The 230,686-nt window shown below is 72.9% G+C and carries 182 protein-coding genes and 4 pseudogenes (2 of these 186 only partly in view); 101 read left to right on the top strand and 85 right to left on the bottom strand.

The features are described from left to right. Positions 1 to 2,825 carry the final stretch of an amino acid adenylation domain-containing protein gene (locus AB0Q99_RS01130; protein ID WP_363567168.1) on the top strand. The gene continues 4,513 nt to the left of window position 1, outside the view, so 2,825 of the gene's 7,338 nt are visible here — the last part of the coding sequence; its start codon lies beyond the left edge, outside the window; its stop codon occupies positions 2,823 to 2,825. Between the two features lie 132 nt (positions 2,826 to 2,957). On the opposite strand, the gene AB0Q99_RS01125 is transcribed toward AB0Q99_RS01130, so the two are convergent. From AB0Q99_RS01125 to AB0Q99_RS01105, 5 genes are all read right to left on the bottom strand, one after another. Further along, on the bottom strand, positions 2,958 to 3,911 hold the full coding sequence (locus AB0Q99_RS01125; RefSeq protein ID WP_363567166.1) for an ornithine carbamoyltransferase: 954 nt from the start codon (positions 3,909 to 3,911) through the stop codon (positions 2,958 to 2,960). Positions 3,912 to 3,950: 39 nt separating this feature from the next. Next, the gene (ectB, locus tag AB0Q99_RS01120) at positions 3,951 to 5,252 is read right to left on the bottom strand and encodes a diaminobutyrate--2-oxoglutarate transaminase (RefSeq protein WP_363567164.1); all 1,302 of its coding nucleotides are present in this window, start codon (positions 5,250 to 5,252) and stop codon (positions 3,951 to 3,953) included. A gap of 222 nt (positions 5,253 to 5,474) precedes the next feature. Then, on the bottom strand, positions 5,475 to 6,158 hold the full coding sequence (locus tag AB0Q99_RS01115) for a response regulator transcription factor (protein WP_363567163.1): 684 nt from the start codon (positions 6,156 to 6,158) through the stop codon (positions 5,475 to 5,477). Next, positions 6,155 to 6,781 carry a LuxR C-terminal-related transcriptional regulator gene (locus tag AB0Q99_RS01110; protein WP_363567161.1) on the bottom strand — a complete coding sequence of 209 codons (627 nt, stop codon included), beginning with the start codon at positions 6,779 to 6,781 and terminating at the stop codon, positions 6,155 to 6,157. The genes AB0Q99_RS01115 and AB0Q99_RS01110 overlap by 4 nt, the downstream gene beginning before the upstream one ends. 462 nt (positions 6,782 to 7,243) lie before the next feature. Then, a complete protein-coding gene (locus AB0Q99_RS01105; RefSeq protein ID WP_363567159.1) occupies positions 7,244 to 13,729 on the bottom strand; it encodes an amino acid adenylation domain-containing protein in 6,486 nt (2,161 codons plus the stop codon). A 214-nt stretch (positions 13,730 to 13,943) separates the two neighbouring features. Between AB0Q99_RS01105 and AB0Q99_RS01100 the strand changes: the two genes are divergently transcribed. The 4 genes from AB0Q99_RS01100 to panD are packed head-to-tail and all read left to right on the top strand — an operon-like array spanning position 13,944 to position 23,009. Continuing rightward, entirely contained in the window at positions 13,944 to 14,162 is a 219-nt protein-coding gene (locus AB0Q99_RS01100; RefSeq protein ID WP_363567157.1) for an MbtH family NRPS accessory protein, read from the top strand. Continuing rightward, complete coding sequence (locus tag AB0Q99_RS01095; RefSeq protein ID WP_363567155.1) at positions 14,162 to 16,006, top strand: non-ribosomal peptide synthetase; 1,845 nt, start codon at positions 14,162 to 14,164, stop codon at positions 16,004 to 16,006. The genes AB0Q99_RS01100 and AB0Q99_RS01095 overlap by 1 nt, the downstream gene beginning before the upstream one ends. Beyond that, on the top strand, positions 16,003 to 22,593 hold the full coding sequence (locus AB0Q99_RS01090; RefSeq protein WP_363567153.1) for an amino acid adenylation domain-containing protein: 6,591 nt from the start codon (positions 16,003 to 16,005) through the stop codon (positions 22,591 to 22,593). The genes AB0Q99_RS01095 and AB0Q99_RS01090 overlap by 4 nt, the downstream gene beginning before the upstream one ends. Continuing rightward, positions 22,590 to 23,009 (top strand): aspartate 1-decarboxylase, encoded by a 420-nt coding sequence (gene panD / locus AB0Q99_RS01085; protein ID WP_363567151.1) that lies wholly within the window; start codon positions 22,590 to 22,592, stop codon positions 23,007 to 23,009. The genes AB0Q99_RS01090 and panD overlap by 4 nt, the downstream gene beginning before the upstream one ends. Before the next feature lie 100 nt (positions 23,010 to 23,109). Here the strand turns inward: panD and AB0Q99_RS01080 are convergent, their stop codons facing one another. Beyond that, positions 23,110 to 25,245, bottom strand: coding sequence for a SpoIIE family protein phosphatase (locus tag AB0Q99_RS01080; RefSeq protein WP_363567150.1), 2,136 nt, complete (start codon positions 25,243 to 25,245; stop codon positions 23,110 to 23,112). A 949-nt stretch (positions 25,246 to 26,194) separates the two neighbouring features. Further along, positions 26,195 to 26,464, bottom strand: a complete 270-nt coding sequence (locus AB0Q99_RS01075; protein WP_363567148.1) for a hypothetical protein — start codon at positions 26,462 to 26,464, stop codon at positions 26,195 to 26,197. 244 nt (positions 26,465 to 26,708) lie between these two features. Between AB0Q99_RS01075 and AB0Q99_RS01070 the strand changes: the two genes are divergently transcribed. Next, positions 26,709 to 26,894, top strand: a complete 186-nt coding sequence (locus AB0Q99_RS01070; protein ID WP_363567146.1) for a hypothetical protein — start codon at positions 26,709 to 26,711, stop codon at positions 26,892 to 26,894. Between the two features lie 231 nt (positions 26,895 to 27,125). Here the strand turns inward: AB0Q99_RS01070 and AB0Q99_RS01065 are convergent, their stop codons facing one another. Both AB0Q99_RS01065 and AB0Q99_RS01060 read right to left on the bottom strand, forming a co-directional pair. Continuing rightward, a complete protein-coding gene (locus AB0Q99_RS01065; protein ID WP_363567144.1) occupies positions 27,126 to 27,572 on the bottom strand; it encodes a nuclear transport factor 2 family protein in 447 nt (148 codons plus the stop codon). Positions 27,573 to 27,624: 52 nt separating this feature from the next. Next, positions 27,625 to 28,509 carry an SDR family NAD(P)-dependent oxidoreductase gene (locus tag AB0Q99_RS01060; RefSeq protein ID WP_363567142.1) on the bottom strand — a complete coding sequence of 295 codons (885 nt, stop codon included), beginning with the start codon at positions 28,507 to 28,509 and terminating at the stop codon, positions 27,625 to 27,627. 563 nt (positions 28,510 to 29,072) lie between these two features. Between AB0Q99_RS01060 and AB0Q99_RS01055 the strand changes: the two genes are divergently transcribed. The 9 genes and pseudogenes from AB0Q99_RS01055 to AB0Q99_RS01015 all read left to right on the top strand — a co-directional run. Further along, positions 29,073 to 29,624, top strand: a complete 552-nt coding sequence (locus AB0Q99_RS01055; RefSeq protein WP_363567141.1) for an EF-hand domain-containing protein — start codon at positions 29,073 to 29,075, stop codon at positions 29,622 to 29,624. 329 nt (positions 29,625 to 29,953) lie between these two features. Beyond that, a complete protein-coding gene (locus AB0Q99_RS01050) occupies positions 29,954 to 31,213 on the top strand; it encodes a cytochrome P450 (RefSeq protein ID WP_363567139.1) in 1,260 nt (419 codons plus the stop codon). Then, positions 31,210 to 38,430, top strand: coding sequence for an amino acid adenylation domain-containing protein (locus AB0Q99_RS01045; RefSeq protein ID WP_363568173.1), 7,221 nt, complete (start codon positions 31,210 to 31,212; stop codon positions 38,428 to 38,430). The genes AB0Q99_RS01050 and AB0Q99_RS01045 overlap by 4 nt, the downstream gene beginning before the upstream one ends. A gap of 28 nt (positions 38,431 to 38,458) precedes the next feature. Next, positions 38,459 to 40,981: an FAD-dependent monooxygenase gene (locus tag AB0Q99_RS01040; protein ID WP_363567137.1), complete on the top strand. Its 2,523-nt coding sequence runs from the start codon at positions 38,459 to 38,461 to the stop codon at positions 40,979 to 40,981. A 130-nt stretch (positions 40,982 to 41,111) separates the two neighbouring features. Next, positions 41,112 to 41,945: a methyltransferase gene (locus AB0Q99_RS01035; RefSeq protein WP_363567135.1), complete on the top strand. Its 834-nt coding sequence runs from the start codon at positions 41,112 to 41,114 to the stop codon at positions 41,943 to 41,945. A 299-nt stretch (positions 41,946 to 42,244) separates the two neighbouring features. After that, positions 42,245 to 43,253, top strand: a pseudogene (locus AB0Q99_RS01030) (IS5 family transposase). A gap of 73 nt (positions 43,254 to 43,326) precedes the next feature. After that, a complete protein-coding gene (locus AB0Q99_RS01025; protein ID WP_363567133.1) occupies positions 43,327 to 43,563 on the top strand; it encodes a hypothetical protein in 237 nt (78 codons plus the stop codon). A 517-nt stretch (positions 43,564 to 44,080) separates the two neighbouring features. Next, a complete protein-coding gene (locus tag AB0Q99_RS01020; protein WP_363567131.1) occupies positions 44,081 to 44,365 on the top strand; it encodes a hypothetical protein in 285 nt (94 codons plus the stop codon). A gap of 24 nt (positions 44,366 to 44,389) precedes the next feature. Then, positions 44,390 to 44,698 (top strand): annotated as a pseudogene (locus AB0Q99_RS01015) (transposase); the annotation flags it as partial. A 65-nt stretch (positions 44,699 to 44,763) separates the two neighbouring features. On the opposite strand, the pseudogene AB0Q99_RS01010 reads toward AB0Q99_RS01015, so the two are convergent. From AB0Q99_RS01010 to AB0Q99_RS00980, 7 genes and pseudogenes are all read right to left on the bottom strand, one after another. Beyond that, a pseudogene (locus AB0Q99_RS01010) lies at positions 44,764 to 44,970 on the bottom strand (universal stress protein); the annotation flags it as partial. A gap of 99 nt (positions 44,971 to 45,069) precedes the next feature. Continuing rightward, entirely contained in the window at positions 45,070 to 46,296 is a 1,227-nt protein-coding gene (locus AB0Q99_RS01005) for a SpoIIE family protein phosphatase (RefSeq protein WP_363567129.1), read from the bottom strand. After that, positions 46,293 to 46,757 (bottom strand): universal stress protein, encoded by a 465-nt coding sequence (locus AB0Q99_RS01000; RefSeq protein WP_363567127.1) that lies wholly within the window; start codon positions 46,755 to 46,757, stop codon positions 46,293 to 46,295. The genes AB0Q99_RS01005 and AB0Q99_RS01000 overlap by 4 nt, the downstream gene beginning before the upstream one ends. Positions 46,758 to 47,350: 593 nt before the next feature. Beyond that, complete coding sequence (locus AB0Q99_RS00995) at positions 47,351 to 48,010, bottom strand: hypothetical protein (protein ID WP_363567125.1); 660 nt, start codon at positions 48,008 to 48,010, stop codon at positions 47,351 to 47,353. Between the two features lie 14 nt (positions 48,011 to 48,024). Further along, entirely contained in the window at positions 48,025 to 49,266 is a 1,242-nt protein-coding gene (locus AB0Q99_RS00990; RefSeq protein ID WP_363567123.1) for a 2-isopropylmalate synthase, read from the bottom strand. A 431-nt stretch (positions 49,267 to 49,697) separates the two neighbouring features. After that, positions 49,698 to 49,937, bottom strand: a complete 240-nt coding sequence (locus tag AB0Q99_RS00985; RefSeq protein ID WP_363567121.1) for a hypothetical protein — start codon at positions 49,935 to 49,937, stop codon at positions 49,698 to 49,700. A gap of 35 nt (positions 49,938 to 49,972) precedes the next feature. Then, on the bottom strand, positions 49,973 to 50,776 hold the full coding sequence (locus AB0Q99_RS00980) for an exodeoxyribonuclease III (protein WP_363567119.1): 804 nt from the start codon (positions 50,774 to 50,776) through the stop codon (positions 49,973 to 49,975). Positions 50,777 to 51,082: 306 nt separating this feature from the next. Here AB0Q99_RS00980 and AB0Q99_RS00975 point away from each other — a divergent pair, with 306 nt between their 5' ends. Further along, complete coding sequence (locus AB0Q99_RS00975; protein ID WP_363567117.1) at positions 51,083 to 51,865, top strand: GntR family transcriptional regulator; 783 nt, start codon at positions 51,083 to 51,085, stop codon at positions 51,863 to 51,865. Between the two features lie 159 nt (positions 51,866 to 52,024). On the opposite strand, the gene AB0Q99_RS00970 is transcribed toward AB0Q99_RS00975, so the two are convergent. After that, a complete protein-coding gene (locus AB0Q99_RS00970; protein WP_363567115.1) occupies positions 52,025 to 53,188 on the bottom strand; it encodes an ROK family protein in 1,164 nt (387 codons plus the stop codon). A gap of 401 nt (positions 53,189 to 53,589) precedes the next feature. Continuing rightward, on the bottom strand, positions 53,590 to 55,227 hold the full coding sequence (locus AB0Q99_RS00965) for a hypothetical protein (protein WP_363567113.1): 1,638 nt from the start codon (positions 55,225 to 55,227) through the stop codon (positions 53,590 to 53,592). A 314-nt stretch (positions 55,228 to 55,541) separates the two neighbouring features. On the opposite strand from AB0Q99_RS00965, the gene paaK reads away from it, so the two are divergent. From paaK to AB0Q99_RS00930, 7 genes are all read left to right on the top strand, one after another. After that, a complete protein-coding gene (gene paaK, locus AB0Q99_RS00960; protein WP_363567111.1) occupies positions 55,542 to 56,876 on the top strand; it encodes a phenylacetate--CoA ligase PaaK in 1,335 nt (444 codons plus the stop codon). Between the two features lie 256 nt (positions 56,877 to 57,132). Then, positions 57,133 to 58,263, top strand: coding sequence for a substrate-binding domain-containing protein (locus tag AB0Q99_RS00955; RefSeq protein WP_363567109.1), 1,131 nt, complete (start codon positions 57,133 to 57,135; stop codon positions 58,261 to 58,263). Positions 58,264 to 58,369: 106 nt separating this feature from the next. Beyond that, positions 58,370 to 59,158, top strand: a complete 789-nt coding sequence (locus tag AB0Q99_RS00950; protein WP_363567107.1) for an ATP-binding cassette domain-containing protein — start codon at positions 58,370 to 58,372, stop codon at positions 59,156 to 59,158. Positions 59,159 to 59,229: 71 nt separating this feature from the next. Beyond that, positions 59,230 to 60,498 carry a sugar ABC transporter permease gene (locus AB0Q99_RS00945; protein ID WP_363568171.1) on the top strand — a complete coding sequence of 423 codons (1,269 nt, stop codon included), beginning with the start codon at positions 59,230 to 59,232 and terminating at the stop codon, positions 60,496 to 60,498. A 31-nt stretch (positions 60,499 to 60,529) separates the two neighbouring features. After that, a complete protein-coding gene (locus tag AB0Q99_RS00940) occupies positions 60,530 to 61,201 on the top strand; it encodes a 50S ribosomal protein L11 methyltransferase (RefSeq protein ID WP_363567105.1) in 672 nt (223 codons plus the stop codon). A gap of 94 nt (positions 61,202 to 61,295) precedes the next feature. Further along, positions 61,296 to 61,733: a GNAT family N-acetyltransferase gene (locus tag AB0Q99_RS00935; protein WP_363567103.1), complete on the top strand. Its 438-nt coding sequence runs from the start codon at positions 61,296 to 61,298 to the stop codon at positions 61,731 to 61,733. Between the two features lie 193 nt (positions 61,734 to 61,926). After that, a complete protein-coding gene (locus tag AB0Q99_RS00930; RefSeq protein ID WP_363567101.1) occupies positions 61,927 to 62,211 on the top strand; it encodes a hypothetical protein in 285 nt (94 codons plus the stop codon). A gap of 152 nt (positions 62,212 to 62,363) precedes the next feature. Here AB0Q99_RS00930 and AB0Q99_RS00925 read toward each other — a convergent pair whose 3' ends face one another. Beyond that, positions 62,364 to 63,800: an aminopeptidase P family protein gene (locus AB0Q99_RS00925; protein ID WP_363567099.1), complete on the bottom strand. Its 1,437-nt coding sequence runs from the start codon at positions 63,798 to 63,800 to the stop codon at positions 62,364 to 62,366. A gap of 179 nt (positions 63,801 to 63,979) precedes the next feature. Between AB0Q99_RS00925 and AB0Q99_RS00920 the strand changes: the two genes are divergently transcribed. From AB0Q99_RS00920 to AB0Q99_RS00905, 4 genes are all read left to right on the top strand, one after another. After that, positions 63,980 to 64,621, top strand: a complete 642-nt coding sequence (locus AB0Q99_RS00920) for an XRE family transcriptional regulator (RefSeq protein ID WP_363567097.1) — start codon at positions 63,980 to 63,982, stop codon at positions 64,619 to 64,621. A gap of 233 nt (positions 64,622 to 64,854) precedes the next feature. Next, a complete protein-coding gene (locus AB0Q99_RS00915; RefSeq protein ID WP_363567095.1) occupies positions 64,855 to 65,853 on the top strand; it encodes a winged helix-turn-helix domain-containing protein in 999 nt (332 codons plus the stop codon). Positions 65,854 to 66,296: 443 nt separating this feature from the next. Further along, the gene (locus AB0Q99_RS00910; protein WP_363567093.1) at positions 66,297 to 66,695 is read left to right on the top strand and encodes a hypothetical protein; all 399 of its coding nucleotides are present in this window, start codon (positions 66,297 to 66,299) and stop codon (positions 66,693 to 66,695) included. A 798-nt stretch (positions 66,696 to 67,493) separates the two neighbouring features. Beyond that, positions 67,494 to 67,865, top strand: a complete 372-nt coding sequence (locus AB0Q99_RS00905; protein WP_363567091.1) for a hypothetical protein — start codon at positions 67,494 to 67,496, stop codon at positions 67,863 to 67,865. 154 nt (positions 67,866 to 68,019) lie between these two features. Here the strand turns inward: AB0Q99_RS00905 and AB0Q99_RS00900 are convergent, their stop codons facing one another. From AB0Q99_RS00900 to AB0Q99_RS00860, 9 genes are all read right to left on the bottom strand, one after another. Beyond that, a complete protein-coding gene (locus tag AB0Q99_RS00900; protein WP_363567089.1) occupies positions 68,020 to 68,232 on the bottom strand; it encodes a DUF397 domain-containing protein in 213 nt (70 codons plus the stop codon). Between the two features lie 36 nt (positions 68,233 to 68,268). Next, positions 68,269 to 69,318: a Scr1 family TA system antitoxin-like transcriptional regulator gene (locus AB0Q99_RS00895; RefSeq protein WP_363567087.1), complete on the bottom strand. Its 1,050-nt coding sequence runs from the start codon at positions 69,316 to 69,318 to the stop codon at positions 68,269 to 68,271. A gap of 213 nt (positions 69,319 to 69,531) precedes the next feature. Further along, on the bottom strand, positions 69,532 to 70,221 hold the full coding sequence (locus tag AB0Q99_RS00890; protein WP_363567085.1) for a hypothetical protein: 690 nt from the start codon (positions 70,219 to 70,221) through the stop codon (positions 69,532 to 69,534). Further along, positions 70,218 to 70,916, bottom strand: coding sequence for a pentapeptide repeat-containing protein (locus AB0Q99_RS00885; protein ID WP_363567083.1), 699 nt, complete (start codon positions 70,914 to 70,916; stop codon positions 70,218 to 70,220). Before AB0Q99_RS00885 ends, AB0Q99_RS00890 begins: the two co-directional genes overlap by 4 nt. A gap of 62 nt (positions 70,917 to 70,978) precedes the next feature. Then, positions 70,979 to 71,164, bottom strand: a complete 186-nt coding sequence (amcA, locus tag AB0Q99_RS00880) for a multiple cyclophane-containing RiPP AmcA (protein WP_363567081.1) — start codon at positions 71,162 to 71,164, stop codon at positions 70,979 to 70,981. After that, positions 71,161 to 72,090 (bottom strand): cyclophane-forming radical SAM peptide maturase AmcB, encoded by a 930-nt coding sequence (gene amcB, locus AB0Q99_RS00875; RefSeq protein WP_363568169.1) that lies wholly within the window; start codon positions 72,088 to 72,090, stop codon positions 71,161 to 71,163. The genes amcA and amcB overlap by 4 nt, the downstream gene beginning before the upstream one ends. Positions 72,091 to 72,468: 378 nt before the next feature. Beyond that, the gene (locus AB0Q99_RS00870; protein WP_363568167.1) at positions 72,469 to 73,281 is read right to left on the bottom strand and encodes a WbqC family protein; all 813 of its coding nucleotides are present in this window, start codon (positions 73,279 to 73,281) and stop codon (positions 72,469 to 72,471) included. Continuing rightward, positions 73,229 to 73,897, bottom strand: coding sequence for a YdcF family protein (locus tag AB0Q99_RS00865; protein WP_363567079.1), 669 nt, complete (start codon positions 73,895 to 73,897; stop codon positions 73,229 to 73,231). The genes AB0Q99_RS00870 and AB0Q99_RS00865 overlap by 53 nt, the downstream gene beginning before the upstream one ends. 13 nt (positions 73,898 to 73,910) lie before the next feature. After that, a complete protein-coding gene (locus tag AB0Q99_RS00860) occupies positions 73,911 to 74,996 on the bottom strand; it encodes a hypothetical protein (protein ID WP_363567077.1) in 1,086 nt (361 codons plus the stop codon). Positions 74,997 to 75,151: 155 nt separating this feature from the next. On the opposite strand from AB0Q99_RS00860, the gene AB0Q99_RS00855 reads away from it, so the two are divergent. The 3 genes from AB0Q99_RS00855 (at position 75,152) to AB0Q99_RS00845 (ending at position 76,264) form a co-directional block, all read left to right on the top strand. Next, positions 75,152 to 75,478 carry a hypothetical protein gene (locus tag AB0Q99_RS00855; protein ID WP_363567075.1) on the top strand — a complete coding sequence of 109 codons (327 nt, stop codon included), beginning with the start codon at positions 75,152 to 75,154 and terminating at the stop codon, positions 75,476 to 75,478. A gap of 325 nt (positions 75,479 to 75,803) precedes the next feature. Continuing rightward, on the top strand, positions 75,804 to 76,028 hold the full coding sequence (locus AB0Q99_RS00850) for a hypothetical protein (protein ID WP_363567073.1): 225 nt from the start codon (positions 75,804 to 75,806) through the stop codon (positions 76,026 to 76,028). Positions 76,029 to 76,036: 8 nt separating this feature from the next. Next, positions 76,037 to 76,264, top strand: coding sequence for a hypothetical protein (locus AB0Q99_RS00845; protein ID WP_363567071.1), 228 nt, complete (start codon positions 76,037 to 76,039; stop codon positions 76,262 to 76,264). A 223-nt stretch (positions 76,265 to 76,487) separates the two neighbouring features. On the opposite strand, the gene AB0Q99_RS00840 is transcribed toward AB0Q99_RS00845, so the two are convergent. The 4 genes from AB0Q99_RS00840 to bioB all read right to left on the bottom strand — a co-directional run bounded on the left by AB0Q99_RS00840 (position 76,488) and on the right by bioB (position 80,364). Continuing rightward, on the bottom strand, positions 76,488 to 76,934 hold the full coding sequence (locus AB0Q99_RS00840; protein ID WP_363567069.1) for a hypothetical protein: 447 nt from the start codon (positions 76,932 to 76,934) through the stop codon (positions 76,488 to 76,490). A 77-nt stretch (positions 76,935 to 77,011) separates the two neighbouring features. Further along, a complete protein-coding gene (gene bioD, locus AB0Q99_RS00835) occupies positions 77,012 to 77,788 on the bottom strand; it encodes a dethiobiotin synthase (RefSeq protein WP_363567067.1) in 777 nt (258 codons plus the stop codon). Then, positions 77,785 to 79,089 carry an adenosylmethionine--8-amino-7-oxononanoate transaminase gene (locus tag AB0Q99_RS00830; protein ID WP_363567065.1) on the bottom strand — a complete coding sequence of 435 codons (1,305 nt, stop codon included), beginning with the start codon at positions 79,087 to 79,089 and terminating at the stop codon, positions 77,785 to 77,787. The genes bioD and AB0Q99_RS00830 overlap by 4 nt, the downstream gene beginning before the upstream one ends. A 30-nt stretch (positions 79,090 to 79,119) precedes the next feature. Beyond that, positions 79,120 to 80,364, bottom strand: a complete 1,245-nt coding sequence (gene bioB / locus AB0Q99_RS00825; RefSeq protein ID WP_363567063.1) for a biotin synthase BioB — start codon at positions 80,362 to 80,364, stop codon at positions 79,120 to 79,122. A 455-nt stretch (positions 80,365 to 80,819) separates the two neighbouring features. On the opposite strand from bioB, the gene AB0Q99_RS00820 reads away from it, so the two are divergent. Continuing rightward, a complete protein-coding gene (locus tag AB0Q99_RS00820) occupies positions 80,820 to 81,551 on the top strand; it encodes a hypothetical protein (protein ID WP_363567061.1) in 732 nt (243 codons plus the stop codon). Between the two features lie 90 nt (positions 81,552 to 81,641). Here AB0Q99_RS00820 and AB0Q99_RS00815 read toward each other — a convergent pair whose 3' ends face one another. From AB0Q99_RS00815 to AB0Q99_RS00800, 4 genes are read right to left on the bottom strand one after another with little or no spacing between them, the layout of a single operon-like run. Beyond that, positions 81,642 to 84,134: a DUF3516 domain-containing protein gene (locus AB0Q99_RS00815; RefSeq protein ID WP_363568165.1), complete on the bottom strand. Its 2,493-nt coding sequence runs from the start codon at positions 84,132 to 84,134 to the stop codon at positions 81,642 to 81,644. Between the two features lie 22 nt (positions 84,135 to 84,156). Beyond that, complete coding sequence (locus tag AB0Q99_RS00810; RefSeq protein WP_363567059.1) at positions 84,157 to 84,891, bottom strand: hypothetical protein; 735 nt, start codon at positions 84,889 to 84,891, stop codon at positions 84,157 to 84,159. 12 nt (positions 84,892 to 84,903) lie between these two features. Beyond that, on the bottom strand, positions 84,904 to 87,135 hold the full coding sequence (locus tag AB0Q99_RS00805; protein WP_363567057.1) for a hypothetical protein: 2,232 nt from the start codon (positions 87,133 to 87,135) through the stop codon (positions 84,904 to 84,906). Positions 87,136 to 87,166: 31 nt separating this feature from the next. After that, complete coding sequence (locus AB0Q99_RS00800; protein ID WP_363567055.1) at positions 87,167 to 87,604, bottom strand: hypothetical protein; 438 nt, start codon at positions 87,602 to 87,604, stop codon at positions 87,167 to 87,169. 227 nt (positions 87,605 to 87,831) lie between these two features. Here AB0Q99_RS00800 and AB0Q99_RS00795 point away from each other — a divergent pair, with 227 nt between their 5' ends. Both AB0Q99_RS00795 and AB0Q99_RS00790 read left to right on the top strand, forming a co-directional pair. Beyond that, positions 87,832 to 89,052 carry an 8-amino-7-oxononanoate synthase gene (locus AB0Q99_RS00795; RefSeq protein ID WP_363567053.1) on the top strand — a complete coding sequence of 407 codons (1,221 nt, stop codon included), beginning with the start codon at positions 87,832 to 87,834 and terminating at the stop codon, positions 89,050 to 89,052. A 118-nt stretch (positions 89,053 to 89,170) separates the two neighbouring features. Next, on the top strand, positions 89,171 to 89,704 hold the full coding sequence (locus tag AB0Q99_RS00790; protein WP_363567051.1) for an RICIN domain-containing protein: 534 nt from the start codon (positions 89,171 to 89,173) through the stop codon (positions 89,702 to 89,704). Between the two features lie 32 nt (positions 89,705 to 89,736). On the opposite strand, the gene AB0Q99_RS00785 is transcribed toward AB0Q99_RS00790, so the two are convergent. Both AB0Q99_RS00785 and ligD read right to left on the bottom strand, forming a co-directional pair. Further along, positions 89,737 to 90,387 (bottom strand): GNAT family N-acetyltransferase, encoded by a 651-nt coding sequence (locus tag AB0Q99_RS00785; protein ID WP_363567049.1) that lies wholly within the window; start codon positions 90,385 to 90,387, stop codon positions 89,737 to 89,739. A gap of 40 nt (positions 90,388 to 90,427) precedes the next feature. Continuing rightward, positions 90,428 to 91,435, bottom strand: a complete 1,008-nt coding sequence (gene ligD, locus AB0Q99_RS00780; RefSeq protein WP_363567047.1) for a non-homologous end-joining DNA ligase — start codon at positions 91,433 to 91,435, stop codon at positions 90,428 to 90,430. Positions 91,436 to 91,545: 110 nt separating this feature from the next. Between ligD and AB0Q99_RS00775 the strand changes: the two genes are divergently transcribed. Then, a complete protein-coding gene (locus tag AB0Q99_RS00775) occupies positions 91,546 to 92,607 on the top strand; it encodes an ATP-dependent DNA ligase (protein WP_363567045.1) in 1,062 nt (353 codons plus the stop codon). A gap of 64 nt (positions 92,608 to 92,671) precedes the next feature. On the opposite strand, the gene AB0Q99_RS00770 is transcribed toward AB0Q99_RS00775, so the two are convergent. Further along, positions 92,672 to 94,075, bottom strand: a complete 1,404-nt coding sequence (locus tag AB0Q99_RS00770) for a serine hydrolase domain-containing protein (protein WP_363567043.1) — start codon at positions 94,073 to 94,075, stop codon at positions 92,672 to 92,674. A 495-nt stretch (positions 94,076 to 94,570) separates the two neighbouring features. Here AB0Q99_RS00770 and tdh point away from each other — a divergent pair, with 495 nt between their 5' ends. Then, positions 94,571 to 95,599, top strand: a complete 1,029-nt coding sequence (gene tdh / locus AB0Q99_RS00765) for an L-threonine 3-dehydrogenase (protein ID WP_363567041.1) — start codon at positions 94,571 to 94,573, stop codon at positions 95,597 to 95,599. Positions 95,600 to 95,629: 30 nt separating this feature from the next. After that, a complete protein-coding gene (locus AB0Q99_RS00760) occupies positions 95,630 to 96,823 on the top strand; it encodes a glycine C-acetyltransferase (protein WP_363567039.1) in 1,194 nt (397 codons plus the stop codon). A gap of 307 nt (positions 96,824 to 97,130) precedes the next feature. On the opposite strand, the gene AB0Q99_RS00755 is transcribed toward AB0Q99_RS00760, so the two are convergent. Both AB0Q99_RS00755 and AB0Q99_RS00750 read right to left on the bottom strand, forming a co-directional pair. After that, on the bottom strand, positions 97,131 to 98,750 hold the full coding sequence (locus tag AB0Q99_RS00755; RefSeq protein WP_363567037.1) for a hypothetical protein: 1,620 nt from the start codon (positions 98,748 to 98,750) through the stop codon (positions 97,131 to 97,133). Between the two features lie 181 nt (positions 98,751 to 98,931). After that, a complete protein-coding gene (locus AB0Q99_RS00750) occupies positions 98,932 to 100,344 on the bottom strand; it encodes a hypothetical protein (RefSeq protein WP_363567035.1) in 1,413 nt (470 codons plus the stop codon). Between the two features lie 285 nt (positions 100,345 to 100,629). Here AB0Q99_RS00750 and AB0Q99_RS00745 point away from each other — a divergent pair, with 285 nt between their 5' ends. The 4 genes from AB0Q99_RS00745 to AB0Q99_RS00730 all read left to right on the top strand — a co-directional run bounded on the left by AB0Q99_RS00745 (position 100,630) and on the right by AB0Q99_RS00730 (position 105,465). Continuing rightward, positions 100,630 to 101,541 (top strand): LysR family transcriptional regulator, encoded by a 912-nt coding sequence (locus tag AB0Q99_RS00745; RefSeq protein WP_363567034.1) that lies wholly within the window; start codon positions 100,630 to 100,632, stop codon positions 101,539 to 101,541. A 178-nt stretch (positions 101,542 to 101,719) separates the two neighbouring features. Then, positions 101,720 to 102,673 carry a Gfo/Idh/MocA family oxidoreductase gene (locus AB0Q99_RS00740; protein ID WP_363567032.1) on the top strand — a complete coding sequence of 318 codons (954 nt, stop codon included), beginning with the start codon at positions 101,720 to 101,722 and terminating at the stop codon, positions 102,671 to 102,673. 235 nt (positions 102,674 to 102,908) lie between these two features. Beyond that, a complete protein-coding gene (locus tag AB0Q99_RS00735) occupies positions 102,909 to 104,777 on the top strand; it encodes an endonuclease/exonuclease/phosphatase family protein (protein WP_363567030.1) in 1,869 nt (622 codons plus the stop codon). 145 nt (positions 104,778 to 104,922) lie between these two features. After that, positions 104,923 to 105,465, top strand: a complete 543-nt coding sequence (locus AB0Q99_RS00730; RefSeq protein WP_363567028.1) for a GNAT family N-acetyltransferase — start codon at positions 104,923 to 104,925, stop codon at positions 105,463 to 105,465. On the opposite strand, the gene AB0Q99_RS00725 is transcribed toward AB0Q99_RS00730, so the two are convergent. The 3 genes from AB0Q99_RS00725 to AB0Q99_RS00715 all read right to left on the bottom strand — a co-directional run bounded on the left by AB0Q99_RS00725 (position 105,462) and on the right by AB0Q99_RS00715 (position 109,405). Then, on the bottom strand, positions 105,462 to 107,891 hold the full coding sequence (locus AB0Q99_RS00725; protein ID WP_363567027.1) for an excinuclease ABC subunit UvrA: 2,430 nt from the start codon (positions 107,889 to 107,891) through the stop codon (positions 105,462 to 105,464). The genes AB0Q99_RS00730 and AB0Q99_RS00725 overlap by 4 nt on opposite strands. Positions 107,892 to 108,042: 151 nt before the next feature. Next, the gene (locus tag AB0Q99_RS00720) at positions 108,043 to 108,456 is read right to left on the bottom strand and encodes a VOC family protein (protein ID WP_363567025.1); all 414 of its coding nucleotides are present in this window, start codon (positions 108,454 to 108,456) and stop codon (positions 108,043 to 108,045) included. 217 nt (positions 108,457 to 108,673) lie between these two features. After that, positions 108,674 to 109,405 carry an SDR family NAD(P)-dependent oxidoreductase gene (locus AB0Q99_RS00715; RefSeq protein WP_363567023.1) on the bottom strand — a complete coding sequence of 244 codons (732 nt, stop codon included), beginning with the start codon at positions 109,403 to 109,405 and terminating at the stop codon, positions 108,674 to 108,676. A gap of 95 nt (positions 109,406 to 109,500) precedes the next feature. Here AB0Q99_RS00715 and AB0Q99_RS00710 point away from each other — a divergent pair, with 95 nt between their 5' ends. The 4 genes from AB0Q99_RS00710 (at position 109,501) to AB0Q99_RS00695 (ending at position 112,943) form a co-directional block, all read left to right on the top strand. After that, on the top strand, positions 109,501 to 110,352 hold the full coding sequence (locus AB0Q99_RS00710) for a LysR family transcriptional regulator (protein ID WP_363567022.1): 852 nt from the start codon (positions 109,501 to 109,503) through the stop codon (positions 110,350 to 110,352). 196 nt (positions 110,353 to 110,548) lie between these two features. Next, entirely contained in the window at positions 110,549 to 111,154 is a 606-nt protein-coding gene (locus tag AB0Q99_RS00705; protein WP_363567021.1) for a hypothetical protein, read from the top strand. A gap of 380 nt (positions 111,155 to 111,534) precedes the next feature. After that, a complete protein-coding gene (locus AB0Q99_RS00700; RefSeq protein ID WP_363567019.1) occupies positions 111,535 to 111,918 on the top strand; it encodes a transposase in 384 nt (127 codons plus the stop codon). A gap of 20 nt (positions 111,919 to 111,938) precedes the next feature. Then, a complete protein-coding gene (locus AB0Q99_RS00695; RefSeq protein ID WP_363567017.1) occupies positions 111,939 to 112,943 on the top strand; it encodes an IS3 family transposase in 1,005 nt (334 codons plus the stop codon). A gap of 50 nt (positions 112,944 to 112,993) precedes the next feature. Here the strand turns inward: AB0Q99_RS00695 and AB0Q99_RS00690 are convergent, their stop codons facing one another. The 5 genes from AB0Q99_RS00690 to AB0Q99_RS00670 form a co-directional block, all read right to left on the bottom strand. After that, a complete protein-coding gene (locus tag AB0Q99_RS00690) occupies positions 112,994 to 114,823 on the bottom strand; it encodes a TniQ family protein (RefSeq protein WP_363567016.1) in 1,830 nt (609 codons plus the stop codon). 8 nt (positions 114,824 to 114,831) lie between these two features. Beyond that, positions 114,832 to 116,094 (bottom strand): AAA family ATPase, encoded by a 1,263-nt coding sequence (locus AB0Q99_RS00685; RefSeq protein ID WP_363567015.1) that lies wholly within the window; start codon positions 116,092 to 116,094, stop codon positions 114,832 to 114,834. Further along, the gene (locus AB0Q99_RS00680) at positions 116,091 to 118,331 is read right to left on the bottom strand and encodes a transposase (RefSeq protein ID WP_363567013.1); all 2,241 of its coding nucleotides are present in this window, start codon (positions 118,329 to 118,331) and stop codon (positions 116,091 to 116,093) included. Before AB0Q99_RS00680 ends, AB0Q99_RS00685 begins: the two co-directional genes overlap by 4 nt. After that, positions 118,328 to 119,185: a TnsA-like heteromeric transposase endonuclease subunit gene (locus AB0Q99_RS00675; RefSeq protein ID WP_363567011.1), complete on the bottom strand. Its 858-nt coding sequence runs from the start codon at positions 119,183 to 119,185 to the stop codon at positions 118,328 to 118,330. Before AB0Q99_RS00675 ends, AB0Q99_RS00680 begins: the two co-directional genes overlap by 4 nt. 273 nt (positions 119,186 to 119,458) lie before the next feature. Then, positions 119,459 to 120,211, bottom strand: a complete 753-nt coding sequence (locus AB0Q99_RS00670; protein ID WP_363567010.1) for a DUF3800 domain-containing protein — start codon at positions 120,209 to 120,211, stop codon at positions 119,459 to 119,461. Positions 120,212 to 120,745: 534 nt separating this feature from the next. On the opposite strand from AB0Q99_RS00670, the gene AB0Q99_RS00665 reads away from it, so the two are divergent. Beyond that, complete coding sequence (locus tag AB0Q99_RS00665; protein WP_363567008.1) at positions 120,746 to 122,110, top strand: ATP-binding protein; 1,365 nt, start codon at positions 120,746 to 120,748, stop codon at positions 122,108 to 122,110. Positions 122,111 to 122,118: 8 nt separating this feature from the next. Here AB0Q99_RS00665 and AB0Q99_RS00660 read toward each other — a convergent pair whose 3' ends face one another. Further along, the gene (locus tag AB0Q99_RS00660) at positions 122,119 to 125,313 is read right to left on the bottom strand and encodes an N-6 DNA methylase (RefSeq protein WP_363567006.1); all 3,195 of its coding nucleotides are present in this window, start codon (positions 125,311 to 125,313) and stop codon (positions 122,119 to 122,121) included. Between the two features lie 433 nt (positions 125,314 to 125,746). On the opposite strand from AB0Q99_RS00660, the gene AB0Q99_RS00655 reads away from it, so the two are divergent. The 9 genes from AB0Q99_RS00655 to AB0Q99_RS00615 all read left to right on the top strand — a co-directional run bounded on the left by AB0Q99_RS00655 (position 125,747) and on the right by AB0Q99_RS00615 (position 139,180). Continuing rightward, positions 125,747 to 126,580 (top strand): IS5 family transposase, encoded by an 834-nt coding sequence (locus AB0Q99_RS00655; protein ID WP_363567004.1) that lies wholly within the window; start codon positions 125,747 to 125,749, stop codon positions 126,578 to 126,580. After that, positions 126,577 to 127,005, top strand: a complete 429-nt coding sequence (locus AB0Q99_RS00650) for a hypothetical protein (protein WP_363567002.1) — start codon at positions 126,577 to 126,579, stop codon at positions 127,003 to 127,005. The genes AB0Q99_RS00655 and AB0Q99_RS00650 overlap by 4 nt, the downstream gene beginning before the upstream one ends. Positions 127,006 to 127,326: 321 nt before the next feature. Beyond that, the gene (locus AB0Q99_RS00645; RefSeq protein WP_363567001.1) at positions 127,327 to 129,117 is read left to right on the top strand and encodes an acyclic terpene utilization AtuA family protein; all 1,791 of its coding nucleotides are present in this window, start codon (positions 127,327 to 127,329) and stop codon (positions 129,115 to 129,117) included. Then, complete coding sequence (locus AB0Q99_RS00640; RefSeq protein ID WP_363566999.1) at positions 129,114 to 130,712, top strand: carboxyl transferase domain-containing protein; 1,599 nt, start codon at positions 129,114 to 129,116, stop codon at positions 130,710 to 130,712. The genes AB0Q99_RS00645 and AB0Q99_RS00640 overlap by 4 nt, the downstream gene beginning before the upstream one ends. A 25-nt stretch (positions 130,713 to 130,737) precedes the next feature. Beyond that, complete coding sequence (locus AB0Q99_RS00635) at positions 130,738 to 132,774, top strand: biotin carboxylase N-terminal domain-containing protein (RefSeq protein ID WP_363566997.1); 2,037 nt, start codon at positions 130,738 to 130,740, stop codon at positions 132,772 to 132,774. Positions 132,775 to 132,789: 15 nt separating this feature from the next. Next, positions 132,790 to 133,962, top strand: a complete 1,173-nt coding sequence (locus tag AB0Q99_RS00630) for an acyl-CoA dehydrogenase (RefSeq protein WP_363566995.1) — start codon at positions 132,790 to 132,792, stop codon at positions 133,960 to 133,962. Positions 133,963 to 134,147: 185 nt separating this feature from the next. Then, entirely contained in the window at positions 134,148 to 135,746 is a 1,599-nt protein-coding gene (locus tag AB0Q99_RS00625) for a 4-coumarate--CoA ligase family protein (protein WP_363566993.1), read from the top strand. 181 nt (positions 135,747 to 135,927) lie between these two features. Beyond that, positions 135,928 to 136,548: a TetR/AcrR family transcriptional regulator gene (locus tag AB0Q99_RS00620; RefSeq protein ID WP_363566991.1), complete on the top strand. Its 621-nt coding sequence runs from the start codon at positions 135,928 to 135,930 to the stop codon at positions 136,546 to 136,548. 151 nt (positions 136,549 to 136,699) lie between these two features. After that, positions 136,700 to 139,180, top strand: coding sequence for a SpoIIE family protein phosphatase (locus AB0Q99_RS00615; RefSeq protein WP_363566989.1), 2,481 nt, complete (start codon positions 136,700 to 136,702; stop codon positions 139,178 to 139,180). A gap of 72 nt (positions 139,181 to 139,252) precedes the next feature. Here AB0Q99_RS00615 and AB0Q99_RS00610 read toward each other — a convergent pair whose 3' ends face one another. The 7 genes from AB0Q99_RS00610 to AB0Q99_RS00580 form a co-directional block, all read right to left on the bottom strand. Continuing rightward, the gene (locus tag AB0Q99_RS00610; RefSeq protein ID WP_363566987.1) at positions 139,253 to 140,887 is read right to left on the bottom strand and encodes an MFS transporter; all 1,635 of its coding nucleotides are present in this window, start codon (positions 140,885 to 140,887) and stop codon (positions 139,253 to 139,255) included. Continuing rightward, positions 140,884 to 141,510 carry a TetR/AcrR family transcriptional regulator gene (locus AB0Q99_RS00605; RefSeq protein WP_363566985.1) on the bottom strand — a complete coding sequence of 209 codons (627 nt, stop codon included), beginning with the start codon at positions 141,508 to 141,510 and terminating at the stop codon, positions 140,884 to 140,886. The genes AB0Q99_RS00610 and AB0Q99_RS00605 overlap by 4 nt, the downstream gene beginning before the upstream one ends. 155 nt (positions 141,511 to 141,665) lie before the next feature. After that, entirely contained in the window at positions 141,666 to 142,058 is a 393-nt protein-coding gene (locus AB0Q99_RS00600) for a cell division protein SepF (RefSeq protein WP_363566983.1), read from the bottom strand. A 295-nt stretch (positions 142,059 to 142,353) separates the two neighbouring features. Continuing rightward, positions 142,354 to 142,836, bottom strand: a complete 483-nt coding sequence (locus tag AB0Q99_RS00595) for a DinB family protein (protein ID WP_363568163.1) — start codon at positions 142,834 to 142,836, stop codon at positions 142,354 to 142,356. A 142-nt stretch (positions 142,837 to 142,978) separates the two neighbouring features. Then, positions 142,979 to 143,683, bottom strand: a complete 705-nt coding sequence (locus AB0Q99_RS00590) for a VTT domain-containing protein (RefSeq protein WP_363566981.1) — start codon at positions 143,681 to 143,683, stop codon at positions 142,979 to 142,981. Between the two features lie 63 nt (positions 143,684 to 143,746). Beyond that, positions 143,747 to 144,517, bottom strand: coding sequence for a dienelactone hydrolase family protein (locus tag AB0Q99_RS00585; RefSeq protein ID WP_363566979.1), 771 nt, complete (start codon positions 144,515 to 144,517; stop codon positions 143,747 to 143,749). Between the two features lie 91 nt (positions 144,518 to 144,608). Beyond that, complete coding sequence (locus AB0Q99_RS00580; protein WP_363566977.1) at positions 144,609 to 145,850, bottom strand: MFS transporter; 1,242 nt, start codon at positions 145,848 to 145,850, stop codon at positions 144,609 to 144,611. A 171-nt stretch (positions 145,851 to 146,021) separates the two neighbouring features. Between AB0Q99_RS00580 and AB0Q99_RS00575 the strand changes: the two genes are divergently transcribed. From AB0Q99_RS00575 to AB0Q99_RS00555, 5 genes are all read left to right on the top strand, one after another. Then, entirely contained in the window at positions 146,022 to 147,251 is a 1,230-nt protein-coding gene (locus AB0Q99_RS00575) for an ROK family transcriptional regulator (RefSeq protein ID WP_363566975.1), read from the top strand. Positions 147,252 to 147,370: 119 nt separating this feature from the next. After that, positions 147,371 to 147,787, top strand: a complete 417-nt coding sequence (locus tag AB0Q99_RS00570; RefSeq protein ID WP_363566973.1) for a helix-turn-helix transcriptional regulator — start codon at positions 147,371 to 147,373, stop codon at positions 147,785 to 147,787. A 93-nt stretch (positions 147,788 to 147,880) separates the two neighbouring features. Continuing rightward, positions 147,881 to 148,318, top strand: a complete 438-nt coding sequence (locus tag AB0Q99_RS00565; protein WP_363566972.1) for a hypothetical protein — start codon at positions 147,881 to 147,883, stop codon at positions 148,316 to 148,318. Then, a complete protein-coding gene (locus AB0Q99_RS00560) occupies positions 148,315 to 149,025 on the top strand; it encodes a glycerophosphodiester phosphodiesterase (protein ID WP_363566970.1) in 711 nt (236 codons plus the stop codon). Before AB0Q99_RS00565 ends, AB0Q99_RS00560 begins: the two co-directional genes overlap by 4 nt. Positions 149,026 to 149,270: 245 nt before the next feature. Then, a complete protein-coding gene (locus AB0Q99_RS00555; RefSeq protein WP_363568161.1) occupies positions 149,271 to 150,353 on the top strand; it encodes an AI-2E family transporter in 1,083 nt (360 codons plus the stop codon). A 64-nt stretch (positions 150,354 to 150,417) separates the two neighbouring features. On the opposite strand, the gene AB0Q99_RS00550 is transcribed toward AB0Q99_RS00555, so the two are convergent. From AB0Q99_RS00550 to AB0Q99_RS00540, 3 genes are read right to left on the bottom strand one after another with little or no spacing between them, the layout of a single operon-like run. After that, positions 150,418 to 150,969, bottom strand: coding sequence for a GAF domain-containing protein (locus tag AB0Q99_RS00550; RefSeq protein WP_363566968.1), 552 nt, complete (start codon positions 150,967 to 150,969; stop codon positions 150,418 to 150,420). Next, the gene (locus AB0Q99_RS00545; RefSeq protein WP_363566966.1) at positions 150,953 to 151,864 is read right to left on the bottom strand and encodes a S8 family serine peptidase; all 912 of its coding nucleotides are present in this window, start codon (positions 151,862 to 151,864) and stop codon (positions 150,953 to 150,955) included. Before AB0Q99_RS00545 ends, AB0Q99_RS00550 begins: the two co-directional genes overlap by 17 nt. Continuing rightward, on the bottom strand, positions 151,861 to 154,977 hold the full coding sequence (locus AB0Q99_RS00540; RefSeq protein WP_363566964.1) for an adenylate/guanylate cyclase domain-containing protein: 3,117 nt from the start codon (positions 154,975 to 154,977) through the stop codon (positions 151,861 to 151,863). The genes AB0Q99_RS00545 and AB0Q99_RS00540 overlap by 4 nt, the downstream gene beginning before the upstream one ends. A gap of 737 nt (positions 154,978 to 155,714) precedes the next feature. Here AB0Q99_RS00540 and ctaD point away from each other — a divergent pair. The 4 genes from ctaD to AB0Q99_RS00520 all read left to right on the top strand — a co-directional run bounded on the left by ctaD (position 155,715) and on the right by AB0Q99_RS00520 (position 159,650). Further along, positions 155,715 to 157,472, top strand: coding sequence for a cytochrome c oxidase subunit I (gene ctaD / locus AB0Q99_RS00535; protein ID WP_363568159.1), 1,758 nt, complete (start codon positions 155,715 to 155,717; stop codon positions 157,470 to 157,472). 115 nt (positions 157,473 to 157,587) lie between these two features. Continuing rightward, positions 157,588 to 158,121, top strand: coding sequence for a hypothetical protein (locus AB0Q99_RS00530; protein WP_363566963.1), 534 nt, complete (start codon positions 157,588 to 157,590; stop codon positions 158,119 to 158,121). A 207-nt stretch (positions 158,122 to 158,328) separates the two neighbouring features. After that, the gene (locus tag AB0Q99_RS00525) at positions 158,329 to 159,048 is read left to right on the top strand and encodes a response regulator transcription factor (protein ID WP_363566961.1); all 720 of its coding nucleotides are present in this window, start codon (positions 158,329 to 158,331) and stop codon (positions 159,046 to 159,048) included. 239 nt (positions 159,049 to 159,287) lie between these two features. Beyond that, positions 159,288 to 159,650, top strand: coding sequence for a pyridoxamine 5'-phosphate oxidase family protein (locus tag AB0Q99_RS00520; protein ID WP_363568157.1), 363 nt, complete (start codon positions 159,288 to 159,290; stop codon positions 159,648 to 159,650). A gap of 214 nt (positions 159,651 to 159,864) precedes the next feature. Here AB0Q99_RS00520 and AB0Q99_RS00515 read toward each other — a convergent pair whose 3' ends face one another. Then, on the bottom strand, positions 159,865 to 160,065 hold the full coding sequence (locus tag AB0Q99_RS00515; RefSeq protein WP_363566959.1) for a hypothetical protein: 201 nt from the start codon (positions 160,063 to 160,065) through the stop codon (positions 159,865 to 159,867). A 58-nt stretch (positions 160,066 to 160,123) separates the two neighbouring features. Further along, the gene (locus AB0Q99_RS00510; RefSeq protein ID WP_363568155.1) at positions 160,124 to 161,821 is read right to left on the bottom strand and encodes a GAF domain-containing sensor histidine kinase; all 1,698 of its coding nucleotides are present in this window, start codon (positions 161,819 to 161,821) and stop codon (positions 160,124 to 160,126) included. A 351-nt stretch (positions 161,822 to 162,172) separates the two neighbouring features. Between AB0Q99_RS00510 and AB0Q99_RS00505 the strand changes: the two genes are divergently transcribed. Both AB0Q99_RS00505 and AB0Q99_RS00500 read left to right on the top strand, forming a co-directional pair. Next, complete coding sequence (locus AB0Q99_RS00505; RefSeq protein WP_363566957.1) at positions 162,173 to 163,048, top strand: universal stress protein; 876 nt, start codon at positions 162,173 to 162,175, stop codon at positions 163,046 to 163,048. A 220-nt stretch (positions 163,049 to 163,268) separates the two neighbouring features. Further along, positions 163,269 to 164,282, top strand: a complete 1,014-nt coding sequence (locus AB0Q99_RS00500; protein WP_363566956.1) for a hypothetical protein — start codon at positions 163,269 to 163,271, stop codon at positions 164,280 to 164,282. A 79-nt stretch (positions 164,283 to 164,361) separates the two neighbouring features. Here the strand turns inward: AB0Q99_RS00500 and AB0Q99_RS00495 are convergent, their stop codons facing one another. The 8 genes from AB0Q99_RS00495 to AB0Q99_RS00460 all read right to left on the bottom strand — a co-directional run bounded on the left by AB0Q99_RS00495 (position 164,362) and on the right by AB0Q99_RS00460 (position 172,779). Then, complete coding sequence (locus tag AB0Q99_RS00495; RefSeq protein ID WP_363566954.1) at positions 164,362 to 164,847, bottom strand: copper chaperone PCu(A)C; 486 nt, start codon at positions 164,845 to 164,847, stop codon at positions 164,362 to 164,364. Then, a complete protein-coding gene (locus AB0Q99_RS00490; RefSeq protein ID WP_363566952.1) occupies positions 164,844 to 167,195 on the bottom strand; it encodes a heavy metal translocating P-type ATPase in 2,352 nt (783 codons plus the stop codon). Before AB0Q99_RS00490 ends, AB0Q99_RS00495 begins: the two co-directional genes overlap by 4 nt. Next, entirely contained in the window at positions 167,192 to 167,398 is a 207-nt protein-coding gene (locus AB0Q99_RS00485) for a hypothetical protein (RefSeq protein WP_363566950.1), read from the bottom strand. The genes AB0Q99_RS00490 and AB0Q99_RS00485 overlap by 4 nt, the downstream gene beginning before the upstream one ends. 84 nt (positions 167,399 to 167,482) lie before the next feature. Further along, positions 167,483 to 167,887, bottom strand: coding sequence for an NTP pyrophosphohydrolase (locus AB0Q99_RS00480; RefSeq protein WP_363566949.1), 405 nt, complete (start codon positions 167,885 to 167,887; stop codon positions 167,483 to 167,485). Positions 167,888 to 167,928: 41 nt separating this feature from the next. Then, positions 167,929 to 168,339 carry a PPOX class F420-dependent oxidoreductase gene (locus AB0Q99_RS00475; protein WP_363566947.1) on the bottom strand — a complete coding sequence of 137 codons (411 nt, stop codon included), beginning with the start codon at positions 168,337 to 168,339 and terminating at the stop codon, positions 167,929 to 167,931. Between the two features lie 43 nt (positions 168,340 to 168,382). After that, positions 168,383 to 169,708: a serine hydrolase gene (locus tag AB0Q99_RS00470; RefSeq protein ID WP_363568154.1), complete on the bottom strand. Its 1,326-nt coding sequence runs from the start codon at positions 169,706 to 169,708 to the stop codon at positions 168,383 to 168,385. A 320-nt stretch (positions 169,709 to 170,028) separates the two neighbouring features. Continuing rightward, positions 170,029 to 171,801 (bottom strand): S8 family serine peptidase, encoded by a 1,773-nt coding sequence (locus AB0Q99_RS00465; protein ID WP_363568152.1) that lies wholly within the window; start codon positions 171,799 to 171,801, stop codon positions 170,029 to 170,031. Positions 171,802 to 172,011: 210 nt separating this feature from the next. After that, a complete protein-coding gene (locus tag AB0Q99_RS00460) occupies positions 172,012 to 172,779 on the bottom strand; it encodes a TetR/AcrR family transcriptional regulator (RefSeq protein ID WP_363566945.1) in 768 nt (255 codons plus the stop codon). Positions 172,780 to 172,860: 81 nt separating this feature from the next. Here AB0Q99_RS00460 and AB0Q99_RS00455 point away from each other — a divergent pair, with 81 nt between their 5' ends. The 3 genes from AB0Q99_RS00455 to AB0Q99_RS00445 all read left to right on the top strand — a co-directional run bounded on the left by AB0Q99_RS00455 (position 172,861) and on the right by AB0Q99_RS00445 (position 178,928). Beyond that, on the top strand, positions 172,861 to 173,712 hold the full coding sequence (locus AB0Q99_RS00455) for a siderophore-interacting protein (RefSeq protein ID WP_363566943.1): 852 nt from the start codon (positions 172,861 to 172,863) through the stop codon (positions 173,710 to 173,712). A gap of 532 nt (positions 173,713 to 174,244) precedes the next feature. Next, positions 174,245 to 177,754, top strand: coding sequence for a S8 family serine peptidase (locus tag AB0Q99_RS00450; RefSeq protein WP_363566941.1), 3,510 nt, complete (start codon positions 174,245 to 174,247; stop codon positions 177,752 to 177,754). 208 nt (positions 177,755 to 177,962) lie between these two features. Beyond that, positions 177,963 to 178,928 (top strand): alpha/beta hydrolase, encoded by a 966-nt coding sequence (locus AB0Q99_RS00445; RefSeq protein ID WP_363566939.1) that lies wholly within the window; start codon positions 177,963 to 177,965, stop codon positions 178,926 to 178,928. A gap of 66 nt (positions 178,929 to 178,994) precedes the next feature. On the opposite strand, the gene AB0Q99_RS00440 is transcribed toward AB0Q99_RS00445, so the two are convergent. The 3 genes from AB0Q99_RS00440 to AB0Q99_RS00430 all read right to left on the bottom strand — a co-directional run bounded on the left by AB0Q99_RS00440 (position 178,995) and on the right by AB0Q99_RS00430 (position 182,331). Continuing rightward, a complete protein-coding gene (locus AB0Q99_RS00440; RefSeq protein ID WP_363566937.1) occupies positions 178,995 to 180,773 on the bottom strand; it encodes a glycoside hydrolase family 3 N-terminal domain-containing protein in 1,779 nt (592 codons plus the stop codon). After that, on the bottom strand, positions 180,767 to 181,555 hold the full coding sequence (locus tag AB0Q99_RS00435) for a tyrosine-protein phosphatase (protein WP_363566935.1): 789 nt from the start codon (positions 181,553 to 181,555) through the stop codon (positions 180,767 to 180,769). Before AB0Q99_RS00435 ends, AB0Q99_RS00440 begins: the two co-directional genes overlap by 7 nt. A 173-nt stretch (positions 181,556 to 181,728) precedes the next feature. Continuing rightward, a complete protein-coding gene (locus AB0Q99_RS00430) occupies positions 181,729 to 182,331 on the bottom strand; it encodes a TetR family transcriptional regulator (protein WP_363566933.1) in 603 nt (200 codons plus the stop codon). A 276-nt stretch (positions 182,332 to 182,607) separates the two neighbouring features. On the opposite strand from AB0Q99_RS00430, the gene AB0Q99_RS00425 reads away from it, so the two are divergent. The 6 genes from AB0Q99_RS00425 (at position 182,608) to AB0Q99_RS00400 (ending at position 188,774) form a co-directional block, all read left to right on the top strand. After that, the gene (locus AB0Q99_RS00425; protein WP_363566931.1) at positions 182,608 to 184,155 is read left to right on the top strand and encodes an ABC transporter substrate-binding protein; all 1,548 of its coding nucleotides are present in this window, start codon (positions 182,608 to 182,610) and stop codon (positions 184,153 to 184,155) included. Then, on the top strand, positions 184,152 to 185,120 hold the full coding sequence (locus tag AB0Q99_RS00420; RefSeq protein WP_363566929.1) for an ABC transporter permease: 969 nt from the start codon (positions 184,152 to 184,154) through the stop codon (positions 185,118 to 185,120). The genes AB0Q99_RS00425 and AB0Q99_RS00420 overlap by 4 nt, the downstream gene beginning before the upstream one ends. Beyond that, positions 185,107 to 186,003, top strand: coding sequence for an ABC transporter permease (locus AB0Q99_RS00415; protein ID WP_363566927.1), 897 nt, complete (start codon positions 185,107 to 185,109; stop codon positions 186,001 to 186,003). Before AB0Q99_RS00420 ends, AB0Q99_RS00415 begins: the two co-directional genes overlap by 14 nt. Next, complete coding sequence (locus AB0Q99_RS00410) at positions 186,000 to 187,007, top strand: ABC transporter ATP-binding protein (RefSeq protein ID WP_363566925.1); 1,008 nt, start codon at positions 186,000 to 186,002, stop codon at positions 187,005 to 187,007. Before AB0Q99_RS00415 ends, AB0Q99_RS00410 begins: the two co-directional genes overlap by 4 nt. Further along, positions 187,004 to 187,999, top strand: coding sequence for an ABC transporter ATP-binding protein (locus AB0Q99_RS00405; protein ID WP_363566923.1), 996 nt, complete (start codon positions 187,004 to 187,006; stop codon positions 187,997 to 187,999). The genes AB0Q99_RS00410 and AB0Q99_RS00405 overlap by 4 nt, the downstream gene beginning before the upstream one ends. A 232-nt stretch (positions 188,000 to 188,231) precedes the next feature. Then, complete coding sequence (locus AB0Q99_RS00400) at positions 188,232 to 188,774, top strand: hypothetical protein (protein ID WP_363566921.1); 543 nt, start codon at positions 188,232 to 188,234, stop codon at positions 188,772 to 188,774. A gap of 33 nt (positions 188,775 to 188,807) precedes the next feature. Here the strand turns inward: AB0Q99_RS00400 and AB0Q99_RS00395 are convergent, their stop codons facing one another. The 3 genes from AB0Q99_RS00395 to AB0Q99_RS00385 all read right to left on the bottom strand — a co-directional run bounded on the left by AB0Q99_RS00395 (position 188,808) and on the right by AB0Q99_RS00385 (position 192,133). Continuing rightward, on the bottom strand, positions 188,808 to 190,196 hold the full coding sequence (locus AB0Q99_RS00395) for a VWA domain-containing protein (RefSeq protein WP_363568150.1): 1,389 nt from the start codon (positions 190,194 to 190,196) through the stop codon (positions 188,808 to 188,810). A gap of 119 nt (positions 190,197 to 190,315) precedes the next feature. Next, positions 190,316 to 191,245, bottom strand: a complete 930-nt coding sequence (locus AB0Q99_RS00390; protein WP_363566919.1) for a MoxR family ATPase — start codon at positions 191,243 to 191,245, stop codon at positions 190,316 to 190,318. Between the two features lie 219 nt (positions 191,246 to 191,464). Next, positions 191,465 to 192,133, bottom strand: coding sequence for a Tat pathway signal sequence domain protein (locus AB0Q99_RS00385; RefSeq protein WP_363566917.1), 669 nt, complete (start codon positions 192,131 to 192,133; stop codon positions 191,465 to 191,467). A gap of 521 nt (positions 192,134 to 192,654) precedes the next feature. Between AB0Q99_RS00385 and AB0Q99_RS00380 the strand changes: the two genes are divergently transcribed. The 3 genes from AB0Q99_RS00380 (at position 192,655) to AB0Q99_RS00370 (ending at position 194,808) form a co-directional block, all read left to right on the top strand. Beyond that, entirely contained in the window at positions 192,655 to 193,461 is an 807-nt protein-coding gene (locus AB0Q99_RS00380) for a TetR/AcrR family transcriptional regulator (protein WP_363566915.1), read from the top strand. Between the two features lie 139 nt (positions 193,462 to 193,600). Beyond that, positions 193,601 to 194,254: a DUF6230 family protein gene (locus tag AB0Q99_RS00375; RefSeq protein WP_363566913.1), complete on the top strand. Its 654-nt coding sequence runs from the start codon at positions 193,601 to 193,603 to the stop codon at positions 194,252 to 194,254. Positions 194,255 to 194,256: 2 nt separating this feature from the next. Continuing rightward, entirely contained in the window at positions 194,257 to 194,808 is a 552-nt protein-coding gene (locus tag AB0Q99_RS00370; RefSeq protein WP_363566911.1) for a DUF6114 domain-containing protein, read from the top strand. Positions 194,809 to 194,944: 136 nt separating this feature from the next. Here the strand turns inward: AB0Q99_RS00370 and AB0Q99_RS00365 are convergent, their stop codons facing one another. Next, entirely contained in the window at positions 194,945 to 196,063 is a 1,119-nt protein-coding gene (locus tag AB0Q99_RS00365; RefSeq protein ID WP_363566909.1) for an NAD(P)-dependent alcohol dehydrogenase, read from the bottom strand. A 142-nt stretch (positions 196,064 to 196,205) separates the two neighbouring features. On the opposite strand from AB0Q99_RS00365, the gene AB0Q99_RS00360 reads away from it, so the two are divergent. Next, the gene (locus AB0Q99_RS00360) at positions 196,206 to 197,162 is read left to right on the top strand and encodes a helix-turn-helix transcriptional regulator (RefSeq protein WP_363566907.1); all 957 of its coding nucleotides are present in this window, start codon (positions 196,206 to 196,208) and stop codon (positions 197,160 to 197,162) included. 170 nt (positions 197,163 to 197,332) lie between these two features. Next, entirely contained in the window at positions 197,333 to 198,592 is a 1,260-nt protein-coding gene (locus AB0Q99_RS00355; RefSeq protein ID WP_363566905.1) for a globin domain-containing protein, read from the top strand. A gap of 4 nt (positions 198,593 to 198,596) precedes the next feature. On the opposite strand, the gene AB0Q99_RS00350 is transcribed toward AB0Q99_RS00355, so the two are convergent. After that, positions 198,597 to 200,000 (bottom strand): selenium-binding protein SBP56-related protein, encoded by a 1,404-nt coding sequence (locus AB0Q99_RS00350; protein ID WP_363566903.1) that lies wholly within the window; start codon positions 199,998 to 200,000, stop codon positions 198,597 to 198,599. 336 nt (positions 200,001 to 200,336) lie between these two features. Between AB0Q99_RS00350 and AB0Q99_RS00345 the strand changes: the two genes are divergently transcribed. The 4 genes from AB0Q99_RS00345 to AB0Q99_RS00330 all read left to right on the top strand — a co-directional run bounded on the left by AB0Q99_RS00345 (position 200,337) and on the right by AB0Q99_RS00330 (position 204,988). Next, positions 200,337 to 201,308: an alpha/beta hydrolase gene (locus AB0Q99_RS00345; protein ID WP_363566901.1), complete on the top strand. Its 972-nt coding sequence runs from the start codon at positions 200,337 to 200,339 to the stop codon at positions 201,306 to 201,308. Positions 201,309 to 201,415: 107 nt separating this feature from the next. Beyond that, positions 201,416 to 202,213 carry a fused MFS/spermidine synthase gene (locus AB0Q99_RS00340; protein WP_363568148.1) on the top strand — a complete coding sequence of 266 codons (798 nt, stop codon included), beginning with the start codon at positions 201,416 to 201,418 and terminating at the stop codon, positions 202,211 to 202,213. Between the two features lie 115 nt (positions 202,214 to 202,328). Further along, on the top strand, positions 202,329 to 203,204 hold the full coding sequence (locus AB0Q99_RS00335; RefSeq protein ID WP_363566899.1) for a class I SAM-dependent methyltransferase: 876 nt from the start codon (positions 202,329 to 202,331) through the stop codon (positions 203,202 to 203,204). Positions 203,205 to 203,725: 521 nt separating this feature from the next. Then, the gene (locus AB0Q99_RS00330; protein WP_363566897.1) at positions 203,726 to 204,988 is read left to right on the top strand and encodes a hypothetical protein; all 1,263 of its coding nucleotides are present in this window, start codon (positions 203,726 to 203,728) and stop codon (positions 204,986 to 204,988) included. Between the two features lie 79 nt (positions 204,989 to 205,067). On the opposite strand, the gene AB0Q99_RS00325 is transcribed toward AB0Q99_RS00330, so the two are convergent. Further along, positions 205,068 to 205,976, bottom strand: a complete 909-nt coding sequence (locus tag AB0Q99_RS00325) for a LysR substrate-binding domain-containing protein (RefSeq protein ID WP_363566895.1) — start codon at positions 205,974 to 205,976, stop codon at positions 205,068 to 205,070. Between the two features lie 266 nt (positions 205,977 to 206,242). On the opposite strand from AB0Q99_RS00325, the gene AB0Q99_RS00320 reads away from it, so the two are divergent. The 5 genes from AB0Q99_RS00320 (at position 206,243) to aspA (ending at position 211,791) form a co-directional block, all read left to right on the top strand. Next, the gene (locus AB0Q99_RS00320; protein ID WP_363566893.1) at positions 206,243 to 207,031 is read left to right on the top strand and encodes a gamma-glutamyl-gamma-aminobutyrate hydrolase family protein; all 789 of its coding nucleotides are present in this window, start codon (positions 206,243 to 206,245) and stop codon (positions 207,029 to 207,031) included. Positions 207,032 to 207,063: 32 nt separating this feature from the next. Further along, positions 207,064 to 207,783 carry a FadR/GntR family transcriptional regulator gene (locus tag AB0Q99_RS00315; protein ID WP_363566891.1) on the top strand — a complete coding sequence of 240 codons (720 nt, stop codon included), beginning with the start codon at positions 207,064 to 207,066 and terminating at the stop codon, positions 207,781 to 207,783. A 9-nt stretch (positions 207,784 to 207,792) separates the two neighbouring features. Further along, the gene (locus tag AB0Q99_RS00310) at positions 207,793 to 209,232 is read left to right on the top strand and encodes an amino acid permease (RefSeq protein WP_363566889.1); all 1,440 of its coding nucleotides are present in this window, start codon (positions 207,793 to 207,795) and stop codon (positions 209,230 to 209,232) included. A gap of 98 nt (positions 209,233 to 209,330) precedes the next feature. Next, complete coding sequence (locus AB0Q99_RS00305) at positions 209,331 to 210,347, top strand: asparaginase (protein ID WP_363566887.1); 1,017 nt, start codon at positions 209,331 to 209,333, stop codon at positions 210,345 to 210,347. A 37-nt stretch (positions 210,348 to 210,384) separates the two neighbouring features. Next, positions 210,385 to 211,791: an aspartate ammonia-lyase gene (gene aspA / locus AB0Q99_RS00300; RefSeq protein WP_363566885.1), complete on the top strand. Its 1,407-nt coding sequence runs from the start codon at positions 210,385 to 210,387 to the stop codon at positions 211,789 to 211,791. Between the two features lie 243 nt (positions 211,792 to 212,034). Here aspA and AB0Q99_RS00295 read toward each other — a convergent pair whose 3' ends face one another. After that, positions 212,035 to 212,523 carry a universal stress protein gene (locus tag AB0Q99_RS00295; protein ID WP_363566883.1) on the bottom strand — a complete coding sequence of 163 codons (489 nt, stop codon included), beginning with the start codon at positions 212,521 to 212,523 and terminating at the stop codon, positions 212,035 to 212,037. A 13-nt stretch (positions 212,524 to 212,536) separates the two neighbouring features. After that, on the bottom strand, positions 212,537 to 213,793 hold the full coding sequence (locus tag AB0Q99_RS00290) for an SLC13 family permease (protein ID WP_363568146.1): 1,257 nt from the start codon (positions 213,791 to 213,793) through the stop codon (positions 212,537 to 212,539). 427 nt (positions 213,794 to 214,220) lie between these two features. Between AB0Q99_RS00290 and AB0Q99_RS00285 the strand changes: the two genes are divergently transcribed. The 3 genes from AB0Q99_RS00285 to AB0Q99_RS00275 all read left to right on the top strand — a co-directional run bounded on the left by AB0Q99_RS00285 (position 214,221) and on the right by AB0Q99_RS00275 (position 216,707). Further along, positions 214,221 to 214,898, top strand: a complete 678-nt coding sequence (locus tag AB0Q99_RS00285; protein WP_363566881.1) for a DedA family protein — start codon at positions 214,221 to 214,223, stop codon at positions 214,896 to 214,898. 141 nt (positions 214,899 to 215,039) lie between these two features. After that, positions 215,040 to 215,711, top strand: coding sequence for an O-methyltransferase (locus AB0Q99_RS00280; protein ID WP_363566879.1), 672 nt, complete (start codon positions 215,040 to 215,042; stop codon positions 215,709 to 215,711). Between the two features lie 96 nt (positions 215,712 to 215,807). Next, complete coding sequence (locus tag AB0Q99_RS00275; RefSeq protein WP_363566877.1) at positions 215,808 to 216,707, top strand: Gfo/Idh/MocA family oxidoreductase; 900 nt, start codon at positions 215,808 to 215,810, stop codon at positions 216,705 to 216,707. An 85-nt stretch (positions 216,708 to 216,792) separates the two neighbouring features. Here AB0Q99_RS00275 and AB0Q99_RS00270 read toward each other — a convergent pair whose 3' ends face one another. Then, positions 216,793 to 217,902: a hypothetical protein gene (locus AB0Q99_RS00270; protein WP_363566875.1), complete on the bottom strand. Its 1,110-nt coding sequence runs from the start codon at positions 217,900 to 217,902 to the stop codon at positions 216,793 to 216,795. A 273-nt stretch (positions 217,903 to 218,175) separates the two neighbouring features. On the opposite strand from AB0Q99_RS00270, the gene AB0Q99_RS00265 reads away from it, so the two are divergent. Beyond that, a complete protein-coding gene (locus AB0Q99_RS00265; protein ID WP_363566874.1) occupies positions 218,176 to 220,188 on the top strand; it encodes a transglycosylase domain-containing protein in 2,013 nt (670 codons plus the stop codon). Positions 220,189 to 220,266: 78 nt separating this feature from the next. Here the strand turns inward: AB0Q99_RS00265 and AB0Q99_RS00260 are convergent, their stop codons facing one another. The 3 genes from AB0Q99_RS00260 to AB0Q99_RS00250 all read right to left on the bottom strand — a co-directional run bounded on the left by AB0Q99_RS00260 (position 220,267) and on the right by AB0Q99_RS00250 (position 222,281). Continuing rightward, positions 220,267 to 221,556, bottom strand: coding sequence for a hypothetical protein (locus AB0Q99_RS00260; RefSeq protein WP_363566872.1), 1,290 nt, complete (start codon positions 221,554 to 221,556; stop codon positions 220,267 to 220,269). 162 nt (positions 221,557 to 221,718) lie between these two features. Beyond that, complete coding sequence (locus AB0Q99_RS00255; RefSeq protein WP_363566870.1) at positions 221,719 to 221,934, bottom strand: hypothetical protein; 216 nt, start codon at positions 221,932 to 221,934, stop codon at positions 221,719 to 221,721. Then, positions 221,931 to 222,281, bottom strand: a complete 351-nt coding sequence (locus tag AB0Q99_RS00250; protein ID WP_363566868.1) for a hypothetical protein — start codon at positions 222,279 to 222,281, stop codon at positions 221,931 to 221,933. The genes AB0Q99_RS00255 and AB0Q99_RS00250 overlap by 4 nt, the downstream gene beginning before the upstream one ends. Before the next feature lie 106 nt (positions 222,282 to 222,387). Between AB0Q99_RS00250 and AB0Q99_RS00245 the strand changes: the two genes are divergently transcribed. The 9 genes and pseudogenes from AB0Q99_RS00245 to AB0Q99_RS00205 all read left to right on the top strand — a co-directional run. Beyond that, entirely contained in the window at positions 222,388 to 223,212 is an 825-nt protein-coding gene (locus AB0Q99_RS00245; RefSeq protein WP_363566866.1) for a helix-turn-helix transcriptional regulator, read from the top strand. A 3-nt stretch (positions 223,213 to 223,215) separates the two neighbouring features. After that, a complete protein-coding gene (locus AB0Q99_RS00240) occupies positions 223,216 to 223,425 on the top strand; it encodes a DUF397 domain-containing protein (RefSeq protein ID WP_363566864.1) in 210 nt (69 codons plus the stop codon). Positions 223,426 to 223,524: 99 nt separating this feature from the next. Further along, positions 223,525 to 224,754, top strand: coding sequence for a hypothetical protein (locus tag AB0Q99_RS00235; RefSeq protein WP_363566862.1), 1,230 nt, complete (start codon positions 223,525 to 223,527; stop codon positions 224,752 to 224,754). Further along, entirely contained in the window at positions 224,738 to 225,508 is a 771-nt protein-coding gene (locus AB0Q99_RS00230; protein ID WP_363566860.1) for an alpha-ketoglutarate-dependent dioxygenase AlkB, read from the top strand. Before AB0Q99_RS00235 ends, AB0Q99_RS00230 begins: the two co-directional genes overlap by 17 nt. Before the next feature lie 174 nt (positions 225,509 to 225,682). Next, on the top strand, positions 225,683 to 226,711 hold the full coding sequence (locus tag AB0Q99_RS00225) for a phosphotransferase family protein (protein WP_363566859.1): 1,029 nt from the start codon (positions 225,683 to 225,685) through the stop codon (positions 226,709 to 226,711). Then, positions 226,711 to 227,943 (top strand): acyl-CoA dehydrogenase family protein, encoded by a 1,233-nt coding sequence (locus tag AB0Q99_RS00220; protein WP_363566857.1) that lies wholly within the window; start codon positions 226,711 to 226,713, stop codon positions 227,941 to 227,943. Before AB0Q99_RS00225 ends, AB0Q99_RS00220 begins: the two co-directional genes overlap by 1 nt. A gap of 141 nt (positions 227,944 to 228,084) precedes the next feature. Continuing rightward, a complete protein-coding gene (locus AB0Q99_RS00215; protein WP_363566855.1) occupies positions 228,085 to 229,362 on the top strand; it encodes an esterase in 1,278 nt (425 codons plus the stop codon). Positions 229,363 to 229,586: 224 nt separating this feature from the next. After that, positions 229,587 to 230,159, top strand: coding sequence for a hypothetical protein (locus AB0Q99_RS00210; RefSeq protein ID WP_363566853.1), 573 nt, complete (start codon positions 229,587 to 229,589; stop codon positions 230,157 to 230,159). A gap of 57 nt (positions 230,160 to 230,216) precedes the next feature. Further along, a pseudogene (locus AB0Q99_RS00205) lies at positions 230,217 to 230,686 on the top strand (IS5 family transposase) (its annotated part continues 197 nt past the right edge of the window); the annotation flags it as partial.

Here is a 230,686-nt window from a genome sequence, read left to right as displayed (position 1 = left end):
TCCTCTACGGCCGCCCCGAGCGGATCAGCCGGGCCAACGGGGAACGGCTGGCCGGGCTGTACCGGCGGATCCTGGAGGCGATGGCCGCCGACCCGCTGGGCGACTCCGGCATCGACGCCCTCGCCGCCGAGGAGCGCGAGCTGCTCGACCGCTTCGCGACCGGCCCCGGGACGGTCGTCCCGGACGCCTGCGTGCACGAGCTGTTCGAGCGGCAGGCCGCCCGCACCCCGCACGCGGCCGCGCTGCACCGCGCCGACGGCAGCACCGTCGACTACGCCGAACTCAACGCCCGCGCCAACCGGATCGCCCGGCGGCTGCGCGGGCTCGGCGTCGGCCCCGAGTCGAAGGTCGGGGTGCTGCTGCGCCGGGGCCCGGACCTGGTCGCGGCGCTGCTCGCGGTGCTCAAGGCCGGGGCCGCCTACCTGCCGCTCGACCCGGCCCACCCGGCCCGGCGGCTGGCCGGCGTGCTCACCGAGACCGGCGCCGCGGCCGTCCTCACCCAGGCGGAGCTGGCCCCGCTGGTCGCCGGCCACCCCGCCGAAGCCGTGCTGCTCGACCGCGACGCGGAGACCGCCGCGCAGGACGGGGACGACCTCGGCCCGATCGCCACGCCCGCCGACCTGGCGTACATCGTCTACACCTCCGGCTCCACCGGCACCCCCAAGGGGGTGATGATCGAGCACCGGTCCCTGGTCAACTACGCGTCCTGGGCGGCGGCCGAGTTCCCGGACGTGCACGGCACCGGGTCCCCGCTGTACTCCGCGATGGCCTTCGACCTACCGGTCACCTCGCTCTTCCCCGCGCTGCTCTCCGGGCGGCCGGTCACCCTCACCGAGGACGACGGCACCCCCGGCCTGGACGGCCTGGTCGCCGTCCTGGAGCGCGGCGGATTCGGCCTGGTCAAGCTGACCCCCACCCACCTGGCACTGCTCAACCGGACCCTGCCGCCCGCCGCGCTCGCCTCCGCCACCGACCGGCTGGTGGTCGGCGGCGAGCAGCTCACCCGCGAGGCGCTCAGCGCCTGGACCGAACACGCCCCGGCCACGGCGGTGGTCAACCACTACGGCCCGACCGAGGCGACCGTCGGCTGCTGCATCCTGAAGTCCCGCGCCGACAGCCTGCCCGAGGGCCCGGTGCCGATCGGCCGGCCGGTGGCCAACACGGTGACGCGGATCCTCGACCGCGACCTGCGGCTCGTCCCGGTCGGCGTCCTGGGCGAGCTGTACATCGGTGGCGCCCAGCTGGCCCGCGGCTACGTCCAGCGGCCCGCGCTGACCGCCGACCGCTTCGTCCCCGACCCGTACGCGGCCGCGCCCGGCGCCCGGCTCTACCGCACCGGGGACCTGGCCCGCTACCGGGAGGACGGCCTGCTGGAGTTCGGCGGCCGGGCGGACGACCAGGTGAAGATCCGCGGCTACCGGGTCGAGCCCGGCGAGGTGGAGGGCGTGCTCCGTCGCCACGGGGCGGTCCGGGAGGTCGCCGTCCGGGTGCGCACCGCGGCCGGCGGTGACCGCGGCCTGGTCGCGTACGTCGTGCCGCGCGACGGCGCGGACATCCGGGCCGCGGAGCTGCGGGACTGGCTGCTCGGCCACCTGCCCGAGTACCTCGTCCCGTCCGCCTTCGTCCTGCTGGACGCCCTGCCGCTGACCCGCAGCGGCAAGGTCGACCCGCACGCCCTGCCCGAGCCCGACGCCGACAGCCTCCCCGCCACGACGTACCTGGCGCCGCGCACCGCGATCGAGGGCATCCTGGCGACGGCGCTGGCCGAGGTGCTGGGCCTGCCCCGGATCGGCGTGGACGACTCCTTCACCGACCTCGGCCTGCATTCGCTGATCGCCATGCGGGTGATCGTCAAGCTCCGGGAGGAGCACGGGACGGCGGTCGCCTTCCGCGACTTCTACCAGCACCGCACGGTCGCCGAGCTGGCCCGGGCGATCGACCCCGCCGTCGCCGCCGACCTCGCGCCCGCACTCGTCGCCGACCCGGCGCACGCCGCGGACGGCCTCGCGGACGCCGTGCTGTGGCTGCGGCGCGAGGGCGGGCGGGCACCGCTGTTCTGCGTCTACCCGGGCGGCGCCCAGTGGTACGTCCACCTGGCCGAGCACCTCGCCGAGGACCGCCGGGTGGTCGGCCTGGAGTGGCCCGGCCTGCACCGCGACGTCGCCTCCCCGCAGAGCATCGGCAGCGTCGCCGAGCAGTTCCTCGGCCGGATCCGGGCCATCCGGCCCACCGGCCCGTACCACCTGCTCGGCTGGTGCGGGGCCGGGCCGGTCACCAGCGAACTGGCGCACCGGCTGCACCACGACGGCGAACGGGTCACCTTCGCCCTGCTCGACCCCGCCCTGGACAGCCACACCCGCCGGAACCTGTGGGACGAGGCGGCGATGCTCGCCCGCGGCGAGCGCCTGCTCGGCGAGCTCGACCTGGCGGAGCGGGAGGAGGAGGTCGAACTCCTGCAGGCGGAGTTCCTCAAGGTGCTCGACCACGTCATCGACGAGGGACCCAAGCTGGCACCCCGGCCCGGTGACACCTTCTGGGCGGGCCGGCTGAAGGTCTGGCGCGAGCTGGCCCAGGCCACCCTCGGCTACCGGCACCGGCCCTACCCGGGGCGGATGCACCTGCTGATCGGTGACGAACTCGCGGGCGGCGCGCACGACGTGGCCTCCGGCCAGTCCTTCCGGGACTACCTGACGCGCTGGACCGAGCTGACCCCCGGAGGCCTGGAGGTCCACCGGGTCGGCGGCGACCACCTCGGCGTGCTGCAGCCTCCGCACGTCGCGGGGCTCGCCGGGGTGCTCGACCGGCTGATGGCGGAGCAGGACTGACGGCCGGTCGGAGGTGAGGCCGGCTCCCCGCGGCTGTGTCGCGGGGAGCCGGCCACCGCGTTCCGGCGCCGGCGGACACGACGAAGGGGCCGCCTCCCGACAGTCACCGGGAGGCGGCCCCTTCGGCCGGGCTCACGCGTCGCCGGCCCCCGCCGGGCCGCCGCCGACGCACCACTCCAGCACCGCGCGGGCACTGTGGTACTTGTTCTCGGCCTGCTCGAAGGCGATCGAGAGGGGCCCGTCCAGCACCTCGGCGGTCACCTCGTCGCCGCGGTGCGCGGGCAGGTCGTGCATGAACAGCGCGCCGGGGACGGCCTCCATGACGGCCTTGTCCACCCGGAACGGCTCGAAGGCGAGCCGCCAGTCGGGGTCGGGCTTGGTCGTGCCGGTGGTCTGCCACCGGGTGGTGTAGACCACGTCGACCTCCGGCAGGTCGGCCATGTCGTGCCGCTGCTCCACCAGCGCGCCGCTGCCCGCCGCGTACTCGGCGGCCCGGTCGAGGTAGCGCCGCTCGACGCCGTAGCCGGCCGGCGTCCGCAGGTGCAGCGCCGTCCCGGGGTAGCGGGAGAGCGCCAGCGTCAGCGCCGAGGCGGTGTTGTTGCCCTCGCCGACGTAGAGCACCCGCAGGCCCTCGATCCGCCCGAACCGGCCGAGCAGCGTGGTGAGGTCGGTGAGCGCCTGGGTGGGGTGCTCGGCGGCGCTCATCGCGTTGACGACGGCCATCCGCCGCTGGGCGGCGAAGGCCCGCAGCTCGGCCTCGGTGCCCGCGGTCCTGGCCACCAGGACGTCGAGCATCCGGGACAGTACGGCGGCGGTGTCCTCGACCGTCTCCCCGGTGTTCTCCTGCAGGTCGCCGGGGCCGTAGGTGATCAGCCGGCCGCCCAGGCGCAGCGTTCCGGCGGAGAAGGCGGTGCGGGTGCGGGTGGAGGTCTTGCGGAACAGCACGCCCACCACCGCGTCGCGCAGCGGACGGGCGTCCTCGCAGCGGCCGGCCGCGAAGTCGGCGCCGCGCCGTACGATGCGGTGCAGGGATGCGACGTCGAGGTCGTCGATCGAGATCAGGTGGCGGCGGATCGGTCGGGACATTGCGCGCTCCTTCCGTGAGGGTGCTTCCGTGACGGCGGGTCAGATCGTCCGCAGGCCCTGCCGCAGCACGTCGAGGCCCCGGTCGAGCAGCGCGAGGTCGACGGTCAGCGGCGGCAGCAGCTTGACCACCTCGTCGTCACGGCCGCACAGTTCGACGATCAGCCCCTGCTCGAAGGCGTACCGCTGCAGTCGGTCGGCGCGCAGGGGGCCGCCGGCGGCACCGAGGTCGATGCCGAGCGCCATCCCGCGTCCGCGCGTGACCAGGTCCTGTCCCAGCGCGTCCAGTTCGCCGCGGAAGCGGTCCAGGCGGGCGATCGCGGCGGTGAGGTGGGCGTGGAAGGAGTCCTGACGCCACAGCTCGCAGGCCGCGGTGGCGGCGACGAAGGCCAGCTGGTTGCCGCGGAACGTCCCGGTGTGCTCCCCCGGCTCCCAGGCGTCCAGCTCCCGCTTGAAGAGCACCATCGACAGCGGGAGCCCGTAGCCGCTGAGCGACTTGGACAGCGTCACCACGTCCGGGGTGATCCCGGCGTGCTCGAAGCAGAAGAACCGGCCGGAGCGGCCGCAGCCCGCCTGGATCTCGTCGAGGATCAGCAGGATCCCGTGCCGCTCGGTGAGTTCGCGCAGGGCCCGCAGCCACGTGCTGCTCGCCGGGTAGACACCGCCCTCCATCTGCATCGGCTCCAGGATCACCGCGGCGGGCAGGTCGACGCCCGAGGAGGAGTCCGCGAGCAGCCGCTCCAGGTAGCCGATCGAGTCGAACGCGCCCTGCGGGCCGTCCTCGTAGGGGATGAAGGTGACGTCCTGGCCGCTGACCCCGCCCGCCCGGCGGGCCCGGCGGCTGCCGGTCACCGCGAGCGAACCGCGCGACATGCCGTGGTACGCGCCGGTGAACGCGACCAGGCCGGTGCGGCCGGTCCGCTTGCGGGCCAGCTTGAGCGCGGCCTCGACGGCGTCGGTGCCGGTCGGACCGGTGAACTGCGCCTTGTAGTCCAGCCCGCGGGGGCGCAGCACGGTGTCGGCGAAGGCGGTCAGGAACTCCCGCTTGGCCACGGTGTACATGTCCAGGCCGTGCGCGATGCCGTCGGCGGCGAGGTACTCGGCCACCCGGGCCTTGATGAAGTCGTTGTTGTGCCCGTAGTTGAGCGTCCCCGCGCCGCAGAAGAAGTCGATGAACGTCCGGCCGTCCTCGGCGTGCAGTTCGACGCCCTTGGCCCGCTCGAAGACGGCCGGGAACGTGCGGCAGTACAGCCGGACCTCCGACTCCAGCTCCTCGAAGGTCTTGAACTCGTTCTCCGGCAAGGGTTCCTGGCCGGTGCTCGGGGTGTCCTCGGCGATGTCCATCGGGTCCTCTCGGCGGGGATGCGGGGATGCAGGGATCGAACCCGCGGCGGGCCGCTCGGGGCGCCGCCCGCGGGTGGAGGGAGGGTCGTCGTGTCCGCAGGGCGGACACGGGCAGGAGCAGCGTGCCCCGGACCGCGGCACGGTGCCAGGGAACGAGTGGCAGCCTCGGCGCCGGGCCGCTGCGCGTTTGTCCCGGCCCGGTGGCGCGCTCCGGCCGGCGGGTCAGATCAGCCCGGTCCGTACGGCGTGCGCCACCGCGTGGGCCCGGTTGTGCACCTGGAGCCGGCCCATCAGCTCGTAGATCACGTTCTTGACGGTGTGCTTGGAGCAGCTCAGCGTCCGGGCGATGGCCTCGTTGCCGTGGCCGTCCGCCATCAGCCGCAGCACCTCGATCTGACGATCCGTCAACAGCGAGCTGCCCGAACGACGTTCGCGGATGGTCGGCTCCGGGGAGGCGTTGAGCAGACAGGCGAGCACCGGGTGGGACAGCCGGCCCTCGCCGCGGTGCGCCGAGTGGACGGCCGCGGCCAGGCGCGTCGGCGTCGCCTCGGCGGACAGCAGGACGGCCCGGGCGCCCGCCTTCAGGGCCCGCAGCACACCGTGCCGGGACAGCACGTCGGCCACCACCACCAACAGCCGCTCGCCGCTGCCCGGCAGGGCGGGCCGGCAGGCCTCGATCGCGCCCTCCACGGTGTCGCCGACGGCCACCAGAACGTCCCGCGACGGATCCGGTACATGGACCGGCCGGAGCCCCGCGACCACCAGCTTGGCCTCCACGCCCGCGCGCGCCGCCGCGTCGTTCGACCGCACCCGCACCCGGGGCCCCGCGGCGGGGCGGGCGGCCGTCGCCACGGCCGTCGCGGGGGCCGTGGTCCTCGCGGCCGGGGCCGTCGTCGTCGCGATCACAGCAGCCCCGCCCGCAGGGCGAAGGCCACCGCGTGCGCGCGGTTGCGGAGCCGGAACCGCCGGGTGACGTCGTGCACCACGGTGGTCACGGTGCGGGACGAGTAGCACAGTTCACGCGCGATCTCCTCGGTCTCCCGGCCGTCGGCGACCAGCCGCAGGACGGCCTGTTCCCGCTCCGACAGCTCCCAGCCCGCCGGGGCCGCCACGGCGCCCGCGCGGCGGGCGCCGTCCCCGTGCCCGTGGTCGAGGAGCCCGTCCAGGAGGTCGGGCGGCAGCGTGCAGTCGCCGGCGGCGGCCGCCACGACCGTCCACGCCAGCCGCTCGGCGGTGGCCTCGGAGCGGCGCAGCAGGCCTCGGGTGCCGGCCGCGAACGCCTGGGCTGCGTCGCCGGCTGCCAGCTCCGTCGCGACCAGCACGATCTCCCGGCGCTGGTCCGCCTGCCGGGCCGCCCGCACCGTCTCCATCACCTCGGGGGTCACCCGGTCCACCATGATGACCGCGACCTGCGCCCGTTCCCCGGGCAGTGCCACCGCGATGTCACCGTGGCACTGCAGGCTGGTCCGCGCACCGGCCTCCAGCACCGGGTCCTGTGCGACGACGCTGACTCTCACCGGTTCGCCCATCGGCTCCTCCTGGGGTGTGTGCCCGTGCCCGACAGGTACACAGCATCGACCGGTGGGCACCGTGCGGCATCGGGTGACGGCCCCCAGATTTCCCGAGTGGCCCGCGGACCGGACCGGCACCGCCCGACACCGGCCCGCGCGGGGCTCCGCGCGACGGCCCGCGCCGCCCGGCCCGGCGGCGTCCGGCCCGCGGACCGTCCTCCGGCGGACGGCCGTGGCGTGAACCGCCGTGCCGTGACCAGGCCGGACGGAGAAACCTGGGGGCGATGCCCCCAGGAAGGCGCCGGCCGCCCGTCGACGGTTCGGGCCGGTGACCGTGGGCCGGCCCGGCCGGGCCGGCGGCGTCCGGATACCGGTGCTCGTACCTCCGGTGACCAGACCGGAAGGGCCCGGGAAGCCGACGGCCGGCCGGGCTCCGAGCCCGGCCGGCCGTGCCGGGGTGATCCCGGTGGTGCCCCGCCGCTACGCCTCCTCGGCGAGCAGCGCCGCGACCTCCTCGTCGGAGAGCCCCGCGATCTCGGCCTCGACCGCCCGCTCGACGGCCTCCGCCTGGAGGGCGACGGTCGGCGCCTCGAAGAGCAGGCGCAGCGGCAGCTCGACCGCGAACGCCCGGCGCAGCTGGGCCAGCACCCGGGTGGCGAGCAGCGAGTGCCCGCCGAGGTCGAAGAACCCGTCGTGCACGCCGATCCGGTCGAGGCCCAGGACCTCGCCCCAGATCCGCGCGACCACCTCCTCCGCGGGGGTGCCGGGCGCGAGGTAGCCGTGCTCCAGCCGCGGGCGGCCGGCCTCGGGGGCCGGGAGGGCCTTGCGGTCCACCTTCGTGCTGCTGGTGAGCGGCAGTTCGGGCAGCTCCACCCAGAGCGAGGGGATCATGTACTCGGGGAGCCGGTCGCCCAGGAAGGCGCGCAGGGCCGCGATGTCCGGGGCCGCGCCGTCGGCGGTGACGAGGTAGGCGACCAGCCGGCGGTCGCCGGGCCGCACGTCCCGGGCCACCACGGCGACCGCGCGGATCAGCGGGTGCCGGGCGAGCACCGCCTCGATCTCGCCGAGTTCGATCCGGAACCCCCGGACCTTGACCTGCTGGTCGATCCGGCCGAGGAACTCGATGACCCCGTCGGCCGCGTAGCGGACCAGGTCGCCGGTGCGGTACAGGCGGCCGGGCGTGGGCGAGAACGGGTCCGGCACGAAGCGCTCGGCGGTCAGCGCGGGCCTGCGGTGGTAGCCGCGGGCGACCCGGACCCCGCCGAGGTAGAGCTCGCCCGGCACCCCGACCGGCACCGGGTTGAGGTCGGGGTCGAGGACGTACGCCGTGGTGCCCGGCACCGGCCGGCCGATCGGCAGCGTGGCCTCTCCGCGGGCGCCCGGGAGTCCGCCGGTGACGGGGTGCAGGACACAGGTGACGGTGGCCTCGGTGGGGCCGTAGTTGCACAGGAAGCGGGCGGGCAGGCCGGTGGCGGCCCAGTGCCGGGCGTCGTCCACCGTGACGACGTCGCTGCCGACGTTCATCAGCCGCAGCCGCTCCAGCCGTCGGTCGCCCGGCGCGAGGCCGGCGACCAGTTCGCGGTAGTAGGCCGGGGTGATCTCCATGATCGTGACCCGGTGCTCGGCCAGCCGGTCCGCCAGTTCGGCGGGGCTCCAGAACAGCGGATCGCTCACCACCACGGTCGCACCGGCCAGCAGGGTGGCCGCCATCTGGTCCATCGCCACGTCGAAGGTGAGCGCCGACAGCAGCACCACGCGGTCGTCGCCGCCGATGCCGTAGGCCTCGGCGATGACCGCGCAGTGGTGGGCGTAGGAGCCGTGTTGGATCAGCACGCCCTTGGGCTGCCCGGTGGATCCCGAGGTGTAGATGACGTAGGCGAGTTGCTCCGGGTGGACGGTCACCGCCGGGTCCGAGGTGGGCTGCTGTGCCAGCCGGTCGCGGTCGCCGTCCAGGCTGATCACCGTCGCCCGCCCGCCGGCCAGGCGGTCGGCGAAGCGGCTGTGCGTCAGCACCGTCGAGGCCCCGGCGTCCGCCAGCATGAAGGCGAGCCGCTCGGCGGGGTGCTCGGGGTCGAACGGCACGTAGCAGCCGCCGGCCTTCAGCACGCCGAGCAGGGCGACCACGACATCCGGTCCGCGTTCCAGGCAGACCCCGACCACGCTCTCCGGGCCGACGCCGGACGCCCGTAGCCGGTGCGCCACCTGGTTCGCCCGGGCGTTGAGTTCGCCGTAGGTCAGGCGGCTCTCGGGCCGGCCGGCGTAGACCACCGCGAGCGCGTCGGGCTGTGCGGCGGCCCGTGCCGAGAAGAGCTCGGGCACGCAGGCCCGGGGCTGCCCGGCCGGGGCGCCGCGCCAGTCGGTGAGCAGTTGCCGCCGCTCCGGCCCGGTCAGCATCTCCAGCTCGCCGATCCGGGCGTCCGGGGCGTCGACGGCGCCGCGCACCAGCTGCAGGTAGTGCCGGGCCATCCGCTCCACGGTGGACCGGTCGAAGAGCGCGGTGGAGTACTCGAAGGCGCACGAGAGCGTGCCGTCGGGCTGCTCCTCGAAGGTGACGGTGAGGTCGAACTTGGCGACCTGCCAGTCGGCCGGCAGCTCCTCGACCTCGACGCCGTCGATCTCCAGCGGGCTCCGCCGGGTGTGCAGCAGCTCGAACATCACCTGGAAGAGCGGGTTGCGGGACAGGTCGCGGTCGGGGCGCAGCTCGTCGACCAGCCGCTCGAACGGCAGGTCCTGGTGGGCGTAGGCCTGGACGGCGTCGGCCCGCACCCGGTCGAGCAGTTCGGCGAAGGTCGGTGCCCCCGAGAGGTCGGCCCGCAGGACGACGGTGTTGACGAACAGGCCGGCCAGGTCCTCCGTATCGGCGCGGGTGCGGCCGGCCACCGGGGTGCCGACCGCGAGGTCGCACTGCCCGCTGTAGCGGGACAGCAGCACGTGGAACGCGGCGAGCAGGACCATGAACGAGGTCGCCGAGCGGGCCCGGCCCACGGCTGCGACCGCCGCGCCCAGATCGGCGGGCACGTCGACGCGGAGCAGTTCGCCGCGCGGGTCGCGCACCGCGGGGCGCGGCCGGTCGGTCGGCAGCTCCAGCGGCTGGAGGCCGGTCAAGTGCTCCTTCCAGTAGTCCAGTTGTGCGGACACCACCGGCTCGGCCAGCCGGTCGCGCTGCCAGGCGGCGAAGTCGGCGTACTGCACGGCGGGGGCGGCTTCCGGCAGTGGCAGACCGGCCGTGAAGCAGCGGTAGAACCGCCCGATCTCGCCGGTGACCACCTCCGTCGACCAGGCGTCGGTGGCGATGTGATGGAAGGTCAGGGCGAGGATCCACTCCTCGGCGGCGGTCCGCAGCAGCGCGGCCCGCACCGGCGGCTCGCGGTCGAGCTCGAACGGCCGGCCGGTCTCCCGGGCGAGCAGCTCGCGCAGCTCCCGCTCGGTCGCGCCGCGCAGGTCCCGCGCGGCCAGACCGAGCGGGCGCGGCGGGTCGACCACCTGCACGGGCACCCCGTCCACCTCGGTGTACCGGGTGCGCAGCACCTCGTGCCGGGCCACCACCTGGTCCAGGGCCCGGCCGAGCGCCCGCTCGTCCAGCCGGCCGGTGAGCCGCAGCACGGCCGGCACCAGGTACTCGGCGCTGCCGGGCTCCAGCCGGTCGAGGAACCAGAGCCGCTGCTGCGCCGAGGAGAGCGGCAGCGGGCCGGTCCTGGGGGCGGGGGTGATCGGCGGCAGCTCGACGCCCCGGTAGCCGGTCTCGATCAGCTCGGCCAGCCTGGCCGGCGTGCGCAGGGCGAAGACCTGGGCGAGCGGCAGCTCGACGCCCAGCGCGGCGCGCAGCCGGAAGGCGACCCGGGTGGCGAGCAGCGAGTGCCCGCCGAGCGCGAAGAAGTCGTCCCGGGCGCCGACCCGTTCCACCCCCAGGACCTCGGCGAAGACCGCGGCCAGGGTCTGTTCGACGGGGGAGCGCGGGGCGACGTACGCGCCCGCGGCCTCGGACCGTGCGGGGTCGGGCGCGGGCAGCGCCGCGCGGTCGACCTTGCCGCTGGCGGTCAGCGGGAGCGCGTCCAGCAGGACGAAGGCGGAGGGCACCATCGCCTCCGGCAGCCGGCCCGCCAGGTGCGCGCGCAGCCGCTGCGGGTCGAGCACCGCCGCGGTCTCGGGCACGACGTGCGCGATCAGCCGGTGGTCCCCGTCGTCGCGGCGCTGCACGCCCACCACGGCCGCGGCGACGCCCGGGTGGGTGCACAGGACGCCCTCCACCTCGCCCGGTTCGATCCGCACGCCGCGGACCTTGAGCTGGCCGTCGATCCGGCCCAGGTACTCCAGCCGGCCGTCGGCGTGCCGGCGCGCGCGGTCCCCGGTCCGGTAGAGCCGCTCGCCCGCCTGCTGCGGGAAGGGGCTGGGGGCGAACCGCTCGGCGGTCAGCCCGGGGCGGCCCAGGTAGCCGCGGGCGAGTCCGACGCCGACCACGCACAGCTCGCCGGGGACGCCGACCGGGCAGAGGTTGTCGTCCCGGTCGAGGACCAGGATCCGCAGGTTGTCCAGCGGCCGGCCGATGGAGACGGTCCGGGCGTGGTCGTCGGCCCGGTAGCGCCAGGCGGTCACGTCGATCGAGCACTCGGTGGGTCCGTAGGTGTTGTACAGCTCCACCTTCACGCGGCCGAGCAGCTTCTCGCAGAGGCGGGCCGGCAGCGGTTCACCGGCGCAGAACAGCAGGCGCAGGCTGGTGCACTCGGCGAGGCCCGGCTGGTCCACCAGGGTGCTCAGGACCGACGGCACGAGCTGCAGCACGGTGACGCCGTGCTCGGCCACCGCCCGGAGCATCGCGGCCGGGTCCCGGTGGGCCCCGTCGGGTGCCAGCACGATCGTGGCGCCGCACACCAGCGGTGCCAGGAACTCCCACATCGCCGCGTCGAAGCCGATCGTGGTCTTCTGCAGGATCCGGTCGCCGGCCGAGAGGCCGTGCCGGTCGACGGTCCACAGCACGCGGTTGCGGATCCCCTCGTGGGTCACCAGCACGCCCTTGGGCAGGCCGGTCGAACCGGAGGTGTAGACGGCGTACGCGGCGCCGGCCGGGTCGACCCGCGGCAGGTCGGCGCCGTCGTACCCATCGGGGAAGGCCGGCTCCCCGCCGTCGGGGAAGGCCGGCTCCCCGCCGTCGGGGAAGGCCGGCTCCCCGCCGTCGAGGACGACGTCGGCCGGGAACCCCGGCAGGTCGTGCGAGGCGTCGGCGATCAGCAGGACGGCCGCACTGTCCCGCAGCAGGTGCTCGCGGCGGGCCGCCGGGTGCTCGGGGTCGATCGGGACGTAGACCGAGCCCGCCTTGAGGACCGCGAGCAGCGCGGTGACCAGGTCCGGGCCGCGGCGCAGGGACACCGCCACCGGGACCTCGGGGCCGGCGCCCAGCTCGATCAGCCGACGGGCCAGGTGGTCGGCCCGCCGGTCGAGCCGGCGGTACGTCACCTCCTCGGTGCCGAAGACCACCGCGGTCGCCCCGGGAGTGGCGGCGGCCTGCTCGGCGAAGAGCTCGTGCAGGCAGCGGTCGGGACGCGGGACCACCGGTCCGAGGGCGGCCTCGTCGAGGCGGTCGCGCTCGGCGGCGTCCAGCAGGTCGAAGCGGCTGAGCGGGCGCCCGGGATCGGCGGCGAGGCCCGCCAGCAGCCGGCCGTAGTGGTCCGCCAGCCGCTGCACGCTCTCGCGTTCGAACAGGGCGGTGGCGTACTGCAGGGAGCCGGAGAGGGTGCCGTCCTCGTGCTCCAGCACGTGCAGGGTCAGGTCGAAGGCCGCTCCCGCCCCCGGCGTGGGGACGACCCGCACGTCCAGGCCGGGCAGTGTGAACGGCCGGGCGGCGGCGTTCTGCAGCGCGAAGGAGACCTGGAAGAGGGGGTTGCGGGAGAGGTCCCGGTCCGGCGCCAGTTCGTCCACCAGGCGCTCGAACGGGACCTCCTGGTGGGTGAAGGCGTCCAGCGCCGACTCCCGCACCCGGGCCAGCAGGTCGAGGAAGGACGGGTCGCCGGACAGGTCCGCCCGCATCACCAGGGTGTTGGTGAAGAAGCCGACCAGCTCCTCCACCTCCACCAGGGACCGGCCCGCCACCGGTGTGCCCACGGCGACGTCCGTCCGGCCGGTGTGCCGGGCCAGCAGGGCCTGGAAGGCCGCGAGCAGCACCATGAACGGCGTCGCGCCGTGGGCCCGTGCCAGCCGTTCGACCGCCGTGACCAGCTCGGGGGCGAGCGCGAAGTCCACGCTGTCGCCCGTCGCGTCCCAGACCGCCGGCCGCGGCCGGTCCGTCGGCAGGTCCAGCGGCGTCAGCCCGGCGAGCCTCCCGCGCCAGTACGCCAGCTCCTCGGCCAGCCGGTCGCCGGACAGGTACTCGCGCTGCCAGTCGGCGAAGTCCGCGTACTGCACCGGGAGCGGCTCCGGAACCGGTGCCCCGCCGCCGGTGAACGCGCCGTAGCAGGAGTCGAGCTCCCGGGCCAGGACGCCCCAGGACCAGCCGTCGAAGGCGATGTGGTGCACCACCAGCAGCAGCAGGTGCTCCTCGTCGGAGAGCCGGAGCAGGGTCAGGCGCAGCGGCAGCTCGGCGGCCAGGTCGAACGGACGGCGGATCCCGCGCTCGACGATCGCGCGGGCCTCGGCCTCCCGTGCCTGCGGCTGAAGACTCGTCAGGTCGACTCTTTCCAAAGGGAGTTCGGCGTACTCGGCGATCTCCTGCACGGGTACGCCCTGTTCCGCCGGGTACCGGGTCCGCAGCACCTCGTGCCGGTCCAGCACCGCCTGCGCCGCCCGGACCAGCGCCCCGGCGTCCAGCGGCCCGGTGATCCGCAGCACGAGCGGCAGCAGGTAGTCCGCCGCCCCCGGCCGCAACTGGTCGATGAACCACAGCCGTTCCTGGGCGAAGGACGTCGGGCAGTGCACCGGCTGCCCCTGCGCAGCCCCGGCCGCCACGTCGGCCTCCGGGCCGAAACCACCGTTCAACTGCCACCTCCCACAGAGCGCCACGTCGGCGTGCGGTCAGCCTGCCGAGCGTCCGGCGGCGCACGGTAGAGAGGGACCGGCAGACCTGCGGGCCGCACGACTGCGCACTCCGCCGTCGGTTCTTCTCTGTGGCCGCCGAGCCGGCCTGCGGCACGCTGTGCTGCGACAGCGCCGGACACCGAGGGCCGGTCGAGCAGTGCGGGAGGACAGCGGGATGGCTGACGAGAACACCGACGAGCGCACCTACTGCGTGGTCCGCAACGACGAGGAGCAGTACTCGATCTGGCTCGCGGACCGGGAGCTGCCGCTCGGCTGGTACCGGGAGGGCTTCGAGGGCCCCAGGCCGGCCTGCCTGGACCACATCGACGAGGTGTGGACGGACATGCGCCCGCTGAGCCTGCGCCGCCGCATGGAGCAGGCGAGCCAGGCCTGATGGGCGAGCGGAGCGAGCACGTGCCGCTGCCCGACGTCGCGTTGCACCAGCGGGTCGCGCAGCACGCGGCCGCCGCGCCGCAAGCCGTCGCGGTGGAGTGCGCCGGCGAGCGGCTGACCTACGCCGAACTGGACGCCCGGGCGAACCAGGTGGCCCACCTGCTCGGCGAGCACGGGGTCGGCCGCGGTGACCCGGTGGCGGTCTGCGCGGGGCGCGACATCGAGGTGGTGGTCGCGCTGCTCGGCGTGCTCAAGGCCGGCGGCTACTACGTGCCGCTGGACCCGGAGTACCCGGCCGAGCGGCTGGCGTTCATGGCCGCCGACTCCGGGGCCCGGATCCTGCTGGTCCAGCCGGAGTCGGCGCACCGCTTCGACGCCGTCCCGGGCCTGCGCGCCGTCCCGATGGCGAAGGGGCCGGTGGCGCCCGGCCGGCCGACCACCCCGCCGCCGGTCGCCACCCACCCGGACGACCTCGCGTACCTCATGTACACCTCCGGTTCCACGGGCCGGCCCAAGGGGGTCGGGATCACGCACCGGAACGTGCTGCGGTTGGTGCACGGCGTCGACTACGTCGACCTCGACGCCGGGCAGGTGGTGCTGATGCTCGCTTCGCTCTCCTTCGACGCCTCGACCTTCGAGATCTGGGGCCCGCTGGCCAACGGCGCCAGGCTGGCGGTCCTGCCGCAGGGCATCCCCACCGGTGAGACGATCGAGCGGGCGGTCCGCGACCACGGCGTGACCCTGCTGATGCTCACCAGCGGGCTGTTCCAGCACGTGGTGCGCACCCGCCCCGGCGCCCTGGCCCTGGTCCGCCACGTCCTCGTGGTCGGCGACGTGGCACCGCCCGCCGAGGTGCGGGCCCTGATCGACCTCGGCGTCGAGGTCAGCAACGGCTACGGGCCCACCGAGTGCACGACGTTCAGCTGCGTCCGGCGCGGCATCACCCCGGCCGAGACGGGCGGCAGCATCCCGATCGGCACCGCCATCACCAACACCACCGCGTACGTCGTGGACGACCGGGGCCACCCCACCCCGCCCGGCACGGAGGGCGAACTGCTGATCGGCGGCCCGGGGGTGGGCCTCGGCTACCTCGGGCGGCCCGCGCTCACCGCCGAGCGCTTCGTGCCGGACCCGTTCGGCACCACCCGGGGCGGCCGGCTGTACCGGACCGGCGACCTGGTGGTTCGTCAGGAAGGCGGCCCGTTCAGGTTCCTGGGCCGACGCGACCAGCAGGTGAAGATCCTCGGACACCGGGTGGAGCCCGGCGAGATCGAGGCGGCGCTGGGGAACCATCCCGGACTCGCCGCGGCGGCGGTCGCCGTGCGACCGACCGCCGCGGGGGGCAAGCAGCTGGTCGGCTACGTCGTCCCCGCCGGCGACGCGACGCCCACCGGCGCGCAGCTGCGGGCGTACCTGGGGGAGCGGCTGCCGGACTACCTGGTCCCGACCGCCTGGGTGACGCTCGCCGGGCTGCCGCTCACGCCGAACGGCAAGGTGGACCGGGCGGCGCTGCCGGCACCGACCGCGGGCGAGCGCGGGCCGGTGACGGCGGCCAGGACGCCGCTGGAGGAGTCCGTGGCCGGGATCTGGACCGAGCTGCTCGGCGTGGACCGGATCGGCGTGCACGACGACTTCTTCGCCCTGGGCGGTCAGTCGCTGCTGGCCACCCAGGTCGTCGCCCGGCTGCAGGAGCGGTTCCCGGTCGCGCTGCCCGTGCGCGCCGTGTTCGACGCGCCCACGGTCGAGCGGCTGGCCGCCGTGGTGCACCGGGCGATCACCGAGCATGTCGAGCAACTGACGGATTCCGAGGTGGAGTTGATGTTGTCGCAGGTGCGTGAGGGATGAGCACAGTGCCGAACCGGCGTGCGCCGGGGAGTTCCGGGGACCAGCGGCAGGCGCTGCTGGACAGCCTCCTGCGCGGCGCCGCCGGCCCCGCGCTCGCCGCCGCGGCGATCGGCCGCGTGCCGCGTGACCGCCGGCTGCCCCTCTCCTTCGCCCAGCAGCGGCTCTGGACCCTGGAACAGCTGCGCCCCGGCACCGCCGAGTACGTGGTGCCCCTCGGCTGGGAGCTGCACGGGCCGCTGGACGTCCCGGCACTGCGCCGGGCCCTGCGCGAGCTGGTCGAGCGGCACGAGGTGCTGCGCACCCGCTACCGGGAGGTCGACCACCTGCCGGTCCAGGTGGTGGACCCGGCCGCCGAGCCGGACTTCGCCGAGCTGGACCTCAGCGGCCTGAGCCCCGCCGAACGCCCGGGGCGGACGGCGGAGTGGATCGAGCGCGACGCCAGGACGCCGTTCGACCTGGCCGACCGCTGGCCGCTGCGGGCCCGGCTGGTGCGGCTCGCCCGGGAGCACCACGTGCTGGCCCTGGCCCTGCACCACATCGCCGTCGACGGCTGGTCGGTCGGCGTGCTCGCCCGTGAACTCGGCGCGCTGTACTCGGCGTTCGCCACCGGCTCGGCGAGCCCGCTGGCGCCGCTGCCGGTGCAGTACGCCGACTTCGCCGCCTGGCAGCGCGGCGAACCCGCCGGGTCGGCGACCGGCCGGCTGCCGTACTGGCGGTCCAGGCTCGCGGGTGCGACGGCGACCGAACTGACCACCGACCGGCCCCGCCCCCCGGTCTTCGACCCGGCCGGCGCCACCCTGCCGTTCACCGTACCGGCCCGGACGGCCCGGGCCCTGGCGGAGCTCGGCCGCTCGCGCGGCGCGACGCCGTTCATGGTGCTGCTGGCCGCGTTCCAGGTCCTGCTGGCCCGGCACACCGGCCGGACGGACATCGTGGTGGGCACGCCGGTGGCCGGGCGCACCAGGGCCGAGGTGCGGGGGCTGGTCGGCTTCTTCGTCAACACCCTGGTGCTGCGCACCGACCTGTCCGGCGACCCGTCCTTCCTGGCGGCCGTGGACCGCGTGCGGGAGACGGCGCTGGACGCCTTCGCCCACCAGGAGGTCCCGTTCGAGCGGCTGGTGGACGAGCTGGCGCCGGAGCGGGACCCCTCCCGCAACCCGCTGTTCCAGATCATGTTCGCGCTGAACAACACCGACCCCGCGGAGTTCGACGGCGTGGATCTGCGGGCCACCGAACGCGCGATGCCCTGGCACGGATCCAGGTTCGACCTGACGCTGCACCTGACCGAGCAGCCCGACGGCTCGCTGCGCGGAGTCGTCGAGTACGCGACGGCGCTGTTCGGCCCGGAGCGGATGGCGGCGCTCACGCGGCACTTCGCCACCCTGCTCGACGGGCTGGCCGACGATCCTGAGCTGACGGTACGTCAGGCGCCGCTGGCGTCGGCCGGGGAGCTGGAGCTGCTGGCCGGGTTCAACGACACGGCGGTGGGGTACCCGGTGGACGGGCTGCTGCACGGGCTGGTCGAGGAGCAGGCGGAGCGCTCCCCGGACGCGGTGGCGGTGCGCTTCGAGGGCCGTGAGCTGACCTACGCCGAACTCGATGCCCGCGCCGAGCGAGTGGCCCGCCGGCTGCGCGCGCGGGGCGTGGGCCCGGAGTCGGTCGTGGGGGTGTGCCTGCACCGCGGCCTGGAGCTGCCGGTGGCGCTGCTGGGCGTGCTCAAGGCCGGCGGGGCGTACCTGCCGCTGGACCCGGGGTATCCGGCGCAGCGGCTGACCCACATGCTCGCCGACTCCGGCACCCCGGTCGTGGTCACCACCGCCGACCTGGCGGCGAGCCTGCCCGAGCACCGTGCCCACACCCTCCTCCTCGACGAGCACCCGGGCGGCGAGGACGAACCGGTCCTTCCCCGGCCGGCCGTGCCGGTGGACCCGGACAACCCGGCCTACGTGATCTACACCTCCGGCTCCACCGGCCTGCCCAAGGGCGTGGTCATCACCCACCGCGGCATCGTCAACCGGCTGCGCTGGATGCAGGACGCCTACCGGCTCGACACCACCGACCGCGTCCTGCAGAAGACGCCCTACAGCTTCGACGTCTCGGTGTGGGAGTTCTTCTGGCCGCTGACCTGCGGCGCCACCCTCGTCATGGCCCGCCCGGACGGGCACCGCGACCCCGGCTACCTCGCCGAGACGATCGCCGGCGAGCGGATCACCACCACCCACTTCGTCCCCGCCATGCTCCGCGTCTTCCTCGACACCGTCCCACCCGGCACCGCGCTCACCCCGCTGCGCCGGGTCCTGTGCAGCGGCGAGGCCCTGCCCGACGACCTCGCCGACGCCTTCCACCACCACCCGGCGACCCGGCACGCCGAACTCCACAACCTCTACGGCCCCACCGAGGCCTCCGTCGACGTCACCGCCACCCCCTGCCCGCCCGGGCAGCCGGTGACCATCGGCCGCCCCATCGCCAACACCCGCACCCACGTCCTCGACCAGGACCTCGCCCCCCAACCCCTCCACCTGGCCGGCCAACTCGCCCTCGCCGGCCTCCAACTCGCCCGCGGCTACCTGGGCCGCCCCGCCCTCACCGCCGAACGCTTCGTCCCCGACCCCGACCCGCGCCACCCCGGCACCCGCCTCTACCTCACCGGCGACCAGGCCCACCACAACCCCGACGGCACCCTCACCTACCACGGCCGCACCGACCACCAGGTCAAACTCCACGGCCACCGCATCGAACTCGGCGAGATCGAGACCGCCCTGCGCACCCACCCCGCCGTCAGCCAGGCCGTCGTCACCCTCCACCACGACCACCTCACCGCCTACACCGTCACCACCCCCCACACCACCCCACCCACCCCCACCCGACTCCGCACCCACCTCGCCGCCACCCTGCCCGCCCACATGCTCCCCACCCACTACCGCGCCCTCGACGCCCTCCCCCTCACCCCGAGCGGCAAGATCGACCGCAACAACCTCCCGGCGCCGGATCCGACACCGGTCGACACGGCGAACCACACCCCGCCGAGCACCCCGCTCCAGCACCGGATCGTCCGCGGCTGGGCCGAGGCCCTCGGCATCGAGCCGCACCTGATCGGTCTCCACGACAGCTTCTTCGCGCTCGGCGGCGACTCGATCCGCGCCATCGGCGCGGTCGGCCGCCTGCGCGGCGCCGGGCTCGACATCGCCGTCCAGGACGTCTTCCGGCACCAGACGGTCGCCCGGCTCGCCGAGGCCGTCGCCCCGCGCGGCGCGGGCGCGGAGCCGGCCGGGCCGGCCCCCTTCGCGCTGCTCGCCGAGGCCGACCTCGACCGCCTCCCGGCCGGGTTGGCGGACGCCTACCCGCTCTCGCTCGCCCAGGCCGGCATGGTCTACGAGATGCTCGCGGGCGCCGACCGGGGCGTCTACCTGACCAACCTGAGCCACCCGGTCCGCGACGACGGCGCGTTCTCGGTGGACGCCCTGCGCGCCGCCGCGGCCCTCCTGGTGGAGCGGCACGAGATCCTGCGCACCTCCGTCGACCTGTCCTCGTTCTCCGAGCCGCTGCAGCTGGTGCACCCCACCGCGACGATCCCGGTCTCCCACGTCGACCTGCGGCGGCTGGGCGCGGCGGAGCAGCGGGCCGAACTCGCCGCGGCCGTCGCCCGCGACCGGCTGGCGCCGTTCGACCTGGCCGTGCCGGGTCTGCTGCGGGTGGTGGCCTACCAGGTGGACGAGCGGCACTGGCAGCTGTCCGTCAGCAACGGCCACGCCCTGCTGGACGGTTGGAGCCAGAGCTCGCTGGTCGGCGAGCTGCTCGGCTACTACCGGGCCGTCCGGGACGGCCGGGATCCGGCGCCGGCCGCTCCGCCCGCGGCCCGGTTCGCGGACGCGATCGCCCTGGAGAAGCGGGCCCTGGGGTCCGCGGCGGACCAGGAGTTCTGGCGTGACCGGGTCGCCCGGTTCGCCCCGCTGGCGCTCCCGCAGGGCTGGCCGACCCGGCCCGGCGCGCCCGACGGGTCCGACGGACCCGACGGGTGTGGCGCGGCCGAGGAAGCCGGGACGGACGAGGTGGCCCGGGTCGACTTCCGCGACCTGCTGCCGCGGCTGCGAGCGGTGGCGCAGGGCGCCGGGGTGCCGCTGAAGAGCGTCCTGCTGGCCGCGCACCTCACGGTGCTGGGCATGATCAGGGGCGGCACCGGGAGCCCGATCGCCTTCCGGACCGGCCTGGTCTGCAACGTGCGCCCGGAGACGGTCGACGGCGACCAGGCGCGCGGCATGTTCCTCAACACCGTGCCCTTCGGGCTGACCCTGGACGCCCCGAGCTGGACCGAGTTGGCCCGTGCGGTGTTCGCCGAGGAGACCGCCCTGTGGCCGCACCGACACTACCCGCTGCCCGCCATGCAGCGGGCCTGGGGCCAGGGGACGCCGCTGGTGGACGTCTTCTTCAACCACACGGACCTGACGGTGCTCGACGGCGAGTCCATCGGACTGGACGAGGTCGGGGAGCGCACGCCGAACGAGTTCGGCCTCTCGGTCTCCACCGTCGCGGACGGCTTCGTGCTGGAGGCCGGCGCGGAGCGGGTCGGCCGGGCCGAGCTCGACCTGCTGGCCCGGACCTACCGGCACGTCCTGGTCGGCCTGGCCGCCGACCCGCAGGCCGACCCGCGCCGCACCACGCTGCCCGAGCCGGACCGCCGCATGCTGCTGGAGCGCTGGAACGCGGAGCCGCCGGCCCCCGCCGGGCACGGCCTGGTCGCGCTGTTCGAGCAGCAGGCGGCCCGCACCCCGGACGCCGAGGCCGTGCTCTCCTCCGGCGAGCGGCTGACCTACCGGCAGCTGGCCGAGCAGGTCGCCCGGCTGGCCGGACACCTGCGGGAGCACGGGCTGGGCCCGGGCTCGACGGCGGCGGTCTTCCTGGAGCGCGGTCCGGAGCTGCTGGTCGCCCTGCTGGCCGTGCTCGCCACCGGCGCCGCCTACGTGCCGCTGGACCCGGACCACCCCGCCGAGCGGAACGCCTTCGTGCTCGCCGACACCGCCGCCTCGGTGATCGTCACCCGGACCGGCCCGGTGGAGCGGCTCACCGCCCTGCCGCCGGCCGCAGGCGGCCCGGTCACCGTGCTGCTCGACGCGGACCGGGAGGCGATCGCCCGGCAGAGCCCGGCGTTCGCCGGGCCGCGGCTCGACCGGGACGCCCTCGCGTACGTCATCTACACCTCCGGCTCCACCGGCCGGCCCAAGGGTGTGATGATCACGCACGGCGGCCTGGCCGACTTCCTGACCGCGATGCTCGACCTGCCCGGACTGCGCCCCGGGGCGCCGGTGGCCGCGCTGACCACGGTGTCCTTCGACCCCTCCGTCCTGGAGCTCTACCTGCCGCTGCTGGTCGGTGCCCCGGTGGTGCTCGCGACCGCGGAGGAGGTCAGGGACCCGCTGCGGATGGCCGCGCTGATCACCGCCACCGCCCCCGCGATCGTCCAGTCCACCCCGGTCACCCTGCGGATGCTGCTGGACAGCGGCTGGTCGGCCCCGGCCGGGCTGGTGGTGCTGTGCGGCGGCGAGCGGCTGCCCACCGAGCTGGCCCGGCGGCTCGCCGCCGACGGCGCCCGGGTACTGGACCTGTACGGCCCCACCGAGACCACGGTGTGGACCACCGTGACCCGCCTGCACGCGGACGGCACCCCCGAGCAGTGGTCGCCGGTGCCCGGGACCGTCCTGCACGTGCTGGACGGCGGCCTGGAGCCGGTGCCGGTCGGGGTCCCCGGCGAGATCTGCCTCGGCGGCGCCGGCCTGGCCAGGGGCTACCTCAACCGGCCCGGCGTCACGGCGCAGGCCTTCGTGCCCGACCCGCACGGCCGGGAGCCCGGGGCCAGGCTCTACCGCACCGGCGACCTCGGCCGCCGCCACCCCGACGGCCGGGTCGAGCTGCTCGGCCGGGCGGACCACCAGGTGAAGATCCGCGGCCATCGGATCGAGCCCGGCGAGATCGAGGCGGTGCTGCTGGGCTGCCCGGAGGTGCGGGCCGCGGTCGTGCACCCGGTCGCGTCGGGCACCGGGGAGGCCGAGCTGGTCGCCTACCTGGAGCCGTTCCCCGGCGCCACACCGCCGGACGGCGGCGAGCTGCGCGACCTGGTGGGCCGGCTGGTCCCGGACTACATGATCCCGGCGGCCTTCGTCGTGCTGGAGGCGCTGCCGCTCACCCCGAGCGGCAAGGTCGACCGGGGCAGGCTCCCCGCCCCGGCCCCGGCCGCCCGCACCGGCGAGTACCTGGCGCCGCGGACCGAGCGGGAACGGGCCGTCGCCGGCGCGTGGTGCGAGGTGCTCGGTGTCGAGCGCGTCGGAGTGCACGACAACTTCTTCGACCTCGGCGGCCACTCCCTGCTGGCCACCCGCATCGCGCTGCGACTGCGCGACGCGACCGGGCTGGACGTACCGGTCCGCGCCCTGTTCGACCGCTCCACCGTCGCCGCGCTGGCCGCGGCGCTGCCCCAGTACGCCGCGCGCCCGACCGGGGAGACGCCCCGGCTGGTGGCCGGCCGCCGGTTCCGGCGACAGCCCGCCCCCGACATCCAGCCACCCCGCCACGACGAAGACGGAGCCAAGCCGTGACCCGCACCATGCTCAAGTCCAAGATCCACCGCGCCACCGTGACCCAGGCGGACCTGCACTACGTGGGATCGCTGACGATCGATCAGGACCTGATGGACGGCGCCGACCTGCTGCCCGGCGAACTCGTCCACATCGTCGACATCGACAACGGCGCACGCCTGGAGACCTACGTGATCGCCGGCCCGCGCGGCAGCGGGATCATCGGGATCAACGGCGCGGCCGCCCGGCTGATCCACACCGGCGACCTGGTCATCATCATCAGCTACACCACGGTCAGTGACGCCGAGGCCAAGGCCCTCGTCCCCAAGGTCCTGATGGTCGACGCCGACAACCGCCCGCTCGCCCACACCGACGACCCGGCCGAGCCGGTGCCCGGCACCCGGACCACCCGCGGCGACGCCGTCACCGTCCGGTAGCGCCGCCGCCCGGCGCGGGCGGCGGCGGGGCCGGCACCCCCGGCCGCACCGCGCCCCTCGGCGGGGCCGGTGGCCGCGCCGGTGGGCCGCCGTCGGATGCTCAGCCCGCCAGCGGGAACTCGCACCAGACGTTCTTGCCGCTGCCGAGCGGCTCCACGCCCCAGCCGCCGGCGAGGGCGTCCACCAGCAGCAGACCGCGGCCGGAGGTGGCGGTCTCGCCGGGGGCCCGGCGGCGCGGCAGGACGCTGGAGCGGTCCCGGATCTCCAGACGGATGCAGGGGGCGGTCCCGGCCCGCAGTTCGATGGTGACCAGTGCGCCCCCGTCGGTGTGGACCAGGGCGTTGGTGATCAGTTCGTCCGCGGTGAGTTCGACGTCGGAGATCAGGTCGGACGCACCCCACGCGGCGAGGGCCTGGCGGAGCATGGCCCGGGTCTCCGCCAGCCCTTCCGGATCGGCCTGGTGGACGTGCTGGGTCATCTGCCGGGTGGCGTGGGCGCCGGGGACGGCCGCGCGGTGCAGCAGCAGGAGCGCCACGTCGTCGCTGCTGCCGAGGCGGTGCGGATGGCCGCCGCAGAGGTGGTCGGCGAGCGCCTCGGTGTCCCGCGGGCCGTCGCGCAGGGCGGCGGCGAGTGCTTCGATGCCGTCCGTGATGTCCCGGCCGGGGTGCTCGACCAGTCCGTCGGTGCACAGCAGCAGGGTGTCGGCGGGGTTGAGGTCGAGGCGGGTCTCCGGGTATCCGTCCTGGCCGAACGCCGTGGCCACGCCGAGCGGCAGGCCGCCGCGGACGCCGACCCAGCCGGTCAGGCCGGTGCTGTCCCGCACGAGCGGTTCGAGGTGGCCGGCCCGCACCAGGCGCAGGGTTCCGGTCTCCAGGTCGGCGTCGACGTAGATGCAGGTCGCGGACCGCTCGGTGTCGAGGTCGGCGAGGAACCCGGACGCGCGGGCCACGACCGTGGCGGGGGTGTGTCCTTCGGTGGCGTAGGCCCGCAGGGCGATCCTCAACTGACCCATGATGGCGGCCGCGTGGCTGTCGTGCCCCTCCACGTCGCCGACCACGAGGCCCACCCGCCGACCCGGCAGGGGGATGACGTCGTACCAGTCCCCGCCCACCTCGCGTCCGCTGCGGCCGGCCCGGTAGCGGACGGCCACCTCACCGCCGTTGATCTCGGGGATGCGGCGGGGCAGCATGGTGGTCTGGAGCGTGGTCGCGAACTCGCGTTCCTGGTCGAAGAGCATGGCGCGTTGCAGGGACTGCGCGACCGCGCTGCTCAGCGCGATGCAGATGTTGCGGTCCTCTGTGCTGAACTGGTGCCGGTCCCGGTAGAACAGGCCCAGCGCGCCGATGGAGCGGGCCTGGGCGGCCAGGGGCAGGAAGGCCGCCGCCTCGATCCCCATCTCCTCGGCGTAGGGCCGCAGGCGGGGGTAGCGGGTGGTGAGTTCCTCCCTGGTGCCGAGGAATCGCGCGCGTCGGGTGAGCACGGCCTCGGACAGCGGCAGGCCGTCCACCAGGTGGGTCAGCGACAGGTCGTCCCGGGCCCTGAGCTCCGCCGACGGTTGCTCGGTCGCGGCGACGAGGCGCATGACGTCCCCGTCCACCAGCCCGAGGGCCAGCCCGTCCGCCCCGAAGCGCCGCAGCCCTTCGCTGTCGGTCAGCACGTTGGTCACGTCGCGGACGGTGACGGCGCGGGCGAGGGCTTCGGTGGTGGCGCGCACGGAGTCGGTCTGGCGGCGCCGGTCGGCGGCGAGCGTACGCATCCCCTCGGCGTGGGCCAGTTCCTCCTCCGCGTTGCGGACGATGCCGACGATGCGGTACGGGCGCGCCTGTGCGTCGCGCAGGATGCGCCCCTGTGTGTGGGCCCAGCGCAGGGTGCCGTCGCGGCAGACCAGGCGGAAGTAGCACGCGAAGGTCAGGTGACCCTCCCGGAGCGCGCGCGACACGGCCTCGTCGAGCCGCTCGTTGTCCGTCGGCAGCACCCTCGCGGAGAGTGACGCCGGCTCTCCGTCGAACTCGTCGGCCCGCAGGTCGAACACGTCCAGGCCGACGTCGTCGAGGTGGTAGGTGCCCTTGTCGAGGTCCCAGTCGAAGCTGCCCATGCCGTTGAGCGCCAGCCGGTCGTTGGCCGCGGTCGGCTCGGTGTCGTCCCGGGCGGCCGACGACGGCGAAGGGGCGCGGGTGGGCACGGGGCCGGTGATCTCGGGGTCGTCGCCGCCCGGAGACCTGGACGTGTTCGCCATGGCAGGGCTCCCGTCCGATCGATGGCCCGCTGCCGGATCATCCGCGACCGGCTCGCCCCTCTGCCGCTGCGGTCACGGAGAGTGGCGTACGCGCGACTGCGGGGCACAGCGGGTGCTCCGTCGACGGCGCCGGGTCCGTTCCTGGAACGCCTGGTCAGTCTATCCAGGGGCCGACGGCTCGGCATCGACGCCTGAGCCGTGGGCCAGGCCTTCGCGACCACACCCGACGCGACCACACCCGACGCGGGCGGCCCGGCAGGCCGAGGTCCGCGCCGGGAGCCGCGCGGACCTCTCCGTACCCCGGAACCACTCGTGCGCGTCCGGTCGGAGGCCGGCCATCTCCGGGGCCGGTCTTTGCGGAAGCAGCCCTTCTCCGGAATCGGCCCTCTCGGAAGTTGGCCTTCGCGAACGCCAGGGCCGCGCCCACGTCGGCGAGTCCCGGCCCGGTGGCCTCGTCCGGGCCCTGCCCGGCCGGATTGTTGAACCGAGGACGGCGTGCAGCCAGACCCCCGCTACCACCCACTTGAGTGATGTCGGCATCCGCTCGTCCGCCAACTGGTTCGTCATTGGTGACCACCCCCGGATCGTCGGTGCGGCCGGGGCCGGTGGCAGGGCCGTAGGGGAGAGGATCCGGGTGGCCGGGTCTGCCGTCGATGGCCACGTCCGCCTCCCTGTCTCCAGTTGGCCGAAACTTTCGACACTCCGATGGGCAGGTCATGTTGACGAAAGATCAGGTCATTCCGTTGTCCAGTGGCAGCCCGGATGCGGAGGGTGATGAATCGCCCTCCGGCTGAGCCCTCCCGCTGGTACGACGTCAACGATGCTCCTCGAGGAGGTCCGACAGGAGGCTGCTGTTCTCCTGCCGGGGCTTCAGCCTCCGCAACTCCTTTTCTGGCGGTATCTGCTTGTCTTCCGCAACCCTGCAGGGTGAGGTGGTAACTGACCCGGCTCACTCCCTGTTGTGGAACGGCAGCACGACACCCTCAGGATGGGACTGCTCATGGAGTCGATGGTTCTCCACCTCCAGGACATGGATGACCCTGGCGTACTGCGTGACGGTCTCCTTGAGCCGGTTCTGCTCGGTCCGGGCCTGTCTGAGGTTCTCCTTCAGCTCGTTGTTCTCCCGATGCAGGTCATCGGCGATCTCGGGCCGGGAGTCGCCTGGACGCGGGCGATGTGAGTATCGGTTCGGGAGATGTCCGGGCAGGCCGACTGGCATCGGTCCAGGCTGGGCGACGACCGGCTGGTGGCGCGCTGGCCGCGGCCGGGGCCGCAGAGTGCCTTGTGCGGGTCGTAGTTGCGGGTCAGGAAGGCTTCCGGGTGGTCGAAGACCTGCAGGCGGGGGTTGGCTAGCAGCGCCCGGTGCCCGGTGCGCGGATCAGCGTGAACTCGGCTCGCGCGTAGGAAGCCTGCGGGATCCTCGGGCGGCGGTGGGCGCCCTCCCACAACGCCCCTCCACCTGGGTGGAAGTCGAGACCGGCCAGACCTTCGCCGACGCCTGGACCCAAGCCGACCAGGAACGCCGCTGCCAGCTCCTCCTCGGCCTCAAAGCCCGGCTCTACAGGACCCCCACCAGCGAGGGCTGGCACCTGCCCGCCGAACTCGAAGCACGCGTACGGCCGCTGAAGCGTGTGGACAGCCCGGGGTAAGCCCGATCGTCAGCCCCGTGGTCATGCGATGGTGGCTGGACTGTCGGAGGGGCATCGTGCGGGTGACGCTCCTGGTGGTGGGTGCCGGCCACCTGCATGTGGGTGTAGCAGCCGTCGGCCACGCCCGTTGCGGGTGTTGTCACTGCCGTCGTTCGGTGCGCCCGTCGGGCACCGAGCGGGCGTAGGAGATACCGTCGACGATCAAGCCGTGACCGGGCGCGCGGCGGAGGGTCAGCCCCTGGCCATCGTCGGCAGCAGTTGCTTCCAGGCGAGTTCGCCGCCGGCCGCCTCCATCACCGCCCAGGGGTCCCAGAAGTCACGGTAGAGCGCGATCCGGCCCTGTTCGAAGCGAACCACCGACAGGTAGGTCTGGTGGTACTGCCCGCCGGTGGCGAGCAGGGTGCACTCGCCGGTGAAGGCCGCGATGACCAGGCCTGCCTCGTCGGCGGTGTAGAACTCGGGCTCGGAGAATTCGACCTTCAGCTGCTCGCGGAACATCGTCATCTGCGTGAGCAGCGCCGCCCTGCCCCGCATCCGGGAGGGGAGGCCCCAGGCCGGGTAGGGGAATTCGAGGATGCCGTCCTCGGCGAAGAGGTCGATCCACTCCTCGATCCTCGCCTCCGACAGCAGGTCCAGACTGTGGGTGAACAGGTCCTTCAGCTCCTGCGACGCGGTCATGTCGACGTTCCTCTCCTGGTGTTGTTGGCGATGGGGGGTGTGCGGCCCGTGGTCAACGGGCAGGTGTGACGATGCCGCCGAGGATCCGGTCGATCGCCCGGTCGGGCATCAGCCGGGCCAGCACGCGACTGCCGATCGCGTCCCGGCCAACGCCGTAGCGGGTCCTGGGCCGCCGGGCGACCAGAGCGCGGAAGACCGCCAGGGCGACGTCGTCAGGAGTGGTGCGGCTGGTCCGGGCCGAGGTCTCGTTGGTCTCCATGAACCGCGGGAACGTGCCGCGGTAGAGGTCCTGGACCGGCTTCGGGGCGCTCTCCAGCGCCCGGATCCCTTGGTCGGACATCTTGTCCCAGAGCGGGGTCAGGACAGCGCCCGGCTGGACCACCACGACGGGGATCCGCTGCGGGGCGAGCTCGCGGCGCAGCGCGTCGCTGAGTGCCTCCTTGGCGAACTGGGCGGCGGCGTAGGCGCCGAGGTAGGGGATGGCGACGTTTCCCAGACCTGACGTCACGTTGACGATCCGTCCGGCCCCGGCGCGCAGGAGAGGCAGGAAGCCCTGGATGACCAGCAGTTGACCGGTCACGTTGGTGTCGACCTGGCGGCGCATCAACTCGTGCGGCACGCACTCCAGTGGAGCCGTGACGGCGATGCCCGCGTTGTTGACCAGCCCCCACAACCCTGCCTCACCGGCCGGCCCGGCGACCGCGCGTACGGCGGCCCAGACCGACTTCTCGTCCGTCACGTCGAGGGCTAGCGGGGTGAGCCGTCCGGTGGCGACCGCGCGCAGCCGTTCCCCGTCCTCGGGACGGCGCACTCCGGCGTAGACGTGGAAGCCCACCCGGGACAGGTGGAGCGCGCAGGCCTCCCCGAGGCCTGAGGAGGCGCCGGTGATGACCACGGCCCGGCCTGCGGGTGACGTCGGACCCGGTGGTTTCGACACGTGCTTCCTCCTGGATCAAGGACTTGGGGGTGGACGGGACCAGGTCCGGCGATCCGTCGGCGAGCGACCCGCGCTCGGCTGCGAACGGCCCTCCGCGTAGGCGCGGTTCCGCACATCCGTCTACGGCGGGCGTCGACTGTGCCCACAGTAGGGGGCGTCGGCGGTCGAATCCGGGATGAACTCGCGTGGGCGAGCTGTCGGAGCGTGACCGGGCTGTGCCGGGGCGGTCCTCGTTTGTGAGGATCAGAAGTCACGATCGACCTCGGGCTCCGGTACGCGTCCATCGTCGTGATGGCAGCAAGTACGAGCTGTTTCACAGGCGTTGGGTGAGTGTGTCACCGGAGCGCGGGTCATCGTCCACAACGGGGGCGCGAGAGCAGTGGCCGACAACGGTTCAGCCGGAGGCCGGTGCGGCGGAGAGCGCCGGGTCAACGTCGGTGAGGGCGCCACGCTCGAACGGGTGAAACGCGGGACCGGCCGCCCCGTCGCGTTGTGTTCCCCCCGTAGGCGAACCAATGATGATCGTGCACGATCGTGCGCACCCCTACATCCGAGGAAGAGACATGGCTACCGCCACGCAGGACGTCATCACCGTCAAGCTCGAACGTACGTTCGAGGCCATGGATGCCAACAGCGACGGCTACGTCGACTGGTCGGACTACCAGCAGCTTGCCGACCGCTACATCCAGGCCTACAAGCTCGGCAAGGAGGACCGCCGGGCCAGGGCGCTTCACTCCTTCTTCCAGACGTACTGGCTGGAGATCCTGCGTCACGCCGGCGTTCAGCAGGACCGGCTGACGAAGGAGCAGTTCGTCATGGCCAACCGTCTCGCCAGCGTCGACACCAGCAGGCTCAACCTGGCCGACGGCGCCGGCCACGTGGTCTTCGACGTCATCGACGTCAACGGTGACAACGAGATCAGCAAGGAGGAGTTCGCCCGCTTCCTGAAGGACGTGTGGCGCACCGACGCGCCGGACGCGATGGACACGTTCATCAAGCTGGACACCGACGGGGACGGCGCGATCTCGCGCCAGGAGTTCGTCCGTGCGGTGCGTGAGCACTTCCTCTCGAACAACCCGGACGCTCCGGGCAGCCTGTTCTTCGGGCACGTCTGAGCGGAACCGTGCCCGGCCTGACCGAGCGCGTCCGTGACGGTGCGGTCAGGTCTCACCGATGAGGTCCTGAGGTGGCCCCTCCCGCGCATCCCGACCCACCTGGTGACAGCTCGACTCGACGCCCAACGGGTGAGTCGGGACACCCGGCGGAGGGCGGGGCCACTTCGGGCTGTCGCAGAGCGACGGGGGAGCGGTCCAAGCCCTCGTGACGGGGCCGCTGCGAACCCCGCGATCAAGAGCGTTCGGCAAGGTCCACGAACACGCGACGGACGCCCGAAGGCCGCTCACCCCCAATGAACCGACTAACGAGGCCACAACCCTTGTCCTCCTTGCCCCTCTCGAACCGCTGCCCCTACCCCCTGGACGGCAGTGGCGCGGACATCCACGGCGAAACCGCGGCGCTGCGCGCCCTGGGGCCTGCGGCCCGGGTCGAGCTGCCGGGTGGTGTACCGGCGTGGTCGGTGACCGACCCGGGTCTCGTCCGACGGTTGTTGATCCATCCCCGGGTCTCCAAGGACGCCCGGCGGCACTGGCCCGCCTACCTCGACGGCGAGCTCCCCGCCGGGTGGCCGTTGCAGATCTGGGTGGACATCCGCACCGTTCAGACGGCCTACGGACCCGATCACGGCCGCCTCCGCCACCCGCTGGTACCCGCCTTCACCGCCCGCCGGGTCCGGGCCCTCGCACCGCGGATCGCGGAGACCACCGCCGCGCTGCTCGAGGATCTCGCCGAGGCGGCCGCCGTCGCCCTGGGCGGAATCGTGGACCTGCGAGCGCACTTCGCCTCACGGCTGCCCTGGCTCACGGTCGCCGAGCTCGTCGGCCTGCCGGAGGCCATGCACGACCGGTTCCAGGCCGTCAACGACAGCGTCTTCGAGACCGATCTGTCCGCGGAGCGGGCCGCCGCCATCACGGTCGAGGCAGCGGAGCTCGGCGGCGACCTCATCGCCGCCAAGGCCGAGCACCCCGGCGACGATCTCGCCACCACCCTGCTCGACGCCCACCGTGAGGGCGTGCTCAGCGAGCAGGAACTGGCCGACAGCATCTGGATACTGATCGGCGCAGGCTACGGGACCACGGCGAGCATGCTCGACCACGCCGTGGTCAACCTCCTCACGCATCCGGACCAACTGGAGCTGGCCGTGTCCGGCCGGGTGGGCTGGGAACAGGTCGTGGAGGAGACCCTGCGCCACCAGGCCCCCGTGGCCAACTTCATCCTGCGCTTCCCCACCGAGGACCTGCACGACGAGGCGACCGGGATGACCTTCTTGCGCGGCGACGCCCTCGTCATCAACTACGCCGCAGCCGGCCGCGACCCAGTGGTGCACGGCGAGGACGCCCATCTCTTCGACGTCACCCGCCGCACCGCCCGCGAGCACCTGGCCTTCGGCCACGGATCCCACTACTGCCTGGGCGCCGAACTCGCCCGCCTCGAAGGGCGCATCGCGCTCCCGGCGCTCTTCTCCCGCTTCCCCGGGCTCGACCTCGCCGTCGAACCCGACCACCTCACCCCGTTGCCCTCCATCATCTTCAACGGGCACCGCGAAATCCCCGTTCGGCTCGAAGGGAACCCCCAGACGTGGGCATGAACGACCAGGCCCCGCACCGGCTGTCGGCGTACCAGCGCGACCTCTGGTCAGCCGGCGCGCAGGCGCCGGAGTCACCGCAGTTCAACTGCGTGCTCCACGAGCGCCTGTACGGCGAGGTCGACCGTGACCGGCTCGCGGCCGCCACCGTCCGCGCGTTGCGGCGCCACGAGACGTTCCGGCTGCGGTTCGAGGAGAGCAGCGGGATCCCGTTCCAGCGGGTGGCGCACGAGGGTGCCCCCGTCTCCGTGGTCGACCTGTCACAGGAACCCGAGCCGGACGCGGCCTGTGCCGAGTGGATGCGCCGCTCGATGGCGGGCGCCCTGCCGCTCACGCACGGCCCGCTGGTCGAAGCCACACTGCTGCTGGAGAGCCCGGACGTCACGCATCTGCACATCAAGGCGCACCACATCGTGGCCGACGGCTGGACGCTCCACCGGCTGGGCCAGGAGATCCTCCACGACTACGCCCGGGCGCAGCGCGGCGACCCGGAGCAGAGCGCCGACGGGGCGCCCTCCTACCTGGAGTTCGTCGAGGAGGACGCCGCCTACCACGCCTGCGCGGACGGTGACCGTGACCGCGCCTTCTACCGGAACTACCTCGACGGCGTCGCACCCGCGATGTTCAAGCGTGCGACGGACAGGGGACCGCGTGGACGCGGTCGCCACTCCTTCGTGATCGACGGTGCCCTCGCCGGCCGGGTCCGCGCCGCCGGCTTCTCGCCGTTCACCTACGTCGCGGCCGTGCTCGGTACGTACCTGACGCGCCTGCACCGAAGCGAGGAGGTGGTGCTCGGCGTCCCCTTCCTCAATCGTCCGACCGAGCAGCACAAGGACGTCCTCGGGCAGTTCGCCAACACCCTGCCCCTACGCATCGCGGCACCTGGCGGGCGAACCCTGCGTGAACTGCTCGCCGGGATCCGGGACACGACCGTTGCGCTCCGGCGCCACGAGCGGCTCGCGCTCGGCGAGGTCCTGCGGGCACGGCCCGCGCCGGTCCGCGCCCAGGGGCAGCTCTTCGACGTGACGCTCTCCTACATGCACTGGCCCCGCACGGACCAGGTCTGTGGAGTCGAGCGTCGGACTGCCTTGATGGCCCCCTCGCATGACCAGGACGCGCTGGGCGTCGTGGTGTCCGCCTTCGACGACAGCGCTGAAATCCGCGTCGACCTGGACTACGCCCGTGACGTCTTCGACGAGGACCTGCCCATCGCCTCCGTGACCGGTCATCTCACGACGCTCCTGGAGCACGGCCTGGACCTGGTGGACCGGCCGCTGTCCTCCGTCCCCATGCTGGCGCCCGCCGAGTACGAGGACCTCACCATCGGGCGCGCCCGCGGCCGTCAGGTGCCCTTTGCGGACCAAGCGACCCTGCACGGCCTGTTCGAGGCGCAGGCCGCCCGGCACCCGGACCGGGCCGCGGTCACCGCGGCCGACGGGACGACGCTGACCTACGCCGACCTGGACAAGCAGGCCAACCGTGTCGCTCGCGCCCTGCGCGCGGAGGGCGTCGGCCCGGACGACCGGGTCGCCGTGATGATGGAGCGGGGACCGCAGCTGCTGGCCGCGCTTCTGGGCACCCTGAAGTCCGGCGGCGCCTACGTGCCGGTGGACCCCGGCAATCCGGCAGAGCGGGTGGACTTCCTCCTGCGCGACAGCCGCGCCAAGGTGGTGATCGTCGACGACGACGCGCCTGCCGGTGACGCGAACGTGCGTCGTGTCGGCAGCCTGCTGGCGGGCAGCGGAGCGCCGGTCGAGCCACTCGCCACCTCCCGTGACCTCGCCTACATCATCTACACCTCAGGCTCGACCGGGCAGCCCAAGGGCGTCATGGTCGAGCACCACAGCGTGGTCAACCGCCTCGCGTGGATGCAGCGTCGCTATCCGCTGGGGGAGGGGGACGTTCTCCTGCAGAAGACGCCGGTGTCGTTCGACGTCTCGGTCTGGGAGCTGTTCTGGTGGGCGGTGGAGGGCGCGGCCGTGGCCCTGCTGTCGCCCGGCGGCCAGCGGGACCCGCGCGAGGTCATCCGGGCGATCAGTGAACACCGGGTCACCGCCGTGCACTTCGTCCCGTCGATGCTCGGCCCGTTCCTGGACCTTCTGGAGGAGTCCGCGGAGTCACGCGAGGGCGTCCGGACCCTGCGGCACGTCTTCTGCAGCGGCGAAGCCCTGCCAGCCGGCCGGGTCGAGCAGTTCAACCGCGTGGCCGAGCGGTGCCGCCGTGAGAGCGACGCCGGGCAGGCGGTGCGGCTGGTGAACCTGTACGGCCCGACCGAGGCCACGGTCGACGTCTCGTCCCACGACTGCCCGGACGACCCTGCCCGCGGTGTCACGCGGGTGCCCATCGGCCGTCCGATCGACAACACCAGGCTGTACGTGCTGGGCGCCGACGACCTGCCGCAACCCGTCGGAGTCGCCGGTGAGTTGTGCATCGGCGGTGTCGGTGTCGCCCGGGGGTACCTCGACCGCCCGGAGCTGACCGCCGAGAGGTTCGGCGTCGACCCCTTCGTGCCGGGCGGCCGCCTCTACCGCAGCGGGGACCTGGCGCGGTGGCTCACGGACGGCACCCTGGAGCACCTCGGACGGATCGACGGCCAGGTCAAGATCCGCGGCCACCGCGTCGAGCCCGACGAGGTGGCCGCCGCCCTGCGCACCGTCCCCGGTGTACGGGACGCCGTCGTGGCGGGCCGCACCGCCCCCGACGACCGGGGGACCGTCCTGGCCGGCTACTACGTCGCCGAGACCCCGATCGACACGACACTGCTGCGCGAACGGCTCGGGCGGACGCTGCCGGCATACATGGTCCCGGCATCGTTCACCCGGATCGACGGGATTCCACTCACCCCCAACGGCAAGACCGACCGCGACGCGCTGCCACCACCGCAGGACACCCCCGGGGACGCGGCGGGCGGGCAGCCGCGCGACCGCACCGAGGCGGTCCTCGCCGAGGTCTGGGCCCGCGTCCTCGGCCATGACGCCGTGGGGATCCACGACGACTACTCCGCCCTCGGCGGCGACTCGATCCTCGCGCTCAGGGTGCGCGCCGAGGCGGAGGCCCGGGGCCTGCGCTTCTCGCTCACCGACCTCCTGCGGCACCCGACGGTCGCCGGCCTCGCCACCCGCACCGAGGAGTGCGACGCGCCCGGCACCGAGGCCGTCCCGGCTCCCTTCGCCCTCGTGGCCGACGTCGACCGCGCCCGCCTGCGGGACGCCGAGGACGCCTACCCGCTGACCCGGCTCCAGCTCGGTTTGCTCTTCCACAGCCGCAGGCACGAGTCGTCCGCCAGGTACCGGGACGTGTTCCGGTACACCCTCGACATGGCCTGGAACGGCGAGGAGTTCCGCCGCGCCTTCGACCGGTTGACGGCACGGCACCCGGCGCTGCGCACCGCCTTCGACCTGGCCGGCTCCGAACCCCTGCAGGTCGTCCGCCCCCGCGTGCACGGCGCCCTGGAGAGCGTCGACCTGCGCCCGCTCGACGACGCCGCGGCCGAGGCCGAGGTGCGCGCGCACATCGAGGAACGCCGCCACCACCCGTACGCGTTCGACCGGGCGCCGCTCTACCTGTTCCGCGCCCACATCCGGCCCTCCACCGTCGACCTGGTCCTCAGCTTCCACCACGCGCTCCTCGACGGCGGCAGCGTCGCCACCCTGCTCCGGGAACTGCTCCAGGACTACGCCCACGGCCTCGGCCTCCAGGTCGGCCCGGTCGACGACACCCCGCCCCCTTCGGCCGCGACCCACGTTCGGCAGGAGCAGGTGGCCCTGCGCTCGCAGGAGACCCGACGCTACTGGCGGAACAGGCTGGCCGGCTGCGAACCCCTGCTAATCGAGGCGTTTGCTCCCCATCGGCCCGGAGGCGGCCACCAGCCCGCCTCACAACGGGTCGACCTGCCCGCCACCCTCGTCGAACAGGTGCGGCACTTCGCGGCCGTGCACGCCCTGCCCGTGAAGTCCGTGCTGTTCGCGGCGCACGGCCTGACCCTGGCCATGCTCGCCGGCACCCGTGACGTGACCACCGGCCTGATCACCCACGGCCGGCCCGAACTGGCCGGGGCGGAGCGCACCGCCGGGCTGTTCCTGAACACCGTGCCGGTGCGCCTGGACACCGCGCGGGAGAGCTGGCTGGAGGTGGCCCGCGAGGGCCTCCGCCAGGAACAGGACGGCCACCCCCACCGCCACTACCCGCTGAGCGCCATCCAGGAGGACCACGGCGGGCCCGTCGTGGCCACCGCCTTCAACTACGTCCACTTCCACCAGCTCTCCCACGTCCTCAGCCTGCCCGGCATGAGGCTCGTGGCGTTCGACACCTGGGAGCAGAACGACCTCCGGCTCCTGGTGAACGTGGTCACCGAACCGGAAGGCGGCGGGATGTGGTTGCGGATCGACTGCGATGGCGCGACGTTCTCCGCCGAGCAGGGAGACCTCTTCGCGGCCGGGTTCCTGAACATCCTGCGCCGGATGGTCGAACAGTCGCACGAAGAACCGGACTTCGCCTTCCTCGCCCCCCGGCCGGTGCTCGCCCCCGCCGGCGAGCACCCCACGGTCGTGGCACGCATCGCCGACCGGGCCGCGCGCACGCCGGACAGGACGGCCCTGGTCATGGGCGAGGAGCGGTGGACCTACGCACGCCTCGCCGAGGCCTCCGGGTACGTGGCCGCGCGGCTGTGCGCGCTGGGAGCACCGGCGAACGCACGGATCGGGATCGCCATGGAGCGCTCCCCACGTACCATCGCCGTGCTCCTGGGCGTCCTGCGGGCCGGGTGCGCCGTCGTCCCGATGGACGTCGGCTACCCCGTGCCCCGGCTGGCCTCGATGGTGGAGCAGGCCCAGCCCTTCCGCGTCGTGGCCGGGTCCGAGCACGCCCACCTCGCAGGCGACCCGGCTCTGCTGCTGCCCGCCGAGTCCGTGACCACACCGCTGCGGGCGGGCGAGGCGCAGGCTACGACCGTCGCCGCGCCGGTGGCCGAGCGGCAGGCCGGGGTCGCCCCCGAGAGCACCGCGTACGTGCTGTTCACCTCGGGCTCCACCGGCGCCCCCAAGGGCGTCGCCATGCCGCACCGCACCCTGGCCGGCCTGGTGGCCTGGCAGAACGGGGCGGCGCCCAGCGCGGTCCCGGGCGGCGTCACCCTGCAGTTCGCACCGCTGAGCTTCGACATCTCCTTCCAGGAGATCTTCTCCACCCTGTGCTCCGGCGGCACCCTGTGCCTGGCCGGCGACGCCGAGCGGCGCGACATGCCCGCACTGCTTCGCCTGCTCGACCGCGAGCGCGTCGAGCAGGCCTTCCTCCCGCCGGTGGCCCTCCAGCAGCTGGCCGAAGCAGCCGCCACATCGGGGTTCACCCCGCGGGCCCTGCGGGTGCTGATCCTGTGCGGCGAGCAGCTGCGCGTCACCCCGGAGGTCCGCGCGCTGTGCGCCGAACTCCCGGGGGCGGTGCTGGAGAACCAGTACGGTCCGACCGAGACCCACGTCGTCACCGCGTTCACCATGACCGGGGACCCCGCGGCCTTCCCCGCCCTGCCGCCGATCGGCAGGGCCATCGACGGCGCCGAGGTGCACGTCCTGGACGAGCAGATGCGTCCGGTCCCGGCCGGGGTGCGCGGCGAGATCCACCTGGGCGGCGCCTGCCTGGCCGACGGCTACGAGGGCCGCCCGGACCTGACCAAGGAACGCTTCCTCCCGCAGCCCTTCGGCGACTCCGGTCGCCTGCTGTACTACACGGGCGATGTCGGGATGATGCTTCCCGGTGGCGACGTCGTCTTCCTCGGGCGCGCCGACACCCAGGTCAAGGTGCGGGGCTTCCGCGTGGAGCCGGCCGAGGTGGAACTGGCCGCCACGGCCCTGGCACAGCGCCACCCGGGCCTGCGCGACGCCGCGGTCGTGGCCCGCCGACGCGAGGACGGCGAGGTCTTCCTCGCCGCCTTCCTCCTCGGCGAGGGCACCGACGAGGACCTGGCCGGCATCCGCGAGCAACTGCGCGCCACCCTGCCCGACTACATGGTCCCCTCCCATCTGCAGTGGGTCACCCGGTACCCGCTGACCCCCAGCGGCAAGCGGGACGACGCGGCCCTGCGCCGCGCGCCGCTGACCGTCCCGGTCCGCGCCCTCGACGCCGGGCCGCGCGACGCGTACGAGCGGACCCTGACCGAGATGCTGGCGGACGCGCTGTCCCTGGACGCGGTGGAGTTGCACGACAACCTCTTCGAGCTCGGAGGCACCTCCCTGACCGCGATGCGGCTGGTGAGCCGGATCGAACAGCGCTACCGCGTGCACATCCCCCTCGCGCAACTGATCGCGACACCCACCTGCGCCGGGCTCGCGACGCGGCTGCGCGACGGCGGGGCGAGAGCCTCGTACGACCCGCTGGTGCCGGTCCGCCCGCAGGGCACCCGCCCGCCGGTGTTCATGGTCCACCCGATGGGCGGCAACGTCCTGTGCTACGTCCGCCTCGCCCGGCACCTCCCGGACGACCAGCCGCTGTACGCGCTCCAGGCCGCCGGCGCCGACCCGGGCACCACACCGCTGAGCAGCGTCGAGGAGCTGGCGGACAGCTACCTCACCGCGCTGCGGACAGCCCAGCCGCACGGCCCCTACACGATCGGCGGGTGGTCCTTCGGCGGCTTCGTCGCCTTCGAGATCGCCCGCCGCCTGCGGGCGGCAGGCGAAGAGGTGAGCCACCTGCTGGTGCTGGACACCACCGCGCTGGCCCGGGGCCCGCGTGTCCCGCACAGCGAGGAGGCCGTGCTGGCGTGGTTCTTCCACGAGCTGCTCTGGCTACGGGACGGCAGCGAGTCATCCGTGCGGATCATCCCCGACGAACTCCACTCGCCGGAGGAGAAGTTCGCCTTCATGGCCCGCGTCGCGAGCGAGCGCGGCGTACTGCCGGCCGGCGGCTCCCCGTCCCTCATCCGCCGCCTGTTCCGCGTCTACCGGGCCAACTGGCAGGCAGCACTGGCCTACCGGCCGCCGCGCGAGGACCACGACCTCACGCTGATCCGCGCCACCGAGCCGCTGCCCGCCGTCCTCGATGCCATGCACCGTGCCGCCCGCAGCCGCCATCAGGACCCCTGCAACGGCTGGAGCGACATGACCAGCGGCCGGATCCACGTCGTCGGCGTCCCCGGCGACCACCTGACGATCATGGAGGAACCGAACGTGGCACACCTGGCCGGAGCCGTCGTGGACCTCCTGCGGACCGACGCCGTCCCCACCGCCCGGTAAGGCAGGAAGCGTGTCACCGAAGCCCCCCGTGAAAGCCCTGATCATCGGTGCCGGCATCGGCGGTCTGACCTGCGCGGTCGCGTTGAGACGCGTCGGCATCGACGTCGAGGTGTACGAGCGCGCCACCGAGCTGCGCGCCGCCGGCTCCGGCATGTCGGTCATGAGCAACGCCGTCACCGCCCTGGCCACCCTCGGCATCGACCTCGGCCTGGACAAGCGCGGCCAGACCGTGGAGTCGTTCACGGTCATGGACCGGTGCGGCCGACGGATCAGGGACCTCCCGTTCAAGGAGGCCTGCGAGAGAGTGGGAGCGCCCAGCGTCTGCCTGAGCCGGACGGACCTCCAGGAGGCCCTGCTGGCGGAAGCCGGGGACTGCCCGGTCCATGTGGGGGCGGCCGCTACCGGTTTCGAGGCCGACGACGCCGGTGTCACCGTCCGCTTCGCGGACGGGCGTTCGGCGAGTGGGCACATCCTGATCGGAGCCGACGGCTTCGACTCGGCTGTACGGCGCCACCTCGTCGGCCCCGAGGCGCCGCGGGACAGCGGCTACTTCTACCGGCTCGGCGTCGTCCCCTTCCGGCACCCGCGGGTCACCACCGGCGGCGTGCGCCACTACTGGGGCAGCGGACAGCGGTTCGGCCTCATCGACATCGGCCACGGCCGCTGCTACTGGTGGGCCGCAGTGCGCACGGTCGGGGAGCTGCCCGCCCAAGGTGATGTCAAGGACGCCCTCGGACGGTCGTTCGCGGGCTGGGCCGACGAGGTGCGGGCGGTGATCGAGGCCACGCCGTCACAGGACATCCTCACCGTGCCCTCCCGCGACCGGCGCTTCCTCGAACGGTGGGGCGACGGCCCCGTCACCCTCCTCGGTGACGCGGCCCACCCCATGCTGGCCACCCTCGGGCAGGGGGCGGCCATGGCCATCGAGGACGCCGTCGTCCTGGCCCACACCCTCGCCGAGCCCGCGACGGCCGATGACCCGGTACTGGCCCTGCGCGCCTACGAAGGCCGGCGGCGCGACCGCACCAGGGCGATGGTGGCCGCCTCCCACGCGGCGAGCGACGTGGCACAGGCGGACCGCCCTCGCCGGCAGCTGGCCCGGGACGGCTACTTCCGGCTGGTACCCCGCCGCGTCCTCGTCCAGCGGACCGTGCAGGCCCTCACGTTCCCCGAAGGCCCGGCCGCCGGGCCGACCGGCGTTCGGCGCGAGCTCAGTCCCCTGGAGCGCTGGTACTGGATCGCCGACCAGACCTCACCCCTCAACGTCATCGCACGGGCCCGTGTCCACGGAGACCTGCCCCAGTCGCCGCTCCGCCGCGCGCTGGACGCCCTCCAGGCCCGGCACCCCCTGCTGCGCGTCGCGATCGCCGACGGCGGCACCGGCGCGAACCCCGTCTTCGTACCGCTGGACGGGGAGCGGATCCCGCTCCGGCACGTCGCCGTGTCACCGGACGACCCTGTGGCCGATACACGGTGGGAGCGCGAGGTCAACGACCGCGAGCTCGCGGAGAGCATCGACTGGCGCACCGGGCCGCTGCTGCGCGCAGTGGTGATCACCTCGGGAGGGAACGGCGCGGACGGCGAAGGGGACGTCCACGACCTGGTGCTGACGGCCTCGCACTGCATCGCGGACGGGAAGACGTGCCTGTCCCTGCTCCGCGAGTGGATCGAACTCGCCGCGCAACCGGGCTCCCGCACGCCGTATCAAGCCCTTTCGCGGCAGGCGCTGCCCGCGACGGAGGACCTGCTACCGCGCCGCCACCGTGGCGCGGCGGGCGCCGCAGGACTGGGGGTGATGACGTTGCGCGACCGCCGGGCAGCCCGGCAGGGCCCCGCCCAGCGGGTCACCCCCAGCCGCCGGGTCCCGTTCGGGCAACGGCGCACCCGGACGGTCCACCGGCTCTTCACCACCGACCAGCTGGACCAGCTGGTGCAGGCGGCCAAGCGGCACGGCACCACGGTCCACGGAGTCCTGGCCGCCGCGATGGTCACGGCCGTCGCCCGGGACGCCGGAGCCCCGGCCGGCACCCACTTCTCCATCGGCTCGCCGGTCGACTTCCGCGGCGACCTCGATCCGGTCGTCTCCCCCGACGAGGTAGGCACCTTCGTGGCCACCGTCCCCTCCCGCGTCCGCTACGAGCCGGGTGGGCCACTGTGGTCGATGGCTCGGGAGATCAGCCAGGACCTGGTGCGACGCCGGAGGCGCCAGGAGCACCTGTCCATGCTCAGCCTGCCGCGCCGGGCGGGACCGAAGTCGACGGCGGACAGCGAAGCGTTCATGCGGTTCATGGACGAGAAGGGGCCGATCAACCTCTGTCTGTCCAACGTCGGACGTTACGAGTTCCCCGAACGGGCGGGCGCGTGGCGAATCTCCGGCGCCCAGTTCGTCACAGGCATCTCGGTGGTGGGCGCCATCGTGGCGACCGCCACCACCAGTCACGGCCAGCTCGCCTGGAACTTCGGCTACGTCGAGGGCCTGATCTCCGAGCCTCGTGGACGGCAGATCGCCGACGACGCCGTCCGCACCGTGCTGTCCGCGCTCGCCGAGTGACCGGCCCGACGGAGCGGGCGCCACGACCTCCCGGGGCGCCGACCAACCCCCGACCCCTCGGCGGAGTCCCGGACGCTTGCGCTCCTCGGTTCCCGCCGGCTGTTCCCCAACCCGAAAGGTCCACGCTGCGATGACCTACGCTCCGATCCGGACGCTGCCGCGACGTCGCGTCCTGCCCGTCGGCGAGAGCCGCTCGCTGTGGCGATCCCGCCCCTCGTGCGGGATCTTCGAGTTCCGCGGCATGCGCCTTCAGATCGCGGTGGAGGACCCCACCGAGGTCCTCTTCCCGACCGATTGCGGGCTGAGCCTGATCGCCGCCCTCAACGGTGACGACGCTCCCGACCTGAACGGCGTCAACGCCCTGGACATCGGAGCCGGTTCCGGCCTCTACAGCGTCGTCCTGCTCGCAGCCGGCGCCGAGCGGGTGACCGCCCTGGACATCAACCCGGCCTCCGCCGCCCAGACCGTCGCGAACGTGGTGACCAACGGCCTCGACGCCACGCGGCTGACCTGTGTCACCTCGCCGCTGGAGGAGTACACGCCGGACGGGAGGTTCGACCTGGTGATCACGAATCCGCCGCATCTTCCCTACGACCCCGCCTACGCGCGGGGTGACGGGCTGGAAACCGCCCTGGTCGCCCGCGAGGGAGGCCGAGCGATGTACGACGCCGTCGTCGAGCGGATGGACACGGTCCTCGCACCGGGCGGCATCCTGCTCATGGCGCACTCCTCGCTCGCCGACATCCCCCGTACCGTCGCGCAGCTCACCGGGCGTGGCTATGAGATGGACACGCTTGAGATCTTCGAGATGGACATTCCGCTCCTGGCCTACTCCGAGCAAAAGGACACCATGCTGGGCCTGCTGAAGGAACGGCAGGCAGCGGGCCAGGCGGACTTCGACGGGTCACGCTTCTCGGTGCACGCCCTCATGTTCCGGCGCCCCCTTGACGCCACCGGTCGCTGACGCCGGGAGAAGGGAGGAGCCCGAGGTCATGAGGCGGTGTGGGACGTCACGTCACGTGGACGGGACGGGCCCTGACCTCGGTCGCCCCGACGGAAGCCGCCCGGGCACGCCGTCGGACCTCTCCAGCGATCGGCTTGCCGCACAGTGAGAGGTGGTCTCGGTAGGCGGAGTTCCGCCTACCGAGACCACCTTGTCATCTACTCAATTTCGCTTTTCTGTCTGCTAGGGCGGGTATCGGGTCGTGATCAATCTGTGGGATTCGCCCTCGTGGTCGCGCCTGATCCGGTAGGCCGTGTTGCGTGACGCGAGTGCAACTGACTGACGCCGAGTGGGAGTTCATCGGGCCGTACCTGCCGATCGGCGAGTACGGCCCGTACCTCGAGCGGCTGCGCCGGCAGTTCGAGGGCGTGATCTGGAGGTTTCGGACGGGCGGCCAGTGGAGGGAGATGCCTCAGGAGTTCGGGGCCTGGTCGACGGTCCACAACCGCTTCCGGCAGTGGAGGGACGCCGGGGTCTTCGAGGCCCTGCTGGAGGGCGCGATCGCGGAGGCCACGAAGCGGGGTGAGGTGGACCTGTCGCTGGTCAGCGTGGATTCCACCACCGTCCGAGCTCACCACGACGCCGCCGGGATGCACCTCGACCCGGATACGCTGGCCGACCTGGAGAAGGCGGCCGAGGAGGCGGAGAAGGCCCGGCAAAACGGGGAGGCCCGAAGGAACAAGACGGGCAGGACACCGCAGACGACCCGGAACGGGAAGAACGGCGACGTGTCCGACGCCGACGCAAGCTCCGCCTGAAGGCCGCCCTGCTCGGACGGTCCAGGGGCGGGCAGACCAGCAAGGTCCACGTCGCCGGCGAGCGCAGGTGCCGCCCGCCGGCCATCGTCCTGACCGAGGGGCAGGCCGCCGGCAGCCCGCAGTTCATCCCCGTGCTGAAGAAGGTGCGGGTGCGCGGGCCGGTCGGCCGTCCCCGCACCCGGCCCGACGCGGTGGCCGGCGACAAGGCCTACTCCTCCCGCGGCAACCGCTCCCACCTGCGCAATCGCGGCATCAAGGCGGTCATCCCGGAGAAGCGGGACCAGGCCGCCAATCGAAAGAAGAAGGGCAGCAGGGGTGGTCGGCCAGTCGGCCACGACGTCGAGCTCTTCAAGGTATGGAGCGGAACACCGTCGAGCGCCTGATCAACAGGCTGAAGGCCTGGCGGGGCATCGCCACCCGGTTCGACAAGAAGCCCGAGAGCTACCTCGCCGGCCTCCACCTCCGCGCCTCGATGATCTGGATCAAGGACCTCGCCAAGACCATTCCTTGATCACGACCAAATACGCTCCCTACGGCCTGATCACACCCGCCGCATAGCCCCACCGCCCACGAGGAGCCCCACGATGAAAACCGACAAATCCGCCGAGTCACCCGAGGTAGCGCTCCACCCGGCCGGCCGGGACGTCGAGAGCGCCGTCGAACGCATCGAGCTGCTGGAAGCCCAGGTCCGGGCCCTCGGCCAAGCGATCCGCGCCCTCGTCCAAGGAATGGAGGAGATCCCCGACCAGGAACCCGATCCCGAACGCCCGGCCCGCGCCGGCCGCCTCGCCCACGAACTCCTGCTCGCCCAGGGACTCTAGGCCAGTCCAGGAAGTCGATCACGCAACTCTCCTTCCTCGGCCCGCTGTACGCGCGGCAGGGCCCCTACGCCTGTGCCTACGTCGACACCTCGCGCGGCCGCGACGACCCCGACCGCACGATCGAGCTGAGCCGCCGCCTGGAAGCCCAACTGGCAGCCCAAGTTGCCGACATGGCCACCACCGGGGCGATCGCCCAGGTTGTCGGCACCGACTGCGGCCTTCCCGGTCGGCACGGTCAGGCGGTCTTCGCCGCCCACGGGCGCCTCGCCTTCGCCGAGTAACCGCCCGACCCACCGCCCGGCGACACAGCCCGGCTCGCCATGCTCCCCGACGCGATGCCGCTCTCCCTCCGGCACGCCCCGGACATCCGGTACGTGGCCGCCACCGTCCACCGGGTCGCCCAGCCGCCGGGTGCCCGCGCAGCGGAATCCGAGGTCGAGGCCAAAAGCGCCTGCGTCCGCGACTCGTCGGAGTCGACAGAAGCGGCGGTCCGGACGCCAGGCCGGAGCGCGCGCTGTTGGAGGAGGAGCTCGGCTACCTCGTCTGCGGCCGGTTGTCCGCCCGTGACCACGCCTGCGTGGAACGGTTCATGGTCCGCCGCGCCCGTGGCAGCGGCGCGGCCGAGGGGCTCGCGGACACGGTCGCCGCTCTGCGCCGCGGCCAGGCCGAGGCCGTCCTGATCGACAACCCGTTCGACCTGCACCAACGGCTGCGGGTCGGCGTGGCGCCGAAGCAGATCGCCACCAGCCAGACGGAGTTGAGGAACCCGGGGGGTCTAGGTTCTGTACGGCGGATCTTGTGACCATCGCATGATCGGCTCGTTGTACTGGTCACGGGGCGGGGAGATCTGAGCAAGGACGAGTGGGACCGGCTGAAGCCGCACCTGCCGGCGAATGGGCGGCGGGGCGGCCGGTGGGCCAGCCATCGACGGGTGATCAACGGGATCCTCTACAGAGCGCGCACCGGCGTGCCGTGGCGAGATCTGTCGCCGTGCTTCGGGCCGTGGACGACGGTGTACGACCGGCATCGCCGCTGGTGCGTGGACGGCACCTGGGACCGGATCCCGACCTCCCTGCAGACCGCGGCCGACGCAGAGGGCCGCCTCGACTGGAGCCCGGCGAGCGTGGACTCCACGCCCGGCTCTGCCGCGAGAAGCGGGATACACCGGGTGGAGACGATGACGAGCAGGCCGATCGGATGTCAGCCGTAGGGGACCACCGCGAGCGGGCTGTGGACGTGGTGGACCGCCGCCTGGGCGACCGGCCCCAGGTGCGTGCCGAGGACCGCCGCGCGGTCGTGGCGGCCGACGACCGAGAGATCCGGGCGGCCCGTGGCCTCGACGAGTGCCGCGGCGGCGCTGCCGCGCAGCAGGGAGGCCACCACCTCGACGTCGGGGTACGTCTCCCGCGAGGGGGCGAGCGTGGGCTTCGGACGGCGGGCCTGCTCTCACGTCCCGTGCGCCCCGGCCGGCGCCCCCGGGGCCCGCCGACAGGCCCGGAGCTGCGGTCAGAGCCTGATGACGACGAGTGCGGTGTCGTCGGTGGCGCCGCCAGGTGGGAGCAGTTCGGTGAGGACGGTGTCGGCGAGGGTGTCGGGGTCGGCGGAGCGGTGCGCGGTGAGGACCTGTGCGAGGCGGTCCAGGCCGGTGTCGATGTCCTCGCGGCGGCGTTCGACCAGGCCGTCGGTGTAGAGGGCGAGCATGTCGCCTTCGGCGAAGCGGGTGACGGCCTCGGGCCGTGTCCGGTGCTCGGGGCGGGCGCCGAGCGGAGGGTCGGTGGCTCGGTCGAGGAATTCGACGGTGCCATCGACGTGCAGCAGGGCGGGCGGAGGGTGGCCGGCGCTGCTATAGGTGATCGTGCGGGTGCCGGAGTCGATGAAGGCGGTCGCGGCGGTGGTGGACTCGGCGCCCTCGACGGAACGGGCGTACAGCCCGAGCACTTCCAGGGCCTGGGCGGGGCCGGTGGCGACCCGGGAGGCGGCGCTGAGGGCACTGCGGAGCTGGCCCATGACACCGGCGGCGACCAGGCCGTGGCCGACCACGTCGCCGACGGCGACCGCCACGCGGTTGCCTGGCAGCTCGACGAGGTCGTACCAGTCCCCGCAGACGTTCAGCGCACCCACGGCGGGCCGGTAGCGGACCGCGGCGCGGTGGCCTCCGAGAGGTCGAGGCGCGGGCAGCATGGCCTCCTGGAGCGCGAGTGCGACCTCGCGTTCCCGGGCGTGGGCCTCGCGAAGGCGCTCGTTGACCTCCTGGAGTTCGCGGGCGCGGGTGTAGAGCTCGGCTTCCAGGACGCGGGCGCGGTTGCCCTCGGGCAGGCCGTGGGCACGGATGAGCTGGGTGATCTCCTCGACCCGGTGGACGAGCAGCACCGTACGGCCCTCGGCGTCGAGCACGGGGGCGTTGACCGGGCTCCAGTACCGCTCCTCCCACTCGCCGGGCCGGGTGGTCGACTCGACGTCGTAGCGCTGCAGAGCCATGGTGTCGCGCTCACCGGACGCCAGGACCCTGCGCAGGGACACCTCCAGGTTCCGGGCACCGGTCGCGGCGGGGTCGTTCGGGTTGTCGGGGAAGACCTCGAAGAGGTACCGGCCGATGAGCTGCTCGTGGGTGCGCCCGGACAGGCTGAGGAAGTCCTCGTTGGCGTCGGCGTACACCAGGTCCGGGGTGAGCAGGGCGACCATGCCGGGCAGGGCATGGAACACCGCCCGGTAGTCGATCGCCTCGCCGGTCACGGCTCCGACCGCGGTTCGGGCTCGGCGGTGCGCACGACGACGACAGGGCAGCGCGCGTGATGGACGCAGTGCTGGCTCACCGAGCCCAGCAGGGCCTCGGCGAATCCGCCGTACCCGCGGTTGCCCACGACCAGGAGCTGCGCGCCGTCCGAGGCCTTCAGGAGCTCCGCAGCGGGGTGGCCCCGGACGACGTGCTGGCGGACCTCGACCTGCGGGGCCTCCGTCGTGGCCGCCGCGACGGCCCCGGCCAGGGCCTGGCGTGCGTTGCCCGCGAAGTCGAAGTTCGGCATGGCCGCTGAGGGCGACCCGTAGCCGACCGGGTACTGCCAGGCGATCACCGCATCCACGCTGCCACCGGTCAGCCCAGCCTGCCGGACCGCCCACGCCAGCGCGGTCCTAGACGTCGGGGAACCGTCCACCCCCACGACGATCCGAGCTGAGCGGCCGGGTTCCACGCTCATCACACACCTCCGGGGGTCGTGCCTGCTCCACCGCCACCATCGGCGATCTGCGGCCACTGTGCCAGCCGGGAGGACCTGTGCCGTGACGTGGAGGGGAGCACTCCCGGGGCGCGCGTCGACCGTAGCTTCCGGTGTCGTCGGCGCTCGCCCGATTCCGATCCCCGCTCACGTCTCCGCCGGTGCGACGGTTCGACCGAGCCGGCCCCGCACCTCCGACGGACGAGGCGTTGACCTGTTCCGCACCAGGCGAACAAGACGCTGGACCGGGCGGACAACTCGCGTGAGGTCCTCTTGGACCGGGAATCGGCAGGCGAGCGGTGCATACGGTCACGAGCAGCACGCCGGTCCTGTTTCTTGAGGCCATGGCGGGGATCACGCTCCGGGCCTGGTACCTGCCGTGCCGATCAGACGAGATCATGAAATGCCTCCACTGGCCCGATGCCCCGCTTCTTGATCAGCATGCGCACCATGCCCAGGGTCGCGGCGCTGGCCGTGACGGGCGCGCTCCTCGGCGTGGCCACGGCATGCGGCGCCGGTACGTCGCCTGCGGCCGCACCCCGGGCCCGTGTCTGAGGTTCCATGGAGACCGGGGTTCAGGTGATCGCGGTGCGGAGGTGTTCGAGGTAGCGGTTCGGGTCACAGCCGTGGGCCTCGTCCTGGGCGCCGTGGCGGATGTGGGCCAGGTCCCCGTCGGGGGTGATGCGCAGCATGGTGGTGGCGGCGTGGGGGGTGTCGGTGTGGCGCAGGGTGTCGGCGTCGGTGACGGGGGTGTCGGGTCCGAACATGGCGGTTGCCTGGGGGGCGGTGGCGGCGGGTGGCTGTCCGGTGCGGTTGGCGCTGCTGACGTAAAGGCGTGGGAAGCGGCTGAGCAGCGGGGTGAGGGGGTGCCAGCGGGCGCCGAAGAGCAGGAGGTGTCCGTCGCGGAGGGCGGGGGTGGTCCAGCCCGGTGGCGGGGTGTCGGTGCGTACCGGTACCAGGAGGGTGACCAGGTGGTCGCGGAGCAGGGTGAGCGCGGTCCGCAGGGCGGTCGGTGTCAGGTCGAGTTGTGTGGTGAGGTCGGTCCAGGTGGTGTCGTCGTGGACCCAGAGGGCGACTTCCTGGTCGGTGGGGCGGCCTTTGGCGTTGTTGACGGCCTGGGGGGTGGTGGCGGTGACGACGTAGGTCAGGGGGCTGGGGTTGGGCAGGATGACGGCCCGTCCGGCCGTCAGGGCGCGGGTGGCGGCGCTGGTGTCGAGCGAGGTGGTGGCCGGCATGGGGGCGGGTCCGTTCATGATCCGGGGGTGGTGGCGGTGAGGCCGTCGAGGTAGGCGGCGAAGTCGGCGTCGGCGATGACGGCGTGGCTCTGGCGGTAGGCGCGGTCCTTGACCCAGGCCAGTGCGGTGCGGGTCTGGGCCGGGTCCAGGTGGTGGCCGAGTCGCTCGGCGACCGCGCGTAGCACGCGGTGGCTGGCGAGGTGGGTGAGGACCACGGTCGGTGCCAGGCCGAGGTGCTGTCGGGGGTCGTAGGGCTGGAAGGTCTGGGGGTGGGTGAAGGGGGTGCCGGTGGAGATGGTGGCGACGCCGGTGCCCACGATGGGGGTGGTGACGGTGAGCGGCACCCCGGTCTCGGCGGACACCATCCGTGCGATCCCCGGCAGCCGGGTCAGGTCCGGCTGCGTCCACCACGGCTCGCAGCCGGGCCCCAGGACCTGTTCGGCCTTGGCCCGATCGTGCGCGAGGAGGAAGAGCAGCTGCTCGGTGGCGGTCATGCCGCTGCGCTCGGCCATGCCCAGCCACGAGCACGCCGCCACCCGCACTCCGCTCTCCAGGGCGGCCAGGGTGTTGGCCAGGCCCAGGCCCAGGTCGTTGTGCAGGTGCGAGACCAGGACCGCCTCGGGCCCCGCGCCGGCGGCGACCCGCTGGAACAACTCCCGGGTCTGGCCGGGCAGCAGGTCGCCGACCGTGTCGGCCAGCACGATCGTCCCCGCCCCCTGAGCGGTCATCGCGCCGGCGTACTCGGCCACCAGGCCGTGGTCCGCGCGGGGCGCGTCCACCAGGCACACATCCACCGCTATCCCGTCCGCCAGGCCCACAGCCTCCTTGACCACGTCCAAGCCTCCGGCGAGGGCTTCACGGGCGCCGCTGTGCACCAGGGCCCGGGCGGTCGCCTCGGAGGCGGCCACGATCACCATGACCCGCGCGTGCGCCGCGCCCCGCACCGCGCTCAGCGCCAGCCGCACATCGGTCACCGTGCCGCGGCAGATCGCGGACGGACTGACCGAGCCCTGCGCCTCCAGCGCGACCTGGCGCGTCGCCTCGAACTCCTGCCCGCACACGGAAGGGAAGCCCGCCGCGAACACCACGTGCCGAGGGCCGTCCGCCCCGAACAGCGCCCCCTGCTCCCGCGCCAGCCGGACCCGGAAGTCGGCACTCATCAGGGTCTTGGCCTGAGCGCCGTCCCGTGCCGACTCCTCGAACAGTACGACCCGCCCGGCCCCGGCCGATTCCCGCACCACGTCAACTGACGGCAACGCCCCACCCCCTGCTTCGGCACGGCACTCGCACACCGCGATACGTCAAGATCCACTCGGGCGGATCGTAGACCACACCCAAGACGACGACGATGACACCCCATCCCGGTGCTCCGCGTCTGGCAGCGGCCCAGCACGGCCCGTTCCCGTCCCCAGCGCGAAGCCGACGGGTTGCCTCCGCCGCACCGATCAGCGATGTCCGGGTGGGGCGTCGGTCGTCGAGATGTCCCGCTCCTGGCTGCCGGCGGCGATGCCGGTCCATCTGGCAGGGTGGCGATAGGGGCGGGCTGACGCTGGTGGCCAACAGCGGTACCCGGCTGGACAGGTGGTGGGTGGGCGGGGGTGTCCTCGGCCGGCCTCGGTTCACTCAACGACCTGGCGGTCCGGTGCCACGGATATCCCGCAGGCACCGGACCCTGGCCGACGCGGAATCAGTGGCAGGTGGAAAGCAACGTCACGCTGATCGAGTCAGCCGCAGCCGCAGCCGCCGTCGTCGCGGCCTGGATGGCATCGACAGGCCGTCCGTCGGTCAGTTGCTCAGCCGTGCCGGGGGCCTGCTCGTCGTAGCTGCGCGGCTTCTTAGCTGCGTAGTTGGAGTCCTGGCGCTCGAAGGCGCGCGTGAGCATGCCTTCGAGCCGGGGCCGCCGATCAGACAATGCCTCGTTGAGCACCTGTGTCTGACACGGAACTCCTCCCAAGGGAGTCGTCAGAAGTCGTGGTCGTACACCACGGTGACAGGTGCGTGGTCAGACCAGCGCTCGGCGTGCGTGGCAGGGCGCTCGACGTAGGCCTCAACCGCACTGGCGGCGATGCCGGGAGTTGTACAGTGCAGGTCGATCCGCCAGCCGGAGTCGTTGTCGAAGGCGCGGCCGCGGTAGGACCACCAGGAGTAGGGGCCGGTGCGGTCGGGGTGGAGGGCGCGGACGACGTCGACGTAGCCGGCCTCGTCGTAGACGCGGGAGAGCCAGGCGCGTTCTTCGGGGAGGAATCCGGCGGACTTCTGGTTGGCCTTCCAGTTCTTGAGGTCTTCGGGGCGGTGGGCGATGTTCCAGTCGCCGCAGACCACGACCTCGCGGCCGTCGGCGGCGGCGCGGGTGCGCAGGGCGGTGAGGTGGACGAGGAATTCCGCCATGAAGCGTTCCTTCTCGTCCTGGCGCTCGGTGCCGACCTCGCCGGAGGGGAGGTAGAGGCTGGCGATGGTCATTCCAGGCAGGTCGATTTCCACATACCTGCCCGAATTGTCGAATTCCTCGGACCCGAATCCGATCGCGGTGCGCTGCGGCTCCTGCCGGGACAGGATGGCGACGCCGGCGCGGCCCTTGGTGGCGGAGGGGGCCCAGACCGCGTGCCAGCCGTCCAGGTCGCGCAGCTCGACGGGCAGTTGCTCGGGCTCGGAGCGCACCTCCTGCAGGCAGATCACGTCCGCTTCGGTGCCGACCAGCCACTCGATGAGGCCCTTCTTGGCCGCCGCCCGGATTCCGTTCACGTTCACACTCGTCACCACGATCACCCGGGCAGCCTACCGACTGGCCGTATCCGACCCGAATCGTGACGCGCGGCCGGGCCGGGGTCGGTGGATTGTGGCACCGACCGGCGGGAGCTGTCGTGAACGCGGCATGAATATGTGCGACAGTCGCATTGAGCCTCGCCATTGGTCTTGACCATCTCCGGACGGAGCACCTAGGGTCGTTTACTGCAAGGACCTTTAATAAAGAAGGACGGATAAAGCCCGCTCTCCCACCTGCCGCAACAGCGGACAGCGGGCCCGGCATCCGCCCTTGTCGCAGGGCGGACAGAGCAACAGGTGGAGGACGCGGTGGGGACGACAGGACAGCTTTCTGCGGTGCCGGAGCCGAAGTACTGGCACCTGCGCACGGTGCTGCTGCGGGCCATCGACTCGGAGTTCTCCACCGGTCAGGTCCTGCCCAACGAGCGCGAGCTCTCCGCCCGCTTCGGCGTGGCGCGGGCGACGCTGCGCCAGGCGCTCGACCAGCTGGAGCTGGAGGGCCGGCTGGTCCGCCGCCGGGGCATCGGCACCCTGATCGCCGCTCCGCGGGTCGGCGTCCCGGTCAACCGGCAGGAGGAGGGCTGGCCCGGCACCGTCCGCAGCCAGTCCTGGCGCACGATCGACTGCACCACCGCCCCCGCCACCGCGCAGCTGGCCAAGAGCCTCGGCATCGCCGAGGGCGCCACCGTGCACACCGTCCGCCGGGTCCGCCTGGTGGAGGGCCGTGCGATGGCCACCGAGTCGCTGCACGTTCCGGCCGCCGCGCTGCCGCACCTGCCCGGCTTCCGCGCCGAGAGCGACCGCGCCCGCTCGGTGCTGCGCCAGCTGGAGCGGCTGGAGGTCGACGGCGAGTCGCGCTCGGTGGAGCTCGGTGTCGCGGAGGCCGACGAGGCCGCTCTCCTGGAGCGCCCGCCCGGCACCCCGGTCCTGGTCCTGACCACCCAGTACGCCGCGGCCGGCCGCCTCGCCGCCGTGGCCGTCGCCACCTACCGGGCGGACACCTGCAAGCTGACCTTCGGCGAGACCGGACTGGTCGAGGTCACCCCGGTCGCTCAGGCCGCCGCGACCGCGGCGGTCCGCACCGCTTCGTGACGCACCGCTTCGTCACGCACCACCCCCGAACCATTCTCCGGTAACCCTCAGGTCGAGGCCCGGGCGCCAACCGGCGTCCGGGCCTTTGCCGTTGGGTGACGTCGTGGTGCCCCGGCCGTCGTCGGGCCCGACGTGGGACGCCGGGCCCGACGTGGGGCGTCAGGCCCGTGGCGGGTCCACCGCGAAGAGCTGCTCCTCGACGTGGTCCAGGGCGACGCGCAGGGCGCCCATCGCCACGACCTCCGAGCCGAGGGCCGCCAGGGCGACCTCGGGGGCGCGCAGGGTGAACTGGGCGAGGCGTTCGCGCAGGGGGTCGAGGACGCCGTCGAGGCCGGCCGCCCAGCCGCCGATGACCACCAGCTGCGGGTCGATGGCCAGGACGAGCGCGGCGACGCCCTGGACGAGGCGGGTGAGGAAGCGGTCCATGGCGACCTTCGCGACCTCGTCGCCCTCCCGGGCCAGCCGCAGCACGCGGGCGACGGCGGCTTCGTCCAGCGGGTTGAGCGGCTTGCCGGTGGTGGACAGCAGGCGCTCGGGGGTGACCTCCTGGCCGAGCAGGTGCAGCGCGCCGATCTCACCGGCCGCGCCGCCGTAACCGCGGTGCAGCCGCCCGTTGATGAGGGAGCCCGCGCCCGGACTGAGGCCCGCCATCACGAAGACGACGTCGTCGGCGCCGAGCGCCGCGCCCTGCCAGTGCTCGGCGATGGCGGCGAGGTTGGCGTCGTTCTCGATCAGGACCGGGCAGCGGAAGGAGCGCCGCAGTCGGGCGCCGAGGTCGAGGCCGGTCCAGCCGGGCATCGCGGTGCCGAGCTTGACGGTGCCCTCGCGGTCCACGATGCCGGGGGTGCCGATGCCGACGGCCCAGAGGTTGTCGCGGGAGATGCCGGCCTTGCGCAGCACCTCGGCGACGGCGGTACGGACGGCGGTGAGCCGCTCCTCGGCGTCGAGGGTCTCGTCGACCGGCTTGAAGTGACTGCCCACCACCTCGCCGGTGAGGTCGGCCAGGATGACCCGGATGTCGTGCACGCCGATCTCGATGCCGAGGATGTGCCCGGCCTCGGCGCGGAAGCGGAACCAGCGGGCCGGGCGGCCACGGCGGCCGGTGCCCGGCTGACCGTCCTCCCTCGGCTGCTCGACCTCGGCGACCAGCCCGGTTTCGACCAGCCCCTCGATCACGCCCTCGACCGTCGGGCGGGAGAGCCCGGTCTCCCCGACGAGCTGAGTGAGGGTCACGGAGTGGCCGTTCCGCAGCGCCCGGAGTGTGACCGCCGCGTTGATCCGCCGCAGCAGCGAGGAGTCTCCTCCGGTGAGCCGATCCGCCAATGCGATGCCCTTCGCCGTTCGCGCGACTGCCCTGGCGCGCGATGTCGAGTGCGCGGTGCCCACCGAATGGCCCGCGGGGGTGCGCCTCCGGAACGCGGCACGGCGGCAGGGGGCCGCCTGCGCGAGGGCCGGAGGACATGCGGAGCCTACCCGGGGACCGGCCCGGGCGGCGAGAATCCTTGCAGCTCACCCAGGCTTCGGTATCGAAATGGTACGGATCGGGTGGCCGTGTGTGACCCGGGCTTCACCGTGCGGCCATGAGCGCCCCGCGCCCGGGCCGCCGGACCGCACCGGCCGGCGGGATCGCGTCGGCGCACACGGGAACGCGCGCCGGCCGGCCGGTCACGACCGCCGCACCCCCTCCCGAGGCCCCCGTCCTCCCGAGGCGTCCCCCCGAGGCTTCAGTCCACCCGGGCCGCGAACAGCCGGTGCCCCAGCAGAGCCATCGGGTGCCCGTCCTCGGGCAGGGCGTGGACGGTCGGGCAGCCGGCCGTGGTGAGGGCGGCCTGCCAGTGGTCGGCCGGGTGGGCGGGGAGGTGTCGGTGGGCGTCGCCGGTGATCAGCAGGTCGAGCTGTTCGGCGGTGGGGGCGGTGAGCAGCAGCCGGCCGCCGGGGGCGAGCAGCCGGACGAGTGCCGCGGCCTCCTCCTCCGGTCGCCGGGTCGCGGTGGCGACGACGAGGTCGTAGCGCCCGCCGTCGGGGGCGGTGTGGTGTTCGGCGCTGGGCCGGGGGCGGGCGGTGAGGGCCCGGGCGACCGCGGTGTCGACACCGTCGAGGTCGAGTTCGAGGACGCGCAGCGGCGCCGGTCCGTCGTGGGCGTCGGCGGTGGCGCGCACCAGGGCGCCGAGGGCGGCGCCGAGGTAGCCGCGGGCGGCGGACCAGCGGACCGGGGCGGCGGCGGGGTGGGGTGCCGCTTCACCGGTGATCAGGCGGGGCAGCCGCAGCGCGCCGCGCCGGACCCGGTCCAGGGCGGCGGCGGGGCCGAGCCCGTCGGCCCAGGCCTCGACGACCGGCCGCCAGGAGTCCCGGACCTCGGTGGCGGTGAGCGCGGGCCCGCCGTGATGGACCGCGCCCTGGGCGCCGCCGTCGTGACGGCTGATCAGGCCGTGCCGGGCGAGCGCGTCGAGCCAGCGGGTGACGCGGGGGCGCTGGGCGGGGGTGACCATCGCGGTGGCCTGCACCTCGGCCTCGGGGTAGCCGCGCCGGGGGTCGGTGAGGACGCCGCTCTGCTGGAGGGCCAGCAGGATCGAGGCGAGTACGGCCCGGTCGAGCTGGGCGCCGAAGTCGCGCACCTGCTCGGCGGTGATGCCGATGCTGTGCTTCCAGGCGGCGGCGATGGCGGCCTCGGTGGCGGCGCGCAGCCGGCGGTCGGCGGCCTCGGCGTTGCTGTCGGGTGCACGGACGTGGGCGAGGACGGCGCCGAGGGCGTCGACGGCGGCGTACACGTCCTCCTGGCGGGGTTCGGGGCCGATGTGCAGGACGAGCCGCAGCGCGCTGAGGTCGTGGGCGGAGAGGTCGTGGGCGCGGACGTCGGAGGCGCCGAGGTCGTGAGGGACGGGGTCGGCGCCGGTGGGCCCCGGGTCGGTGGGTCCCGGGTCGGTCGGGCCGGGCCGCCGGCTGAGCCGCCAGAGCAGGGCGGAGGGCAGGCTGAGGTGGGTGGTGCGGTTGGCGGCGAGGGCGGCGAGCTGTTGCTCGGGCGGCTGTTCGGGGTCGCCGCAGAGGACGGTGCCGCCGGCCAGCAGGGTGGCGAGGGCGAGGTCGACGGCGAGGTCGGTGACGGGGTGCAGCACGGTGTGCCGGATCGGCGGCGGGCCGAGGACGCCGGCCCAGTACCGCAGCCGCTGCTCGGCGGCGCGGGCCGCGGAGGGCGCGAGCGCGGCGTGCTCGGCGACGCGTACGGCGAGGGCCCGCGGGAGGCCGCCCGGCGGGGAGACGCCGAGCAGCAGGCCGATGCCGCTGATCGCGCGCCCGTCGGCGACGACGGCGGGCCGGTCGCCGAGCTCGCGCAGCGCGCTGACCAGGGCAGGAGTCGTGGGCACGGTGATCACTCCGGGGTGCGGGGGAGAAACCGCACTACTGAACCATGTGGCCGGGCCGAAGGATGCCGCGCCCGAGTCAAGCTTCCGTAATGATTTTCATATCGGACAGCCAAGGTGTCGGGGTGAAGTCGGCGCGAATCCGTCGGAACTTCGCATTCCGGAACCCGGAACCCCGGACTTCCGGGTTCCGGAAGTCCGGCGCGATCCCTTGACAGTAGCCGCGGGTGCTGGATTACTGAGCCCGAGTGCGGCTGACCGAACGATCGGTAGGCCGTACCGGATCGGCCGACCGCCGAAGGACCGAAGGAGCGACGATGACCGGCACCGCACCCGTCCCGCGCCGACACCTCGGGGAGCCGATCCCGCCCGAGCTCCTGGACGCCGGCGAGCGGATGGGCGTGGACGAGCTGCGCGCCCTCCAGCTCACCCGGCTGCGGGCCACCCTGCGGCACGCGTACGACAACGTCGAGCTCTACCGCCGCAAGTTCGACGCGGCCGGCGTCCGCCCCGAGGACTGCCGCACCCTGGCGGACCTCGCCCGCTTCCCCTTCACCACCAAGGCCGACCTGCGCGAGGGCTACCCCTTCGGCATGTTCGCCGTCCCGATGGACCAGGTCCGCCGGATCCACGCCTCCAGCGGCACCACCGGCCTGCCGACCGTGGTCGGCTACACCGAGAACGACCTCTCGATGTGGGCCGACGTGGTCGCCCGATCGATCCGCGCGGCCGGCGGCAGGCCCGGTCACAAGGTGCACATCGCCTACGGCTACGGACTGTTCACCGGCGGCCTCGGCGCGCACTACGGCGCCGAGCGGGCCGGCTGCACCGTGATCCCGGCCTCCGGCGGCATGACGGCCCGGCAGGTGCAGCTGATCCGGGACTTCGAGCCCGAGATCATCATGGTCACCCCGTCCTACCTGCTCACCCTGCTCGACGAGTTCGAGAAGCAGGGCATCGACCCGCGCGGCACCTCGCTCAAGGTGGGCATCTTCGGTGCCGAGCCGTGGACGGAGGAGATGCGGCGCGAGATCGAGGAGCGGCTCGACCTGCACGCCGTCGACATCTACGGCCTCTCCGAGGTGATCGGCCCGGGCGTCGCCCAGGAGTGCGTGGAGACCAAGGACGGGCTGCACATCTGGGAGGACCACTTCTACCCGGAGGTCGTCGACCCCTTCACCGACGAGGTGCTGCCCGAGGGCGAGGGCGGCGAGCTGGTCTTCACCAGCCTCACCAAGGAGGCGCTGCCCGTCATCCGCTACCGCACCCGCGACCTCAGCCGGCTGCTGCCCGGCACCGCGCGCCCGGCCTTCCGGCGGATGGAGAAGGTCACCGGGCGCAGCGACGACATGATCATCCTGCGTGGGGTGAACGTCTTCCCGACCCAGATCGAGGAGATCCTGTTGCGCACCCCGGCCGTCGCGCCGCACTTCCAGCTGCGGCTCACCCGGGAGGGGCGGCTGGACCGGATGACCGTCCGGGTCGAGGCCCGGCCGGACGCGCCCGCCGAGCAGCGGGACGCGGCGCGGGAGGCGATCGTCCGCGCGGTGAAGGACGGGGTCGGCGTCACGGTCGCGGTCGAGGTGGTCGAGCCGTACACCCTGGAGCGCTCGGTCGGGAAGATCAAGCGGGTGGTGGACCAGCGGGGGTGAGCCCGCGGGGCTCGGGCCGTGGGCCCGCAGGGCCCCGAGCGGGCGGGAGGTCGGAGGCGCACGGCTGTCCGGGGGGTGATGCCGTGCGCCTCCGACGTCTACAGAAATGTAGACGTCCGATCGGCGGTGAGTCCAATCCACCGGAGCGCGGCCGAGCCGCCGCGCCCCCCGTTCGGCGCAGCAATGATCGTGGCCGCAGCCGGAGCTGCGCAGACTCGGATGCGTGGGGGGTGGACTCAACCGGAGAGGCATCCTCATGAGCATCGGGCTCCGCCGCGTCCTCGCGGTCACCGCAGTGCTTTCCCTCGGCCTGGGCGCCGCATCCTGCGGCAGCGCCAAACAGTCCTCCAGCGGCGGCGGTTCCACGGGTGGCGCGAGCGCGGGCGCGAGCGGAAGCGCCTCCGTGGGAGCCGTCCGGATCGGCCTGCTGCTGCCGGAGACCAAGACCACCCGCTACGAGCAGTTCGACCGCCCGCTGATCGAGCAGAAGATCAAGGAGCTGGCGCCGGAAGCGCAGATCGACTACTACAACGCCAACCAGGACGCGACCACCCAGCAGACCCAGGTGGACACCGCCCTCACCAAGGGCGACAAGGTGTTGATCCTGGACCCGGTGGACTCCAAGTCGATCCAGTCGTCCGTGCAGAAGGCCCACGACGCGGGCGTCAAGGTGATCGCCTACGACCGTCTGGCCCAGGGGCCGGTCGACGCGTACGTCTCCTTCGACAACCACAAGGTCGGCCAGCTGCAGGGCCAGGCACTGGTCACGGCGGTCGGCGACAAGGCCAACGCCGGTCAGATCATCATGATCAACGGCTCGCCGACCGACCCCAACGCGGCCGACTTCAAGGCCGGCGCGCACAGCGCCATCGACGGCAAGCTGAAGATCGGCAAGGAGTACGACACCCCGCAGTGGGACCCGAACCTGGCCAACCAGGAGGCCGCGGCCGGCATCACCGCGATCGGCCCGGCCAACGTGGTCGGCATCTACTCGGCCAACGACGGCATGGCCGCCGGTATCGCCACCGCGCAGAAGGCGGCCGGGATCAACACCCCGCTCACCGGTCAGGACGCCCAACTCGACGCCATCCAGCGGATCGTGGCCGGCACCCAGACCATGACGATCTACAAGCCGTTCAAGCCGGAGGCCGACGCCGCGGCCGAGATGGCCATCGCCATGGCCGCCGGCGTGACCCCGGCGCCCAGCCTCGTGCCCACGACGGCGACCAACGGCAGCGGCAACAAGACGTTGGCCAACCTGATCACCCCGATCGTCGTCAACAAGGACAACATCAAGACCACCGTGGTCCAGGACGGCCTCTACACCGTCGCCCAGATCTGCACGCCGGACTACGCCGCCGCCTGCCAGGCCGCCGGCCTCGAATAGCCGACGTCCCCCTGGCGTCCCCCCGGCGTCCTCCCCGACGTCCCCCCGGCGTCCCCCCTCGTACCCGAACAGGCCCCGCCTCCACGACGGAGGCGGGGCAAGGGAGTTGGTCACTGTGGCAGGTGAGACCGTACTGGCCCTGCGCGGGGTCTCCAAACGGTTCGGCGCCGTCCAGGCGCTCACCGACATCGAACTGGAGGTGCACGCCGGCGAGGTGGTGGCGCTGGTCGGCGACAACGGCGCCGGCAAGTCCACCCTCGTCAAGGCGATCTCGGGCGTGCACCAGCCCGACGAGGGCGTCATCGAGTGGCAGGGCAGGCCGGTGACCATCCAGCGCCCGCAGGACGCACAGCAGTTGGGCATCGCGACGGTCTACCAGGACCTCGCGCTCTGCGACAACCTCGACGTGGTCGGGAACCTCTTCCTCGGCCGCGAGATCCGGCGCTTCTCCATCCTCGACGAGGTCGCGATGGAGAAGCGCTCCCGGACGCTGCTGGACACCCTCTCCATCCGCATCCCCAGCGTGCGGATCCCGGTCGCCTCGCTCTCCGGCGGCCAGCGCCAGGTGGTCGCGATCGCCCGCGCGCTGATCGGCTCGCCCAAGGTCGTGATGCTGGACGAACCCACCGCCGCCCTCGGCGTCGAGCAGACCGCCCAGGTGCTCGACCTGGTCGAGCGGCTGCGCGAGCAGGACCACGGCGTGATCCTGATCAGCCACAACATGGCGGACGTGATGGCCGTCGCGGACACCGTCGCGGTGCTGCGCCTCGGCCGCAACAACGGCGTCTTCGACAAGCACTACACCAACCAGGAAGAGATCATCTCGGCCATCACCGGCGCCACGGACAATGCCGTGACCCGCCGGAAGGCCCGGGGCCAGGAGGGTTCCGAGTGAGCGAGAACATCCCCGGGAGCCCCCCGGGCGGCGAGCCCGAACGTCACCACATCCCGCTGCCCGAGGACAGCATGCCCAGGGGCGGCGTCAACGCGCCGGTGCCGGTGGCGGCCGAAGCCACCCCCGCGGTCGACCCCCGGCTGATCGTGCGCCAGGAGGGCGTCAAGGGCTACGTCGGGGAGTTCCGCCGCCGGCTGAGCAGCGGTGAACTCGGTTCGGTGCCGGTGGTGCTGGCCCTGATCGTGATCTGGGCCGTGTTCGGCAGCCTGAACAGCAGCTTCCTGTCCGCCCAGAACCTCTCCAACCTGTCGCAGCAGATCGTCGGCACCGGCATGATCGCGATCGGCGTGGTCTTCGTGCTGCTGCTCGGCGAGATCGACCTGTCGGTCGGCTCGGTCAGCGGACTGTGCGCGGCGATCTACGCCGTGCTGAGCGTCTCGGACGGCGTCAACCAGTACCTCGCGCTGCTCGCCGCCCTGGTCGGCGGCGCGGTGGTCGGCTGCATCCAGGGCGTCTTCTTCGCCAAGGTCGGGGTCCCGGCCTTCGTGGTCACCCTCGCCGGCAACCTCGGCTGGAACGGCCTGATGCTGCAGATCCTCGGCAGCACCGGCACCGTCAACCTCCCCGGCACGGACATCGTCTCCCAGCTCTACAGCACCATCTACAGCCAGCAGGCCGCGGCCTACGGGGCGGCGGCCATCGGCGTCCTGCTGTTCCTGTCCGCCTCGCTGCTCGACGCCCGCCGGCGCCAGGCCGCGGGCGTCCCGTCCCGCCCGATGACCGACATCGTGCTCAGGACCGCCCTGCTGGCGATCATCGCCTTCCTCGCCGCCTACACGCTCAACCAGTACAAGGGGCTGCCGCTCGCGCTGCTGATCTTCCTGATCTTCATCGTGGTGCTGGACTTCGTGCTGCGCCGCACCTCCTACGGCCGCCAGGTGTTCGCGCTCGGCGGCAACATCGAGGGCGCCCGGCGCGCGGGCATCAACGTGGCCCGGATCCGGATCACCGTCTTCACCATCTGCTCCACGATGGCGGCGGTCGGCGGCCTGTTCCTGGCCGCGCAGATCCAGTCCGCCAGCCAGACCTCCGGCGGCGGCAACCTGCTGATGAACGCCATCGCGGCGGCCGTCATCGGCGGCACCAGCCTGTTCGGCGGGCGCGGCACGACCTGGTCCGCGCTGCTCGGCGCGCTGGTGATCGGCTCGATCCAGTCCGGGATGAACATCCAGGGCCTGAGCAACGCCATCCAGTTCATGATCACCGGCGCGGTGCTGCTGGCCGCCGTCGTGGTCGACTCGCTGGCCCGCCGCACCCAGAAGGCCGCCGGCCGCGCATGAGCACACCCCACCTGGGCCTATGCTGCGGGACATGCCGAGTGAGCTGCGTACTCTTCAGCCGGCCGAGGACCTCGCCTTCATCCGGCGCGAGACCGAGCTGAAGCCCGTCCCCTTCGTCCCCGAGATCAGCCTGCACATGGCCGAGGACGCGATCGCCCTCTGGGAGACCACCGAGCGGGCGCGCGGACGGGCCGGACTGCCGCCGCCGTTCTGGGCCTTCGCCTGGGCCGGCGGGGTGGCCGTCAGCCGCTACGTGCTGGACCACCCCGACCTGGTGGCGGGCCGCACGGTGCTGGACGTCGCCGCCGGATCCGGACTGGTCGGGGTGGCTGCCGCGCGGTGCGGTGCGACCTCCGTGCGCGCCGCCGAGATCGACGCCTACGCGGTGGCCGCGATCGGCCTGAACGCCGAGGCCAACGGCGTCCGGGTGGAGGGCGCCCTGGTGGACCTGGTGGACGGGGACGGCGCCCCGGCCGAGGTCGTGCTCGCGGGCGACGTCTTCTACGAACGGGCCATGGCCGCCCGCTTCCTGCCCTTCCTGGAACGGGCCGCCGCCCGCGGCGCCACCGTCATCGTCGGCGACCCGGGCCGCGCCTACCTGCCGCGGGAGCGGTTCACGGCGGTCGCGGCCTACCGGGTGCCGGTGGTCGCCGACCTGGAGGACACGGCTGTCAAGACCACCACGGTGTGGCGGCTCGGCTGACGGGCCGTCCGTTCGGGAGTCGTCGGGGGGAACGGGCCGTCCGGGGAGTGGAATTCCCGGTGGCGGGGCGGGACCGGCTGCTAGACAGGCCCGCATGACCGATCGGACCGCCCTGCGCCCCGCCACCCCCGACGAGATCCCCGCCCTGCTCGCCCTCTGGGCCCGGGCAGCCAAGGGCACCAGCATCACGGACGACGAGGCGGGCGTGGCCGCGCTGCTCGCCCGCGACCCCGAGTGCCTGATCGTCGCCACCCCGGCCGACGACCCCGAGACCCTCCTCGGCACCGTGATCGCCGGCTGGGACGGCTGGCGCTGCCACCTCTACCGCCTCGCCGTCGACCCCGGGCACCGCCGCCGGGGCATCGGTGCCGCCCTGCTCGCCGCCGCCGAGGAGCGCTTCGCCGCGCTCGGCGGCCGCCGGGCCGACGCCATGGTGCTGGACGAGAACGTCCTCGGCCACCGCACCTGGCAGGCCGCCGGGTACACGCCCCAGTCGCAGTGGAGCCGCTGGGTCAAGCCCCTGGAGGGCTGATCGCCGACCGCCACCGGCGCTGCTGCTGCGTTGCTGCTCTACCGTCGCTCTGCTGACGGATCGTCATGCCGAGCAGTGGGGTCGGGGCGGGGACGAGTGCGATGGGTGACGCGCGATCATGCCATGATGATTACTGACTGGTAATCCGATGATGTCCAGTCAGTGAACCGTGCATCACCGTAAGGAGTCACCCATGCGCCGACGCATCTCCGCCCTCGTCCTGACCGCCGCTCTGGCCGGCGGCGCCCTGGCGACGGTCGCCCAGGTCGCCACCGCCCAGCCCGCGGCGGCCGCCTCGATCACCGTCGACCTCAAGCAGATGCGCCAGCAGGTCTACGAGCTGCGCCAGAAGGCCAGCCGCCTGGACCACGAGGGCGAGCGGGACGCTGCGCGCAAGGCCCGTGCCCAGGCCGACGCGCTGCAGCGCCGGATCGACCAGCTGGAGAAGGCCGAGCGCGAGACCGGTCACCACTTCTGACGGTCACCACTTCTGACGGTCACCACTTCTGACGGTCGCCGTGCCGGGCGGCCGCCAGGTGTGGCGACCCCCGGACGATCGGTGCCGCCCGCTCCGGCCGCTCACGCGGTCGGGGCGGGCGGCACCGTCGTTTCGCCGTACCGGGGCCGTGGTCAGCCGCGCAGGGCGGCCAGCCAGGCCTCCACCTCGTCGGAGCGGCGGGGGAGGGCGGCGGACAGGTTCTCGTTGCCGTCCTCGGTGACCAGGATGTCGTCCTCGATCCGGACGCCGATGCCGCGGTACTCCTCCGGCACCGTCAGGTCGTTCTGCTGGAAGTAGATGCCCGGCTCGACGGTGAGCACCATGCCCGGCTTCAGCGGGCCGTCCACGTGGATCTCGGTGCGGGAGTGGGCGCAGTCGTGCACGTCGATGCCCAGCATGTGGCCGGTGCCGGCCAGCGTGAAGCGGCGATGCAGGCCCAACTCGTACACCTTGTCGGCGGGCAGGTCGCCGAACAGGCCCCAGGAGGTGAGGTGTTCGGCGAGCTCGCGCTGGGCGGCGCGGTGGAAGTCGCGGAAGTCCGCGCCCGGCCGGACCGCGGCGATACCGGCCTCCTGCGCCGCGAACACGGCGTCGTAGACCTTGCGCTGCAGCTCGGTGAAGCGGCCGCTGACCGGCAGGGTGCGGGTGATGTCGGCGGTGTAGAGGTGGTTGGTCTCCACACCCGCGTCGAGCAGCAGGAGCTCGCCGGGCCTGGCGTGGCCGTCGTTGCGCACCCAGTGCATGGTGGTGGCGTGCGGGCCGGCCGCGGCGATCGTGCCGTACCCGACGTCGTTGCCCTCGACCCGGGCCCGGACGAAGAAGGTGCCCTCGATCAGCCGCTCCGCCGTCTCGGTGTCGGTGCCGAGGACGCGCACCACGTCCTCGAAGCCGCGGGCGGTGGCCGCGCAGGCGAAGCGCAGCTCGGCGATCTCGAACTCGTCCTTCACCAGGCGCAGTCCGGACAGGAAGGCCTCGAACTCCGCGTCCCGCTCGGCGGCCGCCCGGCCGTCCAGGGCCGCCTCCACGCCCGCGTCGTGGCGGCGCAGCACCCGGACCGGGCCGGTGGCCGCGCGCAGGTCGGCGGGCAGGCCGCGCACGTCCCGGCAGGGCAGGCCGAGCAGCCGCTCGTTCTCGGTGAGGCTGTTGCGGCGGCCGTCCCACAGCTCGCCGTGGGTGTCCAGCCAGAACTCGCCGTTGTCGGTCTCCGAGCGGTCGCGCAGGTAGAGCACGGCGGCGTGACCGCTGTCCCCGGTGGGCTCCAGCACCAGCACGGCGTCCTGGGACCGGTCGCCGGTCAGGTAGGCGTAGTCGGAGGACGGGCGGAACGGGTAGTCGGTGTCGTTGGCCCGCACCTTGGGGTTGCCGGACGGGACCACCAGCAGCTCGCCGGGGAAGGCGGCGGACAGCTCGGCGCGGCGGCGGGCGGTGTGCGCGGCCTGCGGGACCGGCTCCAGGGCGGTGCACTCGGTGTCGGCCCAGCCCTGCTTCATGGTGGCGGCGAGTTCGTCCGTGACGCCGCGGGTGAGGCCGTTCTTCCGGTACTTGATGGTGTCGGCGGGCTCGGTCACTGCGGTCTCCTGGTGAGGGTGGTGGATGTGACGTGCTTCGCTACGCTGCCCCGTCCGTCGGCATGCGTCCCGTACGGTATATCGAACAAGTGCCGGGAGAGAAGAGGTCGAGCGTGAACGACGCCCAGGAACCAGGGCGGAGCGAGGAGTCCGTTCGCGGTGAGGAGTCCGTCCGGAGTGTGCTGGCAGCCAACCTGAAGCGGGTGCGGGCGCAGCGCGGGCTGTCGCTGTCCGAGCTGTCCCGGCGGGCCGGGATCGGCAAGGCGACGCTCTCCCAGCTGGAGTCCGGGGCCGGCAACCCGACCCTGGAGACCGTGCTCGGGCTCTCCCGGGTGCTCGGCGTGCCGATCTCCGACCTGGTGGAGGCGCGGCCGGCCGAGGAGGTGACGGTGGTGCGGGCGGCCGACGTCGAGGTGCTGAGCGGCCGGGGCGTCGACCTGCGTCCGCTGCGCCGGATCGAGTCCGGGGACGTGGTGTTCGAGGTCTACGACCAGCAGGTGCGCACCGACGGCACCCAGATCTCCGGCGGCCACATCGGCACCGAGCACACCATCGTGCAGGCGGGCCGGCTGCGGGTCCGGGCGGGCCGCCGCGAGCTGGAGCTCGGCCCCGGCGACTACGTCGGCTTCGACGCCTCGCTGCCGCACTCCTACACCGCCGTGGGCGGCGAGCCGGTCCGCTCGGTGCTGCTGCTGCAGTACCGGGCGGAGCAGCGGCTGCACCTCGCCGACCCGGCGGACCCGGTCGGCTCGGCGGGCGGGCGTGCCCTGGCGGCCGGGTCGCGTCCGGCGCTGGGGCCCTCGCTGCACCCGGAGCACTGACCGGGCCGGTCGGGCCGGGCAGGCAGTGTCCGTCCGGCGTTCGGTTTACCGAACATTCGGAAGGGTGCCCCGGCCCCCACTCCCCTCGTGGTGGGGGCCGGACCGGGCCTCCGCCGTGCCGACCCGGGAGAGCATGCCAAGTGCGGCGGCCAGGGGGCCATGCATTAGCCTCTGGGCCTAAAGGTCAAGAAAGCGCCAGCTCACGGCGGCTGTGGGGGGCCGGGGGAGGGCTCGTGATCACACTGAGGTTCGGGGTCGCGGACCTCGCGAAGACCCGGTTCGTCGTCTCACCGCTCGATCACCTGATGACGGGTGCGGCCCGGCTGGGCGTGCACCAGTGCGTCGGGCTGCGCAGCGAGCGCTGGTGGCGGGGAGTGCGCCGCCATGTGCCGTACCGGTCCGGGCGCTTCCTCGATCTGGTCAACGCGAGCACGATGGGCGTGCCCAGCTTCATGGCGGCGGACCTCGACGCCGTCCGCCGACAGCTGACCGACGAACTCGACGCGGTCCTCGCCGTGCCGCAGCAGGCCGTCGAGCAGGACCTCGCGATGTTCGGCAGCGAGCGCGAACTCCCCACCGTCCTGGCCCGGTTGCGCGACGACGGTACCCGGGGCCTGCGCGAGGTCAGCGACGGTGCGTGGGCGCTCTTCCGCTCCTGCCTCGCCCCGGACTGGCCCGAGATCCGCCGCGCCCTGGAGGCCGACATCGCCGCCCGGGCCCGGATCGCGGCCCGCTCCGGGGTCGGCGCGATGCTCGACGCGCTGCACCCGAAGGCGGTCTGGCGGGACGAAGGGGTGCTGGAGTGCACCCTCGCCGATCTGGAGGGCACCGTCGAGCTGGGCGGCCGGGGCCTGGAGCTGCGGCCCAACTACTTCCTCCAGCACGGCATCGGCCTGCTGGCCGGCCAGGACCGGCAGAGCCTGTTGATGCACCCGGTCGGCTTCACGGCGGCGGAGTCCCCGCAGCGGCCGCCGACCGTCGACGGCCTCGCCGCCGTCCTCGGCCCGGCCCGGGCCCGTGTGCTGCGGGCCGTCGCGTGCGGTCCCTGCTCCACCACCGAACTCGCCCACCGGCTCGGGGTCACCCCGCCCTCCGCCTCCGCCCATGCCACCGCGCTGCGCGGGGCCGGCCTGATCGTCACCCGGCGCCAGGGCAAACAGGTCCGCCACACCCTCACCGAGGTCGGTCAGGACCTGCTGCTGGACAACCCGGCGCCGCCGGTTTCGGCCTGATCGGAGCTGGTCCGGGGCCGGGTGGGGCCGGTGCCGGGCGGCCGGGCGTCAACCGGTTCGGCCGGTGGTCCGTCCCAGGTGCACGAATGCAGCGGAAACGGTCCGTGAATTGTTCCTCCGTAGGGATTCCCGTCCCACCGGCCCCGTCGGCCTCACCGGGTGCTGGGGTGCGGGTGTCGGAGCGGGCGGGGTTCGGGCCGCCCGGGTGGGCCCGGGGCGCGTTGTCCCTGCGTACGGGCCGTGGGGGCCGGTTCGCGGGCCGGGTGGGACGGTCGCCGCCGGGTGGTGCGGCAGGGTGTCGGTGGCTCTTCGGGTGGCCGGAGCGGGTTGCTGGTGCTGATCGGTGAACCGCTGCCGTTTGTCGTTGGTGCGGGCATCATGGGCCGCGACGGGGACGTCGGATAGTCGCGGAACGGGCGGAACAGCGGAACGGGAGTCGACCGATGAGAAGGCCGATGATGGGGTTCGGCTGCGCGAAGTGCTACGGCGAGGATGCGCAGGCGGTGTGGCGGGGGCAGCGGGAGAGGTTCGAGCACGAGGCCGAGGTCGTGGACGGCTCGCACTTCTCGGTCGATGTCCGGCGCTGCCGGGACTGCTCGCAGCGGTTCGTCTGGATCTTCACCGAGTTCATCGACTGGATGGGCGGTGATGACGCCCAGCACGTGACGGTCATGCCGCTCACCGCCGCCGAGGCTACTGGTTTGGTGGCCGGCACCCTGCGGCCGCAGGACCTGGGTGCCCTCGGCCGCGACCGCCGCCGGCTGAACCATGACTGGCCCACCGGCGGCCCGGCTGGACTGCAGTGGAACTCCGGCTCGTTCCTGGTTCGGGGAGGCCGCTGAGCCGGATCGGACGGTGCCGAAGGGACCGTGCCGAAGCCCGGACTGTCCAGGTGCGCAAGGCTCTGCAACGGCACGTAGGCACCGCTACCACCAGGGAGAACGGCGAAGCGGCCACGAAGCCGAGCGGGCGGTGCTCCAGGCCGCCGCAGGCCGACTTCTGGGGGGTGCGCCGCTGATCACGTTCAGTAGCACTCGACCTCGTAGGCACCGCCAGTGCACCTTCTGTCGCTACCACTGTGGTCATGGGAGGCGATCAAGAAGATGAGACCGAAGAACAGAGCTGAGACAAGCAAACCCACGAGCAGTACGACCCCGCAGCTGGGTGGCGGGTTTGGGTCCTTTACATACATGCCGACCCCCTCCCGTACCTAGTGCTCCGGGCGGACCCCGAACAAACCCCTAGGCGTACCTCGGCCCCGCCCGGTCGTATCGGTACGGGCCCGAAGGAATCGGACTCCGACGCCTCCCGAACCGCCTTGGACAGGTGCTCCGAGGCTCCGCCGCACATAGAAATCTTCATGAAGGCCGCACTAGACTGGCCGCCACCAAAAAATGACGTGTCGTCATGTGGCTCTCTATGATGATCTGTTGCGCCCGGAGCGCCTCGGGCTGACGACGCCCCGACGACCGACTCGACGAGAGGGGCCGGACATGACGCGTTCCCGGAGGCCGGCACGGTACAGCTTCTTACCGGGAGTCCTGGGCCTGGCGGTCCTGTTCGCCCTGAGCGGCTGTGCAGACGGGTCCGGCGGCTCCGCACACGCCGCACCCACGAAACCGGCGCTGGACGTCTGCGCATTGGCGACGGAGGAGGAGGTCGGGGCGGTCCTCGGCCAACCGACCAAGGGAAGCCGGGACGACACCGTCGAGCCCGGCCTCACGCAGTGCACCTACGTGAACGCCGCCAAGGACCGCTTCGTCTTCATCGTCCTGCTGCCCTACGAGGTCAGCCGACTCACCAAGCCCGGCACACCGGTGGCCGGAGTGGGCGACGTGGCCCTGTACGAGGAAGCCTCGATCGGTGGCCACCTGTACGTGCGCAAGGGCTCGGTCAACTTCGCCGTCAACTACGCCTTCGCCCCCCCCGCCCCGGGAATCCCCGACGAGCACTCCAGCCAGACCCGCGACCACCTCGAAACTCTGGCCCGCGCGATCGTGTCGAGGCTGTGAGCGGCCGCGCCCGCGTCAGCCCACCTCGATGACGGAGAACCGCCCGCCCCGCGGATCGGCGAACCGGGCCGCCCGGCCGCACGGGGCGTCCTCCGGGCTGAGCGGCTCCCTGCGGATGCGGATCACCGGCTGACAGCAAGAGGTTCCGCAGAGTTCAGATGGTGCCGAACTCGCCTGCCTTGACGCCGGTGATGAATGACTGCCAGGCCTGCGTGTCGAAGGTGAGCTGGGGGCCGTGGGGGTCCTTGCTGTCGCGGACCGGGAGGATCCCCGGGATGCCGGGGGCGACCTCGATGCACTGGCCGCCGCCGTTGCTGTAGGAGGACTTGAGCCAGGTGGCGGGCTTGGTGGCCTGGATGGGGAACACGGCGTCGATCTCCTTCTGTTGGGCGGTTGGTGCCGATCAGATGGTGCCGAACTCGCCTGCCTTGACGCCGGTGATGAATGACTGCCAGGCCTGCGTGTCGAAGGTGAGCTGGGGGCCGTGGGGGTTTTTGCTGTCGCGGACCGGGAGGATCCCCGGGATGCCGGGGGCGACCTCGATGCAGTTGCCGCCGCCGCTGCTGTACGAGGACTTGAGCCAGGACGTGGGCTTGGTGGCCGCGATGGGTGACATGGCGTGGATCTCCTTGAGACGCGTGCGGATGAGGGTCAGAGAGTCCGCACATGAGAGGGCTTGGGCCTGGAGCCAATCGTAAGTCCTTGCGAGGGAGCGGATCTCGTTCTCGTCATCGCGTTCGACGTAACCCCGTTGGATGGTTTCGAGGTAGGCCATCCACGCTTTGGCCGGGGAGCTCAGGAGTGTGAACGGCCAGACCGTTGGGAGGTTTTCGCCAAGGCTGGACGGCGCGATCTGCAGCATGACGTGCGGAAGGGCAGCGACGCTCTCAAGGCGACGAAGCTGCTCGGCCATGACGAAGGGGCCGCCGACGGGCCGCAAACAACTCTCCTCCATGACGATGTGGATCGAGGGAGCGGGTTCCCGGTACAGCACGGCCTGCCGCGCCATACGGACGTTCAGGCGTTCGCTGACCTTGTCCGGAGGGATCTCGCCCCGCCGGGCCTCGGCGTCGATGATCGCGGACGCGTAGGCCCGTGTCAGAAGTAGCCCGGGGATGAGATTCAGCTCGTAGACCTTGAGGGCGGTGGCTTTGGTCTCCTGCTCGATGTAGGCGAGGAATCCGCCGATCAGAGTGCTGCTTTTCGTGCTCCAGTACAGGAGTTCAAGCGCTCCGCAGGTGTCGAGCACCTTGTCGGCTCGCCGGAGGAGGTTCAGCGGCGCGGGGCGTTCGCCGTTCTCGATCAGGGAGATGAGCGAGTCGCTGTAGTTGATCAGTTTTCCGAGTTCGACCTGAGTGAGCCCCCTCGCCTTGCGGAACCGGCGCAGTTGGACGCCGATGGCCTTGTTCGGGGATGTGGTCGCGTCAAGTTCCTTCTGGGGCACGGTGATCACTCGATTCCACAACATGCGCTGCCGAAGAAAAGCTCTTCCGATGCTAGTCGCGATCGGCCACTTTTGGTGAGGAGTTAGCAACAGAGGGGGGTAATCAGTTGCTCTGATAAATAATTAATCTGGCGAATGCCATGTCTCGGCGGAACTTCCCGTCCTGCCGGTGCCCGCAGCGCGGGTGATCCCGCCGCCAGGCGACGGGAACCGGTTCCGGCCTCACCGAACGGGTCGGGAGCCGAATGCACCGCGGGGCCAGCGGCCGAGCCAGAAGGCCGCGCTGGAGGGGGCGGCGCAGTCTTCGGTCGAGCCGTCGTGCGGAAGGAACTCCGTCGGGGCGACGTACCCGTCGCCGGGCGCGAGTCGTATGCGCAGGCACGTCATAGGAAGCGTCGCGGCGGCATAGGCCCGCAAATCGTCGGTGTGCGGGTAGCACGTGGCGTAGTCGGGCCGGACGGCTCTGCAGATCGCCTGGATGTCGATGTCGCAGACCAGCAGGTACCGGGTGCCCGGACCGAGGTTCACACAGAGTCGGCGGCGGCCGGAGGCCTTGTCCCGGTAGTTGAGCTTGTCCCAGTTGTCGAGGTGCAGGCCGATGCGGGTGCTGTCGGGGTAGTTGACGGTCGTGGTCAGTGCCAGTCCCGGGCTGTCGGCGCAGCCGAGCCGGGTGACGTGCGGAGCGTTGAGCACATGAGGCTCGATGGCGGTGGCTTCGACCAGCTCGATCAGTGTGTCGGCGGTGGTGGGCGCCATCACCCGTCGGAACAGGGCGTCGGAGAGGGGCTGCCAGGGCCCTGAGGGGACCACGGCCCCGTCCTCGTAGCCGCACTCGCCACTGGTCGTCCGTACGGTGGTGGCCTCGCACCGCCGCCGGAGTGCCTCGGCGGGGGCTGCGATGTGCAGGCTCATCGGCGCCTGCCGGGGTCCGGGTCTTCGAGGTCCTCTCCGAAGACGGCTTCCAGTTCGGTGACCAGTGCGTGGGCGAGTTCGGCTTCCTGGCCCCGGTCGATGACGACCTTCGCCAGGTTGCCGGCACCACGCAGTTCGGACAGGTCATTGCCGCGAAGGTCGAGCTCCCGGTATGAGCCGCGGTCGAACTCGGTTCGGCGCAGCGTGCACGTATCGAGGACGGCGCGGTTCAGATCGCAGCCAGTGAACGTGGCCTCGGTGAGCGTGCACTTGGAGAACACGACCGGGCCGCTGGTCCTCACCTGGGCGAAGGTGGTGAAGTCGAGCTTGCAGCCCTCGAACAGGACGTTGTCGAGCGTCAGGTGGGCGAGCGTCGCGCCCATGAGCTTGCAGTCGCGGAAGACGACACGGGAGAGCTTGCTGTCGCTCCACTGCGCGGACCCCAGGTCGCAGCCCTCGAACTCCACCGACTCCGCCCGCACCTGCTCCAGGCGGACGCCTTCGGCCCGTACTGCGGTGACCCGCCCCGAGCTGAGGGTGACACCGGCCAGCTCCAGGGCGCGCAGATCCGCGTCGGCGTAGCGGAATTCCCGGACCGCGCCGCGAGGGGTGTCGAGGGAGGAGACGTCGGACAGGTAGCCGTCATCGAGGTCGGGCAGGGTGACGGTGATCCGGCGGAAGGTTCGGTCGTTCACGATGCTGCTCTCTCTCGGGACGTGGTGCCCGGCCCGGTGTTCGGGCCCGGCACCACGAGCGGCTACTTCTTGCCCTGCTTGTTCCAGTTGTCCCAGGTCGGCCGGTTGTCGAACGCCGGAGCGGCGTTGGCGTTGTCCCAGGTCGGCCGATTGTCGAACTTCCCGACGGCCGGGTGTGCGTTCGTTGCAGCGATGAGGTCGGTGATCACGGAGGCTTCGGAGGCCTCCAGCAGTTCGAGCAGGGTCATGTGGCTTGCTCCTCTCGGACGGTATCGGACAGGGCGACTACCAAGGCCTGCCGCGACACGCGGCAGTAGTTCGTCTCGGTGGTGTCGAAGCGGCCGGTCTCGAAGTACCGGTTGCCGGCCTGCGCACCCCGGCAGAAGCCGAAGAACTCGCAGCTCGCTTCACAGCGGTCCAGGCCGGTCAGGAACTCGTCCACGTACCTGAGTCGGGAGGCGTTCTCCAGCATCGAGGCGATGGACTGCTCCAGGACGTTGCCGGCCCGGAAGTTGTCGTACGCGGGGGCGGTGGAGCCGGCGAGTTCCGGTGACAGTAGGACGACGTCGCCCATCGCGGAGATGGTGGGGATCGGGTCGATGAGGGTCGAGCGCCAGCCATCGCCGGAGCGCAGGGCCCGGAGGTAGCCGCCGAGCCGGTCGACCTCGCGCACGGTGAGGTCGTTGTTGCGGCGGGTCCAGGCGATGGTGCGCCGCCAGAACTCGACAGCCTGCTCGAACGTCGGGGTCCGACGACTGACGCTGACACCCTCCGTCTCCTCGATGTTGAAGCCGACGCCGTCGCATCCGAGGGAAGCGAAGAAATCCAGCAGGACTTCAGGATGGGAGACGGAGTCCGTGGTGACGACCGCGATCACGGAGAAGGTGACGCCGTGGACCCGCAGGCGGTCGATGCCCCTCATGATCCTCGCATGTGCGGGTTCGCCGCCCCGGCCGAGCCGGTGCCCGTTCAGGTGGGATGGGCCGTCGATGCTCACGCCGATCCGGAACTCGTGACCGGTCAGGAACTCGCACCAGCGGTCATCGATCAGCGTGGCATTGGTCTGCATGGCGTGTCGCAAGCGGCCGTTGCGGCGTAGATCCTCGAAGGGGTCGAGGAGTTCGGCAAGGCGCCGCACGCCGACCACGGTCGGCTCCCCGGCGTGCCAGACCAGGCCGAGGGGGGGCGTCCTCGGTGGCGAAGTCGGCCGCTGACCGGGCGATCGCCTCGGCTACTTCGATGCTCATGGGCCGACGCGTGAAACGGTCGGGCAGGTAGCAGTAGCTGCAGTTCAGGTTGCAGAGGGGGTCCAACTGGGCAACGAGGTCGCGTGGTTCGGCCGCGATTCTCCGGTTGAACCTGGTGTCCATGTGATGTTCCCTCGACTCGTGGTTCGTCCTCCGGTCAGGCTGTTCGCCTTGTTCAGCGTGCCGTTCGCGGTCCGGGGAGGGAATGCCTGCCTGCGGCAGTTGCGTGGTAGTCGCGTGGCAGTTCCCGTGAAGCGACCGTCTATCGGCGGCGGATGGTCCGGTCGGCGAGCGCCCCGCCGATGTCAGTGGGCGACAGGATCCCGCGTGGATGATTCACGGGGCTGCGCGGCTCTGATCCTGCCGAGGATTTCGGCTGAGAAGTGCGGCCCGTGAGTGGTGAGCGCAGCGACCGCGCTCGTACGGGCCGCACCTGCCCACCAGCCGTCGGACGGGATTCGGACCGGACGCAGTTCGATACCGGAACGGTCGAACACGGTCGGCTGGACGTACCTCATTCCGCCTGTGCCGCACAGGTAGGCGTCGGCCCCGACCGCCGCGCACAAGTCGGCCAGGCGCTGCGTGCGATCGCTGCTGGAGACCAGGTCGGCGCCGGCCACGATCCGGCCGCTCCAGCCGAGCATCGACAGCAACAGGAGCGTGGACTCCTGCGCCACCACCGCGAGCCGGTCGGTGCGGTCGAAGACGTCGAGAAAGACGTCCAGTCGGTCCTTGAACGCTGCCCAGTGGGGCGCGGTCCGGTAGTGCTCGCGGAGAAGGTCCGCGCTCCGGCGGCGGCTGCGTGCCGGGTCGACCATCCGGGCGTCCCGAATCAGGGTCGCGCGTCCGGCGGGCAGGTGGGTGGGAATGCTCAACCAGCGGGTCGGGCCCGGCGCTCCACCCGCCGGTGCGAGGAGGGCGCGGTGTTGGTAGTCCCGGCGAGCGAACTGTACGTCGTCGAGGACGACCCACACGTCCGCCGCGAACAGTTTGGCAAGGGTGGACAGCCGTGGGAACACGTTCGGCTGGTGGATGGCGCACACCGGCCCCGCGGGCGGCGCTGCGTCAGCTGAGCGACTTGCTGTCGAATCCGTCGGCAAGAAGCCGTTGGTACGCATCACGGACCGGCTCCGGAACATCCTGGGCGACGGCGAACCCGCGCCTCGGGTACTCGATCACCCGTTGGAGGTCGCCCACGAGGCTGTCGATCACGAGCTTGTCGTCGCCGATGGTCTTCACGTAGTCGTTCAGGTTCATCGGGGTCGAGGTGCACACCACCTCGACCTCGGGCCACACCTCGCGGCACGTCGCATAGCCCCGGCGTTCCATGTAGGGCATGCTCACGAGCAGCACCGACCGCACCTCGATGTCGGCGGCCTCCAGGACTTCCCGGGAGAACCGGATGTTCTGTCCGGTGTTGCGGGCACGGGGCTCAGGGTGGATGGCATGGGCGGGGACCCCGAGGGAGATGGCGTACTCGGTGAAGTGCGCGGCTTCACCGCGGGGGAATCGGTCGGGCCGGGACGGGTTGGGGCCGCCGGTGAACACGATCGTCCGCACCAGGCCCTCCAGGTAGAGCGAGGCCGTCTCGGCAGCCACACCGAGGTCATGGCATCCGAGACCGATCGCTACGTCGCACGGCCGCCGTTCGTGTCCCATCTGGTGGTAGCCCCAGATCAGAGTGGCGTCCGCCCACTGCCGGTCGGTGATCTCGCGCTGTTGCCCGTCCGCCACGTTGTACTCCCGGTCACTGAAGGCACGGTGCCCGTTGGAATCCGGATCGGATTCCTTGGATGCTCCTCCGCTGGTGGGTCATACCGTACTGGCCTGCCAACTGTTCGGCCCGGTTCAGCAGAGCGTACCCCTCCTCGACCGTGGCGCGGTCGCTCAGCAGGATGTGCCCGTGGGCGGTGGTCAGCCGCACGTCCTGCATCGGCGCCGAACCTGTGGTGTTCGTCCGTGCCACCTCGATCAGCCGCACCGCCTCCCCGAGGTTCCCCGCGCCACGGTGGGCGAGCGCCAGCTTCTGAGTGGCCGTCGCCCAGTCCTCTACCTCTCCGAGGTCCGCGAAGACCCGGATCGCCGACTCGGCGATGCCGATGGCCTGTTCGTGATCGCCTTGCTTGTCGAGCGAGGTACCGACCCACAAGGCCGCGCGAGTTCGATCCCGCGTGCTGAGACGAACATCGCCGGCGAGGTCCGAATACCGGCTTGCCGCAGCGGATAGCTGTCCGGACATCTCTGTCACCACTGCCAAAGACAGGTCCAACTGGGCCGTCCGCCGGGGGATGTCGAGCCGGGTGTACAACAACCGGGCCTGGGCGTAGGACGTCGCTGCCGACCCTGGGCCGAGAAGTGCGCCCTGATCGCGGCGAAGGTCACCTACTAACGTCGTCGAACGGGCCAGCAAGTAGATTCCGCGGTCGTCGAGTTCGGCGGCCGGCCAGTGTGACCGCCAGCGTTCCAGCAGGCCTCCTGCGAACACGAAGTCCTGTCGGGACGCCGCCAGCACGGCTCGCTCGATGTCCTCCGCCCATGATTCGTACTCCCAGGTCCGTGGCCCGGCCTGGAACTCCGGGGGCACCGGAGCGTCGGTGTGCCGGGCCATGAGGGCTTCGAAGCGCGTCCTCGCCTCGGGGGTGCACTGGCGCAGCACGGTGTCGAAGATCGCTTGGGTGTCCGGCCTGGGCCGAGTGCCTGCCCCGAGCTTCTCCCAGTTCGACACCGCCCGCACCGACATGCCCAATTGCGCTGCCCAATCCCGGACAGACTTGCGGCACGCCAGCCGCAGAGCTCTTGCTTCGAGCCCGGTCCACATGATCACTGCAGCCATCCCCACCTCCGCTCCGGGCAGTCATCGAAGCACCGCAAGCGGTCGTCGTGCGTCGAAACTGCCACGGAACTGCCACAGGACGCGATTCCGCAACGACCACGCCTCCGGCAGTCTCAAGGCCGATGGCCTCGCCGACCGGAAGGGACGACCCCGACATGCTCACCGAGCAACTGCCTGTCCCACGACCCATCGTGGTGGGGCTCCTTCGAACGGCTGTCGCCGTGGCGCAGCCCCGTCGACAAGCACTGGCCGATGTCCTCGACTCGTTCTGCGTGCGGCGGGAGCTCCACCTTTCCAACGTGATCACCGACGACGGCACCGAACCTGACGCCCTCCTCATCGGCATCGCGGAGCAGCGAGACCTGTACGCCGTGGTCCTCCCTACGATCGCGCACCTCGGCGACCAGGCCGCCGCCGAAAGGCGGCGTCAGTACCTTGAGGAATTCGGTATACGCCTGTTGACCACTCGAAGTCAGCAGTAGCGGATCGGCGGGCGAACCAAGGTACAGCTCAGATTCGGCAGTCGGACCATCCGCCGCAGTTGGACGCCGATGGCCTTGTTCGGGGATGTGGTCGCGTCAAGTTCCTGCTGGGGCACGGTGATCACTCGATTCCACAACATGCGCCGTCAAAGAAAACCTCTTCCGATGCCAGCCGCGATTGGCCACTCTTGGTGAGGAGTCAGCAACAGAGAGGAGTTAATCGGTGGATACGACGAACAATCAATCTGGCGAAAGCCTTATCCTTCGGCGGAACTTCCCGCCCTGCCGGTGTTCGCAGTGCGGGGGCTCCATCCCCGAAGCGCGCATGGGGGCCGACGCCATCGCCCCGCCCGCTCCGCCCGTGCGGCGGGTGGCGCCGCCGTCCGAGCCCTACCGCCCCTCCTCCGTCGGCGAGCGGGTCTTCGACGTCCGTTCCGGGTGCTGGGCCGCCTTCATGGGGTGGCAGCACGGGCGCGCCTTCCTCCGGCCCCTCGGCGGCGGCCTGGAATGGGACACCGAAGCGCGTTGGATCACGAACCACGAACAGTGAGATGCCCCATGAGCAGCATGATTTCCAAGATCACGGCCGAGGACCGTCGCACCGCCGCCGACCTCCTCGACGACCTCCAGGCCGTCCTGGGCGCCGCCGACGTGAAGCTCCCGTCCCTGGGCATCGACTGGCACTCGGCCAAGGCCACCGGCCTCATCCTGATCGACCTCGGGGCCGCCCGGCCGGACGTCATCGAGCGGCTGGTCGTCGTCCTCCGCAGAGGTATGCGGCCGTAGTCGCCGCCGGCCTCATCACCGTCGGGAGCCTCACCATCGCCGGTGCCGCACTCCTCGCGGTTCCCGAGGACGTTCCCGCCTCGGCGACCGCACTTGCCTTCGTCCTCCTCTTCCTCGCTGCCTCGACGGGCGGATTCGCGCTCGCCGCAGGGTGGTTGAGGGTGCGTACATAACCGCGCGGGCTTCGAGCCGTGGCTCGAAGCCCGCGCGAAAGAGCCAGCCCTCACACGTCGTTGAGGGCGTAGCTGCGGAAGGTGGCCAGCAGGGGCAGGACTTCGGTCTTGCTCGGGTCCTCGGTCACGGCCCGCATCGCGTCGATCACGGTGTGGGCGATGATCTTCGTCACCGCGAAGTCGTCCGGGGCGGCGAGGGTGCCCCAGGCCTTGAGGGTCTGGGTGAGCAGGGCGCTCATCCGGGCGCCGATGTTGGAGCTGACCGCGTCCGAGATCTCGGCGAGTTCCTCGTCGCTCATGGTGGACCGCAGGCCGAAGGCGAGCGCCATCAGCGTGTCCATCGCGTGTTCGCCGTACGCGGCCACCAGCGCCGGCAGCGGCGGTTCGTGGGCGCTGCCCGCCGCCAGCGCGACCAGCGCCTCGTCGTCGTCCTTCCACGCCGCCTCCAGGGCGGCCAAGGCCCGCAGGGCCTCGTCCACGGTCAGCCCGTCTGTCATGGAAGGAACGGTATTGACCCGTACCCCTCGCACCCATGGTTCGGGCGCAGAGATCACACCTTCGAGCGAAGCCGGGCTCAATCCGCCCGGTGGGCCCGCGCGAAGTGCTCCGCGTTCCAGCGACCGCCCAGCTCGGGGGCCAGCGAGGCGGCGGCGAGGGCGGCGAAGTCCTCGGCGGCGCCCGCGCGTTCCGGCAGCGCGCCGAGCAGCGGGGCGCCGGCCGAGCGGGGCAGGTCGGCCAGGTTGCAGCGTTCGGCCAGACCCGGAGCGGCGGGCCAGGAGCCGACCAGGACGCCGGCGAGGGGCAGTCCGCGCAGCGAAAGCGCCTCTGCGGTGAGCGACACGATGTTGAGCGTGCCGAGTCCGGCGGAGGCGACGAGCAGGACCTCGGCGGCCAGCCCGGCGTCGAGGACGGCCCGGGCCTGGTCGGCCAGGGTGCGGCCCTCGTCGTCGTAGCGGACCAGCAGGCCGCCCGCGCCCTCGACCAGCACCAGGTCGTGCGTGGCCGCGAGGTCGGCGACCTCGGCCACCACCTCGGCGGGGGAGAGGTACGGCATTCCGGCCCGCCGCGCGGCGGTGTCGGGGGCCAGCGGCTCCGGGTAACGCACCAGCTCGCGGACCGTCAGTTCGCCAGCCAGGCGAGCCACTTCCGCCGCGTCCCCGGGCTCGCCCGGAGCCACGCCGGTCTGTCCGGGCTTGAGCACGGCGACCTTCAGTCCGGCCTGAAGCGCCGCCGAGGCGACGGCGGCGGTGGCGACGGTCTTGCCGACGTCGGTGTTCGTCCCGGTCACGAACAGGATGCGCGCGCCCGTCGCGCTGCCGTGCGTGCCCGCTCCCGCGTCGTGCGCGCTCATCCCGCCACCGCCGCGGCGGTCACGGCGGCAGCGATCCGTGCCACGTCCTCGTCCTCCGTCACATAGGGGGGCATCGTGTAGATCAGGTCCCGGAAGGGGCGCAGCCAGACGCCCTCCCGTGCGGCCGCCTCGGTCGCCGCCCGGACGTCCACCGGGTGGTCCAACTGCACCACGCCGATGGCCCCCTGGACCCGTACGTCGCGCACGCCGGGGACGTCCGCGGCCGCCGCGAGGCCGTCGCGCAGCCCGCCCTCGATGTGCTTGACCCGGACCGCCCACTCCTGCCCGAGCAGCAGGTCCAGCGAGGCGTTCGCGGCCGCGCAGGCCAGCGGGTTTCCCATGAACGTCGGGCCGTGCGCGAGCACCGGCACCTCGCCGCGGCTGATCCCGTCGGCGATCTCGCCGGTGCACAGCGCGGCGGCCAGGGTCAGGTAGCCGCCGGTGAGCGCCTTGCCGAGGCACATCACGTCCGGGGAGACGCCCGCGTGGTCGGCGGCGAACAGGGCGCCGCTGCGCCCGAATCCGGTGGCGATCTCGTCGAAGACCAGCAACACCCCGTAGCGGTCGCAGAGTTCGCGGAGCATCCGCAGGTACGCGGGGGAGTGGAACTGCATGCCACCCGCGCCCTGGACGACCGGCTCGACGATGACGGCGGCCAGCTCGTCGGCGTGACGCACCATCAACTCCTCGAACTGCGCGGCGTATTCGGCGTCCAGTGGGGCGTCGAACCCGGCCGGCGGCTGCGGCGCGAAGAGCTGCCCGGGCAGCACCCCGCCCCACAGGTGGTGCATCCCGCCGTCCGGGTCGCAGACCGACATCGGGTGGAAGGTGTCGCCGTGGTAGCCGCCGCGCCAGGTCAGCAGTCGGCGCTTCCGCGGCCGTCCGGTCGACTGCCAGTACTGCAGGCACATCTTCATCGCGACCTCGACCGAGACCGAGCCCGAGTCGGCGAGGAAGACGTGCTGCAGCGGCTCCGGGGTGATCTCCACCAGCCGGGCCGCCAGCCGGACGGCGGGCTCGTGGGTGAGCCCGCCGAACATCACGTGACTCATCCGCCCCAGCTGCTCGCGCACGGCCTCGTCCAGCACCGGGTGCCGGTAGCCGTGGATCGCCGCCCACCAGGACGACATCCCGTCGACCAACTCGCGCTGCCCGCCCGCGACCGGCTGGGCCAGGCGCAGCCGGACGCCCGAGGCGGAATCGACCACGTACGGGGTCGTGGTGCCGGGCATCGGGCCGTACGGGTGCCAGACGTGGGCGCGGTCGAGGGTGAGCAGCGTGTCCGCGGACAGCTGGGGCATGGTGGGATCTCTCCGAAGTGGCCCGAAGGGTCAGGCGTTGGGGGCGAGTTCGGTGCCGGCGCCGCGGCGGCGGACCTTGACGAGGTCGCTGCGGAGCTCGTCGTTGGCGGTGGCGGTCTCCTCGGCCGGGGCGGGAACCGTCTCGGCCGTCTCGGCCGGCGCGTGGGAGTGCCCGCCGCACGGGCCGCAGCCGCCGCCGCTGCCGCAGGCCGAGGCCGCGGTGCCGCAGCCGCCGGCGGCCTGAGCCGCCTGGGCCGCCTCGGCGAGGTCGGCGCGGTGGCGCGGCAGGGTGGCCTCGCCGGCGCCCTCGACCTCGAAGCCGGCGTCCTTGATCATGTCGAGGTCGGCCTGTCCGGCCTGGCCCTCGCTGGTCAGGTAGTCGCCGAGGAAGATGGAGTTGGCGATGTGCAGGCCGAGCGGCTGCATCGAGCGCAGGTGCACCTCGCGCCCGCCGGCGATCCGCACCTCGGTGTCCGGGTGGACGAAGCGGGCCATCGCCAGGATGCGCAGGCAGCGCTGCGGGCTGAGGTTCCACTCCTTGGCGAGCGGGGTGCCCTCGAACGGGATCAGGAAGTTGACCGGGACGGAGTCCGAGCCCAGCTCGCGCAGCGCGAACACCACGTCGACCAGGTCCTCGTCGCTCTCGCCCATGCCCGCGATCAGGCCGGAGCAGGCGGACAGGCCCGCGCCGTGCGCCTTCTGCACGGTGTCCACCCGGTCCGCGTAGGTGTGGGTGGTGGCGATGTCGCCGTAGGTGCCCTCGGAGGTGTTGAGGTTGTGGTTGTAGGCGTCGGCGCCGGCCGCCTTGAGCCGCTCCGCCTGGTTGTCGGAGAGCAGGCCCAGGCAGACGCAGATCTCGACCTCGGGGTCGGCCTCCTTGATGGCGGCCATGGTGGTGGTGACCCGGTCGATGTCGCGGTCCGTCGGGCCGCGGCCGCTGGCGACCAGGCAGACCCGCTTGGCACCGCCGGCCACGCCGGCGCGGGCGGCGTCGGCGGCCTGGTCCGGCTTGAGCCAGGTGTACTTGAGGATCTCGGCCTTGGACCCGAGCCGCTGCGAGCAGTACGAACAGTCCTCCGGGCAGAGGCCGCTCTTGAGGTTCACCAGGTAGTTGAGCTTCACCCGGCGGCCGAACCAGCGGCGGCGCACCTTGCCGGCCGCGGCGACCACGTCGAGCAGCTCGTCGTCGGTGGTGGCGAGGACGGCCAGGGCCTCCTCGCGGGTCGGGACTTCGCCGCGCAGGCCCTTGGCGGTGAGGGTATCGAGCAGATCCATGGGGCGATCCTGCCTTCTGGTGATCGAGCGGCGCCAGAGCAAACCCGCCAGAAGATCGGTGTGAGGATGTGCCGATTGCCACAGTGTCGAAGGTCACGGCTGCGCCGCTGGTCACGAGCTTGACGTGGACCCGAGGTGAAGGTTACCGGCGAGTAGTCGAAAGGGCCCGCGGCCGGTGATCCACAACCCCCGACCCCGTGACCCAGGCCACCCCCGAGGTGCTTAGAATCTGCGCCATGACCACGCAGGGGGAGCACACCCCGACTCCGGGAGAGGGCCGGGAAGGCCGGGCAGGGCAGCGGGTCGGCGGGGGCGCCGACGCCGGGGGCAGCGGTAGCGGCGTCGCGGCCGGCGCCGGGAACGGGACCGGCGCCGGGAATGGGACCGGGACCGGCACCGGGAACGGGCTTGAGACCGGCATTGGCGTCGAACTCGCCCGCAGGTGGGTCCGACGGATGGGCGGCCGCCGGGCGGTCGGCTGGATCGCCGTGGCCGGCGTGGTCGTGGTCGGCGGATGGATCATCACCCGCCCGATGCCCGGCGACTACATACCGGGGCTCGGCCCGTCCACCACGGACGGGGCCGGAACGCCGCCGGTGGTGGGCACCCCGCCGCCGCGCATCGACTCCGAGAACCTCAACGTCGACAACTTCTTCCCCGCCCAGCGGCCGGTCGAGGTGGCCGGCTACAAGGCGCGGCGCAACGGCGCCCGGCAGGGCGAGAACTGCGCCGAGACCCTCCAGGACCGCGCCCAGGACCCGCTGAAGGACAGCGGCTGCCAGGCCTACCTGACCGTCAGCTTCGCCGGCCAGGACCGCCCGGTGCTCAGCAGCGTCACCATGCTGCGCTTCCCCGACCAGGCCGCCGCCGTCAGAGCCGCCGAGGCCCTGCGGGCCAAGCCCGGAGCGGTCGCCTTCATCCTCGCGGACGCCACCACCGCCCCCGCCCAGCCCGCCGGCGCCAAGCCGGGGAGCGACCCGCGGGTCGAGGTGGTCGGGCACTACGTGACGGTCACCAGCTCGCGGACCGGCGACGGCCGCGCGGCGGCGCCGACCCCGAGCGCGACGGGCGCGCCGACCGCGCCCACCCCGACGCCGACCAATTCGGCACCCAGCGCCGAACAGAACCTGGACGAGGCCACCCGCGCGATCTCGTACGCGGCGGGCGCGCCGTTCGTCTGGATGTGACGAGCTCCGCGCTGCGGACGTGACGAACGCCCGAGGGGGCCCGGTGAGTCCGGGCCCCCTCGGGCGTTTCGTTCGGGGCAGCTTCGGCCGTCAGCCGCCGAGCCGGTCCACCGCGGTCACCCGCAGCACCGCCCGGCCCTCCTCGTCCGAGCCGTACAGGTCGACCTCGGCGCTGATGCCCCAGTCGTGGTCGCCCTCCGGGTCGTCGAAGATCTGCCGGACCCGCCAGGAGGAGTCCTCCTCCTCGATGATCAGCATCTTCGGGCCGCGCGCGTTCGGGCCGGTGCCGAGGTCGTCGTACTCCTCCCAGTACCCGTCCATGGCGTCCGCCCAGCGGTCCGCGTCCCAGCCGTACTCGCCGTCCAGCTCGGCCAGTTCCTCGTAGTGCTCCAGCGCGCACAGCTCGACCCGGCGGAACATCTCGTTGCGGACCAGCACCCGGAAGGCCCGCGCGTTGGCCGTGACCGGCGCCGGCTTGTCGTCCAGCCGCACCTCGGCGGCCTGCGGCTCGGTCGGGTTGGCCAGCTGCTCCCACTCGTCCAGCAGGCTGGAGTCGACCTGGCGGACCAGCTCGCCGAGCCAGGCGATGACGTCCTTCAGGTCGTCGGTCTTCACGTCCTCGGGGACGGTCTGCTCCAGCGCCTTGAACGCGCCCGCCAGGTAGCGCAGCACGATGCCCTCGGTGCGCGCCAGCTCGTAGAAGCCGACGTAGTCCGAGAAGGTCATCGCCCGCTCGTACAGGTCGCGGACCACCGACTTCGGCTGCAGCTGGTGGTCGCCGATCCACGGGTGCGCCCGGCGGTACACCTCGTAGGCGTGGGTGAGGAGTTCCTCCAGCGGCTTCGGGTAGGTGATCTCCTGGAGCCGCTCCATCCGCTCCTCGTACTCGATGCCGTCCCGCTTCATCTCGCCGACGGCCTCGCCGCGCGCCTTGTTCTGCTGCGCGGCGAGGATCTGGCGCGGGTCGTCGAGGGTCGCCTCGACGACGGAGATCACGTCCATCGCGTACGAGGGCGAGGTCGGGTCGAGGAGCTCGAAGGAGGCCAGCGCGAAGGTGGACAGCGGCTGGTTGAGCGCGAAGTTCTCCTGCAGGTCCAGGGTGAGCCGGACGATCCGGCCCTCGGCGTCCGGCTCCGGCAGCCGCTCCACCACGCCGCCCTCCAGCAGCGAACGGTAGATGGCGATCGCGGTGCGGATGTGCCGGCGCTGCGCGGCCCGGTCCTCGTGGTTGTCGGTGAGCAGCTTGCGCATCGCCTCGAAGGCGTTGCCCGGGCGGCCGATCACCGACAGCAGCATCGCGTGGCTCACCTTGAACCTGGACACCAGCGGCTCCGGGTCGGCGCCGATCAGCTTGTCGAAGGTCTCCTCGGTCCAGCCGACGAAGCCCTCCGGCGCCTTCTTGCGCACCACCTTGCGCTTCTTCTTCGGGTCGTCCCCGGCCTTGGCGATCGCCTTGTCGTTCTCGATCACGTGCTCCGGCGCCTGCGCCACCACCTGGCCGACGGTGTCGAAGCCGGCCCGCCCGGCCCGCCCGGCGATCTGGTGGAACTCACGGGCCCGCAGGATGCGCACCCGGGTGCCGTCGTACTTGGACAGGGCGGTGAACAGCACCGTGCGGATCGGCACATTGACACCGACGCCGAGCGTGTCGGTGCCGCAGATGACCTTCAACAGGCCGGCCTGGGCGAGGCGTTCGACCAGCCGGCGGTACTTCGGCAGCATGCCCGCGTGGTGCACGCCGATGCCGTGGCGCACGTAACGGGACAGGTTGCGGCCGAACTTGGTGGTGAAGCGGAAGCCGCCGATCAGGTCGGCGATGGCCTCCTTCTCCGCCTTCGAGCACATGTTGATGCTCATCAGCGACTGCGCCCGCTCCACCGCCTCCTTCTGCGTGAAGTGCACGACGTAGACCGGCGCCTGGCCGGTCTGCAGCAGCTCTTCGAGCGTGTCGTGCATCGTGGTGCGGCGGTACTCGTAGAACAGCGGCACCGGGCGGGTCGCGTTGCGGACCACCGTGGTCGGACGGCCGGTCCGGCGGGTCAGGTCCTCCTCGAAGCGGCGGACGTCGCCGAGCGTCGCCGACATCAGCAGGAACTGCGCCTGCGGCAGCTCCAGCAGCGGGATCTGCCAGGCCCAGCCGCGGTCCGGCTCGGCGTAGAAGTGGAACTCGTCCATGACCACCTGGCCGATGTCCGCCCGGGTGCCGTCGCGCAGCGCGATCTGGGCGAGCACCTCGGCCGTGCAGCAGATGATCGGCGCGGTCGGGTTGACGCTCGCGTCGCCCGTCATCATGCCGACCTGCTCGGTGCCGAACATCTTGACCAGGTCGAAGAACTTCTCCGACACCAGCGCCTTGATCGGCGCGGTGTAGAACGTCCGCTTCCCCTCCGCCAGCGCCGCGAAGTGCGCCCCCGCCGCCACCAGGCTCTTGCCCGAGCCTGTCGGCGTCGCCAGGATCACGTTGTTCCCCGACACCAGCTCGATCAGCGCCTCCTCCTGCGCCGGGTACAGCGTGATCCCCCGTTCCTCCGCCCAGGCTGCGAACGTCTCGTACAGCGCATCGGGCGTGGCGGGCTTCGGCATCAGATCAAGGAGGGTCACCCGGCTATCTTGCCTGCTCGCCGCCACCCCGGGCAAAGCCCGGGCCCTGGGAGGGGACGTGCGGGGCGGTGGCGGGCAGCTGCACGGTGTTGCGGCACTCGTAAGCGGTCGCGGCGGCCCTGCCGACCTTCAGGGCGGTGTCCGTGTACGCCTGCCCCACGGCGGCCGGGGAGGTGCCGTCGATGTGGTCCCCGCCGACCCGCACGCCGACGTACGGCGGCGCGGCGCGGCCGGTGTCGGGCTGCGTGCCCTGGAAGTCGCACGACACGTAGAGCCGGACCCTGTCGTGGTTGACGATCCAGCCGGTCGCGCCGGGCCCGAAGTCCAGCGGCGTGATCGGGCCGAGACCGGCGTCGCTCGCGCGGTCGGCGTCGATCCCGTTCCACGGCGGCCTGATGTCCACGTCGAGCAGCGAGGCGCCGCCCGTCCACAGGACGGCGCAGCGGTAGTCGCGGTTCCCGGACGCGGGCTTCGCGAGCGTGGCGATCTCCCGGGCCGGCTTCGGCTCGACGGCCTTCCCGTCCGGGCCGGCCAGCGGTTTCAGGTCGTCCTTGTCCAGGAGCGACCAGCACGCGTGCTCCGGCAGCTCCACGGATCGCCACGGCTTCCACGCCCACAACCCGCCGCCGACCGCCACCGCCGCCACGAGGGCGACGGCGGCGTGCCAGGGGCGGATCCGGGACGGCCGCCGGGGCGGGTCGTCCGGGGACGGCGGGATGATGTGGGCGACGTCAACCATGGTCCGACCGTCCTAGCTCTTCGGGAACAGCGCGTCATAGGAGTCCCTGCCGCTGCCGTAGCCGGTGTTCTCCTCCTGGGCCGCCCGGCGGGCCACGTCGCTGACGTAGTTCGGGTCGACACCGGTGTGGTGGCCGGCATCCCGGACGGCGTTGACGATCGCCTGCTGCGAGTTGCTCTCGGCCTGCTTCTTCGCGTCGCCGGCTTCGAGGCTGGCGTCCTCGCGCGTGTTCACCTTGTAGCCCTCGGCGACGTTGTCCATGATCTGGTTGACCACGTTGTCGACGCCCTCGCCGATCAGGGGAGCGCGTTCCTTCAGCGCGTCGCCGGCGAACGACCAGATCTGGCCCGCGAGTTCACGCTTGGTGTCGATCGCGGCGTTGTACTGGGCGTCGCTGGCGGCGTGCTTGGTGTAGACCTCGTCGATCCTCGCACTGGTGATCAGCCCGTTGACCTGGCCGGCCGGCTTGGCGATGTTCTCGACCGCCACCGCCAGGTCCTTGTGTAACTCGGGGTGGGCCAGGACATCCTGGATCTGGGCGGTCGTGTACGCCTGCTGACCGGCCGCGATGGCGGCGTAGGCGTCGGGGTGGCGGCCCAGGGTGCCGACCAGCCGTTCGACCGTGGTCTGGTCGAAGAGGTGCGAGTCGGCGCCCGGGCCCTCCAGCGCGCCCTGGACGTCGCCGATGTAGTTGGCGGTCATGTTGCCGAGGCTGGGGTTGAGGTTCGACAACACCCCGCCGTTGATCAGCCCCGGGCCGTCCTTGCCGCCGAACGTGTCGACGACCTGCGTCATGAGGTCCTTCATGTCCGCCGTGTGCGGGGGGAACTTCCCATCGACGTCGTCGAACGCCCGTCCCGTGGTCGCGGCCTCCAGCGCGTGGCCGAGCGAGGTGACGTCGAAGGGGTCGGGGGTGCCCGGGTTCGGCCGCGGCGGGTACTGCTGGTCGAGCAGCAGGGAGCGGGACCCGCTGTCGGTGAGCATCTTGAAGTAGGTGTTCTCGCCGCCGGCGCTCTTGACCGTGCCGTCCGGGTTGTAGGTGGTCGGCGCGTCGTGGAAGAACCTGGTGGCGGCCTCCGGGCTGTGCCCGAGCGCGTCCAGGATCGAGGACATCGGGTTGATGCCCTGGATGTTGCCGTCCTTGTCGGGCACGCCGACGAACTTGAGCTCGGTGAAGGGGTACGTGGCCTTGGTGGCCGCGTCCCAGCGCACCGGGTTCTCGTTGGTCAGCTGCGTCACGTGCTCGGCGATCGGGTTGAGGAAGTGCGCGTCGTACTTCCCGTTCCTCAGGACGTTGGCCAGGATCTGGTAGCCGTACGGGCTGTGGGCGGGGTCGGCGCCCGCGGGGACGGGGATCTGCTTGGCGCCGGCGGCGCGCAGCTCGGTCTCCCACGCGTCCGAGACGTGCGGCACCTGCTTGGAGTCGGTCGCGGTGGCGAGCGTGAGACCCAGGTCCTTCTGGATGTTCTTCACCGCGTAGGAGCGGGCGGAGCTGTTGGCGTAGTCCGCGCTCTGCGCCATCGCGCCGTACTGGGCGAGGAAGGTCGCCGGGTCCTGCTTGCCGTAGAAGGAGGCCGCGAAGCGCGGGTCGCCGTTGTGGCGCTCGAGCAGCTTCTGGAGGTTCTGGAGCTGGGCGTCGGTGGCCTTGTCGCCGAGGCCGAGGATGTAGGTGGCCTCCTTGGCCTCCTCCTCCGGGATGCCGCCGACCGGGGTGGCGTTGAACGTGCCGCTGTCGCTGCCGGTGTCGGTGCCCAGGGCGTTGGTGGCGGCGATGTCGGCCTCGGTGGCACGGTCGAGGGCGTCGCCGATGGCCTTCGCGGCGGTCTGGGCCTTCGCCTGCCAGCTCTTGGCGTACTCGGGGTCGCGCTTGTCCTCCTGCGACTGGGCCGGAGGCCAGTGCACCGCGCCCTCGCCGTCGACGGTAAGGCCGTCGGCGGTGGCTTTGCTCACCGCCGTGTCGAGGTCCTTCTTCGCGGCCGTGATCTCGGTGTGGGCGTCGCGGAGGGTCTTGGCGATGCCCGAGGCCTCCTCGAAGGCGGCGTGGATCTGGTCGCGGCCCCAGGTGAGCTTGGCGGTGGCGAGGCCGGCGGCGTCGCCGTGCCAGCCGGACTGCTGGACCGTGCCGATGACCTCGTTCTGCATCCGCTGGGTGAGGTCCCAGTTGCGGACGAGGGTTTCGAAGTCGCCGGCCGCCGAACCGAGGCTGCCGAGGTCAACCTGCTTGAGCTGACTGAACGTCACCATGTCGTCGTCGTGTCCCTGGCTCGCTCGGCCGTCAGGCCTTCGTGCCCTGCTGGAAGCCGGTGCCGATGTCCGACTCGGCCTTGGAGTAGCTCTGCGAGGTGCTCTGGAGCCGCTTGCCGATGTCGTCGACGCTGCTGCGCAGGCCTTCCGCCTGGGCGGACCACATCATCCACAGGCCCGTGAGCCCGGTGCCGAGGGACCACCCCTTGAGGGCGCCGGCCGCGGCGTTGACGTGATCGCCGGGCTGGGACAGCTCGGTCTTGACCGAGTCGCGCAGGGCGAAGGCGTTCTGCGCCGCCTGTTGGAGCATCGCCGGGTTCGCCTTGACGGTCTGCCCGCTGCCCAGTGACACCGGGGCGTCGTTGGCCCCGACCAGGTCCGGGAACTGCTTCTTCGCGGCCGCGGTCAGGTTGCCGTTGGCGTCGAACAGCCACGGATTCATCCGGCGCTCGAATTCGAGGTCCGCCACTTCTACATTCCCCCGTTTGAAGATCAATGACGAGCGTATCGAACATGTGTGGATACCTTCTCGCGCTCTTTGCAAAAGCTTGATGAAGGTTTTACGCAGTCGGAGGCCTGGGTGACCTCATGGTGGAATAGCGGTTAATGGCAGGTGAATCAGACAGGGTTTCGTACCCGACGCTGTGCCGAGCGGCACATTGCCCGGTCCGCGACGACCGTGCCAGAGTGCCGGGCATGGTCCACTCGCTTGCGCCCGAACCGCACACCGCCGAGCTCGCCCCGGCTAACGTCTTCGACTGGCTCGACGAGGCCGCCGAGCTGCGCGCCGAGGCCGGGCTGACGCGGACGCTGCGCAGCAGGCCCGCCGAGGACCCGGTGCTGGACCTCGCCGGGAACGACTACCTGGGGCTGACCAGGCACCCCGTGGTGACGCGGGCCGCGGCCGAGGCGGCGCTGCGGTGGGGCGGCGGGTCGACCGGGTCGCGGCTGGTGACCGGGACGACCGCGCTGCACACCGAACTGGAGGAGGAGCTCGCCGAGTTCTGCGGGGCCGAGGCGGCGCTGGTGTTCTCCTCCGGGTACACCGCCAACCTGGCCGCGCTCACCGCGCTCACCGACCCGGACACCCTGATCGTGTCCGACGCCTACAACCACGCCTCGCTGATCGACGGCTGCCGGCTCTCCCGCGCCGACGTCCACCGCGCCCCGCACAGCGACCCGGCGGCCGTGGCCGAGGTGCTCGCCGGGCGGGCGCAGCGCCGCGCGCTGGTCGTCACCGACTCGGTGTTCTCGGTGGACGGCGACGCCGCCCCGCTGGCCGCGCTGTCCGAGGCCGTCCGCGCGCACGGCGCCGCCCTGCTGGTGGACGACGCCCACGGGCTGGGCGTCCTCGGCCCCGGCGGCACCGGCGCCCTCGCGGCCGCCGGACTCGCCGGGCGGCCCGACACCGTCGCCACCGTGACGCTCTCCAAGTCCCTCGGCTCCCAGGGCGGCGCCGTCCTCGGCCCGCGCCGGGTGATCCGCCACCTCACCGAGACCGCCCGCACCTTCATCTTCGACACCGGTCTCGCCCCGGCCGCCGCCGGCGCCGCGCTCGCCGCGCTGCGGCTTCTGCGCGCCGAACCCGCCCGGGCCGAGCGCGCCCGCGAGGTCGCCCGCACCCTCGCCCGGCAGCTCACCGCCGCCGGGCTGCAGGCCTGCGAACCGGACGCCGCGGTGGTCTCCGTCCGGGCCCCGGGTCCCGAGGCCGCCGTCGCCTGGGCCGCCGACTGCCGCCGGGCCGGCCTCGCCGTCGGCTGCTTCCGCCCCCCGTCCGTCCCGGACGGCGTCTCCCGGCTGCGCCTGACCGCGCGGGGCGACCTGACCGACGGGCAGATCGCCGACGCGGTGCGGATCGTCGCCGAGCTGGCCCCGGCGGGCGCAATTCCGGTGGATCGTACGGGCATCGGGCGCTAGGGTGCGGTGTCGTTCGGGGGAGATCGACGGCTGTCGGCGCGCGGTTGACGCGCCGCACCGTCGGCCGGTTCGTGCCTCGGGCGGAGGCTCTGGAACCTGCCGATGGGAGAACGCTCTGATGAACCCCGTGCGTCGCACGCTCGTGCCGGCACTCGGTGCCGCGCTGCTGGTGGCCGTGGCCGCTCCGACAGCGAGCGCGGACTACTTCCCCCCGGGTTTCCCGAACGGCATTCCGCCGAAGGTGGCGATGCTGCGGAACGTGAACAGCGGCAAGTGCCTGGAGGTCGCGGACTGGCGTACGGACAACGGCGCCCCGGTCCGGCAGTGGGACTGCCACGGCGGGGCGAGCCAGGTGTGGAACTTCGTCTCCGGCACCCCCGGTACGTTCGTGAACGTGAACAGCGGCAAGTGCCTGGAGGTCGCGGACTGGCGCAGGGACAACGGCGCCCCGGTCCGGCAGTGGGACTGCCACGGCGGGGCGAGCCAGAACTGGGGGTGGGGCCGCAACAGCCCGACCGAGGGGTGGAAGATCTCCAACAACTTTCTCAAGGCACTGGAGATCGGTGGCTGGAGCACCGAGAACGGGGCTCCCGCGGACCAGTGGGACTTCCACGGCGGCGACAACCAGCGGTGGCAGACCATCGAGCGCTGAGCGCTGAGCGCTGAGCGCCGTCCCGGCGCGTCCTACGGCCGCCCCGTCACCAGCAGCGCCTCCGCGCCGACCGGGCGGTAGCCCGCGGCCTGGAAGGCGCGGACGCTGGGGGCGTTGCCGGGGGCCTGTTGGGCCCAGACGGTGTCGCCCGCCGGGAGCAGGTGGCGGGCGGCCGTGGCGAGGGCGCGGCCGAGGCCGCGGCCCCGGGCGTGCGGGTCGACCTCGATCGCGCACTCCCAGCGGCCGGCCACGCCGCGGCCGAGCACCAGCACGCCGCCGTCGGCCGTGAACACCCGGACGTCCTCGCGGTAGCGCAGCGCGCGGACCACCCGGGGGTGCTCGCGGTCCCGTTCCTCGGTGAGCGGCAGCGGCGGGGCCCCCGGCAGGCGGTCGGCGAGCGACAGCAGGTCGATGGTGTTGACGGTCCGCCCGGTGCGCGCTCCGAAGGCGGCCAGGAACGGCGGGCAGAGCGGCGCGGACAGCGGATCCCCCGGGTCGGCGGCCAGCGTCTCGTGCACCCAGGCCGGGTCCTCGTCGGTGAAGACGACCGCGTGGGCGGCGAAGGCCACCACCCCGGCCTCACGCGGGGACGGCTGCGGGACCACCGTCACCGAACCGTCCGGTGGCGGGAACGCCCCGCCCGCCGCGTCCGCCAGGATCCCGGCCAGTCCCCGTGTGCCCATCCGCCGCCCCCGTCCGTCGAGAGCGCCAGCCTACGCCGCCTCACTTCTTCCGGGCGCGGCTCGGCTGGACGCGGGTGGGTTCGCCCTCGGCCTTGGGGTGGTCGGGCGGGTAGGGCAGTTCGCCGAGGCCCTGGTCGTGGAGCTGCCGGTGGTAGAGCTCCAGCAGCCCTTCCAGGCGGAACGCCTGGCCGTCCATCTCGGCGTTGAGGTCGCCGAGTTCGGCGAAGCGGGCCGGGACGGTCCGCAGGTCGAAGTCCTCCGGGGAGGCGTCGTCGAGCTCCTCCCAGCGCAGCGGGGCGGAGGCGGTGGCACGAGGGCGGGCGCGCAGGGAGTAGGCGGAGGCGATGGTGCGGTCGCGGGCCATCTGGTTGTAGTCGACGAAGATCCGCTCGCCGCGTTCCTCCTTCCACCAGGCGGTGGTGACCCTGCCGGGCATCCGCTGCTCCAGCACCCGGCCGAGGGCGATCACCGCGTGCCGGCCGTCGGTGAAGGTCCACTCGGGCACGAGCGGCACGTACACGTGCAGGCCGCGCCCGCCGGAGGACTTGGGCCAGCCGCGCAGCCCGTGCTCCGCCAGCACGGCGCGCAGTTCGTGGGCGGCGCGGACGGCGTCGTGGAAGTCGGTGCCGGGCTGCGGGTCGAGGTCGATGCGCAGTTCGTCCACGTGGTCGGTGTCGGTGCGCCGGACCGGCCAGGGGTGGAAGGTGAGGCAGCCCAGGTTGGCGGCCCACAGGACGGCGGCGGGCTCGGTGGGGCAGATCTCGTCGGCGGAGCGGCCGCTGGGGAAGTCGATCCGGGCCGTGGGCAGCCAGTCCGGCAGGCCCTTGGGGGCGCGCTTCTGGTAGAAGAAGTCGCCGTCGACGCCGTCGGGGAAGCGCTGCAGCGTGGTCGGGCGGTCGCGCAGGCCGCGCAGGACCCCGTCGGCGACGGCCAGGTAGTAGCGGGCGACGTCCAGCTTGGTGAAGCCGCGCTCGGGGTAGTACACCTTGTCCGGGTTCGACAGCCGGACGGTGCGCCCGGCGACTTCCAGTTCGACGGCTGAGCCCATGCCCTTCACGCTAAGCGCGCGGGGCCCGGCGCGCGTCTCGAGCCCCGCCCGCCACCGCGCTCCACGCGCCCCGCGCGCGCCCCGGGGCGAAGCGGGCGAGGATCGGACGCATGGACCTGCCCGTGATGCCACCGGTGGCCCCGATGCTCGCCAAGTCGGTGGCCGAGATCCCGCCCGGCATGCAGTACGAGGCCAAGTGGGACGGCTTCCGCGCCATCGTGTTCCGCGACGGCGCCGAGGTGGAGCTCGGCAGCCGCACCGGCAAGCCGCTGACCAGGTACTTCCCCGAACTGGTCGAGGCCTTCCGGCGCGAGCTGCCGCCGCGCTGCGTGCTGGACGGCGAGGTGGTGATCGCCCGGGACGGGCGGCTGCGCTTCGAGGAACTGCTGGAGCGCATCCACCCCGCCGCGAGCCGGGTGAAGCTGCTCGCCGAGCGGACCCCGGCCTCCTTCGTCGCCTTCGACCTGCTCGCCCTCGGTGACGACTCCCTGCTGGACGAGCCGCTGTCGGTGCGCCGCCCGGCCCTGGAGGCGGCGCTCGCCGACGCCGCCGACCCGGTGTTCACGGCCCCCGCCGCCACCGACCGCGAGCTCGCGCGGACCTGGTTCGCCGAGTACGAGGGCGCCGGGCTGGACGGCGTGGTCGCCAAGCCGCTGGACCAGCCGTACCGGCCGGGGGAGCGGACCATGTACAAGATCAAGCACGAGCGCACCGCCGACTGCGTGGTGGCCGGCTACCGCGAGCACAAGAGCGGCCCGGTGGTCGGCTCCCTCCTGCTCGGCATCAACGACGCGGACGGGAGGCTGCAGCACGTCGGGGTCTGCGCCGCCTTCTCGATGGCCCGCCGCCGCCAACTCGCGGAGGAACTGGCCCCGTTGCGGATGGACGACCTCTCCCGGCACCCGTGGGGCAGCTGGGCGGACGAGGCCGCGCACGCCGAGGGCCGGCTGCCCGGCGCGGTCAGCCGCTGGACCGGCGGCAAGGACCTGTCCTGGATCGCGCTGCGCCCCGAGCGGGTGGTCGAGGTCGCGTACGACCACATGGAGGGCACCCGGTTCCGGCACACCGCGCAGTTCCGCCGCTGGCGGCCGGACCGCACCCCGGAGAGCTGCACCTACGAGCAGCTGGTGGAGCCGGTCTCGTACGACCTGGCCCGGGTGCTGGGGAAGTGACGGTGCGTCAAGGGCCCGAACCGGTCAGCCGGTTCGGGCCCGCGGCGGTGGTGTCGGGCGGGGCTCAAGCCCGCACGGTGGAGGTCGAGTTGCCCGCGGGGAGGGAGGGGGAGCCTGCCCCTGAGGCCGACCCCGAGCCTGAGGCCGACGCCGACCCCGAGCCCGACGCCGACCCCGAGCCCGGTGCCGACGGCGCGGCCGTCGCCGGCGGGAGCGAGTAGACGTTCCGCGGCGAGATGATCCTGGTGATCTCGTTCGCGAACACCGAGGACGGCTCGGAACCCTGGTACAGCACATCGGTGTTGAGCAGCATCACCAGCGTGCTCTGGGCCTGCGGCAGGTACACCGCCACGCTCTCGTAGCCCGGCATCGAGCCGTTGTGCCCGATCCACCCGTGGTTGTCGAACAGCCCGAAGCCGTAGGTGACGCCGGCGTCGCCGGTCGGCAGCGTCTTCAGGCGTTCGGCCTGGGTGGCGGGCGTGACCAGCGCGCCGGTGGCCATCGTCCTGGCCCAGCTCTCCAGGTCGGCGAGGGTGGTGATGACGGCGCCGGCGGTCCAGGCCCAGGAGGGGTTCCAGTTGGTGGCGTCCTCGATCGCCCCGGTGGGCGTCTGGTCGGTGTAGCCGTGGGCGTGCGGGTCGGGCATGGTCCCGTCGACCGGGAAGCTGGTCCGGGCGAGCGCGGCCGGGGTGAACACCTGGTCCTGGAGGAACGCGCCGGCCGTCTGCCCGCCGACCCGCTCGATCAGCTTGCCCAGGATGATGTAGTTGCTGTTGTTGTACTGGAACTGGGTGCCGGGCGGGAAGACCGCGGGGTGCTGGTAGCCGTAGGCGAGCAGCTGGTCCGGGGTGAACACCCGGTTCGGGTCGCTGATCAGCGCGTTCACGAAGTCCGGGTCGGAGCTGTACGGGAACAGGCCGCTGCGCATCTCGCCGAGCTGGCGGACGGTGATCGCGTCGCCGCCGGGCACGCCGTCGACGTACGCGGAGATCGGGGCGTCCAGGTTGACCTTGCCCTGGTCCACCAGCCGCAGCACGGCGGTCGCGGTGAAGGTCTTGGTCTCGCTGCCGATCCGGGAGTACAGCCCGGGGTCCATCGCCGCCCCGGTGGTCTTGTCGGCGATGCCGAAGGACTTCTGGTACGTCCCACCGGGCGTGATGATCCCGACCGAGATGCCGGGGACGGCGGTGCGGGCCAGCACCTGCTGGATCGTGGAGTCCAGCTGTGAGGTGACGGCCGGGGTGAGCGGCACCACCGCGCCCGGGGACACGCTCGCCGAGGTGGTGGGCGAGGGGCTGAGCGCGGCCGGCTCGGCGGCGACGGCCGGGTCGCCGGCCGGCCGGGCGGGCTTCGGGTCGCCGGAGCAGGCCGCGCCGGCGAGCAGCGCGGTCAGGGCCAGGGCGGCGGCGGCCGTGCGGGCGGTGCCCGAGCGGGCAGCGGCCGGTCGGGGCCGGCAGGTCTCGGTCATGGTGTGGACAGCGCCTCTCTGGGGCGGACGGCCCCGTGGCGGAGGGCCCCGCAGCCGCCGCTCCGCGGAGCCGGGGCGCCGCTCCACGGGGCCGAGGGGGAGCGCCGCCACCGTAAGCACCGCCGCCTCCCGGCCGCGCGCGGGTCGGCTCCCGGCTGATCCGAACGGGCCCACCGTCAGCCGGGTGCCCCAACCCCGCTGGCGGGGCGGTGTCAAGTACCCCGGGGCGTTCGCCGGTTGGTGTCGCGACGGCCGACCCGCGCTCGGCCGGACGAGTGAGCACCGGCACGCCGCACCCGCCGTCGGGCGCCGCTCGGGCACGATCGTTCAGCCCAGCTGTGGCCGCCCTTAAGAATTCCTCGATGGACCGCACCCGCTCCCACCAGGCAGATTGCTGCCTGCCCGGAGTTCGCCCGTCAGGAGCGGCCGAACCGGGCCACCTCGGCCTGCCCGACCCCCGAAGGCCGTCCCCCCGCACGTCAGGAGCCGTCGCCCGTGAAGGCACTCGTCAAGCAGCAGGCCGAGCCCGGCCTCTGGATGATCGACGTCCCGAAGCCCGAGATCGGCCCCGGCGAGGTGCTGATCAAGGTGCTGCGGACCGGCATCTGCGGCACCGACCTGCACATCCGCACGTGGGACGGCTGGGCCCAGCAGGCCATCAGGACCCCGCTGGTGCTCGGGCACGAGTTCGTCGGCGAGGTCGCCGAGATCGGCGCAGGCGTCGCGGACATCGCGATCGGCGACCTGGTCAGCGGCGAGGGCCACCTGGTCTGCGGCAAGTGCCGCAACTGCCAGGCCGGCCGCCGCCACCTGTGCCGCAACACCGTCGGCCTGGGCGTCAACCGCGACGGCGCCTTCGCCGAGTACGTGGCACTGCCCGCCTCCAACGTCTGGGTGCACCGGGTGCCGGTCGACCTGGACGTGGCCGCGATCTTCGACCCCTTCGGCAACGCCGTGCACACCGCGCTGTCCTTCCCGCTGGTCGGTGAGGACGTGCTGGTCACCGGTGCGGGCCCGATCGGCATCATGGCCGCCGCCGTCGCCAAGCACGCCGGCGCCCGCAACGTGATGATCACCGACGTCTCCCCGTACCGGCTCGACCTGGCCCGCGAGGTCGGCGTGACGCTGGCGCTCAACGTCGCCGAGCACACCATCGAGGAGGGCCAGCAGAAGCTCGGCCTGCGCGAGGGCTTCGACGTGGGCCTGGAGATGTCCGGCCGCCCCGAGGCGATGCAGTCGATGATCGCCAACATGACCCACGGCGGAAAGATCGCCATGCTCGGCCTGCCCGCCGAGCAGTTCCCGGTGGACTGGGCCTCGATCGTCACCTCGATGATCACCATCAAGGGCATCTACGGCCGCGAGATGTTCGAGACCTGGTACGCGATGTCCGTGCTGCTGGAGGGCGGCCTGGACCTCAGCCCGGTGATCACCGGCCGCTACCCCGCCACCGACTTCGAGGCCGCCTTCGAGGACGCCGCGAGCGGCAACTGCGGCAAGATCATCCTCGACTGGACCGCCTGAGCCACCCCGCCGACGCAAAAGGAGCCTGTCGTGTTCGACAACGTGCGCGCCGACATCGCCGCCACCCTCGAGGAGATCCGCGAGGCCGGCCTGTTCAAGCCCGAGCGGGTGATCGGGAGCCCGCAGAGCGCCGCGGTCACCGTCACCGGCGGCGGCAAGCCGGGAGAGGTGCTGAACTTCTGCGCCAACAACTACCTCGGCCTGGCCGACCACCCCGAGGTGCTGGCCGCGGCCAAGGACGCCCTGGACCGCTGGGGCTACGGGATGGCCTCGGTCCGCTTCATCTGCGGCACCCAGGACGTCCACAAGGAGCTGGAGGACCGTCTCTCGGCGTTCCTCGGCCAGGAGGACACGATCCTCTACTCCTCCTGCTTCGACGCCAACGGCGGCGTCTTCGAGACCCTGCTCGACGACCGCGACGCCGTCATCTCCGACGCGCTCAACCACGCGAGCATCATCGACGGCATCCGGCTCAGCAAGGCCCGCCGCCACCGCTACGCCAACCGCGACATGGCCGACCTGGAGAAGCAGCTCCAGGACACCCAGGACGCCCGCCGCCGCCTGATCGTCACCGACGGCGTCTTCTCGATGGACGGCTACGTCGCCCCGCTGCGGGAGATCTGCGACCTGGCCGACCGCTACGACGCCATGGTCATGGTGGACGACTCGCACGCCGTCGGCTTCGTCGGCCCGAACGGCCGCGGCACCCCCGAGCTGCACGGCGTGACCGACCGCGTGGACATCATCACCGGCACCCTCGGCAAGGCCCTCGGCGGTGCCTCCGGCGGCTACGTCGCCGCCCGCCGGGAGATCGTCGCCCTGCTGCGCCAGCGCTCCCGCCCGTACCTGTTCTCCAACTCGCTGGCCCCGGTGATCGCGGCCGCCTCGCTGAAGGTGCTCGACCTGGTCGAGCGGTCCAGCGAGCTGCGCGAGCGGCTGGCGGCCAACACGGCGCTGTTCCGCACGAAAATGACCGAGGCCGGGTTCGAGATCCTGCCCGGCGACCACCCGATCGCCCCGGTGATGATCGGCGACGCGGCCAAGGCCGGCAAGCTCGCCGAACTGCTGCTGGAGCGCGGCGTGTACGTGATCGGGTTCTCCTACCCGGTGGTCCCGCACGGCCAGGCCCGGATCCGGGTGCAGCTGTCCGCGGCGCACTCCACCGAGGACGTCGAGCGCGCCGTCGCGGCCTTCGTGGACGCGCGCGCCGCGCTGGGGGAGTAGCGCCCCCGTGGGGTGACGCGCTGCGGCGACGCCCCGCACCGATCGGGCCCGGCAGGGGCCCGCACCGACTGCCCGCGGGCCGGTCCGCTCGGAACCGGACCGGCCCGCGGGCTCATGAACCGCCGTGCGGCGGAGGCGCGTCGATGCCTCTCCGCCGCACGGCCCCCAACCACCTGCCCCACCCTCCCGCCGCGGGGGCGGGACGCCGGCCCGGCCGACGTCCCGCCCCCGTTCGCGGTTTCCGGGGGGCCGGCGGGTTGCCTGGGGTGCCGGGGTCGCAGGGGGCAGTCAACCCGGGGCGATCCGATCAGTCCTCGTCGTCCTGGCCCTGGCCCTGGCCCTGGCCCTGGTCGTCGCCGTCGCCGTCGCCGTCCCCGGGGCGGCCGGTGGTACGGGCGAAGACCTGGTAGCCGTCGCTCGCCGGGCCGTTGGTGCCGGCGACCAGGTTGCCGCTGGTCGAGCCGAACACCACGGCGTTCCCGTGGGCGTCCACGAAGGGGTCGACCGAGGAGCCGTTGCCGGAGGAGCCGTCCGGCGCGGTGGCGACCCGCTCGGTGCGGCCGGTGCGCAGGTCCTGGCGGTAGACGTCCCAGCCCGCGTGCTGCGGGCCGGCGACCAGGTTGTCGGCGGCGGAGGAGAAGTAGATCCAGCGGTTGTCGGCGGTGATGCTGCCGTGGTCGGAGGTGCCGACCGAGGTGGTGCCGGGCAGGCCGCCGCTGACCTTGGTCACGGTGCCCTTCTTGAGGTCCCGGACGTACAGCACCAGGTGGTACCGGTGACCGCTGGTGGACCCACCGGGCTCCGGCAGGGCGTAGACGGCGCGCCGCCCGTCCGGGCTGATCGTCGCGTCGAAGCTGGCGAAGCCGAGCTTGCCGTCGGCGTCGAGGCTCGCGGCGGAGGTCCGGCCGGACGCCACGTCGTAGGTGTAGTAGGCGCCGGTGGTCGGCCGGGCGAGGTTCGGCTGGGCCAGGCCCGCCCGGGCGTTGCGGGGCAGGGCGGAGGCGGTGCCCGGGGCCAGTTCGACATCGGCGGTCGCGGCTGCCGTACCGGGGGTCGCGTCCGCGGTGGCCGTGGCCGCGGCGGCGAGTGCGGGGGTCTGCTCGGCCGGCACCAGGTTGGACGCGAAGGAGGTGAAGCCGACGGTGCGGCCGTCCGCGCTGATGGTCGGGTTGAGGGACATGCTGTCGCCCGGCTTGCCGTCCACCCCGAGGGAGACCAGGCGGGTCTTCCCGGTCCAGCGGTCGGTGACGTAGATGTTGTAGTCCCAGGTGTAGGGCCTGGTGAGCGAGGGGTCCGTGCCCTGGAGGCCCGGAACGAGGTCGGTCCGGGAGGACACGAAGGCCACGTAGCGGCCGTTCGCGCTGATCGAGGGCGCGTAGGAGGCGTGGAACGTGTCCGCGTCGGTGCTGGTGAGCCCGCCGCTGACCAGCTCGGTGTGGCCGGTCCGGCGGTCGCGGACGTACACCTCGGTGCGTCCCTTCACCTGAAGGCCGGGCAGCACGTTGTCGGCGTCGCTCTCGAAGGCGACGTAGCGGCCGTCGGCGTTGATCGCGGCGTTCTCGGTGAAGCCGTTCAGGACGCTGCCGTCGTCGGCCAGGTTGACCCGCTCGCTGCGGCCGGTCCGCAGGTCGCGGACGTAGGCGTCGCGGCCGCTCTTCGCGGGCTGGGCCACCAGGTTCGTGGCCCACGAGGTGAACAGGGCGTAGTGGCCGTCCGCGCTGATCCCCTTGCTCCACGATTGGTTGTCCGGCACGGCGCCGTTCAGGCCGACGCTGACCTGGACGGTGCCGCGCGGCGCCGGGGCGGCCTGGGCCGGGACGGCGGTGGTGGCGAGCACGGCGGCGGACGCGAGGACGCTGCCGCCGCCGACCAGCCACCGGTTGCGGGTGGTACGGGCGGTGTGCGCGGTACGAGCGGTGCGGGTCATGGGCGTGGTCCTCCCCGGTGATCGCCCTCTGCGCCGGGCTCCCTCCCGACGACGGGCTCGGGGAGAGCCAATCGCCGGGAGGCGCGGTGGTCAACGGCACCGGGTGATCTCGGCGGAAAATACGTCGACAAACGTATGCCGAAAGGGAGTCAGGCCATCGAAAGCGGCAGATCAGGCCAATTCAGAGGCGGCGCCGGAAGACGTCCGCGTTCTTGTTGTCGTCGCTCGGGACGAGGTTGCCGTCGTCGGCGGTGAAGAGCAGCGTCGTGCCGAAGGCGTCGACCTTCGGGAAGTAGGACGCGGCGGTGCTCTGCGCGTCGTCCCGGGTGAGGGAGACGCGGTCGGTCCGGCCGGTCCGCGGGTCGTAGCGGAAGATGTCGGTCTGCTGGTTGGTGTCGTCCGGGACCAGGTCGTCGGCCTCGGAGGCGAAGAAGACCCGGTCGTCCAGCGACATCGTGCCGTCGAAGGAGGAGTTGATGTCGGTGGTGCCGGGCAGCGGCGTGCTGACCTTGGTGACCTTGCCGGTGGCCAGCTCGTGCAGGAAGACGTCCGTGTGCCGGCCGTGCGAGCCCGGGCTGCCGCCCGGCTGGAAGAGGGCGTAGACCGCGTAGCGGCCGGAGGGGCTGATCTCCCCGTCGGTGCCGCTGCCCCGCAACTGGCCGGCCTCGTCGAGACTGGCGCCGACGGTCCGGCCGGTGCGGGCGTCCCACACGTAGTAGGGGTAGGCGCGCAGCCCGGCCAGCCGGGCGCTCGCGCCGGTGGCGTCGGGGGTGCCGGCGGAGTCGGCCGCCGCAGCCGTGGCGGCGGGCGGGGTCTGGGCGGGCGGCAGCAGGTTGCCGGCCCAGGAGTTGAAGCCGATCCGGCTGCCATCCGCGCTGATCGTCGGACGGTAGGAGCTGTTGTCGGCGGGGCCGCCGTCGGCACCGGTGGAGACCACCCTGGTGGTGTGGGTCCAGCGGTCGGTGACGAAGATGTTGAACTTGCCGCGGCGGACGCCGGGGGCGAGGTCGGTGCGGTCGGAGGAGTAGGTCACGTAGCGGCCGTCCCAGCTGATCGCCGGGTTGTAGCCGGTGTACGGGCTCTGGTCGTCGCCCGCGCCGGAGGTGCCGTCGGCGGCCGTGATCAGCTCGGTGCGGCCGGTCCACAGGTCCCGGACGTAGATGTCGTTGGCGTGCTTCGGCAGTGCGGGCAGCAGGTTGGTCGCGCGGGTGCCGAACACGACGTACCGGCCGTCGCCGCTGATCGCCGCATCGCCGGTGCCCGCGTTCAGCGAGGCGCCGTCGTCGGCGACGCTGACCCGCTGGAGGTGCCCGTTGCGCAGGTCGCGGACGTAGATGTCGCCCCCGGCGCCGGCACCGCCGGGCAGCAGGTTCGTCGCCGAGGACGAGAACAGGGCCAGGCGGCCGTCGCCGCTCAGGCCGAGCGCGAAGGACTCGCGGTCGAGCCCCTCGCCCTTCGGCCCCTCGCTGACCCGGGCGGTGTCGCCCTTGGGCGGCCGGGCCTCGGCGGCGGGCATCGCGGCGCCGACGGCGGTGACGGCGGCCAGGACGCAGGTCGTACGGGCCAGTCGGCGGCGGGTGCGTGCGGTGGTCATCGATCATCCTCCCCAGACGACGGTGCCGGGCCCGCTCGACCCCCGCGGCCCGGTCGGTCACGAGCCAAGCGCCGTCCGGGCCGGTGGTCAACGAACGGGAGCGGTCTTGTCCGGAAATACGCCACTGGTGGTACCGCCGTCCGGAAGCGCGGTCCCCGTCCCGTCCGCTCCGTCCGCTCCGTCCGGTCCGTTCGGTCCGTTCGGTCCGCTGCGCCGGCTCCGTCCCCTTCACCCCGTCCCCGTCACTCCGTCCGGTTCGCTCCGCCGCGCTGGCAGAATTGGCCTGTGATCGACGCACGACGGCTGCGGACCCTGCGGGCCGTGGCGGACCACCGCACCGTGACCGCCGCGGCGGCCGCCCTCTACCTGACCCCCTCCGCGGTCTCCCAGCAGCTGGCCGCCCTGGAGCAGGAGACCGGGCACCACCTGCTCGCCCGCGAGGGTCGGGGCGTGCGGCTGACCGCCGCCGGGGAGATCCTGCTCGGCCACGCCGACGTCGTGCTCGCCCAGCTGGAACGCGCCGAGGCCGACCTCGCCGCCTACAGTGCGGGCGTCTCCGGCGAGGTCACCGTGGCCTCCTTCGCCACCGGCATCGGGCTGGTGCTCGCCCCCGCCATCGGCCTGCTCGGCGAACGCGCGCCGGGGGTGCGGCTCAAGGTGCTGGACGCCGAGGGCGACGCCAGCCTGCCGATGGTCCTGGACGGCCGGGCCGACCTCGCGGTGGCCGTCGAGTACCGCGGCGCCCCGCGGGCCGACGACGCCCGGCTGACCCGGGTGCCGCTGTACGCCGAGCCCTTCGAAGCCGTCCTCCCGCTCGGCCACCGGCTGGCCGGCGAGGCGGGCCCGCTCGACGTGGCCGCGCTGGCGGACGAGCCCTGGATCGGCCCCTACCCGGGCAACCCCTGCCACGACGTGGTGCTGCTGGCCTGCGAGCACGCCGGGTTCCAGCCCCGGTTGCTGCACTCCTCCGACGACTTCCGCGCCGTCGTGGCCCTGGCCTCGGCGGGCGCCGGGGTCGCCCTGGTGCCGCGCTCGGCGCTGCGCGGCGTCGACCTCGGGCACGTCGCCGTCCGCCCGGTGGACAGCGAGCTCGCCACCCGCCGGGTCTTCGCCGCCGTCCGGGCCGGCGCCGACGGCCACCCGCTGATCCGCCCGGTCCTCGACGCCCTCGCCGAGGCGGCCGCCACGAGCGCGTAGCGCGCCGGAACGTCCGGAAGGAGCCGCGCGGCCACGTGGTGAGCGGCGGCCGGAGGTCCCTCGGGCAGCCTCTCCCGGCCGCCTGCGCTGCCGGACGCATAGGGTGGGACCGTTGATCGTCCGTATGGTCGTACGTGTCTGTACGGCCAGGACCTCCCGACTCGTCCCAAGGGGCCCCATGAGCGAGACCGCTGCTGCCGACCACCCGCTCCCCGTCGGGGTGATCGGGCTCGGTGACATCGCGCAGAAGGCGTATCTGCCGGTGCTGGGCACGTTGCCGGGGTTGGACGTGCGGCTGATGACCCGGGACCGGGTGAAGCTGGACCGGATCGGCGAGGCGTACCGGGTCCCGGCGGAGCAGCGGTTCACCGATCTCGGGGAGTTGATCGGGAGCGGGATCCGGGCGGCGTTCGTGCATGCCGCCACCGCTCAGCACGTGCCGATCGTGGAGCAGTTGCTGACGGCGGGCATCGACGTGTACGTGGACAAGCCGCTCGACTACACCGTGGACGGGGCCCGTCGGCTGGTCGACCTGGCCGACCGGACGGGCCGTTCGTTGATGGTGGGCTTCAACCGGCGGTACGCGCCCGGCTACGTCCAGGCGAAGGAGCGCCCGCGCGATCTGATCGTGCTGCAGAAGAACCGGGAGGGTCTGCCCGAGGCCGCCCGCACCCTGGTCTACGACGACTTCATCCACGTCGTCGACCTGCTCCGGTTCCTGGCTCCCGGCGAGATCGAGCACGTGGACGTCCGCTCGCGGGTGCGCGACGGGCTGGTCGAGCACGTGGTGCTCACCCTCGGCGGGCAGGGGTTCACGGCGCTGGGCATCATGAACCGGCTGTCCGGCTCGACGGAGGAGGTGCTGGAGGTCTCCGGCGGCGACTCCAAGCGGGAGGTGCACAACCTGGCCGAGGTCATCGACCACCGCGGCCAGCCGACCGTCCGCCGTCGTGGCGACTGGGTGCCGGTCGCCCGTCAGCGCGGCATCGAGCAGTGCGTGCTCGCGTTCCTGGACGCCGTCCGCACCGGCAAGACCCTCGACGCGCACGACGCGCTGCGCACCCACGAGCTGTGCGAGCTGGTCGTGGAGCGGATCGAGGCTTCCTGGGAGTCCGCTGGGAGCGGGCTGTGAGCAGGCCGTGAGCAGGGCGGGCTGACTGGCGGTCAAGTCACCTGGGCGGAACCGACAGTTCACTGACGAGGTCTTGTCGGGGCATTTTCTACGCGCGTATCTTGAGGGGCGCCGCGGGGGGCGGGCGTCCGTCCCCTGCTTTCTCTACGCGAGTAGCGCGCGCACGAAGCGCGCCTCCGCCCGGACCGCCGTGCCACGACCCGTGCCGCACGACGGAGCTAGGAGTCCTGCCCCGGTGACCACCGCCCCCGCACCCCGTTCGCGCGGAACCCTGCTGCGCGCCGCCCTGATCCCGGCCGCGCTGGCCGCCTCGCTGGTGCTCGTCCCGCTCCCGGTGGCCAACGCCGCCGGCGCCGCCACCCCCGCCCCGACCGAGGCCGGCCCGCTGCGGATCCACGACGTCCAGGGCACCACCCGGATATCCCCGCAGACCGGCAAGCCCGTCACCGGCGTGCCCGGCATCGTCACCGGCGTGCGCGCGTACGGCAGTTCCAAGGGCTTCTGGATGCAGGACCCGAACCCGGACGCCGACCCGGCCACCAGCGAGGGCGTCTTCGTCTTCACCGGCGGCAACCCGACCGTCAAGGTGGGCGACTCGGTGCTGGTCAGCGGCAAGGTGACCGAGTACTACCCGAACTTCTCCGGCGGCTCGCAGTCCGTCACCGAGATCTCCGCCCCGGGCGTCACGGTCGTCTCCTCCGGCAACCCGCTGCCCGCCCCGGTCGTCGTGGACACCCGCAACATCCCCGGCACCTACGCCCCGGCCGCCGGTGCGGACGGCACCATCGACGGTGGGAAGCTCGACCCGGAGAAGTACGCCCTGGACTTCTACGAGTCCCTGGAGGGCATGCTCGTCCAGGTCAAGGACGTCCGGGTGATCCAGGCGACCGACAAGTACAACGAGCTGTGGGTCGCCGCCGACAGCCAGGACCAGCGCAGCCGCCGCGGCGGTGTGCTGTACGAGTCCTACCGCGAGCCCAACGTCGGCCGCCTGATGATCCAGCAGCAGGCGCCGGTGTCCCAGCAGCCCTTCCCGGTGGCCAACGTCGGCGACGAGCTGACCGGCGTCACCACCGGCCCGCTGGACTACAACAACTTCGGCGGCTACACGCTCGTCGCGGGCACCGTGGGCACCCTGAAGGACAACCACCTCCAGCGCGAGGTCACCGCCCAGCCGGGCGACCGCGAACTCACCCTCGCCACCTACAACGTGGAGAACCTGGCGCCGAACAACCCGGACGCCAAGTTCGCCCAGCTCGCCCAGGGCATCGTCACCAACCTGCGCTCGCCCGACGTCGTCGCCCTGGAGGAGATCCAGGACGACAACGGCTCCAAGAACGACGGCACGGTGGGCGCGAGCCAGACCGTCGCTAAGTTCGTCGCCGCGATCAAGGCGGCCGGCGGCCCGGCCTACGACTGGCGCTCGATCGACCCGCAGGACGGCAAGGACGGCGGCGAGCCCGGCGGCAACATCCGCCAGGTCTTCCTGTTCAACCCGCAGCGGGTCTCCTTCACCGACATCGCGGGCGGCGACGCCACCACCGCCGTCGGCGTCACCGGCACCGGCGCCGCCACCGCGCTGACCGCCTCGCCCGGCCGGATCGAGCCGAACGACGAGGCGTGGACCAACAGCCGCAAGCCGCTGGTCGGCCAGTTCGTCTTCCGCGGCCAGAAGGTCTTCGTGATCGCCAACCACTTCAACAGCAAGGGCGGTGACCAGGGCATCGACAGCCGGTTCCAGCAGCCGACCCGCAGCTCAGAGGTGCAGCGGGTCAAGCAGGCCACCGTCGAGCAGGCCTTCGTCGCGCGGCTGCTGGCCGCCGACAAGCAGGCCCGCGTGGTCTCGCTCGGCGACTTCAACGACTACCAGTTCTCGCCCGCGCTGGCCGCGCTCACCAAGGGCGGCGTGCTGCGCGACCTGGTGAACGAGCTGCCGGAGACCGAGCAGTACTCCTACGTCTACCAGGGCAACTCCCAGGTGCTGGACCACATCCTGGTCAGCCCCGAGGTCGGCTACGCCAAGTACGACGTGGTGCACATCAACTCCGAGTTCGCCCAGCAGGCGAGCGACCACGACCCGCAGGTGGTTCGCATCAAGCCGTGACGCCGGTCCGCACCGAGTCGTGACGCCGGTCCGCCCCGGCCCCTGACCCGGGCTCCGGTTATCCTGCCTCCGTCACCGGTGATCACCGGTGACGGAGGCGGTGCCGTGCCGATGTGGACCGACGCGCGGTGCGGCAGAGGTGGACGTGGCGGGGTCGAACGTGGCGGCGGAGAACGTGCGGTACCGGATCGAGCGGATCGGCCGCGAGGACTGGCAGCGCCTGCGGAAGGTGCGCCTCGCCCAACTCCTCGACACCCCGATGGCGTTCGGCGAGACCCACGAGGACGCGCGGCACCAGGGCGAGGGCACCTGGCGGGCCCGGACGAACTGGGTCAACGAGCCCGACAAGGTCGGCCTGGTCGCGGTGGACGCCGAGGGGGAGTGGGTCGGCACCATGCTGTCGGCCGCCCACAGGGAGCAGGCCGGCGCCGTCGACCTGATCGGCGTCTGGGTGGACCCGGCGCACCGCGGCCGCGAGCGCGGCGTCGCGGACGCCATGCTGGACGCGGCCCTCGCCTGGGCGCGCGGGCGGGGCGCCGAGCGGATGCTGCTCGGGGTGCACGAGGCGAACCCCCGCGCCGCCGCCTTCTACCTGCGGCGCGGGTTCGCGTACACCGGGGGCGAGACGCCGTACGTGCTGGACGCCTCGGCGCGGATCCTGGAGATGTCCCTTCCGCTGGAGCCCTAACCGACGTACTCCGCCAGGGCCTCGCCGGTCGGCGTGGAACGGGCGGCGACCAGCTCGGCCGGGGTGCCCTCGAAGACCACCCGGCCGCCGTCGTGGCCGGCGCCCGGGCCGAGGTCGATGATCCAGTCGGCGTGCGCCATGACCGCCGGGTGGTGCTCGATCACGATGACGGACTTGCCGGACTCGACCAGCCGGTCCAGCAGCCCGAGCAGCTGCTCGACGTCGGCCAGGTGCAGGCCGGTGGTCGGCTCGTCCAGGACGTAGACGCCGCCCCGGTCCGCCATGTGGGTGGCCAGCTTGAGCCGCTGCCGTTCGCCGCCGGAGAGCGTGGTGAGCGGCTGGCCGAGGCTGACGTAGCCGAGCCCGACGTCCGCCAGCCGCGCCAGGATCCGGTGGGCGGCGGGCAGCGCGGCCTCGCCCGAGCCGAAGAACCGTTCGGCCTCGGTCACCGGCATCGCCAGGACCTCGGCGATGTCCCGGCCGCCGAGCCGGTACTCCAGCACGGCGGGCTGGTAGCGCTTGCCCTCGCAGTCCTCGCAGGTGGTGGCCACCCCGGCCATCATCGCCAGGTCGGTGTAGACCACCCCGGCGCCGTTGCAGGTCGGGCAGGCGCCCTCGGAGTTGGCGCTGAACAGGGCCGGCTTGACGCCGTTGGCCTTGGCGAAGGCCTTGCGGACCGGTTCGAGCAGCCCGGTGTAGGTGGCCGGGTTACTGCGCCGCGAACCCTTGATCGCGCCCTGGTCGACCGAGACCACGCCCTCGCCGGCCGGAATCGAGCCGTGGATCAGCGAGCTCTTGCCGGAGCCGGCCACCCCGGTCACCACCGTGAGCACCCCGAGCGGGACGTCCACGTCCACGTCCCGCAGGTTGTGGGTGTTCGCGCCCCGGATCTCCAGCTGCCCGGTGGGCTTGCGCACGTTCTCCCGCAGCGGCGCCCGGTCGGCCAGGTGGCGGCCGGTGACGGTGCCGGCGGCCCGCAGCCCGTCGACGCCGCCCTCGTAACAGACCGAGCCGCCCGCCGCGCCGGCGCCGGGGCCGAGGTCGACCACGTGGTCGGCGATCGCGATGGTCTGCGGCTTGTGCTCGACCACCAGCACGGTGTTGCCCTTGTCCCGCAGGCGCAGCAGCAGCCGGTTCATCCGGTCGATGTCGTGCGGGTGCAGGCCGGTGGTGGGCTCGTCGAAGACGTACGTGGTGTCGGTGAGCGAGGAGCCGAGGTGGCGGATCATCTTGACCCGCTGGGCCTCGCCGCCGGAGAGGGTGCCGGACGGGCGGTCCAGCGAGAGGTAGCCGAGGCCGATCTCCACGAAGGAGTCGAGGGTCTCCCGCAGGGTGGTGAGCAGCGGCGCCACCGAGGGCTCGTCCAGTCCGCGGACCCAGGCGGCGAGGTCGCTGATCTGCATCGCGCAGGCGTCGGCGATGCCGATCCCGGCGATCTTGGAGGAGCGGGCGGCGGCGCTGAGCCGGGTGCCCTCGCAGTCGGGGCAGGCGGTGAAGGTGACGGCACGCTCGACGAAGGCGCGGATGTGCGGCTGCAGGGCGTCCTTGTCCTTGGACAGCATCGACTTCTGGATCTTGGGGATCAGGCCCTCGTAGGTGAGGTTGACGCCGTTGACCTTGACCTTGGTCGGCTCCCGGTACAGGAAGTCCTGCAGCTCCTTCTTCGTGAACCTGCGGATCGGCTTGTCCGGGTCGAGGAAGCCCGAGTTGGCGTAGACGCCGACCGTCCACCAGCTGTCGACCTTCCAGCCGGGGATGGTGATCGCGCCCTCGGAGATCGACTTGCTGTCGTCGTACAGCTGGGTGAGGTCGATGTCGGAGACGCTGCCCCGGCCCTCGCAGCGCGGGCACATGCCGCCGGTGATGCTGAAGCTGCGCCGCTCCTTGACGGTCTTGCCGGCGCGTTCGACGGTGACCGCGCCCGCGCCGCTGATCGAGGGGACGTTGAAGGAGAAGGCCTTGGGCGAGCCGATGTGCGGGGTGCCGAGGCGGCTGAAGAGGATGCGCAGCATCGCGTTGGCGTCGGTGGCGGTGCCGACGGTGGAGCGCGGGTCGGCGCCCATCCGCTGCTGGTCGACGATGATCGCGGTGGTCAGGCCCTCCAGGACGTCCACCTCGGGGCGGGCCAGGGTGGGCATGAAGCCCTGGACGAAGGCGCTGTAGGTCTCGTTGATCAGCCGCTGGGACTCGGCGGCGATGGTGTCGAAGACCAGCGAGCTCTTGCCCGAACCGGACACGCCGGTGAAGACCGTCAGCCGGCGCTTGGGGAGGTCGACGCTGACGTCCTTGAGGTTGTTCTCGCGCGCGCCGTGGACCCGGATCAGGTCGTGGCTGTCGGCGGGGTGCGGCGCGGCGGAGGGCGCGGGGTGCGGCGCGGGCTGCGGTGCGGGGTCCGGCACGGGCTGCGCGTCCGTCCTCTTGGGCATGGTCGTCGTCTCTCCCTGTCGATCGGGCGGGCCCGACCCCGCGGTCACGGTCGGCGGTGATCCCCTCGATCCAACCAGAATCGGGGGAGCCGGTCCGGCCGGTCCGCGGGGCGGGGCCCTCATGCGGCGGCTCGGTGGTGCGGCGGGCGGTTCAGCGGACCTCGTTGAAGCGGATCAGGTTGCCCGCCGGGTCGCGGAAGGCGCAGTCGCGCGCGCCCCACTGCTGCTCGGCCGGCTCCTGCACCAGCTCGGCGCCGCCGGACTTCAGCCGGTCGAAGAGGCCGTCCAGGTCGGCGGTGCCCAGGACCAGCCGGGCGTAGGTGCCCTTGGCCATCATCTCGGTGATGGTCTTGCGCTCGTCCTCGGTCACGCCCGGGTCGATGGCCGGCGGCTCCAGCACGAGGGAGACCCCCGGCTGGTCGGCGGGGCCGACGGTGATCCAGCGCATCGCGCCGCCGCCGACGTCGTTGCGGACCTCGAAGCCGAGCAGATCGCGGTAGAAGGCGAGGGAGGCCTCGGGGTCGGTGTGCGGGAGGAAGGTCCAGTGAATGGTGATGTCGCTCATGGCCACAACGCTAGGCGGGGCCCCGGGCGGGGTGCTTCTCCGATCCTGATCGGTCCGCCGGTGTGACCGGAAGCCGCAGTTGGCGGGTGGGTTCGAGCTGTGCCCCAAGCACCGGAGCGTCGGCCGGGGCGGCCGAAGCAGTCGATGAACCTGTGCGAGGCGCGCGGGCGAAGCGGCCTCACCCTGGTGGCCGCGCGGGTGAGGACCGCCGCGCACGTCACCAGGGCACGACGCCGGCGTCGTCGAAGAACTGGCCGGTCGGGCCGCCGTCGGGCAGGGTCGCGAGTGTGATGGCGATCGCCGCGCCCTGTTCGGGGGTGCGCACGCCGCGGAAGCCGTTGAGGTCGGTCGCGACGTAGCCGGGGCAGCCGGCGTTGATCAGGATGTTCGTGCCGCTCAGCTCCCGGGCGTACTGGAGGGTGACGGCGTTCAGGAACGTCTTCGACGGCGAGTACGCCACGGCCACCGGACCTGTGGTCAGCTCACCAGCGGTCCCTGACTGCCGGGTGAGGGAGCCGACACTGCTGGACATGTTCACGATCCGCGGTGAGGCGGAGCGGCGCAGCAGCGGCATCATCGCGTTGGTGACGCGGATGACGCCGATGACGTTGGTCTCCACGACCGTGCGGATGGTGGCGGGGTCGACGCGGGTGGGCTCCTGGGGCATGCGGCCTGTGATGGCGGCGTTGTTGACGAGCACGTCGAGGCGCCCGGCCCGATCCTCGATCAGCCGTGCGGCGGCTGTCGCGCTCGCGTCGTCGGTCACGTCCAGCGGTACGCCGAACGCGTCGACGCCGGCCGCGCGCAGTTTCTCCACCGCGGCCTTGCGGCGCTGATCGTCGCGGGCGCCGACGCCGACGCTCCAGCCGAGGGCGCCCAGGCCTGCGGCGATCTCGTAGCCGATTCCCTTGTTCGCGCCGGTGACCAGCGCAATCGTTCGTTCGCTCATGGGGACCATGCTGCTCTCGGGCCCCGGCGGGGGTCCAAGACCGATCGGGTGGGCAACGATACCTTCCAGGTATCGATCCGGAGTACCGTGGCCGGATGGAGACCAGGGAACTGCGCTACTTCGTCGCTGTCGCCGAAGAGTTGCACTTCGGGCGCGCCGCGCAGCGGCTCGGGATCGCACAGCCGCCGCTGTCACGGGCGATCCAGCAGCTCGAACGCCGGCTCGGGGCAGCGCTGCTGGATCGGACCAGCCGCACCGTCACGCTGACCGAAGCCGGCTCGGTGCTGCTGGTCGAGGGCCGGGCGGCCCTCGACGCGGTCGAAGCGGCCGAGCGCCGGACCCGCCGCGCCGCCCTTCCCCCGACCGGCCGTCCCGGCCTGGTCCTGGTCACGAAGGCCAGCGCGTCCCGCGAACTGCTGGCGGAACTGCTGGACGCGTACGCCGCCGAACCCGGCGCGGTCCCCGTCGACGTCATCCTGTGCGGCCCGGCCGAGCAGGAACGACTTCTGCGCGAGGGCCGGGCCGACGTGGCGCTACTGCACCGGCCGTTCGACTCGACGGCCGGGTTCCACACCGAGGAACTCGGCACGGAGGGCCAGGTCGTGGTCCTGCCGGCCGGGCATCCGCTCACCGTCCGGGCCCATGTGCACATGGCCGACATCACCGGGCTGCCCGGCCTGCCCCTGCCACGCTGGCCCGACCCGGACGGCACCTACCCGCCCGGCCCCGGCCCGCAGGTCCGCGACCACGCGCAGTTGTTGCAGCTCGTCGCGCTCGGCCGTGCTTGCGCGGTCTCACCGGAGTCGTGCCGAGCCCAACTGCACGGTGACCTCGCCGCCGTGCCCGTGCTGGACGCGCCGGACGTCACCACCGTGATCGCCTGGCCGCCGCACAGTCGGTCCAGAGCCGTCGCCGACCTTGTCCGGACTGCGACCCGGCTCCGGTAGTTCCATACGCCCGGCCAGGTTCCACCTGTCGTGTCCCGGCTCGACCGTTGCGACTCAGCCGGCTACTTGTCGCCAACGGTGCTACTCGACGTGCGGTTTCTCGGTCGGGTCAGCACGACATCTGGCGCTGGATCAGCGAGACGTCTGACGACTGGTGATCACCGGGGGGGCAGGTCCTGGCACGGCAGTGGCCGCGGTGGCGGAGGAGGCAACCGCGGCAGTGATGTCCGCCATCGCTGGCAGGATGCCGGGCATGGTGAGATCACTGCGCATCGAGGGCTTCTCCGCGCCCGGCAAGCCGGTCACCACTCCAGCCACCAAGTTCGGCGGCCGGCCCGTGTGGCTGACAGGCCCGCAGTGGCCGATCAGCGCGGCATGGAACCGGCCGATGCGGTTCGTCGCCCAGATCGAGTTGGGCCCGGTACTCGGAGCGGCCAGCCAGGGGAAGATGGCCTACGTCTTCGTGACTCACGCCGATCACGAAGAGGACGACTTCTTCGACCCCGACGTCATCGACCCCGACGGGGGCGAGAACGCGGTCATCGTGCAGCCGGGTGGGGACTACACCGGCCCGCTGCGCCCGCTGGCGACCGGACCCGGACTCTACGGCCGCGAGGGGGCGGCGGTGGAGTTCACCGTCAACCTCCGCCCGGTCGACGAGCCCGATTCCATGACGGATGAGGAACTCGAAGCCCTGCCCTCTGCCGACCGGGACCGCTACGTCGAGCGGATCGACGGCGACAAGATCGGCGGAACACCGCTGTTCTTCCAAGGCGAGGATTGGCCGGACGGCGGCCCCTGACGGCTGCTGCTGCAGCTGGACTCGAACTGGGTGCCGTTCCACCTCAACCTCGGCGCGTCGCCGAGGGTGTTCGCCTTCGTGTCCGAGGACGGCGCCCAGGGCAGGCTGCTCGTCCAGGACTCCTGAGCACACGGCCGCCAACCATCGCTGACAGTCACAGCTGTGACCGGACACGCTAGTTGGCGAGACACTAAGCGGTTTGGCCCCGTCGTTGGATGAGTGAGACAGGATTGTTGGCGGATCTCGGACACGATAGTTGGCGAGCCTTGGGGGAGCGGTTACTGAGAGTGGCGTCTGGAGGCCCTCTCTGTCAGCCTTGGGTGAGACGTCCCGCTTTGTCGGGGTAGCCTGAGAGGGCCCGAGTAGGAGTTCCACCCCTGATGACCAGCACCAATCCGCCTGCAGCTGACCCGGCTCCCAGGCCGAAGCGCCGCACGTTCAGTCCCGAGTACAAGCTGCGGATCGTCGCCGAGTACGACGCCGCGCCCGAGGGGGAAAGGGGTGCGGTCCTGCGCCGCGAGCGCCTGTACCACTCCCACGTCACCGAATGGCGGGCCGCACGCGATGCCGGGGCCCTGGAGAACCTGGCCGACCGCCGCACGAGCCCGGCCCGCCCGAAGAAGTCCGCCGCTGAGGCCGAGAACGAGAAACTGCGCCGGCAGGTGGAACGGCTGGAGAAGGAACTCGCCCGGAACAAGGCCGCGTTGGAGGTCCTGGGAAAAGCATCCGCGCTCTTGGAAATGATCTCCGAGAGCGCGGACTGAGGCACGCCGCCGACCCGGTCGTGGCCGAGGCGTTCACCGCCGTCGAACATGAGCTGGGCACTACGGCCGCGTGCCGGCTGACCGGCCGCTCCCGGGCCACCCACTACCGCAGGCTGAAGCCGCCACCCGCACGTAAGCCCAGGTCGCCCCAGGTCCAGCCATCGGCCCTGACAGCCGAAGAGCGCGCTGCGGTAGTGGAGTTGATGAACAGCCCCGAGTACGCCGAACTGCCGCCCGCGCAGATCTGGGCCCGCGAGCTGGACACCGGGCGCTACCACTGCTCGGTCTCCACGATGTACCGGATCCTGCGCGAGCGGGGGCAGTCCGGTGAGCGCCGCCGCCAGGCCACCCACCCGGCCAAGACGGTGCCCGAACTGGTCGCCGACGGCCCCTCCCAGGTGTTCACCTGGGACAGCACCAAAGCGGCCGGCCCCAGCAAGGGCATCTGGTACCACGCCTACGTCGTCATCGACATCTTCAGCCGCTACATCGTCGGCCACACCGTCGAGCTGGCCGAATCCGCAGAGCGGGCAGAGGAGTTGATCCGCGAGACCATCGCGCGCAACGGCATCGTCCCCGAGACCGTTCACGCCGACCGGGGCACCTCGATGACCTCCAAGAAGGTCTCCCAGCTGCTGATCGACCTCGGCGTCACCAGGAGTCACTCGCGTCCGAAGGTCTCCAACGACAACCCCTACAGCGAGGCCCAGTTCAAGACCACCAAGTACATGGCCGACTATCCCGAGCGGTTCGACTCCCTGGCCCACGCCCGGGAATGGTTCGACGCCTTCATCTCGTACTACAACCACGAGCACAGGCACTCGGGCATCGGCTACCACACGCCCGCCAGCGTGCACTTCGGCACCGCCGACCAGGTCCGCGACCAGCGGGCCGCCACTCTCGCCGAGGCCTACGCTCGGCACCCCGAACGCTTCGGCCGCCGCCCCAGACCACCCGAGATCCCGAAGGCCGCGTGGATCAACGACCCCGCCAAGCGCAGGGAACCCGCACCACAAACCTCATAACGTCACGACCGTCTCACTGGACTTGAAATCTTCCGAGGTCGCCGACGGCGTCACTGCTGGTCTGGGAGCCTGAGCGCCAAACTATCCGCGTAGTCGTTCAAGGCGGCCTGAAGACCGCGGCTGCCGTTCCCTACCGGGTTGTGAACGGCGGAGAGGATCGTGTGCGCCTCGGAGCGCTCGTCGATCTGGAGATCGCGTGTGGTGAAGGGCGGCCGGAAGCAGGGAGCGAGTGACCAACTGCTTCCGGTGACTCGAGCCCAGACGTAGGCGGACGCGCACTCGCCGATCAGCTCGGTCGGAATGGACGGGAAGATCTCGTCCAGCGGCGGCAAGCCTTCGGTGATGGCCAGCCAGTCCCGCTGTGGAAGGGACCAGAAGGCAAGCCGCTGACGGCGTTTGTCGAAGTCGGCCGGATGGTCGAGGCCGGCGATGTGCTCGGCGAGGAGGTCGAGGGTGACAGCGAGCAGGACGTTGCCGATTGCGCTGGTGTTGTCTCTCAGGTCGAGGCGGGCAAACCGCGGTTTCAACCAGGTCACCGGGACACCGAGGAACCAGGCAGCTTCCCTGAACGGCATCCCCGTAACGCCCTGGACGAGGTGGATCGGAAGAGTGTGACGAGTCCAGAGCTCGGTTCTGAGAGTTGGGCTGTTGGCTGAGCGCAGTGCGCGTGCCCATGAGCCTGGCAGCCGCTGGGGGATGTGCTCGGGAAGGTAGCCGCGCCTGGCGGCGGCGGCTCCGGTGAAAATCGGGGCAGCAGCTGGCAGTGACCCATGGGCTGGGAAGCGCTGGACCAGGGCGTGCTGGAGGTCGTGCCGGACCAGAGGTGAGCAGTTCTCCTTGAGGACGAACGTGTTTCTGCTTCCCAGGCTGAAGTGCCGCCTGTCGACCGACTGGAGGATCTCCGCGAGGAGACGCCGGAAGACGGCACGGGGCTTGGCGAGCAGGGTGTCGGCGATGCCGAGGACGGTCGCGCTGACGGCGCTCGGGGGAGAGGCGGTGCCCACTATGCCGTAGCCACCCGACTTCGTGCTGGCGGCGACCGCAGCCTCGATGCCCGGTGGGAGCTCGAACTCAGCCAGCGCAGCTGCTGTCGGCCAGGTCGCGCAGATCATCCCCGCAGTGAGCTCAAGATCGCTGAGCGAGGCCGAGGCGTGGCGGGGGTCGGCTTCGGGTGACAGAAGACGGAGGATCCTGCGCTGGGTGACAGCGAGTTGCTCCGAGAGCGGGCGTGGGAGCCGATCGCCAGGCAGGTCCAGCCGTTGCCCGCAGACTTCGAACCTGCCGGTCCCGGAGTGAGACCGGCACTGAGCTGGGTGGAGACCGGCCAGGTGCTGCCGGGTAACGAGTGGCGCTGTGCGCTCTCCGTGGGCCGGTGCCAGGCAGGACGGGCAGGCATCTTCCAGTAGGGCGTTGTGGGTCAGGCAGGCGAAGACCATCCCGATGCGCCAATGAAGCTTCCAGGGGCCGCCGTGGCGATTCTGGATGTCGCTGCCATCGCCCGCCAGGCAGGCGGGACAGTAACGGCTGGAGTTCAGCAGCAGGCCGTTGGCGGCACTGCTGACCGGACGCAGTTCCCCGCCGGAGCGGGTCAAGGCTTTCGTGACGGGTGGCAACCGGCCGAAGAGAGGTCGGAATGTGAGGGCTGCGGCCTCGGCCTCGGTCAGTTTCGTGCAGCGGGCGAAAGGCTTCAGGACGGGGGTCTCCAGCATCAGCAGGCGCTGGGCGGTGGCGACGTGTTTCCGGGCCAGCCCGGTGTGGCGGATCAGGATGCCGGGCGCAAGGTCGAGGTGGTGGGAGAGCCGAAGGAGGAACCCGCTCAGGCTCTCCCCGGCCAGTGGGTCCAGGCTTCGAGGCAGGGGAGCGGGTGCGCGGACGTCCACGACCCCCGTCATCCCTGTGCGGCGGCGCGGGGGCCGTGGTCGTCGAACACCGTGTTGCGCCCGCGCGACCGTTTGCGGGCCGGGCTCTCCTTCGGTGCGTCGGAGGCGGGGACGGCGGGGATCTCCCCGGCGTCCGGATCACGCCCCAGCCCGCCGAGACTGATCGTGACCGTGTCGAGCAGAGCCTCGTCCAGGAGCTCCCGGCCGCTGCGGATCGCCTCGGCGGCTCCGTCCTCGATCAGCCGCGTGAGCAGACCGACGACGCCGTCCGTGCGGCGGAACAGGTACTCGGGCATGCTGCCGGCGGTGAGCATCCCTGGTCGGGCCTTGAACAGCCGCAGGCCGTCCTCCAACCCGGCCAGGTGGTCCTCGAAGGCCGCGATGCCCCTGTTGGTGGAGTAGGTGAACGGGCCGATCTCCACGAGGTCGAAGCGGCGCTCGGTCTGGGTCACCTCCAGGCCGTGAACGCGGTTGCTCTCAGAAGGTGGGAACACCCACTGCCGGTTCTTCGCATCCCAGTTCGCCTTCCGCAGCAGGCCAGAACGCGGGATGTCGACACCGACCAGGACTAGGGTGACGTTCATGCTCATGAACGCCCTCACCAGGTCCAGGGCATCCTGATCGTCCGCCCGGTGCATCCGCAGCCGGGTGATGTCGTCCAGGATCAGCACGCGGACGCCGTGCTCGTCCAGCGAACATGCAACCTGCCGCACGAGTTGGGGCAGGGTCAGGCCCTTCGTGGGGGCACCGAAGAAGTCCAGGATCGCCTCGCAGGTGCTCTTCGGCTTCGCCGTGACCGGGGTCTGGACGTAGGCGACCGGGGAGTGCAACGAGCGCAGACCCGCCCCCGCGCCGGGGATCAGGAAGCCAGCCGCCGCCAGGAAGCCGGTCTCGAACTCCGCCGCGGTGTCGCAGACAGTCTCGGTCTTGCCGAGGAATCCGAGGCCGGAGACCATCACCCCCGACCAGGTCGCGGCCGTGCGCCGCATCGCGTTGCCCTCGATCCGCCGGTGGAGCAACCGGGCAACTCGTGCCGACATCGGGGTCTCCAGCAGCGGCTGGTTGACGTGGGTCGCCGCACGGTGCCAGTTATGGAGGGCTTTGTCCCGGTCACTCATGGTCCGCCACTGACGCAGAGTCAGGCGGGGGGCCGGAGCAAAGGAGCGACGGTGAAGGCGGTAGTACTGCCAGCCCTCCCAGGTGTCCCGGCGGGGCGGCTTGACACCGAAGATCTCCGCGAGCGGGTGCGGCGGCACAGTGTCGTCGCTCATGCGTGGTCCTCAAGCGGTTGCGCGGAATCGTCGGTCTCGGATGGGAGGAGGAAGAGGCTGCGACGCCGCAGGCTGTCGCCCAGCCGCGGCGGCGGGACAGGACGCCGGACTGGCAAGGCCTCGCGCCGCCGTCGCCGTTCGGCGTCGACCGCCTGCGCGATGCCGGCCTCCTCAACGCGGAGGGCGACCACCCGGGGCAGTTCGCTGCTCTGAGCGGGCTGGGGCCGGTCGGCTGCGGCCTGCGCGGCCTGAGCGGCCCGGCGCGAGCGCGCCGTCTTCTCCCGCTTCTGCATCTTCGATGGCCACTGGGCGACGGGGATCACGGAACCGAGGATGTCCAGCAGCACCGGCAGCAGCTCGGCGTCCGAGCGCGGCTTCAACCCAGCCTGGCGGATCTGGTCGAGCAGAGCCTCCGCATTGAGGTCGGAGAACGCCGGGACCTCACCCTCGGGCGGCAGCCCCGTCCAACGCAGGGTGTGCCAGGACTCAGGGGCATCGGGGTCCTGGAAAAACACCTCACGCCGGTCTCTGCTGTCACTGCGGACCACCCACTTGCCCTTGTGCCGGCCACCCCGCGAGGACGGGCCGTGAAAGCGGTCCTCGTCCAGGACGTCTGCCCAGTAGTAGAGCCCGAGGATCTTCACTCCCCGGCCTCGGTGGATCTTCACGTGGTGGGACCGAAGGAGCTTGTAGTAGAGCTCCCTGCCCGGGATCTCCAGGTCGAGGCCGCCCTGGCGGGAGGCTGCAGCGAACAGCGAGTTCGGGCTGTGGGGCCCGTCCGGAGCCCAGACCGGCGCGTACTCGCCGAGCTGGCGCCGCTGCCAGACCTGGACGACCCAGGTCGCGATCACATGCTCCGCCTGGGTGATCGTCAGCACCGCCTCGCCCTCGGGGTCCGCGCCGCGGTCGGCGACGTCGGTGCCTGTGAAGCCGAGCAGGTGCTCCAGCAACAGGGTCTTGATCGAGGAGAAGACCCGCTCGACGGCGAACTTGTCGTGAGCCCGGAGCGTCCGGGCGGGCAGAATGCTGCATCCGATCGCCCGCTCTGCGGCGACGATCTGGTGGCTCTTGTAGGGGCCGCCGTGGTCGGTGGTGACCGTCTCCGGCGCGAAGAACGGCAGGGCCGCGACCTTGTGGCCGGCGAACTCCGCGACCAGCGTGGCCGGCGCCCCGGGGTAGGGCCACTCCATGTCCTCGCCCCAGCCCTCGCGCATCGGCAGCGGCATCATCACGTCCCGCAGCAGCATCGCGATATCCACCGATGTGTCCGACACCAGCGTGAGCCGGAACGCGACGATCGAGTGCGTGTAGAGATCCAGCGCCAGAGACAGCACCACAGACACCGGCTCCCCGAACACGTGCTCGCGGAGCTTGACCGGCAGCGGCGTCGAGTCCAGCGCGACGACCTGGCCCGGCCGGTGCACCACCACCCGCCGTCCTGCCTGCGCGATCTCGGCGGTGCGGACGTAGCGCTGCCTGGAACCGTCCGGCCCGAACCATTCCCTCCAGACCCGCCCCAGCGTCTTGCAGCTGGGCACCTCCTCGGCCGGGAAGTCCGGGAACACCTCCCGGACGTACTGGTGCAACAGAACGTGCCGGGCGGCCATGGTGATGCGCGACCTCTCCAAGCACTCCTGCCTGACGGCGAAGATCCCCTCCCGGATCTCCTTCGTGATGCTTGGCCGGCCACCGCCCGTCCGCAGCCACCGGCCGTCCGCGCAGGCCATGACCAAGTCCTCGCCCGTGTTGCGGCCCAGGCGTTCGAGCGAGCGCACGCTCATGAACCGCAGGCCCAGTGCCTTCGCCTCGATCTCCGGCAGTTCCCGCAGCTCGGCCGCCTTCGCGCGGCGGCGATCGCCGACCGTGGTCACCAACGGGTCGAAGCCGAGCCGGGGCTCCCCGGGCTGGGCTCGCTCCGGGTGCCCGGCCCTGAACCCGGTCTCAGCCTCCAGTACGTGCTCGGCGCGGATCCGGGCCTGCCGGACCTGTTCGGGCGTCAGATCCGAGAGCACCGCGCCTCGCCGGTCCCGCGCAGGCCGGACTGTCTCCCCTGGTGCCGGGATCGGCCTGATGTCCGGGTGGTTGGCCAGCCAGCGCAATGACCGTCGGCTGAGGCTGCCATCCGCATTTACCAGCACCACCCGGCCCAGGTGCGGCTCCAATTCCTTGACTGTGAAGCAGACCCCGCCAAGCTCCAGCCGCAGCCCTGGCGCGAGCACCATGACACTGCGGCTCATGAGCGCCGTCCTTGGCCCGGAAGCCGAAGGCCCGGGCGCCGACCGACGGCCCAGACCAGGGAACGGTCGCCAAGCGGGGCTCCCAGATCGACGCCGAGCCGACGATGCCAGAGCAGATGAACGGCCTCCGCCCGGGCCAGTTCCGGCCAGGCCGTCGCCTCCACCAGCTCCCCGAACAACAGCGGCCCGTCGGCTGCGGCAGCCAGGAGCTCACCCTGCAGGCCGAGCGGATCCTTACGCGGCCGCCGCCGGGCCGACAGCGCGTCCAGCACCCCAACCACGTGGGGGCGCCAGCCGGTGACCACGGTGTAGCGCCAGCCGGCCGCGGTCGCGACCTCCCAGGTGGCGGCGAACCTCACCGCATCGTCGTCCTTGACCAGGGTGGCCGGGCGGACGTCGAACAGCCAGTTGCCGTCCGGCATCAGCGCGAGGAAATCCGGAATGTGTGCGGAGCGTCCGCCCGTGTGCTCGAAGTCCAGACGGAACGGCTGCGGCAGCACTTCCCGAGCCCGCAGAAAGTCCAGTGCCCGTAGCAGATCCCGCTCCTCTAGCGACTCGAAGCCATGCAGCCGGCCGGTGGAGACCATGAACTCCAGGCCCGGCCGGTGCAGTTGCCTTGCTCGCCAGGTGAACCGGCGGACGGGCTGCGAGTCCAGCACCGGAACCGAGGCCAGGTCTCGGACCGGCCAGACGACCTGGCTGCTGTTCAGCTGCCAGGAAGCTGTCCACCGCCGTGTCCAGTTCTCGCCCAGTGCCAGCCGAGCGCGGTGAGCATCCACGCTGGCGAACGCGCTGGTCAGCGCGGTGAGATCGCACTCGTCGGAGCGGATGGTGGGGCCGGTCCGCGTACTCATATGAGAACGACAGCACCAATTGGGGCCCGCCGAAGGCAAGATCCCCGAAAGAGAAGCCCGCCCGGTAGAAGATCACCCGGTTGAGTGAACGCCCCCCGGATCTCAGTCGGATGTGCCACGAGTGGCTCACGATGGCGCGCTCGATGGCAACTGAAGCGATCCCACCTGGCTTGTGCGGCCTGGCCTGAGTGAGATGATGGGGAGGCAGTCTGAACCGTCCATCTGCGGACGGGTAGGTCTGCGCTCACCCCCGGTAATGGCTTACCGGGGGTTTTATGTTGGCCAGAGAACAATTCCGGGAACTCCTCCGGCCAGCTGATTCGCGGGTGCAAATCGCGCGAGCCCCAGTTCGTCCCACATTCCCCGAGGGCAGACCGTCGAGCGTTGTGGGGGAGGCGGATAATGTCTGCGATATGCTGCGTAGGCGCACAGGTCCGCGAGCTGGATGAAGTAGGACTGTCGAGAATCCCGTGGCACTGGGTCGTCGACAAGCCAACGTGCGGGGCGCCGAAGATAGCCTGTTCCAAACCGGCTTCCAGCGACATTCGCTCGCCGGGCTTTACGGGCGAGGGTGCGTATTAGTGCAGCCTCGCCCTCGTCGTGTACAAGCAAGATCGGGGAGCCGCTCTTGGTGGTCAGGCGCTCGATGCGTTGAAAGAGGTACTCCCAGGCGATGTCTCGTGGATCTCGCGACTGGTCTTGAATGAGTCCCTTTTGGATCACGATGGCGAAGGCGCTGAGCCCAATCTTTTCTAGCAGGCGAAGATGCTGGCGGTAGATATCGTGCCGAATCCCTTCGCCGAGACCCAGGCCAGAGAGTGTGCCGCTGCCTCGGATTAGGTAATTTGCTTTTACTTCATCCCTGACAGGAATACCGAAGGATCGCCGAAGAAATCTGCGAAATCCGATAACTCCATCGAAGGCTTCTGGCCAGCCTGCGGACGGAACGAGAACGCAGCCCAGAGAGAAGGTGGCCGACGCCTTGTATCCGCTGTTCCCAGACTCATCGACGTAAGCGATCCACACACATCCAGCGTCACCGGTTCGGGACCGATACGCCAGCTGGCGGCGGGGTGGCCGGACACGCAGATACCCACAGGCTCCTCGCCAGGGCGAATGACGACGTCAGCCAACCTGCGTGGCGCGGTTCCAGCCAACGTATCGGGTCAGCCACCGAGTCAGGGCAGGGCGGTGGGGACCAACAAGACCAGGCGGGCTGACGTTTTCCGGCCAGCGGGCTACGCTTGGTGGCGCTGAGTGATCACGTGTCTTGCGACCAGTCGTGAGATTTGTCTGTTCCGTCAGTTGCGCACAGCCACACCCGATGACGCTGGAGGTCGGCTTCGGTGACCTCCACCATAGTCAGCTCGCGTTCATCGAGGGTTGCGCATGGCACCCTACGGTCTCGCCGAGATGGTCGCTGAGCAGACGCTGGCATACGGCCATGCGCGCTCTGTTCTCCAGGGCACCTTTGGCGTCTGGGACGGACCAGGGCCCGTCGGCCAGCCTGTACGCCCAGATGACGTCCGGCGCAGCGAGAGATGAGCTAACTTCTGGTAGATGGACTTCCGCTCTCGACGCCTTGAGGCACTCTTCGGAGGCCGGCTCGACTACATCACCTACCAGGACATCGCCGATGTCGTGGACAATCCTGACGCGGCGGAGTACGAGGATCTCGACTACAAGCGGGAGCTGACGGCCAAGGACGAGGAGGGCAAGGAGGAATTTGCCAAGGATGTGGTCAGCTTTGCCAACCACCTCGGCGGACTCATCGTGGTCGGCCTGGCCGACGCAAAGGGCATCCCGTCGCAGGTCTTCGACTCGGATGTCTCCGACGCCCACCAGCGGCACCTGCGCCAAGTTGCCGCGAGACGCATCGCTCCAGCGGTCCGCCTCGAGATGCGCGCGGTGCACAATCCCGAGAAGCAGGGCCGCGGGTTCCTACTCATCGCGGTGCCTCGCAGTCCGCATACCCCGCACGCGATCCTCGGCGCACCGATCAAGGCTGCTGAGGAAGCCCTGCGCTTCCCTCGCCGCTCGGGCAGCAGGACCGAGTGGCTAACCGAGACCGCCATTGCCACGGCCTACTACCGTCGGATCGCCACAGCAGCCGAGCAGGAGCACCGTCTCGACGGCATCGAGCGTGAGGCTCTCGCAGCGCTCCCGCCGAGCAACCGCCCACACCTCCTGGTCGTCCTCGCCCCGGAGGGCGCCGGCGATATGCCTATCGACCAAGCCTCGTTCGAGCGCTACCGCACAGAACTGAAGACCTGGCCCACCCTTATCACGATGCCGGGAAGCACGTTCGCTGACGTGCGGATCGGAGCGCGCCGCATCACCGCGGAAGGTGGCTACCCCACTGGGAGCGTGCGGTGCGAACTGCACAAGGATGGCTCAGGTGCCTTCCTGGTTCGGCTGCGAGAGGACCCCGACATCGAAAACGGCGAGCAGTACCACGGCGTCGACCCGAGTGACCTGGTGCTGTCGCTCCTCTCCGCCCTGCACCTGATAGGCGCCCATGCCCGCGACCGGACCGCCGCTCTCGACACGGCGATCATCAGGGCCGCGCTCATCGAGGCACCGCACACCCACCCGCGCGGGCCGAAGCAGCCGCCGATGACGCCGTTTCCCTCGATTCAGATCGAGCGGACCGACATGACGGGATTCCGGCGGCGGCTGAGTTCACAGGCCTGCGCCTATGCTCACGCGGAAGCGGCCGGGTTCCTCAACGACCTCGCGGACGGAGGCCAAGGCCTCGTGCAGACCGCTTCGCTGCTTGCCGACGAGCTCGTGCAGGCCTTCGGCCTGGCAGAAGCACCACCCCTCACCCGGCAGGGCGAGATCCGGGAGGCGGGGTGGTCCCGCCAGCACCGCGCCGACATCGTCGCCTGGGCGCAGCAGCACGACGTGCCGGTGCTCCAGTAGGACAACCTTCAGGCGTCGTCCCGGGGGAACTTGTGGTCCCTGCCGCAGCGCAGTGTGATGTCCCCGCTCGACTTGTCGAACTTGTGGAACAGGAACAGCTCCCGCGCATCGCAGTCCTCGCAAACCTCGACCCGAGCGACGGGCCACAAGGGCAACGGCATCGGGGACGAGGGGACTTCCACGTAGATGCGGTCCGGGTCAAGTGTGGAGGGGAACGACCGCTCGAAGGGTTCCCAGTCAGGATGGCTTCCCTGGAGACGCCGTCCGATCAGGGTGAACCCACCGTTGCCGGTGTACGCACAAGTGTCGACCAGCTCCCAACGCAGCGCGGACAGCCAACCCACCGATTCCAGGGCCGCCACGACCAGTGGCTGCAGAGCTTCGACGTCCCGCTCCAGCTTGTGCTCCGGCTGCACTCTGCTCGCGTGACTTGAGTCGTTCCTCATTCCGCGGAGTTCACGCAGCGTGCCGAGCACACCGCCGGGATCCAGAGCCCCTTCCAGTTCCGGAAGTTCGGGGATGGGGCCGGCCTTGACCAATGTTTCGATCTGTTTCTCCCACGTTCCGAAGGTGGCACCACCCAGCGAGAGAGACTTGTTCTTGCGGAGGGTGTCGATGAAGCCTTGATCCCGGTGGATCTGGACTGCGACGGCAAGCACCCCGACACAGCGAGCCACGCCCTCCGCGAGTTTCAGGAGAGCGTCCTTGCGATGGGCCATCGTCGTGGCGACACGGTACTGCCGGGCCAGTGCAGCCACGTGGTACGGATACGTCCACTCGGCCCGTCGGACCGGGTCTCCGAGCGGCTGGACGAGTTCCTCGATGATGCGCGCCTCGTACGCGGACGCCTTGGCCGCTCGGCGCATCTCGTCGAGGCCAGCCTGCAGGCCATGGAACACGTTCGGCAGGATCCTAGAGGTTGTACTGGCTAGGGCTGCCTTGCCATGGTCGAGATCATCTAGATGTGCGTTGAACTCAGGGTCCTTGATCAGCTCGACGGGCACTGGCGAGTCCATGGCCACTCGCGGGTAGGGGCCGTCCTCTTCGCTGGCCCGGGTCCGCATCCACTCGCACAGAGCACGCCCTCCGTCGCCGATCGGGCGTAGCACGGTCAGAGCGGTCACGGCGTCGCCGAACTCCGGAGGCAGTAGGCGCCAGTTCCCCGCGAGGCCGACCACGTCACCGCCCGTGCAGGCGGCCACGGCCTGCCCCGGCCGGGGAGTCTCCGTTAGATCCGACGCCGTAATGATCGTCTGGAGTTCTCTGCCGCTCAGCAGGGGCAAGCCTTCAATGTTCCTTCTGCCGGGTGAAGCATTCGCTATGCGTCGTGCCACCGTGGAAAGTGGTCCGAAGCCCGTACCAGGTCCGCCCGCCCGGAACGGTGCCTGGGGTAGGGCGTAGCCGACCTCGATGGCGACCTGGTCACGCAACACGTTCGGGTACTCGGGCGCTATCTCCCGCTCGATGAACTCGCTTACGTCCTGGCCCAGGGGCACTCGCACCTTGTGACGCAGTTCGGGATCCGGCAGCGGGCGCCCCCGCGCATCCTTCTGAAGCTCCCCGTCCGGAGCTGATTTGGCCACGGCGAGACGTACTCGGCGCCTCAACGAAGGCGGAAGTTCGGTCCGCAGACCGGCATGCTTGAGCGCCTTTGAGAACGCACCCTCGAAGGCAGCCCATGTGGTCGAAGTCTTACCGCTCAACGCGCCCAGAGCATCCACCACGGCGTCCATCCCGGCGAATTGCGGCGGCGTCTTCCAAGTCTCGGCATCGGTGACCGTGGCGGGGTGCACGGTGAAGTGCTGTCGCAGGGGCTGGTCGACCGTGACCTCCTGGAAACCGAAGGAGTCGACATCGAGCAGCAATGCCCTGTCCTCGCCGTCGGGTTCTAGGCTCTCGTGCGCGATGCCGTATGCGGCTTCGTATCGCTCTGCGAGGCGAGCGATGTGCTGGTCGGTCAGATAGTGCCGCTTGCGCCCCAGGGGCCCGCGCAGCGTCGCGAAGTCCCCCCGCCCGTCCAACGCGATGACCTTGCCTCGCAGTAGGGGTGGCTTGCGGTTGGAGAGCAGCCAGAGACTCGCGGGGAGACTGGTGTTGGCGAACATATGCGTGGGCAGAGCAACCACGCCCTCAAGTAGATCGTTCTTCAACAGCCACTGCCGGAGCTTCGACTCATCCGATCCGACACCACCCCGGTTCAGCGACAGGGCGGGAAACAGAAGAGCCACCCGCGCACCGCCCTCGGCCGGCGGCCGCATGTGGGCGACCATGTGCTGCACAAACAGCCAGGAACCATCAGCAACACGAGGCAGCCCGGCGCCGAAGCGCCCATCGGCATCCCGCTCCTCCGCCTCGCGCCTCACCGCGTCCTGTGCCCGCCGCCATTCGACGCCCCACGGCGGGTTCGACAGCAAGTAGTCGAACTTCTGGCCTCGGTACCGGTCGTCCGTGAGAACGTCGCCGGACAGGATGCCTGACGGATCCGCACCTCTCATCATGCGTGCGGAGCAAGCCATTGCACGACTCTCCGGGTTGATCTCCTGGCCGAAGACCGCCATTCCTATGGGACTTCCTATACCGCGCAAAGAGTCCTCGACGGCGGTGAGCATGCCTCCAGTGCCGCAGCACGGGTCGTGGACGGCGATCGCCGGACCCTGCTGGTCGAGCCTCGCCGCATCCGGCCCCACCAGCAGTCTGGCGACCAGCGCGGTCACGTCCTGAGGGCTCGAGTGCTCACCAAATAGCTCCGGCTCCGCGACGACAAGACGCTGGACCAGTTCCTCGTACTCCCGCCCCATCTCCTGGTCGGATACGACATCAGGCCTCAGATCGAGCTCGACGAACCGGGACACCACCTGACGCAGCACACCCTCGCTAGCCAACCGCCGCACCGTGGGCGCGAACTCGAACGAGCGCAGCACATCTACAACCTCAGCAGAGAAGCCCTGTACAAAGCGCTCTAGCGCTTCTGCGAGGAGGAGCTCGGCATCTGATGCTGTCTCGTTAACCGTCTCAAGCAGTCCGCCGAGGCTGCCCGAGGTGGCCGGTGCACTGCCGGTCCCGTCCACATCTGCCGTCGCTGTGTCTGAGGCGTCGGCCGCAGGGCCGGTATCCCCCTCTGAGGCCGTCGCTTTCAGAGGCAAGGCGGCCTTATGCCGCCGCAGGCAGTCCATCCGGTGCAGCAGGGCGAACGGGAGGATCACCTTGCGGTGATAATGGGGTGGCATGCTGCGGCGCAGCAGATCAGCCACAGCCAGGCCGACGTCTACTAGCGCGCGGGTTCCATCTTCAGCCACTTGCCCTCCTTGGCCCGGCGGTCACCCGCCAGCCGGACATCGATCATCATCTCACTCGGTCAACGGACGTGATGATGATGGGTGCATCCGGGCCACAGGTCGCGGTGGCGCGCGCCAAGAGATCCCTCCAGCGGGGGACTACCCCGGCGTGCGTAGCGGGGTGGTCACGTCGTAGACCGAGAAGGCGCCTCGACGACTTGCAGGTAGCGATCGAAGATGACCGCCGAGGTGCTCTGTGAGAGGGCGGAATGAGAGGTGATGTCCGTTCTGTCGTCGCCTGAACGTGTGGCCTTGCCGTCTACGGCAGGTCGCCAGGGCGGTGCCGTGCTGAGGTGGCTGCGTGAGTGACCGCAAGCCCTACAAGAGCGACTTGTCCGACGAACGCTGGGCGCTGGTCGAGCCGGTGATCACCGCGTGGAAAGCCCAGCATCCCTCCGTCAGCGGACATGAGGGCCGCTACGAGACGCGGGAGATCGTCAACGCGCTGCTCTACCGGTCCCGGACCGGCTGCCAGTGGGAATACCTTCCGCACGACCTGCCGCCTGCGGGGGCGGTGAAGTACTACTTCTACACCTGGCGCGACGACGGCACTGACCAGGTCATTCACGATCTACTGCGCTGGCAGGTCCGCGAGGGGAGGGGCCGATTAGCCGACCCCGGCCTGGTGGTGCTCGACACCCAGAGCCTGCACGCCGCGGCCGGGGTGCCGGCCGAGACGACGGGACGGGACGCGGCGAAGAAGGTGCCGGGCCGCAAGCGGGGACTTGCCGTGGATGTGCTGGGCTTGGTGATCGCCGTTGTCGTACTGGCGGCATCGGTCCACGACAACGCCTTCGGCATAGCTCTGCTCGACAAGGTCGCCGTCGGCACTGCCGGCACCGTGACGAAGGCCCTGGTGGACCAGGGGTTCAAGAAGGCCGTCGTGGACCACGGCAGGCAGGTGGGCATCGAGGTCGAGATCGTCGAGCGCAACCCGGCCGAGGCCGGGTTCGTCCCGCAGCCGATCCGGTGGCGGGTGGAGCAGACGAACGGGATCTTGATGCTGCACCGGCGACTGGTACGCGACTACGAGCACCGCCCCGCCTCGGCGGAGTCCCGGGTGTACTGGGCGATAAGCGACGTGATGACCCGTCGGCTGACGGGCAGCGCAACCCCTTCCTGGCGTGGCGCATGACCGGCGGGGAACTGACCCTGGGCGCGGTGCTGGTACGACTGGATGAGCGGGAACGGGAGATCGCCGCGCAGGCCGAGCAGACCCGCGAGCAGATCACGCGGCTCACCGCGATGCTGGACGAGCTCGGCCAGGCCGCCGAGGAGGTACGGATCACCCGCAAGACTCTGCTGGAGCTGCCCGATCCGGCCCCACCCACCCCACCGGCGACCGCCCCGGGGTTTCCGGGCGGGGCGGCCTACCAGGAGATCATGGCGGTGTTCGCAGAGACAGACGGTCCGCTACGCGCGCGGGGAGTGTGCGAGGCGATGGACCTGGAACTGGCCCCGACCAACATCAACAACGTCCGGCTGAAGCTCAAGCGCCTGACCGGCCGCGGCATCCTGACCGAGCCCGAGCCGGGGCTGTTCACCCTGCCACGACCATAGCTACCCGCCGCAACCGGTCCCTCCGCAACGACCAAACGGACGTCAGCTCACATTCCGCCCTCTGACAACAAGCCTGCCTTCGTGACACCTATCGCGCTGCGGCCCAATCACTCCGTGTAGTCGGCGCAGAGGCGTCGCCAGCTACCGTGTCCCATCGTCAACTAGCGGGTCCGGTCACAACAGCCGGGGGCTCTGCTCGGGGCTCCGACTGGGAGAAAAACAAGCAGGCATGATTGCTTTTTTCTGCGGGCGGTGCCACGCTGCTGCCCGACGGCGCTCGTGTGGGGGCGCCGTCAACTCACCGTCAGGGGAGGCGCATTGGTGCGCGAGCGTGCGGTACTGCGGATCGGCAATGCCTCGGGGTTCTACGGGGACCGGTTCGCCGCGGTGCGGGAGATGCTGACCGGGGGGCCGCTGGACGTGCTCACCGGGGACTACCTGGCCGAGCTGACCATGCTCATCCTGGCGCGGGACCGGATCAAGGACCCGTCGCGCGGGTACGCCCGGACCTTCCTGGGGCAGATGGAGGAGTGTCTCGGGCTGGCCCGCGAGCGCGGGGTCAAGATCGTGGTGAACGCGGGTGGCCTCAACCCGGCGCGGTTGGCCGAGGAACTGCGCGGGCTGGCGCGGAGGGTGGGTGTCGAGGCGGCGGTGGCGCACGTCGAGGGGGACGACCTGCTGCCGCGGCGGGCCGAACTCGGCCTACCGGACGGGCTGTTGGCGGCCAACGCGTATCTCGGCGGGTTCGGCATCGCGGCCTGTCTGCGGGAGGGTGCCGAGGTGGTGGTCACCGGGCGGGTGACGGACGCGGCGCTGGTCGTCGGGCCGGGGATCGCGCACTTCGGGTGGGCGCCGACGGAGCTGGACGCGCTGGCCGGGGCGGTGGTCGCCGGGCACGTGCTGGAGTGCGGCGCCCAGGCGACCGGCGGCAACTACGCGTTCTTCCGCGAGCACGACGTGACCCGCCCCGGCTTCCCGATCGCCGAACTGCACGCCGACGGCTCCAGCGTGGTCACCAAGCACCCGGGTACCGGCGGTGCCGTCACCGTCGGTACCGTCACCGCCCAACTCCTGTACGAGACCGGCGGATCGCACTACCTCGGCCCGGACGTGACCGCCCGGCTGGACACCGTCCGGCTCCGGGAGGAGGGCCCGGACCGGGTCCGGATCGACGGGGTCCGGGGCGAGGCCCCGCCGGCCACGCTGAAGGTGGGCCTCAACGCGCTCGGCGGCCACCACAACGAGGTGGTGTTCGTCCTCACCGGCCTGGACATCGAGGCCAAGGCCGAGCTGGTGCGCAGGCAGTTCGCCGAGGCGCTGCCGCCCGCGGCCCGCCCCGCCGAGCTGCGCTGGACGCTCGCCCGGACCGACCACCCGGACGCCCCGACCGAGGAGGCCGCCTCCGCGCTGCTGCGGCTGACCGCCCGCGACCCGGACCCGGCCAAGGTCGGGCGTGAACTCGGCAAGGCCGCGGTCGAGTCGGGTTTGGCCGGCTATCCCGGTTTCCACCTCACCGCCCCACCCGGGCCGGGTGCGCCGTACGGGGTGTTCACCGCCGCGTACGTCGACGCCAAGGTGGTCGAGCACACCGCCGTGCTGGCGGACGGTCGTCGGATCGCCGTCCCGCCCGCGCCGCTCACCGGCGGGGTCGGTGACGTCGAGCAGCGGTTGCCGGCGCCGCTGCCGCCCGGGCCGACCCGCCGGGCTCCGCTCGGGCTGGTGGCCGGTGCCCGCAGCGGCGACAAGGGCGGCGACGCCAACCTCGGCGTCTGGGCCCGCACCGAGGACGGCTGGCGCTGGCTCGCGCACACCCTCACGGTCGAGCGGCTGCGCGAACTCCTGCCGGAAACTGCGGAGTTGACCGTCACCCGGCACCTCCTGCCGAACCTGCGCGCGGTCAACTTCGTCCTCACCGGCCTGCTCGGCGAGGGTGTCGCCGCCCGGCACCGCTTCGACCCGCAGGCCAAGGCCCTCGGCGAGTGGCTGCGCTCCCGCCGGCTCGACGTGCCGATCGCGCTCCTGACCACACCCCTGACCACACCCCTGACCGTGCCCCCGACCGTGCCCCCGACCCCGGATCCGCTCCCCGACAGCCCGGAGACGCCGCTGTGACCGTCCTGCCCACCCGCGTCGACCCGGCCGGGCCCGAGTACGCCGAGCACCGCGCGGCGATGCTGGCCAAGCTCGCCGACCTGGACGCCGAGCACGCCAAGGCACTGGCCGGCGGCGGCCCCCGGTACCTGGAGCGCCACCGCGAGCGCGGCAAGCTGCCGGCCCGCGAGCGGATCGAGCTGCTGATCGACCCGGACTCGCCGTTCCTGGAGCTGTCCCCGCTGGCCGCCTGGGGCAGCGACTACCCGGTCGGTGCCGCGCTGGTCACCGGCATCGGCGTGATCGAGGGCGTCGAGTGCGTGATCACCGCCAACGACCCCACCGTGCGCGGCGGCGCCAGCAACCCCTGGACGCTGCGCAAGGCCCTGCGCGCCAACGAGATCGCGCTGCACAACCGCCTCCCGCTGGTGAACCTGGTCGAGTCCGGCGGCGCGGACCTGCCCAGCCAGAAGGAGATCTTCATCCCCGGCGGCGCCCTGTTCCGCGACCTCACCCGGCTGTCCGCCGCCGGGATCCCCACCGTGGCCGTGGTGTTCGGCAACTCCACGGCCGGCGGCGCCTACGTCCCCGGCATGTCCGACCACACCGTGCTGGTCAAGGAGCGGGCCAAGGTGTTCCTCGGCGGCCCGCCGCTGGTCAGGATGGCCACCGGTGAGGAGGCCGACGACGAGTCGCTGGGCGGCGCCGAGATGCACGCCCGCACCTCCGGCCTGGCCGACCACGTCGCCGCCGACGAGGCGGACGCGCTGCGGCTGGCCCGCCGGATCGTCGCCCGGCTCGACCACCGCAAGCCCGGCCCGGACCCCGACCCGCGCGCCGAGCCGCCGAGGTTCGACGAGGAGGAACTGCTGGGCATCGTCCCCGGCGACCTCAAGGTGCCCTTCGACCCGCGCGAGGTGATCGCCCGGCTGGTCGACGGCTCCGACTTCGACGAGTTCAAACCGCTCTACGGCACCAGCCTGGCCACCGGCTGGGCCCGGCTGCACGGCTACCCGGTCGGCATCCTGGCCAACACCCAGGGCGTGCTGTTCAGCGCCGAGTCCCAGAAGGCCGCCCAGTTCATCCAGTTGGCGAACCAGCGGAACACCCCGTTGCTGTTCCTGCACAACACCACCGGCTACATGGTCGGCAAGGACTACGAGCAGGGCGGCATCATCAAGCACGGCGCGATGATGATCAACGCCGTCGCCAACTCCACCGTCCCGCACCTGTCCGTCCTGCTGGGCGCCTCCTACGGCGCCGGCCACTACGGCATGTGCGGCCGGGCGTACGAGCCGCGCTTCCTGTTCTCCTGGCCGAGCGCCAAGTCCGCGGTGATGGGCCCGCAACAGCTCGCCGGGGTGCTCTCGATCGTCGCCCGGCAGTCGGCGGCGGCGAAGGGCCGACCGTACGACGAGGACGCGGACGCGGCGATCCGGGCGATGGTCGAGCAGCAGATCGAGGCCGAGTCGCTGCCGGTGTTCCTGTCCGGCCGCCTCTACGACGACGGCGTGATCGACCCGCGCGACACCCGGACGGTGCTCGGCCTGTGCCTGTCCGCGATCCACAACGCGCCGGTCGAGGGCGCGCGCGGCTACGGCGTCTTCCGAATGTGAGCCAGCCCCTGTGACGGAGCCACGAATGACTTCCAGGACATCGATCGGCAACCTGCTGGTCGCCAACCGGGGCGAGATCGCCCGCCGGGTCTTCCGCACCTGCCGGGAGCTCGGCATCGCGACCATCGCCGTCCACTCCGACCCGGACGCCGACGCCCCGCACGTGCGCGAGGCCGACACGGCCGTCCGGCTGCCCGGCGCCGCGCCCGCCGACACCTACCTGCGGGCCGACCTGATCGTCCGCGCGGCGCTCGCGGCCGGGGCCGACGCCGTCCACCCCGGCTACGGATTCCTGTCCGAGAACGCCGGGTTCGCCCGAGCCGTGCTGGACGCGGGCCTGGTCTGGGTCGGCCCGCCGCCGGCCGCGATCGCCGCGATGGGCTCCAAGACGGCCGCCAAACGGCTGATGGCCGAGGCCGGGGTGCCCGTCCTGGGCGCGCTCGCCGAACCGACCGAGGCCGATCTGCCGGTCCTGGTCAAGGCCGCGGCCGGCGGTGGCGGCCGGGGCATGCGGGTGGTGCGCAGCCTCGCGGACCTGCCCGGCGAGCTGGCGGCCGCCCGGGCGGAGGCGGCCAAGGCCTTCGGCTCGGACGAGGTGTTCTGCGAGCGCTACCTGCCCGCCGGGCGGCACGTCGAGGTCCAGCTGCTGGCCGACGCGCACGGCACGGTCCGGGCGGTCGGCGACCGCGACTGCTCGTTGCAGCGGCGGCACCAGAAGGTGATCGAGGAGGCCCCCGCCCCCGGCCTGCCGGCGGACGTCCGGGCCGACCTGCACGCGGCCGCGGTGGACGCCGCCCGGGCGATCGGCTACGTCGGCGCCGGGACCGCCGAGTTCCTGCTCGCCGAGGACGGCCGGTTCTGGTTCCTGGAGATGAACACTCGGCTGCAGGTCGAGCACCCGGTCACCGAGGCGGTCACCGGGCTGGACCTGGTGGCCCTCCAGCTCGCCGTCGCCGAAGGGGCGGAGCTGCCGCCGGAGCCCCCCGTCACCCGCGGCCACGCGATCGAGGCCCGGCTGTACGCGGAGGACCCGGCCGAGGACTGGCGGCCCGCCACCGGCACCCTGCACCGGCTCGAACTCACCGTGCCGCACCAGGAGTTCACCGGCCAGGGGCCGCGGCCGGGCTCCGCCGCGCACCCGGACTCCGGCGTACGACTGGACTCCGGCGTCGAGTCCGGCAGCGAGGTCACCCCGCACTACGACGCGATGCTCGCCAAGGTGATCGCCTGGGCGCCGACCCGCGCGGCCGCCGCCCGCCGGCTGGCCGACGCGCTGGCCCGGGCCCGGATCCACGGGCCCGCCACCAACCGGGAGTCGCTGGTCCGTGCGCTGCGCCACCCGGCGTTCCTGGCCGGGCGCCTGCACACCGGATTCCTGGCCGAGCACGGCGCCGAGCTGACCGCCCCGGACACCGAGGGCGCCGAGCGCGCCGCCCTGGCCGCCGCCCTCGCCGACGCCGCCGCCCGGCGCACCGCGCTCCCCTCCGGCTGGCGCAACCTGCCCTCCCAGCCGCAGCTCAAGCGCTACCGGGCCGAGGACGGCGCCGAGTTCGAGGTCCGCTACCGCCTCACCCGGGCCGGCCTGCGGGCCGAGGGCCACCCGGACGTCGAGCTGGTCGAGGCCACCGCCGAGCGGGTCGTGCTGCGCGAGGGAGAGCTGCGGCGCAGCTACCTGGTCGCCCGCCACGGCGACCGGGTGTACGTCGACACCCCCGCCGGCGGCACCGCGCTCACCGCCCTCCCGCGCTTCCCCGACCCCACCGTCCGCACCGACCCCGGCGCCCTGCTCGCCCCGATGCCCGGCACCGTGGTGCGCACCACCGCCGCCGTCGGGGACACCGTCACGGCCGGGCAGCCGCTGCTCGTGCTGGAGGCGATGAAGATGGAGCACCGCGTCACCGCCCCCGCCGACGGTGTCCTGGTCGAACTGTGCGCCACCCCGGGCCGGCAGGTCGAACTCGGCACCCTGCTGGCCGTCGTCAAGGCCGCCGTCACGGCCCCTGTCCAGGCCGCCGTCACGGCCGCCGTCACGGCCCCCGTCACGTCCCCCCAAGAGGCCTGAGGAAGGACCCACCGCATGTCCGCCATCGGCAGTCAACTCCTGGAAACCCCCGAACGCCGGGCCCTGCGCCAGGCCGTCGGCGACCTCGGCCGCCGCTACGGCTCCGCCTACTACCTCGCCAAGGCCCGGGCCGGCGAACCCGCCGACGAACTGTGGGCGGAGGCCGGCAAAGCCGGCTACCTCGGTGTCAACCTGCCCGCCGAGCACGGCGGCGGAGGCGGCGGCATCACCGACCTCGCCATCGTCCTGGAGGAACTCGGCACCGCCGGCTGCCCGTTGCTGCTGCTCATCGTCTCCCCGGCGATCTGCGGCACGGTGATAGCCCGCTTCGGCACCGAGGAGCAGAAGCGGCACTGGCTGCCGGGCCTGGCCGACGGCAGCCGCCGGATGGCCTTCGGCATCACCGAGCCGGACGCCGGCTCCAACTCGCACCGGATCTCCACCGTCGCCCGCCGCGACGGCGCGGACTGGCTGCTCACCGGCCGCAAGGTGTTCGTCTCCGGCATCGACCACTGCGACGCCGTGCTGTTCGTGGCCCGCACCGAGGACGCGCGCACCGGCACGCTCAAGCCCTGCCTGTTCGTCGTCCCGCGCGAGACCCCCGGCTTCGAGTACCGGGCGATCCCGATGGAACTCGTCGCCCCCGAGAAGCAGTTCCAGGTCTTCCTGGACGACGTCCGGCTGCCCGCCGACGCCCTGGTCGGCGACGAGAACGCGGGCCTGCTCCAACTGTTCGCCGGGCTCAACCCCGAGCGGATCCTGACCGCCGCGTTCTCGCTCGGCCTGGCCCGCCAGGCCCTCGGCAAGGCGGTCGAGTACGCGAAGACCCGCACCGTCTGGTCCACCCCGATCGGCGCCCACCAGGGCCTGGCCCACCCGCTGGCCCAGTGCGCGGTGGAGATCGAGCTGGCCCGGCTGATGACCCAGAAGGCCGGGCTGCTCTACGACGCGGGCGAGGACCTCGCCGCAGGGGAGGCCGCCAACATGGCCAAGTACGCCGCCGGGGAGGCGGCCGCCCGGACCGTCGACCAGGCGGTGCAGACCCTCGGCGGCAACGGCCTGACCCAGGAGTACGGGCTGGGCGCGCTGCTGGCGGCCACCCGGGTCGGCCGGGTCGCGCCGGTCAGCCGCGAGATGGTGCTCAACTACGTCGCCCAGCACACCCTCGGCCTGCCGAAGTCGTACTGAGCCACCGCGCCGGGGGCGGCCGGCCGGTTGGGGCAGCCGGCCGCCCCCCGGGAGCAACTGTGCCCTCGAGCTCCGGCCCCGGTTCCCCACAATGGCCCAGCCTCCCCCCTGACTGTCCGTATGCTCCTGAACACACCCGCGCAGACATTTTGTTGCCGCGTCAACTTCCTTACTGGAGGCACACCTTGGTGTTCCGAAGCGAGTTCCCGGACGTCCCCCTGGTCGACCTGCCGATCCACGACGCGGTCCTCGGCGCCGCGGCCCGGTACGGCGACCGGCCGGCCCTGATCGACGGCCTCACCGGGGAGCGCGTCAGCTACGCGCAGCTCGCCGCCGCCGTCGAGCGGGTCGCCGCCGGACTGGCCGGGTCAGGGGTGCGCCGGGGCGACGTGCTGGCCCTCTTCAGCCCCAACTCGATCGCCTACCCGATGGCCTTCTACGGCGCGACCCGGGCCGGCGCCACCGTGACCACCATCTCCTCGCTGGCCACCCCCACCGAACTGGCCGGCCAGCTGCGCGACAGCGGCGCCCGCCGGCTGCTCACCGTCTCTCCGTTCCTGCCCACCGCCCGGACCGCCGCCGACCTGCTCGCCGAGCAGGGCCACCCGCTCACCGAGATCCTCGTCCTGGACGGCGCCGACGGCCACCGCTCGCTCGCCGACCTGCTGGCGACCTCCGGCCCCGCGCCCGAGGTCGCCATCGACCCGGGCGAGGACCTCGCCGTGCTGCCGTACTCCAGCGGCACCACCGGCCTGCCCAAGGGCGTCATGCTCACCCACCGCTCGATCGCCACCAACCTCGCCCAGTGCGACGCCCTCTACCGCCCGGCCGAGGGCGAGCGGGTGCTCGCCGTCCTGCCGTTCTTCCACATCTACGGCCTCGCGGCGCTGCTCAACCAGCCGCTGCGCTGCGGCGCCACCGTGGTCGTGCTGCCCCGCTTCGACCTGGAGCAGTTCTGCCGCGCCGTCGAGGAGCACCGGGTGCAGGCCCTGGTGGTGGCGCCGCCGATCGCCCTCGCCCTGGCCAAGCACCCGGCCGTGGAGCGGTTCGACCTCTCCTCCGTCGACTACCTGCTGTGCGCCGCCGCCCCGCTGGACCACGAGCTCGCCGACGCCTGCGCCCGGCGCCTGGGCCTGTCGCACCTGCTCCAGGGCTACGGCATGACCGAACTCTCCCCGGTCACCCACGTCGTCTCGCCCCGGGAGGACGAGCCCTCCCGCGGCTCGGTCGGCCGGATGGTCCCCTCCACCGAACTGCGGGTCTCCGCGCTGGACGGCTCCGACGGGGACCTCGGCGCGGGGGAGCGCGGCGAGCTGCTGATCCGCGGCCCCCAGGTGATGAAGGGCTACCTCGGCCGCCCCGCCGAGACCGCCGCGGTGATCGACGCCGAGGGCTGGCTGCACACCGGCGACGTCGGCTACGTGGACGAGCGCGGCTACCTGCACATCGTCGACCGGGTCAAGGAACTGATCAAGTACAAGGGCTACCAGGTCGCCCCCGCCGAGCTGGAGGCCGTGCTGCTCGGCCACCCGCAGATCGCCGACGCCGCCGTGATCGGCGTCACGGACGCCGACGGCACCGAGTGTCCCAAGGCCTTCGTGGTCCGCGCCCCCGGCAGCGGACTGACCGCCGAGGAGGTCACCGGGTACGTCGCCGGGCAGGTCGCCCCGTACAAGAAGGTCCGGGCGGTGGAGTTCGTGGACGCCGTCCCCAAGTCCGCGGCCGGCAAGATCCTCCGCCGCGAACTGCGCGCCCGCGAGGCCGCACGCGCGGCCGTGGACTGAACGGGCGACCACCGGGCGGGCGCGCCGGTCGCCGACCGGGCCGACGGCCGTCGGACGGGTGCACCGCCGTCCACCGACCGGGCGCGCCGCCGTCGACCCGGACCCCGACCGGCGCGCACCGGCGCCCGTCTGTGAGGATCGACCCGCCGCGCCCCCACCGGAACAGGAGCCGCCCGCCGCCATGCCCAGCCACGCCGCCGCCCGCACCCCCCGGCAGGACCGCAGCCGCGCGACCAGGGCCCGGCTGCTCGCGGCGGCCGTGGACTGCCTGGCCGAACTCGGCTGGAACGGCTCCACCGTCACCGTCGTCGCCGAGCGCGCCGGGGTCTCCCGGGGCGCCGCCCAGCACCACTTCCCGACCCGCGAGGACCTCTTCACCGCGGCCGTCGAGCACGTCACCGCCGAGCGGCTGGCCGCCGTCCGCGCCCACGCGGACGAGCTGCCGGCCGCCGGCCCCGACCGCACCCGCGCCGTGGTCGACATGATCGTCCGCCTCTACACCGGCCCGCTGTTCCGCGCCGCCCTGCACCTGTGGACCGCCGCCGCCACCGAGGAGGCGCTGCGCGAGCGGATCATCGCCCTGGAGGGACACGTCGGCCGGGAGGCCCACCGGGCCGCGGTGGAGTTCCTGGACGCCGACGAGAGCCGCCCCGGGGTGCGCGAATCGGTCCAGGCCACGCTGGACCTCGCCCGCGGACTCGGCCTGGCCAACCTGCTCACCGACGACAGCCTGCGCCGGTCCGGAGTGATCCTGCAGTGGGCGGGCGTTCTGGAGAGTACGCTGCGCCCGGTACGCCCATGACGCCCGTACACCCGGAGCGGCCGGACAACTCCTGACCAAGGGGTCGCCGGGCGGCCGATGTCCGTGCAGTCTGGAGAAGAACCCCGGCCGGCACGGACCGCGAAGCCGCCCACCCGGCCGGGCACGAGCCGAACCGGGGTGCTGCCTGATCATGGACGGACACGAGTGGGACGCGACCGACGCCGCCGGCCAGGCACCGGGCGGCACCTCGGTACGTCCGGCGGGGGAACGTCCCGAAGGCCACCGGCTCGTCCCGCTCGCGACGGCCCTCCTCCAGGACGACGGCCTGATCCTGCACTGGAGCGAGGACGCCGAGGCCCTGCTCGGCTACACCTCCGAGGAGGCCGTCGGCAGCTACGCCGCCCAGCTGCTCACCGACGACAGCGACCGCGCCGAGGTGCTGGACCTGTTCGAACGGATCATGGGCGGCACCGGCTGGTCCGGCGTCTTCCCGGTCCGCCACCGCGACGGCCACAAGGTCGACCTGGAGTTCCGCACCTACCCGATCGCCGGACCGGCGGGCACCCTGCTGCTGCTCGCCACCGCCTCCGACACCCGCGCCCTGCACGCCGTCGAGGCCGACCTCGCGGTGCTGGACGGCATCTTCGGCCGCTCCCCGATCGGCATGGCCGTCTACGACACCGACCTGCGCTACGTCCGGCTCAACGAGGCACTCGCCCGGATGAACGGCGTCCCGGTCGCCGCCCACCTCGGCCGCCGGATATCCGCCGTCCTGCCCGGCATCAACAGCGCCGAGATCGAGCAGATCATGCGGCTGGTGCTCCGGACCGGCAAGCCCGTGGTGGACGCCCGCTCGCACGGCCGGGTCCCCGGCGACCCCAAGCGGGACCGCGCCTGGTCCGCCTCCTACTTCCGGCTGGAGGACTCCACCGGCCGGGTCTTCGGCGTCTGTTCGTCGATCATCGACGTCACCGAGCGCTTCCAGGCCGAGGCCCGCGCCGCCCGGGCCCAGGAACGGCTCGCCACCATCGCCGAGGCCACCGCGCGGATCGGCACCACCCTCGACCTCCAGCGCACCGCCGAGGAACTGATCGAGGCCGTCGTCCCCCGGTTCGCCGACTTCGCCACCGTCGACCTCCTGGAGCCGGTGCTACGCGGAGCCGAACCCACCCCGATCCGCTCCGACCGGACCGTCACCCTGCGCGCCGTCGCCGTCGGGGAGTCCTACGAGACCGGCCTCGCACACGCCGTCGACGTCGTCGGCGAGACCTCCGAGTACGCCCCCGACCGCAGCTACACCCAGTGCCTGCGCAGCGGGAAGCCGCTGCTGCGGGCCAGCGTGGACGAGGAGGTGCTGCGCGGACTGGTCTCCAGCGACGACCGGGTGGCCCCCGGGATGGCGGCGGGCATCCACTCGTACCTGATGGTGCCGATCACCGCCCGGGGCATGGTGCTCGGCGGCTCCGAGTTCATCCGGATGCGCAACCCCGAGCCCTTCACCGCGGCCGACGTCGCCCTCGCCGAGGAACTGGTCGCCCGGACCGCGCTGGCCCTCGACAACGCCCGGCTCTACCGGCGCGAGCGGGAGACCGCGCTCACCCTGCAGCGCAGCCTGCTGCCGCAGGAGGTGCACCGCACCCTCGGCCTGGAGATCGCCTACCGCTACCTGCCCAGCAGCGTGGTCAGCGAGGTCGGCGGCGACTGGTTCGACGTGGTGCCGCTGTCCTGCGGGCGGGTCGCCCTGGTGGTCGGCGACGTGATGGGCCACGGCATCCGGGCCGCCGCCACGATGGGCCAGCTGCGCACCGTGGCCCGGACCCTCGCCACCCTCGACATGCCGCCGGAGCAGGTGCTCACCCGACTGGACGAGACCGCCTCCGGCATCGGCGAGGGCCAGTTCGCGACCTGCATCTGCGCGGTCTACGACCCGCTGGAGCGCACCGTCCAGGTCGCGTCGGCCGGGCACCTGCCGCCGGTGCTGGTCGCCCCCGACGGCACGGCCGAGCTGGTCGAGGTGCCGCCCGGGGTGCCGCTGGGCGTCGGCGGGGTGGCCTTCGAGTCGATCGAGTTCGACATCCCCGAGGGCGGCATGGTCGCGCTCTACACCGACGGCCTGGTCGAGCGGCGCGGCCAGGACCTGGACATCGGGATCGACCTGCTGGCCCGCACGCTCTCCGGGCCCGGCCGGACCCTGGAGGAGAGCTGCGACGCCGTCCTCGGGGCGCTGGTCACCGACGGCACCGAGGACGACATCGCGATGATCATGGCGCGGGTGCTGCCGCTGCCCGCCGACCGGATCGCCACCCTCCCGCTCAGCGGCGGCGGCCGGCTGCCCGGCAGGGCCCGCCGCTTCACCCGCGCCACCCTGGAGGCCTGGGGGCTGTCCGGGCTCACCGACTACGCCGAACTGCTGGTCAGCGAGCTGGTCACGAACGCCCTGCTGCACGCCGACGCCCCGCGCCGGCTGCGGTTGTTCCGCGACCGGGTGCTCACCCTGGAGGTCTCCGACGCCGGCGGCCAGACCCCGCAGCTGCGCCCTTTCGCCGAGCAGGACGAGGGCGGGCGCGGGATGTTCCTGGTCAACGAGCTGGCCCAGCGCTGGGGCAGTCGGCTCACCCGGGACGGCAAGGTGGTCTGGGCCGAGCTGGAGCTGCCGTTCGGGGCGCAGTAGCGGCCGTCCGGTGACATGGGAACGGCCGTTCTCGTCAGGAGAACGGCCGTTCCTCCCGGACGTCCGGCGGGGTCACACCCGGATCTGCTCCGCGGAGCCGACCGGGGCCCCGGCGGCTGCGCCGGTGTCGGCGACGTCGGGGGCGTCGGTGTCGGCGGCGTCGGTGGCGGCAGCGGCGGCCGACCCGACCGGGCCGGTCGCTCCCGTCGGGGCGGAGAGCCCGCGCAGCAGGCGCCAGGCCATCACGGACGCGCCGACCAGCAACGCGGCGGCGAGCAGTCCGGCGCTGTTCATGCCGCCGACGAAGACCTGCTTCGCGCTCGCCAGCAGCGGCTGCGCCAGCTCCGGCGGCAGGCCCTGCGCCGTCTCGACCGCCGAGCCCAGCGACTCGCCGGCCCGCGCCGCGGCCGCCGGGTCCGTCCCGGCCGGGACGGCCAGGCCGTTCGCGTAGATCGAGCCGACCACCGAGCCGACCAGGGCGATGCCGAGCGCGGTGCCCAGCTCGTACGCCGTCTCGGAGACCGCGGAGGCGGCCCCGGCCTTGTCGGCGGGCGCGGCGCCCAGCACCAGGTCGGCGCCGAGCGTGTAGACCACGCCCTCGGCCGTCCCGACCAGCAGGAAGGAGGCGGCCAGCAGCAGGTAGGTGGTGTCCTGCTCCAGCCAGCCGAGCGCGCCGACGCCCAGACCCATCGCCAGCAGACAGGCCGTCAGCGCCGTGCGGGCGCCGAAGCGCCGGGCCACCCGGGCGGTCAGCAGGCCGCCGACCACCGAGCCCGCGAAGGCCGGCAGCTCGGCCAGGCCCGCCTGCAGCGGCTGGTAGCCGCGGACCAGCTGCAGGTACTGCGAGACCACGAAGATCACGCCGGAGAGGCCGACCAGGGAGATCAGCGAGGCCGACACCGCCGCCGTGAACCGCCGGTCGCGGAACAGCCGGACGTCGAGCAACGGGGTCTCCAGCCGCAGCTGGCGGCGGACGAAGACGGTCAGCGCGGTGGCGCCGAGCACGAAGGCGACCGGTACGTCCCAGCGGCCCACACCGTGCGCGGCCGCCTCCTTGATCGCGTACACCACGCCGATCACCCCGGCCATCGACAGGACCACGCTCAGCACGTCCCAGCGGCCCGGCTTCGGGTCCCTGGACTCCGGCAGCAGCCAGGCGCCGAGGCCCAGCAGCAGGAGCAGCACCGGGATGTTCAGCAGGAAGACCGAGCCCCACCAGAAGTGCTCCAGCAGCACCCCGCCGACCACCGGTCCGAGCGCGGCGCCGGCGGTGGCGGCCGCGCCCCAGATGCCGATCGCGGTGGCCCGCTCCCGGTCGTCCGGGAAGAGACCGCGGATCAGCGACAGGGTGGACGGCATGATCGTCGCCCCGGCGACGCCGAGCAGCGCGCGGGCCAGGATCAGCCAGCCCGCGCTCGGCGCGTAGGCGGCCAGCAGCGAGGCCGCGCCGAAGGCGGCGGAACCGGCCAGCAGCAGCCGCTTGCGGCCGATCCGGTCGCTCAGCGCGCCCATGCTGACCAGCAGGCCGGCCAGGACGAAGGAGTAGGAGTCGCCGATCCAGAGCAGCTGGGTGCCGCTGGGGCGCAGCGTCTCGCTGATCGACGGGATGGCGAGGGAGAGGACGGTCGCGTCCAGCGCGACCACGGTGACGGCCAGGACGAGGACGGCGAGGCCGGTCCAGCGCTGGCGGGCGGTCAGGGAACTCATGGCGTATCGGTGTCCGGTCTGCAGTCAGAGGTGCTGCGGTCCGAGGTGCTGTGGGTGGTGGGGGCGGGGGAGGGGGCGCTCGGCCTGCGCAGCGCGCCCCCGAGGAAGAGCTCGGTCAGCGAGAAGGCGGCGTCGCGCGGGGCGAGCCGGCCGTCCTGGATGGACCAGCCGACGCCGGCGACCAGGTCGAAGAAGGCCTCGCTCAGCCAGGCGGCGCTGAGCTCGATGCGGAACACGCCCTGCTGCTGGCCGCGCAGGAAGAGCGCGTGCAGCCGGGCGATCTGGAGCTCCCAGAGGTCGTTGATGTCGTCGTTCTCGTAGAGCTGGTTCTCGCCGGCCAGGAAGGCGCAGAGCATGGCGTCCGGGACCGAGGCGTGCACCAGGCGGCGCAGCGCGGCCTCGGCGTCGCCCTCCTCGACCCCGGCGGTGTCCAGCGCGGCGGCGAACCGGCGCAGGCCGAGCAGGCCGACCTCGCGGATCAGCGCCTCGCGCCCCGGGAAGAGCCGGTGCAGGGTGGCGCGGCTGATGCCGGCGGCGCGCGCGATCTCGTCCAGGTGGGCGGTCGGGCGGCGGGAGAGCACGCCGACGGCGGCTTCGAGGACGGTGTCGCGATCGGTGGCCATGAATCGAGTCTAGTTCATGTGAGACGTGGATGTCTCAGAATTAAATCCGGCGTCTCATATGTCCTGCGGAGCTGCGGGTGTCCGGGCAGCAAAAAACCGGGGACGGTGGGTACCGTCCCCGGTCGGGGCTGCCGTGGCGCCCTCGGCGCCGCGGCTCAGCTCTGGTTGTAGAAGCCGGTCTCGTCGAGCGGCCGGTCGATCACCGTGACCTCGACCTCGGCCGGGGTGAGCAGGAAGACCCGGCGGGCGATCCGCTCGATGCCGCCCCGGGTGCCGAAGATCAGCCCGGAGGCGAAGTCGACCATGCGCTTGGCCTCGGGCTCCGCCATCTCGGTCAGGTCCATGACCACCGGGATGCTCGCCCGGATGTGCTCACCGACCGTGCGGGCCGCCTCGAAGCCCGTGGGCCGCAGGGAGACGATCTTCGCGGGCGCGGGGACGGACGGCGCCGTCTCCTGGTCCACCCACTCGTCGTCGTACACCGCGGCCGGGTAGTTCCCCGAGGGCATCAGCCACCCGTTGTGGTGCTCGTCGCGAAGTGCTCCCATGCCGCGCCTCCCTGCCTCGTCCCGTCCTGGTCCCCCGGGGTCGCGTGCCCTTTTTGACACGTCATCCACTCGTCGGAACTGTCCGAGTATCGCACTGTTCACCGGTCCCGTGCCCGCTCGCGACCCCCGTACGAGTCGTGCCGCGCCGGAAACCCGGGCGGACCCGGGCAAAGAGAGCAGACGCGGTGCGGCATCGTACGGTTGCGCGCGTAGACCATATCGGTCACGGTCACCGCTTAATTGACCTTCTGTCAACAATGCGGAAACGATTTCACCCGAGGGTGCACTCGCGGGTTCACTCGCCGGTCGAACCGTCCACCGCTTCGCGCAGCAGATCGGCGTGGCCGTTGTGTCGCGCGTACTCCTCGACCATGTGGGCGAGGATCCAGCGGAGCGTCACCTCCCGGCCGTGGCGCAGCCGCTTGCCGACGGTGTCGAGCGGCAGGCCGGCCGCCGCGCGGCGGGCGGCGTCGATCTCGGCGCGCCAGGTGGCGAAGTCGGCCGCGACGTCCGCGGTGTCGACCTGGTCGAAGTCGCCGTCCGGCTCGGCCTCGGTCGAGTAGAGGCCGGTGGTGAACTCCGTGCCGAGCAGGATGCTCCGGAACCAGAACCGCTCCACCTCGGCCATGTGCCGGACCAGGCCGAGCAGCGAGAGGGCGGACGGCGGCACGGAGCGCAGGCGCAGCTGGTCGTCGGTCAGCCCCTCGCACTTGCGGGCCAGGGTGCTGCGGTGGAAGTCGAGGAAGGCGGTGAGGGTGGCCGTCTCGTCGACGGCCATCGGCGGGCTCACCCGCGGGTTCTGTTCGGTCATGCGGGCCATCCTGGCGCCCGGCGCCGCACCGGAGCGAACGAATTGTTGCCCGGCGGGGCGGCGGGACGGCGGGGCGGCGGGACGGCGGTGTCGGCGGGGGCGGGGGTGCTCAGGCCGCCGTCGCCCGGCGGCGGGCCCGGGCCGCCCGCCAGAGCCCGGCCGCGCTGCCCAGCCCCAGCAGCGCGATCAGGCCCGCCGACAGCAGGAACGCCGCCGACCCGGGCCGGCCCGAGCTGGCCGCCGCCGTCACGTACACGGCCGTGGTCGGCACCGCGCCGATCGCGGTGGCGAGGACGAAGGGCAGGGCGCGGGTGCCGGAGAAGGCGGCGCCGTAGTTGACCGCCTGGAACGGCATGCCGGGCAGCAGTCGCAGCACCAGCACGCTGCGGAACCCCTGCTCGGTGAACCGCCGGTCCAGGGCGCCGAGCACCTTCCCGCGCAGGTACGGGCGCAGCGCGTCCCGGCCGAGCCCCCGGCCGAGCCCGAAGGCCAAGGCGGCGCCCAGCGTGGTGCCGAGCACCGCCAGCGCGACGCCCTGCTGGACGCCGAGCAGCAGCCCGGCCGCCGCGTTCAGCGCCGGCCGGGGCACGAAGGCGAGCGTCCCCACCGCGTAGACCAGGGCGAACAGCGGCCCGAACCAGTACCCGGGCAGCCGGTCCGCGAGCCCGCCGGACAGCAGCTCGGTCGGGTTCCACAGCAGCAGCGACCCGGCCGCCGTGCCGAGCAGCACGAGCAGCAGCGCCGGTCGCCACCAGGGCGAACGCGGCGCGGCGGGGGGTGCGGGGGGTGCGGGGGCGGCATCGGGCTCGGACACCCGCCCGAGCCTAACCGGGGCCGGGAGCCGCCCGGTGGGCGGGCCCGGCGGTCGGTGGGTGGGTCAGCGCGGCCCGGCGAGGAAGGCCAGCAGGCGGTGCCAGGAGTCCCGGGCCGCGCCGGAGTGTTCGGTCGCGGAGAGTTCGAAGAAGTTGTGCGGTGCGCCCGGATAGGTGACGAACTCGTGCGGGCAGCCGGCCCCGGTGAGTGCCGCGTCGAAGGCGTCGACGGCGGCGGGCGGGATGTGCTCGTCGGCGCCGCCCCAGAAGGCGAGGACCGGGGCGGTGAGGCCGGCCGCGAGCTGGGTCGGCCCCGGGGCGCCGTTGATGGCGTCGGGGTAGCCGTAGTAGCCGACCGCGCCGGACAGGCCGAAGCGGGGCGCGGCGGCGCGGAAGGCCTGGCGGCCGCCGAAGCAGAAGCCGAGCGCGACCACCTCGGCCGCTCCGGCGGCGCGCAGCCGGTCCAGCGCGGCCGTGAGGTCGGCGTCCAGCCCCTCCGGGGTGAGCGCGAGCAGGTGGGGGAGCAGGTTCGGCAGCTCGCCGAATTCCGGCGGCCGGTTTCCGGGGGCGGCGCCCGCGGTCCGGCCGTAATAGTCCGGGACGAGTGCCGGATGGCCCTGTTCGGCGAGCCGGGCGGCGACCTGCCGGTAGAACGGGGAAAGGCCCTTGTTGTCCGGCAGGACGAGGACGCCGACCCCGGTGGCGACGTCGGGGCGGGCCAGGAAGGCGCCGAATTCGGTGCCGTCCGCCGAGGTCAGGGTGAGTGGTGCGGCCTCGGCCAGGGGCCGGCGGGCGGGGGAGAAGGCGGGCGGGGCGGCGTCCGGGTCGTAGCACACGGGAATCCCTCTCGCGGATCGCGAAAACCGCCGGGCGCGGCTGCGCCCGGCGGTCGGAAGATTAGCGGGGAATTCCCTCGGTAATTCACGATCATATCGTGGAGAGATCTTTTCCGGAAGGCTTTTTCGATTCCGGTGCGGTCACGGTTTCGCCGGTGGGATTCCGTTCGGCCAGCCGCAGTGCTCCGGCGCTCAGCAGCAGTGCGAAGGCGAGGGCGGTGACCAGGCCGAAGGAGACGGTCAGTGAGGTGGCCTGGGCGAGGGCGCCGATGACCGCGGGGGCGATCAGGCTGGAGGTGTACGTCACGGTGGCGACGCCCGCGATGGCCTGGCTGGCGTTGCTGCCGATCCGGCCGGCGGCGGCGAAGGCGAGCGGGACGATGACCGCGATGCCGACGCCGATCAGTGCGAAGCCGGGGATGGCCAGCGCCGGGCGGTCGGCGGCGACCACCAGCAGGCCGCCGAGGGTGGCGACGGCGCCCCCGAGCCGGGTGGTGCGGACGGCGCCGAGGCGACGGATCGCGACGTCCCCGGCGAGGCGGCTGACCGCCATGGTGAGCGAGAAGGCGGTGTAGGAGGCGGCGGCGACGGTGGCCGAGGCACCGGTGACGTCCCGCAGGTAGACGCCGCTCCAGTCCATCGAGGCGCCTTCGGCGAAGACCGCGCAGAAGCCGACCAGCCCGATCACCAGCGAACTGCGCGGCGGCAGCGCGAACCGCGGCGGCTCCTCCGCGCCCTCGGGTGCCCGCAGGTCGGGCAGGCCGCGGCAGACCGGCTGGGCGAGGGCGAGCAGCACCAGCGCGGTGACGGCCAGCTGCAGCCGGGCGTCGAGGTCGAGGTGGGCGGCGAGGATGCCGAAGCCGGAGGCCAGCAGGCCGCCGGCGCTCCACATCCCGTGCAGGCCGGACATGATCGAGCGGCCGAGCCGTTCCTCGATCTCCACGCCCTGCGCGTTCATCGCGACGTCCGCCATCCCGGCGGTGGCCCCGTACACCAGGAGCGCCGCGCACAGCACCGGCAGGGAGGGGGCGAGCGCGGGCAGGGCGAGGGTCAGGCACCAGAGCGCGATCAGGCCGCGCACCGCCGCGCGGCCGCCGTAGCGGTGGACGAAGCGGCCGGCCAGCGGCATGGCGAGGGAGGAGCCGACGGCGGGCATGACCAGGGCCAGTCCGAGCTGTCCGGTGGACAGGTCGAGGCGGTCCTGGAGCCAGGGGATGCGGGTGACGAAGCTGCCGCCGACGGCGCCGTGCACGCCGAAGACCAAGGCGATGCTCGCCCGGGCCCGGCGCGGGGCGGTCAGCGGTTCCGGTGGTGGTGCGGTGGTGCGGGTCATCGGCGTTCCCTCCCGGTCGCGCGGTGCGGGCGCGACCGTGCCCTGTGGGTGGCCTTGCTGGCGGGTCGAGCGCAGGTGCGTGCGGCCCGAGCGGCACGCCGCTCGTCCGGATGGTTCGATAAACTATCAGGAAGGGACCCTGATAAAAATACTCTGGAAGGATGATCGGCCATGACCACCGTGCGTACGGCCACGCCGAGCACCGCCCGGGCGATCAACGACCGGCTGGCGCTCAACCTCCTGCTCGAACAGGGCCCCCTGACCGCGACCGAGCTGCGCGGCCTCACCGGCCTCTCCCGGCCGACCGTCGCCGACCTGCTCGAACGTCTCCAACGCACCGGCCTGGTGGCCGTCGTCGGCGAACGCGGCGAACAGCGGCGCGGCCCGAACGCCCGGGTCTACGCGCTGGTCGCCTCCCGGGCGCACCTCGCCGCCTTCGACGTCCGCGCGGGCGGCGTCAGCCTGGTCGTCGCCGACCTCGCCGGCCGCGTCCTCGCCACCGCCGAGGTCACGGTCGAGGAGGACGGCGGGCCCGAGGCCGCCGCGGCGATCACCGCCACCCTGCTGGAGACCGCGCGCGGCGCCGGCGTCGAGCGGCTGCACACCGTCGCGGTCGGCGCCCCCGGTCTGGTCGACCCCGCCACCGGGCGGCTGCAGAGCACCGGCAAGCTCCCCGGCTGGCACGCCGAACTCCTCGCCGCCCTGGAGGAGTTGCCCGGCACCGAGGTGATCCTGGAGAACGAGGTCAACCTGGCCGGGCGGGCCGAGTACCGGGTCGGCGCCGCGCGCGACCGCGACACCTTCGTGCTCCTGTGGCTCGGCCACAGCGTCGGCGCCGCCGTCATCCTGGACGGACGGCTGCGCCGCGGCTTCTCCGGCGGCACCGGCGAGATCTGCTTCCTGCCCGTCCCCGGCACCGTCGGACTGCCCCGTGCCGACAGCTGCGAGGGCGGCTTCCACGACCTGGTCGGCAGCGTGGCGGTCTGCGCGCTGGCCCGCGAGCACGGGCTGCCGGCCGGCGCCGCCGGGGACGCCCCCGCCGCCGAGGCCGCCGTCCGGGCGGCGGTCCAGACGGTCGCGGCGGCCGGGGCGGAGGCGGAAGGGCCCGAGGGCGAGGCAGCGGAGGCGGGTGGACGCTTCCTGGACGAGCTGGCCGAGCGGATCGCCATCGGCGCGGCCAGCGTCTGCGTCGTGCTCGACCCCGGCTGCGTGGTGCTCGGCGGGGAGATCGGCCGGGCCGGCGGCGCCGCGCTGGCCCGCCGGGTGGAGCGCCGACTGGCCCGGCTCTCCCCGCTGAGCACCGAGGTGCGGGCCGGCACGGCGGGCGGCGGCGCGGTGCTCGCCGGGGCGGTGCTGACCGCCGGGGACGCGGTGCGGCGGGACCTCTTCGGCGAGCCGTAGCCGTCCGCGCCGTCCGCGGCAGCCCTCGCTTTCCCCTCGCCGCACCCGGTACGGCAGGATGGCGGCGGGGGCGCGCACTGCCAGGACCCTGTCCCTCGAACCACCGTCAGGAGTCGCTCATGGGCCAGCCCGAGGCGCCGGCCAACCCGTACCGCATCGGCGAGGCCGCGGCACTGCTCGGCGTCAGCGCCGACACCATGCGGCGCTGGGTGGACGCCGGGCGGCTCGCCGCCGCGCGGGACGAGCACGGGCACCGGATCATCCCCGGCGCCGAGCTCGCCGCCTTCGCCCGCGAGCTGGCGCGGCCGGAGAACGCCGAGGCCGAGGGCCGCCCGTCCTCGGCCCGCAACCGCTTCCCGGGGATCGTCACCGGCGTGGTGCTCGGCGACGTGGCCGCGCAGGTGGAGATCCAGGCCGGGCCGTTCCGGGTGGTGTCGCTGATCAGCCGGGAGTCGGCGGAGGAGCTGAACCTGGTCCCCGGCGCACCCGCCACGGCGGTCATCAAGTCCACCAATGTGATGATCGAGCGGCGCTGACGCCCGCCGACCACGCCCGGAAACCCGACCGGTCCCGGAACGCCGACCGGTCCCGGAACGCCGACCGGGCCCGGAACCGAACGAGAGGCCCGGATGCCACCTCCGCACCTGCCGACCACCCAGAGCGCCGTACGGGCGATCGAGGCGGTGGCGGACCGGCACGGCCGGACCGTCCGCGCCCAGCACGACATCGGCCACGACCGGACCTTCGCCGGCCTGGTCGGCCCGGGCGAGGAGTCCGCCGGGCTCCCGCACGAGGCGCTGCTGGAGTTCGACGGCAGCCCGGCGGTCGTCGTCCGGCTGTTCACCCACGACGAGGTCACGGTGACGGTCGAGGGCATCGCCTTCGACGTCGACCGCGACCGCGTCCCGGGTTTCCTGAACGCGCTCTGGTCCGGCCTGGTGCACCTGAGGGTGCGCACCTTCCCGCCGTCCAGCACGTTGATCGTCACCGTCCCCGGGGAGCCGAGTCACCGCGAGCACGTCGGCGTCCACGACCTCACCCCCTGGCTCGCGGGGAGGATCCGATGAGCACCCACCACAGCCCCCGGGTACGGGCCGTCGCCCACCGCGGCGACCCGTACCGCCACCGCGAGAACACCCTGCCCTCGGTCGAGTCCGCGCTGTCCGCCGGCGCCGACGCCGTCGAGGTGGACGTCCAGCTCACCCGGGACAAGGTGCCCGTCCTGCTGCACGACCGCACCCTGGAACGGCTCTGGGGCGACCCGCGCCCGATCGACCGGGTCACCGCCGAACAGCTGGACGAGCTGCGGCAGGGCCCGCTCGCCGTCCCCACACTGGCCGAGGCGATCAAGGCGGTGACGGCCGTCGAGGGCCGCACGCTGCTGATCGACCTGGACGAGCCCGGGCCGGCCGCCGCCACCTGGTCCGCGGTCACCGCACTCGGGGCCGAGCGGCACGTCGCCTTCTGCGGCCCCGTCACCGCGATGCTCGCCGTGCGCGAGCTGACCCCGGACGCCGAGATCGCGCTCACCTGGAAGCAGCCGCGGATGCCCGTCCGCACCCTGCTGGACGACCTGCGCCCGCGCTACCTCAACCCGCCGTTCGGCCTGGTCACCCCCGCGTTCACGGCCGCCGCCGCGGACGCCGGGCTGGACGTCTCCACCTGGACCGCCGACCTGCGCCGCACCATGCGCCGGCTGTGCGACACCGGGGTCGCCTCCATCACCACCAACCGGATCGGCGTGCTGCGCTCGGTGCTGGACGGCCGCCGGTGACGGCACCGGAGCCGTGCCGGGGCGGCTCGCGCGGGGGCTGCTGACCGTCCGTGACGAGCGGGGCCGGCGGCCGTACCACCGGCCGCGGCCGCCGCGGGCCGCCCCGGGCCCCCGCCCGGACCGGGGACAGCCCGGCGCCGGGGCGTCCCGGCCCGGCCGGTCGCACGACGGGCGGACCGTCACGTTCTCTGCTGAGCTGGATCGGTTCGGACTCATCGACGATCCCGGCGGAGGTGGCCTTGACCGTGGAGCGCCCGCCCGGCGGCCGGCCGCGGCCCGACCACCGCCGGCCGTACCGGATGCTGCCGCCCGCGCTGCGGCAGGCGGCGGCCTGGTCGGCGGCGGTGATCCTGCTGATCGCCGTCGCCTCGCTGGTGGTCTTCGCGCTGGTCGAACTGCGGGCCGCCACCGTGCCCTTCATCCTGGCGCTGCTCGGGGCCTCGCTGCTTTACCCGGTGGTGCCCTGGCTGGTGCGGCGCGGTGTCGGGCGGGGCCTGGCCGCCGGACTGACCTGCACGGTCCTGGTGGTCGCGGGCGGCGGGGTGATCGCCCTGCTGGTCAACTCCCTGGTGCACAGCGCCCCGCAGATCGCCGAGGCGCTGCCCGCGGCCGGGCGCCGGCTGGAGCAGTGGCTGGGCCCGCTCGGGCAGAAGATCCAGCACGCGCTGAACAACGCCAAGGGCGAGACGAACTCGCTGGTCTCGACCCTGACGAACAGCGTGCTGTCCGGACTCGGCCTGCTCACCCAGCTGGCCACCGGCGGGGTGCTGGCGCTCGCGCTGGTCTTCTTCTTCCTCCGCGACGGGCACCGCACCGGCGACGCCATCCGCTCCACCCTGCCCGGCCGCAGCGCCGAGATCGTCATCGCCTGCGCCGAGCGGGCCTTCGAGGCGATGGCCGGCTTCATGCGCGGCACCACCCTGATCGCCCTGATCGACGCGGCCTTCATCACCATCGGCCTGCTCGCCCTCGGCGTGCCGGGCGCTCCCGGGCTCGGCGCGCTGGTCTTCATGGGCGCCTACATCCCCTTCGTCGGGGCCTTCCTGTCCGGCACGGTGGCGGTCCTGGTCGCCCTCGCCGACGGCGGCCTCGGCACGGCGCTCTGGGCCCTCGGCGTGGTGGTCACCGTCCAGATGATCGAGGGCAACGTCCTGCAGCCGGTCATCCAGAGCCGCACCGTCGAGCTGCACCCGGCGACCATCATGGTCGCCGTGGTGGCCGGCTCCGGCATCGCCGGGATCATCGGCGCCCTGCTCGCCGTGCCGGTCTGCGCGGCGGGCCTGGGCGTCATCTCGGTCCTGCGCGATCTCCCGGGGCGTGACGGGTGATCCGTTGGTGGTCCGGCGACGGGGTTCCAGGGCCCGCCCGCAGGCGAGGGTTCGAAGACGGGCGCTAGCGGCGCAGCAGCTCCTCCAGGTCGGCGAGCAGGCCGAGGGCGGCGGCGCGGTCGGGGGCCGGCCGCGGGGCGGGGGCGCGGTCGGCGATCACCCGCAGGGCGGCGGCGGCCTGACGGGCGAACATGGCCAGCAGGTCCAGCTCGGGCAGGCTCGCGCGGGCCTGCGGGGCCGGGTCCAGCACCTCCAGGACGCCGAGGACCCGGCCGCCGTGGGTGAGCGGCGCGGCCATCAGGGCCTGCGGGACGTAGGCGGTGGACTCGGCGAAGTCCCGGTCGAAGGTGCGGTCGGCGCCCAGGTCGTCGACCACCATCGGCTCGCCCGACGCCGCGACCCAGCCCGCGATGCCCCGGCCGGCCGGGAAGCGGCGGCCGACCAGGGACGCCTCGCCGCGCCCGGAGACGGCCTGGAAGACCAGCTCCCCGGCCGACTCGTCGAGCAGGCAGACCGAACCGGCCTGGGCGCCGAAGATCGCCCGGGCGACGTCCACCACGGACTGCAGCAGCTCGCGGGCCGGCGGGTCGAGGGCGGGGTCAGTGCTCAGCGTCATCGGGCGCCTCCGGGGCGGGGGTGGTCGGGACCCGGACGTTGGCCGCGGTGAGGTAGAGCGCGCTCTTCAACTGGAAGGTGGTCAGCCTCGGCCGCCGGGACAGGATGCGGGCGCAGAGCCCAGCCACGTACGGGGTGGCGAAGCTGTTGCCGGTGGTGCGGATGGTGGCGCCGCCGAGCCAGGGCACCCGGACGTTCTGACCGGGGGCGAAGAACTCGACCGGCGGCTCCGGGTTGTACAGGTGCAGGGCCGGGTCGTCCTCCTGGTGGCTGCCCACCGAGATGACCGAGGAGAACCGCCACGGGTAGCTCTCCACCGGGGTGTTGTGGGCGGCGGCGACGATCGCGGTGCGGGCGAAGGCGGCGTCGTCGGCGATCGCGTGCAGCTCCTCCAGGAAGCGGGTCCGGGTGGTGGAGAGGCTGAGGTTGACGACGTCGAAGCCCTGCCGGACGGCCCAGCGCAGCCCGGCGATCAGCATGTCGCCGGTGCCGGTGAAGCGCTCGCCGAGCACCCGGACGCTGTAGAGCTCGCAGTCCGGGGCGGTGCGGCGGATGATGCCCGCGCAGGCGGTGCCGTGGCCGCAGGTGTCGCCGGCGGTGTCCGGGCGGACGGTCGGTTCCCGGGTGACCGGGTCCTTGACCACCGCCCAGGAGCCCTGCAGCGGGCCGACCAGCGGGTGGTCCGGCTCGACGCCGGAGTCGACCACGCAGACCCGTACGCCCTTGCCGGTGCCCGCGTCGTCGGCCCCGAGAGCCCCGGCATCGACCGCGCCGGGGCCGGCCGCGCCCGCCCCGACGGCCCCGAGGAGGTCGGGCCCGAGGACGTCGGCCAGCACCGGGAGGTCGGCGGGGGTGCGGTCGCGCAGGCTCCAGGTGAGGCGGGTCGGGCCGCTCATCCGTTGCCCCCGAGCCGCTCGGCCCGCCGCACGCCGGGCAGGTGGCCCTTGGCGGCGAAGCGGCCCCGGGCGGTGGCGGCGGCCTCGGCGGCCTCGGCGGGGCGGTCGAGCAGCAGCAGGGCGTGCGCCCGGTCGAGCGCGGTGAGCGCCTGGAGCAGCAGCGACTCGGTGGCCTCGGCGGCGCCCAGGGCGGCCGCGGTCAGCTCCAGCGCGGGCCGGGCCTCGCCCCGGGCGGCGGCGAGCCGGCCGCGCAGCGCGTCCAGCTCGATCGCGAGCACCGGCGGCAGCGCGGCGGCCGCGTCCGCGCCGTCCAGGTGCTGGGCGGCCCTGGCCGGGCGGTCGGTGTCCAGCAGGACCCGGGCGGTGGTGAGGGCGAGGCGCGGCAGCGGAGCGGCGGCGCCCTGGTGGCGGGCGATCTCGGCGGCGTCGGCCAGCAGGTCCAGGGCCTGGTCGAACCGGCCGGTGGCGGCGGCCGCCTGGGCGGTCAGCGCGGGCAGCGCGACCATCGCCTCGGCCAGCGACAGCTCCCCGGCCAGGCCGTTGGCCTCGGCGAGCAGCAGCTCGGCCTCCTCGGGGCGGTCGCGCAGCGCCAGCAGGACGGCCAGCGGGCCGTTCAGCGCGACCCGGGCGGTCCGGCGGCCGGTGCCGTGCTCGGCGAGCAGCGCCCGCAGCCGGAAGGTGGCGTGCGGGACGGGCTCGGGGCCGGCCAGCAGCGAGGCGGCCAGCGCGGCCAACACGGCGGCCCGGTCCAACTCGGCGTCGGTGCGGGAGACCCGGTCGAGCGCCTGGTCCAGCAGCTGATCGGCCTCGGTGTGCCGGCCCGCCAGCAGGTGCTCCTCCGCCAGCCGCAGCAGGGCGCGGGCCCGGCCGAGGTCGTCCCCGGTGTCGGCGAACAGCGGCAGCACGGCACGGGCGGTGGCGGCGGGCTGGTCCCGGCCGGGCGGCAGGCCGCGGGCGGCCAGGGCGAGCCGGGCGTGCGCGGCGTCCAGCGGGTCGGCGGCCGCGTCGCGCACCTGGACGAGGACGGGCAGGGCCTCGTCGGCGCGGCCGAGCGCGAGGCGGGCCTCGCCGAGGCGGCGCAGCACCGGGCCGGTGCCGCGCTCGTTGGGGTAGTGCAGCCGGACGGCCCGCTCCAGCAGGTCGGCGGCGGCGGGCAGGTCGGCACCGGCCAGGGCGTCGGCCCCGGCCGCGCCGAGGGCGGCGGCCGCGCGGGTGCGCAGGGTGTCGGTGCGGGCGTCCAGCAGGCCGAGTTCCAGCCGGTAGCGGTGGGCGCGCTCCAGGTGGCCGCCGACGACGGCGGGCCCGGCGGAGCGGACGGCCGGCAGCTCGGCGGCCCGTTCGTGCCGCTCGGCGCGGGCCCGCTTGGACATGGACTGGTAGACCGACTCCTGGACCAGACCGCTGCCGAACCGGTAGCCGGTGCCGGTCGGTTCGACCAGCCGGCGCTCGGCCAGCCGGGCCAGCGCGGCGTGCAGCCGGGGCGGGGCGTCGTCGCCCGCGGCCGGCGGGCCGGTCGGCAGACCGTCGATCGGGCCGGTGAAGACGTCGTCCTCGGGCTCGGCGAAGGCGTCCTGATCGCTGCCGCCGTGGGCGAGTTCGGCCAGCTCGGCGGGGGTGAAGGCGCGGCCGAGGACGGCGGCGAGGTCCAGCGTGGCGCGCTCGTCGCGCTCCAGCCCGTCGATCTGGGCGCTGAGCAACGCCCGTCCGGCGGGCGGGAGTTCGTCGGCCGGGGCGGGGCCCTCGGCCTCGGTGAGGGCGGCCAGCAGCTCCTCCAGGTGCAGCGGGTTGCCCTCGGCGCGCTGCAGCAGCCGGGTGGGCACCGCGTCCTGGTGGGCGCTCAGCTCGGTCAACTGGGCGGCCAGCAGGGCCGATTCGTCCCAGGACAGGCCGCCGACCGGCAGCGTCGGCAGCTCCGGGCGGGCGGCCCGGAGCTCGGGGCGGGCCAGGCAGAGCAGCAGCACGGGGGCCGTGCCGAGCGCCTCGGCCAGTCGCTCGGTGGCGTCCAGCAGGGCCGGCCCGGCCCACTGGCAGTCGTCCAGGACGAGGACGGCGGGGCGCTCCATGGTGCGGCCGCGCAGGATCGCGGCCAGCAGCTCCAGCGACCGCCCGGCGTCGAGGCCCGGGGCGGTCGCCTCGTCCAGCCGGGCCAGTGCCTCGGCCGGGGCCGCGCCCTCGGGCTCGTCCAGCAGGGTGCGCACGGCCTCGGCGAGCGGCGCCAGCACGCCCTGCTCGCCGAAGCTGCGGCAGCGGGCGGTGCCGCAGCGCGCGCTGCGCCGGCCCACCCGCTCGCGCCAGTCGCGCACCAGGCGGGTCTTGCCGATCCCTGCCTCGCCCGCCACCAGCAGCAGTTCGGCCCCCGAGCCACCCGCGACCCGGGCCAACGCGGCGTCCAGTGCGGCCAGTTCGCGCTCCCGGCCGACCAGCGGGACGTCGAAGCGGCGCAGCAGCTCCGGGTCGTCCTCGTCCAGGCCGACCAGCCGGTAGGCGGTGACCGGCTCGGCCTTGCCCTTCAGCCGCAGCGGGCCGACCTCGTCCACCTGGGCGGCCGGGCCGGCCGCGCGCAGCGTCTGCGGGCCGATCAGCACCTGGCCGGGGGCGGCCCGGGTCTGCAGCCGGGCGGCGATGTTCACGGTCTCGCCGGAGATCAGCGCCTGCCGCGCCGAGGCGTCCGAACCCGCCACCACCTGGCCGGTGTTGACGCCGATCCGAACGTCCAGGCGGACCCCGAGGGTGGCGTCCAGCTCGGTGTTGAGGTCCTCCAGGTCCTCCAGCATGGCGAGCGCGGCGGCCAGCGCCCGGTGGGCGTCGTCCTCGCGGATCACCGGCACGCCGAAGACGGCCATCACGGCGTCGCCGATGAACTTCTCCAGGGTGCCGCCGTGCGCCTCGATCCGGTGGTGCATCCGCTCGAAGTAGCGCAGGATCACCTCGCGCAGCGTCTCCGGGTCGAGCGCGGCGGCCAGCGCGGTGGAGTCGACCAGGTCGCAGAAGACCACCGTGACCAGCTTGCGCTCCTCGGCCGCCGGGTCGAGGGCGGCGGTCCGGGAAGTACCGCAGGAGGGGCAGAACTGGTCGGTCGTGGCGGCGGGTTGGGCGCAGAGTGGGCAGGGCATGGGGCCGTCCTTCGGTCGTCCTCCGCTGTGCGGGGCGTACGGGGCGCGGGCGGTGCGGGTGCGGGGGCGTGCGGGCGTGCGGGTGTTCCGGGCCAGGGGTGCGGCGGCGGTCCGGTTGCGGTGCGTCGGTGCGCGCAGGCTACTTGACGTCCGATCGGCGCTGAAGGGCACGGAATCGGGCGGGTTCCCGCCCGCCACCCTCACGACCCGGCCCTCCGGGCCCCGGCGCGACGCGGTGGTCCGCGCCGGTGCGCGGACGGCGTTCCGGCAGGTCGGGCGGGGTGCGCCACGGTGGCGGGAGCCGATTCGCGGGTGGCGTACGGCCCTTCGTCGGCCGAAGGTCCGGGTGCGTCGGGTGGCCGGCGTTCCGGCGCTTCTCGACCGGGTCTCCGCAGCCGGGCGAGCCCGGCCCGAGCGGACGGCGGCGACGGCCGGAGGGCCCGGGGGAGGAGGTCGGAGAGGGGCGGCCCGCCGGTCGGCCCGCGGGCCGGGTCCCGGTCGGGAAGTCCCGGTCCGGCGCCGGGAACTCGGGCCCAGGGACCCCGGCCGGGCGGGTCCAAGGGCCCTGGGGCGGGACGGCGGCCTGTTCGGATCATGGATCGCCAATCATTCGTACGACGTTCCTAAGGAGTGGGTCCTTGAGCGCCATCCAGGCACAGGGCGACCCCACGCGACCGCCGACGGCCGTACCGGCCGCGGCGGTTCGGGCCAGGAGGCCCGGTTCGGCCCTGGTCAGGCTGTTGACCACCACCGATCACAAGACGATCGGCACCATGTACCTGGTGTCGTCCTTCGCGTTCTTCCTGATCGGCGGCATCCTCGCCCTGGTCATGCGCGCCGAGCTCGCCCGTCCGGGGACGCAGATCCTCTCCAACGAGCAGTTCAACCAGGCTTTCACCATGCACGGTTCGGTGATGCTGCTGCTGTTCGCGATGCCGCTGTTCACCGGCTTCGCGAACTGGATCATGCCGCTGCAGATCGGCGCGCCGGACGTGGCCTTCCCGCGGCTGAACATGCTGTCCTTCTGGCTGTTCATGTTCGGCTCGCTGATCGCCGCCGCCGGTTTCGCCACCCCGCAGGGTGCCGCCGACTTCGGCTGGTTCCTCTACGCGCCGCTGTCCGACGCCGTCCACTCGCCCAGCGTCGGCTCGGACATGTGGATCATGGGCGTGACGCTCTCCGGCTTCGGCAGCATCTTCGGCGCCGTCAACTTCATCACCACCATCATCTGCATGCGCGCCCCGGGCATGACGATGTTCCGGATGTCCATCTTCTGCTGGAACGTCCTGCTGACCTCGGTGCTGGTGCTGCTGGTCTTCCCGGTCCTGGCCGCCGCGCTGCTGGCCCTGGAGGCCGACCGCAAGTTCGGTGCCCACGTGTTCGACCCGGCCAACGGCGGGGCGATGCTCTGGCAACACCTGTTCTGGTTCTTCGGGCATCCCGAGGTGTACATCCTGGCACTGCCGTTCTTCGGCATCGTGTCGGAGATCATCCCGGTGTTCAGCCGCAAGCCGATGTTCGGCTACGCGGGCCTGATCGCCGCGACGGTGGCCATCGCGGGCCTGTCGGTGACGGTGTGGGCGCACCACATGTACGTCACCGGGCAGGTGCTGCTGCCGTTCTTCTCCTTCATGACCTTCCTGATCGCGGTGCCGACGGGCGTGAAGTTCTTCAACTGGGTCGGCACCATGTGGAAGGGCTCACTGAGCTTCGAGACCCCGATGCTCTGGACGGTCGGCTTCCTGGTCACCTTCCTGTTCGGCGGTCTGACCGGTGTGCTGCTCGCCGCGCCGCCGATCGACTTCCACGTCTCGGACTCGTACTTCGTCGTCGCCCACTTCCACTACACGCTGTTCGGCACCGTGGTGTACGCGATGTTCGCCGGCTTCCACTTCTGGTGGCCGAAGATGACCGGCAAGCGGCTCGACGAGCGCCTCGGCAAGATCACCTTCTGGACCCTCACCGTCGGTTTCCACTCGACGTTCCTGGTGCAGCACTGGCTGGGCGCCGCGGGCATGCCCCGCCGGTACGCGGACTACCTGGCCTCGGACGGCTTCACCACCCTGAACACCGTCTCGACCATCGGTTCGTTCCTGCTCGGCCTGTCGATCCTGCCGTTCCTCTACAACGTCTGGAAGACCGCCAAGTACGGCGAGAAGGTCACCGAGGACGACCCGTGGGGCTGGGGCCGCTCGCTGGAGTGGGCCACCTCCTGCCCGCCGCCCCGGCACAACTTCGCCAAGCTGCCGCGGATCCGTTCGGAATCCCCGGCCTTCGACCTGCACCACCCGGACATCGCGGCCCGCGACGTGCTGGTGCACAGCGGCAAGCCCGCCAAGCACCTGGGCGACGTGGAGCCGGTGAAGTACGACCGGCCGCTGAGCCGGGCGGACCGGGCACGGGTGGCCTCGGCCCCCGCCGCCGCCCCGACCGCGTCGTCCGGCGCGGCCGGCGCGTCCGGCTCGTCCGGCGAGGCGCCCCCCTCGGGCGGCTGAGGCCGCCCCCCGAACGCCGTCCCCGCCCGCACCGCTGCCCCAGGGCGGGCGGGGACGGCCCCCCAGTCCGCTGCGCACCGTTCCCTCACCCCTTCGTGACCAGGAAGGCCGGGTCGTGAACCACACCGTTCTCGCCATCGGCACCGCTGCCCTCACCGCGAGCGGCTGTGTCTGGTACCTGCCCGCCATCGCCGACCTCCAGGCCGGCGCCGACCGCCCCCGCTCCACCCGGACCGCCGCGGCGGCCTGCGTGATGTGGTGGGCGGCGCTCGCCCTGGCGGGCGGACTGCTGCTCGTCGTACCGGACTGGCGGCCCGCCGCGCAGATCGCTCTCGCCGGCCTGGTCGGCGGCGCGGCGCTGCGGGTGCAGGCGCTCCGGGACCGCCGGCGGGAGGTGCGGGAGACGGCGGCGCGGTGGGCCGCGCTGGACGTCGGCCCGGCACCGCGCACCGGCCGCCCGCTGGCCCTCGCCCTCGCCGGCTGGCTGGTGGTCGGCGCGGCCGTCGCCTCGCTCGGCGCGATGGCGATCCTGCTGTCGGGCGGGGGCGGGGTCGGCCCGCGCGTGGTGCTGGCCGGGGTCAGCGGTGCGGCGGTCGCCCTGGTGTTCCTGCTGATGGGACTGGGGAACGTCCGACGGCAGAACCGCTGAGCACCGCTGAGCACCGCTGAGCGCCGCTGAGCGCCGCTGAGCACCACTGAGCACCACTGATGACCGCTGAGGGCGGCTGAGCACCGCCGAGCCCAGCTGAGGACCGCGTAATGGGGCCGTTCGGCCCTGGGGCCCGGCCGAGCGCCGGGCGATGATTCCATGGGCCCCGCTGTGAGTGTGCGGGGGTGACGAAGGTGGAGCCGCGTGATGGCGACCAAGACGGAAGGGGCCGAGGTCTCGGCACCGGTCCGGGTGTTCCTGCTGGACGACCACGAGGTGGTGCGTCGCGGAGTGCACGACCTGCTGGACGGCGAGCCGGACCTGGAGGTGGTCGGCGAGGCGGCGACCGCCGAGCAGGCACTGGTCCGGGTGCCCGCGCTGCGGCCCGACGTCGCGGTGCTGGACGTCCGGCTGGGCGACGGTGACGGCGTCTCGGTCTGTCGTGAGCTGCGCTCCCGGATGCCCGACCTCGCCTGTCTGATGCTCACCTCCTTCGACGACGAGGAGGCGCTGCTGGACGCCGTGATGGCGGGCGCCGCCGGGTACGTGCTGAAGCAGATCAGCGGCACCGACCTGGTCGCCGCCGTCCGCACGGTCGCCTCCGGCCGCTCGATGCTCGACCCCGGCGCGGCCACCCGGCTGCTCAACCGGCTGCGCAGCGACGCCGAGCCCGCCCAGCCGGTCACCACCGGACCCGGTCTGACGGTGCGCGAGCAGGAGGTGCTGGCGCTGATCGGCGAGGGCCTGACCAACCGGCAGATCGGCGAGCGGCTCTACCTCGCCGAGAAGACGGTGAAGAACCACGTGTCGCGGCTGCTCGCCAAGCTCGGCGTGGAGCGGCGGGTGCAGGCGGCCCTGATCGCCACCGAGCTGCGCCAGGCGGCCGCCGCCGCGCAGTCCTCCTCGCTGCGCGGAGGCCGGGGCTGACCGGCTCAGGGCTGCCCGGCCCGGGGTCGACCGGCCCGGGAGCGGCGGCACCGGAGTGCGGGTCCTCGGCGGCCCCGGCCGGGACCATCGGCCCTCGTGATCAGGGCCGCCCCCGGGTGAGCATCGCTCGCATGAACCACGATCAGGTCCGGTACCCCCGGCACTCCCCGTCCGACCCGCCCGACCTGGCCGATGTGCCCGACCAGCCGGACCTGTCGGACCTTCCTGACCTTCCTGACCTGCCGGACCTGCCCGAACCCCGCGAACTCGACCGGGACGAGGCGCTGGAGCTGCTGGCCCGGGCCGCTGTCGGACGGGTGGTCTATACCGTCGACGCCCTCCCGGCCGTCCTGCCGGTGTCCTTCCGGCTGGTGCCCGGCGGCGTGCTCGTCACCGCACCCGCCGACTCCGAACTGGCCCGGGCGGTCGACGGCGCCGTGATCGCCTTCGAGGCCGACGAGGTGGACGGCCGGGACGGCTCCGGCTGGTTCGTCACCGTCCTCGGCCACGCCCAGGTCCGCCGGGGCCGGGCGGCCGCGGCGGGCACGGTGCGGATCCGGATCCGCCCGGAGCTGGTCATCGGCCGCTGCCTGGCGGCGTAGGTCGCCGGACCGCCCGGACCGCCCGGATTGTTCGGACCGCCCGGGACACCGGGCCGGCCCGGGTCGGGCCCGAGCCGCTTGGCCGGGCCCGACCCGGTCTCACGGCCCCAGCAGCGCCTTGGCGGTGCGCAGCAGTCCGGTGTCAACTCCTCTGCGGTGTCGAGTAGTTGCTCGCGGTGCCGGGCGCCCTTGCCGCTCAGGCCGCGGACGTTGCTCACGCCGCCGCCGTCCCGCCCAGCCCGGCGGTCACCGTCACGGTGACGCCGAGATCGGCCAGGTCGGCCGGCACCCGCTCCGGGCGCGGGGTCTGCTCCGGGAAGGCCACCCCGGCGAGGGCGGCGCCGCGCTGCTCGGAGCGGCCGGTCAGCAGCAACGGCCAGTGGGGGACGGCGAGTCGGGCCGGTTCGGCGCTCATCGGAGCACATGCAGGTCGCCTGACCTGAAAGCGCCCGTCAGAACGGTGCAGGCGGGTCTCAGGCCCCGATCGGGGCCTCCCACACCAGCCGGGTGCCGCCGTCCTCCGGCGCCCCGACCGTGAAGGACCCGCCGACCCGCTCGGCCCGCTCGGCGAGGTTGCGCAGACCGCTGCGCCGCCCGCCCTCGGGCACGCCCACGCCGTCGTCCGTGACGGTCAGCGTCACCCGCCCGGCGAGGGCGCGCAGCGTCACCTCGACCCGGGAGGCGCCCGCGTGCCGGGCCGCGTTGCTGAGCGCCTCGCCGAGGACGGCCACCACGTGATCGGCCAGCTCCTGCGGCACGTCGGTGTCCAGCAGTCCCTCCATGCTCAGCCGGGGCGCGAAGCCCAGCAGGCCCTGCACGTCGGTGACCACCCGGCTCGTCCGGGCGCGCAGACCGCGGTCGGGCTCGCTGTGGGCGCGCAGGCCGAAGATGGTCGAGCGGATGATCTTGATGGTCTCGTCCAGGTCCGCCACCGCCCGGGCCACCCGGTCCGCGGCGGCCGGGCTCTCGATCAGCCGGCCCGCGCTCTGCAGCGTCATCCCGGTCGCGAACAACCGCTGGATCGCCAGGTCGTGCAGGTCCCGGGCGATCCGGTCGCGGTCCTCCAGCAGGTTCAACTGCTCGGCGTCGCGCCGCCGTTCGGCCAGCTCCAGGGCCAGCGCGGCCTGGTCGGCGAAGCCCAGCAGCGGCCCGGTCTCCTCCGGCCCGAAGGCCGGCTGCCCCTGCGCCCGGGCCAGCAGCAGCACGCCCCGCCCGTAGCCGGCGCCGGTGCCCAGCGGCACCGCCACCGCCGCGCCCAGCCCGTCGAAGCGGCCCGCCGGACCGGCCGGGAAGCGGGCGTCGCAGGCCAGCTCCTCGCTGGTGACCGGCGAACCGGAGGCGTACGCGGCACCGGACAGCGTGCCGTCCACCGGCACCGTCACACCCAGCCGCGCCGACGGCGCGCCGCCCAGCGCGACCTCCACGGCCAGCTCCTCGGCCCGCTCCTCCGGCCCCGCCAGCGCCACCGACACGTCCGCCAGCTCGGCGCCGGAGATCTCCCGGGCCCGCCGGGCGATCAGCTCGACCACCTCCAGCCGCGGCGCGCCGGACAGCAGACTGCGGGTGATCTCGGTGCTCGCCCGCAGCCAGCGCTGGCGCAGCTGCGCCTCCTCGTACAGCCGGGCGTTGTCGATCGCGACCCCGGCCGCGACCGCCAGGGTGGCGATCACCGCCTCGTCGTCCTCGTCGAAGTCCAGCCCGCCGCGCTTGTCGGTCAGGTAGAGGTTGCCGAACACCTCGCCGTGCACCCGCACCGGCACCCCCAGGAAGGTGTGCATCGGCGGGTGGTTCGGCGGGAAGCCGGCCGAGGCCGGGTGGTCCGACAGCACCGGGCAGCGCAGCGGCTGCGGGTCACGGATCAGCTCCCCGAGGATGCCCCGGCCGGACGGCGGCGGGCCTATCGCGGCGATCTCCTCCTCGGACAGACCCACCGTCAGGAACTGGGACAGCGAGTGCCCGTCCGGCCCGATCACCCCCAGCGCGGCGTACCGGGCGTCCACCAGGTCCGCGGCCGCCTCGACGATCCGGTGCAGCGCCTGCGCGAGGTCCAGCTCACGGCCGACCGCGAGCACCGCCTCCAGCAGGCTGTGCACCCGGTTCTGCGTCCCGCGCGCCGCGTCGATCCGCAGCTGGAGCTCCTCCAGCAGCTCGTCCAGGCGCAGCCGGGGCATCCGCGCGCCGCCGCCCGCCGCGCTGGCGTCCGCTCCGCCCACCGTCGTCCTCCTCGTGTTCCGCTCGTGTCCCGCCCTGGAGGGCCCCGCCCCCGTCCGGGGCCCGGCCCGGTCGCCGTCCGACCAGCGGCATCGCCCGGATCACGGTAGTGGCAGGGTGTCGGCGGGGTGCACGCCGGGGTCGACCGTAGGCTCCGGCGGGCGGGTCTTTCGTCCCGCGGCCGGGGGTCCTGCGGCCTCTGTCGTGGGACCGGCGGCGACTGTCAGGGTGGGGGAGGAGCGGACGGGGCGTCAGTGCGCACCCTCTCCAGCGCCGAACCGCCGAGTGCCGACACCGTGGAGGAACCGCTCATGACCGAGCGAAGCGAGCTGACGTCAACCGTCCTGGTCGGGGTCGACGGGTCGCCGCAGAGCACCGCCGCCGCCCACTGGGCCGCCGAGGAGGCGGTGCGGCGGGGCGCGGCGCTGCGGCTGGTGCACGCGTGGCCGTGGCTGACCGACGGCGTGTCCGCCTACGCGGAGCCCGACGACCTGCCCGACGCCGTCCAGCGGATCCTCGCCGCGGCGGCCGAGGACGTCCGCGGGCTCCACCCGGAGCTGGCCGTACGGACCGACGCGGTACTCGACGCGCCGGTCGACGGCCTGGTGGCCGCCGCCGCGGACGCGGAACTGCTGGTGCTCGGCTCCCGCGGCCGCGGCGGCTTCACCGGGCTGCTGCTCGGCTCGGTCAGCATGGCGGTGGCCGGGCGGATCGGGCTGCCGGTGGTCGTGGTGCGCGACGCCCACGAGGGGGCGCAGGGCGCGGCCGAGGTGGTGGTCGGCGTCGACGCGCACGACCCGGAGGACGAGGTGCTCGACTTCGCCTTCCACGAGGCGGTCCTGCGCGGCGCCCGGGTCCGGGCGGTGCACGGCTGGGAGCTCCCGCCGCTGTTCGGCTACGCGGGCGGGGCCGTCCCGGCGGGCGAGATCGCCCAGCTGGAGGCGCTGGAGGCGAAGCTGCTCTCGCTCGCCCTGGCCGGGCCCCGCGAGCAGTACCCGGGCGTCGAGGTGGTCGAGGAGGTCATGCTCGGCGAGGCCCGCGCGCTGGTCGAGGCCTCCGCCGGGGCCTCGCTGGTGGTCGTGGGCCGGCGCCGCCGCCCGGTCGACTTCGGCCCCCGGCTCGGCCGGGTCGCGCACGCGGTGCTGCACCACGCGGACGCACCGGTCGCGGTCGTCCCGCACGGGTGAGGTGAGCGCCGGCCCGGCGGGCGGGAGCCGTACGGCCCGGTCGCCCGCCGGGGCCGGTCGTCCGTCGGTCCGGGCGCACGGGCCCGGACGTGGCCCGGCCGCCGTGGCGCAGGCCCGGCCGCCGCCGCTGAGGCCCGGACTCGGCCACGCAGGCAAGGACGTAGTGAGGACCACGCGGTCGCGTGACCGGGCCGCTCTCCGGAAGAAGGAGTGGATCGTCATGACGCGCACCTCGGCACCGACCCCGACGCTCACCCCGGCGGACCTGCGGCTGCTCGCCGCCGCCGGCGGAGCGGCGCCGTCGCTGCACAACAGCCAGCCCTGGCGCTTCGCGCCGACCCGGGACGGGCACGGGCTCGCCGTGTACGCCGACCCCGGCCGGGCCGTGCCCCTGGCCGACCCGGTCGGGGCCGCCCGGCACATCGCGGTCGGCGCGGCCCTGTTCAACCTGCGGGTGGCCGCCGGGCGGCTCGGCCGCGAGCCGGTGGTCCGGCTCCTCCCGGACGCCGCGGAGCCCGGCCTGCTCGCCGTGCTGGACGTTTCCGGCCCGGCCCGCGAACGTGCCCCCTTCGGCCGCGACCTCCACCCGGCCGTCGCCGCCCGGCGTTCCAGCCGCGAGCCCTTCGCCCAGCGCGACGTGCCCGAGGCCGTGCTCGGCGAGCTGATCACCGCCGCCCGCGCGGAGGGCGTGGCGCTGGCGGCCCTGGAGGAGGACGGCGTGCGGCGGGTGCTGGCGCTGACCGCCGAGGCCGAGCGCCGCAACGCCGCCGACCCGGCCCGGACCGCCGAGTCCCGGGCCTGGCTGCGGCCGGACGGCGACGCGTCCGGCGACGGCATCCCGCAGTCCGCGCTCGGCCCGCAGGACCACGACGCCCGGGTGCCGATGCGCGAGTTCGCCGGCTTTCCGCCGTACGGCCCCGCGCGGCCCTCCCGCCGCTTCGAGGCGCTGCCGCAGTTGTGCACCCTCACCACCCCGGGCGACGGCCCGCTGGACTGGCTGCGCACCGGCCAGGCGCTGCAGCGGGTCTGGCTGCTGGCCACCGTGCACGGCGTGCGGCTGACGGTCTGGCACCAGGCCGTCGAGTGGCCGGACACCCGCTGGGCGCTGCGCGACCCGGACGAGGGGCCGGGCCACGTCCAGCTGGTGCTGCGGGTCGGCTACGGCGCGCCCGGCGCGGCCACGCCCCGCCGCCCGGTCGCGGAGACGCTGGACGGGCCGGTCGCGGCGCCCTGAACGAGGCCGCTCGGCCGCTCGGTCCACCGCTCGGCCGCTCGGCCCGGCCGGCCGCGCGTTCGGCGAGGCCGGCCGTCGCTCAGCGGGGTCGGTCCGCCGCCGCCAACACCTTTGCCCTGAGCCGGAGTTCGGGGCTGTGACGGAAGGCGAGGGTGAACTCCACCCACTGGCCGGCCCGCAGCGGGGGCGGGTCGGCGATCATCAGGTCCGCGTCCTCCGGGGACATCGCCAGCTCGCCGCCGCCCGGGACGGGCAGCGCCGGGACCGGCTCCCAGCGGCCCGCCGAGCCCTGGTGGAGGTGCCGCTTCAGGGTGATCCGGCCGCCGAACTCCCAACTGGCACCGGTCAGTTCGTCCGGTACGTCGCCCGGGTTGCGGATCGTGAAGAAGGCCGCCGTGGCCGTGGCCGCGCCCGCCGTCGGCAGCAGCACCCAGCCCGGCACGGCCTCCACCGGGCGGTGCCGGCCGGCACCGCCGACCGCCGTCCAGCCGGTGAGCAGGACCAGCGCCAGCGCCGCGGCGCCGACCGGCGGGCCGACGACGTTCAGCCGTTCCGGCACGCTCATCGCCGTGCTCCCTTCCGGCGGTCGGAGCCGTTCCGGCCGCCGAAGCCCTTCGCGCGCGCCGATCCGCCCCGCCCGGGCTCCCAGGTGCGCAGCCGCAGGCTGTTGCCCACCACGAGCAGCGAGCTGAGCGACATCGCGACCGCCGCCAGCATCGGGTTGAGCAGCCCCACCGCGGCCAGCGGGATCAGCACCAGGTTGTAGCCGAAGGCCCACAGCAGATTGGCCCGGATCGTCGCGAGGGTCCGGCGCGCCAGCCGTACGGCGTCCACCACGGCCTCGATGTCGCCGCGCACCAGGGTCAGCCCGGCCGCGCCGATCGCGGCGTCGCTGCCCGAGGCCAGCGCCACTCCGAGATCGGCCGAGGCCAGGGCGACCGCGTCGTTGACGCCGTCGCCGACCACCGCCACCGTCCGCCCGGCGGCGCGCAGTTCGGCCACCACCTCGGCCTTGCGCTCCGGCGAGGCCGAGTCGTGCACCCGCTCGATGCCCAGCTCGGCCGCCACCGCCCGGGCGGCGCCGGGGCCGTCCCCGGTCAGCAGGACGGTCTCCAGACCCATCCCGCGCAGCCGGTGCAGTGCCCGCCAGCTCCCCGAGCGCAGCGTGTCGCCGACCGCCAGGACGGCCGCCGGCCGCCCGTCCAGCTCGACCACGACGGCCGTGCGGCCCGCGTCCCCGGCCCGCGCCACCGCCTCGGCCAGCACCGGCGGCAGCACGGCGCCGTCCGGGCGGACCACCCGGACGGCCCGGCCCTCGACCGCGCCGGACACCCCGAGTCCGGCGGCGGCCGCGAAGCCCTCCACGGCGGGCAGGGCGCCGCAGCGCTCCCGGGCCGCCGCGGCGACGGCCCGGCCGATCGGGTGCTCGGAGCGGTGCTCGACGGCGCCCGCGAGCCGCAGCGCCTCCTCCGCCCCCGTCCTGTCTGCCTCCGTCCTGTCCGCTCCGGTCCCGTCCGCTCCGCCGTCGTCCGTCCGGGTGCCGTCGGCGGTGATCACCGCGGCCAGCTCCATCCGGCCGGTGGTCAGCGTCCCGGTCTTGTCCATCACCACCGTGTCCACCCGGCGCAGGCTCTCCAGCACCTCCGGGCCGCGCACCAGCACCCCCAGCTCCGCGCCGCGCCCGGTCGCCGCCAGCAGCGCCGTCGGCGTCGCCAGCCCCAGCGCGCACGGACAGGCCACCACCAGCACGGCGACGGCCGCCGTCACCGCCGCCTGCGGGGTCGCGCCCGCGCCCAGCCAGAAGCCCAACACCGCGGCCGCGACCGTCAGCACACAGGGCACGAACACCCCGGCCACCGCGTCCGCCAGCCGCTGCGCCCGCGCCTTGCCGGCCTGAGCGTCCGCCACCAGGGCGGTGATCCGGGCCAGCTGGGTGTCCGCGCCGACGGCCGTCGCCCGGACCACCAGCGCGCCGCCGACGTTCACCGTCGCGCCCGCCACCCGGTCCCCGGGGCCGACCTCGACCGGCACGCTCTCCCCGGTCAGCAGGCTCAGGTCGAGCGCCGAACCGCCCTCCACCACCACCCCGTCGGTGGCCACCCGCTCGCCCGGCCGCACCACGAACTCCTGCCCGGGCAGCAGCAGTTCTATCGGCACCAGGCGCTCCGTGCCGTCCGCCTCCCGCCGGCACACCCGCTTGGCGCCCAGCTCGGCCAGGGCCCGCAGCGCGGAACCGCTGCGCCGCCGCACCCGGCCCTCCAACAACCGCCCGGCCAGCACGAACAGCGGCACCCCGACGGCCGCCTCCAGGTACACGTGCGCCGCGCCGCCGCCGTCGGCGGTCAGCGAGAACGGCATCCGCATGCCCGGATCCCCGGCCCCGCCGAACACCAGCGCGTACGCCGACCACCCGAAGGAGGCCACCACACCCAGGCTGACCAGGGTGTCCATGGTCGCCGCCGCGTGCCGCAGCCCCTGCCGGGCCCGTCGGTGGAACGCGGCCGAACCCCAGGTCACCACCGGGACGGCGAGCGCGAAGCACACCCACTGCCAGGCGGTGAACTGCAGCGAGGGCACCATGGACAGCACCAGCACCGGGACGGCGAGCAGGGCGGTCACCAGCAGCCGCCACCGCTCGTCCGGCTCGTCCTCCGCCGTCGCCCCGACCGGCTCCCCCTCGGGCACCGGCTCGGCGGTGTAGCCGGCCCGCTCGACCGCCGCCACGAGCTCGGCGACCGGCACCCCGGCCGGGTGCAGCACCCGGGCCCGGCCGGTCGCCAGGTTCACCCCGGCCGTCACCCCGTCGATCCGGCCCAGCCGCTTCTCCACCCGGCCCACGCAGGCCGCGCAGGTCATCCCGCCGACGGTCAGGTCGGTGGAGACCAGGGCCTCGGACCCCGCGACGGCGCTCACCGCATCCCGCCCATACCGGGTCCGTCCATGCCGTGCCCGTCCATCCCCGGCGACGCCCCGCCCCCGCTGCCCGGCCGCAGCCCGGGCGCCACCGGCCCCACCTGCCGGCCCACCCCGTAGGCCACCACGAACACCACCACCAGCAGCAGGGCGAACCCCGCCAGCACACTCGACGGCCGGACACCCGGCGATTTCGCACTCACGCCCCAGCAGTCGGACGGGCCCCGCGATCGGTTCCCGTGTGCTCGGATATCCCCGTGCGGGTGCCCTCCGGCGGTTCGCGGCGGTCAGGGCCGTACGGTGCGGGGCCCGGTGACGGTGGCGCCCAGCGCGGTGACGCGGCTGCGCAGTTCGCGGTCGGCGGTGACGACCAGGCAGTCCCGTCCGGGGTGCTCGGTGCGGGCCGTCCGGACCACTTCCACGATCCGGTCGTCCCCGCTGCCGCTCGCCCCGACCACCCGCACGTGGGGCAGTCCGGCGATGCCACGGGCCGCGCCCTCCACGACCAGGACGACCTCCAGTGGGCCGGGGCGGTCCGGCAGCCCCCGCTCGGCGACGGTGGCCAGCGCGTCGCGCAGTCGCTCGGCGGCGCCCCGGCGGTCCCGCCACCAGCCGTCCGGCACCGATCCGACCACGTTCGCGCCGTCCACCACCAGCAGCGGCGGCAGCGGTGCGTCCTCGTTCTCTCCCATGGCCGCCAAGCCTGCCACCCCGCACCGGTGCCGGGCCGGTCTCAGGCCAGCGTGATCCGGATGCCGACGGTGCCGCGCTCGCCCCGCCGCAGCCGGCTGCCGAGCAGGGTGAGCACCCCGACCAGGCCGTACTTCTGGCGCAGCAGCGTGCGGTAGGCGGCGGTGCGCTCGGGGCCGAGGACCTCGGCGGTCGCCGGGTACTGCTCGCCGGTCGGACGCCCCTTGACGTCGCACGGGCCGACCAGCACGTCGGCCCGGTTGCGGATCCGCTTGACCTTCCAGGAGTCCCTGACGGTCCAGATGCCGAGCGCCTCCCCGTCCCGGACCACCCACACCGGGGTCGGCACGGTGGTGCCGTCCTTCTTGTACGTGGTGACGAGCAGGTAGCTCCCGGCGGAGAGCTGGACGATCCGGGCGAGCCGGTCCGCGGCGGAGGGGTCGGGCGTGGTCATGGCCGGAAGTCTAGAGGGGTCCGGGGGCGGACCGGGCCGCAGGTCACCGGGCCCGGCGGGTGCGGGCGGCGCTGACCAGCGCGCGGGCGCGGCGGGTCAGCCGGCGGCGGCCGGTGCCGTTGATGCCGGTGGCGCCGCCCACGGCGGTCGCGCCCCCGCGGTAGGCCGGGCCGGTGCGGTACACCGGGCCGGCCGGGGACGTGCCGGACGGGGACGTGCCGGACGGGACGGCCGGGGTGCGGGCGGGCGCGGAGCGGCGGCGGCCGGCGGCGCGGGCCACCGCCCAGGTGGCGAGGGCGGTGCCGAGGACGCCGGCGGTCCAGACGGCGGGGGCGAGGCCGGGCCCGTCGCCGCTGACGACCGGCGGCCGGGACCACGGCGGCAGCTGGGAGTCCGCGGCCTCCGGGACGGCGGGGGAACCGGGGGAGGCGGCGGAGGCCGGGGCGCCGGTGTCCTCGACCAGCCGCCCGACCGGCTGGACCTTCCCGGCCGCCGCGAAGCCCCAGTCGAGCAGGAGGGCGGCCTCGTCGTAGACCTTGCCCTGGGCCTCGGGGTGCATCACCGTCACCAGCAGGGTGCGGCCGTTGCGTTCGGCGGCGCCGGTGAAGGTGGCGCCCGCGTTGGTGGTGTAGCCGTTCTTGACGCCGATCAGGCCCGGGTACGTGCCGAGGAGCCGGTCGGTGTTGGCGATGTCGAAGCTGGTGCGCCGGCCGGTGAGCTTGTCCAGCCCGCCGGGGAAGCTCGCGGTGCGGGTGGAGCAGTAGGAGCGGAAGTCGGCGTTGCGCAGCCCGGCGCGGGCGAACAGGGTGAGGTCGTAGGCGGAGGAGACCTGGCCGTCCATGTCGTAGCCGTCGGGGGAGGCCACCTTGGTGTCCTTCGCCTGCAGCGTGCGGGCGCGGGCCTGCATCTCGGTGACGGTCTGCTGGAGGCCGCCGTTCATGTGGGCGAGGACGTGGACGGCGTCGTTGCCGGAGCTGAGGAAGACTCCCCGCCAGAGGTCCTCGACCCGGTACGGCAGGTTCTCCTTGACGCCGACCAGACTGCTGCCGGCGCCCAGGTCGGCCAGCTCGGCCAGGGTGACCCGGTGCTCCAGGGAGCGGTCGAACTTGGTCATCACGGTGTCCGCGAACAGCATCTTCAGCGTGCTGGCCGGGGGCATCGGCAGATGGGCGTTGCGGGCGGCGAGCACCTCGCCGGTCCCGGCGTCGGCGACCAGCCAGGAGCGGCCGGTCAGCTCGGACGGCAGCGCGGGCGCCCCGGCGAGCGGCGCGACCTGGACGTCCGGGCGGCCGAGCCGCTCCCCGCCGACCACTCCGGCGGCGTCCTGCCCGAAGGCCGCGAGGGCCGTCGGGGCGCCGACGGCGAGCACCAGGGCCGAGGCGGCGGCGCCGGCCGCGGCCCTGGCGACGTACGGGGAACTCCGTCGCGCAGGCTTCTGCCGTACCCGCTTCTGCTGCACACACGTGGGCTGCACACGGCGAACGTACCCGGGCCGCCGTCGAGCCGCCGTGCCTGCTGCTCCGTCCGGTGTGCCAGGGGACGGGCGGCGGCGGACGGGCCGTGGCGGACGTCCGGCGGTCCCCGCTGCCCGACGCGGTCGGGCGCCGGGCGGCGGGGCGCAGGAGGTGGCGCGGCCGCCGGTGCCGCAGCCGGTGCGGCAGCCGGTGCCGCAAGGTCAGACGGTCAGGGTCAGAACGTGAGGTTCCAGGCGTCGATGGTGCCGGTGTCGCCGGAGGCGCCGTCCTTCACCCGGAGCTTCCAGGTGCCGTTCGCCGCGCTCGCGGCGGCGTTGACGGTGTAGGTCTTGGCGACGTTGGCGGCGCTGTCGTTGTTCGGGAAGTCCTCCAGGAGGTAGACCGTGCCGTTGGGGGCGACCAGGGAGAGCACGAGGTCGCCGCGGTAGGTGTGCTTGATGTCCACGCCGACCTTGAGCGTCGCGGGGGCGTTGCCGGTGACGCCGGTGACGGTGATCGGGCTCTCCACCGTGGTGTTGTCGGGGATCGCCACGTCGGCGAGGTTCTCGAAGTACTTCCCGGTGGGCGGGGTCGCGCCGCCGACCGCCTTCAGCGCGTCGACCTGGCCCTCGCCGAAGAAGCCGTTGTCGGCGGTGGTGCCGGTGCAGCGGCTGTCCGAGGCGGGGCAGGCGAGGTCGTTGGCCTGGCTCGCGAGCCGGGCCCGGATGCCGGCCGGGGTGAGCGTCGGGTCGGTACTGGCGATCAGCGCGGCGACCCCGGTGACGTGCGGCGAGGCCATCGAGGTGCCGCTCTTGGTGCCGTACTTGCCGCCGGGCAGGGTCGAGTAGACGCCGGTCGCGCCGTCGCCGCCGGGCGCCGCGACGTCGATGACGCCCCGGCCGAAGTTGGAGTAGGAGGCCTTGCCGCTGCCGCTGCCCGTGGCAGCGACGGTCACCACGCCCGGGAGTTCGGTGGGGATGTCGAGGCAGGCGTTGCTGATGGTCCGGGTGGTCGGGGTGGAGTCGTTCGGGCTCGCCGTGTCGGTGGTCTTGTCGGCGAGGTCGTAGTCGGCGTTGCCGGCGGCGGCGACCTGCAGCGAGCCCTTGCCCTCGGCGTACTCCTGGGCGCGCTTGACGCCCTCGATCAGGGCCGCCTGGTCGAGGTCGTCCGGGCAGTTGAACTGCCACGGGTCGGTGTAGTAGCTGTTGTTGGTCACCTTGAAGCCGTGGTCGCCGGCCCAGACGAAGCCGCAGACGGTGTTCTCGGCGTAGAACAGGGTGCTGGTCGGTTCGGCGATCCGGACCGAGGCGATCTTCACGCCCGGCGCGACGCCGACGACGCCCTTGCCGTTCTTCGCGGCGGCGATGGTGCCGGCGACGTGGGTGCCGTGGGTGTCCACGTCCCGCCAGGCGCCGGTGCGGGTGTCGGGTTTGCCGTACGCGCAGGAGACCGAGTCGGCGGCGTCGAAGTTCGGCGCCAGGTCCTGGTGCTGGTCGTCCACGCCGGTGTCGAGCACGCCGACCTTGACGGACGGGGAGCCGAGGGTCACGTTCCAGGCCTGGTCGGCCTTGATCTGGGTCATGTCCCAGCGGTTGGACTCGGTGAGCGTGGTGGCCGCCTGGGCGGGGTTGGCGGGCAGGGCCGGGCTGTAGGCGTCGGCCGGCACGTCGGAGGTGCGGGTCGCGCCGACCTGCTGGATGCCGCTGACGCTCCGCAGCGCGGCGGCGAAGCCGGCACCGGTGGAGTGGGCGACGACGACGCCGATCGCGTCGTAACTCGCGAAGACCGTACCGCCGTTCGCGGCGACGGCGGCCTTGGCGGCGGCGACGTCGGCCGGTGCGCTGATCACCAGGTAGGACCGGGTACCGGCGGCCCAGCCGGCGGCGGCACCCGCGGCGCCCGCGACGGCGGGGGCCTGCGCGGGCGCCTGGGCGGCGGTGGTCGGGACGGCGGGCGTCGTGGCCGTGGGGGTCGCGGTCGCGATCGCCGTGGGGGTGGCGAGCGCCATGGCCGAGAGAACGGCGAGGGCCGCGGCCGGGCGGCCGAGCCGCCGGGGTATCAGGGGTGACACGTGTCCTCCGCTTCGTTCCGTGCGTGAGGGGGATCGCACGGGAATTGAAGGAAACATGCCAGATAGGGGAGGGCTTGGGGAAGACTTTACGCGTGACGAATCTTCAGGGACGGGCCGCCGGGCGAAGTCGCGGGGGTCGACGGTTGGTCAGCAGCTGGCCGCGAGGCCGTCGAGGAGGATGGTGAGGCCGGTGCGGAAGGTGTCCGGGTGGCTGTCCTGCGGGGGGCCGTCGGCGGTGCTCTGCAGGGCGGTGAGCAGGGGGAAGCGGTCGGTGAAGTCGGGGGCCAGTTCGGCGAGTCGGGCGGAGCGGTCGTGCCACCAGTCCTCGTCGGTGACGCCGGTGGCGGCCGCGGCGGCGCGGGCGTCGGCGGTGGTGGCGGCGAGGCCGCGGACGAACTGCCAGAGGGCGGCGACCGCTCCGCGCAGCCGCCGCGGGGGCAGGCCGGCCGGTCGGAGTGCGCGCAACAGGCTTTCCATCGTGGCGAGTTCGGCGGGGCCGAGGACCGGGCGGGCCTGCGAGACCCGGAGCATCCAGGGGTGGCGCAGGTAGCAGGCGTACAGGCCGTCGGCCCAGGCGGTGACGGCCGCGCGCCAGTCGTCGGCGGGCGGTGGGCCGGCCGGGAGTCCGGTGGACAGTTCGGCGAGGGCCCGGTCGTGCATCAGGTCGAGGAGTTCGGCCTTTCCCGGGACGTACGTGTAGAGCGCCATCGCGGTGCGGCCGAGTCGTTCGCCCACGGCGCGCATCGAGAGCGCTTCCATGCCCTCGGCGTCGGCCACCGCGATTCCGGCGGACACGATCGCGTCCACATTCAGGCCCGGCTTGGGGCCGCTGCGTCCGGTGCGCGGCCGCTCGGGCGCGCCCCAGAGCAGGGCGAGTGAGCGGCGGGCGTCGCCCTGCCCGGCGTAGACGGTCATCCGACATCTCCTTATGGCGTAAAGTATCGCCTCCGACGGCAACTCTTTATGCCGTAAGGTTACCAATCGAAGGGTTTCGCGATGACACTGCCCGTCACCGTCGTCGAGGTCGTCGAGGTCCGCCGGATCACGCCGCGCACCGCCCGGATCACCTTCGCGGCCGACGCCCTGGCCGACACCGTCGGCACCGCCCCCGACCAGCAGCTCAAGCTCTGCTTCCCGCGCCCCGGGCAGTCCGAGCCGGTGCTGCCCGCGCAGCAGGACGACCCGATGGACTGGTACCGGGCCTACCTGGCGATCCCCGAGGCCGAGCGCCCCCTGCTGCGCAGCTTCACCCTGCGCCGCCGGCGGCCCGGCACCCGGCTGGTCGAGATCGACTTCGTGCTGCACGGCGACACCGGGCCGGCCGCCGCCTGGGCGCTGCGGGCGGCGCCGGGGGACCGGCTCGGGATGGTCGGCCCCTCCGCGCTGTACGCCCCGCCGGTGCCGTTCGCCGAGGCCGCCGCGGCGGCCGACTGGGTGCTGCTGGCGGGGGACGAGACCGCGCTGCCGGCGCTCGCGACGCTGGTCGAGGCACTGCCCGCCGGAGTGCGGGCGCTCGCGTACGTCGAGGTCGCGGACCGGGCCGAGCGGCAGCCGCTGGAGAGCCGGGCCGACCTCGCCGTGCACTGGCTGCACCGGGACGGCGCCGCCCCGGGCGCCGCGCTGGCCGGCGCGGTGCGCTCCGCGGAGCTGCCCGCCGGCACCCCGTTCGTCTGGCTGGCCGGGGAGGCGGGCGCGGTGCGGGCGCTGCGCCGCCACCTGGTGGTGGAGCGCGGGGTGCCGAAGCCGTCCGTCGACTTCACCGGGTACTGGCGCCACCGGCTGACCCAGGACGACGCGCCCACCGCCGAGGACCTGGCGGACGCTCGGGAGCGGTCGGCCGGGTACTGATCCGGCCCCGGGCGGCGCGGGAGGCGATCGCGCCCCGCGGTCGGCCCGGCCGTCACCTCCGGCCGCCACTTCCTGCCGCCACTTCCTGCCGTCACCTCCGGCCGCCACTTCCTGCCGTCACCTCCCCCCGTCGGCCCCGGTTTCGGGCGGGGCCGACGGGGAAGGGAGTGTCCTGGCGCGGAAGGGCGGGTGCTCGTGTCGACAAAGCGGCAGTTGTCGGCAGGCGACCGGTCGGTGGCGGTGTTTCGCCAGTGTCGAGAGTTCGCCACCGACATTTTCGGTGGGAATCGGTCGCTTCCGGCCTGGCCCGATCGGCGAAAAGGGGCGGACATCGCCCGATTTCTGCCGTGAATTTTACTTTCCTATGGTCATTTTTACTTTCTGATGGGGATTTCCCCCCTTGTCGTGGTCGTGCCGGATGCGCTGGAATTCGACCGCTGTCGGGACGCGCGGTCCGAGCAACCACGCGTCCGACCCGGATCCGCGTACGCTGGCCGTGCAACCTGACGTCGCATCAGACGAAAGGATGTCCATGATCGGCTGGCGGAAAGCCCAGCTAGCAGCTGCCGTCACGGTCACCACCGCGTCCATGGTCCTGAGCTTCGGGACCCTGGCCAGCGCAGCTCCGACCCCGGATCCGCAGAACGCCCAGGCGGCGTCCGCGGACGGGACCCCGGTGCCGGTGATCGTGATCCTGAAGGACCAGATAGCGGACGCCCCGGCCGACCACGGTCACCTGGGCGCCCGTCAGCAGAAGGCCGCCGACTCCCAGGCGCCGCTGCTGAACAAGGTCAAGGCCAACGGCGGCACCAACATCAAGACCTTCGTGGTCGGCAACGCCTTCTCGGCGACGGTCAGCCCCGCCCTGCGCGCCCAGCTGCAGGCGGACCCGGCCGTCTCCGCCGTGGTGGCGGACACTCAGGTCCAGGTCGCCCCGGCCGCCGCCGGCAAGGCCAAGACGGCCAAGGACGCCGCCGACTCCGCGGCCGCCACGGGAGCGAAGGCGCCCAAGGCCGCCGCCGCGCCGCAGGCCGTTACGGGCAGCAACGGCCAGGGCGCCGAGGAGAACGCGACCAACACCGCGTGCCCCTCGGACCCGAGCAAGCCCCTGCTGGAGCCCGAGGGCCTGTACTCGACCCGGGCCTACACCGGCAACGGCAAGCCCGGCGTGGAGAACCTCGCCACCGGCAAGGGCGTCAAGGTCGCCTACATCGCGGACGCCCTCGACCCGAACAACCCGGACTTCATCCGGGCCGACGGCTCGCACGCCGTGGTCGACTACAAGGACTTCGCGGGCGACGGCTGGGACGCGCCGACCGGCGCGGCCGAGGCCTTCGGCGACGCCTCGGCGGTCATCGCCCAGGGCCGCCAGACCTACGACGTCTCGCAGTTCGTCAACGCCTCGCACCCGCTGCCGGCCGGCTGCACCATCCGCATCCGCGGCCTCGCCCCGGACGCCGACCTGGTCGCCCTGAAGGCCGGTGGCGAGCTGATGTCCAACTCGTCGATCCTGCAGTCGATCGACTACGCGGTGCGGGTCGCCCACGTGGACGTGCTCAACGAGTCCTTCGGCGGCAACGTCACCCCGGACAGCGGCGCGCACGACACCATCTCGCTCTTCAACGAGCAGGCCGTCAAGGCCGGTGTCACCGTGGCCGTCTCCTCCGGCGACGCCGGCATCAGCGGCACCGTCGGCACCCCGGCCACCGACCCGTACGTGATCGCGGTCGGCGCCTCCACCGACAACCAGAACTACCAGCAGACCGGTTACGCGGCCGCCCAGTTCTCCAACAAGACCTGGAGCGACAACCGCATCTCGGCGCTGTCCTCGGGCGGTTTCACCCAGGCCGGGCGCACCGTCGACCTGGTCGCGCCGGGTGAGTCGGACTGGGCGCTGTGCACCCCCGACCTCACCAAGTACACCGAGTGCTCGGGCTTCAACGGCAAGGCCTCGCCGATCCAGCCCTTCGGCGGCACCAGCCAGGCCGCCCCGTTCGTCACCGGCGCCGCGGCCCTGGTCATCCAGGCCTACCGCGACACCCACGGCGGCGACTCGCCCGCCCCGGCGCTGGTGAAGAAGTTCCTCACCGGCACCGCCACCGACCTCGGCGTGCCCGCCGAGGAGCAGGGCGCCGGTCTGCTGAACGTCCGCGCCGCCGTCGAGGCCGCCCGCGGCTACGACGACGGGGACGGCACCGACGGCGCCAACACCGTCGTGGTCAACACCGGCCAGGTCGACATCGCCGGCGCCCCCGGCTCGGCCCACACCACCGACGTCTCCGTCACCAACACCAGTGACGAGCCGCAGACGGTGAGCGCCGCGACCCGCAGCTTCGCCCCGCAGGCGAGCAACCAGCAGACCGTCCAGCTGGACTCGTCCTCGAAGGACACCTTCAAGTACGCCACCAACGGTACGGACTGGGTGCAGAAGCAGGTCAAGTTCACCGTCCCGGCCGGCGCCGACCGCCTCGCGGCCTCGATCGCCTGGCACGGCGCGCCCAACCCGGTCACCAACGGCCCGGTCGTCCGCATGACGCTGCTCGACCCGTCGGGCCGCTTCGAGACCAACACCCGTCCGCAGGGCGGCGCCACCCCGGCCAACTTCGGCCTGGTGGACGTCCCGCACCCGGTGGCCGGCGAGTGGACCGCGATCCTCTACACCCCGGCGGGCAAGGCCGGCTTCACCGGCCCGGTCCAGCTGGGCACCGCCACCCAGCGCGCGGTGCCGGCCGGCGCCGTGAGCCCGAGCACCGCCGAGCTGCAGCCCGGTCAGACCAAGACCCTCAAGGTCCAGCTGACCACCCCGGCGACCAGCGGCGACTCCAGCGAGGCGATCACCGTCTCCAGCTCGAACGGCAACACCACCAGCGTCCCGGTCGTGCTGCGCAGCCTCGTCCCGGTCACCCAGGGCAAGGGCACCTTCACCGGCAGCGTCACCGGCGGCAACGGCCGCAGCGCCTCGCCGACGCAGAGCTTCACCTACGGCTTCGACGTCCCGAAGGGCCAGAAGGACCTGCGGGTCGGCGTCGCCGTCGGCAAGGACTCCAACCTGCTCATGCAGGGCGCGCTGATCAGCCCGAACGGCACCCCGATCGACATCGAGGGCAACGGCCTGTTCGACGCCCAGGGCAACCTCACCGGCACCGCGGCCGGCGTCTCGGCCACCACCGTCAACCCGGCCGCCGGCCGCTGGCGGTTCGTCCTGAACGTGCTCGGCCCGATCAGCGGCCAGCAGCTCGCCCAGGACTTCGCCGGGACCGTCGCGTTCAACCAGAACCAGGCCACCGCGGCCGGTCTGCCGAACGACGCGCACACCAAGCTGGCGGCCGGCAAGCCGGTCACCGTCCAGGTGAACTACACCAACAACACGGTGGCGACCCAGACCATCGCGGCCGACGGCCGCCTGGACCGCCGGGTGGACGTGCCGCTGGTGCCGCAGGGCGCCTCGGCGAACGTCAACCTGCCGCTGAGCCTCAGCTCCACGGTGCCGTCCTTCCTGGTGCCGCCGGGCACCGACCAGCTCAAGGCCGTGGCGGCGTCCTCGACGCCGGCGCAGCTCGAACTGAGCGCCACCACCGGCTCGCCGGACCTGTTCGGCGACCTGAAGAAGGCCCAGAACGGCTCGACCGTCTCGATCGTGACCGACAACGGCACCGCCGAGCAGCCGGTCGTCCCGGGCAACTGGGGCGCCTTCGTGCAGCAGATCGGCCCGTTCGGCCCCGGCGGCGCGCCGACCGGCACCTCCACCATCACGGCCACCGCGCACACCCAGGCGTTCGACCCGGCGCTGTCCTCCAGCACCGGTGACCCGTACGCCGCCGCGGTGAACGCCTCGGCCCAGGCCGCCAGCCCGGTGACCGTCGCGCCCGGCGCCACCGGCTCGCTGCAGGTGACGCTGAACCCGACCGGCCCGAAGGGCAGCACGGTCAAGGGCGTGCTGTACCTGGTGTCCGGCCCGACCGGGGTGGCCACCGCCAACAACGTCCTGAACACCACCGGTGCGGTGCTCGCGGCGATCCCGTACAGCTACACGGTGAACTGACCCCCGGTCGGTCCACTCCGATGCCGAGGCCGTCCCGGATTCCCGGGGCGGCCTCGGCTGCTTGCCGAGGGGTGCCTGCCGAGTGTCGTCTGCCGAGGGGTGCCTGCCGAGGGGTGCCTCCGGAAACCGTCGGGGCGCCCGGGGTTCCCGGGGCGCCGGGCTGGGCAGGGGTCGGACGGACACCCACGAAGCGATCAGGGAGCGGGAGTTGAACGACGCCGTCAAGCACAGTGACGTCGAGGTGAACGGGGTGCGGCTGCACCTGGCCGAGCAGGGGGAGGGGCCGCTGGTCCTGCTGCTGCACGGTTTTCCGGAGAGCTGGTACTCCTGGCGCCACCAGTTCGCGCCGCTGGCCGCGGCCGGCTACCGGGTGGTGGCGCCCGACCAGCGCGGCTACGCCCGCAGCGAGCAGCCGGAGAGCGTGGACGCGTACAGCCTGCTGCACCTGGTCGGTGACGTCACGGCGCTGATCGGCGCGCTCGGGGCGGAGCAGGCCGTCGTGGTCGGACACGACTGGGGCGCCCCGGTGGCCTGGGCCACCGCGGCGCTGCGCCCGGACCTGGTGCGCGGCGTCGCCGGGCTGAGCGTGCCGCCGCTGCCGTCCGGGCCGTCGCCGCTGGCGCAGTCCCGGGAGAGGTTCGGCGAGGGCTTCTACCAGAACTACTTCCAGGAGCCGGGCCGGGCCGACGCCGAGCTGGCGGCCGACCCGAAGTCCTCGTTCCGCCGCGTCCTCGGCGGCACCCACCCCGACGGGGAGCCGAAGCCGTGGGTCGTCCCGGACGGCATGAAGCTGCTGGACACCGTCCCGGAGCCGGAGCGGCTGCCGGACTGGCTCACCGAGGAGGACATCGAGGCGTTCGCGGCCGACTACGCCCGGCACGGCGCCCGCGCCTTCACCGGCGGGCTCAACTGGTACCGCAACATCGACCGCAACCACGAGCTGATGGCGGCGTTCGCCGGTCGGCGGATCGAGGCGCCCGCGCTGTACGTCACCGGTGAGCAGGACCTGGTGAACGCGATGGTCACGCCCGAGGTGGTGGCGTACCTGCTGCGGCAGCTGACGCCCCGGTTGCACGCGCACGTCCGGCTCCCGGGGACGGGGCACTGGACGCAGCAGGAGCGGCCGGCGGAGGTCAACGCGGCGCTGCTGGACTTCCTGGCCTCGCTGGACTGAGGCCCGGGCGTCCTCGCCGCGCCCCCGGGCGGCCCGTCGTCGGACCGTCCAGGGGCATGGCGGGGGTCAGGACCGGCCGTCGGCCCGGTGCCCGTACCGGAAGAGCGGGTCACGGGTGTCGAAGGGCACGTCCTCGCGGGCCGCCGCGACGGCGGCGTCGGAGGCGGGCAGGTCGAAGGGCAGGGTCGCGGTCATCGGGGAGCGGCCGAGCGCGGCGTCCAGCACGACCTCGTCCGCCGCGCCGAACTCGCCGATCAGCAGGGCCGCGTGCGGGGCGAGCGGGGTCAGTACGGCGGGCCGCTCCAACTGGGCGGCGAACACCGTGGGGACGGCGGCGGCCAGCGCGGTGAGCCGCCCGACCTCCGCCGCCGGGAACTCCAGCGAGCCGCTGTGGAAGTGCTGTTCCAGCAGCCCCGCACGCCGCTCGTACGGCGTGGCGAGGCGGACGACGGCGAGGTCGGCCTCCTCGGGGCGCGCGACGACGGTGCCGTACCGGGCCGCGACGGCGGGGTCGACGCCCTCGACGTACAGGCGCGACGCGGGCCGCGGCAGGCCCGCCAAGTGGACGACGGAGCGGCGCTGGACCTCCTGGCCGAGGGCGCGCCCCTCCGGTGCGCCGACCAGTGCGACGGCGGCGTCCGGGTCGACGTACGGGTCGTCGAAGAGGCCGAGGCGGAACTTGTCGCGCAGGATGCGGCGGACGGACTCGTCCAGGCGGGCCTCGCCGACCGCGCCGGAGCGGACGGCGGAGAGGATCAGCTCCGGGTCGGTCTCGCCGCCGAGCTGGTCGGCGCCCGCGTCCAGGGTGAGCACGACCTGCTCGGCGACCGACAGCTCCTCGACGCCCCAGTGCCGTGGCGGCAGGGCTACCACCCCCGGGACCTCCATGCCGGTGATGGCGTTGAAGTCGGTGCAGACCACACCGTCGAAGCCGTACCGGCCGCGCAGCAGACCGGTGATGACGTCCCGGTTGAAGGTGGCGCCGACCTCGGCCAGACCGCTGCCGGAGGGGATCGCGTAGGCGGGCATGATCTGCGCGGTGCCCGCGGCGAAGGCCGCCTCGAAGGGGCGCAGATGGGTCTCGAACCCGCCGCCCGGGTAGACCAGTCGGCGCCCGGCGGCGAAGTGCGAGTCCTCGCCGCCGGCCTGCGGGCCGCCGCCGGGGAAATGCTTGGTCATGCAGGCGACGCTGTCCGGGCCGATCCGCCCGCCGCCCTGCAGGCCGTCGATGTAGGCGGCGATCATGCGCGAGGCGCGGTCCGGGTCCTCTCCGAAGGTGCCGCTGATCCGGGCCCAGCGGGGCTCGGTGGCGAGGTCGGCCATCGGGTGGATGGCGACCCGGATGCCGACGGCGCACAGCTCGCGGCGGATCAGGTCGGCGTAGCGGCGGACCAGTTCGGTATCGTCGGTGGCGGCCAGGCCGATCGGCTCGGGGCCGGTGCTGAAGCCGCCGCCGGTGTGGGCGGTGGCCGGGTTGGCGGTGAAGCCGTGCCGGGGGTCGGAGGAGAGGGTGACGGGGATGCCGAGGCGGCCGGCCGCGGCGAGGTCCTGGACGTGGTTGTTCCACTCGGCCATGGACCGGGGGTCGGGGACGGCCATCATGGCGAAGTGGGTGAGGCCGCGCTCGGTGATCAGGCTCGCGCCGGAGGGGAAGGGTGGGTGGTCGCCGGGGAGCATCCGGCCATGGCACATCAGGGCGGCCTTCTCGGCCAGGGTCAGCCGGCCGAGCAGGTCCTCGACCCGCTGCTCGACGGGGAGCCGTGGGTCCTCGTAGGGCTCCATGGTGCCGTTGTGGTTGAGGTCGCGGAACGGGGTGCCGTCGGTGTGGCGCAGCAGGGTCAGCATGCCGTCACCTCGGCGGTCTCGGGACGGGTGGTCTCGGTGTGGGCGGTGCGTGCGGTACCGGCGGCCTTGGTGCGGAAGGCGTCCAGGGTCCCGGAGGTGACCCCGCAGGCGGTCAGGAAGCCGGCGGCGCCGCCGTGCTTGGTGCGGACCAGGTCGAGGAAGGCGCGCATCGCCCCGGCGGGGGCCTCCAGCAGCGGGGCCGGAACGACCAGCCGGCCGGCCTCGACCTCGTTGAGGGCGGCGCGGTTGCGGTCGGCGAGGCCGGCCCAGATCTGCTGGATCGCGTCGTTGGTGCGGGCGTAGTCGGCGACGATCTCCTCGGCGGGCACCCCGAGCAGCTCCAGCAGCAGCGCGGTGAGCAGCCCGGTGCGGTCCTTGCCGGCCGCGCAGTGCACCAGCACGCCGCCGGGTCGGGTGGTGGCCTCGACGGCGGCGGCGAGCCCCTGCGGCGCGGACTCGGCCATCAGCAGGTAGAAGGCGCCGAGGTCCTCGGCTGTGGTCATGTCCCGCATGGCCCGGGCCAGTTCGTCGTTGGTGGGCTCGATCCGGGCGGCGACGACCTCGATGCCGGCGGCCTCCGCGGCGGCCCAGTCCTCGGGGCGGCACTCGGACTCGCCCCGGAGGTCGACGATGGTGTCGATGCCGTGCTCGCGCAGCTGGGCGACGGTGGCCGCGTCGGCGGCGGGGAAGGGCTGGGCGGAGCGGAACAGGGTGCCGGGGCGGAGGCGACGGCTCCCGGGGTCGGTGAGCGTCGCGGCGTCGCGGAAGTTGACCAGGGACATGCGGGGGCCTCTCGGGGTTGTGCGGGGGGTGGTTCAGGTTCGTGCGATGGGTGTGACAGGAGAGCGGAAGAGGGCGTGCGGTGCCGTCCGGACGGCCGTCGGCGCGCCCGGGTGACGGGGAGTTCGGGACGTAGCGAGCCCGGGGAGTCGGGAGTTCGGGACGGCGGGCCGGGTCAGCCGGTGGTGGCCAGGACGTCCCGGAAGGCCTGGACCCAGTCGGCCGGCGGCCTGCTGTCCACGCCGCCGGACAGCACGTGACGCCGCACCATGCCGCTGAACAGCGCGCCGAACGCGGCCGGGCGCAGGTCGGTGGCGGGGTCGGTGCCGAGCCGCTCGGCGGCGATGGCGGTGGTCCGTTCGGTGAAGGCGTCGATGACCACCAGGGCGTAGTTGTGCACCGAGTGGACGTCGCGCAGGTCCCGGCGCAGCCGCCGGCGCCGGTTGGTGTGCTCGACGGGTTCCTCCAGCCGTCCGCCGGTGACGGTCAGCGCGTGGTCGAGCGCGCCCCAGAGCGGGAGTTCGGCGGGGGCGGCGGCGAAGGCGTCGAGCACGACCTGGCCGAAGTCCCAGCCGAACAGCAGGGCCTCCTTGGCCGGGTAGTAGCGGAAGAACGTGCGGTGGGCGACGTCGGCACGGCGGCAGATCTGGTCCACCGTGGTGCGCTCGTAGCCCTGCTCCTCGAAGAGGTCGAGCGCCGCGGTGCGGATGCTGTCGCGGGTGCGCGCCTTCTTGCGGTCGCGCATGCCCGGCTCCGCCGCGGTGTCCGTCCCCTGCATCGGTCTTCCGTTTCCGCTCGGTTCGGGTGAGTTGACGTGGTGAGTGGTCCGCCGGTGGGCGGCTGACAGTACCGAACCACGTCCGACCGGTCTCGCTCAAGGCGAGTGCCGACTCTTCCGGGGCTGGTCATCTGAAATTTGCACAACTGCCTTTTGGCAGTACTGCCACTTCCGGAATGGTGTGCGGCGTCGGCGGATCCGCACCCGCCGGACCCGCCTCCGCGCTCACACCCCCCTGGGGCGCGGAGCCCCCGAACCGAGGAACACCGAGGAACCATGAAGCGGCACACGTACCTCCTGGCAGCGGCCTGCACGGCCGCGCTCACCCTCACCGCCTGCTCCGCCTCCGACGGCGCGCTCACCGGCGGCGCCACCGGCACCGCGGCGGCCGCCGAGGGCCCCGCCGCGGACGGCGGCACCCTCAAGATCGGGCTGGACCGCCCGTTCGCCAAGCTCGACCCCGCCGACTCCACCCTGACCTCGATGCCGATGCTGGTCCTCGCCAACGCCCTCTACGACCCGCTGATGGTCAACGGCGACAACGGCGCCGTCCAGCCCTACCTCGCCAAGTCCTTCACACCCAACGCGGACGCCACCGTCTGGACCCTCGACCTGCGCGAGGGCCTCACGTTCAGCGACGGCAAGCCGCTCGACGCCCAGGCCGTCGCCGACCACATCGCCCGGCTCGGCAAGCCGGAGGCCAAGTGCGCCTGCGCCGTCGACGCGGCCGGCATCGGCGCGACGGCCGTCACCGGCCCCACCACCGTCACCTTCACCCTCCGGACGCCCGACGCCGGGTTCCCCGGCCTGTTCACCCGGTCCCTCGGCTACGTCTCCGAAGCGCCCTCCGGCGACGCCCCCGCCGTCGGCTCCGGCCCGTACACCGTGGAGAGCGTGCAGCCCGGAGTCTCCGTCACCCTCGCCCGCAACCCCGCCTACTGGGGCGCCAAGGGCCACGCCGACAAGCTCGTCTACCGGGTGCTGACCGACGCCGACAGCCGCTACCAGTCGCTGCGCTCCGGCGACGCCGACCTGATCTGGACCGAGACGCCCAGCCAGCTCAAGCAGGCCGCCGCCGACGGGCTGCGCCCCGCGACCGGGCCCGGCTCCACCAGCACCGTCCTCCTCAACACCAAGTCCGCCCCCTTCGACGACCCGAAGGTCCGCCGGGCCCTCCAGTACGCGATCGACCGCGAAGCCCTCGAAAAGGTCGTCTTCCTCAACCAGGGCGCCGTCTCCGACGGGCCGATCGGCTCCCGCTCCCCGTACCGCACGGCCGCGCAGTACCCCGCCCACGACCCGGCCCGGGCCCGCGCCCTGCTCGCCGAGGCCGGACACCCCGACCTCGCCTTCGACTACCTCGTCGACAGCCGCCCCGAGGCCCAGCAGCGGGCCACCGTGCTGCAGCAGATGCTCGGCGAGGCCGGCATCAGGATGACCATCAAGCCGCTCGACAACGCGGGCCTCGGCACCGCGATGCTCCAGCGCACGTTCCAGGTCATGGACTTCGTCACCAGCATGTTCGGCGACACCGACACCGCGCTCGCCACCCTCTACCGGCCCGACTCCCCCTACAACTTCACCGGCTGGTCCGATCCGGAGGCCGAGCGCGCGATCGCCGAGGGGCGGTCCAGTACGGACGCCGCCAAGCGCACCGCCGCCTACACCACGGCCGCCGGCCGGGTCGTCGCCGAGGCACCGATGCTCTTCCTCACCGAGAACACCGTCGGCTTCCTCGCCGCCGCCAAGGTCGGCGGACTGCCCGACCTGTCCAAGCGCACCGTCCTCAACGTCTCCCCGGCGACGCTGTGGGTGAAGCGGTGACGCCCACCGCCCGGGCCGCGTTGCGGCACGGCGGCCGCGCGGCCCGGGCCGCCGCCGTCCTGCTGCTGGTCACCGTCGGCGCGCTCGCCCTCCCGCACCTGATGCCCGGCTCACCCGCCGTCGCCGCCCTCGGCCCCACCGCCACCCCCGCACAGCTCGCCGCGTACGAGTCCCGGCTCGGCCTCGACCGCGACGTGTTCGCCGCGACCTGGCAGTGGATCGCCGACGCCCTGCACGGCGACCTCGGTCACTCGCTCTCCACCGGCACCGCCGTCACCACCGAACTCGCCGACCGCATCCCCGTCACCCTCGAACTCTTCCTCGCCGCCCAGCTGGTGGCGCTCTGCCTCGCCGTGCCCGTCGCCCTGCTCTCCGCCTGGCGGCCCGGCGGCACCTTCGACCGGATCGCCACCGCCGGCACCTTCGGCTGGCTGGCCGTCCCGGGCTTCGCCCTCGGCCTGCTGCTCATCTGGATCGCCGCCGTCCAGCTGCGGATCCTGCCCGCCACCGGCTGGACCCCCTTCACCGAGGACCCGGCCGAGAACCTGCGCCACCTCGTGCTGCCCGCGCTCACCCTCGGCCTCACCGAGGCCGCCGTCTTCACGCGCACCCTGCGCGGGCAACTGCTCGACACCCTCGACCAGCCGTACATCGCCGCCGCCCGCAGCCGCGGCATGGGCACCACCCGGCTGCTGCTGCGGCGCGCCCTGCGGCCGTCCAGCCTGCCGCTGGTCACTCTCGTCGGGATCGGCATCGGGACCTCCCTGGGCGGCTCGGTGCTGGTCGAGTCGCTGTTCGCGGTGCCCGGCGTCGGCAGCCTGGCGGCCGGGGCGATCACCGGCCGGGACTTTCCGGTCGTCCAGGCCGTGGTGGTGGTCAGCGCCGTCGGCGTGGTCGCGGCCACCTTCGTGGTCGACCTGCTGTACCGCACGATCGACCCGAGGATCGCCCATGAGCACCGCTGACTCCGCCACCGAGACCGCCGTAGCCCCCGCCGCCGTAGCCCCCGCCGCCGCGCGCCCCGCCCGCCGACGACCCCCGGCCGGGGTGCTCGTCGCCGCGGCCTGGCTGGCCGTCATCGCCCTCGCCGCGCTGCTGCTCCCGCTGCTGCCCGGCTTCGACCCGCTGCACGGCGACTTCGCCCACCCCTCCGCCGCCCCCGGCCCCGGCCACTGGCTGGGCACCGACGCCGCCGGACGGGACGTCCTGCAGCGCACCGTCGCCGGCGCCCGCGCCTCCTTCACCGTCGCCGGCCTGACCATCCTGGTCGGGCTGCTCGGCGGCGGAGCGCTCGGCCTCGCCGCCGGCTGGTTCCGCGGCCCGCTCGACAAGGCCGTCGGCTTCGCCACCGACCTGCTGATGTCCGTGCCCAGCCTGATCCTGGTGATGATCGCGGTCTCCCTGCGCGGCCCCGGCCTCACCGTGATCGGCACGCTGATCGGACTGTTCACCGTGCCGCACTTCACCCGGGTGGTGCGCGCCGTCGTGCTCTCGCTCGACGAGCGCGGCTTCGTCCAGGCCGCCCGCATGATCGGGACCGCCCCCTCGCGCCTCCTGCGCCGCGAGATCGTGCCGCACGTCGCACCGGTCGCGCTGACCTTCGCCTTCACCGCCACCACGGTCGCCATCGTCGCCGAGGGCTCGCTCAGCTTCCTCGGCTTCGGGCTGCGCCCGCCGGAACCCTCCTGGGGCGGCATCATCGCCGAGGGCCGCACCACGCTCGGCAGCGCGCCGTGGATCTCGCTCGCCCCCGCGGCCGTGCTCTGCCTGACCGTCCTCGCCCTCAACTACCTCGGGGAGCACCTGCGTCCGGGTGGTCCCGCCGTCCCGAAGGAGGTACGCGGATGACCTCCGCCCCCGTCCTCGACGTCCGTTCGCTGGACACCGTCCTGCACACCCCCGACGGCCGGGCCCTGCACGTCCTGCACGACGTCAGCCTCACCATCGCCGCCGGCGAGTGCCTCGGCGTGGTCGGCGAGTCCGGCTCCGGGAAGTCCGTGCTCGCCCGGACCGTCCTCGGCGTCGGGTCCCGCACCACCCGGGCCGTCGCCACCGGCGAGATCCGGCTCGGCGGCGAGGACCTGCTCGCCGCCACCCCCGCCCGCCGGGCCGCCCTGCTCGGCACCGGCATCGCCATGGTCCACCAGGACCCGATGACCTCACTCAACCCGGTGGTCCGGATCGCCGACCAGGTCACCGAGTCCCTCACCAGCCGTCGCCGCCTCTCCCGCCGCGAACGGCTGCGCACCGCAGCCGAGTTGCTCGCCGCCGTCGACGTCCCCGACCCCGCCCGGCGGGCCCGCGCCCACCCGCACGAACTCTCCGGCGGACTGCGCCAGCGCGTCGGCATCGCCGCCGCCCTGGCCGGCGAACCCGCCCTGCTGCTCGCCGACGAGCCCACCACCGCCCTCGACGTCACCGTCCAGCGCACCGTCCTCGACCTGCTCGACCACCACCGGCGCAGCCGCGGCCTCGCCACCCTCCTGATCACCCACGACATCGGCCTGCTGTACGGGCGGGCCCGCCGCATCGCCGTCATGTACGGCGGCCGGATCGTCGAGACCGGCCCCACCGAGGCCGTCACGGCCCGGCCCCGGCACCCCTACACCGCCGCGCTGCTGCGCTCGGTCCCCCGGGTCACCGGACCGTTGCGCCGCACCCTGCCCGCCATCCCCGGCTCACCGCCCGACCTCACCCGCCCGACCCCCGGCTGCCCCTTCGCCCCGCGCTGCGACCGGGCGACGCCGGTCTGCGGCATGACGCCGCCGCCCACCCACATCGCGGCGGAGGGTCACACCGCCGACTGCCATCACCCGCTCACCGCGCCCGAGGAACTGGAGCCCGCGGCATGAGCGCTGTCACGGAAGCCGCCGTGCCGACACCCCCCGTGCCGGCCACCGCCGTGCTGGAGGCCACCGGCCTCACCGTCGTCCACCGCACCCGCTCCGGCCCGCTGCACGCGGTCAGCGGGGTCGACCTGACGTTGCGTCAGGGGCAGACCCTCGCGCTGGTCGGCGAGTCCGGCTCCGGCAAGAGCAGCATCGCCAAGGCCCTGCTCCGGCTGCCGCCGCCCACCGCCGGCACCGTCACCCTGGACGGCACCGACCTGTCCGCCCTGTCGCCCCGAGCCCTGCGAGCCGTCCGCCCCCGACTGCAGATGGTCTTCCAGGACCCGCTCTCCTCCCTCAACCCGCGCCGCCGGGTCCGCGACCTCGTCGCCGAATCCCTCGACGCCCACCCCGACCCGGCCCGCCACCGCGAGGAGGTGGTCGACCGCCAACTCGCGGCCGTCGGCCTGCCGTCCGAACTGTTCGGCGACCGCCGCTCCCACCAGCTCTCCGGCGGACAGGCCCAACGCGTCGCCATCGCCCGGGCCCTGGCCGCCGGACCGCGCGTCCTGATCGCCGACGAGGCCGTCTCCGCCCTCGACGTCTCCGCCCAGGCCACTGTGCTCAACCTGCTGCGCGGACTCACCGGGGAACGCGGCCTGGCCGGGCTCTTCATCTCCCACGACCTCGGCGTGGTCCGGGCCGTGAGCGACGAGGTGGCCGTGCTCCACCTCGGCCGTGTCTGCGAACGTGGCCCCACGGAGGCGGTCCTCGCCGCCCCCGCCCACCCCTACACCGCCGCGCTGCTCGCCGCCGTGCCCGAGCCCGGCCGCGCGCTTCGCGACAGCGGCCTCCTGCCTGCCGACCCGCCCTCCCCGCTCGCCCCGCCGAGCGGCTGCCGGTTCCGCACCCGGTGCCCCTTGGCGGACGCCCGGTGCGCGGAGGAGGAGCCGCTGCTGCGGGAGGTGGGGCCGGGGCGTGCGGTGGCGTGCCACCGGCCGTTGGCGGGGGACTGAGTGGGCGGCGTGTGCCGTGCGGGTCGCCGCCGACCCGCCCCCCCCCGCTTGCTTCGCCGAGGGCGGAGCCGTGGTCGCTGTTGTCGTGATAGCCCGTCACTTCGGCCCCGGCGAGGATTCGGGCGGCGAGCCGGGCCCGGTGGTCACCGGCGGTTGATCGCCCGAACCCGGTCGGGGTACGGTCCGGCGGGGGCCTTCTCGCGGGACGGTGCCCGCCTGTGGGAGGACAGTGATGCGAGTACGGAGCGAAGCGCGGCCGCTGGGTCGCGGGGGCCTGCGGCGCGGGGCGGCGGTGGCCGTGAACGTCGTCGCGGTGATCGCCCTGGTGGTCGGCTGTTCGGCGGCCGACCCGGATCCGAGGGCGTACCCCGGTTCCCCGGAGGGACAGACCCTCGAAGCGGTCACCAAGGCGTTCGGCCTGGACCTGCCGGCCTGTGAGCTGAAGGGGGTCGGGTTCTCCGGGAGCGCCAAGTACCCCGAGGAGAACCTCAACCTGAGCTTCCGGGCCTCGAAGGAGTGCGTGGACGGCTTCCTCTCCGCCCACTCGGCTGACCCCGCCCATCCCCTCCACTGGACCCCGGGACAGGGGAACCAGATCGGGTTCGACGGCCCCGAGACGCAGCGCTTCGGCTGGTCCTTCGACAACGCCGTCACCTACGACCTGTTCGTGAACTTCACGACCTCCACCGGAAGCCGATTCGCCGTGGTGGCGGACCCGGGGCAGACGGAGCGGACGGTGTACATGGATTCCAGCTTCCTCGGGGGCAGTAGCTGACCGCGGCCCGGCCGGGAGACGCCGGCACGGGCCTCAGACCGGCAGGAGGCGGGCGATGAGTTCGCCGAGGCGGTGGGCGTTGCGGCAGGAGTGCATCTCGACGACCTCGGCGTACGCGGGGGCGGCGGAGTCGCCGGTGGGCCAGTGGGAGGGCTGTTCGGGGTTGAGCCAGAAGACCCTGCGGGCCCGGGCGGCGATCCGGCGCAGGGCGTCGAGGTTGGGGTCGCGGTGGTTGGTGCGGGCGTCGCCGAGGACCAGCACGCAGGTGCGCGGGCCGACCGCGTCGAGGTGGTGCTCGGCGAAGTCGCCGAGCGCGGAGCCGTAGTCGCTGTTGCCGTGGTAGCCCGTGACCCGGGCCCCGGTGAGGATCCGGGCGGCGAGCCGGGCCGGGTCGTCGCCGGACCTGAGCAGGTCGGTCACCTCGGCGGTGCGGTTGACGAAGGCGAACACCCGGACCTTGGTGAACTGTTCGCTCATCGCCTGCACCAGCAGCATGGTGAAGTCGGCGAAGCCAGCCACCGAGCCGGAGACGTCGCAGAGCAGCACCAGCTCCGGGCGGGCCGGGCGGCGCAGCCGGTGGGCGGGGCGCAGTGGTACGCCGCCGGTGGTCAGCGAGCGGCGCAGGGTGCGGCGCAGGTCGAGGTGGCCGCGGGCGGCGCGGCGGCGGCGGGCGGCGAGCCGGGTGGCGAGCTTGCGGGCCAGCGGGTGGACGGTGCGGCGCAGTTCGGCGAGCTGGTCGCGGCCGGCGTACAGGAAGTCGATCCGGTCGACGGTGGGGGCGACGGCGCGTTCGGCGATCTGCTCGGGGCCGCGCAGTTCGGCGATCCGGCGGCGGGCCTCGCCGGTGACGAGGGCGCGGAAGTCCCGGATGCGGCGGCGGATCTCGTCGGCGAGCACGAGGTCGGACAGGTCGGTCGCGGCACCGGCCGCGCGCAGGGCGGCGAGGATCCGGGCGAGCAGCGTCTCGGGGGCGAGCCGGCCGAGCGCCTGGTGGGCGGACCAGCCGTCGGAGCCGGGTGTGCTGCCGGCGCCGTACCGGCCGAAGGCCTCCACGACCTCGCCGGCGAGCCGGGCCTGGGCGGCGCGGTCGTCGGCGGCGAGGGCGGCGGCGAGGCGTTCGCGCAGGTCGTCGCGGAGCGGGTCGGGGCGGCCGAAGCGCGGTGGCTCGGGGTCCGCGGGGACGGCCGGCAGGTCGGTGCGGAGGGCGCGGACGGCTTCGGGAGTGCCGACGCCGAGCGGGAAGAACAGGTCGAAGGCGGCGTCGAATACCGTCCGCTGGGTGTCGGAGCGCAGCAGCGCGGCGGCCAGACCGGCCCGCATCCGCTCGCGGTCGGTGAAGCCGAGGACGTCGAGGACGGCGGCGGCGTCCACGGTTTCGGCGGGGCCGATCCGCAGGCCGTGGCCGCGCAGGGCGCGGACCAGACCGGTGAGGCGGGCGGCGGTGTCGGCGGGCCCCGCGTTCGCCGGCGGGGGTCCGGAGGGCGCCGCTCCGGACGGCGGGCGCGTGGACGGCCGGGGCCCGGACGGCGGGGGCACGGCGGTCACGCGAGGGTGAGCTTCTGGGCGGCCTTCCGGATGTCGTCCTGGTGCTTGAGGATCACCCCGAGGGTGTCCCGGACGACGCCCTCGTCCAGGGTGTCCGCGCCGAGGGCGAGCAGGGTGCGGGCCCAGTCGATGGTCTCGGCGACGGACGGCGCCTTGCGCAGGTCCATCGTGCGCAGCGCGCCGACGATCCGGACCAGTGATCCGGCCAGGGTGTCGTCCAGTCCGGGCACCTTGAGGCGGACGATGCGGCTCTCCAACTCGGCGTCCGGGTAGTCGAGGTGGAGGAAGAGGCAGCGGCGGCGCAGCGCCTCGGAGAGTTCCCGGGTGGCGTTGGAGGTGAGCAGCACGAAGGGGCGGCGGCTCGCGGTGATGGTGCCGAGTTCGGGGACGGTGACCTGGAAGTCGCTGAGCACCTCCAGCAGCAGCGCCTCGACCTCGACGTCGGCCTTGTCCATCTCGTCGATCAGCAGCACCGTCGGCTCCTCGCCGCGGATGGCGGTGAGCAGCGGGCGGGTGAGCAGGAACTCCTCGCCGAAGATGTCGTCGCGGGCCTCCTCCCAGCCCCCGTCCCGGCCGGCGGTGATCCGCAGCAGTTGCTTGGCGTGGTTCCACTCGTAGAGCGCGCGGGCCTCGTCGATGCCTTCGTAGCACTGGAGCCGGACCAGCCGGGCCTGCCCGATCGCGGCGACGGCCTTGGCGAGTTCGGTCTTGCCGACCCCGGCCGGGCCCTCGACCAGCAGCGGCTTGCCGAGCCGGTCGGCGAGGAAGACGGTGGTGGCGACGGCGGTGGAGGCGAGGTAGCCGGTGGCGGCGAGCTGTTCGGCGGCGTCCGTGACCGAGCTGAAGAAGCCCGTGCCGTTCGTCCCGTTGGCGGGGCCGTTGCCGTTCCCGCCGCCGCCGCTGCCGCCGTTCCCGCCGCTGTCCATGTGCCGCCCCGTTCCGGTTCGCCGTCTCCGTGCGGCGCCACCCTACCGGCCGGTCACATCGGTGTCGCGGGTTCGGCGCCGCCCCGTCCGGTCCGGTCACGGCGCCGGCCCGTGGGGGCGCGGTGCCGCCGGCACGGCCGGGCGGCGTACGGCGTGGTGCCGGTGCCGTACGCCGCCGTGGTCGGGGCGGAGCCGCTCGTCAGGGGGCGGCGCGGACCGTCAGTTGACGAAGAGGGCCGGGCTGCCGGGGACCGAGGTGTCGGTGACCGGGCCGTAGGTGGCGCTGAACCAGCCGGTCGAGAAGCACAGGCCGGGGCCGGAGACCAGCGTGAACGGCTGGGCGGAGAAGCCGATGGTGTTGCCGGTGTTCGAGGTGGTGCCGTTGATCCCGGTGCTGTTCTGGTAGTTGCAGCTGATGCTGCCCAGGATGGTGCCCAGGACGACGGTGGTGCCCATCGGGCCTGCCGCGCCGGGGGTGAGCTTGACCGGGTTGCCGGGGGCGTCGCTGACCGTGTTGGTGAACGGCAGGTTGGTGACGGTGATGCTCTTGACGCTCGTGACGCCGAGGACGTTGGAGGTGCAGGAGCCGAAGGTCTGGGTGTTGAGCTGCTCGACGGCGCTGCCCGGTGCGGCCGGGTTGGAGGTGACGGTCGCCGAGAAGGAGGAGGCGGCGCACTTGATGCCGCTCGTCCCGGTGGCGCTGTTGTAGAAGGTCGCGTAGCTGCCGGAGGCCAGGTTGGCGGACAGGACGTCGCCGACGGAGACGGCCGGGCCGGACGGGCTGCCGGTGGTCAGTACGGCGGTGGCGGCCTCGGCGGGTGCGACGGCCGCGCCGGTGAGGGCGAGCGCGGTGAGGGCGGCGGTGGCGAGGGTGCGGCGGATGCGCATGAGGGTACCTCTCTCCGTCCGGGGGACGGGTGGGGGGAATCCCGGCGTGCGGGTGTGGTGGTGTGCACGACGGGGGAGGTGCATGGCGTACCGGGGGCTCCGGCGGGGCCGCGGTGCGGGCGGGCCCGGCGCCACGGGCCCACTCGTGCGGTTCGGCTGTACGGCTCCAAAGCTGTACGGCTGTACGGCTCCAAAGCTCCAAAGCTGTACGGCTGTACGGCTGCGTGGCCGTGAGGCGGTGCGGCCGTACCGCGGTGCGGCGGTGCGGAACACAGCGGCACGGCCCGGCGGCACTGCGCCGGGTCGGTGCGGACGTGCGGTGCTGTGGGGGTGCACGTCGGCGGCTGCCACCGCCGCGGGCCTGCGCCCGCCGTGGTCCCGTGGCCCGGGTGGTTCCGTCCGGACCGGGGGAGCCCCTGGAGGTCGACCGGTGGGGGGCCTGCTCGCCCACCGGTTGGAAACCTGTCAGTGTTGTAAACCCGATGTTGCGTCAATGTCAATACAGGACACAGGAGTTGGTGATGGAACGGAACTACCTCCGGAGTGCCGACGTGGTCCTGCTGCCGGGCGCGCGGACCGGCCGCGATCCCGCCCGGTCGATCAAGCCCGGCCCGCGCCGGCAGCCCGCGGGCGTGGTCGCCGCGACCCAGCGGGAGCGGCTGCTGGACGGTCTGGTCCGGACCGTCGCCGAACGCGGCTACCAGCACGCGACGGTGAGCGACATCTGCCGCGCGGCGGGCGTGACCAGGCCGGTCTTCTACGAGCTGTTCAGCGGCAAGGAGGACGCCTTCCTGGCCGCGCACCGCTACGGCACCGGGGTGGTGCTCCGACGGATGGCGGCGGCCTTCGCGGCCGAATCCGACTGGTGTCACGGGATCCGGCAGGCGCTCGGCGCGATGCTCCAACTGCTCGCGGGAACACCGGCGTTCGCGACCATGGCGGTGATCGAGATCGAGGCGGTCGGCCCGGCCGGGCGGCGTGAGCGCGATCAACTCCTCACCAGGTTCCGGGCGTTCTTCGCCGAGGCGCCCCAACTGCCGGGCGGGGTGACGGTGGACGAGCTGGTGGACGCCGTGGTGGGCGGTGTCTACAGCGCGATCTACCGCCGGATCGACTCCGGTCGGACCGATCAACTTCCTGAGCTGCTACCGGTGTTGAGCATGTTCTGCCTGGCTCCGTTCCTCGGCCCGGCGGAGGCGGCCGGGCGGCTCGGCTCGGCGGGCCCGGCCGGACCGCTCGCCCTGGTCGAGGCGCCCGAACGGTGCGCGGCCGGGATCGGTGAAGATCCTTCGTGCACCCGTATTGACCCGGCCAATACCGGGCAGTAGCTTCCCAGTTACTTACCGCGCCACGACCGGACCCGCCCCGCTGCCGAGGGGCGGGCGCCCCGTTCGTGCCGCGGAACGCTGTCCGCGCCAGGACAACGTGCCAGTGCCTGCACACCCCATCCACCCACAGGGAGCACACATGGCCATGTCCGAGGACGCCGCCGCCGCGGCCGGGACCCCGCAGCCGGTCGCGCCGAGAAGAGGCCGGGTACGGCTCAAGCGCACCGCCCTGATGGCCCTGCCGGCCGTCGCCGCCGGGGGCGTCCTGATGGCGCTCACCGCCCAGGGCGTGCTCGCCGCGCAGTTCTCCATCTCCGGCATGCCGTTCACCATCACCGCCGACAAGCTGGACGGCAAGGGCTTCGCCCAGTTCGGCTCGCTGGACTCGATGATCCCCGACAGCCCCAACGCCGGCTCCACCGGCGGTCAGGTGCTGGTCGCGGTGTCGGCGATCAAGAGCGCCGAGATCACCAACCTGTGCCAGAGCGTCGACCTCGGCGGCATCAACCTGGTGATCCACGCGGGCGACGGCGGCACCCCCGTCAGCGCCTCCGACCTCACCACCGACTCCGATCTGCTGTCCGGTGACGCGGAGTTCACCAACATCGAGATCGGCGGCGACGCCAGCACGTTCACCAAGGCCGGCCCGGTCGGCAAGGGCAACCCGGGCGTCTTCGGCCAGCAGGCCGACACCGTCGTGCTGACGCACCTCAAGCAGCACAACTACGCGAGCACCGCCGTCGGGTTCAAACTGCCCAACCTGCGGCTGAGCTTCGGCTCCCAGGGCTGCTGAGCATGACGGAGTCCGTACCGGAGCCGGCCGGGACCGACGGGGGCGCCGGGGCGCGGGCCGAGGAGGCGGCGGCCGAGGGGACGGCCGCCGCCTCCGGCACCGCCGCCACGGTCGCGGCCGCCGACGGTGCCGCGCCCGCCGCCCGCCCGGGCAAGCGCGACTGGCGGGGCCGGCGACCGTTCTGGGGCGGGCTGCTGGTGCTGCTCGGCGGCGCCGAGATCCTGTTCACCCTGCGGGCCCCGCTGCCCGTCGTCCTGCACATCGGGATGCAGGGGCTGGCCGGGTACCTGGTGCCGGCGGTGATGGCGCTGTGCGGCCTGCTGATCCTGTTCAACCCGGCGCAGCGGCTGTTCTACTCCATCCTCGCCGTGCTGGCCTCGCTGGCCAGCTGGGTCACCTCCAACCTGGGCGGCTTCCTGATCGGGATGCTGCTCGGCGTGGTGGGCGCCTGCCTCACCTTCGGCTGGCTGCCCGACCAGCCGCCGCGCCGGGGCCGGCAGCGGCGGCTGGAGCGCCGCGAGGAGCGGCGGGCGGCGAAGACCGCCTCGGTATGACGCGGGTGCCCCGCGCCCTGGTGACGGGAGAGCACCGGGGCGCGGGGCACCTTCGTGGCCGCGTGGGTCGTGCGGGTCCTGCGGCTGGTCGTCCGGCCGGTCCTGCGGTCGGTCGTCCGGCCGCGCGGGCGGTCCGTCAGATGGTCGAGGCGTCGATCACGAAGCGGAACCGGACGTCGCCGGCCAGCACTCGCCGGTAGGCCTCGTTGATCTGGTCGGCCCGGATCAGCTCGATCTCGGCGGTGATGCCGTGCTCGCCGCAGAAGTCCAGCATCTCCTGGGTCTCCGGCAGTCCGCCGATCATCGACCCGGCCAGCGAGCGCCGCCCGGCGAGCAGCGCGTGCGCGTTCACCGTGACCGGCTTCTCCGGTGCGCCGACCTGCACCATGGTGCCGTCGACCCGCAGCAGGCCCAGGTAGGCGCTGAGGTCGAGGTCGGCGGAGACGGTGTTGAGGATCAGGTCGAAGCTGCCCGCCAGCTCGCTGAAGGTCGCCGGGTCGGAGGTGGCCCGGTAGTGGTCGGCGCCGAGCTTCAGGCCGTCCTCGCGCTTGCGCAGCGACTGGCTGAGCACGGTGACCTCCGCGCCCATCGCGTGGGCGAGCTGGACACCCATGTGGCCGAGGCCGCCGAGGCCCACGACCGCGACCTTCTTGCCCGGGCCCGCACCCCAGTGGACCAGCGGCGAGTACAGCGTGATGCCCGCGCACAGCAGCGGCGCGGCGGCGTCCAGCGGCAGGCTGTCGGGGATGCCCAGCGCGTACGCCTCGTCCACGACCAGCTCCGCGGAGTAGCCGCCGTAGGTCGGCAGGCCGTCCTTGCCGGTGCCGTTGTAGGTGAAGACGGCGCCGCCCTCGCCGGTGCAGTACTGCTGCAGGCCGGCGCGGCAGTTGTCGCACTCGCGGCAGGAGTCGACGAAACAGCCGACGCCGACCCGGTCGCCGACCTTCCAGCGGGTCACGCCGGGGCCGGTCTCGCTGACCACGCCGGCGATCTCGTGGCCCGGGACCATCGGGAAGATGCCGGTGCCCCAGTCCTCGCCGACCTGGTGGATGTCGGAGTGGCAGATGCCGGCGAACTTGATGTCGATCACGATGTCGTGCTCGCCCACGGCCCGGCGGGTGACGGTGGTCTTCGTCAGCGGGGCGTCGGGCCGCTGCGCCGCGTAGGCGGTGACGGTGCGGGTGGTGCCGGCAGCGGTGTGCGTGGTAGTGCCCGTGGCGGTGCCGGCCGTGCTGTTGATCGTCTCGTTCGTCATGCCCTCAAGACTGCGGCGGGCCGGCCCGGCCAACCAGACCAGAGCTCTACGTACGAAGCCGGGACGTACGGGAGCGGAACGTACGCACGGCAGTATCACCCTCGCCCGCCCGGCGGCGCCGGAAGCCCCGCATACTGCAGACATGGACCAGCGCACCGAACTCAGCGAGTTCCTCCGATCCCGCCGCGCCCGGCTGCGGCCCGAGGACGTGGGCCTGCGGGACACCACCACCCGCCGCCGGGTGCCCGGGCTGCGCCGCGAGGAGCTGGCCCAGCTCGCCGGAGTCAGCACCGCCTACTACACCCGGCTGGAACAGGGCCACGGCGAGAACGTCTCCGCCGCCGTGCTGGACGCCATCGCCCGGGCGCTGCGGCTCAGCCCCGCCGAGCGCGAGCACCTCGGCCGGCTCACCAAGCCGCCCCGCCGCCGCTCCGGCCGGGCCGCCGCCCGGGTGCAGCGGGTGCGGCCCGCGCTGCAGCAGCTGCTGGACGCGATGGAGGGCGTGCCCGCGTACGTGCTCGGCCGGCGCCTGGACATCATCGCCTGGAACCGGCTCGGCACCGCCCTGCTCGGCGACTTCGACGCGATGCCGCCCGAGCACCGCAACATGGCCTGGCACGTCTTCCTCGACCCGGCCGCGCGCGAGCTCTACCAGGACTGGGAGGGCAAGGCCAGCGACGTCGTCGGCATCCTGCGGCTGGACGCCGGACGCGACCCTGACGACCCGCACCTCGCCTCGCTGATCGGCGAACTCTCGGTCAAGAGCGAGGACTTCCGCCGGCTGTGGGCCACCCACAACATCCAGGACAAGGGCCACGGCACCAAGCTGCTGCACCACGCCGTGGTGGGCGGGCTCAGCCTGCAGTACGAGACCCTGCGCCCGGCCGGGGACTGCGACCAGGTGCTGGTCACCTACCACGCCGAACCGGGCTCGACCTCGGCCGAGTCGCTGCGCCTGCTGGCGAGTTGGGCGGCCACCGAAGCCCAGGAGGGGCGGGCCGAGCGGACGGCCGGACCGGGTGCCGGACCGGGTGCCGGACCGGGTGCCGGGTCCTCCGCCGGTTCGTCGGCCGGTTCGTCCGCCGAGAAGCCCCGGTAGCGGCCCGGCCGCGGCCCCGGGGCCGCGCCGGTGGCCGTGCCCGCTCGGCAGTGCTCGGCAGTGCTCGGCAGTGCTCGGCACGGTGCTTGGCAAGGGGTCGATGGTCCCGGGTCCGTTCGGGGCGATCGGCCCTTCTCGCGTTCGGCGCCCGCGCGTTGACTGGGCATGACATGGACAACAGCAGCAGCACGCACCTTGCCACCGGCACCGCCACCGCCGAGTACGACCGGTTGATCGCCCGTCACCACGCGATGCGCCTCCGCCGCCAACTCCTCGCCCCGTCCTCCTCCTCGGGCGGCGACTTCGGGTACGGCGACGGCGACGACGGCGGGTACGGCGGCTACGACGGCGCCGCCGACCAGCACCTGATCCGGCGTGACCTCGACCTGATCGCCCCGCTCTCCGAGCTGATCGACCACCTCTACGCGGTCATGTTCCGCACCCGCCCGTACCTGCGCCCGCTCTTCCCCGCCTCGATGGAGTTCCAGCAGATCCACCTCGAACGGATCTTCCGCCACCTCGTCGACCACCTCCACCAGCCCGCCGAGCTGGGCCGGATGCTCCGCCAACTCGGCCGCGACCACCGGAAACTGGGCGTCCGTCCGGTCCACTACGAGGCCTTCGAGGAGGCCCTGTGCGAGGCGATCCGGCACCGGGCCGGCGCGCACTGGACCGAGGACCTGGAGGCCGCCTGGGTGCGGATGATCCGCTTCGCGGTCGGCGCGATGGTCGCCGGCGCCGACTCCGCGCTCACCGAACCCCCGTACTGGCACGCCGTGGTGACCGGCCACGAGCGCCGCCGCCCCGACCTCGCCGTGCTGCGGCTGCGCACCGGCGAACCGTACCCGTACCGGGCCGGGCAGTACGGCACCGTCGAGCACCCGGCGCTGCCGCACACCTGGCGGCAGTACTCGATGGGCTGCGCCCCGCGCACCGACAACGAGTTGGAGCTCCACGTCCGCCGCACCGGCCCCGACGGGGTCAGCGCCGCCCTGGTCGAGCACACCGCCGTCGGCGACCGGCTGCGGCTCGGCCCGCCGCGCGGCAGCCTGCTGCCCGACGGCGACTCCCGCGACCTGCTGCTGATCGCGGGCGGCACCGGCCTCGCCCCGATGAAGGCGATCGTCGAGCAGCAGGCCGCCCACCGCCCGACCGGCCGCCAGGTCCACCTCTTCGTCGGCGCCCGGGACCGCAGCGACCTCTACGACTGGCAGGCGCTCGCCGAACTCGGCCTGCACAAGCCCTGGTTGACCCTCACCCCGGTCACCGCCGGGCGCCTCGCCGACGCCGTCGCGGAGGCCGGGGACTGGCGCGACCACCTGGCCTGCGTCAGCGGCCCGGCCGGCATGGTCACCTCCGTCCGCCGCCGGCTCGTCGCGACCGGGCTGCCGCTGGGGCAGGTGCGGTACGACCAGGCGCTGCAGCGCTGAACCGTCAGCGGAAGCAGTAGGAGTCCGAGGAGGCGTCGCCGCCCGCGAGGTGGGTCTGGTGCACCCGCAGGCCCCGGAAGTCGGCCCCGTGCGGGAAGAAGCGCTCGTCGACGCTCAGCCCGCCCGCCACCGGGTCCGCGTCCAGCTTGACGATCCAGGGCTCGATGCCGTCCGGGTAGATCTGGTCGTCCCAGGCGCCGTAGAGGGAGTTGGTGAGGTACAGCCGCCGGCCGTCCCGGCTGATCTCCACCATCTGCGGCGCCCCGCTCAGCGGCCGTCCCGGCTCGGCCGGGTGCGGGGTGCGGGCGACGACCCCGCCCAGGCGCACCGAGGAGGCCTGGCGCGGGTGGAACGGGTCCGAGACGTCGTACTGGAACAGCTCGCCGGTGCCCCAGGCCGAGACGTACAGCCAGCGGTCGTCCACCGACAGGTTGATGTCGGTGACCAGCGGCGGCACCGCGCCGAACGGCTGCAGCGCCGGCGGCAGGTCCTCGGCCTTCCCCGGCTCGGCGGGGATCTCGATCACCTTGCGCGCGGTGAACGCCGGCCCGTCCCGGTACCAGAGCCAGACGGAGGAGGACAGGTCCTCGACGTTCGCCACCACCCCGGCGAACCCCCACTCCGCCTGCGGGTCGTGCGCCGGGCGCAGCTCCAGCACCATCTGGTACTGGTCGCCGAGGTCGATCCGCTGCAGGTGCCGCCCCGAGTCCAGCTCCCAGAAGTGCAGCGCGTGGCCGTACTTGCGGCCCAGCAGCAGCTCCGGGACCACCCCGTCCTCGACCATCCACGGGGTGCCCCACTCGCTGGTCACCCCCACGTTGGTGCCCAGGTGCCACCAGACGTCGTACGCGAAGTGCTGCGGCCCGCGCTCGGTCTCCCAGGCGCGCAGCACGTCGAAGGTGGTGTGGTCGAGGATCGCCACCCCGCCCGGCCCGTCGGCGCCCCGACCGGCCCCCAGGCAGGAGAGGAACACGCCGTCCGGGCCGCAGTGCAGGGTGTGCGGGCGCGAGTAGCCCGCCCGTGCGGCCAGCTCGGCGGCCTCGACGGTCTTCACCAGACGCGGGCGGACCGGGTCGGGCCGGGTGTCCATCACGTGCAGCCGGGAGGAGCGCAGGCCGGGCAGCAGCAGGAAGCGCCGCTCCGGGTTCTCGTGGCAGGCGTGTGCCAGGGCGCTGGAGCAGGCGTTCCATCCGAAGTGGTGCAACTCGTCGCCGAGGGTCGGCAGTTCGGCGAAGTTCAGCACGGTGCCGTAGCTGTCCGAGGCCGGGTCGGTGTCCACCGTGAGCAGCGCGTCCGGCCGCTGGGCCGACCGGTCGAACCCGGCGACGTACGCCAGCTTCTCCGGCGGCGCGGCGATCGCCTCGGCGGCCGACCGGTAGAGCGACGGATCACTGTGCTCGTGCTGCATGCAAACTCCCCAACTCGCCTTGCCCGTAAGGGAAGCGTTCCACATCACCACCGGCGCACAGCAGGCGCACGAGGAGGGGCGGGGAGGCGCGGAGCGGCCCCCGCGCCGGTGCACGACGGCACGCTCGGCGGGGCGGGGGACGGCCCGGCCGTCCAGTGCCGCCGTCCGGGGCCAGCCGTCGAGGCCGCCGTCCGGGCCCGGACCGCCCGCCCGCCCGTCCGGGCGCGGCCCGGCCACCGCCGAGCGCCGACCACCTACCGGCCGGTATCGTCGTCCCTCGGAACGGGTGGTCACCTGCCACGACGGCGGGCAGAGCAGAGGACGGGTACGGCGCAGATGGAGTTTCGGGAAGACATCCTGGGTGCCCCCTACGAGGCGGCGGAGCTCGACCTCCGCCCCGACGCCGAGGGGGCGGTGTGCGCGACCCTGGTCCGACGGCTCGTCCCCGGCGCGGAGCGGGCCGTCCTGTACATCCACGGGTACAACGACTACTTCTTCCAGACCAACCTGGCCGACCACTACACCGCGCTCGGGTTCTCCTTCTACGCCCTCGACCTGCGCAAGTACGGCCGTTCGCTGCGCCCGCACCAGTCGCCGAACTTCGTCCGGGACCTGGTCGAGTACGACGAGGAGGTCGACGAGGCGGTCCGCGTCATCCGCGAGGTGGACGGGCACCGGCAGCTGCTGGTGAACGGGCACTCCACCGGCGGGCTGGTCGCCGCGCTGTGGGCGGGGCGACGGGCCGGACGCGGGCTGGTGGACGGGCTGTTCCTCAACTCGCCGTTCCTGTCGATGCCGACCTCGCAGGCCGTACGGGCCGTCGGCGGGCCGGCCGTGACGGCGATCGGGCGGCTGGCGCCGACCCGGGTGCTGCCGTCGACGCTGAACCCGCACTACACGCACAGCCTGCACAAGGACCACCGGGGCGAGTGGGACTTCGACCTCACCCTCAAGCCCGCCGAGGGCTTCCCGCTGTACGCGGGCTGGCTGTCGGCGATCCACCAGGGGCACCGCCGGCTGCGGCAGGGGCTGGGCATCGACGTCCCGGTGCTGCTGATGGCCTCCACCCGGTCCATCGCCACCACCAAGTGGCACAACGCGCTGCACCACGCCGACGGCGTGCTGCGCGCCGACGACATCGCGGCGCAGGGCCCGAGGCTCGGCCGGCACGTCACGATCGTGCGGATCGAGGGCGGCATGCACGATCTGGTGCTGTCCGGCGAGAGGGCCCGCACCCAGGTCTTCGCCGAGCTGGACCACTGGCTGGAGGCGTACCTGGACGTGCGGCCGGTCGGGGAGCACGCGTGACCTCCGAGCCCGACCAGTCCGACGAGCCCGACCAGTCCGACGAGTCCGACGAGTCCGACGAGCCGGTGCCGGTCGGCCGGCGGACCGACCTCGGCTTCGCCAAGCTCATGCCCGACCTCGACCGGGACGGCGGCTGGCTGCTGACCCTGGACGGGACCCCGCAGTCGTACGTCGACCTCGCCGACCCGACCCATCTGGAGTTCGAGTACACCCGGCGCCTCGGCCACCTGGCCGACGCGCTCGCCCCCGCCGGGCGGCCGCTGGACGTGCTGCACCTCGGCGGCGGCGCGCTCACCCTGCCCCGCTACCTGGCCGCGACCCGGCCCGGCTCGCGGCAGCGGGTGGTGGAGGTGGACGGGCCGCTGCTGGAGCTGGTGGCGGAGCGGCTGCCCTGGCGCGGCACGCCCGGCGCGGACGTCGCCGCGACGGTCGGCGACGCCCGGGCGTCGCTCGCCGACGTCCCGGCGGGCTCGCAGGACCTGGTGGTCGCGGACGTGTTCCACGGCTCCCGCACGCCCGCGCACCTCACCTCGGTGGAGTTCGTCCGCCTGGCGGCGGTCGTGCTGCGCGAGGGCGGCTGCTACGCGGCCAATCTGGCGGACGGCCCGCCGCTGGCGTTCGCCAGGGCGCAGGCGGCGACGGTGCGGGCGGTGTTCCCGTACGTCTGCCTGGTGGCGGAGGCATCGGTGCTGCGCGGGCGGCGGTACGGCAACGTGCTGCTGGCCGGCTCGACGGCGCCGCTGCCGGAGGCGGAGCTGGCCCGGCGGTTCGCGGGCGACGTCTTCCCGGCCCGGTTGGTGGCGGGCGACGACCTGGCAGCCCTGGTCGGCCGCACCGCGCCGGTCACGGACGCGGACGCCACCGACTCCCCGCCCCCGCCGGACGGCGCCTTCAGCGTCGGCTGAGCCGCGCGTCGGGCCGGGCGGGTGAGCCCGGCCGGTGGCAGAATCGGCGGGTTCATGCCTGCCCGAGCGCGGAGCCCACGCAGAGCCCGTGCGGAGCACGTCGAAGGAGTGAGCGATGACTGGCGGCGCGGAGCGGCCTGAGTCGGTGGAGCGGCCGGAGCCGCTGGAGCGGCCCGAGCTGGCGGCGGTGCCGGAGACGGCGCTGTGGACGCTGTGGCACCGGGCCGTGGAGGCCCGGCGGCCGGACACCGTGCTGCCGGACCCGAAGGCGGTCGAGCTGGTCGACCGGATCGACTACCCGTTCGCGCAGCGGTTCGGCGCGAACGCACTGCTGAGCCAGGTCCAGGCGCTGCGCGCGGCCTGCTTCGACCGCGAGGTGGCGGACTTCCTGGTCCGGTGCCCGCGCGGCACGGTGGTCGGGCTCGGGGACGGTCTGGAGACACAGGCCTGGCGGGTCGACAACGGGCGGGCGACCTGGCTGTCGGTGGACCTGCCGGAGACGGCCGCCCTGCGCGAGCGCCTGCTGCCGCCGGACGACCGGCACCGGATCCTCGCCGGTTCGGCCACCGACCCGCGCTGGATGGACGAGGTGGACCCGGCGAACGGGGTGCTGATCAGCACCCAGGGGCTGCTGATGTACCTGCGCCCGCAGGAGGTCCGGGCGCTGATCGCGGCCTGCGCCGAGCGCTTCCCGGGCGGCTCGCTGGTGCTCGACGCGGTGCCGCGCTGGTTCAGCCGCCTCACCCTGAACGGGAAGGTGCGCGCCCGCGACTACCAGGCGCCGGCGATGCCGTGGGCGATGGACGCGGGCGAGCGGAACAAGCTCCTGACCGCCAGTCCGGCGGTGACGGCCGTACGGGACGTACGCCCGATCGGCGGACGCGGGCTCGTGGGCGCACTGCTGCCGCTGGCATTGGCCGTCCCACCACTCGCCGGCCACCGACCCTCCGTCACCGTTCTGGACTTCGCCGAGCGGTCCACGGAGTCGTAGGCGGGGCTCCGCGCCGCGCGCCCTGATCCCCGCGCCCGGACGGCATCTCCCTGCCGCAAGATCCGAAGAGCGGGCGGCTTCCGAGAAGATCGTGATGGCCATCGGCATGCCCCGGTCGACGAGGGTTTCGTCCCACTGCGGGATGTCGTTCAGATCCCGAAGCGCGGTGAAGGTGTTCGTCGATCCGGGGTGGAGATCCTCGCGGGTGCCGGCGCTCGTGATGCCGTTGTCGTTGCCGCGCGGGGCATGAACTGCGCATGCACGCCCACGTCTTGCTGTCTGACGGCCTCGCGACTTGATCATGCGCCGCCCGACGGCGGGCGTCAAGGTCCGATTCATGCCGTCGTGCACCGGGGGGAGCCTCGACGTTCTGCGATCGCTTGCCGTCGGGTCCGCTCGTGCACGGACCTTGGTGGGGCGAGAAGTCCACAACTGATCGGATTTGATCGTACGGCTCTCGCAGGGCAGGCTCGGTGCCGCACAGTGGCGGAATCGCCACTGTGTGGCACGGAGGGAGCCGCATGTCCGGGACCGAGCACAGCAAACCAACAGCACACGTCATCGTCGGGTACACCCCGCAGGACGGCTTCGTCGCCGTCCAACTCAATCCGCCTCCAGCGGAATACGTGTGGCACGACCGGCGGGCCGAGCACGACCAGGAACGGTTCGGGCCGGGCAACGGCTACCAACAGTGGCTCGCCGTCGATGTCGCCACCGGTGCCGTCTGGTTCGGTGACACCGACTGGCGAACACAGGACGAGGGGGCCGCCCACTCGCTCCCGGGACACCTCCGGGCCACGGTCGGCGACGGCGCTCTGCCGTCCCCGGCCGTCTTCATGCTCCTGCTCACCCATCGCGCCGTGGACGACCGGGGCGCCGACGCCTGGCGCTTCTTCGGCGTCAAGGAGCTCTATGCGCTGGTCCGGCGGGTGCTGCCCCTGGTCCAGCGGGTGATCGGCTCGCTGCACCGTGTCGGCCCGGCCGGGGACCTGGAATGGTCCGCCGAAGCCGCTACGGCCTGGACCGATCTCGAACAGGCCTGCCGGTTCACACTCGACGCGGCGGGAGCCGTGGTCTGGGCCGAACCCCGCATGAGCCAGGTTCCCGCCTGGCGGGTCGAAGTGGAGGACTTCCTCGCCCGGAACCCGGAGCTCTGCGACCCGGCCTGGGCGACGGCCACCGACGCCGAGCTGGACGCCTGCGCCGCCTACGAAGCCGATTCCGGATACGGCGGCGTTCCGGGACTGATGTGCGCTCCGGGGGGTGTCCGGATCGAGGAGGGTTACACCTTCTACGGTCACCGTGCGGCCCTCTACGCCTACCGCGCGGCCGCTTGCGGCGGTCGCACCCCGGTCGACGCCGGGCTCTGGCTGCGGAGCAGCGATACCGGACGGAGCAGTTGGGAGGGCGCGAAGGTCGTGGGAGCGAGTCTCGCCGACGCTCCTGACTGCATGTTGGATCACCTCGCCGAGAGGTTCCGCAGCGCCGCGGCCGACGACGGAGTGGTCCTCACCGGCTTGACGGCCTACCTGCGGCAACAGCGGGCGGAGGAGAGGACGGCGGTCGACGACGTGCTCTCCGCCACCGGGGAGGAGCTGAAGCGCTTGGAGGAGCTGCTGAAGGAGGTCCGCCTGGTCCGGAACACCGTCCTGACCCGGGTCCTCAGCTGGACCGACGGGCGGGACGACGAGGTGATCGCCCGCCTCGCGGCCATGTCCCCGGGCGCTGTGGCCGAGTGGCGGGAGCGGCTCACCGCCGACCGGAGCGTCGAGTCGGAGGTCTGAGCTGCTGCTGCCGAGAGGGGCCGGCCCGCCTGCGGGCCGGCCCTTTGCGGTCACGAACCCGTCGCTGCGGTGCCCCGTCTCAGGGGAGGGCGGCCAGTGCCTGCGCGGCGAGCATCCGTTCCAGGGCCAGGAGGGCGCGCGGGGCGTGTCGGGTGTCGATGCGGACGGTGTAGATGAAGCGCGTCAGCTCCGGGTCGGCGAGGGGGCGCGCGACGACCCGGGAGCTGCCCGGGGGGAGGGCCAGCCGTGGCATGACGGCGACGCACAGGCCGGCGGCCACGAAGCCGAGCACGGTGTTGAAGTCGTCGCCGTCGTATTCCAGGCGGGCCTGGAAGCCAGGGGTCTTGGCCATCTGAGCGAGCAGTTCCAGGCGCAACGCGGCCTCCGGAGCCGCGATCCACGTCTCGGACGCGAGGTCGGCGAGGTCGATGACGTCCCGGTGGGCTAGGGGGTGGTCGGCCGGGACGACCGCCACGACCGGGTCCCGTGCGACCAGCGTCCGGCGCAGCGTCCGGGGCGGTGGCATGGGGATGAAGTCGTAGTCGTAACTGAGGGCCAGGTCCATGTCTCCCCGCCTGAGCCGGCCGTAGCCGGCTTCGGGCTCCACTTGGGAGAGGCTGACCTGTACATCGGGATAGGTCTCGTGAAGCTCTGCCAGCGCCTGCGGCACGATGCCGGCGGCGGAGGAGGCGAACGCGCCGAGCCTGATCCGCCCGGCCGTGCCCGCGCGCATGGCGTCGAGTTCCAGGGACGCCGCCGCCAGTGCGCTCCGGACGCGCTGTTCGGCGTCGAGCAGGACCATGCCGGCCGGGGTGGCGCGCACAGGGCGGCGCTCGATCAGGATGAGGCCGGCCCGGCGTTCGAGTTCGGCGACCTGCTGAGAGACGGCGGGCGCACTGTAGCCCAGCTCGCGTGCGGCGGCGTTGAAGGAGCCGTGGCGGATCACGGCTTCGAGGGTGGCCAGTAACCGGGGGTCGAGTCTCTGCACGGAGTTAAGGCTCACTTATCTGTCGCGAAGATGTCTTTTCTTGTGCTTAAGCATGAACAGCAGCAGGATTCTTGCTCGTGGCCCGGGTGCGCAAGCTTCCGCCCCCCGGGTCCGCGGCCCACCCCCACCCCCTTCGGGCGCATCCGTGTGCCCGCGGGGCCGTGCACCCCCTCCTTCGCAGCCTCCTGACCCCGCGTCCGTCGGGCGGGCGGGCTGCGGAGGAGACGGCCGTCGACGATCGTCTCCCGCCCCTGAAAGGAAGTGGTATGCCCAAGCCGCTTATCGGCCTCACCACCTACCTCGACCACGCTCAGTGGGGGGAGTGGGACTTGCCCGCGGCGCTGCTGCCCGCGGCGTACGTCAGCTGCCTCCAGGCGGCGGGCGGCCGTGTGGTCCTGCTGCCGCCGGACGCGCCGGAGGCCGCGGCCGATGTCGTCGCGGGTCTGGACGCGATCGTCCTGACCAGCGGCGAGGACGTGGATCCCGCGCTGTACGGGGCGCAGCCGCATCCGTGCACGGGGCCGCCGGTGCGCGAGCGCGACCGTTGGGAGTGGGCCGTGCTGGCCGAGGCTCTGGCGCGTGACATGCCGGTGCTCGGAGTGTGCCGCGGAATGCAGCTGATGAACGTGCACGCGGGCGGCACCCTGATCCAGCACCTCCCCGAGACGGTGGGTCACCACGGGCACAACCTGCACGGCGGCCACTTCGCGCCCCATGCCGTCACCACGGTGGCGGGGACGCGGATCGGTGCGCTCCTGCCGGGGACCCGCCAGGTCGCCACGCACCACCACCAGGCGGTGGACTCCCTCGGGGCCGGCCTGGTCGTGGGCGCGCGCACGGCGGACGGCACCATCGAGGCGATCGAGAGCACTCGGCACCGCTTCGTGGTCGGCGTCCAGTGGCACCCCGAAATGGCCTTCGACTCGGCGGTGGTGCACGCTCTGGTGGCTGCGGCCAGGTCGACTCCGAGCTCCGTTCCGAGTCGCGCCGACGAGCGGAAGGTGCGTGTCCGACGGAGTTCACCCGAGGTCACCGGGGCGACAGCGGTGTCTTGACACCGCGGCGCTCCAAGCCCCAGGATCAGCCCGTGAACCTGTCAGACAGCCAGACAGGTGGAGCGACCCCGCGGCGCGTCAGCGCGATGGAAGCGGTGTTCGGCCACCTGCGCAGCGCCATCGAGCGCGGTCAGTACGCCGTCGGGGACAAGCTCCCCTCGGAAGCAGAGCTGTGTCGGACGCTGGAGGTCAGCCGCCCCGTGCTGCGGGAGGCACTCCGTGCCCTGCAGGCCATGGGCCTGACCGTCTCGAAGACCGGCAAGGGCACCTTCGTCGTGGCGAGCACGGTCGAGGACCCCACCTTCGGCGATTACGCGGCCAGCGACCTCCTGGAGGTGCGCCGGCACGTCGAGATCCCGGTCGCCGGCTACGCGGCGCTACGCCGGACCCCCGAGGACCTGGACCAGCTCGGCCACCTGCTCGACCGGATGGAGCGGGAGACCGACACCACCGCGTGGGTCGCCCTGGACACCGTGTTCCACCTGGCGGTGGCCGAGGCCTCCGGCAACCCGGTGTTCCGCCGGGTGATCGAGGAGATCCGTGACGCACTGGCGCGTCAGTCGACCTTCCTCAACGAACTCGGCGGTCGGCGCGAGCAGTCCAACTGCGAGCACCGGGCGATCGTCGAGGCCCTGATCGACGGCTCCGAGCCCGACGCCGTCGAAGCGATGTCCCACCACCTCCACCGCGTGGAGGCCACCCTCACAGACATCGTGCGCCCCCAGCGCGCGGACACCTCAAGAAGAAGGTAGAGCCGAGGCGTGAGCGAGCAGTTCCTCAAAGACGAGAAGCGCCCCACGACCCGTCACGTCGACGCCGGTGACACCGGCTACAGCAAGTCCCTGAAAGCCCGGCACGTCAACATGATCGCCATCGGCGGCGCCATCGGCACCGGGCTGTTCCTCGGCGCGGGCGGTCGACTCGCCGATGCCGGGCCCTCCCTGTTCGTCGCGTACGCCGTCTGCGGTGTCTTCGCGTTCCTCGTCGTGCGTGCACTCGGCGAGCTCGTCCTGTACCGCCCGTCCTCCGGCGCCTTCGTGTCGTACGCCCGGGAGTTCCTGGGGGAGAAGGGCGCCTACACCGCCGGCTGGATGTACTTCCTCAACTGGGCGACCACCGGCATCGCCGACATCACCGCCGTCGCCACGTACACCCACTACTGGCGCCTGTTCTCCGACGTCCCGCAGTGGGTGATCGCGCTCATAGCCCTGGCCGTGGTCCTCACCGTGAACCTCATCTCGGTGCGGATCTTCGGCGAACTGGAGTTCTGGTTCGCCATCGTCAAGGTCAGCGCCCTGGTCGTCTTCATGGGCATCGGGATCTTCCTGCTCGTCACCCAGCACCCGGTCGACGGCGCCGTACCCGGTCCGTCCCTGATCGCCGACAACGGCGGGATCTTTCCCAACGGCCTGCTGCCGATGCTGTTGATCATCCAGGGTGTCGTCTTCGCCTACGCCTCCGTCGAACTGGTCGGTGTGACGGCCGGGGAGACCGAGAACCCCGAGAAGATCGTGCCGAAGGCGATCAACTCGATCATGTGGCGCGTGGGTCTGTTCTACGTCGGCTCCGTCGTCCTGCTCTCGATGCTGATGCCGTGGAACACGTACACCTCCGGCGAGAGCCCGTTCGTGACGGTGCTCTCCCACATCGGTGTCCCGGCTGCGGGCAGCGTGATGAACCTGGTCGTCCTCACCGCGGCGATGTCCTCGCTCAACTCCGGCCTCTACTCCACCGGCCGCATCCTTCGCTCCATGGCCGTCAACGGATCGGCCCCGCGCTTCACCGCCCGGATGAGTCGCAGCCAGGTGCCCTACGGCGGCATCCTGCTCACCAGCGGCATGTGCGTCCTCGGTGTCGGCCTCAACTTCGTGGTCCCCGCCGACGCGTTCGAGATCGTGCTCAACCTCGCGGCCATCGGCATCATCGCCACCTGGGGCATGATCATGGTCTGCCACCTGCTGTTCTGGCGGAAGACCGCGGCAGGCGAACTGACCCGCCCCGGTTTCCGACTGCCCGGCTCGCCCTGGACCGAACTCGTGACGCTGGCCTTCCTCGCCGCCGTGCTGGTCCTGATGTACGCCGACGGCGGCGCCGGACGCACCACCGTGCTCTGCGTGCCGCTCATCGCTGCCGCACTCGTCGCCGGTTGGTACGCGATCCGCGGGCGCATCGCGCGCGTCGCCGCCGGAACCGACGACTGAACCTGGTCGGCCCGGGGGATCCGCGGAGCCGAGCGCACATCCGCCCGGGCCCGCCGCCGTCGGGTCAGCAGCCCCAAGCCACCACGATCGAGGCAGTCATGCTCACCAGCCCCCGCGCGGACGCGCCCGCGATCCGCGAGCCCCGCCACGTTCCCCTCGCCCACGTCACCCGTGGCGGCGTGGTCGAGAGCACCCACTACGGTTCCGTCGTCGTCCTCGGCGGCGACGGCAGGATCCGGTTCCAGCTCGGCGACGCGGAGGCCGCGTGCTACCCGCGATCGGCCCTCAAGCCCGTCCAGGCCGTCGCCATGGTCCGCGCGGGACTGCCGCTCGACGGCGAACTGCTCGCCCTCGCGATGGGCAGTCACTCCGGCGAGGAACGCCACCTCGCCGGAGCCCGGCGGATCCTGGCGTTCGCCGGCCTCACCGAGGACGACCTGCGCAACGTCCCGGACCTGCCGTACGACCCGGCCATCCGCGATGCCTGGATCCGGCAGGACCGCCTGCCCTCCCGGATCGCCCAGAACTGCTCCGGCAAGCACGCCGCGATGCTCCACCTCTGCAGGCTCAACGGATGGCCGCTGCGGGACTACGACGCCCCCGATCACCCGCTCCAACGGATGATCGCGGAAGCCGTGGAGGACCTCACCGGCCAGCGCATCGCGCACGCCACCGTGGACGGCTGCGGCACCCCCCTGTTCGCCGTCTCCCTGCACGGCCTGGCCCGCGCCGCCGCGCGCATCGCCACCGGCGCACCCGGGACCCCCGAATTCCGGGTGGCGGACGCGCTGCGCAGCCACCCGGAGATGGCCTCCGGCGCCGGACGGGACGTGGCCGAGCTGATGCGCGCGGTGCCTGGGCTGATCGCCAAGGACGGCTTCGAGGGCGTCCAGATCGCCGCGCTGCCGGACGGCCGCGCCGTCGCCCTGAAGATCGCCGACGGGGCGAACCGGGCGCGCATCCCGGTGACGGCAGCCGCCCTGGCGCTGGCGGGAGTCGACCCGCGGCTGCTGACCGGCTTCGCGGGCGAGCCGACACGCGGCGGCGGCCGGCCCGTCGGCGGCGTGCGGCCGGTGGCCGCGCTGGACCCCTCGGCCCTGCTCGCCCGTCCGTGACCCGATCCACCACTCCGAGAAGAGGACCCGCACGCCCATGACCGCCGCCCGCCGCGAACACGACCTACTCGGGGACCGCGACGTCCCCGCCAACGCCTACTGGGGCGTCCACACCCTGCGCGCCACCGAGAACTTCCCCATCACCGGCACGCCCATCTCCGCCTACCCGCACCTGATCGACGCGCTGGCCGCCGTGAAGGAGGCCGCCGCCCTCGCCAACGAGGAACTCGGCCTGCTGGAACCCGCGAAGGCCGCCGCGATCGCCACCGCCTGCCGCGAGATCCGCGGCGGCAAGCTGCACGACCAGTTCGTCGTGGACGTCATCCAGGGCGGGGCCGGCACCTCGACCAACATGAACGCCAACGAGGTCCTCGCCAACCGGGCGCTGGAACTGCTGGGACACGCCAAGGGCGAGTACCGGCACCTGCACCCCAACGAGGACGTCAACCTCGGCCAGTCCACCAACGACGTCTACCCGACCGCCGTCCGGATCGCGACCGTGTCCGCCGTGCGGGGCCTGCTCGACGCGATGGCCGTCCTCCAGGACGCCTTCGCCCACAAGGCCGTCGAGTTCCGCGACGTCCTGAAGATGGGCCGCACACAGTTGCAGGACGCCGTGCCGATGACGCTCGGCCAGGAGTTCTCCGCCTTCGCCGTCATGCTCGACGAGGACCGCAGCCGGCTCGCGGAGGCCGTCGAGCTGATCCACGAGATCAATCTCGGCGCCACCGCGATCGGCACCGGCCTGAACGCCCCTGCCGGGTACGCCGAAGCAGCCAGGCGCCACCTCGCCGACATCACCGGGCTGCCACTGGTCACCGCCGCCAACCTGGTCGAAGCCACCCAGGACTGCGGCGCGTTCGTCCAGATGTCCGGCGTCCTCAAGCGCATCGCCGTCAAACTGTCCAAGACCTGCAACGACCTGCGGCTGCTGTCCTCCGGGCCGCGCGCCGGCCTCGGTGAGATCAACCTGCCGCCGGTGCAGGCCGGTTCGAGCATCATGCCCGGCAAGGTCAACCCGGTGATCCCCGAAGTCGTCAACCAGGTCGCCTTCGAGGTGATCGGCAACGACATCGCGATCACCATGGCCGCCGAGGCGGGTCAGCTCCAGCTCAACGCCTTCGAACCGATCATCCTGCACTCGCTGTCGAAGTCCGTCATCCATCTGCGCGCCGCCTGCCTCACCCTCGCCGAGCGGTGCGTGGTCGGCATCACCGCCAACACCGAGGTGCTGCGCGCGACCGTCGAGAACTCCATCGGCCTGGTGACCGCCCTGAACCCGCACATCGGGTACACGGCAGCCACCGACATCGCCAAGGAGGCCCTCGCCAGCGGCCGGGGCGTGGCCGAACTCGTGCTGGAGCGGGGGCTGCTCCCGGCGGAGCGGCTCGCGGCCCTGCTGCGGCCCGAGGTCATCGCCGGCAGCGGTGCGGCCGTGGCCTGAGGACGGTCCCGCGGTCGGCTTCTCGATCGCCGATGGGTCGGCTTCCCCTGCCGGTCCGTGTTCCTGACGGTCAGTCACCGAGGCGGGCCGCACGCTCGGCCGTGGTCGGGCGATCGCGGTCGGCGACGGCACCCCGGAGGATCCGATCAGCCGCGGGGGATCCTCGACCGGGCCCTGCTTCGGGCGTCAGCTCCCGGCTCTCTCCCCGCGGAGCCGAACGTCGGGCCCTGACCTGCGGCACCGCTACGACCGGTCGGGTGGGGGAGGGATCGTCGCGGTGTCCGGTGCCGGTTCCGGCCAGACCAGCAGGACGGGACACGGCGCGTGGTCGACCACGAAGCGGGTCGCGGGGCCGAGGCTGTGCGGCCCGAGGCGGGTGCGGTCACCGTCGCGCGCGAGGACGAGCAACTCGGCGCCCTCGGCTGCCGCGACGACTTCGCGTTCGACACGTCCGGCGCGCTCCACGTGGACGCAGGGACGGCCGAGGCGATCGGCCGCGGCGTCCAGGAGGTGTCGGGCGGAGTCCGCCGCCAGGGCGTCCACCCGGGTGCCGGGGTCCCGCTCGCGGTGGCCGCGGCCGAGCAGCCCGGCGAACGCGCCGTGCGCGACGCCCGCCACTTCCTGACCGCTGACGTGCAGCAACACGATCTCTTCGCCCTGCGGTGCGTGCGTGCGGGCGGCTTCGACGCACGCGGGCCAGGTGCCCTCGGCGATCCAGACGACGACGGTCACGGGCCCGTCCTCCTCATCCTCCGATGATCTGCAGTGACCCCCACAGTGTCACCACGGCCAGCACCAGGGCAGCGGGCACGACGAGCAGTCCGAGCCGGGTGAACTCGCCCAGGCCGATGTCGGTGTCGTGCTCGCGGACGATGCGCCGCCACAGCAGGGTGGCCAGGGAACCGGCGTACGTGAGGTTGGGGCCGATGTTCACCCCGAGCAGTACCGCCAGGACGGCACCGGCGCCGGACGGAACGGCCAGCGGGAGCAGCACAAGTGTGGCGGGCAGGTTGTTGATGACGTTCGCCAGCGCGGCCGCCAGCGCCGCCGTGCCGAGCAGGGCGGGCAATGAGGTGCCCTGGGGGACGAGGTGCCCGAGCACGGAGGCCAGTCCGTTGTCGACCACGGCCCGGACCACGATGCCCAGCGCCAGTACGAAGGCCAGGAAGGGCACGGCCGCGGAGCGGACGATCGCCGCGGGGGTCGTGCGGCGCCGGGCGAGAGCCCGGCCGGCCAGCGCCAGGGCACCGGCCAGCGCCGCCCAGGCGGGATCGACGCCGATGATCGAGGTGAGGACGAACCCGGCGAGGGTGCCTGCCACGGTGAGCAGGGCGAACAGCGGCATTTCCGGTGGTGTCACCTCGTCCGCGGCCGGGGCGCCCGCGTCCAGGTCGGCGGCGAAGAACCTGCGCAGCACCACGTACTCGACGGCGATGGCCGCCAGCCACGGCAGCGCCATCAACGCGGCGAACCGGGTGAAGGTCAGTCCGCTCGCCGCGAAGGCCAGCAAGTTGGTGAGGTTGGAGACGGGCAGGAGCAGCGAAGCCGTGTTCGAGAGATGCGTGCAGGCATACAGGTGCGGTTTGGGCCGGGCGCCGAGCCGTGCCGCGGTCACGAACACCACCGGCGTCAGCAGCACCACGGTCGCATCCAGACTGAGCACCGCCGTGACCACCGATGCGACCGCGAAGACCTGCACCAACAGGCGCTGTGGGCTCCCGGCGGACTTCCGGGCCATCCATGCTCCGCAGGCGTGGAACAGGCCCTCGTCGTCACACAGCTGCGCGAGTACCAGGACGGCGGCGAGGAAGCCGATCACCGGCCCCAGCCGTTCGGCCTCCGCCGCCGCGTGCGCCGGCGAGATCGCTCCGGTGGCGATCACCAGACCGGCGGCGGGCACCGCGACCACGGCCTCCGGCCAGCCCCACGGCCGTACCACGGCACAGACCAGCACCAGCACCAGCAACCCGAGGGACAGAGCCTCGGCCAACGACGTACTCAGGGTCTCGCTCCTCGCGGTGCCGGTGACGGTGCTCCTATCGAACCAGAGCCCTCCGGCCTCCAGCGCGTCTGCGCAGCCCGACCGCACGGGCCTCGCACATCCGGCACCGGAAGGAGTTCCGGATGGCGGAGCCGGCGCGCTGCCCGTGACGGACGGGGCGGGTGAGGCCCGGGGCACCGAGCGTGAGGGGGCTCCGTCCGAGGTCAGCGGCCCTTTGCCGAATCTTGAAGAAAAGCCGGCCGGCCTGGAACCATGGGGTGCGGCCGCACGTCGGAATCCACGGGTGATCGGCCGGGGGGACAGGCCGCCCGGCACGCTACGCTGCCTTGAGGGCAGCGCCGTCGTGCCGCCATCGGACAATTGCCGGGCCGGCCCGCGGCTCAACCAGGAGCGCGGCCGGTCCCGACCTGCCACGGAGGTACCGGCCTTGCACATCGACGCCTGGATCGAGGGCATTCCACCGACCGCGGTCTACGCCGTGGTCGGTCTGATCATCCTCATCGAATCGCTGGGCATCCCCTTGCCCGGCGAGATCGCCCTGGTCACGGCGTCGCTGATGGCGGTCAAGGGCGTGGTGAGCCCGTGGGGCGTCGCGGGTGTCGCCATCGCGGGCGCGATCATCGGTGACTCGATCGGCTACTCGATCGGGCGCAAGGGGGGCAAGCCGCTCTTCGAGAAGCTGGGACGCAGGTTCCCCAAGCACTTCGGGCCCTCGCACCTGGCCACCGCCGAGCGCTCGTTCCAGAAGTGGGGCATGTGGGCGGTCTTCTTCGGCCGGTTCATCGCCCTGCTGCGGATCTTCGCCGGTCCGCTCGCGGGCGCGCTGAAGATGCCGTACTGGAAGTTCCTGATCGCCAACGTGCTGGGCGGCGTGGTCTGGGCCGGCGGTACGACGCTGCTGGTCTACAAGGTGGGCAAGAGCATCGAGCCGTGGCTCGCCCGGTTCTCCTGGGCCGGCCTGGCGGCGGCGATCGTGATCGGCGGCCTGTCGGCCTGGATCATGAAGCGCCGGGCCGCGAAGACGCACGCCAGGATCGAGGCCGAGGAGGCCGCGGCGGCTGCCGCGGCCGGCGCCACGGTGGCGAGGACCCCGGTCGCGGAGTGACCACCACAGCGTGACCACCACAGCGTGACCTTCCCCTGGTCAGGGGTGGACGGAGAGCGACCGGCGACCGTCCCCGGAGCCATCGGGCCCTCGGAGTAGCATCGGCTGAGTACCTGCCGATCTTGCACTCTGGAGGGCCCGATGACGTTGCAGCCGACCTGGGACGCCGTGGACGCGTACTTCTCCGAGCAGCTGGTCGGGCACGACCCGGCGCTGGAGGCCGCGGAGGCCGCCGCCGACGCGGCCGGGCTGCCGAAGATCGCGGTGGCCCCCAACCAGGGCAAGCTGCTGCACCTGCTGGCGCTGACCCAGGGTGCGAAGCGGATCCTGGAGGTCGGCACGCTCGGCGGCTACAGCGCGATCTGGCTGGCCCGGGCGCTGCCCGCGGACGGCACCCTGATCACCCTGGAGATCGACCCCCGGCACGCCGAGGTCGCCCGCGGCAACCTGGCCGCCGCCGGGCTGGAGGAGGTCGCCGAGGTACGGCTGGGCCGGGCCGCCGACTCGCTGGCCGCGCTGGTCGAGCAGGGCGTGGAGCCCTTCGACCTGGTCTTCATCGACGCGGACAAGCCGAGCAACCCCGAGTACTTCCGCCGGGCGCTCCAGCTGACCCGGCCGGGCTCGCTGATCATCGTCGACAACGTGGTGCGCGGCGGCGCGGTCGCCGACGCGCACAGCACCGACCCGGCGGTGGTCGGCACCCGGGCCCTGCACGAGCTGATCGCGGCCGAGCCCCGGGTCAGCGCGACCTCGGTGCAGACGGTCGGCAGCAAGGGCTACGACGGCTTCACGCTCGCCCGCGTGCGGAGCTGACGTCCGGCGTGCGGCTCCGCCCAGGGCTGACGCCCCGCACGGCCGACGCCTGCGTGCGGAGCCGGGTTCCAGTACCACCGAAGAACAGGAGACATCGTGCGGATCGGACTGCTGGGCACCGGCCCCTGGGCGGAGCGGGTGCACGCGCCCGTGCTGGCGGAGCACCCCGGGGTGGAGTTCACCGGCGTCTGGGGCCGCCGTCCGGAGGCGGCCGAGGCCCTGGGCGCGGCGCACGGCGTGCCCGGGTACGCCGACCTCGACCGGCTGCTGGCCGACGTGGACGCGGTCTCCGTCGCGCTGCCCCCGTCTGTGCAGCCCGGTCTCGCGGTGCGCGCCGCCGAGGCCGGCTGCCACCTGCTGCTGGACAAGCCGGTCGCGCTGACGGTGCCGGACGCCCGGGCCGTCGCCGAGGCGGTCCGCGAGCACAAGGTCGCCTCGGTGGTGTTCTTCACCGTGCGCTTCGGCGGCCCGCAGATGCCGTGGCTGGCGGAGCAGGCGGCGGTGGGCGGCTGGTACACCGGCCGCTCGGACTGGCTCGGCTCGGTGTTCGCGCCGGGCAGCTCCAGCCCCTACGCCGACTCGCCGTGGCGCCGGGAGAAGGGCTCGCTGTGGGACGTCGGTCCGCACGCGCTGTCCGTGCTGCTGCCGGTCCTCGGTGACGTGACGCAGGTGACGGCGGTGGGCGGTCCGCTGGACGCCGTGCACCTGGTCCTGCGGCACGCCGGCGGCGCGTCCAGCACGCTCGCGCTCAGCCTGACCGCGCCGGTCGCGGCGGGCGGGACGGGCATGGAGCTGCGCGGCGAGCACGGCGTGGTGCACCTGCCGGAGCGCGGCGAGGGCCCGCTCGCCGCGCTGCACCGGGCGCTGGACGCCCTGCGGTCCGCGGCGGCTTCCGGCGAGCCGCACGCGTGCGGGGCGGACTTCGGGCTGCGGGTGGTGGAGATCCTCGCCGCGGCCGAGCGCTCGCTGGCCGAGGGCGGGCCGGTCGCGGTCTGAGGCGGGCCCGACGGGGCCGGAGGCCGCGTGCGGGTGCCGCCGCGCAGACCGGCCGCTCAAGCCGTCGGCCGCTCGGACCGGCCGCTCAGCCCGGTGGGAGGGGCGGCTCGGCCGCCGTCGGGCGGCGGTCGGTGGGGCGGGTCGGGGGGATGACGGGGGCGTGGAAGTCGCGCGGGCCGGTCCAGAGCGCCGGGACGGCGTCGCTGCGGCGGGCCAGTTCGTACGCCAGGGCCTCGTAGTTGACCCGCCAGCCGTGGAAGTGCGCCCAGGCGTCCTCGACCGGGCGTTCGCGGCGGAAGCCGGCCGCCGTGATCATCGCGACGGCGCCCAGGTACTCGGCGTAGGTCAGCCGGATCGGGACGTCCGGGGCCGGGTCCGGGTCGAAGTCGATGCGCAGCGAGCGGGCGATGTCGCGCATCGCGGTGAACCCGGCGCGGATCACCAGCCGGGCCTCGGGCGGGGCCGTGCGCGGGCAGAGGGCGAGGTGCAGGGCGGCGGCGTCCATCACGGAGATCAGGCCGACCACCCAGCTGCGGTTCGGCTGCGGGGAGCGGAACGAGAGCAGCACCGGGTAGTTGGAGTGGCTCTCGCCGATGTCGGCGGCCAGGCGCTCCCAGTCCCGGTACAACTGGGGGAGCGCGGTCTCGGTGTCCACCAGGGACTGACGGGCCAGCAGCTCGGGGCCCCAGGCGGGCTCGCCGGCCCGGGACTGCAGCAGCGTCACCTCGGTCTCGCGGCGCTGGTAGGCCGCGTAGAGGGTCGGCAGGTAGGAGATCTGCAGGGCGATCACCAGCGGGCCGCTGGCCGCGGCCATGAAGTCGATCGCGGAGAGCTGCAGCCGCTCGCCGCTCGCGTAGCCGAGCGTGAAGAGGCTGGATCCGGCCTCGCGGATCGAGGTCGACCAGTCGAGCTCGGACGTGCCGTGCAGCAGCAGCGTGTAGGCGACCAGCATCCCGCTGAGCCAGAGCCCGAGCATGCCCAGCAGGACCAGCGGCGCCAGCCAGGTGAGCGCCCGGTCCTGCGCACGGTAGGTGCCGAACGGCGCGGCGGAGAGCCGGAGCACGGCCCGCAACACCGTCCAGAGCCGGTTCACCAGGGACGAGTACAGCCCGCGCGGGACGACCAGCGTGCGCAGGATGCTGCCGACGACCAGCAGGAGCAGCAGCGCACCGATCACGGTGTGGATCAACCTCATGGCGTCATTCTGGCGGTCGGCGGGGGCGGCTGCGGCCGACGACCGGCCACGGCGCCCGCCGGTGGCCGGTGGCGGGCCCACCGGCGCCCGGTAACGGGACCCGACCGCCGACCACGACGGAGTCGACCGCCGACCGGCAACGGGGCGGACCGGTGACCGGTTCGTCACCCGCGGTATGACCATGATCACACCGGATTCCTGACTCCCCGGCACGGTCCCCACCACGTCTATCGATACGGGGAGTTTGTCCACGAGCGAATCGGAGAGCGGACCGTGCGCGCACAGCGACGAGGTGGCGGGGCCGAGGAGGAGAAGCCCGGACGCCGGCGATGGCGACCGCTGCGGCGGATCGACTACCCGCGCCGGGGGCGGCGCCGGATCCGCCGCTGGCTCCCGTCCTGGCGGCAGCTGCTCCTGCTGTCCGGGGTCGGGGCGTCGGCACTGACCGGCTGGCTGGCCTGGTTCTTCGTGACCACCGAGGTCCCGGACGACCTGAACTCCTTCGCCACCCAGCAGAACAACGTCTACTTCTGGGCGGACGGCACCGAGATGGCCCGGGTCGGCGAGACCAACCGGCAGGAGGTGCCGCTGGAACAGGTGCCGAAGCCGGTGCGGGGCGCGGTCCTGGCGGCTGAGAACGCGACCTTCTACTCCGATCCGGGCGTCTCGTTCAAGGGCATCGGCCGCGCGGTCTGGGCGATGGTCTCGGGCGGTGAGACCCAGGGCGGCTCGACCATCACCCAGCAGTACGTCAAGAACAGCTACCTGAACCAGCACCAGGACTACTCGCGCAAGCTCCGGGAGGCCGTCATCGCGATCAAGCTGGACCACCGGATGAGCAAGGACGACATCCTGGCCGGCTACCTGAACACCAGCTGGTTCGGCCGCGGCAGTTACGGCATCGAACGCGCCGCGGCGGCGTACTACGGCAAGGACGTCGCGCAGCTCGACGTGAGCGAGGGGGCCTTCCTGGCGGCGCTGCTGAAGGGGGCCGGGCAGTACGACCCGGCGCTGAGCCCGGAGAACCGGGAACGGGCCGAGGAACGGTGGTCCTGGATCCTGGACCGGATGGTCGAGGTCGGCGAGCTGTCCGCCGCCGAACGCGCCCGGTACACGGTGTTCCCCGAGCCGAAGCCGCAGCCGAGGTCGGCGGGCCTGGGCGGGCAGGTCGGCTACCTGGTGGACCTGGCCCGGTCCTACGTGGAGAGCCACGGCGACCTCACCCCGGCCCAGCTGGACCTCGGCGGCCACCAGATCGTCACCACCTTCGAGAAGCCCAGGGTCGACGCCCTGGCCGTCGCGGTGCAGGAGGCGACCAAGGACCTCGACCCCGACAACCGCGAGGCCGACCGGCTGCTGAAGGTCGGCGCCGCCTCGGTGGCCCTCGACGGGCGGATCGTCGCGCTCTACGGCGGCCCGAACTACCTGAAGCAGGGCTTCAACAACGCCAACACCTCGACGGTGCCGGTCGGTTCGGCCTTCACCCCGCTGGTGTACGCCGCCGGGCTCAGCCAGGGTGTGCAGTACCGGCGCGGCGGCGACCGGACCCCGGTGACGCCCGCCACCCCCTACAACGGCGACAACGGCGTGAACGTGATGACGCCGGAGGGACCGTACTGGGGGCGGGACGGCAAGATCGCGAAGACCGCCAACGACGGCAAGCGCAACTGGGGCCCGGTCAGCCTGCGCGGTGCGGTCGAACAGTCCGTCAACGGGCCGATGATGCAGCTCGGCATGGACGTCGGCCTGGACCGGGTGCAGAAGACCGCCGCCGACCTCGGCCTGCTCCCCGGCAGCATGGGCGAACTGGTGCCGGCCTTCGGGGTCGGCAACTCCACGCCCAGCGCGATCAGGGCGGCCGGCGCGTACGCCGCCTTCGGCGCGGGGGGCAACCGGACCGACCCGTACTCGGTGCTCAGGATCACCCGCAACGGCGAGCCGCTGCCCCTGCGCCTGCCGGCCGCCGCGCAGGTGCTGCCGCCGGCGGTGGCGGGGGAGGTGGACGCGGCGCTCAAGGGCGCGGTCCGCGGCGGGAGCGCCGCGGCGGTGGCGGAGGCGGGCCCGGACCTGGCCGCGAAGCCGGGCACGACGGCGGACCGTACGGCGGGGTGGATGGTCGGCTACGACGGACAGCTCTCGACGGCGGTCGCGGTGTTCCGGGCGGACCTGCGGGACATGAAGCTGCTGTCGCTGGAAGGCCTGGGCGGCGCGGCACCGGACACCCCGGACTCGGCGCTGCCGACCCGGATCTGGACGGCCTACATGAAGGCGGCGGGGGGACGGTAGCGGACGCGCCCGGGCGGCGGCGGGGCTCGCAGCCGCCCGGGCCGGTCGTTTCGGAGGTCGTTTGTTCGGCCGGGCCGTTCACTTGACCAGGCGTGACCAGTCCGCCTGCTGCCCGGGGTCCAGCTGGCGCAGCTTGTCGAGCACCGTGGGGTCCTGGGCGTCCAGCCAGTCGGCGACCTGGCGGAAGGAGACGCAGCGGACGCCGTCCCGCTTGCAGACGCCCTTCATCACGTCCTCGACGGCCTGCATGTAGATGCCGCCGTTCCAGTCCTCGAAGTGGTTCCCGATGAAGAGCGGGGCCCGGCTGCCGTTGTAGACCCGCTCGAAGCCGGCCAGGTAGCTCGCCCGGGTCTCCTTCTCCCAGGTGTCGAACTTCTTCGGGTCGCCCTTGGTGGTGTTGCCGGATTGGCCGGCGAGGAAGTTGAAGTCCATCGAGAGGTTCTGGGAGGTCCGGCCGGGGTAGGGCAGCAGCTGCAGCGGGAAGTTCCAGATGCCCTCCTTCTTGACGGGCCAGACCTGGAACTCGCCCGGGGAACTGGCGTCGTAGCGGAAGTCGGTGGCCTTCTCGGCCGCGAGCAGGTTCTTCTGGCCCTCCAGACAGGGGGCGCGGCCGCCGACCAACTCCTTGGTGTAGTCGAAGGGGAGCGGCGGGAGGTCCTTGAAGCCGGTGTTGGTCTTCCAGTTGGTGACGAAGGAGATCGCCTGGTCGAGCTCGCTCTTCCATTCGTCGGTGGACCAGTCGCCGCCACCACCGCGCTGCGGGCCGCAGAAGTGCCCGTTGAAGTGGGTGCCGATCTCGTTGCCGTCCTGCCAGGCCAGCCGTAGTTGCTCCAGGGTGTCCTTGATGTGGGCGTTGGTGGCGAAGTCGATGGACGCGGAGCCGGCGTCGTGCTGCGGGGGGTGGTAGAGCGTGCGCTTCGACTTGGGCAGGGTGTAGAGGCCGCTCAGGAAGAACGTCATCTGGGCGTTGTTCTCCGCGCCCAGCTTGCGGAAGCGGGAGAACTGGCGGTCGTCGCCCTCCAGGGCACCGTCCCAGGAGAAGACGACGAACTGCGGTGGCTTCTCGCCGGGCTTCAGTTTCTCGGGCTTCAGTTGCTTGGGCTGCGGGCCGGTGTCGGAGGTGGAGCCGTCACCGAGCACCCTGACCTGGCCGTCCCAGGTCGGAGTGGGGGTGGGGGTGGGGTTGGGGGCGGGCGGCGGAGGGGGAACGTCGCCGGCGTCGTCGGCCGGGGCGTCGGGGGCGGGGCTGGCGGGAGTGGTGCCGACGGCGCCCGGTCTGCGGCCGGAGTCGGGCCCTCCGGTGGCCAGGACGAGGGTCGAGAGGACCCCCACCGCCGCCAGGACGGCCGTACCCCGAGCAGTCCGCACCGTGCCCCCACTTCTCTGACATTCGGTCAGGTGGTGTTCGTAAATGATCCTTACAGTGTGATCATCAGAACACTTTGGATCGAGGTCTGTCGAGGCGGGGGCCGGGCGGGTATAAGGGCGGGCTGAATCGACAACTGCCCTACGTGTCACGGTCCATGACGGTCAGACGGTTGCGTGCCGGAGGAAGGCCGAAGCGGCCGCGACGGTGTAGAAGCGCCTGATCCGGTCGGACGATCCCGGGACGCGGAGGTACTCGTGGCGCTCGCGGTCCCAGAGTCCCCAGCACTCCAGCATGACGAAGTGCGGGCTCCTGGAGTCGATCAGGCGGATCTCGAACCCGGAGGGATCGGTGACGGTGGTGTCGGGGCGGTCGTTCATCGCCGGGTCGCCACCTGGATGAAACCGGAGGCCTTCTCCACGCGCTTGGAGAAGTCGTTGAACTCCCCTTCGATCGGGGAGATCGCGGCCCTGCTGGGGACGAGGATCGCGCCGGCCTGCCGGTCGAGGACCCGCTGCAGCGCGGCCCGGAGCATGGGCCGGCACTCGGGGCCCTTCCGGGAGGTCTCGTCATCGACGACGATCAGGTCGATGCCCCAGTCGAAGGCCTTGGCGTAGGCCTCGCACGCGCTCAACTCGCGCTCGGGGAAGCCGGAGTCGTTCTTGGCCAGGTACAGCACGGCCCGGAACGCCGGGACGGGGTTGTTGCAGGACGTGGAACCGGTCATCGCCTGCTCCTCTCCGTAGTAATTCGACTACCAGGAGTGCCCACTGTCGGCTACGCTTGGGGATTGTTCAACTTGTCTGCGTCTCAAGTGGAATTGGGTGTGAGCTTTGAACCGCAAGGAGCTTGATCCAACGTCATCCCCGCGGGAGTCCTTCGGCGCTCTGCTTCGGAGCTCGCGCGAGGCGTTGGGCTGGACCCAGCAGGACCTGGCCGCAGCCATGGGTTACTCGGACAGCTACATCTCGGCGGTGGAAACAGGTCGCAAATCCACCAGCCGAGCCTTCGTCAGGGCGGCCGACAAGGCCCTCGGGACGGGGCAGATGCTGGAGCTGATGTGGGTCGGGATGCGGCGGAAGGGCTTCCTGGAGGGCTTCCCCGAGCACGCCGCGCAGGAGGCGCGGGCGTCCGAGATCAGGATCTTCGAGCCGAACCTCATCCCGGGGCTCTTCCAGACCAAGGCCTACGCTTCCGCGCGAGAAGCGGCATCAGTGCTGCGAGGAAGCAGTACGCAAGACCAGGCCGAGGAGCGGGTGAAGTTCCTTGTTGCGCGACAGCGACTCCTCAAGCGCGTGGAGCCGCCGGTCATCCACGTGGTGATGGACGAAAGCGGCATCCGTCGGCCGATCGGTGGCGCCGAGACGATGCGCGCCCAGCTCGAGCACCTGGCTGAGGTGGCGATCAGACCTCATGTGATCTTTCAGGTGGCCCCGTTCGGTCTGGCCGAGCATGTTCCTTTCCGTTCCGTCGTCACCCTGTTGACGTTCGCTGACCGCTCTGTGGTCGGCTACACGGAGTCTGCGGAACAGGGCTATGTGGTGCGGGAGGACAAGACTGTCAGGACATGGGAAAGGGCCTACGATCGGATGCGGGTGGAGGCGCTGACCATAGCTGCCTCCCTCGACCTGATTCACAAGGCCCGAAAGGAACTCTGACCCATGACCCGCCAAGACCTGTCCCGTGCTTCCTGGTTCAAGTCGTCGCACTCCGACAACGGCGGTACTTGTGTGGAGGTCTCGCCCGACTTCCCCGGCATCGTTCCCGTCCGCGACTCGAAGGACCCGGAAGGGCCCGCGCTCGTCTTCCCGATCCATGTCTGGCAGTCCTTCGTCGCCGCTGCTGCGGCAGGCGAGTTCGGCGGCATCTGACCGCCGCCGCAGTCGTCGTCGTGTGACCGGGAAGGCCGTCGGGGTGCCCAGCGCGTCTCTGTCGTTCACCAAGATCTGCGAAATGGCAGGTACCGATTGATGTCCTCGACCGAGCCGGCAGAGGCCCGCATCGACCGTGCGGGCAACGTCCTGGTCGCGCCTTCGACGGTGCGAGACCACGACGTGATCAGGGACTTCCTCGGGTCCACCATCACGCCGGAGGACCTCGCCTCCGGTTCGCCCGACCTCGCGCAGAAGACCGTCTACCTGTGCGGCGACATATCCGGGATCAGCGGCCGCCACCTGCATGCGGCTGCCCGGGTATTCGTCATCCGGGAGCTGTCGCACGGCTACCGCGAGGACGTCGACAGCCCCTGGACCCTCATCGACCTCGGCCGAGTTCCCGTCCGCGTGCACGGCGTCGGCGTGTACTACCCCCGCTTCTTCGCGCCCGGCGCCGATCACTCCGGACGGATCCGCGCGGAGCACGCGTTCCAGTCGCTGACGGAGTCCACCAAACCCGGAACGGCCCATCGCAGCGGGATCTACCTGACGCCCGTCACGCGCGACGGTGACGACCTGCATTTCCGCCTGCTCCGGTGCTCCACGAATCTCTCGGGGCCGACCGAGGGCTTCGGCCCGACCGACACGCACATCGTGGAGGCCCTGAACCGCGAGGCCGCAGCCGTCTTCCGGGACCAGGCGCCGCTGAATCACGTCCTCGCCCAGATCTACCACAACACCCGTGCCACGGCCGAGCGCAAGCAGTCCAAGGCCAGGATCTCGGCCCATGCGGACAAGACCAAGGACATGCCCGTCAACGGCATCATGGCCTTCTGCACGTTTTACGACGGGCTCGACCGGCTGCAGTCCCTGGCCGACGACGCCTTCGACTACGGCGTCAAGGGCACCAGCGGACTGACCAGGCTCCACTTCCGCCTCAAGGAGCCGACCGCAGAACCCGACGGGGTCGCTCTCCCCACGCAGTTCACCCTGACCCTCCATCCCGGCTCCGTGTTCTTCATGCCGCTGTCCACCAACCGCCTCTACACGCACGAGATCCGGCCCTCGGCACTGGACGCCGAACTGCTCCCGACCCGCCTGGGGTACGTGGTGCGCTGTTCGAGCGCCGAAGCCGTTCACCGAAACGGCGACACGTTCCTCAAGGTGGCCGGAGATCCGGTGAAGCTGGGGCCACCCACGCCGGACGGCATGGACGAGCTGCGCAGGCTGTACGCCGAGGAGAACAGGACCTCGTCCGTCATCGACTACGGCGACGAACTCCTCTTCAGCATGAACGCGGGAGACTATGGTGCCCCCCGAATCTAGGCTTTCGGATCGCATCCTCTCGTGCGCTCTGCCGACCGAGGAGAATCCCTTCGCGGAGCTGTCCGCGTCGGTTCGTCTGGAAGACGTGGGAAAAGGCCGGCGAGGCGCCGTCCTGGCCAGGGTCGACGAGGCGGGTGGTGTGCCCCTCGTCCGCACCACCACGCGGTACGGCAGCCCGGCGCAGCGTTTCCGGGCGGTGCACGCACGGCTGGCGCGGCGGGTCCACGAGTGTGCGGCGCTTCCGGTCGGCTTCAACAACGCCCTCATCGAGAGCTACACGAACGCCTACACGACCATGGGCGGTCATTCCGACCAAGCCCTCGATCTGGCCGACGAGTCGTTCATCGCCGTCTTCTCCTGCTACCGGCACCCCGAAGTCGGCCCGCCGAGGAAGCTGATCTTCGAGTCCAAGGAGTCCGGCGGCGAGACGTTCGAGATCCCCCTCGCCCACAACAGCGTCGTCGCGTTCTCCGTCGACTCGAACCGGCGGCTCAGGCACAAGATCGTCTTGGAGACGCCCGGCCGCGCGGCGGACAACCAATGGCTGGGCGTGACGTTCCGAACCTCGAAGACCTTCGTCCGGTTCCGCGACGGACACGCGTACCTCCCGCAGGGCGCGCGCCTCACACCGGCCGACGACGAGCAGAGCCGCGAGTTCTACCGACTGCGGCGCCGCGAGAACCACGAAACGGACTTCGTCTACCCCTCGCTGACGTACACCATCAGCGAGAGCGATCTGCTGCCGCCCGTCTGACCCCGAGAGCTCGCGAACGACCCCCTGGGCGATCCGGCTCAGGGGGTCGTGGCCTTGAGTGGCGTTGAGCGGCATGGCGTGGCGTCGGGTGGCATTGACAGGAGGGATGTCTCGGCTGAATGCTAAGCAAGCGCTTAGTCATCGATCCGCCGTCCGTCCCCCAGGAGCCGCCCGATGCCCGAGACCCCCGCCGGCCCGCCCGGTCTGGACCTGGCCCGCCTCCGGACGTACCTGGACCGTGGGCTGCCCGGGGTCGTCCAGGGCCCCCTGCGGGCCGAGCTGATCGAGGGGGGCCGCTCCAACCTGACGTACGTCCTCTCCGACGGCACCTCCCGTTGGGTGCTGCGCCGGCCCCCGCTCGGGCACGTCCTCGCCACCGCGCACGACATGGGCCGGGAGTACCGGGTGATGTCGGCCCTGCGCGGCACCGGGGTGCCCGTCCCGCGGATGCTGCTGATCGACCACGGTGACGAGGTCCTCGGCGCCCCCTGGTACCTCATGGAGCACGTCGCCGGCACCGCGCACCGGGACGCCGCCCCGCTGGCCGCCCTCGGCGAGGAGCGGGTCGGCGCCCTCGGGCGCCGCCTGATCGACACCCTGGCCACCCTGCACCGGATCGACCCCGCCGGCGTCGGCCTCGCCGACTTCGGCCACCCCGAGGGCTACCTGGAGCGCCAGCTGCGCCGCTGGTCCAAGCAGCTCGCCGCCTCCCGCAGCCGCGAGCTGCCCGCGATGGACCGGCTGCACGCCCTGCTCGCCGAGCGGCTGCCCGTCTCGCCCGCGCCCGCCCTCGTGCACGGCGACTACCGCCTCGACAACGTCCTCGTCGACGACGGCGGCACGATCACCGCCGTCCTGGACTGGGAGATGTCCACCCTCGGCGACCCGCTCACCGACATCGGCCTGCTGGTGATGTACACCGAGCTGGCCGGGGTCGGCGGCGGCATCATCCCCACCGCGATGACCGCCCCCGGCTTCCCGAAGCCCGACGAGATCGTCTCCCGGTACGCCGAGGCGACCGGCCGCGAGGCCGCCGACCTGGACTGGTACGTCGCCTTCGCCTCGTTCAAGCTCGCCGCCGTCGCCGAGGGCATCTTCTTCCGCTTCCGACAGGGCCGCACCCTCGGCGCGGGCTTCGAGCACGCGGGCGACATGGCCCCGATCCTCGCCCGGCACGGCCTGAGCACCCTCAAGGAGAACTGATGGACTTCGCGTACGACGCCCGCACCGACGAACTCCGCGCCCAGCTGCTCGCCTTCATGGACGAGCACGTCCACCCCGCCGAGGCCGTCCTCGCCCGGCAGCTGGCCGACCCGGCCCGTGTGCCCTGGGCCATCCCGCCGGTCGTCGCCGACCTGCAGGCCGAGGCCCGCAAGCAGGGCCTGTGGAACCTCTTCTTCGTGGACCAGCACGGCATCCCGGGCGAGCGCGGCGCCGCCCTCACCAACCTGCAGTACGCCCCGCTCGCCGAGATCACCGGCCGCAGCCCGCAGCTCGCCCCGCCCGCGCTCAACTGCGCGGCCCCCGACACCGGCAACATGGAGCTGCTCGCCCAGTTCGGCAGCGCCGAGCAGCGCGAGCGGTGGCTGCGGCCCCTGCTGGACGCCGAGATCCGCTCCGCCTTCGCGATGACCGAGCCCGAGGTGGCCTCCTCGGACGCCACCAACATCGCCACCCGGATCGAGCGGGACGGCGACGAGTACGTGATCAACGGCCGCAAGTGGTACATCACCGGCGCGATGAACCCGGACTGCCGGATCCTCATCGTGATGGGCAAGACCGACCCCACCGCCGAACCGCACCGCCAGCAGAGCATGGTGCTCGTCCCGCGCGACACCCCGGGCGTGACGGTCCGGCGGGGCATGACGGTCTTCGGCTACGACGACGCCGACCACGGCGGCCACGCCGAGGTGGTCTTCGAGGACGTGCGCGTCCCGGCCGCCAACCTGCTCGGCGAGGAGGGGACGGGCTTCGCGATCGCCCAGGCCCGGCTCGGCCCGGGCCGGATCCACCACTGCATGCGCGCGATCGGCATCGCCGAGCGGGCGTTGGAGCTGATGTGCCGCCGCGCCGCCGAGCGGGTCGCCTTCGGCAAGCCGCTCGCCGAGCAGGGCGTGGTTCAGGACTGGATCGCCGAATCGCGGGTCCGCATCGAGCAGTTGCGGCTGCTGGTGCTGAAGACCGCCTGGCTGATGGACACCGTCGGCAACCGGGGTGCGCACACCGAGATCCAGGCGATCAAGATCGCCACCCCGCGCACCGTCGAGTGGATCCTGGACAAGGCCGTCCAGGCCCACGGCGCCGCCGGCGTCAGCCAGGACACCCCGCTCGCCCAACTCTGGGCCGGCAACCGCACCCTGCGCCTGGCCGACGGCCCGGACGAGGTGCACAAGCGCTCGCTGGCCCGCCGGGAGCTGAAGCCGTACCGGCGGTAGGCGGTAGGTGGCGGGCGTTGACCCGTAAGGGTGTCAGGCCCGGTTATTCAGGGGACGGTTGGCTCCTGGGTAGGACGGCCGGGGCCCGTGCCGCCCGTAGTGTCCTGCGTGTTCGATCAAACGGAACGTGGAGGAACGACCATGGGCAGTGGGGGACGGGCTTTGGCGGCGGTCCTGTTGGCGGCCACGGCGGTGCTGGGTACGGTCGGCGCACCCGGGGCGGTGGCGGTGGCGCAGGGCGTGGGTGCCGGGCAGCAGGCACGGGCCTGGCTGCCGGAGCCCACCGGGCCGTACCCGATCGGGACCACGGCCCTGCACCTGACCGACGCCGGCCGGGACGACCCCTGGCAGCCCGGGCACCGGCGCGAGCTGATGATCAGCCTCTGGTACCCGACCTCCCGCCCGGCCGGGCCCGGCGACCGCGCGCCGTACATGGAGCCCGCCGCCGGGGAGCACTTCGGCGGCGCCGAGGGCCTCGCCCGGGTCAACTACGGCACCGAGCCGGGCCGCACCGACTGGTCCGGCATCCGCACCCACGCCCGCCGGGACGCCCCGGCACTGCCCGGCGGCCGCCGTCCGGTGGTGCTGTACTCGCCCGGCCTCGGCGACCCGCGCACCTGGGGGACGGCGCTCGTCGAGGACCTCGCCTCGCGCGGCTACGTCGTGGTCACCGTCGATCACACCTACGAGGCCTCCGAAGTCGCCTTCCCGGGCGGGGAACTGGCCACCTCGGTGTTCCCGGACATGCTCGGCCTGCCGGATCTGGACATCGGTGCCGTGCTGCGCAAGGCCCTCGCCACCCGGGTCGACGACACCCGCTTCGTGCTGGACGAACTCGCCGGGCTGAGCGGTCGGAAGGACCTGCCGGCCGGCCTGGCCGGGGCGCTCGACCTCGACCGGATCGGCATGGTCGGCCACTCCGCGGGCGGCTTCACCGCGCTCCAGACCATGCACGACGACCCGCGGATCGCCGCCGGGGTCAACCTCGACGGCCAACTGCACTTCCCCGGCCCCGACGGGCGCACCGGCGTGTTCCTGCCCAGCGTCGCCCAGGACGGCCTGGACCGGCCGTTCCTGCTGATGGGCACCGGGAGCGACGACTCCGGGGCCTACCGGCAACAGCCCGGCTGGAACGCCCTGTGGCAGCACAGCACCGGCTGGCACGCCGACGTCACCCTCACCGGCTCCCGGCACGGCTCGTACACCGACGCGCAGCCCCTGCTGCCCCAGCTCGCCCGGCAGGGCGCGCTCGGCGCGGAGCAACTGCGCAACGACGTCGGCGACATCCGCCCCGGGCGCGCCGAGCTGGCCACCCGCTCCTACGTCGCCTCCTTCTTCGACCGCTGGCTGCGCGGCCACGACGACCACCTGCTGGACGGGCCCTCGCCGCGCTTCCCGGAGATGGCGTACGAGCGGTAGGGCCCCGGCTCACCCTGGGCGTGTTTCGAACGTGCTGGTCACAGCCACTCGTTGATGGCTGCGACCAGCACGGTCGCTTCGTAGCGGACGGCGAGTTTGTCGTATCCGGTGGCTACCGTGCGGTGGCATTTGAGGCGGCCGGGGGTGAGATCCCCCCGGGCTACCCGACAGTTCCAAGAGCCGACCCCAAAAAAGACCACGCCACTACGCCCAGACCGGCGATCATGGCAGCCATGACGGATGCAACTGGACCGGAGCCGCTGGGCATATGTCTCGTGGCCAATGTCGCTCAGGAGACCAGCCACGGCGAAGGCGGGCTGGAGATCCGTAAGGGGCTGCGGCACTTCGCGCCAGGGGCGAAGGTGTGGATAGCACCGCCGGCCTGGGGCGATGGCGGCGAACGCGTCATTGTGGCCGGACGTCATCGGGGTAACCGCCGTCGTTACACCCGGATCGTGATCGAGAGCCGATTCCTGGTGAACTTCCGGGTCAGTGCCGTCTACAGCCCGGCGCTGGTGCGTGCGTTGACAGAGGCGGAGCCCGGTGAGGAGAAGGAGTTCGGCGCCCACTTCTTGTGGCCCCTGGAACAGGCGGAGAGCTGGGCACGGTCCTGGAACACGCCCAAGATGGAGGCCCGGGTGGACGGCCACCGCAGTCGGGGCCACCTGGTCACCGATCCTCCGCCCATGGAGCTGCAGCTCGACGGGGTCACCTACTACCTGGCCCATTTCAATGCCCGTGGGGCCCGCTACTCGCCCGAGCCGCCACCGGTGGAGCCGTCGCCGACGACCGGCTGAGGGAAGCGACCCGGCCCCTTTCGGAAGTGGACCAAGGTCGTGCGGTGATCACGTTCCATGGCTCGGGGAGATCTGACGGACGCCCAGTGGGCGGTGCTGGAACCGTTGCTGCCGCAGGGCATCAAGGCATCAAGCCCGGTCGGCCGCCGGTGCACACCAAACGGCAGCTGATCAACGGCATACGGTTCCGCACCCGCACCGGCATACCGTGGCGGGATCTGCCCGAGCGGTACGGGCCGTGGGAGACGGTGTACGGGCTGTTCCGCCGCTGGCAGCGCGACGGTACGTGGCACCGGATTCTCGAGCAGATCCAGGCCCGGGCCGATGCGAAGGGCCTGATCACCTGGGACATCTCCGTCGACTCCACCATCACTCGTGCGCACCGGCATGCGGCCGGTGCGCGCAAAAGGGGGATCTGCAGGTCGAGCCACCCAGCGGAGTGTTCGCCGAGCCCGACGACCATGGCCTCGGACGCTCTCGCGGTGGACTGACCACCAAGATCCACCTGGCGGTCGAGCAGGCACAGA

Source organism: Kitasatospora sp. NPDC086791 (assembly GCF_040685975.1).
GTDB lineage: Bacteria > Actinomycetota > Actinomycetes > Streptomycetales > Streptomycetaceae > Kitasatospora.
The sequence above is the reverse complement of the archived record's forward strand: the minus strand, read 5'-3'. Positions and strand labels throughout refer to the sequence as shown.

What these genes read in the sequence shown, in the direction of transcription:
- AB0Q99_RS00400 (WP_363566921.1), top strand. Translation starts at nt 188,232, where the DNA reads ATGCGAGTACGGAGCGAAGCGCGGCCGCTGGGTCGCGGGGGCCTGCGG.
- AB0Q99_RS00525 (WP_363566961.1), top strand. Translation starts at nt 158,329, where the DNA reads ATGGCGACCAAGACGGAAGGGGCCGAGGTCTCGGCACCGGTCCGGGTG.
- AB0Q99_RS01080 (WP_363567150.1), bottom strand. Translation starts at nt 25,245, where the DNA reads ATGGCGAACACGTCCAGGTCTCCGGGCGGCGACGACCCCGAGATCACC.
- AB0Q99_RS00955 (WP_363567109.1), top strand. Translation starts at nt 57,133, where the DNA reads ATGAGCATCGGGCTCCGCCGCGTCCTCGCGGTCACCGCAGTGCTTTCC.
- aspA (WP_363566885.1), top strand. Translation starts at nt 210,385, where the DNA reads ATGACCGCCGCCCGCCGCGAACACGACCTACTCGGGGACCGCGACGTC.
- AB0Q99_RS00210 (WP_363566853.1), top strand. Translation starts at nt 229,587, where the DNA reads ATGGCAGCCATGACGGATGCAACTGGACCGGAGCCGCTGGGCATATGT.
- ectB (WP_363567164.1), bottom strand. Translation starts at nt 5,252, where the DNA reads ATGGACATCGCCGAGGACACCCCGAGCACCGGCCAGGAACCCTTGCCG.
- AB0Q99_RS00380 (WP_363566915.1), top strand. Translation starts at nt 192,655, where the DNA reads ATGGAACGGAACTACCTCCGGAGTGCCGACGTGGTCCTGCTGCCGGGC.
- AB0Q99_RS01125 (WP_363567166.1), bottom strand. Translation starts at nt 3,911, where the DNA reads ATGTCCCGACCGATCCGCCGCCACCTGATCTCGATCGACGACCTCGAC.
- amcA (WP_363567081.1), bottom strand. Translation starts at nt 71,164, where the DNA reads ATGACCCTGCTCGAACTGCTGGAGGCCTCCGAAGCCTCCGTGATCACC.
- AB0Q99_RS00610 (WP_363566987.1), bottom strand. Translation starts at nt 140,887, where the DNA reads ATGAGTTCCCTGACCGCCCGCCAGCGCTGGACCGGCCTCGCCGTCCTC.
- AB0Q99_RS00675 (WP_363567011.1), bottom strand. Translation starts at nt 119,185, where the DNA reads ATGAGTACGCGGACCGGCCCCACCATCCGCTCCGACGAGTGCGATCTC.
- AB0Q99_RS00575 (WP_363566975.1), top strand. Translation starts at nt 146,022, where the DNA reads ATGACCACCGTGCGTACGGCCACGCCGAGCACCGCCCGGGCGATCAAC.
- AB0Q99_RS00540 (WP_363566964.1), bottom strand. Translation starts at nt 154,977, where the DNA reads ATGCCCTGCCCACTCTGCGCCCAACCCGCCGCCACGACCGACCAGTTC.
- AB0Q99_RS01095 (WP_363567155.1), top strand. Translation starts at nt 14,162, where the DNA reads ATGGGCGAGCGGAGCGAGCACGTGCCGCTGCCCGACGTCGCGTTGCAC.
- AB0Q99_RS00225 (WP_363566859.1), top strand. Translation starts at nt 225,683, where the DNA reads ATGCCCGAGACCCCCGCCGGCCCGCCCGGTCTGGACCTGGCCCGCCTC.
- AB0Q99_RS00345 (WP_363566901.1), top strand. Translation starts at nt 200,337, where the DNA reads ATGGAGTTTCGGGAAGACATCCTGGGTGCCCCCTACGAGGCGGCGGAG.
- bioD (WP_363567067.1), bottom strand. Translation starts at nt 77,788, where the DNA reads ATGAGCGCGCACGACGCGGGAGCGGGCACGCACGGCAGCGCGACGGGC.
- AB0Q99_RS00510 (WP_363568155.1), bottom strand. Translation starts at nt 161,821, where the DNA reads ATGCCCCGGCTGCGCCTGGACGAGCTGCTGGAGGAGCTCCAGCTGCGG.
- AB0Q99_RS00935 (WP_363567103.1), top strand. Translation starts at nt 61,296, where the DNA reads ATGACCGATCGGACCGCCCTGCGCCCCGCCACCCCCGACGAGATCCCC.
- AB0Q99_RS01000 (WP_363567127.1), bottom strand. Translation starts at nt 46,757, where the DNA reads ATGAGCGTGGAACCCGGCCGCTCAGCTCGGATCGTCGTGGGGGTGGAC.
- AB0Q99_RS00945 (WP_363568171.1), top strand. Translation starts at nt 59,230, where the DNA reads ATGCCCAGGGGCGGCGTCAACGCGCCGGTGCCGGTGGCGGCCGAAGCC.
- AB0Q99_RS00515 (WP_363566959.1), bottom strand. Translation starts at nt 160,065, where the DNA reads ATGAGCGCCGAACCGGCCCGACTCGCCGTCCCCCACTGGCCGTTGCTG.
- AB0Q99_RS00550 (WP_363566968.1), bottom strand. Translation starts at nt 150,969, where the DNA reads ATGACGCTGAGCACTGACCCCGCCCTCGACCCGCCGGCCCGCGAGCTG.
- AB0Q99_RS00620 (WP_363566991.1), top strand. Translation starts at nt 135,928, where the DNA reads ATGCCCAGCCACGCCGCCGCCCGCACCCCCCGGCAGGACCGCAGCCGC.
- AB0Q99_RS00665 (WP_363567008.1), top strand. Translation starts at nt 120,746, where the DNA reads ATGGACTTCCGCTCTCGACGCCTTGAGGCACTCTTCGGAGGCCGGCTC.
- AB0Q99_RS00495 (WP_363566954.1), bottom strand. Translation starts at nt 164,847, where the DNA reads ATGAGCGTGCCGGAACGGCTGAACGTCGTCGGCCCGCCGGTCGGCGCC.
- AB0Q99_RS00700 (WP_363567019.1), top strand. Translation starts at nt 111,535, where the DNA reads ATGACCAGCACCAATCCGCCTGCAGCTGACCCGGCTCCCAGGCCGAAG.
- AB0Q99_RS00830 (WP_363567065.1), bottom strand. Translation starts at nt 79,089, where the DNA reads ATGCCCCAGCTGTCCGCGGACACGCTGCTCACCCTCGACCGCGCCCAC.
- AB0Q99_RS00220 (WP_363566857.1), top strand. Translation starts at nt 226,711, where the DNA reads ATGGACTTCGCGTACGACGCCCGCACCGACGAACTCCGCGCCCAGCTG.
- AB0Q99_RS01055 (WP_363567141.1), top strand. Translation starts at nt 29,073, where the DNA reads ATGGCTACCGCCACGCAGGACGTCATCACCGTCAAGCTCGAACGTACG.
- AB0Q99_RS00615 (WP_363566989.1), top strand. Translation starts at nt 136,700, where the DNA reads ATGGACGGACACGAGTGGGACGCGACCGACGCCGCCGGCCAGGCACCG.
- AB0Q99_RS00930 (WP_363567101.1), top strand. Translation starts at nt 61,927, where the DNA reads ATGCGCCGACGCATCTCCGCCCTCGTCCTGACCGCCGCTCTGGCCGGC.
- AB0Q99_RS00450 (WP_363566941.1), top strand. Translation starts at nt 174,245, where the DNA reads ATGATCGGCTGGCGGAAAGCCCAGCTAGCAGCTGCCGTCACGGTCACC.
- AB0Q99_RS00855 (WP_363567075.1), top strand. Translation starts at nt 75,152, where the DNA reads ATGCTCACCGAGCAACTGCCTGTCCCACGACCCATCGTGGTGGGGCTC.
- AB0Q99_RS00460 (WP_363566945.1), bottom strand. Translation starts at nt 172,779, where the DNA reads ATGACCGTCTACGCCGGGCAGGGCGACGCCCGCCGCTCACTCGCCCTG.
- AB0Q99_RS00805 (WP_363567057.1), bottom strand. Translation starts at nt 87,135, where the DNA reads ATGGTGACGTTCAGTCAGCTCAAGCAGGTTGACCTCGGCAGCCTCGGT.
- AB0Q99_RS00475 (WP_363566947.1), bottom strand. Translation starts at nt 168,339, where the DNA reads ATGACCACGCCCGACCCCTCCGCCGCGGACCGGCTCGCCCGGATCGTC.
- AB0Q99_RS00810 (WP_363567059.1), bottom strand. Translation starts at nt 84,891, where the DNA reads ATGGTTGACGTCGCCCACATCATCCCGCCGTCCCCGGACGACCCGCCC.
- AB0Q99_RS00770 (WP_363567043.1), bottom strand. Translation starts at nt 94,075, where the DNA reads ATGACCGAGACCTGCCGGCCCCGACCGGCCGCTGCCCGCTCGGGCACC.
- AB0Q99_RS00560 (WP_363566970.1), top strand. Translation starts at nt 148,315, where the DNA reads ATGAGCACCCACCACAGCCCCCGGGTACGGGCCGTCGCCCACCGCGGC.
- AB0Q99_RS00840 (WP_363567069.1), bottom strand. Translation starts at nt 76,934, where the DNA reads ATGACAGACGGGCTGACCGTGGACGAGGCCCTGCGGGCCTTGGCCGCC.
- AB0Q99_RS00415 (WP_363566927.1), top strand. Translation starts at nt 185,107, where the DNA reads ATGAGCACCGCTGACTCCGCCACCGAGACCGCCGTAGCCCCCGCCGCC.
- AB0Q99_RS00440 (WP_363566937.1), bottom strand. Translation starts at nt 180,773, where the DNA reads ATGCTGACCCTGCTGCGCCACACCGACGGCACCCCGTTCCGCGACCTC.
- AB0Q99_RS00335 (WP_363566899.1), top strand. Translation starts at nt 202,329, where the DNA reads ATGACTGGCGGCGCGGAGCGGCCTGAGTCGGTGGAGCGGCCGGAGCCG.
- AB0Q99_RS00870 (WP_363568167.1), bottom strand. Translation starts at nt 73,281, where the DNA reads ATGCGTACCAACGGCTTCTTGCCGACGGATTCGACAGCAAGTCGCTCA.
- AB0Q99_RS00755 (WP_363567037.1), bottom strand. Translation starts at nt 98,750, where the DNA reads ATGACCCGCACCGCTCGTACCGCGCACACCGCCCGTACCACCCGCAAC.
- AB0Q99_RS01065 (WP_363567144.1), bottom strand. Translation starts at nt 27,572, where the DNA reads ATGACCGCGTCGCAGGAGCTGAAGGACCTGTTCACCCACAGTCTGGAC.
- AB0Q99_RS00305 (WP_363566887.1), top strand. Translation starts at nt 209,331, where the DNA reads ATGCTCACCAGCCCCCGCGCGGACGCGCCCGCGATCCGCGAGCCCCGC.
- AB0Q99_RS00750 (WP_363567035.1), bottom strand. Translation starts at nt 100,344, where the DNA reads ATGACCACCGCACGCACCCGCCGCCGACTGGCCCGTACGACCTGCGTC.
- AB0Q99_RS00995 (WP_363567125.1), bottom strand. Translation starts at nt 48,010, where the DNA reads ATGCCGGCCACCACCTCGCTCGACACCAGCGCCGCCACCCGCGCCCTG.
- AB0Q99_RS00465 (WP_363568152.1), bottom strand. Translation starts at nt 171,801, where the DNA reads ATGGCGCTCGCCACCCCCACGGCGATCGCGACCGCGACCCCCACGGCC.
- AB0Q99_RS00455 (WP_363566943.1), top strand. Translation starts at nt 172,861, where the DNA reads ATGACACTGCCCGTCACCGTCGTCGAGGTCGTCGAGGTCCGCCGGATC.
- AB0Q99_RS00940 (WP_363567105.1), top strand. Translation starts at nt 60,530, where the DNA reads ATGCCGAGTGAGCTGCGTACTCTTCAGCCGGCCGAGGACCTCGCCTTC.
- AB0Q99_RS00860 (WP_363567077.1), bottom strand. Translation starts at nt 74,996, where the DNA reads ATGGCTGCAGTGATCATGTGGACCGGGCTCGAAGCAAGAGCTCTGCGG.
- bioB (WP_363567063.1), bottom strand. Translation starts at nt 80,364, where the DNA reads ATGGATCTGCTCGATACCCTCACCGCCAAGGGCCTGCGCGGCGAAGTC.
- AB0Q99_RS00710 (WP_363567022.1), top strand. Translation starts at nt 109,501, where the DNA reads ATGGAGACCAGGGAACTGCGCTACTTCGTCGCTGTCGCCGAAGAGTTG.
- AB0Q99_RS00570 (WP_363566973.1), top strand. Translation starts at nt 147,371, where the DNA reads ATGGGCCAGCCCGAGGCGCCGGCCAACCCGTACCGCATCGGCGAGGCC.
- AB0Q99_RS00680 (WP_363567013.1), bottom strand. Translation starts at nt 118,331, where the DNA reads ATGAGCCGCAGTGTCATGGTGCTCGCGCCAGGGCTGCGGCTGGAGCTT.
- AB0Q99_RS00595 (WP_363568163.1), bottom strand. Translation starts at nt 142,836, where the DNA reads ATGGCCGTCGACGAGACGGCCACCCTCACCGCCTTCCTCGACTTCCAC.
- AB0Q99_RS00375 (WP_363566913.1), top strand. Translation starts at nt 193,601, where the DNA reads ATGGCCATGTCCGAGGACGCCGCCGCCGCGGCCGGGACCCCGCAGCCG.
- AB0Q99_RS00820 (WP_363567061.1), top strand. Translation starts at nt 80,820, where the DNA reads ATGGGCGGCCGCCGGGCGGTCGGCTGGATCGCCGTGGCCGGCGTGGTC.
- AB0Q99_RS00500 (WP_363566956.1), top strand. Translation starts at nt 163,269, where the DNA reads ATGACGCGCACCTCGGCACCGACCCCGACGCTCACCCCGGCGGACCTG.
- AB0Q99_RS00350 (WP_363566903.1), bottom strand. Translation starts at nt 200,000, where the DNA reads ATGCAGCACGAGCACAGTGATCCGTCGCTCTACCGGTCGGCCGCCGAG.
- AB0Q99_RS00330 (WP_363566897.1), top strand. Translation starts at nt 203,726, where the DNA reads ATGTCCGGGACCGAGCACAGCAAACCAACAGCACACGTCATCGTCGGG.
- AB0Q99_RS00785 (WP_363567049.1), bottom strand. Translation starts at nt 90,387, where the DNA reads ATGGGCACACGGGGACTGGCCGGGATCCTGGCGGACGCGGCGGGCGGG.
- AB0Q99_RS00340 (WP_363568148.1), top strand. Translation starts at nt 201,416, where the DNA reads ATGCCCGACCTCGACCGGGACGGCGGCTGGCTGCTGACCCTGGACGGG.
- AB0Q99_RS00390 (WP_363566919.1), bottom strand. Translation starts at nt 191,245, where the DNA reads ATGGACAGCGGCGGGAACGGCGGCAGCGGCGGCGGCGGGAACGGCAAC.
- AB0Q99_RS01045 (WP_363568173.1), top strand. Translation starts at nt 31,210, where the DNA reads ATGAACGACCAGGCCCCGCACCGGCTGTCGGCGTACCAGCGCGACCTC.
- AB0Q99_RS00720 (WP_363567025.1), bottom strand. Translation starts at nt 108,456, where the DNA reads ATGAGCGACATCACCATTCACTGGACCTTCCTCCCGCACACCGACCCC.
- AB0Q99_RS00635 (WP_363566997.1), top strand. Translation starts at nt 130,738, where the DNA reads ATGACTTCCAGGACATCGATCGGCAACCTGCTGGTCGCCAACCGGGGC.
- ligD (WP_363567047.1), bottom strand. Translation starts at nt 91,435, where the DNA reads ATGGGCTCAGCCGTCGAACTGGAAGTCGCCGGGCGCACCGTCCGGCTG.
- AB0Q99_RS00215 (WP_363566855.1), top strand. Translation starts at nt 228,085, where the DNA reads ATGGGCAGTGGGGGACGGGCTTTGGCGGCGGTCCTGTTGGCGGCCACG.
- AB0Q99_RS00775 (WP_363567045.1), top strand. Translation starts at nt 91,546, where the DNA reads ATGGACCTGCCCGTGATGCCACCGGTGGCCCCGATGCTCGCCAAGTCG.
- AB0Q99_RS01075 (WP_363567148.1), bottom strand. Translation starts at nt 26,464, where the DNA reads ATGCCAGTCGGCCTGCCCGGACATCTCCCGAACCGATACTCACATCGC.
- AB0Q99_RS00845 (WP_363567071.1), top strand. Translation starts at nt 76,037, where the DNA reads ATGAGCAGCATGATTTCCAAGATCACGGCCGAGGACCGTCGCACCGCC.
- AB0Q99_RS00405 (WP_363566923.1), top strand. Translation starts at nt 187,004, where the DNA reads ATGAGCGCTGTCACGGAAGCCGCCGTGCCGACACCCCCCGTGCCGGCC.
- AB0Q99_RS00505 (WP_363566957.1), top strand. Translation starts at nt 162,173, where the DNA reads ATGACCGAGCGAAGCGAGCTGACGTCAACCGTCCTGGTCGGGGTCGAC.
- AB0Q99_RS00565 (WP_363566972.1), top strand. Translation starts at nt 147,881, where the DNA reads ATGCCACCTCCGCACCTGCCGACCACCCAGAGCGCCGTACGGGCGATC.
- AB0Q99_RS01025 (WP_363567133.1), top strand. Translation starts at nt 43,327, where the DNA reads ATGAAAACCGACAAATCCGCCGAGTCACCCGAGGTAGCGCTCCACCCG.
- AB0Q99_RS00545 (WP_363566966.1), bottom strand. Translation starts at nt 151,864, where the DNA reads ATGAGCGGCCCGACCCGCCTCACCTGGAGCCTGCGCGACCGCACCCCC.
- AB0Q99_RS00850 (WP_363567073.1), top strand. Translation starts at nt 75,804, where the DNA reads ATGGGGGCCGACGCCATCGCCCCGCCCGCTCCGCCCGTGCGGCGGGTG.
- AB0Q99_RS00270 (WP_363566875.1), bottom strand. Translation starts at nt 217,902, where the DNA reads ATGAGGTTGATCCACACCGTGATCGGTGCGCTGCTGCTCCTGCTGGTC.
- AB0Q99_RS00685 (WP_363567015.1), bottom strand. Translation starts at nt 116,094, where the DNA reads ATGAGCGACGACACTGTGCCGCCGCACCCGCTCGCGGAGATCTTCGGT.
- AB0Q99_RS00250 (WP_363566868.1), bottom strand. Translation starts at nt 222,281, where the DNA reads ATGACCGGTTCCACGTCCTGCAACAACCCCGTCCCGGCGTTCCGGGCC.
- AB0Q99_RS00435 (WP_363566935.1), bottom strand. Translation starts at nt 181,555, where the DNA reads ATGTCCCTGGTCAACTTCCGCGACGCCGCGACGCTCACCGACCCCGGG.
- AB0Q99_RS00365 (WP_363566909.1), bottom strand. Translation starts at nt 196,063, where the DNA reads ATGACGAACGAGACGATCAACAGCACGGCCGGCACCGCCACGGGCACT.
- AB0Q99_RS00370 (WP_363566911.1), top strand. Translation starts at nt 194,257, where the DNA reads ATGACGGAGTCCGTACCGGAGCCGGCCGGGACCGACGGGGGCGCCGGG.
- AB0Q99_RS00235 (WP_363566862.1), top strand. Translation starts at nt 223,525, where the DNA reads ATGTCCTCGACCGAGCCGGCAGAGGCCCGCATCGACCGTGCGGGCAAC.
- paaK (WP_363567111.1), top strand. Translation starts at nt 55,542, where the DNA reads ATGACCGGCACCGCACCCGTCCCGCGCCGACACCTCGGGGAGCCGATC.
- AB0Q99_RS00815 (WP_363568165.1), bottom strand. Translation starts at nt 84,134, where the DNA reads ATGCCGAAGCCCGCCACGCCCGATGCGCTGTACGAGACGTTCGCAGCC.
- AB0Q99_RS00795 (WP_363567053.1), top strand. Translation starts at nt 87,832, where the DNA reads ATGGTCCACTCGCTTGCGCCCGAACCGCACACCGCCGAGCTCGCCCCG.
- AB0Q99_RS00430 (WP_363566933.1), bottom strand. Translation starts at nt 182,331, where the DNA reads ATGCAGGGGACGGACACCGCGGCGGAGCCGGGCATGCGCGACCGCAAG.
- AB0Q99_RS00650 (WP_363567002.1), top strand. Translation starts at nt 126,577, where the DNA reads ATGACCGGCGGGGAACTGACCCTGGGCGCGGTGCTGGTACGACTGGAT.
- AB0Q99_RS00240 (WP_363566864.1), top strand. Translation starts at nt 223,216, where the DNA reads ATGACCCGCCAAGACCTGTCCCGTGCTTCCTGGTTCAAGTCGTCGCAC.
- AB0Q99_RS00715 (WP_363567023.1), bottom strand. Translation starts at nt 109,405, where the DNA reads ATGAGCGAACGAACGATTGCGCTGGTCACCGGCGCGAACAAGGGAATC.
- AB0Q99_RS00410 (WP_363566925.1), top strand. Translation starts at nt 186,000, where the DNA reads ATGACCTCCGCCCCCGTCCTCGACGTCCGTTCGCTGGACACCGTCCTG.
- AB0Q99_RS00360 (WP_363566907.1), top strand. Translation starts at nt 196,206, where the DNA reads ATGGACCAGCGCACCGAACTCAGCGAGTTCCTCCGATCCCGCCGCGCC.
- AB0Q99_RS01100 (WP_363567157.1), top strand. Translation starts at nt 13,944, where the DNA reads ATGGCTGACGAGAACACCGACGAGCGCACCTACTGCGTGGTCCGCAAC.
- AB0Q99_RS00790 (WP_363567051.1), top strand. Translation starts at nt 89,171, where the DNA reads ATGAACCCCGTGCGTCGCACGCTCGTGCCGGCACTCGGTGCCGCGCTG.
- AB0Q99_RS00910 (WP_363567093.1), top strand. Translation starts at nt 66,297, where the DNA reads ATGAGAAGGCCGATGATGGGGTTCGGCTGCGCGAAGTGCTACGGCGAG.
- AB0Q99_RS01090 (WP_363567153.1), top strand. Translation starts at nt 16,003, where the DNA reads ATGAGCACAGTGCCGAACCGGCGTGCGCCGGGGAGTTCCGGGGACCAG.
- AB0Q99_RS00740 (WP_363567032.1), top strand. Translation starts at nt 101,720, where the DNA reads ATGAGCGAGACCGCTGCTGCCGACCACCCGCTCCCCGTCGGGGTGATC.
- AB0Q99_RS00355 (WP_363566905.1), top strand. Translation starts at nt 197,333, where the DNA reads ATGGACAACAGCAGCAGCACGCACCTTGCCACCGGCACCGCCACCGCC.
- AB0Q99_RS00580 (WP_363566977.1), bottom strand. Translation starts at nt 145,850, where the DNA reads ATGACCCGCACCACCGCACCACCACCGGAACCGCTGACCGCCCCGCGC.
- AB0Q99_RS00630 (WP_363566995.1), top strand. Translation starts at nt 132,790, where the DNA reads ATGTCCGCCATCGGCAGTCAACTCCTGGAAACCCCCGAACGCCGGGCC.
- AB0Q99_RS00320 (WP_363566893.1), top strand. Translation starts at nt 206,243, where the DNA reads ATGCCCAAGCCGCTTATCGGCCTCACCACCTACCTCGACCACGCTCAG.
- AB0Q99_RS00385 (WP_363566917.1), bottom strand. Translation starts at nt 192,133, where the DNA reads ATGCGCATCCGCCGCACCCTCGCCACCGCCGCCCTCACCGCGCTCGCC.
- AB0Q99_RS00605 (WP_363566985.1), bottom strand. Translation starts at nt 141,510, where the DNA reads ATGGCCACCGATCGCGACACCGTCCTCGAAGCCGCCGTCGGCGTGCTC.
- AB0Q99_RS00725 (WP_363567027.1), bottom strand. Translation starts at nt 107,891, where the DNA reads ATGCCCAAGAGGACGGACGCGCAGCCCGTGCCGGACCCCGCACCGCAG.
- AB0Q99_RS00425 (WP_363566931.1), top strand. Translation starts at nt 182,608, where the DNA reads ATGAAGCGGCACACGTACCTCCTGGCAGCGGCCTGCACGGCCGCGCTC.
- AB0Q99_RS00890 (WP_363567085.1), bottom strand. Translation starts at nt 70,221, where the DNA reads ATGAGCCTGCACATCGCAGCCCCCGCCGAGGCACTCCGGCGGCGGTGC.
- AB0Q99_RS00255 (WP_363566870.1), bottom strand. Translation starts at nt 221,934, where the DNA reads ATGAACGACCGCCCCGACACCACCGTCACCGATCCCTCCGGGTTCGAG.
- AB0Q99_RS00280 (WP_363566879.1), top strand. Translation starts at nt 215,040, where the DNA reads ATGACGTTGCAGCCGACCTGGGACGCCGTGGACGCGTACTTCTCCGAG.
- AB0Q99_RS01110 (WP_363567161.1), bottom strand. Translation starts at nt 6,781, where the DNA reads ATGGGCGAACCGGTGAGAGTCAGCGTCGTCGCACAGGACCCGGTGCTG.
- AB0Q99_RS00600 (WP_363566983.1), bottom strand. Translation starts at nt 142,058, where the DNA reads ATGGGAGCACTTCGCGACGAGCACCACAACGGGTGGCTGATGCCCTCG.
- AB0Q99_RS00480 (WP_363566949.1), bottom strand. Translation starts at nt 167,887, where the DNA reads ATGGGAGAGAACGAGGACGCACCGCTGCCGCCGCTGCTGGTGGTGGAC.
- AB0Q99_RS01035 (WP_363567135.1), top strand. Translation starts at nt 41,112, where the DNA reads ATGACCTACGCTCCGATCCGGACGCTGCCGCGACGTCGCGTCCTGCCC.